The sequence below is a fragment of the Streptomyces sp. TAA204 genome, from assembly GCF_000424965.1.
The window spans coordinates 401,105-631,790 of sequence record NZ_AUKW01000003.1 but is presented as its reverse complement, the minus strand read 5'-3'; the positions used below and the strand labels follow the sequence as shown (position 1 = coordinate 631,790).

164 protein-coding genes, 3 tRNA genes, 1 other RNA gene and 4 pseudogenes (2 of these 172 cut by a window edge) are annotated in these 230,686 nt (G+C 71.7%); 58 read left to right on the top strand and 114 right to left on the bottom strand.

Annotated elements, in window-relative coordinates; genetic code table 11:
* The 7 genes from H343_RS0108290 to H343_RS29610 form a co-directional block, all read right to left on the bottom strand.
* Positions 1–202 carry the start of an aminotransferase class I/II-fold pyridoxal phosphate-dependent enzyme gene (locus tag H343_RS0108290; protein WP_486586829.1) on the bottom strand. Its footprint begins 1,802 nt before the window's first position, so only the first 202 of its 2,004 coding nucleotides appear in the window; its start codon is at positions 200–202; its stop codon lies beyond the left edge, outside the window.
* Complete coding sequence (locus H343_RS0108285) at positions 202–813, bottom strand: hypothetical protein (RefSeq protein WP_158679530.1); 612 nt, start codon at positions 811–813, stop codon at positions 202–204. The genes H343_RS0108290 and H343_RS0108285 overlap by 1 nt, the downstream gene beginning before the upstream one ends.
* A 236-nt stretch (positions 814–1,049) precedes the next feature.
* The gene (locus H343_RS0108280; protein WP_158679529.1) at positions 1,050–1,664 is read right to left on the bottom strand and encodes an HAD family hydrolase; all 615 of its coding nucleotides are present in this window, start codon (positions 1,662–1,664) and stop codon (positions 1,050–1,052) included.
* A gap of 248 nt (positions 1,665–1,912) precedes the next feature.
* Positions 1,913–2,158 (bottom strand): hypothetical protein, encoded by a 246-nt coding sequence (locus H343_RS0108275; protein WP_028430743.1) that lies wholly within the window; start codon positions 2,156–2,158, stop codon positions 1,913–1,915.
* Complete coding sequence (locus H343_RS29615; protein WP_037902772.1) at positions 2,155–2,382, bottom strand: hypothetical protein; 228 nt, start codon at positions 2,380–2,382, stop codon at positions 2,155–2,157. The genes H343_RS0108275 and H343_RS29615 overlap by 4 nt, the downstream gene beginning before the upstream one ends.
* The gene (locus H343_RS0108265) at positions 2,379–2,726 is read right to left on the bottom strand and encodes a hypothetical protein (RefSeq protein ID WP_158679528.1); all 348 of its coding nucleotides are present in this window, start codon (positions 2,724–2,726) and stop codon (positions 2,379–2,381) included. The genes H343_RS29615 and H343_RS0108265 overlap by 4 nt, the downstream gene beginning before the upstream one ends.
* The gene (locus H343_RS29610; protein ID WP_158679527.1) at positions 2,723–3,073 is read right to left on the bottom strand and encodes a hypothetical protein; all 351 of its coding nucleotides are present in this window, start codon (positions 3,071–3,073) and stop codon (positions 2,723–2,725) included. Before H343_RS29610 ends, H343_RS0108265 begins: the two co-directional genes overlap by 4 nt.
* 232 nt (positions 3,074–3,305) lie before the next feature.
* On the opposite strand from H343_RS29610, the gene H343_RS0108255 reads away from it, so the two are divergent.
* Both H343_RS0108255 and H343_RS0108250 read left to right on the top strand, forming a co-directional pair.
* Positions 3,306–4,751 (top strand): NsdA family TPR-like regulatory protein, encoded by a 1,446-nt coding sequence (locus tag H343_RS0108255; protein WP_037903048.1) that lies wholly within the window; start codon positions 3,306–3,308, stop codon positions 4,749–4,751.
* Between the two features lie 13 nt (positions 4,752–4,764).
* The gene (locus H343_RS0108250) at positions 4,765–5,253 is read left to right on the top strand and encodes a hypothetical protein (protein WP_028430740.1); all 489 of its coding nucleotides are present in this window, start codon (positions 4,765–4,767) and stop codon (positions 5,251–5,253) included.
* Positions 5,254–5,366: 113 nt separating this feature from the next.
* Here H343_RS0108250 and H343_RS0108245 read toward each other — a convergent pair whose 3' ends face one another.
* From H343_RS0108245 to H343_RS0108225, 5 genes are all read right to left on the bottom strand, one after another.
* Positions 5,367–7,091, bottom strand: a complete 1,725-nt coding sequence (locus H343_RS0108245) for a relaxase/mobilization nuclease domain-containing protein (RefSeq protein WP_028430739.1) — start codon at positions 7,089–7,091, stop codon at positions 5,367–5,369.
* Positions 7,088–7,723, bottom strand: coding sequence for a hypothetical protein (locus tag H343_RS35845; protein WP_486586821.1), 636 nt, complete (start codon positions 7,721–7,723; stop codon positions 7,088–7,090). The genes H343_RS0108245 and H343_RS35845 overlap by 4 nt, the downstream gene beginning before the upstream one ends.
* A gap of 218 nt (positions 7,724–7,941) precedes the next feature.
* Positions 7,942–8,706, bottom strand: coding sequence for a DUF2637 domain-containing protein (locus tag H343_RS0108235; RefSeq protein ID WP_028430737.1), 765 nt, complete (start codon positions 8,704–8,706; stop codon positions 7,942–7,944).
* A gap of 218 nt (positions 8,707–8,924) precedes the next feature.
* Positions 8,925–10,070: a DUF3631 domain-containing protein gene (locus tag H343_RS0108230; RefSeq protein ID WP_078505194.1), complete on the bottom strand. Its 1,146-nt coding sequence runs from the start codon at positions 10,068–10,070 to the stop codon at positions 8,925–8,927.
* Positions 10,071–10,452: 382 nt separating this feature from the next.
* A complete protein-coding gene (locus H343_RS0108225) occupies positions 10,453–10,689 on the bottom strand; it encodes a hypothetical protein (RefSeq protein WP_028430735.1) in 237 nt (78 codons plus the stop codon).
* A gap of 96 nt (positions 10,690–10,785) precedes the next feature.
* Between H343_RS0108225 and H343_RS0108220 the strand changes: the two genes are divergently transcribed.
* Complete coding sequence (locus tag H343_RS0108220) at positions 10,786–11,457, top strand: helix-turn-helix domain-containing protein (protein WP_028430734.1); 672 nt, start codon at positions 10,786–10,788, stop codon at positions 11,455–11,457.
* Positions 11,454–13,058, top strand: coding sequence for a site-specific integrase (locus tag H343_RS0108215; protein ID WP_028430733.1), 1,605 nt, complete (start codon positions 11,454–11,456; stop codon positions 13,056–13,058). The genes H343_RS0108220 and H343_RS0108215 overlap by 4 nt, the downstream gene beginning before the upstream one ends.
* Before the next feature lie 77 nt (positions 13,059–13,135).
* On the opposite strand, the gene H343_RS0108210 is transcribed toward H343_RS0108215, so the two are convergent.
* The 15 genes from H343_RS0108210 to bldG all read right to left on the bottom strand — a co-directional run bounded on the left by H343_RS0108210 (position 13,136) and on the right by bldG (position 34,353).
* On the bottom strand, positions 13,136–14,137 hold the full coding sequence (locus H343_RS0108210) for an IS481 family transposase (RefSeq protein ID WP_051264747.1): 1,002 nt from the start codon (positions 14,135–14,137) through the stop codon (positions 13,136–13,138).
* Positions 14,138–14,278: 141 nt separating this feature from the next.
* Positions 14,279–14,959, bottom strand: a complete 681-nt coding sequence (locus H343_RS0108205) for a hypothetical protein (protein WP_158679526.1) — start codon at positions 14,957–14,959, stop codon at positions 14,279–14,281.
* A 31-nt stretch (positions 14,960–14,990) separates the two neighbouring features.
* On the bottom strand, positions 14,991–16,322 hold the full coding sequence (locus H343_RS29605) for a hypothetical protein (protein ID WP_051264745.1): 1,332 nt from the start codon (positions 16,320–16,322) through the stop codon (positions 14,991–14,993).
* Positions 16,319–17,590 carry a hypothetical protein gene (locus tag H343_RS29600; RefSeq protein WP_199778895.1) on the bottom strand — a complete coding sequence of 424 codons (1,272 nt, stop codon included), beginning with the start codon at positions 17,588–17,590 and terminating at the stop codon, positions 16,319–16,321. Before H343_RS29600 ends, H343_RS29605 begins: the two co-directional genes overlap by 4 nt.
* A gap of 479 nt (positions 17,591–18,069) precedes the next feature.
* Positions 18,070–18,143, bottom strand: a tRNA-Thr gene (locus tag H343_RS0108190).
* Between the two features lie 164 nt (positions 18,144–18,307).
* The gene (locus H343_RS0108185) at positions 18,308–19,912 is read right to left on the bottom strand and encodes an alpha/beta hydrolase (protein WP_028430730.1); all 1,605 of its coding nucleotides are present in this window, start codon (positions 19,910–19,912) and stop codon (positions 18,308–18,310) included.
* Positions 19,913–20,105: 193 nt separating this feature from the next.
* A complete protein-coding gene (locus tag H343_RS0108180) occupies positions 20,106–21,323 on the bottom strand; it encodes a DNA polymerase III subunit delta' (RefSeq protein ID WP_028430729.1) in 1,218 nt (405 codons plus the stop codon).
* 204 nt (positions 21,324–21,527) lie between these two features.
* Positions 21,528–24,566 carry a dTMP kinase gene (gene tmk / locus H343_RS0108175; RefSeq protein ID WP_028430728.1) on the bottom strand — a complete coding sequence of 1,013 codons (3,039 nt, stop codon included), beginning with the start codon at positions 24,564–24,566 and terminating at the stop codon, positions 21,528–21,530.
* A 69-nt stretch (positions 24,567–24,635) separates the two neighbouring features.
* Complete coding sequence (topA, locus tag H343_RS0108170; protein ID WP_028430727.1) at positions 24,636–27,500, bottom strand: type I DNA topoisomerase; 2,865 nt, start codon at positions 27,498–27,500, stop codon at positions 24,636–24,638.
* Between the two features lie 154 nt (positions 27,501–27,654).
* Positions 27,655–27,864 carry a hypothetical protein gene (locus H343_RS0108165; protein ID WP_486586820.1) on the bottom strand — a complete coding sequence of 70 codons (210 nt, stop codon included), beginning with the start codon at positions 27,862–27,864 and terminating at the stop codon, positions 27,655–27,657.
* Between the two features lie 111 nt (positions 27,865–27,975).
* Positions 27,976–29,526: a DUF7059 domain-containing protein gene (locus H343_RS0108160; RefSeq protein WP_028430725.1), complete on the bottom strand. Its 1,551-nt coding sequence runs from the start codon at positions 29,524–29,526 to the stop codon at positions 27,976–27,978.
* A 54-nt stretch (positions 29,527–29,580) separates the two neighbouring features.
* Positions 29,581–30,141 (bottom strand): hypothetical protein, encoded by a 561-nt coding sequence (locus H343_RS0108155; protein WP_028430724.1) that lies wholly within the window; start codon positions 30,139–30,141, stop codon positions 29,581–29,583.
* 208 nt (positions 30,142–30,349) lie between these two features.
* Complete coding sequence (locus tag H343_RS0108150; RefSeq protein WP_028430723.1) at positions 30,350–32,782, bottom strand: sodium-translocating pyrophosphatase; 2,433 nt, start codon at positions 32,780–32,782, stop codon at positions 30,350–30,352.
* A 686-nt stretch (positions 32,783–33,468) separates the two neighbouring features.
* Positions 33,469–33,912 carry an ATP-binding protein gene (locus H343_RS0108145; RefSeq protein WP_028430722.1) on the bottom strand — a complete coding sequence of 148 codons (444 nt, stop codon included), beginning with the start codon at positions 33,910–33,912 and terminating at the stop codon, positions 33,469–33,471.
* A gap of 99 nt (positions 33,913–34,011) precedes the next feature.
* Positions 34,012–34,353, bottom strand: a complete 342-nt coding sequence (bldG, locus tag H343_RS0108140) for an anti-sigma factor antagonist BldG (protein ID WP_019547857.1) — start codon at positions 34,351–34,353, stop codon at positions 34,012–34,014.
* Between the two features lie 58 nt (positions 34,354–34,411).
* Between bldG and H343_RS0108135 the strand changes: the two genes are divergently transcribed.
* Positions 34,412–36,964 (top strand): DEAD/DEAH box helicase, encoded by a 2,553-nt coding sequence (locus tag H343_RS0108135; protein WP_078505224.1) that lies wholly within the window; start codon positions 34,412–34,414, stop codon positions 36,962–36,964.
* Between the two features lie 102 nt (positions 36,965–37,066).
* Here H343_RS0108135 and H343_RS34095 read toward each other — a convergent pair.
* From H343_RS34095 to ssd, 7 genes and pseudogenes are all read right to left on the bottom strand, one after another.
* A pseudogene (locus H343_RS34095) lies at positions 37,067–37,378 on the bottom strand (Rv3654c family TadE-like protein); the annotation flags it as partial.
* Positions 37,365–37,730 (bottom strand): TadE family type IV pilus minor pilin, encoded by a 366-nt coding sequence (locus H343_RS0108130; protein WP_037902766.1) that lies wholly within the window; start codon positions 37,728–37,730, stop codon positions 37,365–37,367. The gene H343_RS0108130 and the pseudogene H343_RS34095, both read right to left, overlap by 14 nt.
* Complete coding sequence (locus H343_RS35840) at positions 37,717–37,854, bottom strand: DUF4244 domain-containing protein (RefSeq protein ID WP_028430719.1); 138 nt, start codon at positions 37,852–37,854, stop codon at positions 37,717–37,719. The genes H343_RS0108130 and H343_RS35840 overlap by 14 nt, the downstream gene beginning before the upstream one ends.
* Before the next feature lie 267 nt (positions 37,855–38,121).
* Entirely contained in the window at positions 38,122–38,730 is a 609-nt protein-coding gene (locus H343_RS29595) for a type II secretion system F family protein (protein WP_051264743.1), read from the bottom strand.
* A 257-nt stretch (positions 38,731–38,987) separates the two neighbouring features.
* Positions 38,988–39,905, bottom strand: coding sequence for a type II secretion system F family protein (locus tag H343_RS0108115; RefSeq protein WP_037903037.1), 918 nt, complete (start codon positions 39,903–39,905; stop codon positions 38,988–38,990).
* Positions 39,906–39,922: 17 nt separating this feature from the next.
* Complete coding sequence (locus H343_RS29590; protein ID WP_078505187.1) at positions 39,923–41,347, bottom strand: TadA family conjugal transfer-associated ATPase; 1,425 nt, start codon at positions 41,345–41,347, stop codon at positions 39,923–39,925.
* Positions 41,344–42,498, bottom strand: coding sequence for a septum site-determining protein Ssd (gene ssd / locus H343_RS29585; RefSeq protein WP_028430716.1), 1,155 nt, complete (start codon positions 42,496–42,498; stop codon positions 41,344–41,346). The genes H343_RS29590 and ssd overlap by 4 nt, the downstream gene beginning before the upstream one ends.
* A gap of 452 nt (positions 42,499–42,950) precedes the next feature.
* Between ssd and H343_RS0108100 the strand changes: the two genes are divergently transcribed.
* Positions 42,951–43,793, top strand: a complete 843-nt coding sequence (locus tag H343_RS0108100; protein ID WP_028430715.1) for an HAD family hydrolase — start codon at positions 42,951–42,953, stop codon at positions 43,791–43,793.
* Positions 43,794–44,092: 299 nt separating this feature from the next.
* On the opposite strand, the gene H343_RS0108095 is transcribed toward H343_RS0108100, so the two are convergent.
* Entirely contained in the window at positions 44,093–44,947 is an 855-nt protein-coding gene (locus tag H343_RS0108095) for a hypothetical protein (protein WP_028430714.1), read from the bottom strand.
* 108 nt (positions 44,948–45,055) lie between these two features.
* Here H343_RS0108095 and H343_RS0108090 point away from each other — a divergent pair, with 108 nt between their 5' ends.
* On the top strand, positions 45,056–46,039 hold the full coding sequence (locus tag H343_RS0108090; RefSeq protein ID WP_028430713.1) for a nucleotide-binding protein: 984 nt from the start codon (positions 45,056–45,058) through the stop codon (positions 46,037–46,039).
* Positions 46,040–46,278: 239 nt separating this feature from the next.
* Here H343_RS0108090 and H343_RS29580 read toward each other — a convergent pair whose 3' ends face one another.
* Positions 46,279–47,511 carry a lipoprotein gene (locus H343_RS29580; protein ID WP_037902763.1) on the bottom strand — a complete coding sequence of 411 codons (1,233 nt, stop codon included), beginning with the start codon at positions 47,509–47,511 and terminating at the stop codon, positions 46,279–46,281.
* Positions 47,512–47,756: 245 nt separating this feature from the next.
* Between H343_RS29580 and H343_RS0108080 the strand changes: the two are divergent.
* From H343_RS0108080 to H343_RS34085, 5 genes and pseudogenes are all read left to right on the top strand, one after another.
* Positions 47,757–48,608: pseudogene (locus H343_RS0108080) on the top strand (carbonic anhydrase); the annotation flags it as partial.
* Between the two features lie 265 nt (positions 48,609–48,873).
* Positions 48,874–50,838, top strand: a complete 1,965-nt coding sequence (gene acs, locus H343_RS0108075) for an acetate--CoA ligase (protein WP_028430711.1) — start codon at positions 48,874–48,876, stop codon at positions 50,836–50,838.
* Between the two features lie 251 nt (positions 50,839–51,089).
* Positions 51,090–51,587 (top strand): phage holin family protein, encoded by a 498-nt coding sequence (locus tag H343_RS29575; RefSeq protein WP_051264741.1) that lies wholly within the window; start codon positions 51,090–51,092, stop codon positions 51,585–51,587.
* Between the two features lie 101 nt (positions 51,588–51,688).
* On the top strand, positions 51,689–52,627 hold the full coding sequence (locus tag H343_RS0108065; protein ID WP_028430710.1) for an alpha/beta fold hydrolase: 939 nt from the start codon (positions 51,689–51,691) through the stop codon (positions 52,625–52,627).
* Between the two features lie 121 nt (positions 52,628–52,748).
* Positions 52,749–52,937, top strand: a complete 189-nt coding sequence (locus tag H343_RS34085) for a hypothetical protein (protein WP_078505183.1) — start codon at positions 52,749–52,751, stop codon at positions 52,935–52,937.
* A 58-nt stretch (positions 52,938–52,995) separates the two neighbouring features.
* Here H343_RS34085 and H343_RS0108060 read toward each other — a convergent pair whose 3' ends face one another.
* From H343_RS0108060 to nth, 3 genes are all read right to left on the bottom strand, one after another.
* Complete coding sequence (locus H343_RS0108060; RefSeq protein WP_028430709.1) at positions 52,996–54,195, bottom strand: MarP family serine protease; 1,200 nt, start codon at positions 54,193–54,195, stop codon at positions 52,996–52,998.
* A gap of 105 nt (positions 54,196–54,300) precedes the next feature.
* Entirely contained in the window at positions 54,301–54,960 is a 660-nt protein-coding gene (locus tag H343_RS0108055; RefSeq protein ID WP_028430708.1) for an NUDIX hydrolase, read from the bottom strand.
* Between the two features lie 59 nt (positions 54,961–55,019).
* Positions 55,020–56,000, bottom strand: a complete 981-nt coding sequence (nth, locus tag H343_RS0108050; RefSeq protein ID WP_078505180.1) for an endonuclease III — start codon at positions 55,998–56,000, stop codon at positions 55,020–55,022.
* A 295-nt stretch (positions 56,001–56,295) separates the two neighbouring features.
* Here nth and H343_RS0108045 point away from each other — a divergent pair, with 295 nt between their 5' ends.
* Positions 56,296–56,970: a Crp/Fnr family transcriptional regulator gene (locus tag H343_RS0108045; protein ID WP_028430706.1), complete on the top strand. Its 675-nt coding sequence runs from the start codon at positions 56,296–56,298 to the stop codon at positions 56,968–56,970.
* 205 nt (positions 56,971–57,175) lie between these two features.
* Here the strand turns inward: H343_RS0108045 and H343_RS0108040 are convergent, their stop codons facing one another.
* The 4 genes from H343_RS0108040 to sp36 form a co-directional block, all read right to left on the bottom strand.
* Positions 57,176–58,006: an MBL fold metallo-hydrolase gene (locus tag H343_RS0108040; protein WP_028430705.1), complete on the bottom strand. Its 831-nt coding sequence runs from the start codon at positions 58,004–58,006 to the stop codon at positions 57,176–57,178.
* Positions 58,003–59,118 carry an NUDIX hydrolase gene (locus tag H343_RS29570; protein ID WP_486586819.1) on the bottom strand — a complete coding sequence of 372 codons (1,116 nt, stop codon included), beginning with the start codon at positions 59,116–59,118 and terminating at the stop codon, positions 58,003–58,005. Before H343_RS29570 ends, H343_RS0108040 begins: the two co-directional genes overlap by 4 nt.
* A gap of 147 nt (positions 59,119–59,265) precedes the next feature.
* Complete coding sequence (locus tag H343_RS0108030) at positions 59,266–59,739, bottom strand: RidA family protein (RefSeq protein ID WP_028430704.1); 474 nt, start codon at positions 59,737–59,739, stop codon at positions 59,266–59,268.
* Positions 59,736–59,894, bottom strand: a complete 159-nt coding sequence (gene sp36 / locus H343_RS34850; protein WP_106958792.1) for a Sp36 family protein — start codon at positions 59,892–59,894, stop codon at positions 59,736–59,738. The genes H343_RS0108030 and sp36 overlap by 4 nt, the downstream gene beginning before the upstream one ends.
* Positions 59,895–59,938: 44 nt before the next feature.
* Here sp36 and bagA point away from each other — a divergent pair, with 44 nt between their 5' ends.
* Complete coding sequence (gene bagA, locus H343_RS0108020) at positions 59,939–60,985, top strand: ATPase BagA (RefSeq protein ID WP_028430703.1); 1,047 nt, start codon at positions 59,939–59,941, stop codon at positions 60,983–60,985.
* Positions 60,982–62,556 (top strand): ATPase BagB, encoded by a 1,575-nt coding sequence (bagB, locus tag H343_RS0108015; protein ID WP_078505178.1) that lies wholly within the window; start codon positions 60,982–60,984, stop codon positions 62,554–62,556. Before bagA ends, bagB begins: the two co-directional genes overlap by 4 nt.
* Before the next feature lie 302 nt (positions 62,557–62,858).
* On the opposite strand, the gene H343_RS0108010 is transcribed toward bagB, so the two are convergent.
* Complete coding sequence (locus H343_RS0108010; protein ID WP_028430701.1) at positions 62,859–63,218, bottom strand: WhiB family transcriptional regulator; 360 nt, start codon at positions 63,216–63,218, stop codon at positions 62,859–62,861.
* A gap of 417 nt (positions 63,219–63,635) precedes the next feature.
* Between H343_RS0108010 and H343_RS0108005 the strand changes: the two genes are divergently transcribed.
* On the top strand, positions 63,636–65,939 hold the full coding sequence (locus H343_RS0108005; protein WP_028430700.1) for a transglycosylase domain-containing protein: 2,304 nt from the start codon (positions 63,636–63,638) through the stop codon (positions 65,937–65,939).
* A gap of 252 nt (positions 65,940–66,191) precedes the next feature.
* Here the strand turns inward: H343_RS0108005 and H343_RS0108000 are convergent, their stop codons facing one another.
* Positions 66,192–66,659, bottom strand: coding sequence for a GatB/YqeY domain-containing protein (locus tag H343_RS0108000; protein ID WP_028430699.1), 468 nt, complete (start codon positions 66,657–66,659; stop codon positions 66,192–66,194).
* Positions 66,660–66,878: 219 nt separating this feature from the next.
* Here H343_RS0108000 and H343_RS0107995 point away from each other — a divergent pair, with 219 nt between their 5' ends.
* The 8 genes from H343_RS0107995 (at position 66,879) to H343_RS0107960 (ending at position 72,785) form a co-directional block, all read left to right on the top strand.
* Positions 66,879–67,808: a metallophosphoesterase gene (locus H343_RS0107995; RefSeq protein WP_028430698.1), complete on the top strand. Its 930-nt coding sequence runs from the start codon at positions 66,879–66,881 to the stop codon at positions 67,806–67,808.
* 115 nt (positions 67,809–67,923) lie between these two features.
* A tRNA-Pro gene (locus H343_RS0107990) sits at positions 67,924–67,997 on the top strand.
* Positions 67,998–68,633: 636 nt separating this feature from the next.
* Complete coding sequence (locus H343_RS0107985) at positions 68,634–68,939, top strand: RNase A-like domain-containing protein (RefSeq protein WP_037903027.1); 306 nt, start codon at positions 68,634–68,636, stop codon at positions 68,937–68,939.
* 18 nt (positions 68,940–68,957) lie between these two features.
* Positions 68,958–69,623: a contact-dependent growth inhibition system immunity protein gene (locus H343_RS0107980; RefSeq protein WP_028430696.1), complete on the top strand. Its 666-nt coding sequence runs from the start codon at positions 68,958–68,960 to the stop codon at positions 69,621–69,623.
* 87 nt (positions 69,624–69,710) lie between these two features.
* Positions 69,711–70,094, top strand: coding sequence for a WXG100 family type VII secretion target (locus H343_RS0107975; RefSeq protein ID WP_158679525.1), 384 nt, complete (start codon positions 69,711–69,713; stop codon positions 70,092–70,094).
* Positions 70,095–70,146: 52 nt separating this feature from the next.
* Positions 70,147–70,449, top strand: coding sequence for a WXG100 family type VII secretion target (locus H343_RS0107970; protein WP_028430694.1), 303 nt, complete (start codon positions 70,147–70,149; stop codon positions 70,447–70,449).
* Positions 70,449–72,197: an RNase A-like domain-containing protein gene (locus H343_RS0107965; protein ID WP_028430693.1), complete on the top strand. Its 1,749-nt coding sequence runs from the start codon at positions 70,449–70,451 to the stop codon at positions 72,195–72,197. The genes H343_RS0107970 and H343_RS0107965 overlap by 1 nt, the downstream gene beginning before the upstream one ends.
* A gap of 33 nt (positions 72,198–72,230) precedes the next feature.
* Positions 72,231–72,785, top strand: a complete 555-nt coding sequence (locus H343_RS0107960; RefSeq protein ID WP_028430692.1) for a hypothetical protein — start codon at positions 72,231–72,233, stop codon at positions 72,783–72,785.
* Here H343_RS0107960 and H343_RS0107955 read toward each other — a convergent pair.
* A complete protein-coding gene (locus H343_RS0107955; protein ID WP_028430691.1) occupies positions 72,772–73,032 on the bottom strand; it encodes a hypothetical protein in 261 nt (86 codons plus the stop codon). The two genes, H343_RS0107960 and H343_RS0107955, sit on opposite strands and share 14 nt — an antisense overlap.
* A 119-nt stretch (positions 73,033–73,151) precedes the next feature.
* Between H343_RS0107955 and H343_RS34840 the strand changes: the two genes are divergently transcribed.
* Positions 73,152–73,361 carry a hypothetical protein gene (locus H343_RS34840; RefSeq protein WP_106958791.1) on the top strand — a complete coding sequence of 70 codons (210 nt, stop codon included), beginning with the start codon at positions 73,152–73,154 and terminating at the stop codon, positions 73,359–73,361.
* Positions 73,362–73,728: 367 nt separating this feature from the next.
* Here H343_RS34840 and putP read toward each other — a convergent pair whose 3' ends face one another.
* The 3 genes from putP to H343_RS0107935 all read right to left on the bottom strand — a co-directional run bounded on the left by putP (position 73,729) and on the right by H343_RS0107935 (position 77,759).
* A complete protein-coding gene (gene putP / locus H343_RS29565) occupies positions 73,729–75,303 on the bottom strand; it encodes a sodium/proline symporter PutP (protein WP_078505172.1) in 1,575 nt (524 codons plus the stop codon).
* A 381-nt stretch (positions 75,304–75,684) separates the two neighbouring features.
* The gene (locus H343_RS0107940; RefSeq protein ID WP_028430690.1) at positions 75,685–76,674 is read right to left on the bottom strand and encodes an LLM class flavin-dependent oxidoreductase; all 990 of its coding nucleotides are present in this window, start codon (positions 76,672–76,674) and stop codon (positions 75,685–75,687) included.
* Positions 76,675–76,778: 104 nt separating this feature from the next.
* Positions 76,779–77,759, bottom strand: coding sequence for an SMP-30/gluconolactonase/LRE family protein (locus H343_RS0107935; RefSeq protein WP_486586818.1), 981 nt, complete (start codon positions 77,757–77,759; stop codon positions 76,779–76,781).
* A gap of 332 nt (positions 77,760–78,091) precedes the next feature.
* Here H343_RS0107935 and H343_RS29560 point away from each other — a divergent pair, with 332 nt between their 5' ends.
* The 8 genes from H343_RS29560 (at position 78,092) to H343_RS0107895 (ending at position 86,929) form a co-directional block, all read left to right on the top strand.
* On the top strand, positions 78,092–78,847 hold the full coding sequence (locus tag H343_RS29560) for a TetR-type transcription factor C-terminal domain-containing protein (protein WP_051264738.1): 756 nt from the start codon (positions 78,092–78,094) through the stop codon (positions 78,845–78,847).
* A 595-nt stretch (positions 78,848–79,442) separates the two neighbouring features.
* Positions 79,443–81,119 (top strand): ATP-binding protein, encoded by a 1,677-nt coding sequence (locus H343_RS0107925; RefSeq protein WP_028430688.1) that lies wholly within the window; start codon positions 79,443–79,445, stop codon positions 81,117–81,119.
* A gap of 3 nt (positions 81,120–81,122) precedes the next feature.
* On the top strand, positions 81,123–81,527 hold the full coding sequence (locus H343_RS0107920; RefSeq protein WP_486586817.1) for a roadblock/LC7 domain-containing protein: 405 nt from the start codon (positions 81,123–81,125) through the stop codon (positions 81,525–81,527).
* The gene (locus tag H343_RS0107915) at positions 81,524–81,880 is read left to right on the top strand and encodes a DUF742 domain-containing protein (protein ID WP_028430686.1); all 357 of its coding nucleotides are present in this window, start codon (positions 81,524–81,526) and stop codon (positions 81,878–81,880) included. The genes H343_RS0107920 and H343_RS0107915 overlap by 4 nt, the downstream gene beginning before the upstream one ends.
* The gene (locus H343_RS0107910) at positions 81,861–82,481 is read left to right on the top strand and encodes an ATP/GTP-binding protein (RefSeq protein ID WP_028430685.1); all 621 of its coding nucleotides are present in this window, start codon (positions 81,861–81,863) and stop codon (positions 82,479–82,481) included. The genes H343_RS0107915 and H343_RS0107910 overlap by 20 nt, the downstream gene beginning before the upstream one ends.
* A 68-nt stretch (positions 82,482–82,549) precedes the next feature.
* Positions 82,550–83,998 carry a cytochrome P450 gene (locus H343_RS29555; RefSeq protein ID WP_051264802.1) on the top strand — a complete coding sequence of 483 codons (1,449 nt, stop codon included), beginning with the start codon at positions 82,550–82,552 and terminating at the stop codon, positions 83,996–83,998.
* 352 nt (positions 83,999–84,350) lie between these two features.
* Positions 84,351–85,454 carry a selina-4(15),7(11)-diene synthase gene (locus H343_RS29550; protein ID WP_051264736.1) on the top strand — a complete coding sequence of 368 codons (1,104 nt, stop codon included), beginning with the start codon at positions 84,351–84,353 and terminating at the stop codon, positions 85,452–85,454.
* 131 nt (positions 85,455–85,585) lie between these two features.
* The gene (locus tag H343_RS0107895) at positions 85,586–86,929 is read left to right on the top strand and encodes a cytochrome P450 (RefSeq protein ID WP_486586816.1); all 1,344 of its coding nucleotides are present in this window, start codon (positions 85,586–85,588) and stop codon (positions 86,927–86,929) included.
* A gap of 68 nt (positions 86,930–86,997) precedes the next feature.
* Here the strand turns inward: H343_RS0107895 and H343_RS0107890 are convergent, their stop codons facing one another.
* Genes H343_RS0107890 through H343_RS0107875 form a run of 4 tightly spaced genes read right to left on the bottom strand, consistent with a single transcriptional unit; the run spans position 86,998 to position 89,305 of the window.
* Complete coding sequence (locus H343_RS0107890; RefSeq protein WP_028430683.1) at positions 86,998–87,573, bottom strand: class I SAM-dependent methyltransferase; 576 nt, start codon at positions 87,571–87,573, stop codon at positions 86,998–87,000.
* Positions 87,574–87,582: 9 nt separating this feature from the next.
* Positions 87,583–88,113 carry a GNAT family N-acetyltransferase gene (locus tag H343_RS29545; RefSeq protein WP_078505170.1) on the bottom strand — a complete coding sequence of 177 codons (531 nt, stop codon included), beginning with the start codon at positions 88,111–88,113 and terminating at the stop codon, positions 87,583–87,585.
* The gene (locus H343_RS0107880; protein ID WP_028430682.1) at positions 88,110–88,313 is read right to left on the bottom strand and encodes a hypothetical protein; all 204 of its coding nucleotides are present in this window, start codon (positions 88,311–88,313) and stop codon (positions 88,110–88,112) included. Before H343_RS0107880 ends, H343_RS29545 begins: the two co-directional genes overlap by 4 nt.
* Before the next feature lie 56 nt (positions 88,314–88,369).
* Entirely contained in the window at positions 88,370–89,305 is a 936-nt protein-coding gene (locus tag H343_RS0107875) for a hypothetical protein (RefSeq protein ID WP_028430681.1), read from the bottom strand.
* Positions 89,306–89,660: 355 nt separating this feature from the next.
* Between H343_RS0107875 and H343_RS29540 the strand changes: the two genes are divergently transcribed.
* A complete protein-coding gene (locus tag H343_RS29540) occupies positions 89,661–91,574 on the top strand; it encodes a prolyl oligopeptidase family serine peptidase (RefSeq protein ID WP_078505168.1) in 1,914 nt (637 codons plus the stop codon).
* Positions 91,575–91,659: 85 nt separating this feature from the next.
* On the opposite strand, the pseudogene H343_RS34075 reads toward H343_RS29540, so the two are convergent.
* The 5 genes and pseudogenes from H343_RS34075 to H343_RS0107845 form a co-directional block, all read right to left on the bottom strand.
* Positions 91,660–92,412 (bottom strand): annotated as a pseudogene (locus H343_RS34075) (SURF1 family protein); the annotation flags it as partial.
* A gap of 315 nt (positions 92,413–92,727) precedes the next feature.
* On the bottom strand, positions 92,728–94,665 hold the full coding sequence (locus H343_RS35520) for a hypothetical protein (RefSeq protein ID WP_051264734.1): 1,938 nt from the start codon (positions 94,663–94,665) through the stop codon (positions 92,728–92,730).
* Positions 94,662–95,237: a SigE family RNA polymerase sigma factor gene (locus H343_RS0107855; protein WP_028430678.1), complete on the bottom strand. Its 576-nt coding sequence runs from the start codon at positions 95,235–95,237 to the stop codon at positions 94,662–94,664. The genes H343_RS35520 and H343_RS0107855 overlap by 4 nt, the downstream gene beginning before the upstream one ends.
* Positions 95,238–95,744: 507 nt before the next feature.
* Positions 95,745–96,869, bottom strand: a complete 1,125-nt coding sequence (locus H343_RS0107850) for an aspartate-semialdehyde dehydrogenase (RefSeq protein ID WP_028430677.1) — start codon at positions 96,867–96,869, stop codon at positions 95,745–95,747.
* Positions 96,866–98,224, bottom strand: a complete 1,359-nt coding sequence (locus H343_RS0107845) for an aspartate kinase (RefSeq protein ID WP_028430676.1) — start codon at positions 98,222–98,224, stop codon at positions 96,866–96,868. Before H343_RS0107845 ends, H343_RS0107850 begins: the two co-directional genes overlap by 4 nt.
* Before the next feature lie 307 nt (positions 98,225–98,531).
* Here H343_RS0107845 and H343_RS29535 point away from each other — a divergent pair, with 307 nt between their 5' ends.
* The 3 genes from H343_RS29535 (at position 98,532) to H343_RS0107830 (ending at position 100,220) form a co-directional block, all read left to right on the top strand.
* A complete protein-coding gene (locus H343_RS29535; RefSeq protein WP_078505165.1) occupies positions 98,532–98,945 on the top strand; it encodes a metalloregulator ArsR/SmtB family transcription factor in 414 nt (137 codons plus the stop codon).
* A 6-nt stretch (positions 98,946–98,951) separates the two neighbouring features.
* Entirely contained in the window at positions 98,952–99,593 is a 642-nt protein-coding gene (locus H343_RS0107835) for an SRPBCC family protein (RefSeq protein ID WP_028430675.1), read from the top strand.
* A 150-nt stretch (positions 99,594–99,743) separates the two neighbouring features.
* Complete coding sequence (locus H343_RS0107830; protein ID WP_028430674.1) at positions 99,744–100,220, top strand: SRPBCC family protein; 477 nt, start codon at positions 99,744–99,746, stop codon at positions 100,218–100,220.
* A 95-nt stretch (positions 100,221–100,315) separates the two neighbouring features.
* On the opposite strand, the gene H343_RS0107825 is transcribed toward H343_RS0107830, so the two are convergent.
* Complete coding sequence (locus tag H343_RS0107825; RefSeq protein ID WP_028430673.1) at positions 100,316–100,597, bottom strand: ribosomal protein L7/L12; 282 nt, start codon at positions 100,595–100,597, stop codon at positions 100,316–100,318.
* A gap of 161 nt (positions 100,598–100,758) precedes the next feature.
* Here H343_RS0107825 and H343_RS0107820 point away from each other — a divergent pair, with 161 nt between their 5' ends.
* Positions 100,759–101,496 (top strand): vWA domain-containing protein, encoded by a 738-nt coding sequence (locus tag H343_RS0107820; protein WP_037902751.1) that lies wholly within the window; start codon positions 100,759–100,761, stop codon positions 101,494–101,496.
* A gap of 130 nt (positions 101,497–101,626) precedes the next feature.
* Here H343_RS0107820 and H343_RS0107815 read toward each other — a convergent pair whose 3' ends face one another.
* From H343_RS0107815 to ffs, 5 genes are all read right to left on the bottom strand, one after another.
* Positions 101,627–102,295, bottom strand: coding sequence for a DUF5063 domain-containing protein (locus H343_RS0107815; protein ID WP_028430671.1), 669 nt, complete (start codon positions 102,293–102,295; stop codon positions 101,627–101,629).
* Positions 102,288–102,887: a recombination mediator RecR gene (recR, locus tag H343_RS0107810; RefSeq protein WP_028430670.1), complete on the bottom strand. Its 600-nt coding sequence runs from the start codon at positions 102,885–102,887 to the stop codon at positions 102,288–102,290. The genes H343_RS0107815 and recR overlap by 8 nt, the downstream gene beginning before the upstream one ends.
* Before the next feature lie 205 nt (positions 102,888–103,092).
* Positions 103,093–103,437 carry a YbaB/EbfC family nucleoid-associated protein gene (locus H343_RS0107805; protein WP_028430669.1) on the bottom strand — a complete coding sequence of 115 codons (345 nt, stop codon included), beginning with the start codon at positions 103,435–103,437 and terminating at the stop codon, positions 103,093–103,095.
* Between the two features lie 224 nt (positions 103,438–103,661).
* Positions 103,662–106,193: a DNA polymerase III subunit gamma and tau gene (locus H343_RS0107800; RefSeq protein WP_028430668.1), complete on the bottom strand. Its 2,532-nt coding sequence runs from the start codon at positions 106,191–106,193 to the stop codon at positions 103,662–103,664.
* Between the two features lie 94 nt (positions 106,194–106,287).
* Positions 106,288–106,386, bottom strand: an RNA gene (gene ffs / locus H343_RS34065) — signal recognition particle sRNA small type.
* A 73-nt stretch (positions 106,387–106,459) separates the two neighbouring features.
* Here ffs and H343_RS0107795 point away from each other — a divergent pair.
* Both H343_RS0107795 and H343_RS29530 read left to right on the top strand, forming a co-directional pair.
* Positions 106,460–106,544: transfer RNA gene (locus H343_RS0107795), tRNA-Ser, on the top strand.
* Between the two features lie 62 nt (positions 106,545–106,606).
* On the top strand, positions 106,607–107,125 hold the full coding sequence (locus H343_RS29530) for a hypothetical protein (protein WP_051264730.1): 519 nt from the start codon (positions 106,607–106,609) through the stop codon (positions 107,123–107,125).
* Between the two features lie 171 nt (positions 107,126–107,296).
* Here H343_RS29530 and H343_RS0107785 read toward each other — a convergent pair whose 3' ends face one another.
* Positions 107,297–107,752, bottom strand: a complete 456-nt coding sequence (locus tag H343_RS0107785) for an ester cyclase (RefSeq protein WP_037902748.1) — start codon at positions 107,750–107,752, stop codon at positions 107,297–107,299.
* A 177-nt stretch (positions 107,753–107,929) separates the two neighbouring features.
* On the opposite strand from H343_RS0107785, the gene H343_RS0107780 reads away from it, so the two are divergent.
* Both H343_RS0107780 and H343_RS0107775 read left to right on the top strand, forming a co-directional pair.
* Positions 107,930–109,420, top strand: coding sequence for an MFS transporter (locus H343_RS0107780; protein ID WP_028430666.1), 1,491 nt, complete (start codon positions 107,930–107,932; stop codon positions 109,418–109,420).
* 30 nt (positions 109,421–109,450) lie between these two features.
* Entirely contained in the window at positions 109,451–110,464 is a 1,014-nt protein-coding gene (locus tag H343_RS0107775) for a zinc-dependent alcohol dehydrogenase family protein (RefSeq protein ID WP_028430665.1), read from the top strand.
* On the opposite strand, the gene H343_RS29525 is transcribed toward H343_RS0107775, so the two are convergent.
* The 4 genes from H343_RS29525 to H343_RS29515 form a co-directional block, all read right to left on the bottom strand.
* Positions 110,430–112,742 (bottom strand): xanthine dehydrogenase family protein molybdopterin-binding subunit, encoded by a 2,313-nt coding sequence (locus H343_RS29525; RefSeq protein ID WP_051264729.1) that lies wholly within the window; start codon positions 112,740–112,742, stop codon positions 110,430–110,432. The two genes, H343_RS0107775 and H343_RS29525, sit on opposite strands and share 35 nt — an antisense overlap.
* Positions 112,739–113,770 carry an FAD binding domain-containing protein gene (locus H343_RS0107765; RefSeq protein WP_028430664.1) on the bottom strand — a complete coding sequence of 344 codons (1,032 nt, stop codon included), beginning with the start codon at positions 113,768–113,770 and terminating at the stop codon, positions 112,739–112,741. The genes H343_RS29525 and H343_RS0107765 overlap by 4 nt, the downstream gene beginning before the upstream one ends.
* Positions 113,763–114,326, bottom strand: coding sequence for a (2Fe-2S)-binding protein (locus tag H343_RS29520; RefSeq protein WP_078505164.1), 564 nt, complete (start codon positions 114,324–114,326; stop codon positions 113,763–113,765). Before H343_RS29520 ends, H343_RS0107765 begins: the two co-directional genes overlap by 8 nt.
* Positions 114,327–114,481: 155 nt before the next feature.
* Entirely contained in the window at positions 114,482–115,711 is a 1,230-nt protein-coding gene (locus tag H343_RS29515) for an MFS transporter (RefSeq protein ID WP_051264726.1), read from the bottom strand.
* Positions 115,712–115,795: 84 nt separating this feature from the next.
* Between H343_RS29515 and H343_RS0107750 the strand changes: the two genes are divergently transcribed.
* Positions 115,796–116,311 (top strand): MarR family transcriptional regulator, encoded by a 516-nt coding sequence (locus tag H343_RS0107750; RefSeq protein WP_037902746.1) that lies wholly within the window; start codon positions 115,796–115,798, stop codon positions 116,309–116,311.
* Positions 116,312–116,370: 59 nt separating this feature from the next.
* Here the strand turns inward: H343_RS0107750 and H343_RS0107745 are convergent, their stop codons facing one another.
* From H343_RS0107745 to H343_RS0107715, 7 genes are all read right to left on the bottom strand, one after another.
* A complete protein-coding gene (locus H343_RS0107745; RefSeq protein WP_028430662.1) occupies positions 116,371–117,207 on the bottom strand; it encodes a methyltransferase domain-containing protein in 837 nt (278 codons plus the stop codon).
* A 61-nt stretch (positions 117,208–117,268) separates the two neighbouring features.
* Complete coding sequence (locus tag H343_RS35515; RefSeq protein WP_199778894.1) at positions 117,269–118,201, bottom strand: haloacid dehalogenase-like hydrolase; 933 nt, start codon at positions 118,199–118,201, stop codon at positions 117,269–117,271.
* Entirely contained in the window at positions 118,191–118,904 is a 714-nt protein-coding gene (locus tag H343_RS0107735) for an AAA family ATPase (protein WP_028430661.1), read from the bottom strand. The genes H343_RS35515 and H343_RS0107735 overlap by 11 nt, the downstream gene beginning before the upstream one ends.
* Before the next feature lie 36 nt (positions 118,905–118,940).
* The gene (locus tag H343_RS0107730; protein ID WP_028430660.1) at positions 118,941–119,996 is read right to left on the bottom strand and encodes an AvrD family protein; all 1,056 of its coding nucleotides are present in this window, start codon (positions 119,994–119,996) and stop codon (positions 118,941–118,943) included.
* Positions 119,993–120,271, bottom strand: coding sequence for a phosphopantetheine-binding protein (locus tag H343_RS0107725; protein ID WP_028430659.1), 279 nt, complete (start codon positions 120,269–120,271; stop codon positions 119,993–119,995). Before H343_RS0107725 ends, H343_RS0107730 begins: the two co-directional genes overlap by 4 nt.
* Complete coding sequence (locus H343_RS0107720; RefSeq protein WP_078505160.1) at positions 120,265–121,050, bottom strand: SDR family oxidoreductase; 786 nt, start codon at positions 121,048–121,050, stop codon at positions 120,265–120,267. The genes H343_RS0107725 and H343_RS0107720 overlap by 7 nt, the downstream gene beginning before the upstream one ends.
* Positions 121,047–122,420, bottom strand: coding sequence for a long-chain fatty acid--CoA ligase (locus H343_RS0107715; protein WP_078505158.1), 1,374 nt, complete (start codon positions 122,418–122,420; stop codon positions 121,047–121,049). The genes H343_RS0107720 and H343_RS0107715 overlap by 4 nt, the downstream gene beginning before the upstream one ends.
* A gap of 510 nt (positions 122,421–122,930) precedes the next feature.
* Between H343_RS0107715 and H343_RS0107710 the strand changes: the two genes are divergently transcribed.
* A complete protein-coding gene (locus tag H343_RS0107710) occupies positions 122,931–123,500 on the top strand; it encodes a hypothetical protein (RefSeq protein WP_037902740.1) in 570 nt (189 codons plus the stop codon).
* A complete protein-coding gene (locus tag H343_RS0107705; protein ID WP_028430655.1) occupies positions 123,497–124,729 on the top strand; it encodes an MAB_1171c family putative transporter in 1,233 nt (410 codons plus the stop codon). The genes H343_RS0107710 and H343_RS0107705 overlap by 4 nt, the downstream gene beginning before the upstream one ends.
* Here H343_RS0107705 and H343_RS0107700 read toward each other — a convergent pair.
* Both H343_RS0107700 and H343_RS29505 read right to left on the bottom strand, forming a co-directional pair.
* Entirely contained in the window at positions 124,706–125,356 is a 651-nt protein-coding gene (locus H343_RS0107700; RefSeq protein WP_028430654.1) for a hypothetical protein, read from the bottom strand. The two genes, H343_RS0107705 and H343_RS0107700, sit on opposite strands and share 24 nt — an antisense overlap.
* Before the next feature lie 266 nt (positions 125,357–125,622).
* Entirely contained in the window at positions 125,623–126,783 is a 1,161-nt protein-coding gene (locus H343_RS29505) for an IS701 family transposase (protein WP_051264720.1), read from the bottom strand.
* A 347-nt stretch (positions 126,784–127,130) separates the two neighbouring features.
* On the opposite strand from H343_RS29505, the gene H343_RS0107690 reads away from it, so the two are divergent.
* Positions 127,131–127,556: a hypothetical protein gene (locus H343_RS0107690; RefSeq protein ID WP_028430653.1), complete on the top strand. Its 426-nt coding sequence runs from the start codon at positions 127,131–127,133 to the stop codon at positions 127,554–127,556.
* 609 nt (positions 127,557–128,165) lie between these two features.
* Here H343_RS0107690 and H343_RS0107685 read toward each other — a convergent pair.
* The 3 genes from H343_RS0107685 to H343_RS0107675 all read right to left on the bottom strand — a co-directional run bounded on the left by H343_RS0107685 (position 128,166) and on the right by H343_RS0107675 (position 129,251).
* Complete coding sequence (locus H343_RS0107685) at positions 128,166–128,567, bottom strand: PIN domain-containing protein (RefSeq protein WP_028430652.1); 402 nt, start codon at positions 128,565–128,567, stop codon at positions 128,166–128,168.
* Positions 128,564–128,812 (bottom strand): type II toxin-antitoxin system CcdA family antitoxin, encoded by a 249-nt coding sequence (locus H343_RS0107680; protein ID WP_028430651.1) that lies wholly within the window; start codon positions 128,810–128,812, stop codon positions 128,564–128,566. The genes H343_RS0107685 and H343_RS0107680 overlap by 4 nt, the downstream gene beginning before the upstream one ends.
* 127 nt (positions 128,813–128,939) lie before the next feature.
* A complete protein-coding gene (locus tag H343_RS0107675; protein ID WP_028430650.1) occupies positions 128,940–129,251 on the bottom strand; it encodes a hypothetical protein in 312 nt (103 codons plus the stop codon).
* 264 nt (positions 129,252–129,515) lie between these two features.
* Here H343_RS0107675 and H343_RS0107670 point away from each other — a divergent pair, with 264 nt between their 5' ends.
* Positions 129,516–132,326, top strand: a complete 2,811-nt coding sequence (locus tag H343_RS0107670; protein WP_037902738.1) for a DEAD/DEAH box helicase — start codon at positions 129,516–129,518, stop codon at positions 132,324–132,326.
* 119 nt (positions 132,327–132,445) lie between these two features.
* Positions 132,446–133,597: an SWIM zinc finger family protein gene (locus tag H343_RS0107665; protein ID WP_037902737.1), complete on the top strand. Its 1,152-nt coding sequence runs from the start codon at positions 132,446–132,448 to the stop codon at positions 133,595–133,597.
* A gap of 447 nt (positions 133,598–134,044) precedes the next feature.
* On the opposite strand, the gene H343_RS0107660 is transcribed toward H343_RS0107665, so the two are convergent.
* Positions 134,045–134,908 (bottom strand): ABC transporter permease, encoded by an 864-nt coding sequence (locus tag H343_RS0107660; protein WP_028430647.1) that lies wholly within the window; start codon positions 134,906–134,908, stop codon positions 134,045–134,047.
* Entirely contained in the window at positions 134,905–135,813 is a 909-nt protein-coding gene (locus tag H343_RS0107655; RefSeq protein WP_028430646.1) for an ATP-binding cassette domain-containing protein, read from the bottom strand. Before H343_RS0107655 ends, H343_RS0107660 begins: the two co-directional genes overlap by 4 nt.
* A gap of 131 nt (positions 135,814–135,944) precedes the next feature.
* Here H343_RS0107655 and H343_RS0107650 point away from each other — a divergent pair, with 131 nt between their 5' ends.
* From H343_RS0107650 to H343_RS29500, 4 genes are all read left to right on the top strand, one after another.
* The gene (locus H343_RS0107650; protein WP_028430645.1) at positions 135,945–137,192 is read left to right on the top strand and encodes a sensor histidine kinase; all 1,248 of its coding nucleotides are present in this window, start codon (positions 135,945–135,947) and stop codon (positions 137,190–137,192) included.
* Positions 137,189–137,848, top strand: coding sequence for a response regulator transcription factor (locus H343_RS0107645; RefSeq protein WP_028430644.1), 660 nt, complete (start codon positions 137,189–137,191; stop codon positions 137,846–137,848). The genes H343_RS0107650 and H343_RS0107645 overlap by 4 nt, the downstream gene beginning before the upstream one ends.
* 58 nt (positions 137,849–137,906) lie before the next feature.
* Positions 137,907–138,341, top strand: a complete 435-nt coding sequence (locus H343_RS0107640) for a hypothetical protein (protein ID WP_028430643.1) — start codon at positions 137,907–137,909, stop codon at positions 138,339–138,341.
* Positions 138,342–138,491: 150 nt separating this feature from the next.
* The gene (locus H343_RS29500) at positions 138,492–138,911 is read left to right on the top strand and encodes a NucA/NucB deoxyribonuclease domain-containing protein (protein WP_158679523.1); all 420 of its coding nucleotides are present in this window, start codon (positions 138,492–138,494) and stop codon (positions 138,909–138,911) included.
* A gap of 49 nt (positions 138,912–138,960) precedes the next feature.
* On the opposite strand, the gene H343_RS35835 is transcribed toward H343_RS29500, so the two are convergent.
* The 14 genes and pseudogenes from H343_RS35835 to H343_RS29470 form a co-directional block, all read right to left on the bottom strand.
* A complete protein-coding gene (locus H343_RS35835) occupies positions 138,961–139,584 on the bottom strand; it encodes an SMI1/KNR4 family protein (protein WP_028430642.1) in 624 nt (207 codons plus the stop codon).
* A gap of 148 nt (positions 139,585–139,732) precedes the next feature.
* Positions 139,733–140,143 (bottom strand): annotated as a pseudogene (locus H343_RS35830) (tyrosine-type recombinase/integrase); the annotation flags it as partial.
* Between the two features lie 242 nt (positions 140,144–140,385).
* Positions 140,386–140,937, bottom strand: a complete 552-nt coding sequence (locus H343_RS33525) for an NADPH-dependent FMN reductase (RefSeq protein WP_158679522.1) — start codon at positions 140,935–140,937, stop codon at positions 140,386–140,388.
* Positions 140,938–140,947: 10 nt separating this feature from the next.
* Positions 140,948–141,883 (bottom strand): LLM class flavin-dependent oxidoreductase, encoded by a 936-nt coding sequence (locus H343_RS29485; protein ID WP_051264714.1) that lies wholly within the window; start codon positions 141,881–141,883, stop codon positions 140,948–140,950.
* A complete protein-coding gene (locus H343_RS29480; RefSeq protein WP_037902734.1) occupies positions 141,883–143,193 on the bottom strand; it encodes an LLM class flavin-dependent oxidoreductase in 1,311 nt (436 codons plus the stop codon). The genes H343_RS29485 and H343_RS29480 overlap by 1 nt, the downstream gene beginning before the upstream one ends.
* Positions 143,194–143,221: 28 nt before the next feature.
* Positions 143,222–150,643: a non-ribosomal peptide synthetase gene (locus H343_RS0107605; RefSeq protein ID WP_028430640.1), complete on the bottom strand. Its 7,422-nt coding sequence runs from the start codon at positions 150,641–150,643 to the stop codon at positions 143,222–143,224.
* Positions 150,644–150,812: 169 nt separating this feature from the next.
* Positions 150,813–152,210 (bottom strand): aminotransferase-like domain-containing protein, encoded by a 1,398-nt coding sequence (locus H343_RS0107600; RefSeq protein ID WP_078505150.1) that lies wholly within the window; start codon positions 152,208–152,210, stop codon positions 150,813–150,815.
* Positions 152,210–152,425 carry an MbtH family NRPS accessory protein gene (locus tag H343_RS0107595; RefSeq protein WP_028430638.1) on the bottom strand — a complete coding sequence of 72 codons (216 nt, stop codon included), beginning with the start codon at positions 152,423–152,425 and terminating at the stop codon, positions 152,210–152,212. Before H343_RS0107595 ends, H343_RS0107600 begins: the two co-directional genes overlap by 1 nt.
* Positions 152,426–152,543: 118 nt before the next feature.
* Positions 152,544–153,515, bottom strand: coding sequence for an alpha-ketoacid dehydrogenase subunit beta (locus H343_RS0107590; RefSeq protein WP_051264792.1), 972 nt, complete (start codon positions 153,513–153,515; stop codon positions 152,544–152,546).
* 20 nt (positions 153,516–153,535) lie between these two features.
* The gene (gene pdhA / locus H343_RS0107585) at positions 153,536–154,621 is read right to left on the bottom strand and encodes a pyruvate dehydrogenase (acetyl-transferring) E1 component subunit alpha (protein ID WP_028430636.1); all 1,086 of its coding nucleotides are present in this window, start codon (positions 154,619–154,621) and stop codon (positions 153,536–153,538) included.
* Complete coding sequence (locus tag H343_RS29475) at positions 154,618–156,135, bottom strand: enoyl-CoA hydratase/isomerase family protein (protein WP_051264712.1); 1,518 nt, start codon at positions 156,133–156,135, stop codon at positions 154,618–154,620. Before H343_RS29475 ends, pdhA begins: the two co-directional genes overlap by 4 nt.
* 20 nt (positions 156,136–156,155) lie before the next feature.
* A complete protein-coding gene (locus H343_RS0107575) occupies positions 156,156–163,304 on the bottom strand; it encodes a non-ribosomal peptide synthetase (RefSeq protein WP_028430635.1) in 7,149 nt (2,382 codons plus the stop codon).
* Positions 163,301–171,244, bottom strand: a complete 7,944-nt coding sequence (locus H343_RS0107570) for a non-ribosomal peptide synthetase (protein WP_028430634.1) — start codon at positions 171,242–171,244, stop codon at positions 163,301–163,303. Before H343_RS0107570 ends, H343_RS0107575 begins: the two co-directional genes overlap by 4 nt.
* A 163-nt stretch (positions 171,245–171,407) precedes the next feature.
* A complete protein-coding gene (locus tag H343_RS29470; RefSeq protein WP_051264710.1) occupies positions 171,408–172,250 on the bottom strand; it encodes a response regulator transcription factor in 843 nt (280 codons plus the stop codon).
* A gap of 220 nt (positions 172,251–172,470) precedes the next feature.
* On the opposite strand from H343_RS29470, the gene H343_RS29465 reads away from it, so the two are divergent.
* From H343_RS29465 to H343_RS29455, 4 genes are all read left to right on the top strand, one after another.
* The gene (locus H343_RS29465; RefSeq protein WP_078505145.1) at positions 172,471–172,815 is read left to right on the top strand and encodes a phosphopantetheine-binding protein; all 345 of its coding nucleotides are present in this window, start codon (positions 172,471–172,473) and stop codon (positions 172,813–172,815) included.
* A gap of 243 nt (positions 172,816–173,058) precedes the next feature.
* Positions 173,059–174,165: an LLM class flavin-dependent oxidoreductase gene (locus tag H343_RS29460; RefSeq protein ID WP_051264706.1), complete on the top strand. Its 1,107-nt coding sequence runs from the start codon at positions 173,059–173,061 to the stop codon at positions 174,163–174,165.
* 63 nt (positions 174,166–174,228) lie between these two features.
* A complete protein-coding gene (gene solA, locus H343_RS0107550) occupies positions 174,229–175,386 on the top strand; it encodes an N-methyl-L-tryptophan oxidase (RefSeq protein ID WP_028430633.1) in 1,158 nt (385 codons plus the stop codon).
* A gap of 83 nt (positions 175,387–175,469) precedes the next feature.
* Positions 175,470–176,492, top strand: a complete 1,023-nt coding sequence (locus tag H343_RS29455; RefSeq protein ID WP_078505143.1) for an AfsR/SARP family transcriptional regulator — start codon at positions 175,470–175,472, stop codon at positions 176,490–176,492.
* On the opposite strand, the gene H343_RS0107540 is transcribed toward H343_RS29455, so the two are convergent.
* From H343_RS0107540 to H343_RS29405, 17 genes are all read right to left on the bottom strand, one after another.
* Positions 176,455–178,152: an ABC-F family ATP-binding cassette domain-containing protein gene (locus tag H343_RS0107540; RefSeq protein WP_051264704.1), complete on the bottom strand. Its 1,698-nt coding sequence runs from the start codon at positions 178,150–178,152 to the stop codon at positions 176,455–176,457. The genes H343_RS29455 and H343_RS0107540 overlap by 38 nt on opposite strands.
* Positions 178,149–179,066: a 4'-phosphopantetheinyl transferase superfamily protein gene (locus H343_RS33520; protein WP_078505141.1), complete on the bottom strand. Its 918-nt coding sequence runs from the start codon at positions 179,064–179,066 to the stop codon at positions 178,149–178,151. The genes H343_RS0107540 and H343_RS33520 overlap by 4 nt, the downstream gene beginning before the upstream one ends.
* Positions 179,063–179,878 carry an alpha/beta fold hydrolase gene (locus tag H343_RS29445; protein ID WP_078505140.1) on the bottom strand — a complete coding sequence of 272 codons (816 nt, stop codon included), beginning with the start codon at positions 179,876–179,878 and terminating at the stop codon, positions 179,063–179,065. Before H343_RS29445 ends, H343_RS33520 begins: the two co-directional genes overlap by 4 nt.
* 55 nt (positions 179,879–179,933) lie before the next feature.
* On the bottom strand, positions 179,934–180,821 hold the full coding sequence (gene fabD, locus H343_RS29440; protein WP_051264702.1) for an ACP S-malonyltransferase: 888 nt from the start codon (positions 180,819–180,821) through the stop codon (positions 179,934–179,936).
* Entirely contained in the window at positions 180,818–188,812 is a 7,995-nt protein-coding gene (locus H343_RS33515; RefSeq protein WP_028430631.1) for a non-ribosomal peptide synthetase, read from the bottom strand. The genes fabD and H343_RS33515 overlap by 4 nt, the downstream gene beginning before the upstream one ends.
* Before the next feature lie 21 nt (positions 188,813–188,833).
* Complete coding sequence (locus tag H343_RS0107515; protein ID WP_028430630.1) at positions 188,834–195,034, bottom strand: SDR family NAD(P)-dependent oxidoreductase; 6,201 nt, start codon at positions 195,032–195,034, stop codon at positions 188,834–188,836.
* A gap of 126 nt (positions 195,035–195,160) precedes the next feature.
* Entirely contained in the window at positions 195,161–195,979 is an 819-nt protein-coding gene (locus H343_RS29430) for a polyketide synthase (RefSeq protein ID WP_199778893.1), read from the bottom strand.
* The gene (locus tag H343_RS29425; RefSeq protein ID WP_051264700.1) at positions 195,976–196,749 is read right to left on the bottom strand and encodes an enoyl-CoA hydratase/isomerase family protein; all 774 of its coding nucleotides are present in this window, start codon (positions 196,747–196,749) and stop codon (positions 195,976–195,978) included. Before H343_RS29425 ends, H343_RS29430 begins: the two co-directional genes overlap by 4 nt.
* Positions 196,746–197,999, bottom strand: a complete 1,254-nt coding sequence (locus tag H343_RS0107500) for a hydroxymethylglutaryl-CoA synthase (RefSeq protein WP_028430629.1) — start codon at positions 197,997–197,999, stop codon at positions 196,746–196,748. The genes H343_RS29425 and H343_RS0107500 overlap by 4 nt, the downstream gene beginning before the upstream one ends.
* 14 nt (positions 198,000–198,013) lie before the next feature.
* Positions 198,014–199,396, bottom strand: coding sequence for a beta-ketoacyl synthase N-terminal-like domain-containing protein (locus tag H343_RS29420; RefSeq protein WP_078505138.1), 1,383 nt, complete (start codon positions 199,394–199,396; stop codon positions 198,014–198,016).
* On the bottom strand, positions 199,393–199,632 hold the full coding sequence (locus H343_RS0107490; protein WP_028430628.1) for a phosphopantetheine-binding protein: 240 nt from the start codon (positions 199,630–199,632) through the stop codon (positions 199,393–199,395). The genes H343_RS29420 and H343_RS0107490 overlap by 4 nt, the downstream gene beginning before the upstream one ends.
* Positions 199,633–199,661: 29 nt before the next feature.
* Positions 199,662–207,065, bottom strand: a complete 7,404-nt coding sequence (locus H343_RS0107485; RefSeq protein WP_028430627.1) for an SDR family oxidoreductase — start codon at positions 207,063–207,065, stop codon at positions 199,662–199,664.
* Positions 207,062–222,268 carry a non-ribosomal peptide synthetase gene (locus H343_RS34830; RefSeq protein WP_028430626.1) on the bottom strand — a complete coding sequence of 5,069 codons (15,207 nt, stop codon included), beginning with the start codon at positions 222,266–222,268 and terminating at the stop codon, positions 207,062–207,064. Before H343_RS34830 ends, H343_RS0107485 begins: the two co-directional genes overlap by 4 nt.
* Positions 222,265–224,193 carry a thiamine pyrophosphate-dependent enzyme gene (locus H343_RS29415; protein ID WP_037902731.1) on the bottom strand — a complete coding sequence of 643 codons (1,929 nt, stop codon included), beginning with the start codon at positions 224,191–224,193 and terminating at the stop codon, positions 222,265–222,267. Before H343_RS29415 ends, H343_RS34830 begins: the two co-directional genes overlap by 4 nt.
* A gap of 345 nt (positions 224,194–224,538) precedes the next feature.
* Positions 224,539–225,432, bottom strand: a complete 894-nt coding sequence (locus tag H343_RS29410) for an AfsR/SARP family transcriptional regulator (RefSeq protein ID WP_199778891.1) — start codon at positions 225,430–225,432, stop codon at positions 224,539–224,541.
* A 320-nt stretch (positions 225,433–225,752) separates the two neighbouring features.
* Complete coding sequence (locus H343_RS0107465; RefSeq protein ID WP_028430625.1) at positions 225,753–226,967, bottom strand: cytochrome P450; 1,215 nt, start codon at positions 226,965–226,967, stop codon at positions 225,753–225,755.
* A gap of 39 nt (positions 226,968–227,006) precedes the next feature.
* Entirely contained in the window at positions 227,007–228,095 is a 1,089-nt protein-coding gene (locus H343_RS29405) for an ornithine cyclodeaminase family protein (RefSeq protein ID WP_051264698.1), read from the bottom strand.
* A gap of 269 nt (positions 228,096–228,364) precedes the next feature.
* Between H343_RS29405 and H343_RS29400 the strand changes: the two genes are divergently transcribed.
* Positions 228,365–230,068: an AMP-binding protein gene (locus H343_RS29400; protein ID WP_078505136.1), complete on the top strand. Its 1,704-nt coding sequence runs from the start codon at positions 228,365–228,367 to the stop codon at positions 230,066–230,068.
* Positions 230,065–230,686, top strand: partial view of a DegT/DnrJ/EryC1/StrS aminotransferase family protein gene (locus tag H343_RS29395; protein ID WP_078505134.1) — the beginning only. Its footprint extends 689 nt past the window's final position; the window shows 622 of its 1,311 coding nt (coding positions 1–622); its start codon is at positions 230,065–230,067; the stop codon falls past the right edge of the window. Before H343_RS29400 ends, H343_RS29395 begins: the two co-directional genes overlap by 4 nt.

Here is a 230,686-nt window from a genome sequence, read left to right as displayed (position 1 = left end):
CCGGTGGCAGCGACAGCACTTCGGACTTGTCCGGCTGCTGCCACGCCCAGACCTCTCCGGGCAGCGGCACGCTTTCCGACAGCGGCCAGCGGTTCGTCGCAGCGGATACAGGCCGCAAGGCGAACTGCCGTATTCGCCCGTGCTCCCGCTCCGCCACCTGCCTGTTGCCGACGGCGTGCCACGCCTCAAGCGCCGCGTCCATCACGCTGCCACACCTCGATTCCCGCCTTTGGCGAGCCGGTGTAGCAACCTCCGGGCCCCCGCCTGCTCTTGCTTTGAAGCGTGCCCGTGCGCCTTCTCGGAGTAGACATCGGGGAACCGGGGATCAGCGCCGTGGCACACGGCGCCGAAGGCCCAGAACCGGGCTGCACAGCGGGCGCGTTCTCGCGTGGGGTCCACGATGCGGTGCAGTCCGGTGTATCCCCAACGCCCCTGGGACTGCTGCGTGATGTACCCCGCCGAGTGCAACGCGTGGACGTACGTACGGCGCTGCTGTGACCAGATCCGAGAGCGCTGTTCAGGGGCGCGTAACAGCCGAGCCAGGTAGCCGGCGAAGTCGGGGTACAGATCCAGGAACGCCAGGTGGGCGTGGGCCAGCAGTTGGTCGCCGCTGTAGTCGCTCCCGTCGATGTCGGCGGCCCTCAACTCCGCCAGTGGGCCGAGGAATCCGGCGGTGGTGGCCGCCAAGGCGGAGTCCAGGCCCGGACGGTCAGTGACGAACGGGCTGAACAGCTTGAGCGAGAAGTACCCGCCGAACCGACGGTCCAGGCCGTCTGCTGCAACGTCCTGATGAGACAGCACGTAGATCGTCACCGACCTTGCCTCCCAAGTAGCGCTCCGCCTCTGGGGAGGGTGCTCCGCTCCGCCATCGTGAAGCAACAGCGCGTCTACGTCGCTTCCCCCGCCGGCCGTCCCCTGAGGCATGCTGCCGTAGAACACCCACTGTCGGCCGCCCTCCGGGACGTCAGCGACACGGGGGGCAAGGGCCTTGATGAGCTCCGGCATCCTGTCCACGAATCGGGGGTCGATGGCCTCCCCGGCTACGGGGCTCACCTTCCCAGCCATAGCTCCACCGCCTCCGTCCAGCTGCCTTCGGGATCAGCCAACAGACTGCGGAGGCCAAGGCCGCGAGCCGCATCAACGTTCGCCAACTTGTCGTCCACATATAGGATTCGGGACCAGTCCCTCCCGCCCACCGCGTGCTCGTACGCGGCCGGGTCCGGCTTGACCAACCCCGTGCTGCTGGAAATGCACAGCTCTTCGGCGTACTTCGTGACTCCGAGGGCGCCAAGGCGGGGCAGGAGCCACTCCCGCCGGTGGTTCGAAATCACAATGATCTCTGCATGCTGCGACCACGCGGGTAGGCGGTGCAGCGCAGGCAGGGCGTGCATGGAGGCATCGATGACGCCTCGCCACGATCGAGAAGGCCGGTCCGCGCCAAGGGACTTCGCGAAGTCTGTCCAGAAGGCATCCTCATCGAGCTGGCCACTCCACAGGGCGTCGCGAAAGCGCTCGCGGAAGATCACGGCGACCGTGTCAGGGGGCAGATTGCAGGAGTCGGCGACTGCCTTGAAGAGCGGGTCGGTTGGCTCTCCCAGCAGTACCCCACAGGCGTCCAGAAGGAGGGTTCTTCGACTTCGAGAATTTGGGCGCTTGCGCCTCATGACCACATCCCCCTTGCGTTGATCGCTAACAGTCCGCATCTTCCCCTCGCATCAGTGAAGATCGACGAGAAGCCGACGACTCGACTCGATTTCGTCGCCGCTCCGCCGTCCACCAAGGCGGATGTTGACCGACCACGAACCGTGAGTGCTCCTCTCCTGGGGTGATCGGGGGCTCGCGTGGACAGATCCTCCAGGTCGCAGTGTCGTTGCCATGCCAGCTGGCTCATGGGTCCGCCATACGTCATCGTTCATCCCGTCCCGGGGGTGTGCGCCGCCCCGGGACGGGGGCTTGTGGGGCGGTGGACCAGCAGTACGTCACCGAGGCGGAGTTCGAGCGTTGTCCCGTCGTCAAAACGCAGCAGCTTGCCCGTGCTCCCCGCGACGGTCATGTCGACGACTTCGAGCCGCGTCGTGTCCAGCACGGTGAGGTCGCCGACCCGGATACCCAGCGGGCCGACGTGCATGGTCTGGGCGAGGTCGGGTGCCTGGTTCATTCGCTCTCTCCACGGGCTGCGGCACGTTTCTCCAAAGCGGCGACCTCGATGCGCAGCGTCTGCGTGGCGGTGGGCCGTGCGGCGAGCTGGCGTGCACAGGGCAGACAGGCGTATATGCCGCCGGCCGGACCGGATCCGCATTCGTAGATGCGGATCAGGGCAACGTCCTTGGCCCAGGAGTCGTGCCATGAGCAGTGCCCCGGATAGGCGTCTCGTTCGCTCACCGTGCCGACTCCTGCACTGCCAGGAGCAGGTGTGCCGCGGGCGTACACCGCTGCGCGGCGGTGCGTGCCCAGTGAGGGCCGGGCGGCGCGGTCACATCGCCGGCGGGGATCAGTACATGCGCTCCGCCGAGATAGGCGGTCACGCCAGGCATGACCAGGCAGCGGCCCTCGCCCGGCTGGACGAAGAACCACATGCTGATTCCGTCGGATACGACGGAGCCGCACGCTTCACCCAACCTCGCGATGACCTGCATGCCGACGGTTGTGGAGACGCGCACGGCGTCCCACAGTTCCCCGGTCTGGGCAAGCGCGATTCGTAGCTGAGAGGGAGGCGGTGTACTCACCCAGCCATCACCTCGCGAGGGCTACGGTGATCGGCAACAGCCAAGTCGAGGGCCGCGTGCAGCGCTTCCGGTGGAGTCAGCACGTGCCCGTCTTCGACAGGACGGGCCCAGCGCAGTCCGGGCACACCGACGAACTCGCGGGGCGGCACGGCAAGCCAACTCGTCCTGCCCAGTGCGTACACGCGGGTGCTGCCCGGGAACTCCCAGCAGGTGGCCGAGCCGGCGGGAGTGAGCCAGTAGAAGCACGGCGTGAACGGGTCGTGGATGACGGCACCGCAGGTGTCACCGAGCAGGGCGAGGACGCGCTTGCCGATTCGCTCGGGCGCCCGTACGGCATCCCAGTGCACGCCGGCCTGTATCAGCCCTGTATCCAGCCCTGACGGAGGAGTAATCGGCCTGACGTTGGTGTCCATATCGGGAATCCCCGCTCTTGGTGACGGCTTGCTTACACACCAAGAGGTTCGACGTCCTGAACCAACTACGGCATGACCAGCGGGGGTTACCGAGGCGGTAATACACTCGATTTCAGCGCAGCATGAGGATTGCTCGTGCTTAGGATCGCTCCAGAAGTTGGCGCCCATGACCACCACCCCCGGCCTGCTCGACGTCGAAGTCCTCAACCGCGAAGACTTGCGCCGTGCCCTCGGCGAACACGACTTCTCTGCCGCCTTCACCTTGATCAAGAAGTGGGGTGGCCTGTCCCAGAACCGCATCGCATCGGCCTGCCAGCTCACTCCGGGCAAGGTCTCCACCATCATCAGCGGGCAGCAACAGATCACCTCCATAGACGTGATCCGCCGCATCGCTGACGGACTCCATATCCCCGGAAGTCTCCTCGGTCTGTCCCCCCGCCCGTGGGAGACGGCCAGCACTGAGCAGCGCCCGCCAGCGTCGTCGGGTGAACGGCCGCCAGTGGATGACGAATTACAGTGGCGCCCGGACGCCACTGTCGACCTGGCCGCACACCTGACAAGGAGCGACCTCGTGATGGACCGCCGTGACGCATCGCGCGCACTCGCGGCAGCAGCGACCACAGGAGCAGCCCTGCTGGACTCTCTGGAGGGCTGGCTCCAACCGGCAGCAGCAACGACCCGAGCAAAGCGCGTCGGCCGCCTCGGGCGCCGCGACATCGACCACCTGGAGCAGACCGCGCAGGCGTTTCGCCGCTGGGACCACCAGCACGGCGGCGGTCTGCGACGCAAAGCTGTAGTCGGTCAGCTCAACGAGATCGCCTCCGCTTTGGAGGAGCACCAGACCGAAACCGTGGAGGCTCGTCTCTACCGTGTGATGGCACACCTCTCGGGCACGGCGGCGACGATGGCGTGGGATTCGGGGTATCAGAGGCGTGCGCAGGATTACTACAGACTGGCCCTGCGGTCTGCGCATGCGGCTTCGGACACCGTCTTCGGCGCGAACGTGCTCGCCGGGATGGCCCGTCAGATGCTCTACCGGGACCGGGCTCAGGACGCGTTGGATCTGGTACGGCTGGCCCAGGACGGTGCACGGCGCGTCGCCGGTCCACGTGTCCGGGCGATGCTGCACACGCGCGAGGCGTGGGCGCTTGCCGCAATGGGCCGCACTGCCGCGTTCCGGCGGGCGACCGAGCAGGCCCGCGAAGCTCTGGCCAGTGCCTCCGAAAAGCGCGAGCCCTACTGGATCGCGTACTTCGATGAGGCGGAACTGTCCGGAGTGACCGGCGGCCGGCTGCTTGACCTTGCCCGCCAGGACGCCAGGCACGCGGAGACTGCCGCCGAACAGATCCGCGAGGCGCTCAACACTCGTGGGGTCGAAGCGGCGCGCAGTCATGCGCTCGACCGGATCGGGCTTGCCGAATGCCACTTCCTGGCCGGGGACGTGAACGGTGCCGCGGCAGAAGCACATCGTGCGGTTGATGCCGCGTGGCGTACGGGCTCCAATCGGGTCCGCACTCAACTTGGCGAGCTGTACCCCTATACGGTCGGGGCCAGCGCGTCGCGTCCCCTGCGTGAGGTTCGCGACCGCATAAGGGAATTGCTGACGAGTTGAGGGAGCGCAGCGAGTGACGACCATCGCGGTCACCGGGCACATGGACCTGACCGAGGACACGGTTCCGCTGGTGCGCGCCGAGCTGGAGACGCTCCTGGCCGGGTACGACGCGGAGCAGTTGACCGGCTTGTCGTGCATCGCCAAGGGCGCCGACTCTCTGTTCGCGGACGCTGTGCTCGCCGCGGGCGGTCGGCTCGTCGTGGTGGTGCCGAGCGAGGACTACCGGCAAGCGAAGGTCAAGCCCGAACACGCACCGACCTTCGACCGGCTGTGCGCCGCGGCTGACGAGGTCCTGGTGATGCCGCACGAGACCGCGAACCGGCAGGCGTACGAGGCAGCGAACGCGGTACTGCTGGAACGCGCCGACCGGATGGTCGCGGTCTGGGACGGCCGGCCCCCGTCGGGTAAGGGGGGCGGCACCGCGGACGTCGTCACCGAAGCACGAAGTGCCGACCTCCCCGTCGACGTGGTGTGGCCGGAAGGCGCGGAACGCCGGAGCTGAGCCCCGGGGCACGGGATGGCGATCCTCAGCCCCGACCCTCCGACGGGTACTTCGAGGCACTCGAAGGCTCTGCAACTCAGTCGGAAGTGCCTCCCTTCGGTGTGCCTTGAATGTCACCGGCCCCGCCGCCGCCCCACTTGCGGTGCGATGACCTGAGCGGACACCGGTGTCTGCGACGCCCTGGCACTGCTTGCCGTTGGCATGGCAGTGACATCGGCGGGCAGGTCAGCCGCCCGGCGCAGCCGCCAGACAAGAACGTCGCTGATGGAGTCGGCGGAGTCCAACTCCCGCCGTACTGCTGACTCTGCCAACAGGACGGCGGGCTTGTGACCGGTGGCTTCGGCGTCGGCGAGAGTGGCGGCCAGCGCGGGCCACCCGGGCTCGGCCAGCACCCGCTCGGACAGTTCTGGCATCGCCTCCCGTACAGCAGCGGCCTGCCTTTGCCGTTGTGGCTCGGGGAGTTGGCGGCCTCGGTGATGCAGCGCTCCAATGGGGTGTCCGGCCGCGTGCTGGTAGGCGGTACGGAGGTGGTCGGCGGCCTGGCGGGCGGCTGCCGCCTGTTGGGCGTGGGCGTGTTTGCTGTGCCAGCTTGCTGCTGCAGTGGCGAGGAAGAGCAGCATGTCGATGACCATGGCGGTGGTGGCGCCGTCTTCTCCACGGCCGAGTGCCGGGCCGCCACGTACGAGGTCGCGAGCGGCCTGGCGCAGGGCTCGGTCATGTCCGCGTACAGCTCGAATGTGGGACCGTGAGGCGCGCTCGAACGTCCAGGCTGCCTCGCGTAGTTCGCGCCTTGTGTGGGCGGCGGAGGTTGTGGCGAGGGCGTCGAGGACCTCTCCGCCGGCGGCGATCTGCGCGGCGATGGCGCCGTCGCCGCCCTGGTCGATGACCAGCAAGGCCGACCAGGTTGCATGCGTTGCTTTCCGGCGGGCCGCAGCTGCGCAGCTCACCCGGGCCTGGACCGCCCGCCCTACACGGTTCTCACCGGCGGAACTGTTCGGCTGGTTGCTGGTGAAGCGTTCTCGGATGCGGGGCAGGGACAGGTCCGGGGCGAGTTTGGAGCCGGAGTAGAAGACGGGCTTGCCCGCCTTGTTGAAGTCCCCGGGCAGGGCGACGGTGTAGCCGAGGAGGTCACCCGAGGGCGCGGTCCGTCGGCGGATGAGGAGACCGGCGGAGGCTAGCCGGTCGAAGAACTCCGCTTCGCTCGTGGCGCCGGCCACCGCACGACGGACGCGCTCACGCAGCTCCTCCCGGGGAGTGCGCTTCTTCTTGGCCCGCTGGGCCTTGTATTTCTCGGCGCTGGTGGGCTGCTGGGCGGCGGTGCCGTCGCCGGCGTTGACGAGGGCCAGGCCCAGTTCCTTCTCCAGCAGGCGGCATTCGGCGTGCGCGCGTTTGCCGGAGCGATAGTCGTCGGGACGGCCTCCGTCCTCTTTCACGGTCGTGGCGATGAGGTGGATGTGGTCGTCCGCGTGGCGTACGGCGGCCCAGCGGCAGCCACTCGCCCCGTTACCGGGGTCGATGCCGGTGGCGGCAACGACCCGGCGGGCGATGTCCGCCCACTCCTCGTCGCTCAAGAGGCGGTCGCCGGGGGCGGCGCGCACGGAGCAGTGCCATACGTGTTTGCCGGGTCTGCGGTGTGCGGGCAGTGCCTGGACGGGCTGGTCGAGGAGGGACTGGAGGTCCTTGAGAGTGGCGTCGGCATCCCGTCCGGGGTCGGGCGACATGCCATCGAAGGAGGCCACCAGGTGCGGGTCGACGTGCTCCTCTGCCTTGCCGGGCCCGTAGAGGTATGCCAGCAGCCCTAGGGTGCGCCCTCCCGGCTTGTGCACTTTCGGGATCACGCCGTGGACCGGTGCCGGTTCAGCAGGGCGCTTGCGGCTTCGTGGACGCGGTCGGCAGCGGACTTCACGGCGTCAATGGCTGCGGGAAGTTGGGGTGCTTCGGCGCCGGAGTTGATGGCTTTCATGGCCTGGTTGAGGTTGCTGCCGACCCAGCCCAGGCGCCGTCTGCTCTCGAACAGGGCGGTGATGACGTCGCGTTCGTCTGCGATCTCGGCGGCGGTGCGCTGAAGGTCGCGGGCCGCGGCGAGGGCGGAGCGGGCGAGGAACCCGGCGACGGACAACTCGCACTGGGCGGCGGCGGACGTGATGAGCGCGAACTCGTCATCGTTGAAACGCGTGTTGGGCTGGTGCAGGCGCTTCGTCTGTCGGGGCTGGCGCGGGCGCTGACGGGCGCGGGAGGCGGAGTGTGTGCGGCTGCTGTCGCAGCGCGCGAGCACATCCCCTCCCTCAGCCTGCGGACCGCCCTCGGCCGCAGCTTGCCGGACCTGTGCCCCCTGGCGCAGGTCCGCTCCCGCCACGCCTGGGGCGGGTTCGGCGGAAGCTACGCTTCCGCCCCAACTTGCTGCGCTTCGGCTGGGGTGGTCGGTCATCTGCTGCTGGTCGGGCGGGGTTTCGTGGCGTGTTTCGTGCATGTTGGCGTTCTCCGTGGCGTGTTGGAGGTGGCGAGGGGAGCCGGGGGTAGTTGGGTCTGCGCAAGTTGCGGACCGGTCCGGGCTGTGAGGAGCGGTCCGCTGGGGTGGTCCGGTACTCGGCCGAACGGCCGTGTAGCTGCTGCGCTAAGCGGTCCGTGGGGCCGCGGACCGTGGACCCTCACTCCGCGGTTCGGGGGTTGGCCTGCGGGGAGTTCCGGTCAGTCCCCGGTCCGGGGGGTGGGGCCGGTGCGGAGGGTGGTCATGATCTGGGTGAGGCGGTCTTCGCTGATGCTGTGGCCAGCTGCGCGGATGGTGTGGCGGACCGTCTCACGGGTGGGAGTTCCGTGCGCTGCGAACAACGGCCGTGCCATGTCGAGGAGTTGGGGGAGTTCTGCGCCCGGTGGGCGGCCGATCCGCCGCACACGCCGAGGCGGCTCTGCGCCTGTCTGCACGGAAGCAGGCGGGTGTGTTTTCTCCGTGGCTTCGGGCGTCGGCGGGTGGACCCTGCCGTTGTCCGCTCCAGAGCCCGTATCGGTTTGGCGGGCGATGAGGATGTAGAGGTGGACGGCGCCGGCGAGGGCGAGGGGTGCGAGGGCGGAGAGCAGGCCGACGGTGATGTCTCCGAGCCGCAACCCGCCTGATTCCGCGAGGTTGTTGAGGCGGATGGCGTGGAGGGCATTGGCCCAGAGGCTGGCGGCGGTAGCGGTGCCGAAGAGCGTCCACACATACAGCCGTGCGCGAAAGGGCGCGGTGTTCAGGACGAGGAGCGCGCGGACGCCGTAGGCGATGAACCCGTCGATGACGAGGGGGAAGAGGTAGGTCAGCGGGCCGCGTATGTGGATGGCGATGGCCATCTGCTGCAGCGCGTCGTAGGACAGGGCGCAGGCGGCGGCTCCGAGGGCGAGGATCGCGGCGCGGTCCCAGCCGCTCACCCGTCGGGCAAGCGGCGTCGTAGGGTCGTGGGTGGGTGCCGGGTTGGTCATGCGGCGGTGTCTCCAGGGGGTGGAGGGTGTCGGCAGGCGTGGCCGGAACGCTGCGCGCGCCTGCTGCAGGGGCGGTTGGCGTTGCACTCGTCCCACTGGTTGCGTGGCTGGTCAGCACAGGGACGGGTGGAGGGTGTGTGACGGGTCGACTCGTTGCGGGCCCGGTACTCGTCCCGGCGGTGAGCTGTGCGGGGACGGGTGGGACCAGTCGATGCGGGTCAGCCCCCGGGAGGTGCTGGGGCCTGGGTGGGGCAGTAGCGGGCCCAGGCGTCGAGGAACTTGTTGCGGGCGAAGCCCTTGGCCTGGATGCCGTCGGGGAAGCGGATGTTGGCCGAGGTGATGCCGTAGTCCTTCAGCAGCAGCTGCAGACCGCGCGGGGTCAGTCCGCTGGTGCCGTATTCGGCCCAGGGCGCTTCCGCGTCCTCTTTCAGAATCCCCAGCAGCCGTGTGGTGGCCAGCGCTTCGGGATCGCCGCAGGAGGCGAAGGCGGTGCGGATGTCGGCCAGGATGCGGATCCTCAGCCCGCCCTCCTCGTCCTGCCCGGCCTCGAAGGCGGTCATCGCCGCGCAGGCCGACCGCGCCAGGGCGGGCCAGGCGCCTCCGGCGAGGTCGGCGACCACCACGAGGGGTTCCCAGGTGTCGGCTGCGCGGTCCTCGACCGGCATCTGTGGCTCCCGCTCCACCGCATGTTCGGCGACCTCACCGGCCCAGGCGGCGAGGCGGTCGCGCAGCAGATGCAGGTGCGGGATGTCGCGGCGGGAGCGGAAGGTGGCGACTCTTTCGCCTGGTGCGCGGCGGCGCATCCGCACCACCACGGCACGGTCCATGATCGTGTCGGGCAGGTCACCGATGCCCGCCAGCGCGGCCATGGCGAAGGTGGGGAAGGAGACCGGCTGGTGCTCGGGTCCGGCGATGCGCAGGGCGGGACGGTTGCGCTGGTGACCGGCGTTCAGCAGGCCGCGCAGGTCCTCGTTCTTCTCCGCCATCTTCGGGCTGCCGAAGAGGGTGTCGGCCTCATCCACCAGCAGTGTCGGCGGATTCGCGGTCACCGACCGGAAGATCGCCGCTGTGCTGGCGTTGACGGTGATCACCGGCTTGTGGACGGTCTCGGTGATCACATCCAGCAGCCTCGACTTGCCGCACCGCTTGGCCGGACCGACCACCGCCAGCCTCGGCGCATGCTGGAAGACGTGCTGCAGATGCGTCGCAGCCACCCACAACGTGACCGCATGCAACGCCTCCGTGCTCGGCAGAATCACATACCGGCCCAGCGCTGAGCGCAGGTCGCCCAGCAACTCTGCGCCGGTGTCTTCACCACCGTCAGGGCAGTCCGGCGGCTCGAATTCGGCACCGGCACCATCCAGTTCGTGGCCGCCGCCGTCGGCGTTGAGATCTTGCGCTGCCGGGTTGCCGGCTTCGCTCGCGGACGAGCCCGTCGTGGGCTGTGGCTGCTCCCCGTCACCCGGTGAAGGGATAGTTGTGGGGGGGTGCGGCAGGTTCGGGCTGGGTCGTAGGGTTGTCCATAGGCGTTCCTCACCCGGCGGTGCGGGGCTGGCAGGCCCCGCACCACCGATTCGTCATCACACGCGATCAGTTGGGGCGTCCTCGGCCCTCGGGGTGGCAGCCCCGAGGGCCTTCCTCATGCACCGCCTCTCGGCAGGCGAGCAGCAACCTACGACCGGCCACTGGCAACAGTCCAGCGATTCTGTGTCTCTGAGACATACAGATGGTGTGTAGCATCCGGCGCTAGACGGCCAGGCCGAGCAGGGACCGCAGGTCGGCGGTCACCACCCGGTAGGCGTTGCCCAGCCGCAGAACCCGGCAGGGATAGTGGCCCCGGCGGGCGAGTTCGTAGCCCTTGCTCCGCCCCAACCCCAGAGCACGGTTCGCTGTCTCCAGGTCAACCGTGGCAGGAAGTTCCAGCACCTCGCCCTGGCTCATACCCCTCCGCCGACTGGCGGGCTTCTCGGGATCTTCGTTCATGTGCAGTACTCCCTCTCGTCGTTGCCTTCGGCGGACACGGTGGTCGCGACCGGCTCCCGGCGGTACAACAAGGCTAGACAGAGCTACTGTGTCTTCATGACACACGACGATGAGGATGATGTTCCGGAGTGGCCGGTGCAGGTCGCCGCCACCGTGGCCGCAGCAGTACGCCGCCGACGCAAGGAGCTGGGCATGAGCGCCGAACAACTGGCCAGAGCCTGCAGCGAGATCGGCCACCCCATCCCACGCAACGTCATCGCCAACATGGAGTCCGGACGCCGCAGCACACTTCCCCTGGTCGACGTCATCGTGCTGGCCAAAGCCCTGCGCACCAGTCCGATCAGCCTCATCGTCCCCGTCGGGCACATCGACGCCTACCAGCAACTCCCCCTGCAATCAGCCAGGGACCCCTGGGACGCGCTGGCCTGGTTCACAGGCGAGGACAACAACTTCCCCTCCGACTGGAGCCTGCGCCTGCACCGCTACCACCACGCCGCCCTGACCTCCGCGGAAGAAGCCAGGGCAAGCGCCAAAGACCGGCGTCGGCACGCCCGCACGGCCAACGACCCCGATACCCGCAGCAGCGCCCTCCGCAGCGCCGAGCACCACGAAAAGCGCCTAGCCGACGACTACACCGCCCTCCGCCGTGTTCGCGCCCAGATGCGCAGTGCCGACCTCCGTCCCCCCACCCTCCCCCCATGGTTCGCCTTCCTCGACGAACACCCCCACGCCCCCGACCCCAACTCCCCCGAGGAGGACGACGCTTGAAAGGCTCCACCTACCGCCGCTGCTACTGCCGCGACCCCGAGACCGGCAAACCACTCGGCACGGCCTGTCCGAAACGCAGCAGGCGCAAGCACGGCACCTACTCCATCCGCCAGGAACTCCCATCCCGCCATGACGGCACCCGCCGCTCTTTCAACCGCGCCGGCTACGACACCCTCAAGGCCGCACAAGCCGACCTCGACCACATACGCGCCCTCCTCAACATCCCCGACAGCGACGACTCCGAAGGCACCGAGCTCATAAGCGAGATGCTGGAGGAGATAGCTGACTCCAAGGCCCCCCTGCCAGGGGTGGAAGAGACTCGCCGTCGGTTGGGCTCAGGTCAGGAGCTGATCGGACGCCTCACCGTCGGTGAATGGCTCGATCTGTGGCTGGAATCGAAGCGCATACGCAAGTCCGGCGTCACGCGGTACGAGACCGACATCCGCGTGCACCTGAAGCCGCACCTCGGTAGTCGTCGTCTCGACAGACTGCGGGTCAGCCACCTCGCGGAGATGTTCACCTCCATCTCGGAAGCCAACGCTGAGATTCTGGAACAGAACGCACAACGCCGCGCCGCCGTGGACGAGTTGGCGAAGGTCCCGTGGAAGGGCGCTCAAAATCGGGCCCGCCGCAAGGCCATGAGAGCAGCCATTGACGCCATGCCGCCCTTCCGTCGTACCACTGGAGCTGCCACCCGCCAGCGGATTCGCGGGACGCTCCGCGCAGCACTCAACGACGCGATGGCGCAGCAGATCATCACCTTCAACCCCGCCGCGCACGTCGAGATGGATCCCGTGCGCAAGCCAAAGGCCCTCGTGTGGACAGACGAGCGAGTGGCCAAGTGGGAAGCCACCGGCGAGAAACCCTCCCCCGTGATGGTGTGGACGCCGGAACAGACGGGCGCCTTTCTCGATCATGTGGCAGAGGACCGTCTCTACGCCATGTGGCACCTCATTGCCCTGCGCGGGCTCCGTCGAGGCGAAGCGTGCGGGCAGATGTGGTCGGAAACCGACCTGGCACGTCACTCCCTGACCGTGACCGCACAACTCGTCCAGGACGGCTGGGACATCGAGGAATCCGACCCGAAGACCGACAGCGGCTTCCGTGTCGTCGCACTCGACGACGACACGATCCGCGTCCTCAAGCGGCACCGGAAGCGACAGCGAGCGGACCGCGAGGCATGGGCGTCCGGCTGGGTGGACACAGGGCTGGTCTTCACCCAGGAGGACGGCTCCTGGCTGCACCCCGGAAAGATCACAGACCGCTTCGAGCGACTCGTGGCCTCCTCCGGGCTCCCGCCTGTCCGGCTGCACGACCTGCGCCACGGCGCGGCCACACTGATGCTCGCTGCCGGAGTGGACGTGAAGGTCGTCTCCGAGACCCTGGGGCACAGCGACACCCGGATCACGCGCGACATCTACCAGAGCGTCTTCCCCGAGGTCGCGAAGGACGCAGCCGAAGCCGCCGCCGGCCTGGTCCCGCTCCAGCGGAAGAGCAAGGCGAAGGAAGCCGAGAAGCGCCGCAAGAAGAAGGCGAAGAAAGCCAAGTCCCCGAACGGAAGCAAGATCAAGAACGCGACCGCTCACGCACACCCCCGATGAGGACGCGCGAATGAGCGCCACCAGACAGAGAAAAGCCCAGGTCACACAGCATGTGACCTGGGCTTCAGACGAGCCCCCTAGGTGTATGAGGCCATGAGGTTGGTGACGCCTGTGTGGAGTCGGGAGGCCGGGGGCTGGTTCCCGGCGGCAGTGTGGGGCCGATGGTAGTTGTAGTGGATGTTCCAGATGGTCAGGGCTTGGGTTCGCTGGGCTTCTGAGCTCCAGTTCCGGGCGTAGAGGAACTCTTCGGCCAGGATGCGTTGATAACGCTCGACCTTGCCGTTGTGCCGTGGCGTGTAAGGCGTGATCCGCTGGTGGCGGGAGCCGAGCATGGCGCGGGCGAAGTCTCCGGCTCGGTAGCAGGCTCCGTTATCGGTGACGATCCGCTGGATGTGGTTGATGCCGTGGGCCGCGAAGAACGCCCGGGCCCGGTGGAGGAAACCGATCGCGGTGGTGGCTTTCTCGTCCAGCAACGCCTCGGTGTAGGCGAGTCGCGAGAAGCCGTCGACGGCCGAGTGCAGGTAGAGGTAACCGGGCCGCTCTCCGCGGGTCTTGGTGCGGGCGACGCGTTTGGCCTGAAGGCTGTTGCGGCCGTGGACGCGCCATCCGCCGCCGTCGGGGATGCGGCCGGTCTTCTTCACATCGAGGTGGACCATGTGGCCTGGCCGGCGGGCGGTGATGGTGCGGCCGGTGCGGTTGGTGGCGCCGTCGGGGTCGATGAACCGTCGGCGGTTCAGCCCGAGTTGGTGCAGGTGGCGGGTGACGGTGCGGCGGCTGACGGCTGTGCCCTCCGCCCGGAGTTCGAAGGTGATGCGGGCTGCTGACCATTTGTGTTCACGGCGCATCCGCTCGATGCGGACCACGGTCTCGCCTGGTGTCCGGGTGGGCTGACGGTGCGGGGTGCTGGGCCGGTCGTGCAGGCCGAGGTCGCCGTATCGGCGGTGCCGGCCCACCCACTTGCTTGCGCAGGACCGCGATATGCCCATCTCTGCGGCGACGTGGGCGATCGGACGGTCCTGGCACCTGCGGACCAGACGACGACGGCCCTCCACGGACAGTGGGGCATTACGGTGGGACACCAGGCGGGTCCTTTGCGACGGCGGATGGGTGACTTGGCAGTTCTCATCCTGCCGCCCAGGGACCCGCCCCTTGTGTGCCGACCCCAGCGACTACAACGTCATGACCCGCAACACCAGGGGGCTCGAACCCCGACTTACGCATTACGTCAGCAGGACCGCTCCGGGCTGCTCGTCCCAATCGAGACCGAACCGGTGGGGAGCGCCGAGGCTGAACAGCTTTGCCTCCCGCTGAGTCATGAAGCGTCGCACGTCCGCGGCAAGAGCCCCACGCAGGACCGTCCACGCCTGGTGTTGGCCGGCGGGAACGACGTGGATCTCGCGCCGCAGCTCAGTCTCAGCAGCGTCTCCGCGCCCATGCGCCCATCTCCCGTCCGGCTGACACTTGATCCATCGGGAAGTCCTGAGTGCGTTCTTCAAAGAGGACACGTTGTAGCGGTACCCGAGTTGCTTCAAGCAATAGTCCAGCGCATCCGCTGTGATGGGTTCGCCCGCGGCGAGCAGGACCAGCCGACCCGCTCCCTCCAGATGGCGGGGGCCGGGCAAGGGGCCGTGCCGGTACAGGCTGTAAGTTCCCTGTCCGGCCCAGCAGAAGCGCCGGTCGGGTGAGAGCGCCGCGTTGGCGCTGGGGACGGCCATCTCGCATCCGTATTCACGCTGGGCCAGGCGGACGAAGTCGCGGACGTGAAGAGGTGAGCTGACCGAGCAGGCGATCGCGTACAGGATTTCCGGACGACTCGCCCAGCGTGGTCCCCCGCATCCGCAGTGCTTCTTCTCCCAAGGCGACAGGCGGGCTCCGCACGCCGGGCAGGCGTCCGTCATCACGTCGGCTCTCCACGGCACGGCGATAACTGGCTCATCCGGCGCTCCAGTCGAGGGTCATGGGCATCGGCCCCGTCACGACGGGACCGATGTCCTCGTCGGTGTCCGGCCCAACCGCGTCCAGGTAGCGCGCGACGTCCTGTTCGTCGATGGTCACCAGGTTGTCTCCCGAGGCGGCATCGATGAGACCGTGCGCCTTGCGCAGCACGTCGCGCGGCTTGCGGTTCGACCGGCTGAACAGCGCCGACACTGCGCTCATCGTGAACGGGTACACGTCGTCGCGCGGCCGGTCATCCTTCTTGCGAGCGGCGGCAAGGTACTTGGAGAGGAGCTTGACAGCCGAGTCGAGGTCGCGCAGCGCCGGCAGAACCACGATCCGGTGCTTGTTCGCCTCCGAGATCTCGAAGGTCGGCAGGTCTGCCAATTCCCAGGCCGTGCCGATGGTGAGCGCGGCCCGGGGGTGCATGGTGACGACGATGCTGAGCATGTCGGCCATCGGCAACGTTTCGAGGATGACGTCGCGGAACCGTTCGGTTTCGAGATCGCGCTTGGCCTTCGCCGTGGTGGTGCTCGCAAGATCCTCCAGCTGGTCGCAGCAGAGCAAAACGTGCTTCATGCCCGCAGCAGCCGCGAAAAGAAGGAAGGTCGCGAGGTACACGGCACCGTTCCGGGTCCGCGAAGCTGGCTTGATCTTGTCCAGGTAGTCCTGGGCGACCGTCGGATCGGCGTCGCACAGAGCAAGGATCAGCTTGTCGTCCGGCGGCCCAAGGGTGCGGCCACGCAGATCCCGGTGCTGCTCGACCACGATCTTGGCCAGGCTCTGCGGATCGTCCACCGCCGTACGTGCGACGAGCGCCTCGCGCAGGCGCTGCACGAGCGTGGGGCCCGTGTCGTCCGCGCGGAAGTCCGTCGCGTACTCGACGGCGGTGAAGAGGGCCGCGTTCAGGGACCGGATCTGAGCGGTGTCGAAGCTCGTCAGCAGCCCGCAGATCGGTTCCTCGGCGGCGTCTTCCTCGTCGAGACCACACTTCAGGTACGCGGCGCGGCCGAAGTCCTCGTTGAGGCTGCCCGTCAGGTGCTGCATGAGCACAGACTTTCCGAAGCCCCGGGCATCAGAGTCCCCCGGCCCTGTTCCGGTCGACCACAGGTAGCCGAACCGGAGACCGGAGAAGGCCGACCCGAGCACGAACTTCTCGACGGACTCCTCGAGTTTGTCCGCGTTAACGTCGGGCTCGTAGAGCAGCCCGTTCTCGCGCAGGTCAGCGCCCCCGAGGCGGGCGATGCCTGTGGTCGGGAAGGGGTTGTTGCGCAACCCCCACTGCCTTTTCAGCCAGACGGGGCCCGCGCTGCGGTTGGAAGCTTTCATCGGGTTAGGTCTCCTTTGGTGGTGATCGAAAGGGTGGGTTGGGCGGGGGTTTCCGGAGCGACGCTGATCACGTTGAACACGCGCCGGAGCCCGCTCGCGCTGGGAATGATCAGAGGTTTGGTCGAGGCGGGGGCGCCCCGCATCGATGCCTGATCGAGGTGAATGCGCAAACCGAGTCCGGGGTGCTCGCCTGCGAGCGCTTCGCGCAGCGCGCGGTCGAACTCGTCGTCGCTGATCCGCTGTTTCCAGCAGACCGCCGCACGGAGCTGCCAGACCGGCAGGTACATGCCGCCGGCCGTTTCGGAGCGCTGTTCGCGCCAGACCGCCCAGAGGGTGTCCAGAGCGGCCCTGCGCACATCCTTGCCGACTCGTCGTCCGATTTGGACGGAAGCGCCGCTCCCCGTGACCAGCGCCGTGGACCAGAGCCGCATCGCGGACGGGCCCGGCGCGTAGTAGCTGAAGTTCACCAAACCCAGGAACCGCGTCCACCTGCGCAGCAGTTCGAGGCTGATGTAGTCCAGGGGACAACCGGCCTCGCTGAATGCCAGCCGGGCCATAGCCTCCTCACAGGTGGCGGCAAACTGCTTCCGGCTGAGCTCCTTCTCGCGGGCGCGAGCCCGCTCCTCGATGCGGCGGACGTAGTCGCGGACTCCCTCGCTGATGGCCTCCGGGGCGGCCGTCCAGCCGAGAGTCCCCTGAGCCGCCGCATCTGTGGCGAACGCCACGAAGTCGTCCAGGTACGCCGAATTGGACCGGTACGCCGAGGAGCTGAACCTCAGGAGCGGAATCGTCAGATACTCGGCCTCACTGTCCGGCCGGGCCCCCAGCAACCGCAGGAAGCCCTCGAACTGAGGATGAGTGGAGAGCAGCACACCGGTGAGTGTGTTGTACGCAGCACGACGGTCGTCGGCGACCAGTGCCGCCCACCTCTCGCCCGCCGGGGTGAGGGCGAAGACCGAATCCGCGTGTGCATAGGCGGAGTTGGGCCCAGAAGGAAGGATGTGCTTCTCGACCCAGCCGAGCCGCATGAGTTCCTTGAGTACGTCGACGGTGTTGTGGACGTACTTCTTGGTGTCCGACCGTGTCAGCTCCCACTTCCGGTCGGAGTACGAGCCGTCGGTGTCCCCGCCCCGAGCCACGCTGGCAGCCCGATCGACGAGGGCACGACGCACTTGCTCGAACGTCGCACCCTGCGCGACCTGTCCTAGAGCGACCTCGATATAGGCGAGGTCTTGCAACCGTGGAATCCCCACTCCCCCAACGCTCACGCTCGCCCTCCGCTGAACCGGGCGTTCGAAGCCGCAAAGACCTGCATCACTGCCCGCAGGCCAGACCACACCCATGGGGGCGTAGAGCGATTAAGGCGCATGAATCCTCCAATGATGAGAATGCCGTGCTGGAGAACCCAACTGTCACGCCAACTGCCCTTTGATACAAGGTGGTTATTAATGTCTAGGCCCTCATGGGGCATGAGAGCCGAAACATTCTTATAAGGGCCCGGAGTCAGGCCACGCAGGATGCTGGTCTCAAGTACCGCCGTCGGCAGATGTCAGCCCCGCACGGCCTGAGATCACCCACGACAAGTGGCGGGCGGCGCGGCGACGAGCGCCCGCAGGCATTCCTCAACGCTAGGCACGCTCACGCATCGCTCACGCACGAGCCCGATGAGAACGCACCCTCGACGGGCTACGCACCGTAAGACATAGAAAAGCCCAGGTCACTGGGTGTGTGACCTGGGCTTCAGCTGAGCCGCCTGGGGGAGTCGAACCCCCGACCTACGCATTACGAGTGCGTCGCTCTGGCCAACTGAGCTAAGGCGGCAGGCCGCGCGAGCCGGTAAGGCGGGCGCAGCGCGGACAAGTCTACACAGCTTCCAGGGGTGCTCCGTACGGGGTAAGCGCGGGTCATGGCCCCCTGCCGGAACCCCGTCGGCGCACCCACCCCTCACCGTGCCGGGCCGTGCCGCGTTGCCGCGTCGTGCCCCGCTAGGAGCATGTCTTGCCGTCCTTCGGCGCCTTCCCCTTCAGCAGGTAGGTGTCGACCGTGTCGTTGATGCACGCTCCGCCGCGCAGATACGCGGTGTGGCCGTCCCCCTCGTACGTCAGAAGCCGGGCCGGCTCGAGCTGCCCGGCCAGGCTCTGGGACCAGGCGTACGGCGTGGCGGGGTCGCGGGTCGTACCGACGACCAGGATCGGGTCGGCGCCCTCGGCGGAGATGCGGTGGGGCTCCCCGGTGGGCTTCTCCGGCCAGTACCCGCAGTTCAGGGCCGCCCACGCGAAGCCGCGTCCGAAGACGGAGGAGGTCTCCTCGAAGGCGGGCACGGCCTTCTTCACCTCATCGGGTGAGGAGAATGCGGCAGGGAGGTCAAGGCAGTTGACGGCGGGGTTGGCGAACATGATGTTGCCGTAGCGCCCGTCGGGACCGCGCTCGTAGTAGTCGTCGGCCAGGGCCAGCAGTTGGGCGCCGTCGCCCTTCTTCCCTGCCGTGAGGGCCTCGCGCAGCTGGGGCCAGGAGCTCTCGTCGTACATGGCGCGGATCACCCCGGTGGTGGCGAGGGATTCGGTGAGTTCCCGGGGGTCGCCGGTCTGCAGCGGCTTGTCGTCGACCTTCTTGAAGAAGGCACTCAGTTCGCGGCTCGCGTCCTTGGCGCTCTTGGTGCCCAGCGGGCAGTCGGACCGTCCGACGCAGTCCTCGGCGAACTGCTTGAACGCCGTCTCGAAGCCCCCCGTCTGGTCGCGGTTGAGCTGCAGCATGGACAGGGACGGGTCCATGCCGCCGTCGAGGACGAGCCGCCCGGAGCGCTGCGGGTGGAGCCCGGCGTAGTAGGCACCCAGATAGGTGCCGTAGGAGGCGCCGACGAAGTTGAGCTTCCTGTCGCCGAGGACGGCCCGCAGCACGTCCATGTCACGCGCGGCCTCGACGGTCGAGAGGTGACCGAGCAGTTCACCGGAGCGCTTCTCGCAGCCCGCCGCGAACTTCTTGTAGGCGCTGACGAGTTCGGCGGTCTCCCCCTTGTCGTCGGGAGTCTGGTCGGTCTGCGTGTAGGAGTCCATCTCCTTGTCGCTCAGGCACTTGACGGGTTCGCTGCGGGCCACGCCACGCGGGTCGAGGCCGACGATGTCGTACTTGGCCCGTACGGGGGCCGGGTAGCCCACCGCGGCCGCCTGCTCCACGTACTCGATCGCGGAACCGCCCGGCCCGCCCGGGTTGACCTGCAGCGAACCGATCGGCTTGCCGCTGCCCTCAGCCTTCTTGCGGGCGACGGCGAGGTCGAGATCCTCGGCGGGGTCGGGGGCGTCGTAGTCCAGCGGAGCCTTCATCGTGGCGCACTGGAGGCCGGCCTGCCCGCAGTCCCGCCAGGACAGCTTCTGGTCGTAGTAGCGCTTCAGGTTCGCCGGTACGGCCTCGGGCAGCGGCCGTAGCGGCTCGGCGCTGTCGACCCCGTTCGCGCGGTCGCTGCTGGCCGAGGAGGGCGCACCTTCCGGCGACCCCGAATCCCCGCCCGAACCGGATGAGCAGCCGGACAGCGTCAGCAGTACGGCCGTGGCGAGCACCGCGGTCGTCGTGCTCAGCAGGCGCCTGGTGTCCATGGAGCATCCTCTTGTTCGCCTCGGTCACGGCAGCCGGAGACAGCAGCCAGGAGATAGATGTGGAGCGTATCCGTGCCGTGGTGCCACAGGTGTTCCCCTTCGGGTACCTCCTCCTCGTACGTGTGAGGCGTACGACGGCAGTCGGCCCCACGGTCTCCGTCCGCCGCTCCGCACAACCGGCGGTGCGGCGCTCTCAGCCCGCTCTCAGGTTCATCGCCATCGCCTCGACCGCCAGCAGCGGGGCCACGTTGCGGTCGAGCGCTCCGCGGCACTCCAGCACCGCCTCGATCCGGCGCAGGGTCTGCTCCGGGCGCGAAGCGGAGGCAAGGCGGGCGACGGCCTCGCCCGCCTCCTCGTTCGCCAGGGCGACCGACGATCCCAACTGCCGCGCCAGTACGTCCCTGTAGAAGCCGGTGAGGTCGGTCAGCGCGAGGTCGAGGGAGTCCCTCTGGGTGCGGGTGGCGCGCCGCTTCTGCTTGTCCTGCAGCTCCTTCATCACACCGGCCGTGCCGCGCGGCAGCCTTCCACCCTTGCCCTCGCCTGCTCCGAGGGCTGTCCGCAACGCCTCGGTCTCCCGCTCGTCGTGCTCCTCGGCGACCTCCTTGGCGTCCTCACTCGCCGCGTCGATGAGCTCCTGGGCAGCCTGGAGTGCCCCGCCGACGTCGGATACCCGCTGCGGCAGCTTCAGCACCGCCGACCTGCGCCGGCGCGCGCGCTCGTCCGTGGCCAGCCGCCGGGCCCGTCCGATGTGGCCCTGGGTGGCGCGTGCCGCGTACTCCGCCATTCGGGGTTCGATCCCGTCACGCCGCATCAGCAGGTCGGCGACCGCCTCCACCGGCGGTGTGCGCAGGGCGAGATGACGGCAGCGGGAGCGGATCGTGGGCAGCACGTCCTCCGTCGAGGGGGCGCACAGCAGCCAGACCGTACGGGGTGCGGGCTCCTCGACCGCTTTGAGCAGTACGTTGCCCGCGCCTTCGGTCAGACGGTCGGCGTCCTCCAGCACGATCACCTGCCAGCGGCCTCCCGCCGGGGACATCTGAGCTCTGCGCACCTGTTCACGTGTCTCCTTGACGCCGATGGTGAGCAGGTCCGTACGGATCACCTCGACGTCGGCGTGGGTGCCGATCAGGGCCGTGTGGCAGCCCTCGCAGAATCCGCAGCCGGGCGCTCCGCCGAGCGCTCTGTCGGGGCTGACGCACTGCAGAGCGGCGGCGAAGGCGCGGGCGGCCGTGGAACGGCCGGAGCCGGGCGGGCCGGTGAAGAGCCAGGCGTGTGTCATGGCCGAGCCGGACAGTTCGCCGGAGACGTCGCCCGCCGCACGGGCGGTGACGTAGGCGTCGGCGTCGCGGGCGGCGGCGCTCAACTGCGCGGTCACGCGTTCCTGACCGACCACGTCGTCCCAGACCGCCATCGCTGCCGTCCCTCCCTGTGCCTGCCGGCTGCTCCGGCGGCGCGGACACGGCCACCCGCCGCGCTCGCCGCCGCCGGTCACCCATTGTCGTCCACGCCACCGACAGCCAGGCCGCGGTGCGGCCGGATGCGGCGGCTCCCGGGGGCTCCCGGGGGCTCCCGGGAGCACACCGGGTCTCGCGCCGGACGGGCGGCCCGGCGCCGGCTACTTGCCCCGGCCGCGCCGCTTGCGGCCGTCGTCCCCCTCTTCGTCCTCACCGGTGCCGAGCAGTTCGTCCGCCAGCGAGGGCACGTCGTCGAGCGGGGTCTCCTCGGCCCAGTCCGGACGCGGACGCGCTGCCCGTCCCGTCTCGGGATCGACCTGCGGGATCTCCCGCGTACGGTCCTCCTCCTCGGCGGGCACGCGCGGCAGCATCGTCGTCTCGTCGTCGTTCCGGTCCGCCTCGCCCTGCTGCGTACCCTTCTTCGACTGACGGGCCTGCGGCAGTACGTGCGTACGCTCGGACTCCGCCTCACCGCTGCCGCCCTCGGCCTGCGGATCCACCTGCGGGAGCTTGGCCGTGTGCCCGTCGGATCCGTCCGGGTCGGCTCTCCGCGACCTGGCCTGCTCCGCGCGCTGCAGGGCCTCCTCCGCCTTGCGCTGCTTCTCCAGGCGGCGTTCCTCGGCCTGCGCCCGCAGCCGGGACTCCTCCTCGGCGAGCCGCCGCTGCCGGGCGATCTCCTCCTCCCGGGTGCGCTCCTCGGCCTCGCGCCGCTGACGCTCCTCCTCGGCGACCCGGCGGGCCTGCTCGGCCCGCTCCCGGGCCTCCTCGGCGCGGCGGGCCTCCTCACGCTGACGCTCCAGTTCGGCCTCGCGCTTCCTGCGCTCCTCCTCCTCGGCGCGCAACCGGGACATCTGCTCCTGGCGTTCGCGCTCCTGGCGCTCCTCCTCGGCCTTGCGCGCGACGTCTTCCTCCGCCTTGCGGCGTGCCTCTTCCTCCGCCGCCTTCCGGGCGTCCTCACGGGCCTGGATCTCCTGGGCGGACAGGGGCAGCACCTGATCGAGACGGTGACGGGCGACGGTCGTGATCGCCTCCGGCTCCTGCCCCGCGTCGATGACCAGATAGCGCGCCGGGTCGGCGGCGGCCAGGGTCAGGAAACCCGCCCTTACCTTCTCGTGGAACTCGGCGGGCTCCGACTCCAGCCTGTCCGGTGCCTCGGTGAAGCGCTCGCGCGCCGTGTCGGGCAGGACGTCGAGCAGCACCGTGAGATGCGGTACGAGGCCGCCGGTCGCCCAGCGGGAGATGCGGGCGACCTCGGTCGGCGCCAGGTCGCGGCCCGCTCCCTGGTAGGCGACGGAGGAGTCGATGTAACGGTCGGAGATGACGATGGCACCGCGCTCCAGCGCGGGCCGCACCACCGTGTCGACGTGCTCGGCGCGGTCGGCCGCGTACAGCAGCGCCTCGGAACGGTTGGACAACCCGGCAGCGGAGACGTCCAGCAGTATGGACCGCAGCCGCTTGCCGACGGGCGTCGCGCCGGGCTCCTTCGTGACCACGACCTCGTGGCCCTTCGCGCGGATCCATTCGGCCAGGGCTTCCACCTGCGTGGTCTTCCCGGCCCCGTCACCGCCCTCCAGCGCGATGAAGAAGCCGTCCGGCGCGGGTGCCTCCCGGGGCGGCCCGCCTGCCAGCGCCTCGCGCAGGTCCCGGCGGAGCGTGACGCCCTGCCGGTCGTCGGTGCGTCCCAGTACGAGTGCCGCGACGGGCAGCAGCAGAGCGCCGACGAGCATCAGCGCGAACGCCGCGCCGCCGTGGTCGAAGACGAAGTCGCCGCCCCCGACGCGGTGCGGGCCGATGAATCCCGCCCCCACGGGTGCGACGAGCGCGCCCACTGCGATCGCGACGCGGACGAGCGTCTGCAGGTGCTCGGTCATACGGGCGCGGTGCGACAGACCGGGCGACTGCGCCGAACGTACGTCCTCGGTCTCCTGGTCCAGCAGTACGTGCCCCGACTGCGCGGCGACTCCCGCCGACAGGCCGGCGACCGCCATGAGCAGCAGACCCGTCGTGGCGTCGGTCACCAGCCCCGCGCCGAGCAGCGCGACACCGGTCAGGGCGATGGCGAGCGCGAGCAGGCGGCGCCGGGAGAGGCCCGGCAGAACACGGGGGGCGAGGCGGATGCCCGCGGCCGTACCGCCGGCGAGTACGAAGACCTGGAGCCCGAAGCCGATGGGACCGCCGCCGAGGTCGGCGGCGTGCAGCGCGGCGAGCGCGACGGCGCATGCGATCGCCCAGGCGATCGCCGAACACGCCAGCACCAGCATCGGGATCGCGCCGGTGCGGCCCTTGTCGGGCGCGGACCCGGCGGCGCTCCGCGGCCGGCGGAGTCCCTGAAGGGGTGAACGGGGGCGCGGTGTGCCGGAGTCGGGCAGCTCCAGGAAGTACACGATCGAGACCGCGGCCGCGAACAGACCGGCGGCCACATAGGAGCCCAGGGCAGCCTGATGCGTGTGGAACCAGTCGAACAGTGTGCTCAGCAGGTTGCTGATGAGCGTGACCACGACCAGCGCGATGGCCGCCGCGGGGAACGACAGGAAGGTGCTGCGGAGCCAGAGCCGGCGCAGCGCCTCCTGGCGGTCTGCCGCCGGGCCGGACCAGAGCGCGTCCTGCGGCGCGGGCCGTACGGCCGTGTCCTCGGGCGGCGGGGTGGGCAGCAGCGCGGGTGCGGCGCTGTCCTTCGCCACGGTCCAGAAGCGTTCGGCGACGCCCATGACGAAGACCGTGATCAGGACGATCGCGAAGGCGTCGCCCGGCATCCAGTCGACCCACATCGGGGCGACGATGAGGGCGAGCGCCCGCAGCACGTCGGCCCCGAACATCGTCCAGCGCCTGTCGAGAACGCCCTTGCCCGGTGTCAGCAGCGCCGACAGGGGCCCCAGCAGCACGGCGCCGAAGAGCACCGTCGCCAGCAGCCGGGCACCGAACACGGCCGTGACCACCAGGGCCATGCCGCGGTAGTCGCCGCCGAAGACGGCTTCACCGCCCGCTGCCCGTACCGTCGCCGCCTGAAGGGCCAGCAACACCAGCACCAGCAGGGCGAGCGCGTCGCCGATCCCTCCCGTCAGCTGGGCACTCCACAACCGCCGAAGCGGGCCGAACCGCAACAGCGCGCCCACGGCGCGCTCGCGGGACTCCGCGGCGAGTGCGTCGTCGGGGGCGTCAGAGGTGGGGTTCACGCCCGTTGGCTGATCTGCTCGCGTCATGGCGGTCAGGGTATAGGGCGCCGCCGACGCCGTGTCGCCCCGCCCGAACAAACGGGCGGGACCAGGGCGTCACTGTTCGGCGCCGGCCTTCCCGGCTGCGGCTTTACCGGTGGACGACTTCTTGGCGGCGGACTGCGCCGTCGACTTCTTCGCGGTGGACTTCTTGGCCGCCGCCGTTTTCTTCGCCGTCGTCTTCTTGGCCGCCGTCTTCTTGGCCGCCGTCTTCTTCGCGGCCTTCTTCGCCGTCTTCTTCGCAGGGCCCTTCGCCCGCTTCTCGGAGAGCAGTTCGAAGCCGCGCTCGGCGGTGATCGTCTCGACGTCGTCGTCCCTGCGCAGGGTCGCGTTCGTCTCGCCGTCGGTCACGTACGGACCGAAGCGGCCGTCCTTGACGACCACGGGACGCTCCGTCTCCGGGTCCGTGCCCAGCTCCTTCAGCGGCGGCTTCGCCGCGGCACGTCCCCGCTGCTTGGGCTGGGCGTAGATCTCCAGGGCCTTGTCGAGGGTGATCGTGAAGATCTGCTCCTCGGTCTCCAGGGAACGTGAGTCGGTCCCCCGCTTCATGTACGGCCCGTAGCGCCCGTTCTGCGCGGTGATCTCCTCGCCCGTCTCCGGGTCGGTACCGACGACGCGGGGCAGCGAGAGCAGCTTGAGGGCCTGTTCGAGCGTCACCGTTTCCAGCGACATCGACTTCAGCAGCGAGGCAGTGCGCGGCTTCACGGCGTTCTTGCCGGTCTTGGGGGTGCCCTCGGGGAGCACCTCCGTGACGTACGGTCCGTAGCGCCCGTCCCTGGCCACGACCGGACGGCCGGTCTCCGGGTCGGTGCCCAGCTCGAAGTCGCCGCTCGGCTTGGCCAGCAGCTCCTTCGCCAGCTCGACGGTCAGCTCGTCCGGCGGCAGGTCGTCGGGTACGTCGGCGCGCTGGCCCGGCTCGTCGGGCGAAGGCGGCGGGCCCTCGACGTACGGGCCGTAGCGTCCGACGCGCAGCGTGATGCCCTCGCCCACGGGGAAGGACGAGACGCCCTTGGCGTCGATCGCGCCCAGGTCGGAGACCAGCTCCTTCAAGCCGCCCAGGTGGTCGCCGTCGCCGTTGCCGGAGTCGGCGGCCGATCCCTGTGCGCCCTCGCCCGAACCGTCCTCACCGAAGTAGAAGCGGCGCAGCCACGGCACCGATGCCGCGCTGCCCGCGGCGATCCGGTCGAGGTCGTCCTCCATCTTGGCCGTGAAGTCGTAGTCCACGAGCCGGCCGAAGTGCTTCTCCAGCAGCCCCACCACGGCGAAGCTGAGGAAGGAGGGCACCAGGGCCGTCCCCTTCTTGAAGACGTAGCGCCGGTCCAGGATGGTGCTGATGATCGAGGCGTAGGTGGACGGGCGGCCGATCTCCCGCTCCTCCAGCTCCTTCACCAGAGTTGCCTCGGTGTAGCGGGCGGGGGGCTTCGTCGCGTGCCCGTCGACCGACAGCTCCTCCGCGGTCAGCGCGTCGCCCTCGGTGACCTGGGGCAGGCGCCGCTCACGGTCGTCCAGCTCGGCGTCGGGGTCGTCGGAGCCCTCAACGTACGCCTTGAGGAAGCCATGGAAGTTGATGATCTTACCGGTGGCACTGAACTCGGCGTCCCTGCCGTCGCTCGCGCGGCCACCGACGCGGACGGTCACCGACTGTCCCGTCGCGTCCTTCATCTGCGAGGCGACGGTCCGCTTCCAGATCAGTTCGTACAGCCGGAACTGCTCGCCCGTCAGCCCGGTTTCGGCGGGGGTGCGGAAGCGGTCGCCGGAGGGGCGGATCGCTTCGTGGGCCTCCTGCGCGTTCTTGACCTTGCCGGCGTAGACGCGCGGCTTGTCCGGCAGGTAGTCGGAGCCGTACAGCTGCGTGACCTGGGTGCGGGCGGCGTTGACGGCCGTGTCGGAGAGCGTCGTGGAGTCCGTACGCATATAGGTGATGAAGCCGTTCTCGTACAGCTTCTGCGCCACCTGCATCGTCAGCTTCGCGCCGAAACCGAGCTTGCGGCTGGCCTCCTGCTGAAGCGTCGTCGTACGGAACGGGGCGTACGGCGAGCGGCGGTAGGGCTTGGACTCGACCGAGCGCACCGAGAACTGCGTGTCGGCGAGCGCCGACGCGAGGGCACGGGCGTTGTCCTCGTCCAGGTGCAGCACCTGATCCGGGTTCTTCAGCTGCCCGTCGGCGCCGAAGTCGCGGCCCTGGGCGACGCGCCGCCCGTCGACGGAGTTGAGCCGGGCGCCGAACGTGCCCGGGTCGGCGCCGGCCTCGCGTCTCCCCGTGGCGAACGTGGCGGTCAGATCCCAGTACTCGGCGGAGCGGAACGCCATCCGCTCCCGCTCCCGCTCCACCACCAGCCGCGTCGCGACCGACTGGACACGGCCCGCGGAGAGCCGCGGCATGACCTTCTTCCACAGGACCGGCGAGACCTCGTAGCCGTAGAGCCGGTCCAGGATGCGGCGGGTCTCCTGCGCGTCGACGAGCCGCTGGTTCAGGTCGCGCGGGTTGCGCACGGCGTCCTGGATGGCGTCCTTGGTGATCTCGTGGAAGACCATCCGCCGTACGGGGACCTTGGGCTTGAGCACCTCGCGCAGATGCCAGGCGATGGCCTCGCCCTCGCGGTCCTCATCGGTGGCCAGCAGGAGTTCGTCGGATTCGGCGAGAAGCTGCTTGAGCTTCTTGACCTGCTCCTTCTTGTCCGTGTTGACCACGTAGAGCGGTTCGAAGTCGTGGTTGACGTTGACACCGAGCCGCGCCCAGGATTCGCCCTTGTACTTGGCGGGGACCTCCGCGGCGCCGTTGGGAAGGTCGCGGACATGCCCCACGCTGGCCTCGACCACGTAGCCAGGGCCGAGGTAGCCCTTGATCGTTTTGGCCTTGGCGGGCGACTCGACGATGACGAGTCGACGCCCGCCGTTTGCGGGCTCGCGGGTCGGGGACAACTCTCGCTCTTCTCTCCGGTCGGCGTTCGGCATCGATGCCGCTGCGGAGTGTGACGGTACATCCCGCCTCCGTGTCAAACGGGAAAACTCCGCAACGCAACTCGAACGGTAACCCGACACCCGTCGTTCCTGCCGCCCGATGCCGCCCGGGAACTCAGCCCGACGCCAGCACCCAGCCACCCGCGAGGAGCGAAATCACGCCGAAAAGAACAGCGGCCGCCGCTCCGGCGAACACCGGCACGCCGTCCGCCACCGGATCGTGCGACCGCAGCCGGACGGACGTCCACACCAGCAGCCCCGTCCCGAACAGTGCGAGGGTCACCCCGGCGAAAATGGCCGGTACGCTCTCCATGCCGCTTTGCATGGAGAGCACCCTTTCACCGCAAGGGAACGCTCATACGAACGGCAGATGAACCGGAGATCCGGCGCCGTCGACGCCCTTGCCCTGCACGAGACCACCGGCCGCCGGCGGGCGCTATCCGGCCTCCACGGGCAGCAGGAACCCCTGCTCCACCAGCAGCCTGATCGCCTGCGGTGTCCGGTCGCGCAGCATCACCGGGTCCTCCCCGACCAGCTGCGCGATGGCGTCCAGAATCCGCCACGCGGGCAGCGAACCGTCGCACACCCCGGCGAACCCCGCCCCTACCGTGTCGACCTTGGTGGCCCGCCGCATGCCGCGCTGCTGGCGCAGCACCACATGCTCGGGGTCCTCCGCACCGGGCGCCCCGACCTGCTCCTGGACCACGCCGTCGGCGAGCTGGAAGTGACAGCCCAGCAGTGCCGCGTCGTCGGTGGCGCGCAGGAAGTCCCGGCGCCGGAAATGCTCCACGGCCTCCCCGCCCAACGGCTGCTCGACAGGGTGCGGCCACTCCTCCACGAGCACGTCCGGCTGCTCCGCACCGCTCTTGCGCAGCGTGATCCAGCCGAAGCCGACCGCGGTCGTGCCCCGCCGCTCGAACTCGTCCAGCCAGTCGTTGTAGCGCGCCGCGTACTCGGCCCCGCCCGAACGGTGGTCCCCCGCGTCGCGAAGCCACAGCTCCGCGTACTGAGTGACGTCCTGCACCTCGCGCTGCACGATCCACGCGTCGCACCCACCAGGCACCCAGGACCGCAGCCGCTCGTGCCAGTCCTCACCCTCACGGTGCTCCCAGTTGGCCAGGAGCTGGCAGTAACCGCCCTCGGCCAGCCAGTCACCCGAGCGCAGCGTGAGCGTGCGGCACAGCTCGTCGCCCGCCATCCCGCCGTCCCGGTACGTCAGCCGGGCGCGCGGAGAGATCACGAACGGCGGGTTGGAGACGATCAGGTCGTACGGCTCCTGGTCCGCGACCGGGTCGAACAGCGCACCCTCCCGCAGGTCCACCCCGGGCGCGCCGGACAGCGCGAGGGTCAGCCGGGCGATGCGCAGGGCGCGCGGATTGAGGTCGGTCGCGGTCACGCGTGTGGCGTGCTGCGCAGCGTGCAGGGCCTGCAGCCCGGAGCCCGTACCGATGTCGAGGGCGCGGCCGACGGGCACACGCACAGTGATGCCGGCCAGCGTCGTCGACGCGCCGCCCACACCGAGCACGACATCGTCGCCCCGCGCGCCGTCCGGCATGCCGACACCGCCGGCTCCGCCCACGGCACAGCCGAGGTCGGCGACGATCCACCAGTCCTGCCCCTCGGGCCCGCCGTAGGGCCGTACGTCCACGGTCGCCCGTACGGTCTCCTCGCCGGTGCCCTCGTCCGGCCGCTCCGCCCGCACGAGCCAGCCGTCCTCCAGCGCCTCGGCGGCGGGCAGCGCGGCCTCGGCCTGCCGGAGGGAGACGCTCTGCTGCAGCAGGAACAGCCGGATCAGCGTCTCCAGCGGCCCCCTTCCGCGCGTGGCCCGCAGAGCGGGCACGGTCTCGCTGCGTGCGAGGGCGGCGTAGGCCGGTCCGCCGAGCAGGTCCAGCAGTCCGTCGGCGGTGAAGTCGGCTGCGCGCAGCGCCTCCCGCAGTCGGCCGGCGCGTTCGGGGTCCGTCTCGGGGAGGCGTTCGCTCGTACTCACGCACCCATTGTGGCGTCACCGGCGCCGCCTGCGCCGTCCCGGGGGCGCCGGGCTCTACACGTCCGGAGAATTGCCCGGACGCTTGCAGCCCTTCTGGTTGGCCATTGCCTTGCCGACGTCGCCGGACTGCAGCTTGCTCAGCGCCTTGTCACCGCTCTTGCCGAGCGTGTCGAGCTTGGTCGCCACGCCCTGGAGGCCCTCGGCGAACTTCGCCTGGTCCTTGGTGTCCAGGCCGTCGACCGTGGTGCGCAGCTCGTCGTACTTCTTGGAGATGCCCTGGAGCTCCTTCACGGCGTCGCCGTGCAGCTTCTCGCCGTCGTCCACGGGCGGCGGGCCGGCCTCGTCGACCGCGTCCGCGAGGGACTTGTAGGCGCCGGAGATCTTCTCGAACGCGGCGGCGTCGGTCTTCTTGACCTCCTCCGAGGAGTTCTTCTCCTCGGAGGCGTCGTTGATGGAGGTGTTGGCCTGCTGGATCTTCTTGACCTGAGGCTGCACCTGGTCGCAGACCTTCTTGGCCCACTCGTCCGTCTGCTTGCCGCTGTCGTCGCTGCAACCGGTCAGGGCCAGTGCGAGTGCCGCACAGCCGGAGAATGCAGCCGCAAGTTTCTTGTTCACCGGATCGGTTCCTTCCGTGGCTGTTCGGCCCGGAACATACACGCCCTGAGGCTGGCGTCGGCGAGGCGGGCGATAAATACGACCCGTATTGTAGCCATTTGCACCACACGCTTGGACAATGTGTGCCTTGCCACACACGGCAGCCGGGCGGACGAGGCGCCAACGCACCTCGCCCGCCCGGCTGTTGAGGCAACATGTCCTCCGGACGTCAGGAAGCCGCCACCGGGTCGGACGGCTTGGCCGACCGCTCGGCGTCGCCGTCCCCGTCGGTTCCGCTTCCGGCCCCTGCCCCGGCCCCGTCACTCATGGCGATTCCGCGCCGCTTGGAGACGTACACGGCGCCGACGACGACCGCCGCCGAGACCAGCGCGACCGTGGCCCGCACGCCCGCACTCGCGTCCTCACCGTAGGAGAACTGGATCACGGCGGGCGCGATGAGCAGCGCCACCAGGTTCATCACCTTCAGCAAGGGGTTGATCGCCGGACCCGCGGTGTCCTTGAACGGGTCGCCGACCGTGTCGCCGATGATGGTGGCCTCGTGCGCCTCGCTGCCCTTGCCGCCGTGATGCCCGTCCTCGACGAGCTTCTTCGCGTTGTCCCAGGCACCGCCCGAGTTGGCGAGGAAGACGGCCATCAGCGTGCCGCAGCCGATCGCTCCCGCGAGGAAGGCCGCGAGCGCCCCGGCTCCGAACGTGAAGCCCACCAGGATCGGTGAGAGCACCGCGAGCAGACCCGGAGTGGTCAGCTCACGCAGCGCGTCCTTGGTGCAGATGTCGACGACGCGCCCGTACTCGGGCTTCTCGCTGTAATCCATGATCCCGGGCTTCTCACGGAACTGCCGCCGGACCTCGAAGACCACCGCGCCCGCCGAACGCGAAACCGCGTTGATCGCCAGACCCGAGAAGAGGAAGACGACAGCCGCACCGAGCATCAGCCCCACGAGCGTGCTGGGCTGCGCGATGTCGAGGAGCTGAAGCATCTCCTGCCCGCCCTCGCCCGCCTCGTTCAGGGCGATGACGAGCTCCGTACGGTACGAACCGAAGAGCGCGGCTGCGGCGAGCACAGCCGTGGCGATGGCGATGCCCTTGGTGATCGCCTTGGTGGTGTTGCCCACCGCGTCGAGGTCCGTGAGCACCTGCGCCCCCGCGCCCTCGACGTCACCGGACATCTCGGCGATGCCCTGAGCGTTGTCGGAGACCGGACCGAAGGTGTCCATGGCGACGATGACGCCGACCGTGGTCAGCAGACCCGTGCCGGCAAGCGCGACCGCGAACAGCGCCAGCATCACGGTGCCACCGCCGAGCAGGAAGGCGCCGTAGACGCTCAGCCCGATCAGCAGTGCCGTGTAGACGGCCGACTCCAGACCGATGGACATGCCCGAGAGGATCACCGTGGCGGGACCGGTCAGCGACGTACGGCCGATGTCCCGTACGGGCTTGCGGTTCGTCTCGGTGAAGTAACCCGTCAGCTGCTGGATCAGCGCGGCCAGCACGATGCCGATGGCGACCGCCACGATCGCCAGCACGCGCGGGTCACCGCTGTGGCCCAGGATCTCCGGCGCGTCGGCCTCCGCGACGCCCTTCAGGTCTCCGTAGCTGGAGGGGAGGTAGGTGAAGGCCGCGATACCCACCAGCACCAGGGAGATCACCGCGGAGATGAAGAAACCACGGTTGATCGCGGTCATTCCGCTGCGGTCCTTGGCGCGCGGCGCGACCGCGAAGACACCGATCATCGCCGTGATCACACCGATGGCCGGGACCATCAGCGGGAAGGCGAGACCGTCGTTGCCGAAGACAGCCGTGCCCAGGATGAGCGCGGCGACGAGCGTGACCGCGTACGACTCGAAGAGGTCGGCAGCCATACCGGCGCAGTCGCCGACGTTGTCACCGACGTTGTCCGCGATGGTCGCCGCGTTGCGCGGGTCGTCCTCGGGGATGCCCTGCTCGACCTTGCCGACGAGGTCGGCTCCGACGTCGGCGGCCTTGGTGAAGATGCCGCCGCCGACACGCATGAACATCGCGATCAGCGCGGCGCCGAGCCCGAAGCCCTCGAGGACCTTGGGAGCGTCCGCCGCGTAGACGAGCACGACGCAGGCCGCGCCCAGCAGGCCGAGGCCCACCGTGAACATGCCGACGACGCCGCCCGTACGGAAGGCGATCTTCATCGCCTTGTGGGAGACGCTGGTCAGGTCGGCGGCCGGCTCTCCCTCCCCGGGGGTGGCCTCACGTGCGGCCGCAGCGACACGGACGTTGCTGCGTACCGCGAGCCACATGCCGATATAGCCGGTGGCCGCGGAGAAAGCCGCACCGACAAGGAAGAACAGCGAGCGTCCCACTCGCTGGTTCATGTCGTCGGCGGGCAACAGGAACAGCAGGAAGAAGACCACGACGGCGAATACGCCGAGCGTGCGCAACTGCCGGGCGAGGTAGGCGTTGGCGCCTTCCTGCACGGCCGCGGCGATCTCCTTCATTCTGTCGGTGCCCTCGCTCGCGGCGAGCACTTGACGGACCAGCACGACGGCGAGGCCGAGAGCTGCCAGAGCGACGACCGCGATCACGATGACGAGACCGCGGTTGCCGGTGGTCAGTACGGCATCAGCGAGGTGCTGTTGGTTCTGATATGGGCTGAGGTGCCCCGCCATTCGTCCTCCTTGACGCTTGGCGCAGGGGCGCGCGGTTCGGCGTACGGCTCCTGCTTGCAAAGATGTGGACGGATTGTAGGGATCAGCGCTGGATCAAAACAGGGCGCCGGATCGGCAATCCGCCTACAACAGCGGAGATCAAATGGAGTTCGTGTGGGGAATTCGCTCGCACGAGGGAACGTGACAAAAACGCTGACGCTGTAAAAATGATCACCCAGCGAGCCTCACAAGCCCCATTTTTCACATCAAACTAGCTCAATAGCTCGACTCGGAAAAGGGGCATAGCGATCACGGGACGGACTGCCGGGCACCTGCCGACAGCACCCGCGACGGGGCGGAGAACCTCGCTGAAGATCGCCGAAAACTTGTAAACCGCTTCGCCGGAAGTCCCTCTACGAAGGCAACCCGGCGCTCGGAGGGGCTGAGGGCGTCGTCGCATCCCTGCATGGGGAGCCACCTGAAGACTGTCAGGAGGCGGGCCGGGCGCGGGGCAGGGGCCCGGTCGCACATGGAGGCCCGGAGCCGGCGTGGGGACGCAGGGCTCCATGGGGTCGCTTCTCCGGCCCGCGGGACCACGGGCTGCAGGACGCGGGACTGCGAGGGTCGCGGGGGCTGCGAGGGTCGTGCGGGGCGAGGGGCTGCGCGGGCCGTGCCCTGCCGGGCTCACGGGCCGGGCAAGACACCGCTCACGGCAGCAGCGGAGCCGGGATGACGGGCCAACTCATACGAATCAGACCGCCCTTGTCGTCGGTGGTGACCTCGACGTCGTCGACGAGCCCGCTGATCACAGCCAGACCCATCTCCCCTTCGGCTTCCTCATCATCGGACTTCGCAGCCGGCGCCGTGGAACCCGAAGAGGTGTGTGCGGCGGCAGTCGCCGTCGGAGCACCGTCACCGACCTCGATGGAGAACTTCTTCTCCTCCTCGATCAGCGCCACCCGCACGGGGGTGTCCAGATCATGGCTCATGTGCAGCCCGACCGCGCGCGTACAGGCCTCGCCCACCGCCAGCCGGACTTCGTCGAGCACGGCCTCGTCCACCCCTGCCCGCCGCGCCACGGCGGCGGCCACCAGCCTCGCTGTACGCACGTGCTCCGGCAGCGCGCTGAAGCGGAGTTCCACGATGGCCATGCCATCCCCCTTGAACTTGCACTGTCACATTCGCGGGTACCGGGCTCCATGAGCCCGGTACCTACATCGTTCCGGTATCCGGTCCGCTCCCGGCGGACGTCAGTCGGTCGCCGCGACGGCCTCGTCCACGGAACCGTGGATCGGGAACACCTTGGTCAGACCGGTGATACGGAAGATCTTGAGAATGCGCTCCTGGTTGCACACCAGTCGCAGCGAGCCCTCGTGGGCACGCACCCGCTTGAGCCCTCCGACGAGCACACCGAGTCCGGTGGAGTCCAGGAAGTCCACGCCTTCCATGTCCACGACGAGGTGGTAGCTGCCGTCGTTCACAAGCTCGACCAGCTGCTCCCGCAGCTTGGGCGCGGTGTATACATCAATCTCGCCACCGACCTCGACGATCGTCCGATCGCCTACGGTCCGGGTCGACAGGGACAGGTCCACGGATCCTCCAGCACCTTGCAATCGAGTCGTCCGCCCGCTGAGATCTTCCCGCCGGGAACTGGCCGGGACAGCGGGCGGATCGGCAGCCGCAGAAGCATTCAATCACTTACCGGCCTGCACGCACGACGCCTTGCGGTCATTGTGCGTCGCGCCGGTGACACCCTCGGTGCCCGCAGCCGCCCAACCGCACACGGTCGCCTTGAGCGTACGCTCACCTGCTGTGCCCTCCCGAAAGGTATCCGACCGCGATCCCCGTGCGGTGCTCGGTCAACTCGCCGCCGGGGCGGACAGGGCTGCGCGCATCACCCATACGGAGCACTTGCCCCCGCGGGTCGGTCGCCATGCGGCCTGGCCCGAGCGGATCAGACCCGAAGTGATCAACGCGATACGGGAGTTCGGCGTCGACCGGCTCTGGGAGCACCAGGCGCGCGCAGCCGAACTCGCTCTGCGCGGCGAGTCAGTGATCATTGCCACAGGCACCGCTTCCGGCAAGTCCCTCTCCTACTTCATCCCCACCCTCAACGCCCTCCTCGGCACGGAGGAGAGCGGCGGCGACGAGAGTGAGCGCAGCACCGCCCGGCCTGGCAGGGCGCCGCTGCACAGCGGTCGCAGCGGTACGGCCCTCTATCTGGCACCGACCAAGGCGCTCGCCGCCGACCAGCACCGCGCGCTCACCGAGCTTGCCGCCCCGCTGGGCACCTCGGTGCGCCCCGCTGTCTTCGACGGGGACACCCCCGTCGAAGAGCGCGAGTGGGTACGCGCCTTCGCCAACTACGTGCTCACCAACCCGGACATGCTGCACCGCGGCATCCTCCCGGCCCACGCCCGCTGGGCCTCCTTCCTCCGCTCGCTGCGCTATGTGGTCATCGACGAGTGCCACACCTACCGCGGTGTCTTCGGTTCACACGTGGCCCAAGTCGTCCGGAGACTGCGGCGGGTCTGCGCCCGTTACGGTTCGGACCCGGTCTTCCTCCTCTCCTCCGCGACGGCCGCGGGCCCGGGCGAGGCGGCAACGCGCCTGACCGGAGTGCCCGTCGCCGAAGTCACCGAAGACGCCTCTCCCCGCGGTGAGCTGGTCTTCGCCCTCTGGGAGCCTCCGCTCACCGAGCTGGAGGGCGAACGCGGCGCCCCGATCCGGCGCACCGCCACGGCCGAGTCCGCGGAGCTGCTGACGGACCTCGCCGTTCAGGGCGTCCGCACGGTCGCCTTCGTGCGCTCACGCCGCGGGGCCGAACTCATCTCCCTCATCGCGCAGGACCGTCTCGCCTCCGTCGACCGCGGGCTGAGCTCCCGTGTTGCCGCGTACCGGGGCGGCTATCTCCCCGAGGAGCGCCGTGCCCTCGAACGGAGCCTGCACTCCGGCGACTTGGTCGGTCTCGCCGCCACCAACGCCCTGGAACTGGGCGTCGACGTCTCCGGCCTCGACGCCGTCCTCATCACCGGATATCCCGGCACCCGAGCGTCCGTCTGGCAGCAGGCCGGCCGCGCCGGACGCACCGGGGACGGCGCTCTCGCCATCCTCGTCGCCCGTGACGATCCGCTCGACACCTATCTCGTGCATCACCCCGACTCGCTCTTCCGCGCACCGGTCGAGTCGACCGTCCTCGACCCCGACAACCCGTACGTCCTGGCCCCCCATCTGTGCGCCGCGGCTGCCGAGATCCCGCTCACCGAGGCCGACTTCACGCTCTTCGGATCCGGCTGCCGGGACCTGCTCCCCCAACTGGAGGAACGCGGGCTCCTGCGCAGGCGGGGCAGGTCCTGGTACTGGACACGGAAGGAGCGCGCCGCCGACCTCGCCGACATCCGCGGCTCGGGCGGCGCCGCGGTCCAGATCGTCGAGGACGGCACCGGCCGGCTCCTGGGCACTGTCGATGCCGCGGCTGCCCACACCACCGTCCACGACGGGGCGGTGCACCTGCACCAGGGACGCACCTATGAGGTCCGGCACCTGGATCTGGAGGACTCCGCCGCCCTCGTGGAACAGGCCGACCCGCCCTGGACCACGATGGCCAGGGACACCACCTCCGTCGCGGTGCTGGAGACGGAGACGGAAGTCCCCTGGGGGGAGGCACGCCTGTGCTACGGCACGGTGGAGGTGACCAACCAGGTCGTCTCCTATCTCCGCCGCCGGCTCGTCACGGGTGAGGTCATGGGCGAGACGAAGCTCGACCTTCCCCCTCGTACGCTGCGCACCCGTGCCGTGTGGTGGACGGTCACGGAAGACCAGCTCGACGCCGCACGGACCGGGCCCGAGATACTTCCCGGCGCCCTGCACGCGGCCGAGCACGCGGCCATCGGCCTGCTGCCCCTCTTCGCCACATGCGACCGCTGGGACATCGGCGGTGTCTCCGTCCCGCTGCACCCCGACACCCTCCTGCCGACCGTCTTCGTCTACGACGGCCAGCCGGGCGGCGCCGGCTTCGCCGAACGGGCCTTCCGTACAGCCCGCGAGTGGCTCACCGCCACGCGCGACGCCATCGCGGCCTGCGAATGCGAAGCCGGGTGTCCCTCGTGCATCCAGTCGCCCAAGTGCGGCAACGGCAACGACCCTCTCCACAAGCGCGGAGCGGTCCGCCTGCTGACCCAGCTGCTCGCCCGGGCACCGTAGGCCCCGCTCCACGCCCGCGAAGACCGCGGCCGGGTGCCGTGGACGGGGCACCGGTCGAGCCGGGCGCGGCGGGCGGGCCGGCGCCCCGGGCGGGCCCGCGCGCGAGCGCACGGTGGGTGCGTACGGACCGAGCCGCACCCGTGCGGAGACGTCGGCGATCTCTCCGATGACGGCGCAGCGGACGAGCCGGGCCTCCTGCGCCTCGGCCACACGGCGGGCGGCGGCACAGGCACGGCCCGCACCGTCGAGAGCATGGTCGGCAGCTGCCAGCGCCGACAAGTCCGCGGCTCCCGCCGCGCGGTGGCGAGCCGCGATCACCTGCCCGAGCCCGAGGACGGCCGTCAGCACCGCGCACAGTGCCGCTCCGCTGAGTGCCGCCCACACGGTCGCAGAGCCCCTGTCACCGCCCGGCACCGGTAGTCACCCCCGTCCCCTCCTCGGACATGGCCACCGCCTCGGCGCTCAGTCCCACCGTCAGCGGCCCCGGCCCGGGAGTGCGCGCACGCACGCGGACACGCACCAACTCGCCCTCCCGCACCGTCTGCACGACTGCTCCGCGTGGCACCGCCGAGCGCACCGCGGACCGCACGGCCGCCTCCTTCTCACCCCGCGCCGCCGCCCGTGCTCCAGCCCTGGCACCGTCCACACACTGGATGTGCTGTGCGGCTGCCATGACGCCCCACAGCAGCATGCCGAAGAGCAGCACGAGCGCCGGAACCACCACGGCGGTCTCCGCCGTCACATAGCCGTCGTCAGAAGTCGGCACTGAGCGCCCTCTCGATCAGCTGCTGCATCCCGGCACTGACCGGACCGCTGGTCACGATCTTGTAGAGCACCGCGGCGAAGCCGCATGCCGCGATGGTCCCCACGGCGTACTCGGCCGTGCTCATCCCCGCGTCTCCTGCCAACTGCTCCTTGATGAGGCGCAGTCGGCTGCCTCGGACGTCCGCACCGCGGCCTGGGCCACGACGTGCGGCCCTCGCGGCGGGGCTCAGCTTTCCGGACATGGTTCCCCCTTGTGGGTCGTTGCTGGTCGTCGTTCCTCATCGGTTTCGGATGCGCCACCCGCCCGGCGGACCGGCAGCGGGGACCTCCGGCGGTACGCGGCACGCCCGGCCGCCGGGGCCACTCGGCCACTCGCTCACCGGCTCACCGGCTCACAGCAGCGACCGGGCCAGGCCCATGACCACCGGGGCGACCCCGACGGCGAGAAAGGCGGGCAGGAAGCACAGCCCGAGCGGACCCGTCACCAGGACCGCCGCCCGGCGGGCTCGGGCGGATGCCGCCCGAGCCTGCCGGGCGCGGAGCTCGGCGGCGAACCGCGCCACCGGCTCCACCGCGGGAACCCCCGCCGTCCCGGCACGCTCCATGCAGCGCCCGAATTCCTGCCACAGGGGTCCGAACCGGCCCCAGACGGCTGCGGGCTCGGCTCCGAGCCGCAGTTCTGTGGCGGCCCATATCAGCCGCGTGCCGACGGGGCCGCCCAGCGAACGTCCGACCGCCTCGGCCGCCGGCGCCGGAGACGACCCGGCCGCCAGACAGGCCGCCATCAGCTCAGCGGTCAGCGGGAGCTGTTGCGCCACCGCGCGCGCTTCGCTCTCCTCCTGCGCCTTCTGACCACGCCCGGCCCTGCCTCGTGTCCACCGCCATACGCCGTACGCAGCAGCACAGCCCACCAGCCACCCGGCGGCCCCCGCGACGACCGTCACCGCGAGTGCGCCGGAACCGATCGCGGCCGCTGTCTCCGGCAGCCGTCCGCGCGCCATCCACCGCGCCCGCCTCTTCCTGCGCTCCTCGGAGAGGACCTTCCCCGTGCGCCGCGTCCGCCGCCCCGAGCGTCCCGAGCTACCCGAACGCCCGGACCCAGCGGCGTCCTCCCCACGGTGGCCCAGAAGCATCCGCATTCGCAGCCGCAGGAGCCGAGCACGCCACAGGCCGCGTACCGAACCGCTCACGCATCCGGCAGCCACCAGCAGGGACACCCACATCAGCGCGTCTGCGAGGAGGCCAGCGGTCCCCGCGCTCATGTCGCGTCACCTCCCACGGAGGCCCCTGGCTTCTCCGCCGTCCGCACGAGGCGAGCAACCCAGGCGAGACCGGCCCACTCCAGCAGCCCTCCTACGACCAGGCAGACCAGCCCCGCAGGACTGTGCAGCAGCACCTGCGCGGGCCGGGCCCCCATCGCGCTGCCCAGCAGCAGCCCGAAGGCCGGAAGCAGCGCGAGCACCACCGCCGTGGACCGCGGCCCGGCCAACAGCGCCCGCAGCTCCTCGCGTTGGTCCCGCTCCGCACGCAGGGCGCCGCAGACCTTGTCGAGGCCCTCGGCGAGGCCCGCACCGCCCTCAACGGCCACCTGCCAGCAGGCGGCCACACCACGCAGTCCTTCCGCACCGGGACTCCGCGACGCCTCCCGCAGCGCTCCCGGTACGTCACCCCCGAAGCGGGCCGCGGCGAGAACAGCCGCCCCCGCATCCCCCAACTCCCGTGCCGCGACGGCACCCGCCGCCAACAGCGCACGGTCCGGCTGGTGTCCTGCTCGCAGCTCACCGGAGACCGCCGAGCACAGCTCGACCACGGCCGACGCCCTTCGCTCCGCGGCCTTCGCCCTTTCGCGCGCGAGGAGCCATCGACGGACGAGAGGCACCGCGACGGCGGCGACAAGGAGCGGAAGCCATGATTCGCTCATCAGTGCCAGCACGGCTCCCGCAGGCGGACACCACCACGCCCGTCCCGTCCCGCTCTTCAGCCGGACCTGTACCCGGGTGATGAACCGGGCCAGCCCCGGGGAGATCCGGGGGAACGGCTCGGCCGCTCCGCCTGCTCCGGCCAGCAGCAGCCGCGCCCGCCGTCTCGCGTCGTCCCGACCGGCCGTCAGCCAGGCCGCCGCTCCGGCGCACACCATCGCCGCGTACACCGGAGCCGACTCCAGGCCAGGGGCCATCTCTGCACCGGTCACGGTCACCGCACGTCCCCCTCGTATGCCGGACCCGCCTCCGACGCGGGCTGTCCACAGCCGCGCTCCCCGCCGCCTCCACCGGCTCCACCGCCTCCACCGCCTCCACCGCCGAGGTGCCGTCGTCCCCGCCCGCACATCGCCCAGAGGTGCCTCGCACCGCGCTCCTCCACGAAGCCGAGGTCTCCCCACACCAGGGCGGGCACCGTCGTGACCAGCCCTTGGCGGTCACGCTCCAGCACATGAATCTGCGCGATCCGCCGTCTGCCCGAGCGGTCCCGGACCAGATGGATGAGCACGTCCAGGGCCGCCGCCAACTGGCTGTGCAGGGCTGCCCGGTCCAGCCCGGCCGTCGTCCCCAGCGCTTCCAGCCGGGCGGGCACATCAGCCGCGGCATTGGCGTGCAGCGTCCCGCAGCCACCTTCGTGACCGGTGTTCAGCGCGGCCAGCAGGTCGGTCACCTCGGCTCCCCGCACCTCGCCGACCACGAGCCGGTCCGGTCGCATCCGCAGAGCCTGCCGAACGAGGTCGTCCAGACCCACCCGGCCGACGCCCTCCTGGTTCGCAGGCCGGGCTTCGAGGCGTACGACGTGGGGGTGGTCCGGCCGCAGTTCGGCCGAGTCCTCGGCGAGCACGATTCGATCCTCCGGGTTCACCAACCCCAGCAGCGAACTCAGAAGCGTGGTCTTGCCCGAGCCCGTCCCCCCGCTGACCAGGAACGAGAGCCTGGCCTCCAGCACGACTCGCAGCACTCGCCCGCCTCCCGGCGGAACCGTCCCCGCACGCACCAATTCCTCAAGGCTGAACGCCCGGTGACGCACCACCCGCAACGACAGGCAGGTCGAGCCGACGGCCACCGGCGGCAGCACGGCGTGCAGCCTCGTGCCGTCCGGCAGACGGGCGTCGACCCACGGCCTCGCGTCGTCCAGCCGCCGGCCGGCGGACGTCGCCAGCCGCTGAGCCAGCCGCCGCACGGCAGCGGCGTCGCGGAAGCGCACTTCGGTGCGCTCAAGGCCGCGGCCCCGGTCCACCCACACCTCATCGGGCCGGGTGACCAGTACGTCCGTGACGTCCGGGTCGGCCAGCAGCGGCTCCAACGGACCCGTGCCCACCATCTCCGAGCGCAGGGCCTCCACCACGCCCAGCACAGCGCTGTCGCCGAGCAGCCGGCCCTGTGCCCTCAGCGCAGCGGCGACCCGGGCCGGCGTCGGTTCGGCTCCCGTCTCGGCCAGCCTTCTGCGCACCGCGTCGAGCAGGGGAGCCCCGGCCTCTTCCACCCTCGGCGCCCGCGCCGTACCACTGCCCCGCCCGGTCAGGCCGCTCTGCCCTGTCCGGCCGCTCTGCACTGTCCGCGAGCTCCGCCCACTGTCTCCGCGCTGTTCACAGGTGCGGCCCGGCGCGGCCCTGCCCCGGCCGTCCATGGTGCTCATACCGAGACTCCCCCGCCGCTCACGCCGCCGCTCAGCGCCTGCGACCAGAAGTCCCGGCAGAAGCGCGCCAGCACCCCGCTCGTACGCGCCCCCGGTGGTACGCCCCGTTCAGCCGCCTCCAACAGCCCCGGCTCCCAGGGGAGTTCGCCCGCCAAAGGCAGGCGCAGCAGACGGGCCACCTCCTCCTCGTCCAGCCCTGTGCCATAGCCACGCGATCCGCCGGGACCACCGGGCGTGCGCACCACGGCCCTCAGATCGCGCAGCACCATCTGCGTGCGGGAGGCGACCCGGTGAGCGGCCGCGACCGCCCGGATCTCGGCGGGAACCAACAGCAGGCCGAGGTCCGTCTGGGCCAGGGCTTCGGCCACCGTCTCGTCCACCCGCCGGGGAAGGTCCACGACGACCACGCCGCCGCGACGCCGCGCGGCGGAGAGCACGGATTTCATCGCGTCCGCGGGGATCAGCACGGAGTCCCCCCGGTCCCAGCTGAGCACGCTCAAGTCGTGCAGCTTCGGCAGCGATTCCGCGAGAGCACCGCCGCCGACCCGCCCCCGCGATTCCGCGAACGCCGGCCATCGCAGTCCCTCCGTCCGTTCTCCGCCGAGCAGCACGTCGAGGCCGCCTCCGAGCGCGTCACCGTCGATGAGCATCGTGCGCTGCCCGTTCCGCGCGGCGGTGACAGCCAGGGCACAGGCGAGCGTCGAGGCACCCGCGCCCCCGCGCCCGCCCAGCACCCCGACGGTCAGGGCGGGCCGGCCCACGCACTCGGCGGCGTCAGCGATGCGTCCGGCCAGCCAGCTCTCGGCGTCGGGCAGCATGACCACGCCCTCGGCCCCGATACGGGCGCCGCGCTCCCACACGCCGGAGTCGTCGAGGTCCTTGCCGACGAGGAGCACCCCCGGCCGGCGGGCGGCCGGGGACGGCCCATGGCCGGGCGTTCCGCCGAGCCCGGCCGCGCCCGCGCAGTCGTCCCCCACGAGGACCAGCGGCGCCTTCTCCCACGCGCTCGCACCGCTCCAGCCCGCCCATGCCACGCGGCTCGGGGGCCCACCGTGCACAACTTCCGCTTCCGCCCCGGCAGCCGCACACAGCCGCAGCAGATCGTCGAGAAGTTCTTCGTCCTCGGTGACAATCAGAATGGTTTCGGCCACGTTCCCGGCTCCCTTCGCGCTTCACGGCCTCACTCCCGCAAACACCTGCGGGGGCCGTCCGGAATCACGGTGCCGTGAACGCGAAAAGGTTGGTGATCATGGTCCAAAACTGGGGACATGCATCGAGTTGTGAATAACTCCGTCACCCTTCCCGGCGACTTCCGGAGAGCAGCGCACCGGTCACACTCAGTGACTGATCTGATGGGTCGTCACGCAGGCGGCCGGAGGCCGCGGAGGGAGAGAGCGATGCCCGACGATGGAGCGAAAAGCCCCCGGACATGCGACGACCCCCGCCGGGGGGGAGAGCGGGGGTCGTCCCCAGGGCCGACTCGGGGGGGGAGGAGTCGGGCCGGGTTAGCACGGTCGCGAACGATCCGTGACTTCCATGGTGTACCCGAGGGCCTTCTCAGGCAAACCCACGCGCCCCACCTTACGCCGAATGGTTGGCGCCTATGCTCGCCCTCGTGGAAAAGCTAGCGATGCGCCGCACAGCCGCGTTCTTCGATCTGGACAAGACGGTCATTGCGAAGTCGAGCACGCTCACCTTCGGCAGATCCTTCTACCAGGGTGGCCTGATCAATCGCCGTGCCGTACTCCGTACTGCCTACGCCCAGTTCGTTTATCTCCTCGGTGGAGCCGACCACGACCAGATGGAGCGGATGCGCGAGTATCTCTCCGCCATGTGCCGCGGCTGGAACGTCGAACAGGTCAAGGAGATCGTCGCGGAGACGCTCCACGACCTCATCGACCCCATCATCTACGACGAGGCCGCCTCCCTGATCGAACAGCACCACCTCGCCGGGCGGGACGTCGTCATCGTCTCCACCTCGGGCGCCGAAGTGGTGGAGCCCATCGGGGAGTTGATCGGCGCCGACCGGGTCGTGGCGACCCGCATGGTCGTGGAGGACGGCTGCTACTCGGGCGAGATCGAGTACTACGCCTACGGCCCGGCCAAGGCGGAGGCGGTCGCCGGACTGGCCGAGTCGGAGGGGTACGACCTGAGCCGCTGCTACGCCTACAGCGACTCCGTCACCGACATCCCCATGCTGGAGGCGGTCGGCAACCCCTTCGCGGTCAACCCCGACCGGGCACTGCGCAAGGAGGCAGGGATGCGCGGCTGGCCGGTGCTGTCCTTCTCCCGCCCCGTCCGTCTCAAGCAGCGCATCCCCAGCCTCTCGATGCCCTCACGGCCGGCTCTCGCACTCACCGCGGCGGCGGTGGGCGCCGCGGCGGCCACCGCAGGGCTGGTCTGGTACACCAGCCAGCGCCGCTCCGCCCGGTTCGGACGCGTTTGAGGGCAAAGGTAAAGATCAGGGGCCAGGGGTTCCACATCATCGCCGCGCGCAGTACAAAGGAGTTGACGGCCCGCGAGACCAGCGGAATCCGGGAGGATTCCGTCTCAGCTCAAGTGGCCCCACGGACCGTATGCATGAATACCGGGCACCCACGCGACGCCAAGCCCGCGTAATGGGCTGAACCCTCAGGAGACGGGCGGAAGTCCCGGCCTGAAGGGCACTAAAAAGGAGCACGCACTGGTAACCCGGTATCCGTGCCAGCGGCGGCACCGCTTCGGCGGTGCCGCCGCAATCACGTGCTACGCCGCCCCTCGCTGCAGCGCTTCGCACACCGCTGTGGTCTCTCGCGCGCCCAGCTCCACCGCTTTCGCGCAGTGCCCGATCCACCCCGCCACGCCCTCCGGCGTTCCGGAGGCGTAGCCGGTCAGGGCATGCCCGTACGCCTCACGCCCCAGCTCGGCGTGGCCCGCCTCGGCCGGACAGATCGACTTCGGGTCCAGGCCGCTGCCGACCAGGACGATACGCTCGGCCGCGCGCGCCACCAGCCCGTTGTACGAGCCGAAGGGACGCAGCGCGGCGAGTTCGCCGTGCACCACCGAGGCCAGGACCAGGGCCGGGACCTCGCTCCCGCTCACGACGAGCTGGGCGAGCGCGTCCAGCCGTACGGCCACCTCCGCCGCGTCCGGAACCGCGTCGGGCACCGCGTCCCGTGCCGCGCCCGTCACATGGTCGGCGCCGGGGCCGGTGACCGGTTCACCGGCGAGCCGGGGCCGTCCCACGGTCTCGTCGGGGGCTTCCCCGCCGGCCACGACGAGATGCAGCCGCGCCAGCACACGAAGGGGTGACTGTTGCCAGACGTCCAGGAGTTGGCCGGACTCGGCCGTGGCACGCAGCGCGGCACCGACCGTACGCGGCTCGCCCTCGGCGCCGAAGTCGGTGCGCCGCCGCATCTCCTCCAGCGCCCAGTCGGCACCCTCCAGCGCGGCCGAGCCGCGTGCGCCGCGCAGGGCCGCCTCCGCGCTCACCTCCGCACTGCGGCGGCGCATCACGCGGTGGCCGTAGACCCGGTCCACGGACTTGCGTACGGATTCCACGGCGTCCGGAACGCCGGGCAGTGTCCCCAGCGGGACGAGGGGATCAACGGTACGGCTCATGCGTACGACCCTACGTGCAGAAGCACCGGCGTCCCGCGTCCCACGATCGGGTGGTCCTTCTCACGCCCGTCGGGCCTCCACTCCGACCACGGGGCTACCCTCTTGGCTATGAAAATCGCTTTCGTTGGCAAGGGCGGCAGCGGCAAGACGACGCTGTCCTCACTGTTCATCCGTCACCTGGCGGCCCGTCGTACCCCGGTGGTCGCGGTGGACGCGGACATCAATCAGCACCTGGGCGTCGCGCTCGGCATGGACGAGGCGGAGGCGGCAGCGCTGCCGGCGATGGGCGCACGGCTTCCCCTCATCAAGGAGTATCTGCGCGGCTCCAACCCGCGGATCGCCTCCGCCGAGAAGATGATCAAGACGACGCCCCCCGGCGAGGGCTCGCGCCTGCTGCGCATCTCCGAGGACAACCCCGTCTACGACGCCTGCGCACACCCGCTCACGCTCGAGGGAGGCGACGTGCGGCTGCTGGCCACCGGCCCCTTCACCGAGTCCGACCTCGGCGTCGCCTGCTACCACTCCAAGACCGGCGCGGTCGAACTCTGCCTGAACCATCTTCTCGACGGACGCGACGAGTTCGTGGTCGTCGACATGACGGCCGGCAGCGACTCGTTCGCCTCCGGGATGTTCACCCGCTTCGACATGACGTTCCTGGTGGCGGAGCCCACCCGCAAGGGCGTCTCCGTCTACCGGCAGTACAAGGAGTACGCGCGGGACTTCGGCGTCCCCCTGCGCGTGGTGGGCAACAAGGTGCACGGCGCGGACGATCTGGACTTCCTCCGCGAGGAGGCCGGGGAAGACCTGCTGGTCGCGTTCGGGCACTCGGACTGGGTCCGTGCCATGGAGAAGGGCCGCCCCCGCACTCTCACCGAACTGGAGGAGCCCAGCCGCGAAGCGCTGGACGTGCTGCGGGAGACGGCCGACGCCGCGTACGAACGGCGCGACTGGGAGCGTTACACGCGGCAGATGGTCCACTTCCACCTGCGCAACGCGGAGAGCTGGGGCAACGAGAAAACCGGTTCCGACCTGGCCGCACAGGTCGACCCCGGCTTCGTACTGCGCGAGCATCCGTCGCCGCAGCCGGCCTGAGCCGGACGCAACCGCGGGCCCCGGGCCATCACGACCACGACCACGACCGGCTGACGGCCCCGAACGGCGGCCGACGGCGGCTGACGGCGGCTGCCTGCGCGCGAGCCGCCGTCACGACCTGGGAGCGCCCCCGCCCCGGGCCGGGCCCCGGTCGCGCTGCCGCCTCAGTCGGCGAACAGCCACCGCGGCCCGGCGGGTAGGCACACTGCCCGGCAACCGCCGGGCAGTGGCGTGGGACGTCAGCGCGAGAGCAGCCTGGTCGGCGCCGTGCCGCCCAGGAACGACTCCCAGCCGCCTTCGGGCCGCTCACCCACGGACAGGCCGCGGAGTTTGGCGAGCACCTTCGGGTCCTGGGCGTCGAGCCAGTCGACGAGCTGCCTGAACGAGACGCAGCGCACCTCGCGCTTCTGGCAGACCGACTTCATGACGTTCTCTACGGCGTCCATGTACACGCCGCCGTTCCAGTCCTCGAAGTGGTTGCCGATGACCATGGGGGCGCGGTTGCCCTTGTAGGCGCGCTCGAAGCCCTTCATCAGGCCGTCCTGCATCTGCTGCCCGTAGGACGCCCTCTTGGAGACGGGGCCGTTGACGGTCCCGGACTGGTTGGCCAGGAAGTTGTAGTCCATGGAGAGGGTCTCGAACCCGCGCCCGGGCATGGGGACCTCTTGCAGCGGCAGGTCCCACAGACCGTTGTTCTTGCCGGGCCAGACCTGGGTGCCGTTGCCGCTGGAGTCGTAGCGGAAGCCCATCTGCTTCGCCGCGCGGACCAGGTTGTCCCGGCCCTCCAGGCACGGGGTGCGCCCGCCTATGAGTTCCTTCTCGTAGTCGAAGGGCAGAGGGTCCGCGCCCTTCCAGCCGGTGGTCGTCTTCCAGTTCTTCACGAACCACTTGGCCTGGCGTATCTCGCTCTTCCACTGGTCGACCGACCAGCTGCCGACACCGTCCGGGCCGCAGAAGTGGCCGTTGAAGTGGGTGCCTATCTCGTTCCCGTCGAGCCACGCCTTGTGTATCTCGCTCAGGGTGGCCCGTATGTTCTTCTTCTTCAGGTAGCCGATGTCCGAGGCGCCCGTCGCGTGACCGGGGGGCCTGTAGAGCTTCGACTGCTCCTCGGGGAGAGCGTAGACGCCGCTGAGGAAGAAGGACTGGGAAGCGCCGTAGCGCTTGCCCGCCTTCCGGAAGCGGGAGAAGAGCTTCTTCCCGTCCTCGCCCGCACCGTCCCAGGAGAAGACCACGAACTGGGGTGGCTTCTCGCCGTCGGCGAGCTTCTGGGGGGTGGGCTGGTTGGGCTGCCGGCCGGTGACCGAGGTCGAGCCGTCCCCGATGACGCGGGCCTGCCGCAGCGCCTTCTCCTCGGGGCCGGAGGGACCGTCGCGTTCCGGGGTCGCCGTGGTGCTGCCGGAACAGCCACTCATGACGACGGTGAGTGCCATTCCCGCCGATATGCCCACGAGCCACTGTCGAGCGGCTGTCATCGGATCACCTCATCCTTGTCCGTGTCTCTCCGTAACGGATCAACTCCGGTACGTACATCAAAAGTTGCATCTTTCTCATATCCGGCAACCTGGACAGGGGGTTGGGGTGACCGCTTCACTCCTTGGGAGGAACGGGGTCCGCGCACGCCACGCCGCAGTTCGCGAAGCCTTTGCGTGGCATTACGCTTCGTTTACCAGTCATTGAGGGTATCCAGACGAACACTTACAGTGCCGTCTCCCGGCGGGCCGCCGGCGCGACGACGGAGTCCGGCGAGGCGCACGTGCCAGGCAGAAGTGACGAGCGACGACGATCACGAGGAGTGGTGGAGTTGGACGGTCCGAGCCGCGGGTTGGGGCAGCTGCTGGGCGGCGTGCGGAAGTTCCAGCAGGTCACGGCCCCGCTCGTACGGGAGAAGCTGGCGCGGCTCGCCAGGGACGGACAGCGGCCCCGGCAGCTCTTCCTCACATGCGCGGACTCCCGGCTCGTCACCAGCATGATCACGTCGAGCGGCCCGGGTGACCTGTTCGTCGTCCGCAACGTCGGCAATCTGGTTCCCCTGCCCGGCCAGGAGGGAGGGGACGAGTCGGTGGCTGCGGCCGTCGAGTACGCGGTCGAGGTCCTGCGCGTCGAGTCCGTGACGGTCTGCGGGCACTCCGGATGCGGTGCGATGCAAGCCCTGCACTCGGCCGCGGCGACCGAGCCGACCGGACCCATCGAGCCCATCGAGCCGACCGAGCCGGACACCGGGACACCCGGGGCCCGGGAGAGCGGCTCGCCGCTGAGCCGCTGGCTGCGCCACGGCCGGCCGAGCGTCGAGCGCGCCGCGCTGCGGCGACGCGGCCCGGGTGCGCCGAGGCTCGCGGGCAGGGGCGAGGCGGACGGGCTCGACGCGCTGTGCCTGACCAACGTGATCCAGCAGCTGGAACACCTGCGCGCACACGAGTGCGTGGACAGGCGGGTTCGGGAGGGCCGCCTGGAGCTGAACGGGATGTACTTCGATGTGGGGCTCGCACAGACGTACGTCCTGACCGCCTCCGGAGATGCGGACGAGGCCGTCTTCGCACCCGTCGGCCCCGGGACTCGCGAGAGCGCATAAGGCCGCATGACAGAGGGCAGGCGCGTGCGTAGGTCCGGACCCCGACCGGCACCGCGCATCACCGGCCACCGCCGGTGTCGCACTGGCCTCACCACCGGCCTCACCGCCGGAAACGGAACGGCCATACGCGTACATGACAGGTCTAAACCAACTCTGTCGCGAACCCTTGTCACATGGGCGCACAGGCTGATGAGCTAGGCCCGGAATCCGAGGTCCGGGGCCTGTGGACCGGGACGCAACAGACACCCTGGGAAAGGGAGATGTCGTGAGCAACGAAAGCCTGGCCAATCTGCTCAAGGAAGAGCGGAGGTTCACGCCGCCCGCCGACCTGGCCGCCGGCGCCAACGTCACCGTCGCGGCGTACGAGCAGGCGAGCGCCGACCGGCTGGGCTTCTGGGCCGAGCAGGCACGCCGCCTGAGCTGGGGCACGGAACCGACCGAGACACTCGACTGGTCGAACCCGCCCTTCGCCAAATGGTTCAAGGACGGCAAGCTCAACGTCGCCTACAACTGCGTGGACCGGCACGTGGAAGCAGGCAACGGCGACCGCGTCGCGCTCCACTTCGAGGGCGAGCCCGGCGACTCCCGCAGCCTGACCTACGCCGACCTGCAGCGCGAGGTCTCCAAGGCCGCGAACGCCCTGACGGAGCTGGGCGTCCAGGCCGGAGACCGGGTCGCCGTGTACCTGCCGATGATCCCGGAGACCGTGGTGGCGATGCTGGCGTGCGCCCGTATCGGCGCACCGCACTCCGTGGTCTTCGGCGGCTTCTCCGCCGACGCCCTGGCCACCCGCATCCAGGACGCCGACGCCCGGGTCGTCATCACCGCCGACGGCGGCTACCGCAAGGGCGGAGCCAGCGCTCTCAAGCCGGCCGTCGACGAAGCGCTGACGAGGCCCGGCACGGAGAACGTGCGCAACGTGCTGGTCGTCAGGCGCACCGGCCAGGAGGACATCGAGTGGAACGACGGACGCGACGTGTGGTGGCACGACGTCGTCGACCGCCAGAGCAACCAGCACACCCCCCAGGACTTCGACGCCGAGCACCCGCTCTTCATCCTCTACACCTCGGGCACCACCGGTAAGCCCAAGGGCATCCTGCACACCACCGGCGGCTATCTGACCCAGGCCGCCTACACCCACCACGCCGTCTTCGACCTCAAGCCGGACCGGGACGTGTACTGGTGCACGGCCGACGTCGGCTGGGTCACCGGCCACTCGTACATCGTGTACGGCCCGCTGGCCAACGGCGCGACCGAGGTGCTCTACGAGGGCACACCGGACACACCGCACAAGGGCCGCTGGTGGGAGATCGTCCAGAAGTACGGCGTATCGCTCCTCTACACCGCCCCGACCGCGATCCGCGCCTGCATGAAGTGGGGCGACGACATCCCGGCCAAGTTCGACCTGTCGTCGCTGCGCGTCCTCGGCTCCGTCGGCGAACCGATCAACCCAGAGGCGTGGATCTGGTACCGCCACCACATCGGCGGCGACCGCACCCCCATCGTGGACACCTGGTGGCAGACCGAGACGGGCGCCGTCATGGTCAGCCCCCTCCCGGGCGTCACCGAGACCAAGCCGGGCTCGGCGCAGCGGCCGATGCCGGGCATCTCCGCCACCGTCGTGGACGACGAGGCGAACGAGGTGCCCAACGGCGGCGGAGGCTACCTGGTGCTCACCGAGCCGTGGCCGTCGATGCTGCGCACCATCTGGGGCGACGACCAGCGCTTCCTGGACACCTACTGGTCCCGCTTCGAGAACAAGTACTTCGCGGGCGACGGCGCCAAGAAGGACGACGACGGCGACATCTGGCTGCTCGGCCGTGTCGACGACGTGATGCTCGTCTCGGGCCACAACATCTCCACCACCGAGGTCGAGTCCTCTCTCGTCTCGCACCCGAAGGTCGCCGAGGCCGCCGTCGTCGGTGCGGCGGACCCGCAGACGACACAGGCCATCTGCGCCTTCGTCATCCTGCGCGGTTCGGCGGCGGAGGACGACGGACTGGTGGAGGAGCTGCGCTCGCACGTCGCGAAGCAACTCGGCCCGATCGCCAAGCCGAAGAAGATCCTGCCGGTCGCGGAGCTTCCCAAGACCCGTTCCGGCAAGATCATGCGCCGGCTGCTGCGGGACATCGCGGAGAACCGGGAGCTCGGCGATGTGAGCACCCTGACCGACTCGTCCGTCATGCAGCTCATCCAGGACAAGCTGCCGAGCGCGGCGAGCGAGGACTGAGCGGGATTTGAGCGGGAACTGAGCGGGCCGCTCGGGTCGTACGGGAGGGGCATCCGGCACCGGCCGGGTGTCCCTCTCCGGTTCGGGCACGGGGGCGGCCGTCGGCCGTACGCTTCGTCAACAACGGTGAGGGCGAGCGAGCTTGTCGCGATGGCCTCCCGGGCACACGTGCCGCACGATGGTCCGGCGTGATCCGGCCGACGAGCGGCCCCGATCGCGGGAGAAAGTCCGATGGAGAGAGGGAGAGACCGATGAGTTCTGCCGATGACGGCCGCAGTCTCGGCCAGTTGGTCGCCTCGGCCACCGCCGAGTTGTCCGGGCTGGTGCACGACGAGATCGCGCTGGCCAAGGCCGAGATCCGGCAGGACGTGAAGCGGGGGGTCGTCGGCGGGGGCGCTGCCACGGTCGCCGGCGTGCTGCTGCTCTTCTCACTGCCCGTGCTGAGCTTCGCCGCGGCGTACGGCATCCACAACCTGGGGCTGGGCCTGGCCTGGTCGTTCCTCATCGTGGGGGGTGCGTTCATCGTCGTCGCGCTGATCCTCCTGCTGCTGGCGATGCGGAAGTTCAAGCGGATCAAGCCGCCGGAGAAGTCGATGGCCTCCGCCAAGGAATCGGCGGCGGTGCTCTCGCGTGCCAAGCCGCATCCGCGTCCGGCCGCCGACCGCGGCAAGCAGGACCCGCGGCTGGCGGGAAGTGCGGGGCGGCCGGCCATCGAGGAGCACCGCTCGGCGCAGTCCGCGGGCGTGTGAACAGCGCTGGGGAAGGGCGCAGTCACGTGGGCGGGTGAGGGCCCTTCCCGCCCGCATGAGCGGTGAGTTCGGCCTGCCGGAAGTGTGACAGGCTCATGCGTATGACCCAGCCTCCCGTGCCCGCGAACGTGATCCGGCCCGAAGGCCCCTGGACTCACCGGGAAGTGGCCGCGAACGGTGCTCGCTTCCACATCGCTGAGATGGGTGACGGTCCGCTGGTACTGCTGCTGCACGGCTTCCCGCAGTACTGGTGGGCCTGGCGGCATCAGTTGACGGCCCTGGCGGGTGCGGGCTTCCGCGCGGTCGCGATGGACCTGCGCGGCGTGGGCGGCAGCGACCGTACGCCCCGGGGCTACGACCCGGCCAACCTCGCGCTCGACGTCACCGGCGTCATCCGCTCGCTCGGCGAACCGGACGCGGCGCTGGTCGGGCACGACCTGGGCGGCTATCTGGCGTGGACGGCCGCGGCGATGCGCCCGAAGCTGATCCGGCGCCTGGCCGTCGCCTCGATGCCGCATCCCCGGCGCTGGCGGTCGGCGATGCTGCGTGACGTACGGCAGACGGCGGCCGGCTCCTACATCTGGGGGTTCCAGCGGCCGTGGGTACCGGAGCGTCAACTCGTCGCGGACAGCGGGGCGTTGGTGGGCAAGCTGGTGCGGGAGTGGGCGGGCCCACGGTTGTCCGGGCAGCCCGACACCGAGGAGGCGATCGCCCACTACCGGCAGGCGATGTGCGTACCGTCGACGGCCCACTGCTCGGTCGAGCCGTACCGCTGGCTGGTGCGGTCGATGGCGCGTCCCGACGGCATCCAGTTCAACCGGCGCATGAAGCCGCCGGTGCGTGTGCCGACTCTGCAGATGCACGGTTCGCTCGACCCGGTGCTGCGGACCCGGAGTGCGGCGGGGTCCGGGCAGTACGTCGAGGCGCCGTACCGCTGGCGGCTGTTCGACGGGCTCGGCCACTGGCCGCACGAGGAGGCCCCCGACGCCTTCTCGGGCGAGCTCATCGGCTGGCTCAAGGACACCGAACCGGACCGCTGACCAGCGCCTCGGCGAGGTGCACCGACAGGGCATCGTGCATGCGTCATCGGTGCGTCATACATCCCTCTTTGATGGGGCGTCAGAAGATTACTGACCTTGCGGCAGGGGCAGAGTGCGCTGTATGGGCTGGACGCACGACTACCGTGACGTGGCACGTAACCGCAACGGACGGAGGGGGCTGGTCCCCGCGCAGCGCATGGGGCGCTTCCGTCCTGATCGGCCCGGTGTGATGACCGAGCCGGGAATTCCCCACCTGCTGCGCAGAAGAGCGCGCTGGGTGGGCGCACGCCTGCGGCACTCGCGCGGCTGACCCGGTACACGCCCGTCCGCCGCCCGGCTACCGCCGTCCGGGGGCCCTTCGGCTCGCCTCACATCGCACAACCCTGGCTGTCGGCCTGCCTGTTCACGCTGAGGCCCCGTTCGGCGTCGCCACGCACCTCGTCGGCGGTGAGGGCGTAGCCGGTGCTGGGGCTGTCCATGGACTTGGCGAAGATGACGCCGTAGACCCGTCCGTCGGGAGTGAGCAGCGGACCCCCGGAGTTGCCCTGACGGATCGTGGTGTGGAGCGAGTAGATGTCGCGCCGCACCTGGTCCCGGCGGTAGATGTCCGGGCCGTCGGCGTCGACGCGGTCCCTCACCCGCGCGGAGCGGACGTCGTACCCGCCGTTCTCCGGGAAGCCGGCGACGATGGCGCCGTCGCCGCGGGTCGCGTCCTTGTCCGCGAACTTGAGGGCCGGGGCGTCGAGGGTGGGCACGTCGAGAACGGCGATGTCACGCTGCCAGTCGTAGACGACGACCTTCGCGTTGTGGACCCTGCCCACGCCGCCCACCTGCACCGTGGGCTCGTCGACTCCGCCGACCACGTGGGCGTTGGTCATCACACGCCCCCGGCCGTAGACGAACCCGGTGCCCTCGAGCACCTTGCCGCACTGCTCGGCGGTGCCGACGATTTTGACGATGCTGTCCTTGGCCTTGGCCGCCACCGGACTTGTGGCCAGACCCGGATCGGGGGCCGGGACCGATGTGATCGGCTCGTTGGAGAACGGCGAGAAGACCTGCGGCAGCCCGTTCTGCGCGAGCGTGGAGGAGAAGTCGTCGAACCAGCCGTACGCCTCCTGCGGCATGATGCGTGAAACGCCCAGCAGGACGGTGGAGTTGCGCACCTCCTTGGCGATGGTCGGCAGCGCCGAACCCGCCACCGCGGCGCCGATCAGCCAGGCCACGATCAGCATCGCCACGACGTTCACCAGAGCACCGCCCGTGGCGTCCACGGCACGGGCGGGCGACCAGGTGATGTGCTGCCGGAGCCTGTTGCCGAGCTGCGTGGTGAACGCCTGGCCGACGGAGGCACACACGATGACGATGACCACGGCCGCCACCACACCGACGGGCCCCGCCGACGCTCCGTCCGTCACCGCGTTCCATACGGCCGGGAGCACGAGGACGGCGACGAGGCCGCCGCCGAGGAAGCCCGTCACCGACAGGATGCCGACCACGAAGCCCTGCCGGTAGCCGATGACGGCGAACCAGACGGCGGCCAGCAGAAGTAGAAGGTCCAGCACGTTCACGGAAGCCACCGTCTCATGTGCGTCGTGGGGGGTGTTGGGGACGGGCGGGCAACACGGGCGGGAAGGACACGGGCTGGGAGAGCGGGAGCAGCGGCACGTGCCGGGTCACGCGTGCCAGTCGAGAGGTACCCGCCTTCCGCGGTCCCACGGCTGCTCCCAGCCCGAGTAGTGCAGAATCCGGTCGATCACCCCGGCGGTGAACCCCCACACGAGCGCGGGCCCCACGCTGAAGGCCGGGCCCGTGTGGCCCGAGGGGTGTGCCGCCGTCGCCCGGTTCTCCGGGGCGGCGAGCTCGGAGACCGGGACGGTGAAGACCCGCGCCGTCTCCGCCGGGTCGACGGGCGACACGGGCGTGGGACGCCGCCACCAGCCGAGCACGGGAGTGACGACGAACCGGCTGACCGGGATGTAGAGCGCGGGCAGCGTCGCGAAGATCTGCACACCGGAGGGGTCGAGTCCGGTCTCCTCCTCGGCCTCGCGCAGCGCGGCCCGCAGGGGACCGTCACCGTCGGGGTCGCCGTCCTCCGGGTCGAGGGCGCCGCCCGGGAAGGAGGGCTGGCCGGCATGCGAACGGAGACTGGACGCCCGTTCGATCAGCAGCAGTTCAGGGCCGTGCGTCCCCTCGCCGAAGAGCACGAGCACGGCGGAGGGCCGCCCCGCTCCGTCGGCGGGCGGCAGGAACCGGCTCAGCTGCCGCGCCTCGACCGTGCTCGCCGCGTGCGCGACGGGCCGGAGCCAGCCGGGCAGCCCGTCTTCGGTCTGCACCGGACCTGCGGGCGGGCCGTCCGCCGAGCCCTCACGGGCCCCGTTCGTACGCGAGCTGCTCACCGTGCCGCCCCGTTGCCGCCCAGCGGGGGCGCGGGAGGACCCGGGAAGTCCGGTGGGGGCTTGAGGCGCTGGCCGGGCAGGCCGCCCATCTCGTACTTCAGCAGCTTCTTCGCCTTCTCGGGGTCCATCTCGCCCTCGCCGTAGGAGGGGCACAGCTGCGCGATGGGGCAGGCGCCGCAGGCGGGTTTGCGGGAGTGGCAGATACGGCGGCCGTGGAAGATCGTGCGGTGCGAGAACATCGTCCACTCGCTCTTGGGGATGATCTCCGCGATCTCCGCCTCGACCTTCTCCGCGTCGGTCTGTTCGGTGAGCTTCCAGCGGCGTACGAGACGGCCGAAGTGGGTGTCGACGGTCAGCCCGGGGACGCCGAAGGCGTTGCCGAGCACGACGAACGCCGTCTTGCGGCCCACGCCGGGCAGGGACACCAGATCCTTTATGTTCCCGGGCACCTCGCCGCCGAACCTGTCGCGCAGCGCCGTCGAGAGGCCGAGCACGGACTTGGCCTTGGCCCGGAAGAATCCGGTGGGGCGCAGGATCTCCTCGAGCTTCTCCGGATCGGCCGCCGCCATGTCCTCGGGCGTCGGGTAGGCGGCGAAGAGGGCGGGGGTCGTCTGGTTGACCCGCAGGTCCGTGGTCTGGGCGGAGAGCACGGTGGCGACCAGGAGCTCGAAGGGGTTCTCGAAGTCGAGTTCGGGGTGTGCGTAGTAGTACACCTCGCCCAGCTCACGGTTGATGCGTCGGGCCCGCCGGACCATGGCGAGACGGGACTCGGGCTTCGCGGGGACCGCCCTCCTCGCGGGCCCCTTGGCGGGCCCCTCGACTGCCGCGGTCCTCCGGCGGGCGGGCGGCTTCGCCGCGGCCTCGTTCACGGGCTTCGCGGCCCGTGAATTCCCGGCGCCGCCGGCTGTGCTTTCTGCCCCCTTTTTCTTTTTTGCCCCATTGACGGGCTCCTGTTCGCCCACAGCGGAATCTCCCATCGCACTCACCCGCCCGGCCCCGCTCTTCGTTGCGCTTACCGGGGTACAGGCACTCGGCCAGACTAGAGGGGGCCACTGACATCCGCCCCGCACGAAGGCAATTCACAAGCCAATCGGCCCCCTGCCTTCGGGAGTGCGGGGTGCGTACGTCAAACTTGTGACTGATCGCACTGTTTCACCGTCCGGCATCATGGGGTCCGACGCTTCCCCGCGCAGGCGGACCGAGGGGCTCGTTCCCACGGTTCCGCGGGCCCGGGGAGCCCCATCCATGGGCAGGTCGACAAGGAGAGAACTCGTGGACGACGTTCTGCGGCGCGCCCCGCTGTTCGCGGCGCTCGATGAGGAGCAAGCCGCTGAGCTGCGCGCCTCCATGTCTGAGACCACGCTCGCGCGCAGTGAGGCCCTCTTCCACGAGGGCGACCCGGGCGACCGTCTCTATGTGGTGACCGAGGGGAAGGTGAAACTCCACCGCACCTCCCCCGACGGCCGGGAGAACATGCTGGCCGTGCTCGGCCCCGGCGAGCTGATCGGTGAACTGTCCCTCTTCGACCCGGGCCCGCGTACGGCCACCGCCTCGGCACTGACCGAGGTCAAGCTGCTCGGCCTCGGCCACGGCGATCTGCAGCCCTGGCTGAACGCGCGTCCCGAGGTGGCCTCCGCGCTGCTGCGGGCCATCGCACGCAGACTGCGCCGCACCAACGACTCGATGTCCGACCTCGTCTTCTCCGACGTACCCGGACGGGTGGCCAAACAGCTCCTCGACCTGTCGCGCCGCTTCGGGGTGCAGTCGGAAGAGGGCATCCACGTCGTGCACGACCTCACGCAGGAGGAACTGGCCCAGCTGGTCGGTGCCTCACGCGAGACCGTGAACAAGGCGCTCGCCGACTTCGCCGGGCGCGGCTGGCTGCGCCTGGAGGCCCGCGCGGTGATCCTGCTGGACATCGAGCGGCTGGCGAAGCGCAGCCGCTGAGGCCGGGCCTCTGCTCGCCACTCCGGTAAGGGGCGTCCTCCCTGGAGGGCGCCCCTTACGCGTGCCGCGGAGCCCGGTTCGCCGGCCCGGCCCCGGGCGGTACGGGAGAGCGCCGGGCGGTACGGGACAGCCCCGGGAAGTACGGGTCGGACTGCAACGACGCCCCGCGCGGCGACGGACGGGCGCCGGCACCGGCCCCACCCGCTCAGGCGTGCCCGCGCTCCCGCAGATGGACCAGCTGAGCCCGTACGGACAGTTCGGCCGCGGGCCACAGCGAGCGGTCCACGTCCGCGTAGACGTGCGCGACCACCTCCGAGGGCGTACGGAAGCCGTTCCGCACCGCCTCCTCGATCTGGGCGAGACGTTCCGCGCGGTGGGCAAGGTAGAAGTCGATCACTCCTTGGGCGTCCTCCAGCACCGGCCCGTGCCCGGGCAGCACCGTCCCGACGCCGTCGTCGACCGCCAGTGAGCGCAGCCGGCGCAGGGAGTCGAGGTAGTCGCCGAGCCGCCCGTCAGGGTGTGCGACGACCGTCGTGCCCCGGCCCAGAACCGTGTCGCCCGTCAGCACGGCTCCCTCGGCGGGCAGGTGGAAGCAGAGCGAGTCGGCGGTGTGGCCCGGCGTGGGCACCACGCGCAGTTCGAGCCCGCCGGTGGTGACGACGTCGCCGGCGGCCAGTCCCTCCTCGCCCAGTCTCAGCGCGGGATCGAGCGCCCGTACGGATGTGCCGGACAACTCGGCGAAGCGTGCCGCACCCTCCGCGTGGTCGGGATGGCCGTGAGTGAGGAGGGTGAGCGCCACGCGCATGCCCGCACGCTCGGCGGTGTCGATCACGTACCGCAGGTGGCCCTCGTCGAGAGGGCCGGGGTCGACGACGACGGCCAGGTCGGAGCCGGGTTCGGCGACGATCCAGGTGTTGGTGCCGTCGAGCGTCATTGCGGAGGGATTGGGCGCGAGTACGCAGTGCGCACGGGCGGTGGCCGGACCACTGATGACGCCACCGCGTGGCTGGCCGGGCAGGGAGGCGGCGTCGGTCATGTGTCCGCGCTCCCGGGGCCGGGGTCGGGAGAGGGATCGGAGCCGCCGGTGCTGCCGGAGCCCGGTCCGCCGCCGTGCTCGTCCCCGGCGGTGGCCCCGTCCTCGCCCCCGTCCCCGTCCCCGGCGCTTGCGGTTGAGGTGGCGGTGTCGACCCGTTTGGTGAACTCGTCGTGCCCCGGCCAGCTGAGCACCACCTGTCCGCCCTCCAGCCGGGCCTCCGCCAGCACGGGCGTCACATCGCGCTCAGCGCTCGCGTGCAGCACCTCGGCGGCCGTCCGGTACGGAGCGAGCTGCCGCAGCAACGCGATCGTGGGCGGCATCATCAGCAGCTCTCCCCGGTCGTAGCCGGCGGCTGCCTCCGACGGACGTATCCACACCGTGCGGTCCGCCTCCGTGGAGGCGTTGCGTGTGCGCTGCCCCTCGGGCAGCGCCGCGACGAAGAACCACGTGTCGTAGCGGCGCGCTTCGAACTCCGGTGTGATCCAGTGCGCCCAGACGCCCAGCAGATCGCTGCGCAGCACGAGACCGCGGCGGGCGAGGAAGTCCGCGAAGGACAGCTCGTGCGCGGCGAGGGCCGCCCTGTCCCGTTCCCAGTCCTCACCCGTGGTGTCGTCGACGACGCCGTCGGAGTCCGGACCGGCGAGCAGTACGCCCGCCTCCTCGAAGGTCTCGCGGACGGCGGCGCAGACGATGGCCTGTGCGGTGGCCTCGTCCGTACCGAAACGCTCGGCCCACTCCGCACGGGACGGGCCGGCCCAGCCGTCGCCGGGCCTGCGGCCGTGCGCCGTACCCCAGTGCTCGTCACGCGGGTCGACGCCGCCGCCGGGGTAGGCGTACGCGCCGCCGGCGAAGGGCATTGAGGTGCGGCGGCGCAGCATGTGCACGGAGGGGCCGCCGCTGTCGCCGCCGCCCTGCCCGTCGCTGTGCCCGCCGCCGTGCCGTTCGCCGTGCCCATCGCGGTGTTCGCTGTCGCCGGGACTGCCGCCGTCGCGCAGCAGCACGACCGTCGCGGCCAGCCGCGGGGTCACCGGTGTGATCTCACCCGCGGCCAGGGCGCGGATACGTACCGGCCATTCCGGTGGATACCACTGACCGTTCGTGGAGGTCGACATGGGCGGATGCTACGGCCCGACTCCCTCCCGCGTCGCCGGGTGGTGCTCCCCCATGTCCGGGGCCCAGCACAGAGCCCGGACCGGGACGGGAAGCGACGGGAAGGGACGGGACGGGACGGGCCGGGACGCTCGCGGAGCGCGCCGTCGTCACTCCGCCCAGTCGGCCAGCTCCACCTGGATCTCGACCTCGACCGGTGCGTCCATCGGCAGCACGGCGACGCCCACGGCGCTGCGCGCGTGCACGCCCCTCTCACCCAGGACCTCGCCGAGCAGTTCGCTGGCACCGTTGATGACGCCGGGCTGACCCGTGAAGTCGGGTGCGGAGGCGACGAATCCGGTGACCTTGACGACCCGCACGACGCGTTCCAGCCCGCCTGCCGCCGAACCCACCGCCGCGAGGGCGTTGAGCGCGCACGTACGCGCCAGGTCCTTGGCCTCCTCCGGGGTGACCTCCGCGCCGACCTTGCCGGTCAGCGGCAGCTTGCCCTCGACCAGCGGAACCTGGCCCGCGGTGAAGACGTACGGGCCGCTGCGCACCGCCGGTACGTACGCGCCCGCCGGGGTGGCCACTTCCGGCAGCGTGATGCCCAGCTCGGCCAGCCGGGCGTCCACGCCGCTCACGGCTTCTCCCGCTTGAGGTAGGCCACGAGCTGCTCGGAGTTGTTCGGGCCGGGCACGACCTGGACGAGTTCCCAGCCGTCCTCGCCCCAGGTGTCCAGGATCTGCTTGGTCGCGTGTACGAGCAGCGGCACTGTCGCGTATTCCCACTTCGTCATGGGCCCGAGCGTAGCCCGTCGCCCGGCTGGTTAGGCTCCGGGGCGTGAGCAGGCTGCATGTTGTCACGGGCAAGGGCGGGACCGGGAAGACGACGGTCGCCGCCGCACTCGCGTTGGCCCTGGCCAGTGGAGGGAGGCGCACACTCCTCGTCGAAGTCGAGGGGCGGCAGGGCATCGCGCAGCTCTTCGAGACCGAGGCGCTGCCGTACGAGGAACGCAAGATCGCCGTCGCCCACGACGGCGGCGAGGTCCACGCCCTGGCCATCGACCCCGAACGGGCGCTGCTGGACTACCTCCAGATGTTCTACAAGCTGGGCAGTGCGGGACGGGCCCTGAAGAAGCTCGGAGCCATCGACTTCGCCACCACCATCGCCCCGGGGCTGCGTGACGTGCTGCTGACCGGCAAGGCGTGCGAGGCGGTCCGCCGCCGCGACAAGCACGAACACCGGGTCTACGACGCGGTGGTGATGGACGCGCCCCCCACCGGCCGCATCACGCGCTTCCTCGGCGTCAACGAGGAGGTCGCGGGGCTGGCCAAGGTCGGACCGGTGCACAACCAGGCGCAGGCGGTGATGCGGGTGCTCAAGTCACCCGAGACGGCGGTGCACATGGTGACGCTGCTGGAGGAGATGCCCGTGCAGGAGACGGCCGACGGGGTGGCCGAACTCCGGGCGGCGGGACTGCCCGTGGGCGCGGCGATCGTGAACATGGTGCGTCCGGAGCTGCTCGACGAGGAGCTGCTGGCACGCGCGGGCGACGGCGGCGATGCGGGGGGCGGGCCAGGCGAAGGGGCGGGCGGAGAGGCAGGCGACGGGGCGCACGGGCGCGGTGGCGGACCCGGTGGCGTCGCCGAAGCCCTCACCCGTGCCGGCCTGGCGCATGCCGACCGGCTCGTGCCGCCGCTGCTCGCGCAGGCCCGCGAACACGCGGAGCGGGTGAGCCTGGAGCGGGAGCAGCGAGATGCGCTGACGAAGCTCGACATGCCGGTCCACGAGCTGGAACTGCTCGGCGAGGGGATGGAACTCGCCGGCCTCTACCAGCTCGCGGCCGACCTGCGTGACCAGTTGCCGCCACAGAAGGAGGCTTCATGACCTCGACGTCCCGGCAGTCCCCGAAGCCCCCGAAGTCCCCGAAGTCCGCCGACTCCGCGAAGGGCGGCCGGAGCGGTTCGCACCACGCGGACGGCGGCAACCCCCTCGTCACCGAAGTCGCCCTGCCCGTCGACCCGTTGCTCGACGACCCGGCGACCCGGATCATCGTCTGCTGCGGAGCCGGCGGTGTCGGCAAGACGACGACGGCCGCCGCGCTGGGCGTACGGGCCGCGGAGCGGGGACGGAAGGTCGTCGTGCTGACGATCGACCCGGCACGGCGCCTCGCGCAGTCGATGGGTCTGACCGAACTCGACAACGCCCCGCGTCCCGTCCCGGGCATCGACGCGTCCAAGGGCGGCGAACTGCACGCCATGATGCTCGACATGAAGCGGACCTTCGACGAGATCGTCGAGGCGCACGCCGACCCCGAGCGGGCCCACGCCATCCTGAGCAACCCCTTCTACCAGTCGCTCTCGGCAGGCTTCGCGGGGACGCAGGAGTACATGGCGATGGAGAAGCTGGGGCAGCTCAGCGCCCACGGAGCCTCACCGGGGCCGGACGGCCGGGGGGAGGAGTGGGATCTGATCGTGGTGGACACCCCGCCCTCGCGCTCCGCGCTGGACTTCCTGGACGCTCCCAAGCGCCTGGGCTCCTTCCTGGACGGCCGGTTCATCAGGATGCTGATGGCGCCGGCGAAGGCCGGAGGGCGTGCCGGGATGAAGTTCGTCAACCTGAGCATGGCCGGGCTTTCGGTGTTCACGGGCGCGCTGAACAAGCTCCTGGGCACGACGCTCCTGCGTGACGTGCAGACGTTCGTGGCCGCGATGGACACCATGTTCGGCGGCTTCCGCACCCGCGCGGACGCGACGTACCGGCTGCTTCAGGCGCCCGGCACCGCCTTCCTCGTGGTCGCGGCGCCGGAGCGCGACGCTCTGCGCGAGGCCGCGTACTTCGTGGAACGGCTGGCCGAGGACCGCATGCCGCTGGCGGGGCTCGTACTCAACCGCGTGCACGGCAGCGGCGCTTCCGGGCTGAGTGCGGAGCGGGCTCTGGCGGCCGCGGAAAATCTTGAAGAGGGCGGCATTGTGGATCGCGGGCGCGGGAAAGGAAACAGGCACAGCGCCCCCTCCCCCGGGCGCGCCTCCACCCACGTCACGGACGGCCGGCCCCACGGCGCCGACCGGAGTGACGACCACGCATCCAGCGATGCCACCGCAACACCGGATCTCCCGCGCTCCGAGGAACGGCCCGAATCCGCCGAGGAGTTGCCGGGAGGCACGGACCATCTCCCGGAAGGAACGGAAGAGCTCCCTGAAGGGACGGAACAGCTCGCCGCCGCCCTGCTGCGGCTGCACGCCGAACGCATGCGGCTGCTGACCCGTGAGCGGCGCACCCGCGACCGTTTCGCGGCGCTCCATCCGGAGGTGCCGGTGGCGGAAGTGGCGGCGCTCGCCGGTGATGTGCACGACCTCTCGGGGCTGCGCGCCATCGGAGAACGGCTGGCGGGCGAGGCGGGCGTTCCCGGCACGAATGCGGGTGGCACGAATGCGGGTGGCCCGCCCGCCGCCTGATCGCCGGGCTCCTCCCCGGACCGCCGGCCGCTGCCAGGCCCCGTCGCCTGCGGCGGCGTGGAGCGTGGGCCGTGGGAGCGTGCGGGGCACGCGGGTGGAGCCGTACGGGGTCGGGCGGACGGCCGTCGGCATGCCGTCCCGGCGGGCTGTACGGACGAACCCGCCCGCTTCAGCTGCCTGAACTCAACATGCCTGACAGCGCGTCCCGTTGGTCTCTGCCGTCCGGCGGGGAGGCACCGGCCGACGCGCGCGGTACGGCCGGGCTGACCCGGCCGTCCTGCGCAACCCCCGTAGCGTCAGCCTCAGCCTGCCGTCGCGTAGTCCTTGACGGCGTTCACGGCGTAGTCGTTCCCCTCCTCGAGGTCCAGGGGCAGTACGCCCGAGTCACGCTCGTACTCGGAGCGTGCCGTCTCCAGGAGGCGGCGCCACGAGGTGACCGTAGGGCGGCGGCGCAGCAGAGCTCTGCGCTCCCTCTCGGTCATCCCGCCCCAGACACCGAACTCCACTCGGTTGTCCAGAGCATCGGCCAGACACTCCGTGCGCACAGGGCACCCGGTGCAAACGGCCTTGGCGCGGTTCTGAGCCGCCCCTTGCACGAACAGTTCATCCGGATCGGTAGTGCGGCAGGCTGCCTGCGCACTCCAGTCGGTTACCCAGCCCATAGCCGGCGCCGTCCTCTCCCGAATCGAGGCTCCCCCACGGCGGCGAACGGCATATTCACCGTTGCCAGTTGAGGACGTTACGGAAGGAGCGCAGGGTGCAACACCCCCTGCGGGCCCAAAGTTGAATGGCCCGAACGGACTATGCGTGCGCGGCACATCACCCAACGGAGTGAGTCGGTGACAACTGCGCCCTCTCGGCGCGGAAGACGCGGAAGGGGCATCCGACGGTGCGACGGTGAGGACGTGCCGGACACATCACGACACTTGACGCTGTTCCGGACAAGCCATGACACTCACGGTGCGAGCGAAAGGCCGTGGCAGAGCGAAGCCGCGATGACGGTGTGAGATTCGATCGGCCGCCAGCTTAGGCGAACCTGGTCTCCCCTGTCCGGCAATTGAGAACGTAGGCTGCTCGGCATGGCAGAGAAGCGCTCGGGCGGTGGAGAGTCCGTGATCCAGCAGGCCGCCAAGTTCCTCGGCGTCAGCGTGCTGGCGGGTGCCGTGCTGGCCGGGCTCGCGCTGCCGGCCGCCGGTGGGCTGGGACTTGCGGCCAAGGGCACCGTCGAGGGCTTCGACGAGCTTCCGGCCAACCTCAAGCGCCCGCCGCTGAGCCAGCGCACGACCGTCCTGGACTCCGAGGGCGGCGAGATCGCCAAGATCTACTCCCGCGACCGCACCGTCATCGACCTGGCCGACGTCTCACCGACCATGCGCAAGGCGATCATCGCCATCGAGGACGCACGCTTCTACGAGCACGGCGCCGTCGACCTCAAAGGCATACTCCGGGCGCTCAACCGCAACGCGCAGAACGGCGAAGTGGAAGAGGGCGCCTCCTCACTCACCCAGCAGTACGTGAAGAACGTCTTCGTGGAGGAGGCCGGCGACGACCCCGAGAAGGTCGCCCGCGCCACCCAGCAGACGCTCGGCCGGAAGATCGAGGAACTCAAGTACGCGATCAAGGTCGAGGAGACCCTCAGCAAGAAGAAGATCCTCGAGAACTACCTCAACATCACCTTCTTCGGGCAGCAGGCCTACGGCATCGAGGCCGCCGCCCAGCGCTACTTCTCCAAGCCCGCCAAGGAGCTGGAGCTGGAGGAGTCCGCGCTGCTCGCCGGGCTCGTGCAGTCACCGGCCCGCTACGACCCCGTACAGAACGAGGACGCCGCCAAGAACCGCCGCGACACCGTGCTCGCCAGGATGGCCTCTCTCGGCGACATCACCCGGAAACAGGCCCGCGAGGCACAGGACAAGCCCCTCGGCCTGGAGATCAGCAGCCCGAGGAACGGGTGCATCACCGCCTCGCTCGGCGCCGGCTTCTTCTGCGACTACGTACGCGAAGTGATCCTCAACGACCCGGCGTTCGGCAAGACGGAGAAGGCCCGCGCCAAGCGGTGGAACCAGGGCGGCCTGACCATCAGGACCACCCTCGACCCGAAGGCTCAGAAGTCGGTCGAGGCGTCGGTCAAGCAGCATGTGAACAAGTCGGACAAGGTGGCCACGGCCGCCTCGATCGTGGAGCCCGGCACCGGCCGCATCCTTGCCATGGGCCAGTCGCGGCCGTACGGCTTCGACGAGAACGAGACGCAGATCAACCTCTCCGTCGACCAGGACATGGGCGGAGGCGCCGGCTACCAGCCCGGCTCCACGTTCAAGCCGGTGATCGCGGCCGCCGCGCTGGAGCGGGGCACCAGCGTGTACAAGCGGTACCCGTCGCCGTACAAGATGCAGTACCCCACGCCCGTCCAGACCTGCGAAGGGCAGTGGAGCGGCAGCGCGCCCGTCGAGAACGAGAACCGGAAGGAAGTCGGTCCCTACCGGATGAAGGAGGCCACCGCGAAGTCGGTGAACACCTACTTCGTCTCCCTCATCAGCGACACGGGAGTCTGCCCGGTCACCAAGATGGCGGAGAAGATGGGCATCGCGCGGGCCGACGGCAAGAAGATCGACCAGGTGCCCTCGATCTCCCTGGGGACGCAGGAGATGTCGCCGCTGACGATGGCCGAGGGGTATGCCACCTTCGCCAACCGAGGGGTGCACTGCACGCCCGTGGCACTGAAATCGATCACCGACGCGAACGGCAAGAAGCTGTCCGTGCCGAAGACTTCGTGCGAACGCGCGATGAGCGAGCGCACCGCCGACACCGTCAACTCGCTGCTGCGCGGCGTCGTCGAGGACGGCACGGGGCAGAAGGCCGGACTGAGCGGACGCGACAGCGCGGGCAAGACCGGTACGACGGACCAGCGTTACGCGGCATGGTTCGTGGGCTACACCCCGAACATGTCCGGCGCGGTCTGGGTCGGCGACCCCGCACACAAGACGCAGATGACGGACATCTCCATCGGCGGCGTCTACCACGACAAGGTCTTCGGCGGCGAAGTCCCGGGCCCGATCTGGCGGGACGCGATGTCCGGGGCACTCAAGGGCGAGCCCGCACCGGACTTCAACGACGTCCCGATCCGGGACGACAAGGACGACGACCGCGACAAGGGCCGCGACAAGCCCGAACCGCCGGACGATGACGACGACTCGGACGACCCCTGGCCCGACATCACACTGCCGCCCGACTTCATCGGCGGCGGCGGCAACGGCGGAGCCGACTCGGGTGCGACATCGGGCACGGGCGGAGGCTCCAACGCCGGTGCGAACGGCGGCGGTTTCGGCGGCGGCGACTTCGGCGGCAACGGGAACGGCGGCCGCCGGGGTGGCGGCAACGGCGGCTGACGGCGAGCAGATGCCTGCCGGCCCGGCCGGCGACAGTCCGAACACGGCGTGAGGGGCGTCCTCCTGGGATCTTCGGAGGACACCCCTCAGCCGTAGGTGCAGCCGTGCACGTCAACGCACGTGCATGTCGACGCACGTGCACGTCGACGCAGGTGAGCGTCGACGCAGGTACGCGGCCCAGCGGCAGCAGGACACAGCACCCGCAGGCCGGCCGGCGATCAGCCGTGCGAACACCGCACCAGCTCAATACACCTAGCCGGCCGCCAGGCGCTTCTTCACCGCAGCGGCCACCCGGCCGCCCTCCGCCCGGCCCGACACCTTCGGGTTGACGATCTTCATGACGGCCCCCATGGCACGCGGCCCCTCGGCACCGCCGGCCCGCGCCTCCGCCACGGCTTCGCCGACCAGCGCGTCCAACTCGTCGTCCGAGAGCTGCTTGGGCAGGTAGTCCGCGAGGACCTCACCCTCGGCGCGCTCCCTGTCGGCCTGCTCGCCGCGACCGCCGTCGGCGAACGCCTCGGCCGCCTCACGGCGCTTCTTCGCCTCACGCGTGATCACCGACTGCACCTCGTCGTCGGAGAGTTCACGCGCGGACTTACCCGCGACCTCTTCCTTGGTGATCGCCGCGAGGGTCATACGGAGGGTGGCGGAGCGCAGTTCGTCGCGCTCCTTGATTGCTGCGGTCAGGTCGTCCTGCAGCCGGGACTTGAGCGTAGTCATGGCGTCTTCGTCTCCTCCAGAGATTCGGGGCCATCATCCCTCATACGGTCTCCGCCGCACGGCTCACGGCCCCGTACCGGCGTCGGCCGGCCCTGTCCTGTGAGCGGTGCCCTGTGAGCGGTGCCCGGCGAACCGTGCCCGGCAAAGCGGCTACGGGACGGGGCGCCGCCCGGCCGCATCCGTGTGCGAGGGCGACGACTGGTCTGCGACCATGGGCCGATGCGCGCTCGATACGGAATCCCGCTGACCCTTACGGCACTCGGCGCGGCCTGCGTCGGCTACGCGACGGTCGTCGAGCCCCGGTCGTTCCGCCTGAGGCGGGTGACCGTCCCCGTGCTTCCCTCAGGCGCGCGTCCGCTCCGTATGCTGCAGATCTCGGACGTGCACATGGTGAGCGGGCAGCGCAAGAAGCAGCGCTGGCTGCAGTCCCTCGCGGGTCTGCGCCCCGATTTCGTCATCAATACGGGCGACAACCTCTCCGACCCGGAGGCTGTCCCCGAAGTGCTGGACGCGCTCGGCCCGCTCATGGAGTTCCCCGGCGCGTACGTCTTCGGCTCCAACGACTACTACGGCCCGAAGCTGCGCAACCCGGCCCGGTACCTGCTGGAGAAGACCAGCGGACGCCACGGGCTCAACGGGAACCCGCCCGCTGTCGGCGCCGTCCACAACCCGTGGGAGGGCATGCGGGACGCCTTCGACTCCGCGGGCTGGGTCGGGCTCACCAACACCCGCGGCCGCCTCAAGCTGGACTCCGGCCAGGAGGTCGCCCTCACCGGGCTCGACGACCCGCACATCAAGCGGGACCGCTACAGCGCGGTCATCGGCGGCCCCGAGACGGACGCCGACTTCTCCCTCGCGGTCGTGCACGCCCCGTACCTGCGCGTCCTGGACGCCTTCACCGCCGACCGCTACCCACTGATCCTGGCCGGTCACACGCACGGCGGCCAGCTGTGCATCCCGTTCCGCGGCGCCCTCGTCACCAACTGCGACCTGGACACCGAACGGGTGAAGGGCCTCTCCACCCACCACGCGGGCGGTCGGACGTCCTACCTCCACGTATCCGCCGGCTGCGGAGCGAACCGCTACACGCCCGTACGCTTCGCGTGCCCGCCCGAGGCCACGCTGCTGACCCTCACGGACGGTACGTGACAGGGGCCCGGAGCCCGGCTCTGACCGGGCGCGGCCCGGCTCGCACCGGGGCCGCGGCCCCCGAATCCGGATTTCGCCTCAGCGTCCGGCTGGGCTAGAGTGGTGCGCGTTGCTTCGGGGTGTGGCGCAGCTTGGCAGCGCGCTTCGTTCGGGACGAAGAGGTCGTGGGTTCAAATCCCGCCACCCCGACAGATGAAGTAGCAGGTCAGGGGCCCGTTCGCTTGATTGCGAACGGGCCCCTGAAGCGTGTTTGAGGGCCCCTTGGGAGCCATATGGGAGCCGACCTTGAGACGCGGCTCCCATGAAGACACCGACGGTCGATTCCAGAGCACAGAAATAGGTGGCTCGGAGAACTTTCCCCGAACTGCTCGTCCGGACCAGGTGCCGACGGTACGACCAAGACCATGCACCGTTGGACACCGCTCAACGAGCGCCAGCTATCCCTGCTCACCCGGATCGCGGGCGGGGCCGAGCCCGTCACCTCCGACAGTCCCGAACTTGCCCTTACCGCTCGCGCGTTGAAGGCAGCAGGTCAGTTCAGCGCCCAATCTTCAGCCCTGCTCCAGTGTCTCGACGACGGCGGATCGACTGCCATGACCTCGACGGGGAAGTGCTCACGCGCCCCTCGGACCCCGCGGGAGCACGGAGAGTCGTCGACGTGGTCGAGGCATCCGCGGCATGGCGCCGCCGGCGACCATCAAGTGCGGCATGATCGCACAGCAGACGGGCCTACGCATGACGCGGACGTCCGAAAGCTCCCAGTGTGCGGCGGCTGGGGCCAGAGGCATGCCGTGGTGGTACAGCTCGATCGTTAAGGTGGTGAAGGTGACGACATCCCGTACCAGAGCCGCCAGTTACCCCGATCGGGAGACCGCGCAGCGATGCACGCAGGAGGTGGTGACCCGCAATGAGCAGGTCATCCACCGCTGGCTCGCTCAGGGCACTCGGAAGCGGCTCACCATCGAGGCGGCCTGGCCTTCGAACGCTCCGGTCGGAAGGGTCGTGTTGCAGGCGATGACGCTGGCCGGTCGCGAGGCCATCGACGTGTACGCAGCGCGTGTAATCCTCCAGCGTGACCCGTCCCAGCCCAACGGCTTCAGAGTGCACAGCACCTTCCCCGTCTACATCTGATCGGAAAGACAGCTGCTCATGTCCCTGGCCCCGCTCGTCCACGACCGCAAGTACGGCGAACTCGATCAAGTGTTCCGCGCCTACCTTGGGCAGGCGGCCGACGACGAAGCCGACGTCCGCAGTGCGGCGCTGTGTGCCTATCTGCGGCACACCTGGCACACGCGGCCATGGGCACTGGCAATCGCGGAGCATCAGCTGCGTGAGTACGCACAGAACCCGCCCGGCCGACTGCGGCAGCGTCTCGGGGAGTTTTATGCGGTGCCGGATGTGGGGCTGGAGGAGGGTCGCATTCAGGAGTGGCTGCCGCTGCTGGCCGACCACCTCAAAGCCGCGGTGGAGAACGGAGATGTGCCGCCGCCCGGGCCACCGCGGACCCACTGGGAGTGGCATGCCCGCTTCCCGGAACTGGGCCAGCTGCTGGGCGGCTGGTATTCCCAGGATATGCCCGACGAGTTCGCCGACCACGACGATGCGTTGGCCGACTATCTCGACTCGGCCCACCGCACCTTGATTGCTCGTCTTACGGGCGAGCTCCACGAACTCCTCGCCCTCGACATCGATGAAGCCGACTACGCGTTGGGGCTCGCCGAGCTCGGCTTGGAGGTCGACGCACCCGCACCGTTCGAGCCCAGCGCCTGGCTCGCCTACCTGGCCGACAGGATCAGCAGCCCGTCGGCGCCGTGACGACTAACACCGTTGTTCGGCACGCCGTCAGCTTCTTAACATGGTGGCGGGACCGGCGACTTGGGCCTGAAGGGGGAGATGTCGACCGTGGGCGACCTGGAGGTCACCGACAAGGATCTGGCGCAACTCATCGTGGACCTTGATGAGATGGAACGCGACATGAAGAAGAAGATCGGCCGCATGAACGATCTGCTGGACTTGGTCGGCAACAACTGGCGCGGCACGACCGCCGATGCGTTCAAGGAACTTCAGAAGGGTGTAACCGAGGACGCTCGTACCTTGCGCGAGTCGCTGATCCTCATCGAGGAAGCGGTGAAGCTGAGCAGGGATGGCTTCAGCGCCCAGGAACTCGACGTCATGGAGAGCATGCGCAGCCTCCAGCTCAGTTCCGAAGGCGAAGAGCAACTCCTGGGCATGGCTGACGCCAACCCTGAGCCGGATGGGCCCAGGAGCAAGCTTTCCGATCTCTAGCCCGGGGCCGGCACAGTACGCAAGACCGACGACGTTATGGGGGGACGCGCACGTGTCGGATGACGGGGAGATAGCGGTCAACTTCGCCACGCTCCAGCGTCTCGCGGGGGAGATGGAGGACATCCTCCAAGACCTGACCGCGAAACTGGAAACGCTCTACGGCCGCTCGGAAAGGGTCGTTCTGACCTGGCAGGGTGAGGCACGGGAGATGTTCGTGGACACTCTCGACCGCTGGGACCGCTCCATGCAGGACCTGGAGGGAGCCGAACGCTGGCTGCACGACGTCGTCGTGAACGGCCACGTCAACTATCACGCGGCGCACAAGGCCGTACTTCGCGGCTGGGGGGCCGAGTGATGGCGAGCTCGGACGACCGTCCGGGCTTCTGGTCGCGCACCTTCGAACGTCAAGCGGTGGCCGCCGCGACACCGGCGCCCGGCGCGTCGGGAGGCTTCGACGTACAGCCGTCGCATCTGTACCTCACCTCGCTTGCCGTACGTGACGAGCAGTTCTCATTCGACAGTGGAGCGAAGGATCTCGTAGACGGGGTCAATGAGTACACGCAGGCAGCCGGAAGAGGGGCGGGCGTCGAAGCGTTCGCGGATGCCTACGAGAAGGTGACCAAACGCTTTCTTCAGGTATGGGCGAAGTCCGTCATGAGTGTCGGAGGTGCAGCCGTCGGCTTCACCACTACGGCGAACAACTACGTGGCGGCCAACCATGCCTCCAACCCCAAGGCGAAGGGCGCTCCGCCACAGCGCCAGCCCCCAGAGGTCATCGATCGGCTGCCCGCATACGGGCCGCTTGCCGAAATCAAGTGGAAGGGGACCAACGCCGACTCGGACAGTGAGTTCGTTCGCGACATCGGTCAGTTCCCCGACTGGATCGCCGACCATGTGGAAGAAGCGATCGCCGTCGTCTTCAAAACGGGCAGATGCTACGAGATCACACCAGGGGCGAGGGAAGACGATCTGCGCGCCATCGCCGGACAATGGCGCGCTGTCAGCAAGTCGGCGAAGGGTGCCGCCCGAGGGCTCAACGAGGCGATCAGCTACATCACCGACTCGGGAAACAGCGAATGGCAGGGTGCTATGCGCATTTTCTGCCAGAGCATCTTCGGTACGACCGCGTGGGGCAAGGCCCGGCACGGTCAAGACTGGCGTCACGCGAACAGTGGGTCGACGGCGGGCCGACAACCGATCACAGCAGTCCTGAGTAAGACAGCGCTGGCCGTCGAAGAGGCGTGTGAGGATGTGGCGCGGGCGATAGTCAAGACACGCGGAATCACCTCGGGCGTTGCGAAGGATGCGGCCTGGAAAACGGTGAAGGACATTGGAACAGATCCGAAGAAGTGGATCGGTATCGCCAACCCGGCCAGCACCGCAGCCGAAGTTGTAATGATCTTCCGCTCCCACATGGACGAGCCAAAGATCAACCGTGCCATTGACGACTACCACGCTGCCTGTAACCTGGCCGGCAACGCGCTACTGAAACAAATGGACGCCTTGGACGAGGCATATCTGAGCGCCCCTACATACCGGGCGGAAGCGGCGCGGTCCCAGGCATTCGGCAGCAGGGCGCTCAACGAGTTCAAGAAGAAGCAGACATGGAACCTGCCCGACGACAGCAAGAGCCACAGATATCCCATTGATCTGGCTTCGCAGGAGTGGATGAACAACTCCCACTCAGTGGACAAGCACGTCGGCAAGGACGATGAGCAGCTCGCCCAGCGGCTTCGCGATCAGAACACAAGCAGTCCGACTCAGGATTGGCCTCTCGGCAAGCCCAAGATTGGCGCCGCCTCGACGTTCGAGGACATGGCGAGCGCACAGCGGCTGACGCAGCACTGTCTGGACGAAAATTCGGGCGTCATCAAGTCGTGGCTCGAGGGTCCGCCACCGGCCTCGGACGGTGATCCTCCAAAGGACTTCACGAGCTCGACGCCTGACGGCTCGGAGAGCGGGCGCAGTATCAGCAAGCAAGAGTTCAAAAACCACGGCATGGACGCCCAGTCGCACCCGGTGGACAACGTCAAGACGGTGCTCAAGTATGACAGCAGCCTTGATCCACCGTTCGTCGTGCTGACATCCATGCCTGCCGACTGAGCTTGACGACGTAGGAACGCATTTATGACACGAGTGAACAGCAGCGACTGGTCTGACGCAATCCAAGAGCTGTACGCAGATGAGTATGTGTTCATCAAGTCCGGGTCGCGAGACCACGAAGATTGGACGCTCGATGTCGTCTGCGTCATGGGACGGCAGGGCGAGGACCCGCGTACGTGGGCCACGGTCGATTGGGACGCGAATTCGAGGGAAGTCGGAGAGTCGTCTTCGTTTCCATTTGAGGGCATCGATCAGGAATACCTGCGAACGAAGCTCTTCGAAGTCACCAAAGAGGCCGCGGCCTCACAGCTGGTGGCCATGGTGAATGAATGGTTCAAGGTGTCCGGTATCGCCGATTTCGGAGACCGCAAGGAGCGGCTGCTCGCAGCAGCGAACACTTTGCTTTCTAGGTATGAACCCGACTGTGTCTACTACACAAGCTCGCCCATGGCGCGAGCGTCGCAGTCCCCGGACTACCTTCGCGCTTCGTCCGCAGGGTACCCATTTACGGGATACACGATGGACTTGGGTCTCGTCGCTGTTTCAGCCTCTGAAGTCGGTGTTCTCTGGCGGTTCAACGCGATCTGACCAGGTGTCGGTGGTGGTGGACCTTCATGAGGCCGAGGGTGGCCGTCAGGCCGAGGGACGCGAGCTGCCAAAGCCGGCGCAGGCCCCGCACCTGCCAGTGGTGGTCAAGTGCCGGATCGGGTGCCAACGCCAGCCAGTGCCAGAGCAGTTCGCGTGCCGGGCGATCACGCCGCGCGTGCACGCCCATGCCAATACCGGACGGCACCAGGATGGCCAGGCCGAGCGCGAGGGTGATGGCCCCTGCCAAGGTGGAGCTTCTCAGGTGAACAAGCGTGTCCGTTTCTATCCGCAGGTCAAGGTGCTTCTCGCCTTATGGTCACCCCTCGGACTGCCCCGCCGGCAAGAGCGCGAGGCTGCTGTGCTGGCATGACTCGACGCGGCATGCCGCTCCCTCCGCCTCCCGCGCAGCTCCAAGCCTGGCCGGACAGGGAGGCGATGCTGGCCGACCGTGCACGGGCGCTGGATGCGCTGACAAGTCAACTTCTCGATCCCGCACGCCTGTTGCTGCTCTGGGGACTGGCAGCGGGCAGCGCTCTGGGATGGTCGGTCGTCATCGCTGCCCAGACGTCCCTGTAGCCGGAACCTGGGCCAGCTCGGACTCCGGCGGCAGCCCCTGGGAGCGCGTCGTCTGGCGTCGTCCCAACCTCATCGTGCTTGATGCCCGACGGACGGCCCATTCTCCTCTGGTGACAGATCGGCTCACCGGCCTGGTCGGGCCCAGAGCTCTCGCAGCACAGCGCAGCTTTGAATCCGCTCCGTACCCCACGGCCCCCCGGAACCCCTTCGAACTCGCTCACCAAATCCTGTCGGAGTGGTGTCGGTGCGGTCGTGGCGGACGCGGGCGTCGGTGTCGTGCCGCTGGGTGGTCACACCGGCCCCGGACCGCCGGCCCCTTCGCCCCTCGCAGCAGCAGCGCGCCCGCCCGTCCAGGGGCGGCCCTGAGTCACCTGCCTGTGCTGTCCATGGGCGGCGTGGAGTGCGGGGAGAACGAGTCATGGCCTGCCGGGGCGGCATTGTGAGTGTCGTTCTCCATCGCGCCGCTCCAGTCGCGCTCCGGCCGGCGTCCGACGAACCTGCCGAAGATCAGTGCGGCCGTGGTGGCGGCGAGGACGCCGGGCACCATCTCGTAGATGCCCGATTGGAGCGGCCCGAGGAGCGGGTCGATCTGCTTCCACAGGAGAACGGTGAGGGCGCCGGTGAGCATTCCGGCCTTCGCCCCGGCCGCTGTCATCCGCGGCCAGAACAGCGACAGGAGGATCACGGGGCCGAAGGCCGCCCCGAATCCCGCCCACGCGTACGCGACGATGTCGAGCACGGCTCCGCCGCTCAGCGCGATCACATAGGCCACCAGTGCGACGGCCAGCACGCTCAGGCGCCCGATGAGCAGCAGCAACGCGTCGGAGGCCCCCCGGTTGAAGAACGCCCGGTAGAGGTCCTCGGTGAGGGACGTGGCCGAGACCAGCAGCTGGCTGTCCACGGTGGACTTGATCGCGGCCAGCACGGCCACCAGCAGGAGCCCCGCGACCCAGGGGGAGGTCGTCTGTGCGGCCAGTTCGATGAAGACCGTCTCCGGGTTGCCGAGCGGTTTGTCCAGCGCGGCGATCCCGGCGAGCCCGATGAGGGACGCGCCCGCCAGTACGACTGTCACCCAGGCCACGCCCAGACGGCGGGCCTTCGGTATCTCCCGTGTGCTGCGGATGCTCATGAAGCGGGTCAGGATGTGGGGTTGGCCGAAGTAACCGAGCCCCCAGGCGAGCAGCGAGATCATCGCTACGGCCCCGAGCGGCTCGCCCGCCGTCCATGTCCCGTCGGTGAACGACGGCTTGGCGCCCGGGTCCAGCAGTGCCGGGGCGGCGGCGGTGAGGTCACTGTGCAGACCGCCGAAGCCGCCGAGCTGCCAGACGGCGATGGCGGGGAGGGCGAACGCAGCGAGGAGCATCAGCGTGCCCTGAATGGAGTGGCTGATGCTCAGGGCCCGGAAACCGCCGAGGATGGTGTAGATGACGATCACCACGGCGAAGACGGTGAGTCCCAGTTCGAAGCCGGCGCCGAAGATCTCGTCGGCGAGGAGCCCGCAGGCGACCAGCCCGCTGGCGACGTAGACGGTGAAGAACGCGACGGTGACGATGGCCGAGAGGAGCCGGATCACCCTGCTCCGGTCCTCGAATCGTTTCTCCAGGTAGGAGGGCAGGGTCACGGCACCGACCCGCTCGCTGTAGACGCGCAAGCGGGGTGCGACGAGACGCCAGTTGAAATAGGTGCCGATGATCAGGCCGACGGCGATCCAGGTGGCTCCGACTCCGGCCGCGTACACGGCCCCGGGCAGTCCCAGAAACAGCCAGCCGGACATGTCGGCGGCTCCTGCCGACAGGGCGGCTGCGGGGGCGCCGAGTTGACGGCTGCCGACGGTGAAGTCGTCGAATGTGGCCGTTTCTTCGTGCGCCATGAGGCCGACCATCACCATCGCGATGAGAAATATTCCGAAGGTGAGCATGGTCGGGACGGTCAGGGCGAGCATGCGTTACTCCCTGTGATGCGGAAGCGACCGTTGGCACATCCCGTGTACGTGGCCACAAAGTTCGGATCGGCGGGACTGGAGCCTAGAAAAGGACATGGCTCGTTGACGAGGGATTCCGACGCCGGATGTCTCGATCGGTTCCGGATCGTGATTCGCCAGCGGCCGCTTCCCCACCGCTTCGTCGGCAAACGCGGCCCACCTCGGTCTCGGCCCCGCGACCATCGGCCGGCTCCTCGGCCGCCTCGGCCCCCTTCACCACATCAGCCGTCCGGGGTCACCGCATGATCGGCGGTTCCACCGTTGGCTGGTTGTACACACCCCGGCCTGGCGGCTGAACCGGCAGCCCAGCGGTGTTACGGCCGCCGGGCTGCGCCACGGCGGTCAGGAGTGGGCTGCCTCGAGGAACCGTTCGAGCTCTGCGCGGGTGTCGGGCCCGCAGGGCTGGAACACGATCTCCGTGACGCCCCGGGCGGCGAAGTCGTCCAGGCGGCGCCGGATCACATCGCGGGTACCGCTGACCGTCACCTCCTGGAGCATGCTGTGGCCGCCGGCCTTCCACGCGGCCTGGTCGGCTCCGTTGAGCTCCACGCAGTGACCCTCGTGGACGGCGAGGTGCCGCTGCTCACCGGGGGTCCGCTCCACGGCGTCCATCCATTCCGCGCCACCGGGGAGTTCACGTACGGCGTCGGGCCCGCCGAACTCGTACGCCCCGTGGTAGGCCAGGGCCCATCCGGGGCCGCCGGACAGACGGGCGTGCTCGGAGTCGGAGGGCTCCCCCTCGTCGAGCACCGTTCCCCACACGAGGTACGGCACCCATGAGTACTCGTTCATGAACTCCGGGAGCTGCAGCGTCACATAGAGGCCGTCCCCGAGCCGCTTGGTGACTTCGTGCCCCTTGGGCCCGAGGGCGCTGATCAGTACGGGTACGTCGACCGGACGGGCGGGTGCGTGCCCGTCCGGGTGCAGCATCTGCATCCGCGCGCCCTCCCACTCGACCACCTCGCCCTGGAGCAGCGCCCGGTAGGCGCGGATGTAGGAGTCCATGTAGGACCAGGTGACCGCGCGGTACCCCATGGCGCGGCGTCCGGAGAAGCCGGTGCCGAAGGCGACCGCGACGCGGCCGGGCGCCAGCTCGGCGAGGGTGGCGGTCGCGGCGGCGTTGACCATCGGGTGGCGCAGGCTGGGGACGAGCACGCCCGGGCCGAGGCCGATCGTCTCTGTCCGCTCGGCGGCCAGCGCAAGGGTCATCCACACGTCGGGGCTCTGCTGGGGCGTGTCGTAGACCCACGCCCGCGCGTATCCCAGCCGTTCGGCCAGAGCTATGTTGTCCGGCGAGTCCAGGGCGGTCGGGAAAGCACAGGACACCTCCACGGCCCCTCCATTCCAAGATGTCGGATCGGTTGAATCGGGCGGGTGGCCCTGGGGCGGTGCCGCAAGCACGGCGGGCGCCGTACGTGCCGGGCGCCGTCCACGGTCTACGGCAGGCCGGCGTGCGGCACGTCGACGCGTACCGCGAGCAGTTGGGCCTCACGGACGGGCCGCCGTTCGTGTTCCGGGAAGGAGGGCGCGGCGCACAGGAACAGGGTGCGGCCGTCGTCGCCGCCGAGCATGCAGGCGAAGACGCCCGTGCCGGTGGGGATTTCTTCGAGGATCGCGCCGCCCTCGGCGACGCGGATGACGCGGTGGTGGAGCGCGTCGGCCACCCAGATGGCGCCTTCGGCGTCCGCGCAGATTCCGTCGGGACCGACCTGGAGGCTCTGCACGGCTTCGCCGACGTCCTCGGTACGGGGAGTCTCGCCGAACTGGGCCCATACGCGCCGGTTTTCCAGCTCGCCGTCCTCAGCGACGTCGAAGGCCGTCAGCCGGCCGGCGAACGTCTCCGCGACGACGAGGACTCCACCGGGCAGGATCACCATGCCGTTGGGGAAGCCAAGTTCCTCCGCTGCGGTCGTCACCGTGCCGTCCGCGTCGACGCGGGTGAGCGTGGTGTAGCGCAACGCGGCGCCGCCCATGAGGTCGAAGCCGAAGTTGCCGACGAAGGCACGTCCGCGCCCGTCGACGACCATGTCGTTGAGGATTCCGGTGACAGCGCCGGACAGGTCGGCGTGCTCGGTCAGCGCTCCCGTCTGCTCACGCACGAGGAGGCGGTGATCGCGCATCGACACGATGAGCGCGCGCCCGTCGGGGAGGAAGCCCAGCCCGGACGGCTGTCCGGGCACGTCCGCCACGACCTCGGTGGTGCCGCGGCCGTCCGTCGCCACGACCTTGTTGGTGTAGAAATCCGAGACCCACAGCCGGCCGTCGTGCCACCGCGGACACTCCAGGTAGGAGTATCCGTCGAGCACGACCGTCAACTCCCGGGCCGACGGCTGTCCTTCGTCCATCGTGACCTCGTTCCCGTACGTCGTCGTCGGCGGTTCGGAAGCCTCGTGCGCGTCGCTCCCGAGAGCGGCCACATCCCACGGACGAGAGCTGCCACCGGCAGTTGTGGGACGCAGTGACTAAGCGCATAGTCATTCGGCCTCAGGCCCACGTCAAGGGGTCTGCGGGCGGTATTGAAGGAGACCTTCCGGGCAGGCGGTCGCCGAGCGGCAGCCGGGGCGGGCGGTTCCCCAGGGGCCCGTGAGGGTGGCCGCGCCGGGACCGAGCCCCCCGGTCCTGCGCCCGTGGTACACAGTTCGAGGCGCTGATGGCGCGGGGCGTCACCGTGCGATCACCTCGTGCGAGCCCGACCGGGCCCGCAGCGAAGCCAGACAGGTACCGGTAGCGGAGGAAGGGGCGTCCCGGCATGGCCAAACGGCAGGCCCGCTTCACACCGCGAGAGATGGAGGACGATCCCCGCCTGCGGGACCAGTCCCCGGATCTGTGGAGCGAGGACTTCGGGGACGTCGCTCGCGGACTGCTCGCCTCCGCGGTCCGCTGTTTCGCCGCCAACGGCTTCCACGCCACGACCACCCGGGACATCTCCGCCGGGGTGGGGCTCAGTCCGGCCGCGCTCTACGTGCACTTCCCGTCCAAGGAACTCGTGCTCTACGAGATCATGCGAACAGGCCACGACCGGGCGCTCGCCCACATACAGCAGCCCGAGGTCGAGGCGGCAGCCGGCGCCGCGGACCGGCTGCGCCTGCTCATGCGGCGGTACACCGCCTGGCACGCCCGACACCATGTGGCGGCACGGGTCTGCCAGTACGAGCTCAACGGGCTGGCCCCGGACCACTACGAAGAGATCCGCCGGAAGCGCCGTCGCACCAACGAGGTGTTCCGTGACGCCGTCGCCCACGGCGTCACGGACGGCACCTTCGCACAGGTCGACGTGAACAGGGTCGTGCGCGGCATGCTCTCACTGGGCATCGACCTGGTCCGCTGGTACAGGCTGGACGGACCCGACTCACCCGAGGAACTCGGCGAGTTCTACGCCGGTCTCGCACTGAGGATGGTGACGGAGACCGCGGCGGGCGAGAGGGGCGAGCAGTCCACGGGGGAGTCCGCCCCGCCCCGCAACGGCCGGAGGGTGAGCGGCTCTCCGGCCGCGGTCACCGACTGAGCCGCGGGCGTCGCTCGCGTGGGCGTCGCCGTGCCCTGGGGAGACACCGGGGTGCGACCCGTGGCGGCCCGCGGCTTGGGTGGTGTCGGACGTGCGGCAGAGGCACCAGGAGCCCAGCATGCACGGCATCTGCGCGAAGTCTGCACAGAACTCGTCGTACTGACTGGTTGGTTGAGCGGCTCAAGACCCCGGAGCCCTCACCCGCGCACGTGGAGGCCCGGCACCCGGGGGCCAATCCGCCCTCACTCCACAACTTTCCGGCGAGACGGTGCTTTTGGGGAATCCGACACCCCTCGCCGCATTCCGCTTATAGATGTCAGGGGCATCTGCCTGTCTGGCGCAGATTTAGGGGAATTCGGGTTCCGCGGGGCTGACCTGCTCAGTTCCCGCTCGGATACGAAGCGTAAGGGGCACGAACCGCAAGACGGTGTGCACCGTCTGATCGATTCCGACTATGCTGCGCGGGGATCGGTGGGTGCCCGGAGCAACAACCGTGGCCTGTCGTCGACTTGGGACGACGTGCGGTAACCCCTGTCCGGTCCGCCGCGCTGACCCGTCGCCTGCTTACAGCTTTTCGATCGATTTGAGGACCCCGATGATTCGTGCTGGATCGTCACCCGGAGGTCAACGATCTGGCCCGGTATCCGTGTGGTTGCTGCCGGCCGTCGTGATGACCGTGGCAGCAGCCGTCGCCGTCGCCCTCGTTCCGCAGGAGGCGCGCATCGCCGTCGCGGTGTGCGGTCTGGGCGCTGCCGTGGCCGTCGCCGCCCTGGCAGCGGAAGTGGCACGCCGCGGAAGGGCGTTGACCACGATGCGGGCCCAGCACGCAGATCAGGTCTCCGTGCTGCAGCGCCGGATGCACCAGCAGGAGCTGGCCACCGTGCAGCTCGCCAAGGAGCGGCTGCCCGAGGCGGTGGAGCGGCTCCAGGAGGGCGAGTTCGCCGAGGACGTGCTGGCGTCCATGCCCGCCGTCGAAGGTCTCAGCTCCGAGTTCCAGGCCGCGCACCAGGAGTTGCTGCGGTCGGTGGTCGAGGCCGTGCAGGCCGAGGAGACCCTCCGTGACTCCGCACAGCGCGGTGTGGTCAATGTCGCCCGCCGTGTGCAGGCCATCGTCCACCGGCAGGCGACGGACCTGCGGGGCATGGAGGACCGCCACGGTCAGCACCCGGACTTCTTCGCCGACCTGCTGCGTCTGGACCACGGCACCGCGCTGATCGGCCGTCTCGCCGACAGCATCGCCGTGCTGGGCGGCGCCCGGCCGGGCAGGCAGTGGAGCAAGGCCGTCCCGGTGTACAGCGTCCTGCGCGGCGCGATGTCGCGCGTACTCGACTACCAGCGCGTGGAGTTGCACTCGGTCGCGGATGTGGCCGTCGTCGGCCCCGCGGTCGAGCCGCTCATCCACGCGCTCGCCGAACTCCTCGACAACGCGACGCGCTACTCGCCGCCCAAGGCGCGCGTCCACCTGACCGCCGGTGAGGTGCACGCGGGCATCGCCATCGAGGTCGAGGACGGCGGCGTCGGCCTGAGCGAGGAGGCGCGTACGCGCGCCGAGCAGCGGCTCAAGGAGGCGCAGGCGGGCATCGACCTGAACGACCTCGGTGAGGCGCCGCGGCTGGGGCTCGCGGTGGTCGGCCGGCTCGCCCAGGCGTACGACTTCCAGGTCTCGCTGCCGCCCTCCGCCTACGGCGGCGTACGCGCGGTGCTGGTCGTGCCCAAGAAGCTGATCACCACCGCTCCCGCGACGGGACGGGCCCACGGCATCGGTGCCGCCCCCGGACTGGCCTCGGCGCAGCGCGGGACGGCTGAGCCCGCGTCCCCGGCGCCGGAGGCGCGGCCTGCGGCAGCACCGGCCGCCGTCGCGGCGTCCATGCCGGCACCGGCGCCCGCTCAGACGGGTGCGGCGGCCTCGGGCCGGGAGGCGCCGGCCGCGCACGCCGCTTCCGGTCTGCCGGCTTCAGCGCCCCACGAACCGTGGCTCCCGGAGTCCGGCCCCGCACGGCAGGAAGACGAAGTGCAGGACGAGACACCGAGAGTAGAGCGCACCGCCAACGGGCTTCCCCAGCGCCGGCGCCGCACCCCCGGCGCGGGGACCGGGACGGGCCGTACGCCCGCGCCGCCCGCGGCCCCCGGCGCGGCGCAGCGCGAGGAGGCGGGGGACGAACCCGCACCCGGGTTGTGGATGGCGGATTTGCAGAGTGGCTTGTCCGGTGAGGCACGGAAGACAGCTCCGGCCCGCAGCAACGATGACACTTCGTCAGATGAGGGTGAATGAGCGATGGAGCGTCGTGCCGACATGGACTGGATGCTGAAGGACCTGGCGGAGAGCGTTCCCCAGACCCGCTACGTGGTGGTGCTCTCCTCGGACGGGCTGTGCATGGCCAAGCACAGCACGGACACGGACACGGCCGACCGGCTTGCCGCGATCGGTTCGGGCCTGCAGAGCCTCTCCGCCGCTGTCGCCGCTGAATTCCCGCACAGCGACGGCCGGATGAGGATGGTCGTCATCGAAGTCAACGGCGGCTTCATGTACTTGATGGCCGCCGGAGCCGGAGCGCACCTCGCCGTGCTGGCGGACGAGGGTGTCGACGCCGGACTGGTCGGGGGCCGCATGCGCGACCTGGTGGCTCGGATCGGCGAACATCTGACGAGCCCCCCGCGCGACGGCGGATTGGCCATATGAGTCAGGAGGTTCAGGGGTGGGACGAGGGAGGGCCCGAGCGGCTCTACGTGATCACCGGTGGACGCAGCGACCCGTCTGAGCAGACCGGGCTCGACCTGGTCACGTTAATAGTGGCCCGCGCGGATCCTCAGGTGGGGATGCAGCCGGAGCACGCCTCGATTCTACGCGTGTGCAGTTCCCCGCTGTCCGTCGCGGAGATCTCCGCCTATCTGGGCCTTCCCGTGAGTGTGATCACCGTACTGCTGGCCGACCTGCTGACCGAGGAACGCGTCGAGGCCCGATCGCCCGCCCCGGCACAGCTTCCCGACATCGAACTCATTGAGGCGGTGATCCATGGACTCCGGAATCTCTGAGACGGCCGCCGGCCCTCGGAGCGAAGACAGACTGCCGTCCTCGGCCAGTTCAGCCGTCAAGGTGGTGATCGTGGGCGGTTTCGGCGTCGGCAAGACGACGCTGGTGCGTTCCGTGAGCGAGATCCGCCCGCTGACGACCGAAGAGACGATGACGCAGGCGAGCGAGAGCGTGGACGACACCTCGGGTGTCGAGCGCAAGACCGCCACCACCGTAGCCATGGACTTCGGACGCATCAGCCTGAACGAGGAGCTGGTCCTCTACCTGTTCGGGACGCCGGGCCAGCAGCGCTTCTGGTTCCTGTGGAACGGGCTCTTCGACGGTGCTCTGGGCGCGGTGGTGCTCGTGGACACACGCCGTCTCGAGGTCAGCTTCGATGTGATCGGCAGGCTCGAGGAGTCGGCCGTCCCCTTCGTCGTCGCCGTCAACTCCTTTCCCGAAGCACCGGATTACCCCGTCGAAGAGCTGCGCGGCGCGCTGGATCTGCCTGCGGGTGTCCCGATCGTCATGTGTGACGCCCGCCGCCGGGAGTCCGGCCAGGACGTCCTGCTGCAGCTGATGCACTACCTGCGCTCCCTCGCTCTGACACCGGAGGCGAAGTGACCTCTCCACCCCCCGATCCGGCACTGCCCGATCCAGCGCTCACCGACCCGGAACGAGCGGGGGAACACGTGGGCCCGGAAGGCGCCGACGCTGACTCCGGCGCCACCGCGCAGCCCCCTGCCGCCTCCCCGCCGCCGGGCTGCCCCGCCCACGGACTCGGGCCGGACGGGCTGCGGCGGCTGTACGGTCCGGAGGCGGACGCCGACCCGATGGCCCTGTACGAGCGGCTGCGCGAGGAGCACGGCGCGGTCGCGCCCGTACTGCTGCCCGGTGACCGGCCTGCGTGGCTGGTGCTGGGGCACCGGGAGAACCTGGAGGTCTCCCGTACTCCCTCGCTCTTCTCCCGCGACTCCCGGCTCTGGCACGACATGCGGGACGGCAAGGTCCCGCCGGACCACCCGCTGGCACCTCTGACGACGTGGCAGCCGCTGTGCGTCTTCGCCGAGGGCGAGGAGCACGAGCGGCTGCGCAGGGCCGTCACCGAGAGCCTGTCGCGTTTCGAGGCGCGCGGCATCCGCCGTTACGTCACGCGCTTCGCCAACCAGCTCGTCGACGAGTTCGAGTCCAGCGGGCGGGCCGATCTGGTGGAGCAGTTCGCCGATCAGCTTCCGCTGCGCGTCATCACGCAGCTCTTCGGCATGCCCGAGAGCTACGGGCCCCATCTCGTCGACGCCGCGAAGGACATGATCCGCGGTACGGAGACGGCGGTCGCGAGCAACGACTACATCACCGAGGCGCTCCAGGAACTGGTGGACCGCAAGCGGGCCGTACCCGGCCACGACGTGGCCTCCAAGCTGCTCGAGCACCCCGCGCAGCTCACGGACGCCGAAGTACGCGAGCATCTGCGGGTGTTGCTGGTCTCGGCGAACGAACCGACCGTCAACCTGATCGCGAACACGCTCCGCCTCGTCCTGACCGACCAGCGCTTCCGCGCGACTCTGGCCGGAGGGCATATGACCCTGCCGGACGCGCTGGAACAGGTGCTGTGGGACGAGCCCCCGATGACGACGAATATCGGCCGCTGGGCGACCGGTGACGCCAACCTCGCGGGGAAGACGATCAAGGCCGGGGAAATGCTGCTGCTGGGCCTGGCGGCCGGCAACTCCGACCCGGCCATCCGCCCCGACAAGTCCGCACCGATGCACGGCAACCGCTCGCACCTCGCCTTCAGCGGCGGCCCCCACGAGTGCCCGGGCCAGGACCTGGGCCGGGCCATCGTCGACACGGGCATCGACACCCTGCTCACCCGGCTGCCGGATCTGCGCCTTGCGGTGCCCGAGGAGAAGCTGACGTGGGAGACGGCGCTGATATCCCGCCGGCTGGTCGCGATGCCGGTGGAGTTCACCGCGCGCCGCGCCAAGGGCGCGACACGTTCCGGGCCGGGAGTGCCGTCCGTCGAACTGCCGCCCATGCGGCCGCAGGAGCCGGTGTCGGCGCCGATGCCTCCGGCCGCCCCGGAGCCCGTGCACGCCTCCTGGTGGACGTCGCTCAAGCAGCGGCTGCAGGGGCGGGGATAGAGCGGCGAAGCGGAATCCCGCACGGCCTCATCCGCCGCCGACGGTGCGGCAGCGCGCCTTGCCCGTGAACGCAGCCACGACCTGCGGTGATGCAACGTGTGCGCCGGGGTGAGTCAACTGTGCGCCATTCCTGCCCCCTTGTGACCGGATAACCCTCTTGATGAAGTGGTGAATGCCCATGTAGTGCGCGCCGGTGACAGAACTTGCTCGCGTTGCCGGCGAGTGCGTCGTTCCCCCAGGCAGTACGCGGTATTGGCTTGTTGTACGCGGTACAGAGGTCGCCGAGGCGCCCTCTGCCGAGAAATCGTGAGGACAGCGGCGTAACCCCGCCGGATAACCGAGGTGATCGACAGTGGAGCACGGGTTGATCGTGCCGCCCGTTTTTTCTCCCATCCCGCCCGCGATACACCCCCGTCACGGGCAGATCAACGAACAGACCGCCACCTGGGCCACTGCCTTCGGCATCGGTTCGGAGGAACTGCGCAGCAAACTGGTCGCCCACGACATCGGGACCTTCGCGGCACGCGTGCTTCCCGAGGGCCGCGAGGAAGTCGTCTCGATCCTGGCCGACTTCATCATCTGGCTCTTCGGGGTGGACGACGGGCTCTGCGAGGAGGGCGAGCTCGGCAAGGACCCCGCCGAACTCGTCGGTGAACTCTCCAGGATGCTGCGCGTCGCACAGAACCCCGAAGTGCCGATGATGACGGACAACCCGCTGGCCGACGGGCTCAGGGACCTCAGACGCCGGGTCTCCCGGCACGCGACGCCGTCGCAGGAGGCACGCTGGGTCGACGCCCTGCGCGAGTACTTCCTCTCGGTCGTGTGGGAGGCCTCGCACCGCAGCCACGAGACGGTCCCGAACCTGAACGACTACACCCTGATGCGGCTCTACGACGGCGCCACATCGGTCGTCCTGCCGCTGCTGGAGATGGGCCACGGCTACGAACTCCACCCGAACGAGCGGGACAGCACCGCTGTCCGCGCCGTCGCGGAGATGGCCTACTTCATCATCACCTGGGACAACGACCTCTTCTCCTACCACAAGGAGAGCAGGGCGCAGCACTACTTCCTCAACGTGCTGCGCGTCCTGGAGCACGAGCAGGAGCTCAGCCCCGCCGACGCCTTGACGGAGGCGGTCGCCCAACGGGACCGCGTCATGTGCCTGTTCCTGCGGCTGCGCGACGGACTCGCCGCAACCGGGAGCCCGCAGCTTCGCCAGTACCTGGACACGCTGGGCTCCTTCATACGCGGCGCGCAGGACTGGGGCATCAGCTCGCACCGGTACACCACGCCGGACGATCCGGCGGCGCTGCCCTCCAGCTTCCGCGACACCCCCACCGACGACAGCAGCGAGGCGCTGGACATTCCCGTTGTCGCCTGGTGGTGGGATCTGCTCCCCGAAAAGGAAACGTTTCAGCCGTCAGATGGCGAGTTCCGCGCTTTCCAAACCGTCTGAACCGAAGCGCCGCAGATCGTCCGTAGACCAACTGAACCGCCTGCACCACCTGCACCACCTGCACAACTGAACGCCGCACCTGCACCTCCCCCCGGTCCTCCCCCCACTTCACGCCCGAAGGAGTTGCGAACGTGAGTACTGCACTGAAGGCCGTCCCCCGCGCCCCCAAGCACGCTCCGCTGATCGGCCACGCACTGCCCCTGCTGCGGCAGCCCCTCGACTTCATGAAGGCGCTGCGCGAGACGGGCGATCTGGTCCGGGTCGACGTCGGCACCCTGCCGATCTACTTCGTCACCAGCGCCGAGCTCACCCACGAACTCCTGGTCTCCAAGGCCCGCAACTTCGACAAGGGACGCTTCTTCATCCGGGCCCGCACCCTCGTCGGTGACGCGCTCCCCACCGCTCCCTCGGACATACACAAGCGGCACCGCAGGCTGATGCAGCCGATGTTCCACCACGCCCGCATCGCCGGTTACGCGGAGGTCATGGCCACCCGGGCCCGCGGGATGGCCGAGAGCTGGACACCCGGACAGACCGTCGCCGTCGACGACGAACTGGCCCAGTTCTCCGTCGCCACGCTCGCCGAGACGATGTTCTCCGCGGAGATCAGCCGCCCCGCCGCCGAGGCGGTGATCCGCGACGTGCCGATCCTGCTGAAGAACGCCCTGGTACGGGCGGTGACACCCAGGCTCCTCGACAAGGTCCCGGTCCCCGCCAACCGCCGGTTCGACGCGGCCGCCGCGCGTCTGCGCAAGGTCATCGACGACGTCATCGAGCTCTCCCACCAGGAGGGGGAGGACGACAACCACGACCTGCTCTCCCTGCTGATGGCGGCGCGGGACGCCGACACCGGCGACCGCCTCAGCGACCGTGAGATCCGCGACGAACTCGTCGCGATCATGTTCGCCGGCACCGAGACGACGGCGTCCACGCTCGCCTGGACCTTCCACGAACTCGCCTCGCACCCCGAGGTCGAGGAGCGTCTCCTGGCGGAGATCGAGTCGGTGGTCGGCGACCGTCCCGTCGGCATCGAGGACGTGACGAAGCTCGAGTACATGGACCGGGTCCTGAAGGAGATCTCCCGGATGCACTCGGTGCCGCTGCTGATGCGGCAGGCCACCGCGCCCGTCGAACTCGGCGGCACGGAACTGCCGGTGGGCACGGAGATAGCCTTCAGCCTCTACGCGCTCCACCGCGACCCCCGCCTCTACACCGACCCCGAGCGTTTCGACCCGGACCGCTGGCTGCCGGAGCGGAGCGCGAACCTGCCGCGAGAGGGCTACGTGCCCTTCGGCTCGGGCAACCGCAAGTGCATCGGTGACGGCTTCGCCTGGACGGAGATCGTCATCACGCTGGCGACCGTCCTCTCCCGCTGGAGGTTCGAGCCGCTGCCCGGGCACCAGGTCCGTGAGGTCGCCTCCGCCGTGGCCCACCCCGACAGCCTCCCGATGAAGGTGGTGCCGAGAAAGGCCTGACGGGGCAGGGCGGGCCGTGACGGCCTCCCCGGCACGGGCAGGGACGGGGAGGCGTCACTCGCGCACGTTCACGCGGGACGCCTCCCCCGGAAGCGGATGCCGCCGGTCTCGGGGTGGCGGTCCACTGCCACATCCGTGAAGCCGGCCGCCTCGATCCGTCCCGGAAGTTCCTTCGGGGGCAGCGTGTTCATGGTGTCCCCGATGTGCAGCAGCCTGAAGCGGAGACTGGGCTGGCTGTCGCTGCCCGCGAACGTCCCGCCGGGACGCAGCACACGGAACGCCTCCCGGAAGATCGCGTCCTGGGTGGAGACCGCCGGCACGTGGTGCAGCATCGTGAAGCACACCACGGAGGAGAAGCCGCCGTCCGGCAGGGGCAGGTCGGAGGCGTCACCGTGCAGGACGCGGGCGCGCTCGCCCCAGTCCTCGCGCAGCAGCTCCGTCGTCGCCGCGTCGATCTCGACCGCTGTGAGGCGGGGGACCTGTTCGACGAGTACGCGGAGGTTGGCTCCGTATCCGGGGCCGAGCTCCAGTACGTCATCGCCCAGTTCGACGTCTTCCAGGGCCCAGGGCAGCAGGCGGTCGCGCACGCCCCGCGCCCACTTCTCGGAGCTGCACAGCCTGCGGTGCGCTTTGTTCATCGGCATGTGCCGACGTTAAAGGGGACGCGACCTGTCCGCCACGGTCCTGACACCGCGGCATTCCGCGGTGCCGCCGCGCGGCACCGCCGGCGAGAGCCGCAGGGTGAAGCGCTGCTTGGGCCGCCGTGTGCCGCCGAGGCGGTCGTAGAAGCGGATGGCGCCCTCGTTCCAGGTCGGCGTGTTCCACTGCACCTCCTCCAGGCCCTGCGCGGCTGCCTCGGCGATGACGGCGTCCACGAGCCGGGCGCCCAGGCCCAGTCCGCGGTGGGCCTCACGCAGATACAGGCAGTCCAGGTGCAGGTACTCGCACCCGTACCAGGTCGCGAACTGCGGCGCACAGGTGGCGTATCCCGCCAGGACTCCGGTGGACAGCTCGGCGACGAAGCAGCGCATGCCCGGCACTCCGCCCGCGAACAGCGCGTCGCCCAGCCGTTCCGCCAGGTCCGCCGGCGGCTTCTCGCCCTTCTCGTACTCCGCGTGCAGCGCCGCCAGTTCCGCCACCTGCGGCATGTCATCGGGTACGGCGGGCCGGACCGAACTCTTCATCGTCCCTCACCGCGGGCCGCTGTCGCCACGGTCAGGACCCTGCCGGACGCCCCGACGGCGTGCACCTTGGCCGGCCGGCCGCCCGGTGCGGCGGTGCGCGGCAGCCTGATGGGCCGCTGGTGGTGGCCGGCGGCGAGTGCGAGCAGGGCGTCCTCGTCGGTGCCGGCGCCCGCCGCCGTGGAGGTGAGGTGTTCACTCATACGGCCATGTTGCCGGACGAGCGGGAGTGTGCGGGCACGACAGCGCCAATCCTCCCCTACTCGTACATCACATACTCCGGCTTCGGCTTGAGGGCCAGCACCTCCTTCGGCTTCATCAGACGCGAAGTCTCCGCGTCCTCCTGGTAGAAGAGCTTGAAGCCGGTGTGTATCCCGTCCGGCATGTCCTCGACGAGCTGCTCCCAGGTGCCGCGCTTGAGGCCCGGAGACCCTATGCCGTCCGCGCTCTTGATGACCGAGACGCCGTCGGCCGGGCGCATGTCCTTCTCGTCGCCGATGACCGAGGAGGAGACCTGGTGGAAGACGAGCGCCTTGTGCGGCAGGTCCTCCTCCTCGACCAGCCCGGACAAGTAGTCCGCGACGTCGTTGATCTCACCCGCCCCGGTACGTCCGTAGGTGTCGCCGGGCACCTCGCCGGGGCCCATGTCCCACTCGGGGTCGAGCGCGACGCCCACGTCGGGATGCTTCAGCCAGTCACCGAGCGCCTTGACCTCCTCCAGCATGGAGGAGCGTCCGGGCTGGACGTTCAGCAGCAGCAACGCGTCGTTCTCGCGGGCCAGTCCGTGGAAGCGCTCGATGGTCTTGGAGGGTGTCCTGGTGCGGTACTTGCCGTCCGGCCCGGCGGTGGGGTTGGCCACGGCGGCGAGGAGTTCGAGTACGGGGAGTGGTTCACGTCCGTCGCCGTACTCGCGTGCCGTCTTCTCGATCTCGGCGGCCCGCTTGCCGGGGTCGCCGTCGCCCAGTTTGCCGAGCGCGGCGGCACCGGGCAGACCGCAGTAGCCGACCAGCCGGTAGCGGGGGAACAGCTCCCTGCCGCCACGCGGGAGTTGAGGGCGCCGCTTCGTCTTCTTCGGTGCGGGCGACTTCGAAGGCGAGGAAGAACTCGCACTGTCCGCACCGGACTTGGAGTCCGAGGACGCGTTGCCGCATCCGGTCAGCACTCCCAGCCCCGCCGCTGCGGAGACGGCGAGCATGCCCCTGCGGCTCCGTGAGGGCCCCGCCCCCGGGCCTGCCCGGCCGGCTCCGCCTGCCGTGCGGCCGGGTCCGTCCACCGGCCCCTGCCGGCCTGTCTGCTCCTGCGCTCCCCCGCGGTTGCCGTTCGTCGCGCCAGCCACGTCGCCCTCCGTCCTCCGGTTGTCGCGCCGTTGCGTGCATCCCCCGTGCCTCTCCGCTTGTCCCGGCCCTCCGGAGCCGAAACGGTGTTCGCGAGTCGGAGATCTTTCTCGTCGGGACACTCACATCACGAGCACGCACCGCTCACACACCGGCGGCAGCGCACATCGGCGCCCCACGGCCGCGCGGTCCGCCGCCCCGGCGCAGAATGGGGCCATGACGCAGAACACGGATGCCATGCCGGACAGTGCCGTACCGGACTGGGAGAAGCGGTTCCGGGCACCACGGGTGTCGTTGCCGGAGTGGGCCGAGGACGCCCCCGACCGCTCGCTGTACATCTCCAACGCCACCGGGACGTTCGAGCTGTACGCGTGGGACCGGGCGACCGGCGGACACCGGCAGGTCACGGACCGGCCCAACGGGACGACGGACGGTGTGCTGACCCCCGACGGTGAGGAGATCTGGTGGTTCTCCGACACCGACGGCGACGAGTTCGGGATCTGGATGCGGCAGCCCTTCAAGGGCGGTGAGGACGAAGCGGCGGTCCCCGGCCTCGCGCCGTCCTTCCCGGCGGGGCTGGTCATCGGCCGGGACGGCACGGCCGTCGTCGGCCGCTCGACCGACGAGGACGGTACGACCGTCCACGTCGCACGGCCCGGCGAGGAGCCCGTGGAGATCTACCGGCACCGCGAGTCCGGCGGTGTCGGCGACCTCTCCCACGACGGCACGCTGCTGGTCCTGGAACACACCGAGCACGGCGACGCCATGCACTCCGCGCTGAGGGTGGTCGAGCCCGACGGCAGCACCGTCGCCGAACTCGACGACACCGAGGGCGGGACGAAGGAACTGGGCCTGAGCGTCCTGGGATTCGCCCCCGTACCGGGCGACACGCGGCTGCTCATCGCACATCAGCGCAACGGCCGCTGGGAACCGGCCGTCTGGGAACCGCGCAGCGGCACGACCACCGGACTCGCCGTTGACCTGCCCGGCGACGTGAGCGCCGACTGGTACCCGGACGGGCGGTCGCTGCTGATCTCGCACAGCTACCGGGCGCGCAGCGAGCTCTACCGCTACGAGATCGCCACCCGCACGCTGACGCGCATCGAGACGCCGCGCGGCTCGGTCTCCGACGCGACGGCGCGCCCGCTGCCCGCACCGGGGAGTGAGGGGGCGGAGACCAGCGTCGAGTACCTGTGGTCGTCGGCCGCCGAGCCGCCCCGCGTACGGTCCGCGGCCGGAGCCGTCGTCCTCGATCCGCCCGGCGCGACGGCACCGCCGTCCGTCCCCGTCGAGGACGCCTGGGTGGACGGACCGGGCGGCACCATCCACGCGCTGGTGCAGAAGCCCGAGGGCGAGGGCCCCTTCCCCACGGTCTTCGACGTGCACGGCGGCCCCACCCATCACGACAGCGACGCGTTCGCGGGGCAGCCGGCGGCCTGGATCGACCACGGCTTCGCCGTCGTACGCGTCAACTACCGCGGCTCCACCGGCTACGGACGCGCCTGGACGGACGCCCTCAAGCACCGGGTGGGCCTGATCGAACTCGAGGACATCGCAGCCGTACGGGAGTGGGCCGTCGCCTCGGGCCTGGCCGACCCGGAACGGCTGATCCTGGGCGGCGGTTCGTGGGGCGGCTATCTGACGCTGCTGGGCATGGGCACCCAGCCGGACGCGTGGGCCCTCGGCCTCGCCGCCGTCCCCGTCGCCGACTACGTCACCGCCTACCACGACGAGATGGAGGCACTGAAGTCGCTGGACCGCACGCTGCTGGGCGGTTCGCCGGAGGAAGTGCCGGAGCGGTTCGAAGCCTCGTCACCGATCACGTACGTCGACGCGGTCAAGGCACCGGTCTACATCTCAGCCGGCGTCAACGACCCGCGCTGCCCCATCCGTCAGGTCGAGAACTACGTGCGGCGGCTGGAGGAGCGCGGCGTGCCGCACGAGGTGTACCGCTACGACGCGGGGCACGGCTCACTCGTCGTGGAGGAGCGCATCAAGCAGTTGAGGCTGGAGATCGACTTTGCTCTGAGGTATCTGCCCCGGCCGGAGGAGCGGCGCTCCCAGGGGCAGGTTCGGCCCCAGGAGCAGGGTCACCCCCAGCAGCAGGATCGCCCCCAGCAGCAGGGATGAGGCCGAGCGCCGCGTCCCTGGCCAGCTCCACATCACGGCGGAGGAGCCGGAACCACATGAAGAGCACGAAGCCGGCGAAGACGAACCACTCGGCCGTGTAGCCCAGGTTCTGGAACGCCTTCATGTCGAGGCCGGTGTTGTCGGGACGTACCGGCGGCACCGGCCTCAGCCGTGAGCCGGCGGGCGCGTCGGCGTTCGCCGTCTTCTGCACGGTGATCCACGCGTCGTACACGTCGTAGGGGACGACGTTGACCAGGGCAGCCGCACTGATCATGCCGAGCTGCCCCTGAGGCAGTCCGCCGCCCGTACTCACGCCGGGGCTGCCGGTGGACTCCGAGACCTGGAGAGCGCCGCTGACGGTCACCTCACCGCGCGGAGGTGCGGGGACGCGGCCGGGATCGGGGTCCCCGGGCAGCCAGCCCCGTACGACGGGCAGGGCCTTGCCGCTGCGGACGCCGTCGCCGGCGCCGTCACTGCCGTCACCGCTGCCCGCGTCGCTGCCCGCATCCGCGTCGGTGCGCAGCAGCGACAACACGTAGAAGCCCCGCTCGCCGTCCAGTGACCGTTCGGGGACGAGCAGCGGGCGCCGGGTGTCGTAGCGGCCGGTGGCCTCGGCCATGCGGCCGCTGGTCTCCAGGTCGACAGGCAACAGCCGGGAGAGCGGCTCGGGCTCGGCGTGCGCCGCCGCGGACGCCGTCTTCTGCTGCTCCTCGTGGCGGTCCACGCGCGCTTCGAAGCGGGAGAGCTGCCAGCTGCCCATGAACAGGCAGACCGGGATCGCCAGTACTGCGAAGAGGTTGATCCCCCACCAGCGCGGGGTCAGCAGGAACCGGTACACGCCTCCACGGTACGGGGCGCCGGGACACCGGTCGTGTGTGGGGCCGCGGCTCCGCGGGCCGGAAGCAGGCACGGGTGCAGGGGAGGGTGCAGGGGGCGGGGCAGGTGACGGGGCAGGGGTGACCCGCGCCGCGTACGGCACACCGCTCACGGCATACGGCGCCGGCACACCGACGCGAACGGGCCGCGCTCCCCTCCCTCCCCGCCGTGCCGGGAAAGGAGGGGAGGAACAGGGCCGGCTGGGGCCACCGAGGGGAGGCGGGGAGCTGGCCGGAGGGTGCGGAAACCGTGCGGAGACCGCCGGGGCGGTGTGGCGTCACCCCGCCGACAGGACCCCAGTGCGGTAGAGCGTGCCCGCGCAGGCGCCGTCCAGTGTCGTGTCCGCCGCCGCCGGGTCGCCGACGTCCGGGGTGTGCGTCAACACGACGCTGGCCCCCTCTTCGCCCTCACCGCCCGTGCTGCCGCTGTCGCCGCCGCCCGACCCGGGTGTGCCGGAGCCGCCCGAACCGCCGTCGTCGCCACCGGAGTTGCCGTTACTGCCGTTGCTGCCGCCCGAGTTGCCGTTGTTGCCGCTCTCCCCGCCGCCCGGGCCCTCGCCCTCGGCCGACCTGGAACTTACGGCATCGGGACCGGCGGACTTGGGGCTGGGCGAGCCGGAGCTTGGACAGTTGTCGGGAATCCACGCGAACTTGACCATGTACGCCTCGCCCGGTCTCAGCACCAGCGCGGCGGTCGATTCAGCGGGATCGGGCAGGCCGACGGCCGGATCGCCGGGCGTGTGGTCGAGGACGCTTATGTGGTCGCTGTCGGCCCGTCCACGCGCGGACACCCCGACGAGGCCCTCGCCCTCGACCGTGCACGCGTCGGGCGAGGTGTTCATGACGCGGAAGCTGCCGTAGACCTTGCCTTCGCTGTCTGGCGTCCCCGCGGAGGCGGATCCCTCTCCGAGCTGCTGACGTCCGCAACTGGGCGCGCTCGTCGCGAGCGTGTCACTGGGGTCCGTACCGGCGGACTCCTTGCCCGCCGAGGGGGACGGGGAGGCCGATCCCTGGCCGATGTCGCCGCGGCCGCCGCCGTGCGCGGCGGCTCCGCCCGCGCCGTCGGGGCCCTGCGTGTAGCCGCCGTGGTCACGGCTGCCGGCGCCCTGCGACTGCTCGTGGCTCTCGCCCGCGTTGATGGAGCCGTCCTCGAAGCCGCCCGGCATCAGACCGGTGGTCATCAGAGTCGGCACCCCCACCCCGGCCAGTACGACGGCCGCGGCGGCACCGGCGAGGACACGGCGGCGGTGCGCACGGCGGGCGGGCACGGCGTGCCGGAGGTAGGTGAGGGACTGGGGTGCGGGACGGATGTCGCGCACGCTCTCTTGCAGCATCCGGCGCAGGGCGTCCTCCGCGTCCCCGTCCCCGTCGTCGCCTCCCGTACCGGGGAGACCGCCGCCGGTGCCGCCGGGGCCCGACGGGCCGCCGCCTGCGCCGCCCGCCGAACGGTCGGCCTGCTCGGCGTGTTCGCCTTGCTCGGCGTGCTCGGCGTGCTCGTTCGGCTGCTGCGGCCGGTTCGGGAGTTCCGGCTCGTTGTCGTTGTGGTTCGAGTGCATCGTTGTACTCGCGTCTCGGCCCATGCCCGGACCGTCGTGGCCCGGATTCGGGGCATCGGGAAGGTCCGGGGCATCCGGCACGTCCGGCTTGGCCGGAACGGTGGGGTCGGGTGCGTCCGGGACCTGGGTCGGAACGGTGACGTCCGGCAGATCCGCGTCGTGGATCTCCGGAGGGTCCGGGATCTCGGGGGCGTCATAGATCCCCGGCGTCTCGGGGATCTGAGGGGCGTCCGGGATCCCGGGCAGATCGGAGATCTCCGGCGGTGCCGGGATGTCCGGCGTCGGGGGGATCTCGGGGCTGTCGAGGATGCCGGGTGCGCCGGGTATCCGGGGCATCTGCCCCGGCCCGTCCACGTCGGGGACGGCCGGCACCCCGGGCAGATCCGGCAGGTCCGGTGCGTGTGGCGTGCGGTGCGGGGGCAGTTCGGGGCTGTCCGGCATGTCGGGGGCGTCCGGCGCGTTCGGAGTCTCCGGGGCGTGCGGGCCCTGCGGCTCCTCGGGCCCGTCGGGGTCGCCGGTTCCGTCCGGTTCCTCCGGTGCTCCCTCACGTGCGGCGTGCGGTCCGCGTGCGGCGTCCTGCCCGTCCGCCACGGGCGGCCACTCGCCTCCGGCGGCCACGCGCAGCCGCTCGGGCGCGTGGTCCCCCTCGTATGCGTTCATGACGCGGCCTCCATCGCGACGCGGAGCGCCGCGATCCCGCGCGAGCCGTACGCCTTCACCGAACCGAGGGACAGCCCGAGCACCTCGGCGACCTGCGCCTCGGTCATGTCCGCGAAGTAGCGCAGCACCAGCACCTCGCGCTGGCGGCGCTGGAGCCCGCGCATCGCGTGTATCAGCTCGTCGCGCTCCAGTTGCTCGTAGGCGCCCTCTTCGGCGCTCGCCATGTCGGGCATGGGCTTCGAGAGCAGCTTGAGTCCGACGATGCGCCGACGCAGCGCGGAGCGGGAGAGGTTGACGACGGTCTGCCGCAGATAGGCGAGGGTCTTCTCGGGGTCGCGCACACGCTTGCGTGCCGAGTGCACCCGGATGAACGCCTCCTGGACGACGTCCTCGCACGAGGCGGTGTCGTCCAGGAGCAGCGCGGCGAGCCCGAGCAGTGAGCGGTAGTGGACGCGGTAGGTCTCGGTCAGGTGGTCGACTGTCGTGCCCGCGGTCATCGCTTCGTCAGATTCCCCGCTCTGGGGTGCGATGCGCGGGGGACGGGTGGCAGACCATGGCGTGATCACCGGCATGCCCCCGGTGCTGATACCGGCGCTTCCGGGTGCTGTCGCGAGGACCGATCCGATTGCTTCTGCCACGTCTGTTGGACACACATTCCCCCTGCAGGGTTGTACGCGTTTGGCATCGCCTTTGACGACTCGTCGAACGCCCTCATGCGTACCAACTCTTCCCGAACGCCCCAATTGTCACAGTGTCTCCGAGCCCTGGCAGCGGACACAGAGACGCTGTCCTCCCCACCGCCGGTTGCAGCCGGCGCGAAGCGAAACATTCTCGTCGCCTTCGCCCGCGCTGACCAGAGCCAAACCCCTCCCGTACGGGATGACTTCGACCCGCCCGGCGTACGCACGGAGCGGGGAAGCGGGCCGCTGCCGGCAGCCGGCCTGCGCTTCCAACGCGGGGGACTGGACATGGTCGACTCACGTGGAGGCTCGTGCTCGGTGCTCGGTGCGCGTGCTCCGCGCGGCAGAACCGCGGGCGGACTCGCCGCCCGGACCCGGTCGTCGTGCTCACGAGCCGGACTACGCCGCCAACTCCTCCGCTGTCTGCACCATGTTCAGCGCCGCCCCCTTGCGCAGGTTGTCCGCGCACACGAACAGCTCCAGCGCGTTCGGGTCGTCCAGCGACTGCCGTACCCGCCCCGCCCAGGCCGGATCGGTGCCCGCCACGTCGGCCGGCGTCGGGAAGTCCCCCTGCTCCGGGTCGTCGCACAGCACGACGCCCGGCGCGTTCGCCAGCAACTCGCGCGCCCGCGGCACCGACACCTCACTCCCGAACCGCGCGTGCACGGACAGCGCGTGGCCCGTGAGCACCGGCACCCGCACACAGGTCGCCGCGACCCGCAGCCGGGGCAGCCCGAGCACCTTGCGCGTCTCGCTCCGTACGGTCAGTTCGTCCGCCGTCCAGCCGCCCTCGCCCATCTCGCCCGTGAACGGCACGACGTTGAGCGCGACCGGCGTCGCGTGCGGGTCGTCGGGGTCCGCCGCGAGCGCGTTGCCGCGCCCCGAGGCGATCACGCGCCGGATGTCGCCGGGGTGTCTGCCCAGCTCCGCACCGGCCGCCTCGGCGGACGTCAGCGCCGCCAACTGGCCGCGCAGCGCCGCGACTCCGGAGCGTCCGGCCCCCGAGACAGCCTCGTACGAGGAGACGATCAGTTCCTCCAGGCCCCACTCCCTGTGCAGTGCCCCCATCGCGACGATCATCGACAGAGTGGTGGGGCCGGGGCTCGCAACGATGCCCCGGGGGCGCAGGTCCACTGCGTGTGCGTTGAGTTCGGGCACGACCAGCGGCACGTCCGTCTCCATACGGAAGGCGCGCGAACCGTCCACCACCACCGTGCCGTTCGCGGCGGCGACCGGAACCCACCGGGCGGCCACCTCGTCCGGCACGGCGAAGACCGCCACGTCCACGCCGGCGAGCGCCTCCTCGCTCAGCGCCCTTATCCGCAGGTCCTCACCGCGCACGCTCCGTACGCGCCCCGCCGAGCGCGACGAGGCGATCAGACGGATCTCGCCCCATACGTCCGCCCGTTCCGAGAGCAGCCCGAGAAGCACCATGCCCACGGCGCCGGTCGCGCCCACGACCGCCAGCGCGGGCCTGCCCGTACGGCCCCCGCCGGGGCGGACCGTACGGGCGCCGGGCGTCACCGCCCTGTGCCTCCGTAGACGACGGCCTCGTCACTCTCGCTGTCGAGGCCGAAGGCCGAATGGACCGCCCGCACCGACTCGTTCACGTCGTCCTCGCGCGTGACGACCGAGATGCGGATCTCGGAGGTGGAGATCAGTTCGATGTTGACCTCGGCCTGGGACAGCGCCTCGAAGAAGGTCGCGGTGACCCCGGGGTTGGTCTTCATGCCGGCGCCGACGAGCGAGATCTTGGCGATCTGGTCGTCGTAGCGCAGCGAGTCGAAGCCGATGGCGCCCTGCGCCTTCTCCAGCGCGGCGATCGCCTTGCGGCCCTCGCTCTTGGGCAGCGTGAAGGAGATGTCCGTCAGACCGGTCGACGCGGCGGAGACGTTCTGGACGACCATGTCGATGTTGACTTCGGCGTCGGCGATCGCCCGGAAGATGATGGCGGCCTCACCCGGCTTGTCGGGTACGCCCACAACCGTGATCTTCGCCTCGGACGTGTCGTGTGCGACACCCGAGATGATCGCCTGCTCCATCGACTGTTCCCCTTGCCCGCTGTTCTTGCTCTGCCCGCTCTTCAGCGCGGCCTGGGCACCCGGCGTGCCCTCACCCCGCTTCTGCCCGGCGATGCCGGCCGGCGGTTCACTGCTGACCCACGTGCCCTGGAGGCCCGAGAAGGACGACCGGACATGGATCGGGATGTTGTAGCGACGCGCGTACTCGACGCAGCGGTGCAACAGCACCTTGGAACCCGAGCTTGCCAGTTCCAGCATGTCCTCGAAGGAGATCCAGTCGATCTTCCGCGCCTTCTTGACGACCCTCGGGTCGGCGGTGAAGACGCCGTCGACATCGGTATAGATCTCACAGACGTCCGCGTTCAGCGCGGCGGCCAGCGCGACAGCCGTGGTGTCGGACCCGCCCCTGCCCAGGGTGGTGATGTCCTTGCTGTCCTGGGAGACGCCCTGGAATCCCGCGACGATGGCGATGTTGCCCTCGTCGACGGAGGTCTGGATACGGCCCGGCGTGACATCTATGATCCGCGCCTTGTTGTGCGCGGAGTCGGTGATCAGGCCGGCCTGGCTTCCGGTGAAGGACTGTGCCTCGTGCCCGAGGGATTTGATCGCCATCGCCAGCAGTGCCATGGAGATGCGCTCTCCGGCGGTCAGCAGCATGTCGAACTCGCGCCCGGTCTGAACCGGCGAGACTTCCTTTGCGAGATCGATCAGCTCGTCCGTCGTGTCACCCATCGCCGAGACCACGACGACAACCTGGTTGCCGTTCTTCTTGGCCTCGACGATCCGCTTGGCAACGCGCTTGATGCCCTCGGCATCGGCAACGGAGGAGCCGCCGTACTTCTGCACGACAAGGCCCACGTGTGCTCGCTCCTCGACTCTCAGTGCTTCTGCACCCTCCCCGGCCCGCGTGGCCCGGGGGACCCCCATCAGGGAATCCATGGGTCGGCTCATTTTACCGAGAGAGCGCCCCGCCCTCTCGTCCAGCGACCAGACCTGCCCGCTCGCGGGGCGTCCACACGGGAACGTAAGGCAGCTCACACGGTGCGGGCACGGACTCGCACGGATCTTCGTGCGAGCGGGGACGGGGCGTGAGCGTACCGCCACGGGACGCAACTGCAATCACCTAAGCTTTGACTTATATAAGTGAAGACTGCAGAGTGGGCGCGTGCACGCATTCGACGTTCTGGGTGATCCGGTACGCCGCCGGATACTGGAGCTGCTCGCGGAGGGCGAGCAGCCCTCGGGCGCGCTGAGCACCGTGATCCAGGCCGAGTTCGGGATCTCGCAGCCCGCCGTCTCGCAGCACCTGCGCGTGCTGCGCGAAGCGGGCTTCGCCTCCGTACGGGCCGAAGGGCCTCGCCGGCTCTATGCCGTCGACACCGCACCGCTGCGCGAGGTCGACACATGGCTGGAGCAGTTCCGCGCCTTCTGGGAGCAGCGGCTCGACGCGCTCGGCACCGAACTGGCGCGCGGCAAGCGCGAGCGCCGCAGAAGGGACAGCGTCCCCGGCACCACCGGGACCGGCACCACGGACACCCCAAACGCCACTGACACCACCGGCACCACCAACGAGGAGTGAGCAGCGATGAGCGACTTCGTCGACCAGATCAACGAGATGCACCGGGAAGTGGGCAGCCGCGCCACGTCCGAGGGAGAGGCACACACGGTACTGCTGCGGCGCACCTACGACGCCGCGGTCGAGGACGTGTGGGACGCCTGCACGGACCCCGAGCGCATCAGCCGCTGGTTCCTGCCGGTCAGCGGCGACCTCAAGCCCGGCGGCCACTACCAGCTGGAGGGCAACGCCGGCGGTGAGATCCTGCGCTGCGAGCCGCCCGAACTGCTCAGGGTGAGCTGGCTGTTCGGCGAGAACCCCGGCTTCAGCGAGGTCCAGGTCCGGCTGCGGTCCGAGGGCGGGGAGCGGACCACCTTCGAGCTGGAGCACGTCGCCGTCGTTCCGCAGGAGATGTGGGACCAGTACGGACCCGGCGCGGTCGGCGTCGGCTGGGACCTGGGGCTCCTCGGCCTCGGGCTGCACCTGGCGGGCGGACGGATCGAGGACCCCTCGGCGTGGGAGGCCTCCGACGAGGCACGCGAGTGCATGACGCGCAGCAGCGAGGCGTGGGGTGAGGCGTACAGGGCCTCCGGCGCGCCGGAGGACGTGGCGGCCGCGGCCGTACGCGGCACCACGGGCTTCTACGTACCGGAGCGTCCCGACGAGGCATGACCGAGGCATGACCAAGGGATGACCGAGGAAGCACCGAGGAAGCACCGGGGGCATGCGCGCACGCGGGGGCCGGTTGTCGGACCCCGGTGTTCCAATTGCGGTCAACGGGACGGACGACGACGCCGGCCCTCTCTCCGGAAGAGGACGCTCATGACCACATGGCAGGTGACTGTGGAGCGCCGGATCGCGGCACCGGCCGCGCCGGTGTGGGAGGCGCTGACCGACATCGAGGGCTCTCCGCGCGTGCTCAGCGGCGTGGAGCGCGTCGAAATGCTCTCCGAGGGCCCGTTCGGTGTCGGCACCCGCTGGCGGGAGACGCGCCGCATGCTCGGCAAGGAGGCCACCGAGGAGATGTACGTGACGGCGAGCGAGCCCCCGAAGCGCTACGTGGCCGAGGCCGACTCGCGCGGCGTGCACTACGTCTCCGAGTTCCTCCTCACGCCCGGGAAGGACGACGCCACCACCGTGCGCCTCTCGTTCGGCTCGGTGGTGGAGAAGCGGGGTGCGGCAGCCGTGCTGGGGAAGCTCCTCGGCGGCATCGGCTCCAAGGCCGTGGCGAAGGCCCTGGCCAAGGACCTGGATGACGTCGCCGCCGCGGTGGAGTCGCGGGAGGCGCAAGGGAAGTAGGACAGGAGCGGAAGGAGCGAAGCGCGACACCGAGGGCCGGGTGACCGTCCGTGACACCACCCTGCGGCCTCTCGACGGGATGACGTGGGGCCGCCTCACCGCATCGCTTCGACCGCCTCTTTGGCCTCCTTGAGGTCCGAGCCGGTGATCTGACGGTGGAGCTTGATGGCCTCGATCTTCTTCCCCTGCCGTACGAGGGCGGCGACCGCTTCGAACTCCGCGGCGCCGAACTCCTCGATGCCCAGATGGCCGAGGAGCAGATTCACCTTGCGGTCGAGGCGGGCTATCCGCCGGTCGGTCCGCTCCAGCTTGAGCTGGAAGGTGGACCACAGAACGAGAACGAGGAAGGTGAGAACCGGCAGCAGGGCATTTTCCATGGCGCGATCCTAGACGCGGCATTCCGTTCCAACGGCAGCGGCTCCGGACGCGGTTGGTCCGCGCACGGCCCGGCGCCCCCGACGCACACGCGCCGTACTGTTCCCGTACACGGGCACCAGTCCCCGCCCGTCGCTCCGAACGCTCCCCGCTGGAGGCCCCCGTGACCTTCGACTACGTCAAGCGTCCCCGTACCTCCGCGTCGGAGGGCCCGGGCCGGCGGCTGGTCAGCCTGTGCAAGACGGCGAAGGTGTCGCTGGAGAAGGCCGGGCTGACGGGTCGGCGCGCGGCCGTCTACCTCGTACTGGACCGCTCCGGCAGCATGCGCAAGTACTACAGGGACGGCACCGTCCAGCAACTGGCCGAGCAGGCACTCGGCCTGTCCGCGAACCTGGACGACGACGGGACGGTGCCCGTCGTCTTCTTCTCCACGGAAGTGGACGGCGTCGCCGAGGTCGGCCTCGACTCGTACGAGAACCGCATCGGCCCCCTCAACGACAGCCTCGGCCACATGGGCCGCACCAACTACCACGTGGCCATGCAGGCGGTCCTCGACCACCACGCGGCGTCCGGGAGCACCCACCCCGCCTTCGTGATCTTCCAGACCGACGGCGGCCCTTCGTCCCGCAGCGCGGCCGAGCAGCTGCTGTGCACGGCGTCGCGCCTGCCGGTCTTCTGGCAGTTCGTGGGCTTCGGCGATCCCGCCGGCAAACACTTCGACTTCCTGCGCAAGCTCGACGAACTGCCCGTACCGGCGAAGCGCGCCGTGGACAACGCCGGCTTCTTCGCCGCGGGGACGAACCCGAAAGAGATGCCGGACGACGCGCTGTACGCGGAGCTGATGCGGGAGTTCCCGGACTGGCTCATCGCGGCCCGCCGGGCAGGCATCCTCCACGACTGACGTCCGCACGCCCGCGGGACTCACCGCTGTACGGAACCTGTCCGGCCTGTCCGGCGCGCACGACATCGCGTGTCGACTCCGTCTCGGAAAGGTCCGGCCACGCGGCCTCGGCGCCGGGAAGCCGGCTGCGTCAGCCCCGTCCCCGCTGTATCCCCAGCGGGACGCCTATCTCGGCGGCCATCACCGCGCCGGCCTCCTTCTCCAGCACGCCGTCGTCCTCATCCGCGGTGCTGTCGGTGTCCAGGCCGTCCAGGGCGTCGAGCGGGGTGTCGAGGCGTACGTGGGCGACGAGGGACTGCAGGGCGCGCAGGGCGGCGGAAGCGGTGGGGCCCCAGTTGGACAGGTAGGAGAACTGCCACCACCACAGGGCTTCGCTGACCCGGCCCGCGCTGTAGTGCGCCATGCCGTGCCGCAGGTCGGTGACCACGTCGGCGAGATCGTCGGAGATACGGCAGGCGACGGGTGCGGTACGTGGTTCGTAGGGGTCGAAGACCTCGGAGTAGACGTCCACGGGGTCGAGCAGTGCGGCGAGCTTGAGGCGCATCTCGTCGACGTCCGCCTCGGGGCCGATGTCCGGCTCGTAACGCTCGACCGGTACGAAGTCCTCGTGGGCGCCCAGCCGACCGCCCGCCAGGAGGAGTTGGGAGAGTTCAAGAAGCAGGTAGGGGACCGCGCTGTCCGGGTCGTCGCCCTTGGCGACCTCTGTCACCGACACGATGAAGCTCTCGATCTGGTCGGAGACCTGAACAGCGAAGTCGTCCGGATTGTCTGTGATCGCGTTCAGTGTGGCGTCAGACATCGAGCAACCTTCTTCCCTCGAAGGCCCGCCCCAGCGTGACCTCATCGGCGTACTCCAGGTCCCCCCCTACGGGGAGGCCGCTTGCCAGGCGCGTCACCTTCAACCCCATGCTCGAGACCATACGCGCGAGGTAGGTGGCCGTCGCCTCTCCTTCAAGATTGGGGTCTGTGGCCAGAATCAGCTCGTTGACCTCGTCGTCCGCGAGGCGGGCCATCAGCTCCCTGATCCGCAGATCGTCAGGACCGACGCCCTCGATGGGGCTGATCGCGCCGCCCAGAACGTGGTACCGGCCGCGGAACTCGCGCGTCCGCTCGATGGCGACGACGTCCTTCGGCTCCTCGACCACGCAGATGACACTGCGGTCACGGCGTGTGTCCAGGCATACGCGGCACTGTTCCTCCTGCGCGACGTTGCCGCACACGGCACAGAACCGGACCTTGTCCTTCACCTCGAGCAGCGCGTGCGCGAGGCGGCGTACGTCCGCGGGCTCGGCCTGCAGGACGTGGAAAGCTATCCGCTGCGCGCTCTTGGGACCGACGCCGGGCAGCCTGCCCAACTCGTCGATGAGATCCTGAACCACGCCTTCGTACACGGATGCTCCCGCTTCTCTCCTCGGCCCCGGCCCTCGGCTCAGGGGCGGTGCCCGATGAACGGTAGTTTCCCTGTGACGACCGCACCAGCGCCCCCGAACCCTGGAAGATCCCTGAGACCCCCTCCCGGCCCTCCCGCCGGAGGCGCTGACGCGAACGGCTCGGAACCCCCCGGCCGTTCCCTCAATCCGCGCCGGACGGATGTGCTCAGAAGGGCAGCCCCGGCATTCCTCCGCCACCCAGCCCCTGTGCGAGCGGGCCGAGCTTCTGCTGCTGCAACTGCTGGGCGCCGCCCACGGCGTCCCGTACGGCGGCGAGCACGAGATCCGAGAGGGTCTCGGTGTCCTCCGGGTCCACGGCCTTGGGGTCGATGACGAGGCCCTGGAGTTCGCCGCCGCCGTTCACGGTCGCCTTCACCAGACCACCGCCCGCGGAACCCTCCACAGAGGTCTCGGCGAGCTCCTGCTGCGCCTCGGCGAGGTCCTGCTGCATCTTCTGGGCCTGCTGCAACAGCTGCTGCATGTCGGGCTGGCCCCCACCACCGGGAATCACGACTTGGCTCCTGGCTCGTCGACGATGTCTTGTCCGCACAGTGCGCAGTTCACAGCGCACGCGCCGTGCGTCTTCTCCGCTCGAGCACGCGTACTTCGTGTACTGTGCGTACCTGCCGTGCGCGTACTTTCTGCTTCTTGTCCTGAGCCTACGTGCTCCGGGCGTGGCCTGCCGACCCTGGCTTCATCCCGCCCCGGGACCGGCCGCACGGCCCCGGGCGGACGCTATTCGTGATCGAACTCCTCGAGCACCGTGGCCCCCAGCTCCCGCATGATCAAGTCGTGGCCGGAGAGCGCGGATTCGTCGAGGTCGGGATCGTCCTCGGCGGGCATGTCGTCCTCCAGCCCGCCGGGGTATGGAGCCGACACGGTGGCGGAACCACCCGCCGCACGCCCGGACTGCCCGGGAACACCCCCCGCCGCCGCCGACGCGCCTGACGGCGGCGCGGCCTGCGCGGTGGCCATCGCCCGGCGGGCGCCCGAAGCGGCACTCCCGTCCCGTCCCTGGCTCTGCCCCTGCCCCTGCCCCTGCCCCTGCCCCTGTGGCGGGTGCTGGTTCCCGGCGCCCTGCGCAGGCGGCGGGGCGGCGGACGACCCGGTGGGGGACGGCGGCGTGGAGGCGCCCCCTCCTCCACCCGCACCGCCGCCGAAGCCGCCGCCACCGCCGAAACCGCCGCCCGCCGGGGAGGCCCCGCCGCCGGACGGCCCCGTGCCACCGGCACCGGAACCCGCCCCGCCGGACGGATCGACGATGGCCTCGACCTTCCACTGCACGCCCAGCGCATCGCCGAGCGCCTGCACCAGTACGTCGTCGCTGCCGCCGTTGGCGAAGCTGTCGCGCGCGCCCGCGTTGGAGAAGCCGAGCTGGAGAGTGGTGCCGTCGAAGCCGACCACCTGTGCGTTCTGGCTGAGCAGGATCCAGGTGAAGCGGCGGCGGTTCTTCACCGCGTCCAGGATCTGCGGCCACATCTGCCGCACCTGGGCGGCGCCCTGTGCCGGGTCCGGCGCCGCCGGGGCGGGCCCGGAGCCCTCACCGGCGGACGGCGGAGACGAGGAAGCGGCGGGCCTGCCGGGACCGCCGGGCCCACTCCGACCGGTGCTCTCCGGCCCGGAACTCTGGCCGGGGCTCTGAACGGGGCTCTGAACGGGGCTCTGAACGGGGCTCTCAGGCGGCGCGGCGCCGGCCGCCCCGCCGCTCCCCGGCCATGCACCGGGGCGGGAGGAGGGCGACGGCCCGGACGGTGCGGCGGCGTCTGCCCCCGTGCCCGAACCCGCGCCGCCACCGGCACCCGTACCGGTCGGCCAGGCACCGGGCCGTCGTCCGCCGCCGCCACCGTCGGCCCGCTGCTCGGCCTGCTCCCCCTGCTCCCCCTGCTCCGGGGGTACGGGTACGGCGGCCGGGGCACCGGCGTCCGTCCCTGCGCCGCCCCGCCCGTGGGGAGCCGCGGCTGCGGGAGGGCCGGAGACCTCGGGCGGGGCGGCCGGCGTGGGCGGCGCGGCCGCGTACGGCGGGACGGGCGCCTCGGAGCTCACCGCCGGCGGGCCCGCGGGAGCCCCGCCCGCGGCTCCTGCCGCCCCCGTCGCCGCCCCCGTGAAGGCGACGCCCCGCTCCAGCCGGTCCAGCCGGGCCTGGACGGAACGCTCGTCACCGTACGTCGCGGGAAGGAGTACCCGCGCACAGATCAACTCCAGCTGCAGCCGCGGTGACGTCGCCCCGCGCATCTCCGTGAGGCCCGTGTTGACGACGTCGGCGGCGCGGCTCAGCTCGGCGGCGCCGAAGACACCGGCCTGCGCCTGCATGCGCTCGGCGACGTCGCGAGGGGCGTCGATCAGTCCCTTGTCCACCGCCTCCGGGACGGCCGCGAGGATGACCAGGTCACGCAGCCGCTCCAGCAGGTCCGTCACGAAACGGCGCGGGTCGTGGCCGCCTTCGATGACGCGGTCCACGATTTCGAACGTCCGCGAGCCGTCGCCCTCGGCGAAGGCTTCCACGACCTCGTCCAGCAGCGCGCTGTCCGTGTATCCGAGCAGGGACGTGGCCATCTCGTACGTCACGCCGTCCTCGCCCGCGCCGGCGAGGAGCTGGTCCATGACGGACATCGAGTCACGCACCGAGCCCGCGCCCGCACGCACGGCCAGGGGCAGCACCGCGCCGTCGACGGGGATCGACTCCCGCTCGCACACGTCTGCGAGGTACTCGCGGAGCGTGCCGGGCGGAACGAGGCGGAACGGATAGTGGTGCGTCCGCGACCGGATGGTGCCGATGACCTTCTCCGGCTCCGTCGTCGCGAAGATGAACTTCAAGTGCTCGGGCGGCTCTTCGACCACCTTCAGCAGGGCGTTGAAGCCCGCCGAGGTGACCATGTGCGCCTCGTCGACGATATAGATCTTGTAACGACTGGACGCGGGCCCGAAGAACGCCTTCTCGCGCAACTCCCGTGCGTCGTCCACGCCTCCGTGCGAGGCCGCGTCGATCTCGATCACGTCGATCGAGCCCGGCCCGTTGCGCGCGAGGTCACGGCACGAGTCGCACTCGCCACAGGGCGTGGGTGTGGGCCCCTGCTCGCAGTTGAGGCAGCGGGCCAGGATGCGCGCGCTGGTCGTCTTGCCGCAGCCGCGCGGACCGCTGAAGAGATACGCGTGGTTCACACGGTTGTTGCGCAGGGCCTGCTGCAGCGGATCGGTCACGTGCTCTTGCCCGATGACCTCCGCGAAGGTCTCGGGGCGGTACCGGCGGTACAGGGCGAGGGACGACACACCCCCGACGATATCGGTGCGGACCGACAAGTCACGCCGCCCGCTTCCACGCCCCCGGGGCAAGGGCTCCTGGCCCCGTCCCCGGCCGTCCCGGAACGCGAACGCCCCCCACGCACCCGCCAGAGCCCTCCTACCCTTGCTGCCTTCCGGCCCTGGGGGAGTTCAGAGAGATAGCGCCACGTGAGGGGCTGCGCGCAACACTACCCGATGCCCGTACCGGGGATCGAGTTCGCGAGCACTCCCCGGCGTCTTGTAGTGTTTGCGGCGGAGGATTCGCCTAGTGGCCTAGGGCGCACGCTTGGAAAGCGTGTTGGGGGCAACCCCTCACGAGTTCGAATCTCGTATCCTCCGCCCAGCCTCACCGGGCTGAACGAAGGCCCCGACCGCACGCCGGTCGGGGCCTTCGTCGTTGCATGGTCGTCCCTCTCGCCGAGGAGGCCATCCTCGAGGCCGATGCCGACAACCAGCCGGACAAAGCCGCGCTGGCAGGCGTCCTCACCTACCGCGCCCACCAGCAGTGGACGAGCATCCACGGGCGCCATGACGAGCCGGCAGCCCACCTCGACCTCTGGCTCGCCACCATCGAGTCCGGCCTGAGCTTCGGCAAGCTGTCCATCGGCCCCGCTGCCCGCGATCTCAGCCCGGCCGCCCCCGCTCTTCGCCGGTCAGGCGCCGCCTTGTACAACGGCAACACGTTCGCCTCCCTCACCGCCCGTCCCGTCCGCGACGACGCCGACCAACTGGGCATCACCACCCACGACCCGGACACCGACAAGCTCACCGCACAGGTCGGCGACCTTCTGCACCGCTGGAGCCAGGAGCGCCCCGCCCAGCCCCTCATTGCTGCCCACCCACCCGTCACCGGAGACGATCAGCTCGGCGACGGCGCTCGCCTCGCCCGGCCCGACACCCGCCTGACATTCGGCTGGTAGCCGCCCCAACCCGGCAACCGCCGACCCGGCTTGGCCTGATGGCACGTACCGCCCGGCTGGAGCAGGTACGTCGCGTCGCGGACTGGGACGGGGCGCCCCTTCACCCAGGACTCCGTGAAGCACGTCCCCGTGTGGCTCAAGCTGCCCGGGCCCGATCCGGGCCGATCCGGCTCAGGGAGCGGGGACGGGGGGCACCTCCAGGGTGCGGTGGCCGAGTTGGCGCATCAGGTCGACGATGTCGAAGTGCGCGGTGCGCTCGATGACCTTCTCGCCGCGGAAGCGGTCGATCCCCACGGCTTCGAACTCCGCACGGCGCCCACTCGCGGGAAGCCCGCGGAACGGGCCGAGTTGGGTGCCGGTCACCCATACCCGACTCATCACCAGGTCGCCCTCGACGATCTGCTCCTGCACGGTGTCGGTGACGTCGGGGAAGGCCGCACGGAAGGCCTTGACCCAGGTCCGTACGCCTTCGGGGCCGTGCAGACCGAACTGCGGCCAACGGAAGTCGTCCGCGAATATCTCGTCCGCCAGGGCGAGTTCGTTGTTCGTGATCACCTGCTCGAAGAGCAGGGCCGCACGCTGTTTGCGTGCGCTCGGCGAAGTGCCCGGCTGGATCGCGATGTGCATGCTTCCTCCTCCTGGTAACGCTCGCCGAACTCCGGGAGCACCGCCGGGAAACGGTATGGACGACACGGGAGGCTCTCCAGCGCTCACGGCCTTCTTCAGGGTTAACCCCGATGCCGCCCGTCACCCGCGTCCATAGCGTCGGCGGAGCCGAACGTCGGCCGATCGGGAGGGCACGTCATGGCGTCGGAACCAGGCTGCCGGGCCACGGGAGCACCGGCGGGGGCGCCGCTGTCCGCCGCCGTCGACCGACTCGCCCTGAACCGCCGGCACTGGCTGGTCTTCGGGGTGTGCGCCGCGGGGTTCTTCTTCGACTCCGTCGACCTCCAACTGCTCACGCTCGTGGCTCCCGTGCTGGTGCGCACGTGGGCGCTCGACCCGGGGCAGGTCGGCGTCCTGACGTCGGCGGCGATGGTCGGAATGCTCTGCGGCGCCTGCCTGTTCGGCGCGGTCGCGGACCGTGTCGGGCGGCGTCCCGCATTCCAGCTCACCGTCGCGCTGTTCGCGCTCGGCAGCGCCCTGAGCGCGCTGGCACAGACACCGTCCCAACTGGTCGCGCTGCGCTTCGCCGTCGGCCTCGGGGTCGGTGGGCTGGTGCCGGTCGACACGGCCCTCATGGCGGAGTTCATCCCGGCGCGCAGCCGCGGCCGGATGATCGCGCTGTGGGCACTGGCGTTCCCCGTCGGCGGGCTGGTGTCGACGTTTCTGGTCTCCGTCCTGCTGCCGCACGTGGGTTGGCGCGGGATCCTCGCGCTCGGGCTGCTGCCGGGCCTGCTGGTGCTGATGCTGCGCCGACTGATCCCGGAGACGCCGCAGTTCCTGCTCTCCAGGGGGCGGCTCGCTGAGGCCGAGGCGTCGGCGCGGTGGATCGCACGGGGGACGCTGCCGTCAGTCGCGGATCCGGCGCCCGGTGCTGCTCCGTACGTGGCGGATGCTCCGTACCGACGTGGCGACGCTGGAGGGCCCGCGCCAGCCGTCGGGGCACGGCGCGGCAGGGTCCGGGAACTGTTCTCCCGTACGTACCGCAGGAGCACCGCCGTGGCCTGGGTGCTGTGGTTCTGCTGGAGCTTCGCGTACTTCGGGGTCACCTTGTGGCTGCCGACCCTGCTGGTGATGGAGGGCGTCCCCCTGCACACCGCGCTGCGGTACGGGATCGGCTTCCAACTCGCCGCGATCGCAGGGCGGACGGTCATGATGCTCTTCGCGGACCGCCTGGGCCGGCGCCGGCTGATCCTGATCAACGGGGTGGCGGCGGCCGCGCTGATGGCCGCCTTCGGGGCCTCGCACACGATGTGGTGGCTGGTGTGCACGGGGTATCTGCTCTCCTTCTTCCAGGACGGCGGGTTCAGCGGCATCGCCCCGCTCACGCCGTCGCTGTATCCGGCCAACCTGCGTGCGACAGGCGTCGGTTGGGCGAACGCGGCCGGACGGGTCGCGAGCATGCTGGCGCCCCTGCTGGTCGGAGCGCTCGTCGGAGCGCACGCCACCTGGGCCGTGTTCGCCGTCTTCTCGTGCTGCTTCCTGTGTGCGTCCGCCTCGGTCGCGGTGGGCGAGGAGCTGTCGCAGCACGGGACCGCGCCTGCCCCAGGAGAGCACAGCGCGGCCAGGACGGCGGGCGCGGCAGGGTCAACGGAACGCACGGGACGACCGGCTCGGCGGAGCCGGTCCTGAACTGATCGAAAAAAACGAGGAGTTGTCGCGATGACGCGAGCGGTGAGGTTCTACGAGACCGGCGGGCCCGAGGTGCTGAAGGTCGAGGAGGCGGACGTCCCTGAGCCCGGCCCCGGCGAAGTGCTCGTCGCTATCGAGGCCATCGGCCTCAACCGCGCGGAGGCCAACTTCCGCGCGGGCCGCTACTTCGAGCAGCCGGAAGCCTTCCCTGCGGGACTCGGCTACGAGGCTGCGGGCACCGTGCTGTCCGCCGGCTCGGGTGTGCGAGAGCCGCGTGCCGGAACGGCGGTCAGCGTCCTGCCGACGTTCTCCATGACGCAGTACCAGGTCTACGCGGACCGGGCCGTCGTCCCCGTCTCCTCCCTCGTTCCGCGTCCTGATGGCCTCGGCGCGGTCGAGGGCGCGGCGGTGTGGATGCCGTATCTGACGGCGTACGGGGCGTTGGGCGATCTCGCGGACGTCGGCGAAGGCGACACGGTCGTGATCACCGCGGCCTCCAGCAGCGTGGGTCTCGCCGCGATCCGTACGGTCCGCCGCCTGGGAGGGCGCGCCGTGGCGGTCACGCGGACGGCGGCCAAGCGCGCGGCCCTGGAGAGCGCGGGCGCGGACCTCGTAGTGGTGCGTGCGGAACAGGAGTTGACGGACGAGGTCACCAAGGTGACCGACGGGCACGGCGCCCGCGTCGTCTTCGACCCCGTGGGCGGGCCCGGCGCCGCGGAGTTGGCCGCGTGCGCCGCGCCGCGGGGGACGGTGTTCGTCTACGGAAGCCTCGGCGGCCAGGACACCGTCTTCCCTCGTGCCGCGCTGCCCAAGGGGCTGTCCTTCCGCGGCTATCTGCTCTTCGAAGTGCTCGCCGATCCCGAACGCTTCTCCCGCGCACGGGAGTTCGTCGTCTCGGGGCTGGCGGACGGATCACTCGTGCCCGCCGTCGACAGCACATATGAGCTGTCCCGGATCGTGGCGGCGCACCGGCACCTGGAGTCCAACAGCCAGGTCGGGAAGATCGTGGTCACGACCGGGGACCGAGCAGCGACTCCGGAGTGATCGGGAGGCCGCGGGGCCTGACGCCAGTGGCGTGGAAGACCGCGTTGGCGATGGCCGCGGAGACCCCGACGGCGCCGAGCTCGCCGATGCCGCGGGCACCGATCGTGCCGGCCTGGTCATCGAACTCGTCGACGAAGACGACGTCCAGGTCCGGCACGTCCGCGTTGACCGGTACGAGATAGCCGACGAGGTCCTTGGCGACGAAGCGCCCCAACTGCGCGTTCGTGACGGACCGTTCGAGCAGCGCCTGCCCGATCCCCCAAGTGATGCCGCCCGTCATCTGACTGCGCGCCGTCAGCGGGTTGACGATCCGGCCCGCACTGTAGGCCCCGACGACGCGGCGTACGCGCGGAATGCACAGGTCCTCGTCCACCGCGACCTCGGCGAACACACAACCGAAGGTGTGCATCGAGGGGCCATCGTCCGCCGGGCTCCAACAGCCCATCGCCGCAGCCTCGTTGAGCCCGTGGCGTGCCAGCAGCTCCGTGAGCGGCACCGGTTCGGTCCCGGCGCGCACGAAGGCACCGTCCACCAGCCGCGCGCCCTCCGGCGGCGCTGCACCGTCCGGTGACGCCTCTCCCGGCGGCGGGCCGGCCGGGACGGCGGGCTCCCCGGCAACCGCCAGCGCCGCCAGCCGGGTGAGGAGCGCGCCGCAGGCCTCGCGTACCGCCGAGCCGACGCTGAGCGTGGTCGAGGAGCCCGCCGTCATCCCGGTCTGAGGCAGCTCAGTGTCGCCCAGCCGCACGCGTACGAGATCCGGCGGACAGCCGAGCGTCTCGGCCGCGATCTGCGCGAGGACCGTGTACGTGCCGGTGCCGATCTCCTGGGTTCCGGCCTCGATGAGCACGCTGCCGTCAGGGGCGAGCCGTACCCGGGCCCTCGCGGGGAAGCGGAACTGGTTCATCGTGGCGCTCGCCATGCCCCAGCCGACCAACTCCCGGCCGACGCGCATCGAACACGGAGTCGTCGGCCGGTCCTGCCAGCCGAACCGGCGGGCACCGGCCTCGTAGCATGCCCGCAGCTCCTTGGAGGAGAAGGGCCTGCCGGAGGTCGGGTCGGTGTCGGCGTGGTTGCGCAGCCGCAGTTCGAGCGGGTCGACGCCGATTTCGTGGGCGAGTTCGTCCATGGCCGACTCCAGGGCGAACATGCCGGGGCCCTCGTGCGGCGCGCGCATCGGCGTGGGCAGGACGGCGGCGACGGGCGCCACCCTGTGCCGCGTGGTGATGGCCGGGCACGCGTAGGCGGTACGGCTGCAGGTCGCCGCCATCTCCACGTACTCGCCGTAGCCGGAGGTCGGGCTCACGGAGGTGTGCCGCAGGGCCGTGAGCCGTCCGTCGGCGGTCGCGCCGAGGGTGACGGTCTGCCGGGTCTCGGGCTGGTAGCCGTGCGAGGTGAAGCTCTGCGCCCTGGTGAGGGTGAGCAGCACCGCGCCGCCGACGTGCCGGGCCGTCATCGCGGCGATGATCTCGTGCGGCCAGGTGTAGCCCTTGCTGCCGAACCCGCCGCCGGTGAAGGGAGAGACGGCCCGTACGTACTCCGGGTCCATGCCGAGTGCGGAGGCCACCACCGTCCGTACGTTGAACACCCCCTGCGAGGCGTCGTACAGCGTCAGCTTGCCGTGCTCGAACCTGGCCAGCGTCGCGGCCGGTTCCATCGCGCTGTGGTGCCGGGAGGCGGTGGTGTAGTGCCCCTCGACGACGGTCGCGGCGGCTGCGAGGCCCGCCTCGAGGTCGCCGGTCGCGGTGTCCGCAGGGCCCCAGCGCGGCAGGGGGGTGGGGCGGTAGGCGTCATCGAGCGCGTCGTCCAACGTGGTGGCGGCGGGCCGCAGTTCGTAGCGGAGGGCGACCAGCTCCGCGGCGGCCTGCGCCTGCCCGAGCTGCTCCGCGACGACGACGGCGACGGGTTCCCCCTCGTACCGCACGACGTCGTCCTGGAGCGGGAGCAGCCCGTGCGGGTACATGCCCGCGGTGACGCGGTGCAGGGGCGGTGCGTTGAGATGGCTGAGCACGGCCACGACGCCGGGTGCCTTCTCGGCCTCGGCCGTCTCCACCGCGGTGATGCGGCCCGCGGGCACGGCGGAGGTGACGAGTACGGCGTGCCGCACGCCGGCATCCGTCCGGTCGGCCGTGTAACGGGCGGAGCCGGACGCCTTGGCGGGGCCGTCGGCGCGCGGACGGCCGTGCGGGGACGGGGAGTTGGCGGGTACGTTGCTGCCGGGTGCGGTCGCGGACGCCGCCGTGGTCGCCTTGGCGCTCGTACTCGCGGTCTCGTGCGTCATGCGGTGCCTCCGATCCGCCCCAGCGTGCGGATCACGGCCCGCTTCGCCAGCTCGATCTTGAAGGTGTTGTCCTTGAGCGGACGGGCATCCCGGAAGGCAGAGTCGAGCACAGGGCGGATGGCCTCCGGCGTCAACTCCGTCCCCACGAGGGCATCTTCGGCCTCGTACAGGCGCCAGGGCCGGGCCGCCAGGCCGCCGAGCGCGAGGTGGAGCCGGCGTATGGTCGGCCGCTCGCCGCCGCCGGTGTTGCCGTCGCCCGAGTCGCCGCCGTTGGTGTCGAGTTCGAGCCGGGCGGCGACGGAGACCAGCGCGAACTCGTACGAGGCCCGCTCCCGCACCTTCAGATAGCCCGACCGGGCATCGGGCGACGGGGGCGGCACGTCGACGGACAGCACCAGCTCGCCGGGGCGCAGCACCGTCTCGCGTGCGGGGTCGTCCCCCGGCAGCAGATGGAAGCAGGTGACGGGGACGGTGCGGGTGCCGTCCGGCGAGCGCAGGGTCACGCGGGCGTCCAGCGCCGCCAGCGCCACGGCCAGATCGGAGGGGTGGGTCGCGCGGCACCGCTCGCTCCAGCCGAAGACGGCGAGCGAGCGGCCGTGCCCGTCAGCGGCGGCACAACCGCTGCCCGGCTCACGCTTGTTGCACGGCAGAGCGCGCTCCGCGCGGAAGTAGGGGCACCGCGTGCGCTGGAGCAGATTGCCGCCGACGGTCGCGGCGTTGCGGAGCTGCGGCGAGGCCGAGAGCTCCAACGCCTCGGCGATCGCAGGGTATTCAGCGCGCACGGCCGGGTCGGAGAGTACGGCGGTCATGGTCGCGAGGGCGCCGATGTGCAGCCCGCCGGCGTCGGCGCGGATGCCGGAGTGCCCGATCCGGGAGATGTCGACCAGCACCTCCGGCGCCTCGACGCTGTCCTTGACGAGGTTGAGCATGTCGGTGCCGCCCGCGACCGCGCGGGCACCCGGCACGGTCGCGAGGGCGGTCAGGGCGGTGCCGGTGTCCTGGGCACGCAGATATCCGAAGTCACGCATGGGCGTCCCTCTCGCGGACCCCGTCGTCCTCGTCGTCCTGGTCGTCCTGGCCGGTCCCACCGTCCTCGTCGGCGATGCGGTCGCGGGCTGACCGTACGGCCTCGACGATCTGTGCGTATGCGCCGCAGCGGCACAGATTGCCGCTCATCCACTCCCGTAACTCCTCGTCGGAGCCGGCGTGCCCCTCCGCGATGCACGCCACCGCCGACATGATCTGGCCCGGTGTGCAGAAGCCGCACTGGAGGCCGTCGTGCTCGACGAACGCCGACTGGACGGGGTGTTCGGCCGCAGGACCGCCGAGTCCTTCGATCGTGGTGACCTCACGCCCCTCCTGCATGACGGCGAGCGTCGAGCACGCGTTGATCCGCGCGCCGTCGACGTGGACGGTGCACGCGCCGCACGCACCGCGGTCGCAGGACTTCTTCGTCCCCGTGAGCCCGATGACTTCGCGCAGCGCGTCGAGCAGTGTCGTACGCGGTTCGACGGCGATGTGACGGTCGGTGCCGTTGACCCGCAGGGTCACCTTCACCGAGCTTCCGGCAGGCGTGAGTTGCATCGCGGTTCTCCCGTCGGGTGACTGTCCGCTCGCACGCTAGGAGCGCCGACGGCCCCGGAGCATCAGGGCCAACCCTGATCCTCCGGGGCCGTTCGGGCCGTGCGGACCGTGGAGCCCGGGGCCTGCCGCCCGTACGGGCTCCGCGCGGGTTCCGCTCAGGCGGGGCTGGGCACGGTCGCCGGCTGCCGGGGCAGTGCCCAGCGCGAGTAGACCAGCGCGCCCAGCAGGGCCACGACCGCTCCGGCCGGCGCGATCCAGGAGAAGCCGGCGGAGGAGAGCAGCGTGCCACCGGCGGCGGCGCCCAGCGACGTCCCCAGATACATGAAGCAACTGTTCCACGCCATGACCGAGCCGGAGTTGACGGGGAAGGCGGCCACCAGCCGGGACTGGTATGCGGGCAGGCACGGGTAGGCGGTGAGGGCGAACAGCCCGAGTGCCGCGATCAGTACGGGGCCCGGCGCGGAGAAGGCGAAGTCGAGCACGACCTCCAGCGCCGAGAGCAGCAGCAGGCTCCCGATGACGACGCGGCTGGTGCCGTAGCGGTCGGCCAGCCGTCCGCCGCTGAGGCTTCCGGCGACCGCGCCGATCCCGTAGACGAAGAGGGCCGTTGCGACGGCGCCCGTCCCCAGGTGAGCGACGTCCCGCAGCCCGGTGCCGACGTAGGTGTACAGGCTGTATACGGCGAATGCCCACAGCCCGGTTACGGACACCGCGCGCACCTTGGCCGGTAGCGTCGCTGTCTTCTCCGCACCGGCCTGAGCGGCGCCCGCGGCGACGGCTCCCGCCTTGCTCGGCCAGGCCGGCAGGTTGACCAGGGCGAGTACGGCGGCCAGCAACCCGAGGCCGACGAAAGTCTCGCGCCAGCTCAGCCAGGAGGCGACGGCCGTACCGGCGGGGGCCCCGATGGACAGCGAGATCAGGAATCCGGCGGTGGCCACGGCCATCCACGAGCCGCGCCGCTCGCTCGGCGCCACCTGGCCGACCAGCGACTGCACGGACGGGGTGACGGCCGCGGCCGACAGCCCGGCCAGGGCGCGTGCGGCCAGGAGCACGGCGAAGCCGGGGGCGAGCCCGGTCAGGACGTTGGCGAGGCCGAAGGCGACGAGGCCCGCCATGAGCACCGTCCGCCGTCCGAGCCGGTCGGCGAGGCTGCCGATGAAGGGCGCCCCGACCATGTACGCGACGGAGAAGACCGTGACGGAGTTGCCGGCCGTCCCTGCCGAGACCTTGAACTCGTGGGCGATGTCGGGGAGTAGCGGCGAGACGACGAAGAGGTCGGTGCCGATGGCGAGCAGGGTGATGAAGGCGACGGCGAGGCTGCCTCGGCTCCCGGCACCCGGCGGGCCGCCTCCGGCGTGGACTGCTTGCTGGGGTTCTCGGGACATGAAACTACTCTAGCAAAATATTTTCTGGCGTAGTTTATTTCCGCGAACTACCGGGGGCCGACTCCCGTGAGTAGGCTGAGCGTCATGGACGGCCACGACGAGATCGACCGCATGCTCGGGCAGTGGTCGTGGGCCTCGTACGACCTCCCGCTGGAGACCATGGCGATCTCCAAGCGCATCCAGCGCATGTCACGCCGTCTGGAGAGGCTCGCCGCCGACTCTCTCGCCCCCCTCGGTCTCGAACCGGGGGAGTTCGACGTACTGGCCACGCTGCTACGCAGCGGCCCGCCCTTCGAAGTGACCCCGACCTGGCTCAGCCAGTCCCTGCTCATCTCGGCCGCCGGGCTCACCAAGCGGCTCGTGCGGCTGGAGGGCAGGGGCCTGGTGACCCGCAGGATGGACCCGGGGGACCGCCGGTCGCTGCTCGTCGCGTTGACCGGCGAAGGCCGCGCCCTCACGGAGAAGGGCGTAGCCGTACACGGCGCCGCCGTCGAGGAGATGATGTCCGCGCTCGACGGCGACGACCGGGGGCGGCTGTCAGGGCTCCTGCGGGAACTGCTGCTCAGCCAGGAGGAGACACCGGCCGACGGCTCCACGTGAGGGCGCGGGCCGGACAGCGGGCCCGGGCTCATGGTCCGCGGTCCGTGGCCGATGCCCCGTCAGCGGGTGCCCGCCAGCAGGAAGCCCGTTATCGACGCGAAGAAGCGGCCCTTCGCCTCGGCCTCGTGGAGCGGACGCCACCAGTCGGCGAGCTGCTCCGCCGTCCACGGCAGCGCGCCGGAACGCCGCGCCTCGTCCAGCCGGCCCTCCATTGACCGCTGGAAGAAGGCGAAGGGCATCCTGACTGTGTACGGCGTGACGACGGCGTCCTTCAGGCCCCGCTCCTCGAAGCGCCGGGCCAGGGCCCTGCCGTTCCAGCCGTTGCGGTGGCCGTCACAGAAGCAGTGCACCGCCTCGCGGGTCCTGGCGCGGTCCGGGTGGTCCACGGTCAGGGTGTCGAAGTCATAGTCGAAGACGGCGAGGCGGCCACCGGGGCGGGTCACCCGCATCAGTTCGTCGTCGGCGGAGTCCAGGTCGTCGCAGTGCTGCCGTACGAGCTTCGCCGTCGTGGCATCGAAGGCGCCGTCGGCGAAGCTCAGGGCACGCATGTCCTCGACCGCGAACTCGACCGGCAGGGAGGGGTGTTGGCCGGAGCGGCGCCGTGCCTCCTCGACCATGGCGGCGCTCACGTCGGTGCCGACGACCCGCCCTTCCGTGCCCACGATCGCCGCGAGCTCGCGTGCGTCGTCGCCCGTACCCGAGCCGATCTCGAGCACGCTGCGGCCGTCCATGTCGCCCAACGCGGCTGCCAACCCCCGGCGCATGGCGCGGTATTCGGGCAGCGCGTTGGCGTAATCCATGAATTCGATGAACCAGACGGAACGGTCGGATGAGTCCACCTGGGAGAACTCTCCGACGTTCTCGCCCGTGGCCGATGCCTCGGTTGTGCTCGTCATGTGCGTGACCTCCTGGGTCTTCGATGAGTCGTCGATGGGTGCGGGACGGGTCCGGGTCCGGTCAGGCCGCTGCCACCGGGACGCCGCTGCGCACCGGCGCCTGTACGGGACCCGGCAGCGCGTCCCGGACAGGCACCTGGCCGGGCCCCGCGACGGGCCCCGCCTCGGACGCCCTGGCGCCCGGCCCCGTCTCGCCGCCGCGCGCCCCGAGGTAGGTGAGCACCGCCATGACCCTGCGGTGCTCGTCCGGATGCTGTTCGAGGCCGAGCTTCTGGTAGACGGTGCGGACGTGTGCCTCGACCGTCTTCGGGCTGAGGCAGAGCTGGTTGCCGACCGCGGAGTTGGAGCGGCCCTGGGCGAGCAGCCGCAGCACTTGCAGCTCCCGGCCGCTCAGCTCGCTCAGCGGCGCCCCGCCCACCGCGGGTGGCGGCGAGCTGTACCAGACCGGCCAGCCCAGGCGGAGGGCGATCCGGCCGAGCGCGAGGTCCCGGTCGCCCACGACCACCGGGTTGCCCACGGTCCGCAGCACGGGCAGGTCGGCCATGCGGCTGCCGTACGCGTGGCACGCCTCGGTCGGCAGCCGCCGGTCGGCGGCCGTCCTGCGTACGGCCTCGGCCTTGCGGCGTCCCGTCAGCGCCATGCCCAGCGCCCCTGTGTACCGTCCCGCCCGTATCTCGGGGCGGGAGCACAACGCCAGGTCGGCGCCGACGTGTTCGGCCACCGGCTCCAGCCAGACCGGCACGGCAGAGGAGACGAGCACGATCAGCGCGCCGGACTCCGCGTGCCTGCGCAGCGCCGAGAGCACCCGCTCGTCGAAGAGACCGCCCTGCTCTTGGCGGCGGCTGAACCAGCGGCGCGCGTGCCGGGCCGCCGCGGGCCCGTCCCAGCCCGCGAAGCCGCGGCAGCCGAAGGCCTCCCCGGCGTTCAGCAACGTGTGGTCCACGTCGAAGAACGCCGCCTTGGCGCGGGCGTCTCGCGCGGGTTCAGGACGCACTCGCGCGCGCACGCTCGGTCTCGAGCCGCTTGTCGATCTGCGCGTACTCCTCCGAGGCCCGCTCGATGGCCTCATCGACGCCGCACACCACCGGGAAGTCGAACAGTTCCGCGATGGTCTCCAGGCGCTCCGGGAGGGTTCCGCCCACGATGTGATGCGGAATCTCCAGCTCCCTGAGCGTGCCGAGCAGCATCTCGTCGCAGGTCTCGCGGAAGCGGTCGTTCATCGGCCGGTGGCCGTCTCCGGCGAGCGGCAGTTCGTTGCGTAGGTGCACGTACGCGTCGAACGCCTCCTTGACATGCTGGCGGAAGGCGTGGCCGTACTGCGCCACGACGTCCTCGAAGAAGCGCATCTCGTCCGTTTTCTGCGACTCGGGCACGTACTCGAGGTTCTGCGTCGAGCTGGGGTCCATGCCGTAGTAGCCGCGCGCGGCGCCGTAGATCCACTCCTGGAGCGAGGAGCCGTCGGAGATGAAGTCGTCACCGTGCAGGGCTTCTTGCACCGCCCGCCCGACGTGGCGGCGCATCGCCAGTTGCAGGTACTCGGGGGGTGTGCACTGCGCCAGGGTCTTGCCCGGCACCGCGTGCGGCAGGATCTCCCTGATGGTTCTGGCCAGGGTGCGGGGGATGCCCGTGTAGTGCGAAAGCGCCATCACCGTCAGGGTCTTGCCGGCGGAGTACGTGCCGGAGACTGCGAGCCGCATGTGGGGTCCTCTCGGATTGCCGGTTCTGGTTCTCGGTCAGACTGCGGAGGCGGCGACGGCCGCCGGGAGTTCGTGGGCGAGGGAGCAGCGCAGGGAGACTGCGGCGAACTCGCCAGCGACCTCGACGTTCCGCCAAGTGCCACCGCGCAGCGGCAGCAGATGCTTGCCGATGACACGCGTGCTCAGCGGCAGGGGACGCCCTTGACCTGCTCCGGGGCTGACGTCCGCCGCGTGGTCGCCGTCCTGCGCGGTCAGGACGGTCCGCAGCATCCACAGGGTGTTGCTGTCGGCGCGGCGCACCGCGTCCAACTCGTACATGAGGATCTGCGCCAGCTGGAGGTTGGTGACGAAGCAGTCGACCATCGAGGGGGCGGGACGCTGTGCGCCGCCGATGCCCGCCGTGGCCGCCGCCGCTCCCTCGTCGCGCGTGAGCCGTACCGCCGCCTCGGCGGTCAGCTCGTCCAGGTCCGCGCTGACGGAGTCGATGTGCTGCGCGTCGTGGGTGAACCCGGTTCCGTAGTAACGGAGTTCGGCAGGCCCGAGCAGGTCCTGCAGGGTGCCGTGGCTGCCGGAGAACTCGGTCCGTCCGCCCGAGGCGTGCTCGACCTCGCACCGTGCGCGCATCTTGGCGATGCGGCAGTCGTACACCGACAGGCTCCTCCCGGGGGCTCCCTCCAGCGGCCGGGTCTCCAGCAACAGGACCCGCGCCTCCAGACCCGTCAGCTCCTCCTGCGGCGTGGTGCCCGCGGTGAGCTTGACCCGGCGCAGCCGCATCGCCGCACGCTGCTCCTCATTCAGTGCGTAAGCGTGGGTGAGGTGCGCCTCTGCCAACTGGGCCGCCAGGACAAGGGTGTCGATGCTGCTGAGGTGGGGTGGGAGGTCGATCCCGTCCTTCTTCTTGGACCAGTCGCTGGGGTACGCGACGTCGACCCGCGCGGTGACACCGGCCTGCTCCGTCCCGGCCGGCGTCAGCCGCACACCGGTGACGGAATGCGCCGCCTTCCGGTATCCGCTGGAGAAGAAGCGCTTCTCCGGCGGACCCAGATAGTCGGCCGCCGAGGAGAGGGTGAGGTATCCGCCCGCGCCGCTCATGCCCGCTGCTCCACCGGTCGGGCGCTCTCGTACGCGGCGACGAGCTGGTCCACCGTGCGGATGTCGGCGATCGAGGCGCTCTCGTCCGCGAACGGGTCGGCCCCGAACTTCCCGCTCAACAGGATGACGAGGCGCGTGAGAGTGAGCGAGTTCAGGCCGAGGTCGACGAGTTCCTCGGAGCCCGTGATCACGGCGGGGCTCTCCTCGTCCACGTCCTCCAGCAGGATCTCCTGTATCTGGTGGACGACGACGTCCCTTGTGGCGTCGGTCAGCATGTGATCCCTCCATCAACTACGAGTGTTTGACCGGTTACGAAGGACGAGCGGCCGGAGGCGAGGAACATGACCGCCTCGGCCACTTCGTCGGTGGTGGCGAGCCGTCCCAGGGGTGTGCGCTTCTGGATGCGGGCCCGGTTCGCGTCGGTGACCTGCGAGGTGAGTTCCGAGTCGAAGAAGCCTGGGACGACGGAGTTCACGCGGATTCCGAACGCGCCCAGTTCACGCGCGAGGCTGCGGCCGAATCCGTTGATTCCGCTTTTGACTCCGGCGTAGACGGCGACGCCGCGATATCCGCGTACGGAGTTGATGGACGAGACGTTCACGATCGTCCCGCCGCCCGTACGGATCATCGCACGGGCGCATTCCTGAGTGAGCACCATCGGCCCCACAAGATTCGCGCTCACCGACTTCTCGATCCGCGTGACGGGCATGGTCAGGAACAACTCCTGGTACAGGACGGCGGCGTTGTTCACGAGCAGGTCGATACGGCCGAAGTGGTCCTGCGAAGCGGAGACGAATTCCCGCAGCGAGCCGGTGTCCTGAAGGTCCGCGCGCCGCCACCGGAAACGTCCGGGCCACGACTCCGCGGTCTCGTCGAGGAATTCGTTCCGGGAACGGCTGAATGCGGCGACGCGCCATCCCTCGGACAGCAGCCGTTCGACGACCCGGCGGCCCAGCCCCCTGCTGCCGCCGCTGACGACGGCGGTCGCGCCGCCCTCCCGTCCGGATTCCGTGGCGGCCGGGGACTCCGTGGGAGCGTGCCGGGGCGCGCTCACGCCCTGACCTTCTTGAAACGCTCGGAATGCTGGACGGCCTGCGAGACCTCCACGGTGACGGGCACCTTGTACATCTCCAGCCGCCCCCGGCAGTGCTTGCGCACCCGCCTCGACACGGTCGCGGAGTCCTCGTCCGTCACCAGCCGAACGGTGGCCTTGACGGCGGCGCCCGTGACAGGGCTCGGCAGGCCGGAGACCGTCACGTCCGCGATGTTGCCGGCCTCGAGGACCACGCTCTCGACTTCGCTGGGGTAGACCTTCTCGCCGCCGACGTTGATGATCTCCGAGCGTCGGCCGAGTATGTGCAGGTAGTCGCCGTCGACCCGGACGACGTCCTGGGTGTTGAAGTAGCCCTCCGAGTCGAAGGGCGCGGGCGCGTTGAGATAGCCGAGCATCGCCATGTCGGAGCGGATCCACAGCACGTCGTCGACGATCTTGTGCTCGAACCCCGCGCCCCCGATGCGCACCCACAGGGTGTCGTCACCCTTGGAACGGGTGGGCAGGATGCCGAGTTCGGAGAGGCCGTAGGTCTGCTTCAGTCGGGTGCCGGCGGGCAGCGCGGCCGACAGCCGGCGCAGCGTCTGGATCGGCATCGGCTCGGTGCCGTAAGTCACCAGCTCCAGCGACGAGCAGTCGTGCCGCTCCAGGGCCCCGGAGATCAGCGCCATGTTGAGGAAGGTGGGCGTAGTCGGCAGGATCTCCGCGCGGTGCCGTTCGACGGCCCCGAAGACCGCGTTCGGCGTCCGTTCCGGGACGGTGATGACGGTGCCGCCCTGACTGAGCGTGTGCAGCAGGGTGTTGATGCCGCCGATGTGGTCGAGGCTCAGGAAGGACAGGATGCGGCGCGGCTTGGCCGGGGCCCCGTACCGGTTGAGCGCCTTGACGAAGTCGAGCACGGAAGCCTTGCTCCGGCCGGTGGTCCCTGAGCTGAACAGCACCAGACCCGGGTGGCCCGCCGCCCGCAGCCGGCCGAACAGCTCGTGGTCCGCGCGGACTCCGGTGTGCTCGACACCGGACGCCCCGCTCCCGTCAGCCCGTACCACGCTCTCCACTTCGGCGACGCCGAGGAATTCGCGGCGTTTTGTATCCGGAAGGGGCCCTAGCGGCACGACGATCGCGTCGAGACGGATCAGGGCGAGCAGCGCGGCACACGAGTGCGGAGAGCATTCTCCTTCGAGCGCGGTGACCGTTCCCGCGGTCACGCCTTGCCCCTCCAAGTACCGTGCCCAGGATTCCACTTCACGGGCGAGCTGGGCGTAGTCGAAGCTCTCGCCTTCGAATACGAAGGATTCGGCACCGGCGAATTCACGCAGGCCCCTGAAGAAGGACTCCTTGACGTCTCCTCGCACAGCTTCTCCGTACTCGGGCATCCATTACTCCTGTCCTTCCGGAAAACCACTGACGAGTCCCGAACCTCTCCGAAGGGCGGGCCACGGCACAAGGAATCCAGCGGGAAGGGCGGCAACTCTGCCAAGTTGCCGAAAACGTCGTGGAATCGGCGCGGCGATGAACCGCACAGGCCCCGGGGACGGCTCCGGCAGGGGTCCCGGCACGGCACGCGACGCCTCGGGCGGTGGAGCGGGCCATGCTCGGGCGAGGGCCGGGGCTCGCCGCCCGGCGCGGCTCAACCCCCTGGCCCGGGCCCGCAGTTACCGGTTGAGGACCTTGGGCCGCTTTGCAATCATTGGGCACATCAGTTCCCAGTGGCTCTCGTGGCCGCTGTGGTACGTGACTCTGAAGCATGGTTGCGGGGGGCAATCGGATGGAGCCTTGCTCGAACGACATACGTCTCGCCTGCCGCGCCCTGCACGGCCCGTCCCGACCCTGATGGCACCGTTTGCGAGCAGCGCAAGCCTTCGCCCGAGGAGCGCACACACGCGATGACGCCTTCCGTCTCCTTCCGTCGACGCCCCACCAGGAAAAAGCAGATCAGACGGCTGCTGTGCGAAAGCGCGGCGAGACTCGACGAGTTGGCGGTGCCAGAACCCTGCGACATGGCCGGACTCATCGAGTGCGTCAGCCGCCTGCGGGGCCGTCCGATCGAACTGCTCGCGGCCCCCGTCGACGCCGCGCACCCCTCCGGGGCCTGGGTCTCGCTGTCCGCACTTGACCTGGTGATCTACGAGGCGAACACCAGCAAGCTCCACCAAGAGCACATCATTGCCCACGAGCTGGGCCACGTCATCTACGGTCACTGCGGCGGAGCGCTGGACGACGACAACGCCCAACTTCTCTTCCCGGGGCTCGATCCGAGCCTCGTACGCGAGATGCTGAACCGCGCCGAGTACTCTGACAGGCACGAATTGGAGGCCGAGGTCATGGCGTCGGTGATCCTCCGGCGCATGAACCGGCCGGCCCACTACGGCATCCGTTCCAGCGGTTCACCCGACGCCGACGTCCTCGGCAGGGTTGAGCAGTCCCTCTCCGCGAACGCCGGAGCGGGCGCGTGACGACGCTTCTCCACTCGTTATGCCTCTTCGTCGGAGCGACGATCTTCGTCTGGAAGGTGCGGGCGCTGGCCCGTGGGCGGCGCGAGTTGGGCAGCGTCGCCTTCTGCGTCTACATAGCCCTCTCGGCGCTGGGCTACCTGGTCCTGCTGCCCCCGGTGTACGTGGTGATCGACCGGCTGACGGGAATCATCAACAGCTCCGGAATGCTCTCCGCAGTCTGCGTGCTGGGCCTCACCGCCGCACAGCAGGTCCTGCTGATGCGCTGGGCCTATCCCGCCGCTGAGGCCGGGCCCCGCATCCGCGTGCGGCTGCTGTTCTGGTCGCTGATGCTCGCCGTCTATCTCACGATGTTCTTCCTCTTCATGCCGGGCGAGCAGCGCTTCCACGACTTCTACGTGCGCTACAGCCTGCACCTCGGCCAAGCGCCCTACCTCGTCGTCTACATCATCGCCTGCATCGTCGGGCAGACGGACGTCGTACGCCACTGCTGGATGTACGCCCGGATCGCCGACGTCCCCTGGCTACGGCGCGGGATGCTCACCACGACGGCCGGCGCCTCGCTGATCCTGCTGTACTGCGCGATCCGCGTCGGCGACATCCTGGCCGGCCCGCTGCACGCCGACCTGACGTTCCTGGAGGGTGCCGCCTGGACCTGCGGCGACGTGGGCTCCGCGCTCGCGCTAATCGGCTGGGTGCTGCCCAGCGTGGGCCCGCGGCTGTCGGCCGCCGCCACATGGTTCAGGGACTACCGACGGCACAACTCCCTCTATCCGCTGTGGAAAGCGCTTCACGGGGCCGTGCCGTACGTCGCGCTGGACCCGCCGCGCTCCCGCCTGGAGGACGTCCTGCGGTTACGGAACATCAACTTCTGGCTGTACCGCAGGGTCATCGAGATCCAGGACGCCCAACGGGCGCTGCGGCCGCGGATCGAAGGCGCACTGGAGCGGATCAACGGGGGCCGGGAGTCCGAAACCCCCTCCGATGAGGAGAGCCTGCCGATGGCCCTGGCCTCGGCGCGGCTCAACGCCGCCCGGCGTACGCGCTGTTCGTCCGGCGCCACCGACCGCGACGGAACCACCGGAGATGGTGCCCGCGCCACCGATCTGTCCGGCGAGGTCGAATGGCTCACCGACTTGAGCCACGAGTTCCTGGCCCGCTACCGCGAGCCCCGCGACGGCGGACGGCCGAAGCGGGGCCGGAGCGGGTCAGGAGCGGCGGAAGCCCGATGAGCCGGTGAGCACGTCGCGCCGGTTCGCCAGGTCGTAGACCGCCTTCTGGTGGTGTTCCACCCCTAACCGGATCGCCTCGTCCCGGTCGGCGACGAGTTGCACCACGCTCAGGACGACCCGCTGGTTCGGCCTGTCGTACCAGGCGCCCACATGCAGGTCACGATGGGACGCAAGCCGCGCGGAGTGCTTGCGCAGATACCGCTTCAGCACCCTCTCGCCTGCCGCACCGCCCTCACCTCCGAAGAACACCGAGGCGGGCTCGGCGTGCGCTCCCGTTCCCGTCCCGACCACGTAACCCCTCGTCGGGGCCCGGCCGTTGCGCGGGTCGACAGTGAACCCGCTGTCGTTGCGCACCTGTTCGACGAGGCTGTGGAGCTCCGACTCGACGGCAGGGAAGCGAGCCGTGCGCGGGCGCTCCGGCGCCCTCGTGTCCGTCGGGCCGGTGCTCGTGGCGTCGGTACTCGTCGCGTCCGAGGCGAGCGGCAGTGCACAGACGGCGAGCACCGCGAACAGCACGGTGGCGCGCGCCGGCGCTGTTCGGCGGCGCTCGCGCCCCGTGCCGGAACGGGCGGATCCGCCGGAGCGTACCGACCGCCCCTTCCGGTACGGCCTCAGAGCGTCGAACATGCCGGTTCCGTCACCCCGACTGCTGGGCCATGGCCGGGAATTGGGCTCGGTGACCCCGTGGTCGTGGTCGTGATCGGGGCCGTGGCTCCGTGCTGTGCTGACGCGGTCATGTCCGTCCACCTTCGCCGTGTGGGCAGGGCGGCCAGCACTCTAGTAAATATTTCGCCGAAATAATATCTGCTGGCGAAGCGGCACCCAGTTGTGACGGACGCAGGTCCGCTGCCTACGGCGCGATGCTCCCGGTATCCTGACGGCTCTGCAGGCGCTCACGCGCACGACCGGTCCTCCGGGACGGCCGGACCTCGGGGCGTGGCCGACTCCAGCGCCGCCGTCGGGCCGCCCGGATGGTGGTCCACCCCGTGAATGCGGTCGAAGGCGAATGCGGCCGAGGCCATCATCATGTGCCGGTGCCAACCCCCGAACGAGCGGCCCTCGAAGTCCTCGACCCCGAACTGCTCCTGGAGCGTGGTCAGATCACGCTCATGCCGCTTGCGCAGCCACTCCAGCTCCGCCATGACCCGCGCGCTCCAGTCCGCCATGTTCGTCAGCCAGCAGCGCGCTCCCCGCCCGTCCGCCGAACTCGCCGCCAGAAGACGGACTTTGGGCGAGTGCGGGCGGGAGCGTGCCGGCCGTACGAGGGAGGACACCAGTCCGCTCGTCCGGGGACGGCCCCGGAGGATCGCTTGCGGCTGCGTCTCCAGAATCCTCGTCGAAGGGTCGACCTCGATGAGGTAGTCCAACTTGCGGTCGCCCAGCCCCTGCAGGAGTTCACCCCCGGCGTGTACGCCACGGAGGTCGGCGACCACGGGTAAGGCCGGTGCCCGCCACTGCGATCTCGCCGTGTCCAGCAGGTCGAGGGCGCCCTGCCAGGCCGTACGGATGCCGTAGTCCTCGGGGATGCGCACCTTGGCGCGGAGGCTGCTGTCGTTCAGCCAGCGCTCGGAGAGCAGAATCCGCCACGAGACCGGGATGCTCGCGGCCTCCGAGGTGAGGAACAGGCCCACGCCGACCTGCCCGTTGACCGTGCGCTGCAACCTGGCGGAGTAGTACTGATCGACCCCGACGGACTGACTGCCGCGCTTCGGCAGCACCAGGGAGTTCACCACCCACACCTTCGGCGAAAGGAACCGCAGGACCTCGGCGGCGGCAGCGCGGGACAGCGTGTCCCACTTCCACGGGCTCTGGTTGACGAACTGCTGGAGCGAGTGAGCCGCCGTGGGCATCCCGATCGAGTCGGCGATCCGCTTGAGGGACTTCTTCCCCGTCGCGGAGAGCAGCCCCCTGACGTACAACTCGGCCCAGCCGCGCTGGTCGGCCCTTGGTAAGGAGGCGAAGACCCTGCGGGTGAACTGCGGGAGTTCCGACAGCGGGAGTCTCGCGTCACCGTGGCCGATCGGACTGGCGCTGCTCAAGGTGTTCCAGCTCATCTCGTCTCCCGCCGTCACGGAATGGGCGCTCGCAGTCGTCAGGGGCTCGCCGCCGCTCGTACTGCGGGGCGATGTCACGTGTCTCGGTGAGAAGTGCGCTGAAGCGCCTGGCGGCACTGCGACGTCGCGCGCTCCGACATCGGTCACACATCGTGCGGGCCTCACGTTCGCCCCACCCCAGTCTTCTGGCAGTTGAGTTGGCTCAACTCTTAGTGGAAATCCAAGCCCCGGCCACAGTAGCGTTGCAACTGTCAGTTGTGAACGTGACCTACATCACCCAATCTCTCAACTGGCAGTAGTTACGATGGTGTTGCAGGCGATCTCGCGCCCAGGCGTTTGGAGCAACCATGACCCATGGGGAAGACAGACCGGCTTTCGCCGAGCGGCTCGACGGGCTGTTCAGGCGGAGCCGACCCCATGGGCGCCGCTGGACCAACGACGAGGTGGCGACCGAGATCAAGGCCCGCAGCCCCGACCTGAAGGTCAGCGGCGCCTACCTGTCCGCCCTGCGCACGGGCCGCCGTACGAACCCGTCACGCGAACTGCAGGAGGCACTCGCGAAGTTCTTCGGCGTGGCCCCCGCGTTCTTCTTCGACCCCGAGTACTTCGACCAGGCGAGCCGCCAACTGGCCCTGCTGGAGGAACTCCGCCAGGCCGACGTCAGATCGATCGCGCTGCGTACGGTCGGCCTCCCGGGAGAGAGCCTGGAAGCGGTGACGGCGATGCTGGACCAGATCCGCAAACTCCACGGCCTCCCGCCGGTGGAGGAGTAGCAGCGGCGACCTCGGGTGCTGAACCTCCGTGTGTCGGCGGCGGGGTTGCAGTTCTGGTTGCATTCACCCCCGTACAGCGGCGTTCAGACACCGCCCTGCAACATTCCCGTAGCAGGCCAGGACGTGGACACCCACCCCCGAACCCCAAGACGAACAATTGGAAAGCGTGTTGGGGGCAACCCCTCACGAGTTCGAATCTCGTATCCTCCGCACTCGGCTCACCAGCCGAAACGAAGAGCTGGACCGCCTATCGCGGTCCAGCTCTTCGGTGTTCCTTGGGTGCAGTTCTGGTTGCATTTATAAGCGGCATTTGGGACATCGCCTCAAGCGGGAAGGCGCACGCTCACGTCCTTTGAGGCAACCGGCGCAGACTGCGGGGAGCGTTATCGGCCGCCGGACCGCAAGGAGTTGGCCTTCCTCAACGGCGTAGACGAAGAACCAGTCGCCGCCCTGACTCGCCAGCAGGCGGTTCGCCATGAGAGCCCTGACACCGAACGCAGCCATGCCCCCACATCCGTCGAAGCCTTGTTCATCACGGGCTGGCTTGCGGCGACTCCGGTCTCGGCGGATCCACGCGGATCTGTCCATGGTCCCGGGACGATGTCGCGGTCATAGCCCGATCACCCGGACCTTGCTGCCGCACAGCCGGGTCATGTCATCGACATCCGACGTGAGGATGGCGACCGGGCCAGGCTGACGCAAGGCCGCTTCCGCGACGGTGGCATCGATCGCGTACTTGTGTCCGTGCAGACCGGCGCTCTTCAACAGTTGGGCCGCCGCCTTGGCCGCTGCCTCCGTGATCGGCTCCACCTTGACACGGGAGAGCGCCCACTGCAGTCGGGGCAGGTTCACCCTGGCGTGGCTCACCTCCACGATGGTGTTGGTGCTGACGACAAGGTCCGCTCCCATGTCGTGGAACACCTGGAACATCGCCAGAACCTTCCGGTCCTGCGCCACCCAGGCCGACAGCCCCTCGCTGTCCAGGACGACGGCCTCAATGTGCCCGCTCACGCGGCGCCCGCACCTCCGGCGGCCGACGTCGTACCGAAGATCCTCGCCCGCGCCTCGGCCAGCTCTTCCTCGGTGAAAGCCCCGTACTCGTCTGTGTGGCTGCGCAGGTCGGCCCCCAGGAGCTGGTGCCGGACCTGCCTGGCGACCGCTTCGGCCACGTAGCCGGAGATGTTGTCCGTGATCTTCTTGAGCTCCGCCACCTGCTCGGTGGGGAGTGTCACCGTGATGCGTGTGGTGTCAGCCATAGCTGCAAGCATACTACGGTATGCACGATTCAATGCTGTCTGTTCCCCCGATCAGTCCGGTCGGGGGCAGTCGGGGCGACTGTCCGTTTGAGCAGGGACTCAGTTGGGCGTGGTGCGGCGCTCCAGCTCAGCGGGCCCAGTAGCGGTATGCCTCGATCCATTGCCAGCCCTCGGGGGCGGGTTCCGGCAGCGGCAGGTCCAGAATTCCGATGTCCTGTCGGACCGGTCCCCGGGCGCAGCGTGCGACCACGCGTCCGTCCTCGGTCAGATCGACCCCGACCACGCTCACCTCGACGCCGAGAACACTCGTGGCGAATGGCACGGCAAGGCTCTCCTCGATCATCGTGAAGAAGCCGGTGAGCTGCTCATCCTCGCCGTAGGCGTCGACGGTGGCCTCTTCGATCAACGCATCCAGCGCGGCTGGGCCCCAGGTGCTCATGGCGTCACCGTAGCGCCGCACCGTATGGTCGAGAACCGGTGTGTTCAGCAGCGGCGTATCCGTCGTGGCGCCGTCGCCGGCAGTCAGGCCAAGACCCGTGGTTGCCGGCGTGTGACGTTGCCTGGTGGGGTTCGGCAGGGAGCGGCCCAGGGGCGGGGCCGGCAAGCGACAGGGCGGAAGTGAGTGGCACGAGTCGTCGTACGAGAGCCGAGTACGGGCACGGGAAGCACGCCGCCGCCGACCCGACAGGAAACGTCCGCCTTCGTGAGGGAACTGCTCGGCGCCGGCTGGGCGGCGGTGTTCCTGCCCGGTGAGCCCGCCCACCTTGGGCGGCTGCTGTTGTGGAAGCCGGCCGGGGCGGCAGCCGGAGACAGTGTGGCGCCCACCGGCCTTGAGACCGAGGCCGTGGAGCTGGTCCTGCCGCACGGCCGCTCGGTCAGGCGGCGCAGGGTCGAGGGTTACGCGCTGCCTGTAGCCGTCGCTGTCTCCGCCCTGGCCAACGCGGAGGAGCCGACGCATCCCTCCGGCGCCGCCTGGCAGGCCGCCACTCGCTTCGCACTGCGGCTGCTCGCCGACGGCCGCCTCCACCCGGCCATCACCCCCGCCGGTTACGACACTTGGCAGGTGGGCCCCTGCACCGCCGCCCAGCGCCAGACGCTGGACGCCCTGGCCGCCGCCTTCCCGCCACACGCCCACTGCCTGCCCCAGCCAGGCCCTGCTCCGGTAAGGATCGCCGAATCGGCTGCGCTGGTACGCCAGTTCTGCGACGCGGTCGCCGATGATCTGGTCCGTACGCCGGCCGCGCCGCTCGCCATGGGAGCGCTGCCGTACGCCTGGCGTGAGGTCCGTGCTGTGCCCGCCTTGCGTGAATGGGCCGAGGAAACCCAGTCAGCGCTCACCGCTGAGGTCAGTGTCTCCCTACGCGTCGACGTGCCTGAAGGACACCGACGGCAGCTTCGGGCCGTCCTGCAACTGCACACCGCGGCGGACCCGGCACTCGTCATCGAGGCCGCACGGCTGTGGAGGGAGCCGGCCGAAGTGGAGCGGCTGCTCGGCCCGCGCGCCGAGACCGAGACCCTGCTCGCCCTGCGCCGCGGCGCACACGCCTGGCCCCCTCTGCGGAGACTGCTCAACGAGGCCGCTCCCGATCAGCTCCGGTTGACCGACGACGAAGCCTTCGATCTACTCGGGGACGCCACGGACGCGCTGCGCGCGGCCGGTGTCGACGTGCACTGGCCGCGCGAACTCGTCAAGGCACTCACCGCGACCGCGGAGATCGGGCAGCGAACCGCCCCCCGTTCCACCGCCGGCGGCCTGCTGGACACCGAGGCCCTCCTCGACTTCCGCTGGCAGGTCTCCCTCGGTGGCGAGCCGCTCACCGAGGCCGAGATGGATGCCCTCGCTGAGTCACGCCGTCCCCTCGTCCGGCTTCGCGACCAGTGGGTGGTCGCCGACCCGAAGCTGGTGGCCCGCGCCAAGCGCCGCCGGATGGAACCACTCACCCCCATGGAGGCGTTGAGCGCCGCGCTGACCGGCGAGGCCGAGCGGGACGGTGACCGGGTTCCCTGTGCGGCGGTCGGTGCGCTCGGCGATCTGGTCGCTCGTATCCGCGACTCCGAGTCCCGCACCCCCGTGCCCCAGCCCGCCGCCCTCAAGGCCACGTTGCGCGAGTACCAGAAGCGGGGCCTGGCCTGGCTGGCCGAGATGTGCGCACTCGGCCTCGGCGGCTGTCTCGCCGACGACATGGGCCTGGGCAAGACCATCACCCTTCTCGCTCTGCACCTGCACCGCCAGAGCGACCCCACCACCGAGGGCCCCACCCTTGTGGTCTGCCCGTCCTCCGTGCTCGGCAACTGGCAGCGCGAGGCCGCCAGATTCGCGCCGTTCACCCCCGTGCGCCGCTACCACGGCGGCGACCGCCACCTCAAGGACCTGGCCGGCGACGAGATCGTCCTGGCCACCTACGGGGTGCTGCGGCGCGACCGCGAAGTGCTTGCCGAGACAGCCTGGTCGCTGGTGACTGCCGACGAGGCCCAGCACGTCAAGAACCCCTACGCAGTCACCGCCCGCGAACTGCGTGCCCTGCCCGCCCGCGCCCGCGTCGCTCTCACCGGCACTCCCGTGGAGAACAACCTCTCCGAGCTGTGGGCACTGCTCGACTGGACCACGCCCGGGCTCCTCGGCCCGCTCACCGCCTTCCGTGACCGGCATGCCCGCGCCATCGAGGCGGGCGAGGATCCCGAGGCAGCCGAACGCCTGTCCCGTCTCGTCCGCCCCTTCTTGTTGCGCCGCAAGAAGTCCGACCCCGGCATCGCGCCCGAACTGCCGCCCAAGACCGAGACCGACCACGTCGTCCCGCTGACGGCCGAGCAGACCAGCCTGTACGAGGCACAGGTCCGCGAGACCATGGGGAAGATCGCGGAGTCGGAGGGCATCGCCCGACGCGGTCTGGTACTCAAGCTGCTCACGGCGCTGAAGCAGATCTGCAACCACCCCGCCCAGTATTTGAAAGAGCACAGCCTGCGCCAGTTCACTCCCCTGCGGGGCCGCTCCGGCAAGCTCGACCTGCTCGACGAACTTCTCGACACCATCACCGCCGAAGGCGAATCCGTGCTGGTCTTCACTCAGTACAAACAGATGGCAGCTCTGCTGGAGAAGCATCTCGCCGAGCGCGGCGTCCCCGCTCTCTTCCTGCACGGTGCCACCCCCGTCGCGCAGCGCGAAGAGATGGTGGACCGCTTCCAGCACGGTGAAGTACCGGTGTTCCTGCTGTCGTTGAAGGCCGCGGGCACCGGACTCAACCTCACCCGCGCCAGCCACGTCGTGCACTACGACCGCTGGTGGAACCCGGCCGTCGAGGACCAGGCCACCGACCGCGCCTACCGCATCGGCCAGGACAAACCCGTCCAGGTACACAAGCTCCTCGCGGAGGGAACCGTGGAGGACAAGGTAGCGAAGCTGCTCGAAGCCAAGCGCGCCCTCGCCGACGCCGTCGTCGGCTCCGGCGATGCAGCCCTGACCGAACTGTCCGACGCCGACCTCGCCGAACTCGTCGCCCTGGGAAGGCAGTCATGAGCACCGCTGTCCCCGGCCCGCGCCGGGCGCCCGCCCGCGGCCATGGGGTATCCCCTGGTCGAGCGAAGACGAGACCTCGGGGAAGAGCCTTCGCCGCGACCTGGTGGGGCCAGGCATGGGTGGCCGCCCTGGAGGCCTCCACTCTGGACGCCGGACGACTCTCGCGGGGACGCACCTACGCCCGAAAAGGCATGGTCGGCCCGGTCACCGTCGCTCCGGGCCAAGTCAATGCCGCTGTCCAGGGCAGCCGCCCACGCCCGTACCGCTCCTCAGTCCACCTGCCCGTCCTCACCACCCCTCAGTGGGACACCCTGCTCGACACAATCGCGGCCCGCGCCGGACATCTCGCCGCACTTCTCGACGACGAGATGCCCGCCGAACTCGTGGACGACGCCCGGCAGGCAGACGTCCCACTGCTCCCACTGCCCACCGAGCTCGATCCGGAGTGCTCCTGCCCTGACTGGGGATACCCCTGCAAACACGCTGCCGCACTCTGCTATGCCATAGCCGCCACCATCGACACCGACCCATTCGTGCTTTTCGCACTGCGCGGCCGCGGTCGCGAGGAGGTCTTCGCCCAGTTGCGCGCGCTCCGTACGGCAGCACAGGACACCGCCGCCCCATCGGCACCGGCCGGCATCCCGGCCGCCGCCGCATACGCCCGCTGGGCCGAAGAGCCCCCTGAACTGCCCGGACTCCCCGAACCGTCCGCCCGCACCACAGCACTGCCCGTCGCCCCGCCGCCCGGCAGCGGCCTGGCCGCCGCGGACCTGGAACGCCTCATGGCCGACGCCACTGGGCGCGCCTTCCGGCTCCTCGCGGGCGACACCGCCGACCTGCACCTGACCCAGCACCAGGACGCCGTCCGTATCGCCGCAAGCAACCCTGGACCCGAGTGGTTCCACCACTTGATCCAGAACACCGGCACCAACCCCACTGCTTTCGCACGCCTCACCCGCGCCTGGCGCCACGGCGGCCCCACAGGCATCGCCGTCGTCGAACAGCCCCACACCCCCGACCCGACGGTGATGAAGGCCACCCGCACCGCCCTGGGCACGGCCCTGTCCGAGATGACCGACTCCCCCACACAGTTCAGAGCCTGGCGCAACCGCCTCACCCTCACCCACCACGGCATCCAGCTGCGTCTGGGTCCCGACGCCCGCTGGTACCCCTACCTCCAGGACGACGACGGCGAATGGTGGCCAGCGGCACCAGCCGACAGTGACCCCGTCACCGCGCTCACCGCGGCCTGGTCGCAGAGCGGGGAGTAAGGTGACGATTCCCCGCTGACCAGGAACAACGAGCAGAAGCTGGACACACTCACGCTGCTCCACTTCCGTGGTTGCAGTTCTGGTTGCATTCACCTGCGTCCAGCACCGTTCAGAACCCCCGCCCGGACCAACTGCACCACAGGTCAGGGCATTGCCGTGCGCTCCGGAATCCCCAGACGAACATTCGGAAAGCGTGTTGGAGGCAACCCCTCACGAGTTCGAATCTCGTATCCTCCGCCCAGCCTCACCGGGCTGAACGCAGGCCCCGACCGCACGCCGGTCGGGGCCTGCGTCGTGCTCCGGGTCGCCCATACATGCGAACTGCCCCCGACCAATCTTGATGGTCAGGGGCTGGTTCAGCTCCTGTGACGGCTCCAGGATTCGAACCTGGGAAGGCTGAGCCGGCAGATTTACAGACTGTCCCTGGCTGTTGGCCATGCGGCCCCCTCAAATGTCCCGCCGCTGGACACCGGTGATCGCGAATGTGGCCGCGGAGAGTGCCCACACCCCGTAGACCGTCCAGGCGCCGTCGGTGGACCAGGGGAACGCGGTCGGGGAGTAGCCGACCTCCACGAGCCGAAGCCACGCCCGGAAAGGCAGGGCGTGCCCGAGGACCGCCGACCAGTAGCCCCCATCGGTGAGAATGATGGGCAGAGCGAGGATGACCACGACAGTGGCGATCATGGTGGCGGCGGTGTGCCGGATGACCGTGCCGAGGGCCATGCCTGCCAGCGCACACACAGGGGCGAGAAGGGCGGATCCCACTACGACCCGCAGGGCACCCGCGTCCCCGATCGAGGCTCCCACGTCCCGGAGGCCGAGAATCGCCTGGGTCAGACCGAAAGAGGCCGCCGCGACGAATGCGCCGAATGCCGTCGTGACCGCTGTGACGACCACTGCTTTGGCCGCCATCACCGAACGGCGGGCCGGGGCGGCCGCGAACGTCGTGCGAATGGTGCCCGTGCTGAATTCTCCGACGATCACGAGGGCGCCGAGGGCTCCGAGCGCGAGCATCATGACTATGGCGGCGTTCGCGGTAAAGGCTTCTTGAAGGGGGATCCCGTCCTGGATGAAGTGGGCCCGATCTGCGGCGTTGCGTTCCGTCCAGTAGTTGTAGGTGTCGTAGGCGGTGCCTGCATTGAAGGCGATCACGGCAAGAGCGGTGGCCCCATAGGCGATCCAGGTCGAGCGAAGTGATCGGAGCTTGATCCACTCGGCTGCGACCAGATCGCGGAAGCGGTGGCGAGGCCCGGAGACGTCGCATTCGTCGGCGGATACTCGCGCCGCCGAGCGGGCGTCGGTTGGGGTCATCGTGATCCTCCTGCGAGGTACTGGACGCTGTCGGCGGTGAGTTCCATGAACACCTCTTCCAAGGAGGCGGACCGGGTGCTGAGTTGGCGCAGCGAAATGGCGTGCTCCTGGGCGATCTCACCGATCCGGCCCGCGGTCAGGCCGGTCACCGTGAGTTGATCGCCCTTCGCAAGCGCAGCCGCGCCGTGGGACCTCAGGAGCTCCCGCAGAGCGGCTGCGGCGGGCGTGCTGACGTGAACGCTCTGCTGGGTGCCTCGGGCCGAGAACGCTGCGAGGCTCTCCGCCGCGATCAGCTCGCCTCGGCCGATGACAATCAGCTCGTCTGCGGTGTGCTCCATCTCGGACATCAAATGGCTGGAGACGAACACGGTGCGGCCTTCGCCGGCGAGCCGCCGAAGCAGGTCCCGCGCCCACTTCACTCCCTCCGGATCCAGCCCATTGAGAGGTTCGTCGAAGAGCAACACCGGCGGGTCGCCGAGCAGGGCTGACGCGATTCCGAGCCGCTGTTTCATGCCGAGCGAGAATCCGCCGATGCGATGCCGGGCGACTTCGGCAAGGCCGACGTCCCGCAACACCTCCTGCACGCGGTGCTGCGGAATGCGGTTGCTGCGGGCCAGAACGGACAACTGAGCCAAGGCACTTCGCCCGCCGTGCACATCGTGCGCGTCTAGAAGGGAGCCGACGTGACGCAGGCCGCGGGGCCGCTCACGGAAGGGGCGTCCATCGACGGTGGCTGTGCCGCTGGTGGGCTCGTTCAGGCCGAGGATCATCCGCAGCGTCGTGCTCTTGCCCGCGCCGTTGGGACCGAGGAAACCGGTCACCTGGCCGGGCCGTACCGTGAAGGACAGGTCCTTGACGGCGGTCGTGCCGCCGTATCGCTTCGTGAGCTCGTTGACTTCGATCACAGGACCAAGTTGCCGGTGTGCGGCTGCGCCCGTCGTCCGGCCGTGGCTGACAATCCTCGGTCTCGGGGTCGTCCCTGGTTGTACAGCCACAGGCGGATGACCCGCCGTGCATGCGCGCTTACGATCGCGAGATGTCCTCCTCACTGTCTGTGCCTCTGCTGAAGCGCATCCCGCCGGGACTGTGGACGGCACTGGTGTGGGTCACGGCAGCAACACAGCCGATCGTCGAGTTCGTCGTCCTGAGGCCGCGGCACGCGTATTCGCTCAACTACCCCCGGGACGGCCTGGACTCACCCGCGGCTCGGGCACTGCTCGCCCTTGCGTTCGTGCTGGTCCTGGCAGGCAGTGCCCTGCTCCGCCGCAGCGCGATACCGGCATACGGCCTGGTGATCGCCGGAACGATCGTCTTGACCGCAGCCTGGCAGCAGGACGAGATTCCGCCTCTGCAATTCCTCGGAGGGGATGCCGCCCTGTGCTATGTCGCTGCCACCCGGCCCCGGCGGGCCTCCCTCGCATCGGCGGCCGGGGCGCTGGCCGTCCTCGCCTGCTACTTCATCCTGCGACCTACCGCGGGGGAGGATTCCGGTACCGCGTCCGAGCCGTTCATGGCCCTGACCGTGGTCGTTGCGTGGCTCGTCGGCAACTCGGTGTCACAGGCCCGCGCCCACGCGGAAGAGCTGCACGCCAGGATCGCTGCCCAGGCCGTCACCGCCGAACGGCTTCGCATCGCCCGTGAAATGCACGACACGGTCGCCCACAGCATCGGCATCATCGCCCTGCAGTCAGGCGCGGCTGTCCGGGTCGTCGAGACCCAGCCGGCCAAGGCCCGCGAAGCGATGCTCACAGTGGAGAAGGCAGGGCGTGAGACGTTGGCCGGACTCCGGCGGATGCTCGGCGCCCTGCGCCAGGCCGACCAGGAGCGCGAACAGACCGCGCCGGGCCAGGGGCTTGCACAAGCGCCTCTGCAACCGGCTGCCGGCCTTGCTGAGGTGGACCGGCTCGCTGCGACGACCACGGCTGCCGGTGTCAGGGTTCACATCAGATGGCTGGGGCGGCGCCGCCCTTTGCCCGCCGACGTCGACCTCGCGGCGTTCCGGATCATCCAGGAGTCGGTAACCAATGTCGTACGCCACTCGGGTACCGATTCCTGCCGGGTGAACGTCGATTACCGCGAGGACGAACTCGCCATCGAGGTCGCCGATCGCGGGAAGGGCGGAGACACCGGCACGAACACCGGGTACGGCCTGGTCGGCATGCGTGAGCGGGTGACACTGGTGCACGGCGATTTCACCGCCGGACCGCGCCCCGGGGGCGGCCTGCTGGTCACCGCGCGACTGCCTTTGCCAGCGGCAGCTGAACCGAAGGCTGAAGCAACATGACCATCCGCGTCGTACTCGCCGACGACCAGCCCCTGGTCCGCGCCGCCCTTCAAATGGTCATCACCGACACCACGGACATCGAGGTCGTGGGTGAGGCAGGAAACGGTGCCGAAGCAGTCCGGATGACCGAGGAACTCGCCCCGGACGTCATGGTGATGGATCTGCGAATGCCCGTCATGGACGGCATCGAAGCCACTCGGCTGATCACCACGGGCACCGGCTCCACGCGCGTCGTCGTCCTGACGACCTTCGACGACGACGACGACGTATACGGGGCGTTGCGTGCCGGCGCATCCGGATTCCTCATCAAGGACATGGCCCTGGACGACATCCTTGCCGCCGTTCGGATCGTCGCGGCCGGTGACGCCTTGATCGCGCCGAGCGTCACCCGTCGGCTGATAAACGAGTTCACCGCCCGCCCCGCGGCGCTGCCTACACGAAGGGCACAGCTCGACGGCATCACCAACCGGGAACACGAGGTGCTGACCCTGGTCGGCACGGGCCTCTCCAACGCCGAGATCGCCGAGCAACTCTCCATCAGCGTCACCACCGCCAAGACCTATCTGACCCGGCTGCTCGCCAAGCTCGACGCTCGCGACCGCGTGCAGCTTGTCATCCTCGCCTACGAGGCGGGCCTGGTAACGCCGTCCGCCTGAGCCCCAAGATTCGCTGGCCTTCTCTGGGCCGTCCGAGGACGGCCGACGCTGACAGTCGATGCCGGATGGTGACTGTCAGCGCACAGCTCTGGCCTGGGGCGCTCCAGATGATCTGCGACACTGGTACCGCTATGCCGACGCCCGGAGATCACCGGCGATCGCCACCATCGCCCCCAATTCGCGCGACATTCAATTCGATTACTACTTCTCCGATTTCTACCAGGCCGGTGTGCAGGAGATCGATGCGACCCTCGTGGGCGACGTCTCGGACTACGTGAGCGTGCCGAGTGGTGTCGAGTTGAACCAGGGTGGCCTGAACCCAGGGCCTCAGACCGTCGCTGAGATCAAGGCCAACCCGCACTTCATGATTTCAAGGCGGGCAGACCCGGGACAGGGTTTGTCACCGGACGACGGTGTCTGGGCGGCATGGAACATGGACTTCGTGCCCGAGTACCCGCCGCCGTGGGTCGAATCGAACCCCTTGGCCGAGTAGAGCTTCTCCTCCTTCGGTGTCCGGTAGGACAACGCCGCCTACCTTCCGAACCACAACCCGAGCGACATCGTGCACACAGGAGGGGCTTCATTCAGCTACGACGTCTCGCCGCTCCGCTACAGCGCCGCGACGGGCGCCGAGGAGAAAGCGGTGGCGGATCACATCGACAAGGCGTTCACCGAGCCGACTTCGACGATGCCCGGCAACCCCTCCAAGAAGGTCCCCGGGCAGAGTGCTTCTGATCCGCTCCACCGGCTCCAGCCGGACCTGGAGCAAACGAACAGGAACCGCTACAACGCGAATCGCCGTGAAGCGGTCAAGGTCTGCACCGCCGTTGACCCCGACTACGCCTCCAAGGGCCTGCAATGCGACGAGTACCCGTTCGCGTCCACCTACGAAGGGTCAGCCCAGTCGATCTATGAACCCGACAAGCCGAAGAACAACTTCTCAGCGCTGGCGGTGCCCAGCAACGACAATCAGAAGGCCGGCTCACAACTAGCCACCTACTACAACAACAATCGCATAATTGACGGCAAGAACGACGAGTTCCACGTCCAGATCATCTCGTAGCGCCCGAGACGCAGGCAGGTGTCCGGGGAGCAGTCGGACACCCTTCTCCTCAGAACTCCCACTGAAGTGTTCCCTCTTCCGTGAACGTCGCCGCGCACCCGTTACTCGTGAGGTGGGGGGCTTCATCGCCCACCTCATCGGGTGACGTTCCGGTCTCAAGAGCGAGCGCCACGTCGGCCCACATGTGCGCGACACTCGGCCAGGTGGGAGCCCCGCGATGCCCGTCGGTCCGCCCCCACGTCAGCACGCATCCATGGTGCCCTCCAGGACGCAGGTCCACGACCAGGAGATCCCCTGTCGTGTCATCCCCGACGGGGACGAAGTGACGGCTGAAGCCTTGGACGGCCGTGCCCGCCTCTCCGTCCTGTCCACCGAGGACAGCTGCCGGTGCGTCCCCAACCTGCATCTGCCACAGCTCAGTCGTGCGATCGAGGCTCGGCGGCAGGTGCATGGGGGGCAGCAGAAAACCCGCGCCTGCCTTCGGCACGACTCCGTCCGCGAAGAGGTACCACTCTTCGAGATCCGGCGGGAAGACCAGCCCTCCCATAAGAGCGCGCGCGGTCTCGATCTGTGCGCGGCCCGCAGCGGCGCGGAGACAGCGGGCGGAGACGGGCGCCAGTTCGCTCAGGACATCGACCACGCGTGGGAGCGTCTGCATCAAGGGTGCGGTCATGGCGCCATGGTGGCAGCCCGGTTCCTGCCGAGGTGTTCGATCTCGAGCGATCAGCTGTTCTGGGTTTCGCAGCAGCAGGGTCTGCTGGTTTCCAGGCGGCGGATCGGTGGGCCGGGGTTCGGTGGTGGGAAGCTTCGTACCCCCATGGCATGTACCGCGCGCGCATCCGTGCCGCTCCACCTGGTTCCCAACCCATGATCGCGTCGACGATCCGGTCCGGGACTCCGAGCAGCAGCACCGTCGCCGCCGTGTGCCTGGCGTCGTGAAGCCGTCCATCCCGTACGCCTGCATCGGCCAGGAGCTTCTTCCACTCGTGGTAGTCGGTGTTGGGGACGAGCGGTTCCCCGTCCGGCTTCGTGACGACGTAGCCCTTGTCGGTCCAGCGCCCCAACGCCTCTTGTTGCGCTCGCCGTTGGTCCTCCTTGTGTTTGCGGAGCAGCTTCGCAAGTTGGTCCGGCACTCCGATCGTGCGACGGCCTGCACGCGACTTGGTGAGCTTGGTCTCGCGTCGAACTTGCTTGCGGAAAGGACAGTGGCCAGGTTTTCGGGCGGCGACGGCGCCGGCCTTCACAACTGGTCAGGCACGCCTGTAGAGGACCGCTCGGCTGGCCCGAAAACGGAAGGTCGCCGGTTCGACGCCTTCCGCATCTCGTCCAGCGAGGCGTGCGCGTACCGTCATCGTGACCTCGATCCCGCTGTGACCGGCCGTCTGCAGCATCACGTGCGGCGGCACCCCGAGAGCGAGCAGAACCATCACGCAGGTGTGCCGGCCCTCGCGCACGGGAAGCACAGCCCGGCGGCTCACAGGACGGCGGGAGACAGCATCCGCGTCGCGAGCAGCAGTTCAGCGGCTGCCCGGTCGATTCGGCGGTCGAGGTGCGCCGGGGGCTCTCCCAGCAACTCGCTCCGCTCGGCGATCAGTTGCGTCGGCACGGTCCATCCCCCGAGTGAACGCGCCACCGCACGCAGGTGTTCGCAGGCGGCGGCGCCGGGGTGTAGCGACCCTGCAGTGGCTCCGATCAGCACGGGCTTGCCGCGGAAGGCTCCGCGGGGAGCGTGGTCGAGGAGGTTCTTCAACGCGCCCGAGTAACTGCCGTGCTGGACGGGGGTGATGACCACGATCGCCTCGGCACCGGCGATGCGGGAGCGCAACTCGCACACGTCGGGGTCGCCGTCAAGCACCCCGCCGGCGAACGCGTCCGCGTCGAGTACGGGCATGCGTAGCAGCCTGCGGTCGAGGAAGGCGGATTCCACCTCGGGGCTGCGCCGTCGCACTGCGTGCTCGATACGCCGGCCAAGGCGCTCGGAGGTGGACGAAGCGGCAGTGCTGCCGACGAGGAAGAGGGTGCTCATGTCCGGCTCCTCAGGCCACATCTGCGGCGAACCGGCCGGCGGGGCGCGGCAGGCCCAGACGGTCACGGAGGGTGGTGCGGGATTCCGGTCCGGCGTCCAGCAGGCCCCTTTCGCGCAGCCGCGGCACGACCGTCGTGAGGAACGAGTCGTCCGGCCCGGTCGGCGTGACCAGGAAGCCGTCGGCGGCGCCTTGTTCGAGCCAGGCGGCGATGTGCGCCGCCCCCGCTCCGGGCGGCAGGGGAGCGAGCACCTTGACATGGTCGGCGTCGCGTCCGGTGGCAACCGCCCCCAGCCGCAGGCGTTCACGCGAGGCCGCCGCGGCGGCCGGGTCAGCGGTGTCGAGGATGACGAGGTCGGCGTGGTGCGCCGGGCCGTCCTCCTGGACGGCGACCACGGGGTGCCCCTGCGGCGGCCGGGCGACGTTCAGGGGGCCGGCCACCGAGTAGTGGATGCCGACGTGGTCCAGCCGGTGCATCCGGTCCGTATGCCAGTACAGGCCGCTGGCGCGGTCGTGGACGAAGGCGTCGTCGTCGAAGCTGTCCCAGAGGCCGCTCACCACATCGACGTACTCGTCTGTGACGTCGTCGGGCGTTCCCGACGAGGCCCACCAGCCGGCCCGCCCATGGCTGAGATGGTCGAGCGACGCGGTGATACGGGCCAGGTGGTACGGGGCGAGGTCATCCGGGCGCGTGCGGATCACGAGCCCGATGCGCTCGGTGGCGTGGCCCAACGCGGCGGCAAGCGTGGTGACTTCGAACCTGCCCGGGTTCGCCGTGCCGGTCTCGTCGAGCACGACGGCGTGCAGCCCGGCCTCCTCGCAGGCGCGTACCAGGCGCCGGATCTCGGCGAGGTCCAGGGCCACGCCGCCGGGCTGACCGCCCGGACTGACCGCGGCGAGGAGGAGGCCCGCTGTCGCACCCTTTTCGTCGTGTCGCCCGTGGGCCATCAGGAACCTGCCTTCTGGAGAGGTGCCGCGGTGAGAGCCGGGCCGTGGTCGTCGAGGCCGAGGTTGGCCCGGAGCGTGGCGGCGTCGTACGAGGTGCGGTAGAGCCCTCGCCGCTGCAGCTGCGGGATCACGTGGTCGACGAAGTCGTCGGCGGAGCCTGGCAGATAGGGGAAGTCGATGTTGAACCCGTCCGCGGCGCCCTGCGTGAACCAGGACTCCATGTGGTCGGCGATCTGCTCGGGGGTGCCCGCGACGATGTCGCCCATCAGCCGCAGGGCCAGCCCGCGGATCGTCAGGTTCTCCCGGCGGGCCAGCGAGACCAGGCGTTCCGTGGTGCTTTGCGACTGGTTGGTGCCGGGCACGTCGGGGACGGGCCCGTCGACGGGGTGGCCGCTGAGGTCGACGCCGAGGAAGTCCTGGAGGGTGCGCACGGCGACGTGGTCGTGCACCAGCTCCTGCAGCTCCTCCAGGCGCCGCTTCGCCTCCCGTTCCGTGCCCGCCACGATGGGCGAAAGGGTCGGCCAGATCAGCACCTTGGACGAGTCGCGGCCGTTGCGGGCGACCCGTGCTTTGAGGTCGCCGTAGAAGTCCTGGGCGTCCTCGATCCGGTTGTGCCGGGTGAAGATCACCTCCGCGTGCCGGGCGGCGAACTCCCGCCCCGCCGGGGAGGAACCGGCTTGGATGACGACGGGTCGACCCTGCGGCGGGCGTTCGACGTCCAGCCGTCCCCGCACCGTGAAGTGCTCGCCGCTGTGGTGGACCGGGAGGCCTGCGGAACCGTTGCCCGGGTCGGGCGCGTTGTCCCACAGCTGATAGGCGACGTGCAGGAACTCCTGCGCCCGCAGGTACCGCTTGCCGTGTTCCAGGTGTTCCGCGCACCCGAAATTGACGGACTCCCAGGGGGCCGCGGAGGTCACGACGTTCCACGCGGAACGGCCGCCGCTGATGTGATCGAGCGAGGCGTACCGGCGGGCGAGCTGGTACGGCTCGTTGTAGGTGGTCGTGGCAGTGGCGGCCAGGCCGATGTGCTCGGTGGCGGCGGCGTAGGCGGCGAGGAGCGTAAGCGGTTCGAAGTGCTCGGTGCGCGAGGTGTGGCACAGCGAGTCGAGGTGTGTGCCCCAGACGGCCACGATGTCGGCGATGAAGACCGCGTCGAACAGGCCCCGTTCGAGGGTCTGTGCGCTGCGTACGTGGAAGTCGATGTCGAGCTGGGCATCCGCCGTGGTCTCCGGGTGGCGCCACGCGCCAACGTGGCCGCCCGGTCCGTCGACGATGCCGGCCAGGGTCAACCGCCGGCGTTGGTTGGGCATGGAGGGCTCCCTGTGATCGCGAAGGTGGTCAGTTCCGGACGGCCGAAGCCAGTGCCCTGGCGAGTACGGAGACATGGCCACCGGTCAGCATCGTGACGTGGTTGCCGGGCACGACGCGGATGGTGAGGTCCTCGCAGTGGTCCTCCCAGCCGAGCCCGGGACGGGTGTGGAAACGGTCCGACTCGTCGTAGTCGGTGCCCTTGCCGAAGCCGGTGTCGCCGGCCCGCAGCACGACCACCGGGCCGCGGTAGGGCTCCGGGCGGTAGCGCTGGACCGCCTCGACGCTGTACTGCATCAGGGCGACGGGATCACCGCCGCCGTCGTGCAACCAGTCGGCGATCTGGACGAGTTCGGCGAGGTAAGCGTCGGCGTCGGCGGGCTCGCCGGGGTCCGCTTGAGCGGCGGACTCGGCGGGGTCCGCTTGAGCGGCGGGCTCGCCGGAGTCTTCTTGGCCGGCGGGCTCGGCGTCCCCGTCCCGCCGGGAGCGGCTGTCGGCGACGGCGCGCAGCCTGCTGGCGAAGGAGCCCTCGGCCTCGGCGTCCGTCAACTCGCCGTCGGGGGCGCCGGCGTCCATCATCACCACGACGGGCGGCTCTCCGCCCGCGGCAGCGATGCGCTGCGCCACGTCGTACGCGATCACGCCGCCGCCCGAGAAGCCGCCCAGCACGATCCGCCCGTGCGCCGCCGGCAGCGACGTCACCGCCTCGTGGTAAGTCTCGGCGAGCTGCTCGGTCGACAGGTACTGCGGATCGGCCTCGTCGACCCGCGGATCGCGGATGCCGACGATCGCCTCCGGCCCGGCGTAGCGCTGGGCGAGCTGGGCGTAGCAGGCGACCTGGCCGCCCGGCGGGTGGACCAGGAACACCGTTCCGGCCGAGGAGTGTCGGGCCTCCCGCAGCGGAACGAGCACGGGGGTGCGGTCCGCGTCCGGGCTGTCCGTGCCGGTACCGGTGCTGCCGGTACTGCCGCCGCCATTCGCCTGCCCCGCGAGGAGCCGCGCGAGGCCGCCCGCGGTGGGGTGGCTCAGCAGGTCGTCCAGGCTCAGCACGCGCCCGGTGCGGGCGGCCAGTTCGCGCAGCAGCTTCATGGCGAGCAGCGAGTGGCCGCCGGACTCGAAGAAGTGGGCGCCCGGTGCCACGTCGGTGCCGCCGACGACATTCAGCCAGGCGGCCTTGACCTGTTCGGACTCGGGGCCCTCGGGCCATTCGCCCCCACCCGCCGTGGACGCGGCGCGCGAACCATCCACCATGTGCGGCAGGGCGTCCCCGGCGATCCCGTCCAGGAGGCTCCCGACGGTGGCCGCCGGAGCGTCCGGCGCTCCCGGCAGCTCCCGCAGCAGCCCGGCGCACTGCTCGGCCAGCTTCGCCGCCTCCTCGTCGGGCAGCCTGCTGCGGTCGTTGACGACGTCGAGGGCCAGGCTGCCGTCCGTGTCCCGGTGGACGAGGAGCGCGACGGGGAAAGCCGTCGCCGAGCCGGAGGCGTCCGGCAGTTCGACGCGCACGCCCTCCGCGGCCAGCGCATCGTCGAGCCCGTCGGAGGAGCGCGGATAGTTCTCGAAGACGATGAGGCTTTCGGCCAGCCGTTCGCCGGGCTGCCTGCCGCTCCACTCGTGGATCTGGCCCGTGGAGACCCACTCGTACGAGGCCATGTCGAGCGCCTGGTCGCGCAGCGCGGTGAGCAGTCCGGAGACGGGCGCCGACGGGTCGACGTCGACGGCCATGGGCAGCGAGTTCATCAACAGTCCGGGGATGCGCTCGACGCCCTCCAGCGGGATGCTCCGGCCCGAGACGGTCACGCCGAAGCCGACGGTGCGCGCCGCGCCGGGCGGGCGCACGGCGGCGTCGATGCGGCTGAGGAGCAGCGCCCAGGCGGTGTGCACGGCGCTGCTCTCGGTGGCGGCGTGCGCGGCGGCCCAGTTCCGCAGCCGGTCGGCCTCGGAAGCGGTGAGCCGGACCTCCGTGCGGCCCGAACCGCTCTGGCCCGTCGGCTCCGCGTCCGGGAGCGCGGGCGAGGAGGCGAGCACGTCCGCGGCGACGGCGGAGGCCCAGAACTGCCGTGCGGCGGTGGTGTCCTGGGAGCGCAGCCAGCGCGCATAGTCGCGTACGTCGGGACGGCGCTCCCCCGCCGGCGGCGCGCCGCCCGCCAGATAGGCGCGGTAGAACTCCTGGATCAGCAGGGAGATGCTCCAGCCGTCCAGCAGCACGTGGTGGAACGTCAGCAGCACCCTGGTGGACGTCTCTTCGGACGCCTCTTCGCCGGAGCCGTGCGCCTCGTCGACGAGCGTGACCCGCAGCAGCCCGGGGCGGCGCAGATCGAATCCACGGAGCCGGTCGCGTTCCAGCAGCGCGTCCCAGTCGTCCGTGCCGTCGGTCAGGCGCACGACTTCCGGGACGACCTCGTCGTGCAGCAGGAGCCGCGGCTCGTCGAGCCAGTCGACGGACGCCCGCAGCACCGCCTCCCGGTCGAAGACGGACTGCCAGGCCGCCGCGCAGCGTTCGGTGTCCAGGGGCCCGTGCCAGCGCCAGAAGAGCTGTTCGACGTAGCGGCCGCTGTCCTGGTGGGCCAGCGCGTCGAGGAGCAGCCCGTGCTGCTGCGGCGAGACGGGCACGGACTCGTGTGCGCCGGTCTCCGCGGCGGCGCCGGCGGCGGCAACCGGAACGGGAGCGGCAGCGGCGGCCTGGTGTGCGGCGACCGTCACTTCGCTGATCGCGGGCGGTTCCCCGTCCGTGCCGGCCAGGGTGGTCAGCACCCAGCGCAGCTGGGCCAGGAGCGCGAGGATCGCGTGCTCGTCCACTCCGTCGGCCGGGCTGGGCACCCAGGTCAGGCCCATCCGCAGCCGGCCGCTGTGCACGATGCCGTACGCCTCGATGCCGTACACCCGCTCGCAGCGTGCCGAGTGCTCGCGCGGAATCGGGCGGCCGGACATGCGGAACCGTCCGGACGGGCTGAGCTGGTCGGCCTGCCCGTAGTAGTTGAAGCAGGCCAGCGCAGGCGGCATGTTCCGCAGGGTCTCGCGCAGCGCCGGGTCGGCCGCGTACTCGCGGCACGCGCCGAAGCCGACGCCTCCGTCCGGCACTTCCGCCAGCGCGGCGCCCGCCTGCGCGAGATAGCTTTCCGGGGACTGCGACCGGTCCGCGTCGACCACGACGGGGTGGATGGAGGTGAACCAGCCGACGGTCCTGAACAGGTCGTCGCCCCCGTGCCGGCCGTGCGTCTCCACGTCGAAGGTGACGCGGGAGGTGCCGCGCCACCGGGCGAGGGCGTGGGAGAAGGCGCCCGTCATCAGATCGTGTACGGACAGGCCCAGCCGACGCGGCAGCGGGCCGATCAGCCGCTGTGCGGCCTCCACGTCGAGGACGAACTCCCCGCGCCGGATGGCCTGTTCGTCCGGGGCCGGGGTGGTGAGCAGCAGCGCCGGCGCCTTGGCGCGCTCGGCGGCCACCGCACGCCAGCGGTCGGCCTCGCCGGCACGAGCGGCGAGCGCCGGGAGGTCCGCGACCCACTGCTCGTAGCGGCATGCCTCGTCCGGGAGGCGCGGCAGAGCGCCGTCCGCCAGCGCGGCCAGGGCGAGTTCCAGGTCCTCCAGCAGGATCCGCCACGAGACGCCGTCGACGACGAGGTGGTGCACGGCGATCAGCAGCAGGTCGCCGCCGCCGTCGCGGTCACGGGTGAGCAGCGCGCGCACATGGTTGCCGGCCAGCGGCGTCAAACTGCCCTCGACGGCTTCGAGTTGCTCGTCCAGCTCCTGCTCGCTGCCGAAGTCCCGCTCCCAGAGCACCTCGCCGGGCGGCCCGTCGGCGAACGGCGGCGAGGCGAGCATGCGCCCCGCGCCGCCGTCGCAGGCGGCACCGTCGGGCGCCTCGAAGCGCGCGGACAGCGCGGGGTGCGCGGCGACGACGGCCTGCAGGGCCAGCCGCAGCCAGGCCGGGTCGACGTGCCGGTTCAGCTCCAGCAGCACGGACTGGTTCCACTGGTGGAGATCCGTCCTGATGTGCCGGAAGAACCAGGACTGCACGGGCGCGAGCGGGCTGCTGTCGCCGGCCGTCCCGGCCGGTGCCGGGCGCTGCGCCTGTACGGTCTCCCGCGCGCCGGACCCGTGCGGGCCCGCGGCGGTGCTGTCCAGGTGTGCGGCGAGGTCGGCGAGCACCGGGTGCCGGTAGACGTCGCGCATGGCGAGGGTGAGGTCTTCGCGCCGCAGCCGCGAGACGAGCTGCATGGCGAGGATCGAGTCGCCGCCGGACTCGAAGAACTGCTCGTCGTCGCCGCTCGTGCCGAGCAGTTCGTGCCAGGCGGCGCGGAGCACCGGCAGGGCGCGCGAGATCTTCGGGGCCGCCGGGCGCCCGCTCTGGTGAGGTGCCTGGGGAGGTGTCTGCGGAGCTGCCGGCTCCGGGCTGCGGGGCGCGGCCGGTTCGGGCTCCGGTGCCGCGGCTGGTTCCGGCGCGGCCTCTCCCGACCGCAGCCGCGCGAGCGCCTGGTGGTCGGTCTTGCCGTTGGCCAGCAGCGGTATTCGGTCCACCGGGAGGACGTGCGCCGGCACCATGTACGAGGGCAGCACGCGGGCCAGTTCCCGCCGGAGCGCGGCCGGTTCGAGGGTGCCGGGCACCGGATGGGCGACGATCTGGAGGCTGCCGCCCGCGTGCCGGGAGACGCCGACGGCGGCGTCCTCGACGCCGTCCAGGGCCACCAGAGCCGCCCGCACCTCGCCCAGCTCCACGCGGTTGCCGTTGACCTTCACCTGGTCGTCGAGGCGCCCGAGGTGGGTGAGCGCGCCGTTCGGCAGCAGGCGCACCAAGTCGCCCGTGCGGTAGACCCGTTCGGGTCCGGCGCCCAGGTCGAGGACGCGGAAGCGGTCGGCGGTGCGCTGCTCGTCCTCGACGTAGCCGTCGGCGACGGTGCCGCCGCCGATCCACAGCTCTCCGGGCGCACCCGGCGGCAGCGGGCGCAGCTCGTCGTCCAGGACGTGGCAGCGGACGCCCGCGTACGGGCGCCCGATGGGGACTTCGGCCCGCCGCGTCCAGAACGAGCTGTCGCCGCGCTGCCAGGAGAAGATCGTGACGTAGGAGGTCTCGGTCGGTCCGTAGGCGTTGTGCAGCCGCGCCGGCTGCGCCGCCTCGACGGCCGCGCGCAGCTCGTTCGGCAGCCGCTCACCGGTGCTGACCACGTCGTGCAGGGTCCGGTTGGCGGCGAACGCCGGGGCGGCGAGCAGCAGCCGCAGCTGCGAGGGCACGGCGTGCAGCAGCGTGACGGCGTACCGGTCCAGGGTCTCTGCCAGCAGGTCGGGATCGTGCTCGGCGTCCGGCGGCGCGACGATCAGGCGGGCGCCGGAGAGCAGCGCGACGAGCATCTCGTGCGCGCTGACGTCGAAGGTGAACGGCGCCTTGAGGAGCACCGCGTCGTCGGGGCCCGTTCCATAGGCCCGGATGGCGGCGAGCACGTCCGTGGCGAGCGCACGGTGACTCAGCTGCACGCCCTTCGGCTGCCCCGTCGAGCCGGACGTGTACAGCAGGTGCAAGGCGCTGTCGAGGGTGACGTTCCCCGCAGGCGCCGCCGCGGGGTCGCCGGCGAGCTGCCCGACGGGAACGGCCGGCGGCCCCGGCAGCGGTTCCGCGGCAGTTGACGAGCCGTCCGGGGCGGCGTCGTCGACCACGATCACGGACATGCCGCTGTTGCCGATCATGTGCTGCTGCCTGGCCCGCGGGTGTGCCGGGTCGATCGGCACATAGGCGGCGCCGGCGCGCAGCACGGCCAGCATGACGGCCACCGCCCCGTCGCTGCGGGGCAGCATGATGCCGACCCGGTCGCCGGGGCGCACTCCGCGGCTCGCCAGCCCGGCCGCGAAGGCGTCGATACGGGCGCCGAGTTCGCGGTACGTCCAGCGGCGGTCGCCGAACTCGACGGCCGTGCGGTCTGGTTGCTCAGCGGTGCGGCGGCGCAGCAGGGTGTCGACGTCGCTCAACTCCAGCTGCGGGCCGGTGTCGTTGATGCGGTCGAGGGCGGCGCGGGCCGTGTCCCCGATCCCGTCGAGCTCCGCGACGGGACGCTCGGGTTCCCGCGCCATCTGCCCGGCGAGCGCCAGCACATGCTGCGTGAACGCCTCGGCCGTGCCGGCCTCGATCCGTGCGGCGTCGTACTTGAGAAGGCCGACACAGGTGACGAACGGGTCGTCGCGCTCGTGCAGTTCGAGCGTCAGCAGGCCGAGGCCGGGGGTGAACACGTCCTCGCGCAGCCGCATCCGCAGCCCGTCCGGCAGCGGCACGCCGTCCGGGGAGGCGGACGGGTCGGCCCAACTGTGCATCACGAACGTGCAGTTGAAGACCTGCGGGTTCTCGTGCCGGACGCCGGGCACCAGGCGCGCGATCCGCGGGAACGGCAGCCGCGAGCGGTCCACGCCGCGCACCAGCTCTCGCTGCACCCGGCTGACGAAGCCCGCCGCGCTCTCCTCGTCCTGGCCGGGTGCGCGGACCAGAAGGGTGCGGACGAAGTAGCCGACGGTGCGTTCGAAGCTCAGGTCGCTGCGGACGCCGAGCGGCACGCCCACCGTGGGCGCGGACTGCCGCGAGTAGGTGCCCAGCGCCTTCAGATAGGCCGCCAGCAGGACGGCCGCCCGGCTGACGCGGTGGCTGCGGGAGAAGCGTCCGATCGCCTCCGACAGCTCGGCGCCGATCTCCACGGGGACGGCCGCCTGCGGTGCGGGGGCGCCGGTCGGGTCGGCCCCGTCCGCGGGGCCGAAGTGCCGGGCGTCCTCGGCCTGTTGGGCACGATCGGCCTGCCCGGCCTGCTCGACGGTGGTGTCCAGCGGGAAGTCGACGGTGAGGTCGGCGCCGTCGAGGCGTTCCCGCCAGTAGTCCTCCAGCTCCCTGCGCTGCCCCTCGGGGAGGTCCGAGCAGGCGGCGGCGTACTCGGCGAAGTCGCCCGGCTGCTCGTCCGGGAGGCCGCCGTCCCGGTAGGCGGCGAGGAGGTCGGCCAGCAGGATGCCGGTGGACTCGCCGTCCACCACGACGTGGTGCACCACCAGCAGCAGCGTGTGGTGGTCCGCGGCGTGCTGCAGCAGCACCGCCCGCAGCACGCCGTCGTCCACCAGGTCCAGTTCGCGCCGTGCCTCCGCGCGCAGCGCGGCGTCGTCCGGCTCCGCGCCGTCGCGTCGCTCCAGGACGGGCGCGGCGTGCGGGCGCAGTTCGAGCTGCGGCAGCCCGGCGTCCCCGTCGACGACGCGCGCGCTGAGCATGGGGTGGCGCTCCACCACCCGGGCCAGCGCCTTCTCCAGCGCCCCCGCATCCAGCGGTCCGCGCAGGTCGAGAGCGAGCGGAACGTTGTACGGGGACGCCGCCGGGTCGGCCCGGTGCTGGAGCAGCAGGCCGAGCTGATCCTCCGTGAGCGGCACCCGACGGGGCCCGGCCGCGGGTGCGGGCACCGCCTCGGTCAGCACACCTGACGAGGAATGTTCGGTCATCGCATGTCTCCTGGGTGGGATACGGGCGGCGCGCAGCCCAGCCTCCGTGGCGGCACCCGCACAGCGCTGACGCGCCGCTGATACCGGCCGCGCGGACGCCCGCGGCACCCGCGTCGTACGGCGGCCCGGCAAGCCCTGCCAGTGGCGGCCGGAGCCACATGCATTCGGGTCAGGGCGTGCGGTCGGCGACGAACGCGGCGAGACGGGCGAGCCCGTCCCTGATCTCGTCCGGCTCCAGGACGCTGAAGGAGAGCCGCAGTTGGTTGAGGCCGCCCTCGCCGGCGTAGAAGTGGTGCATCGGCGTCCACAGCACACCGAACCGCGCCGCGGAGTCCTCCAGCGCCGCATCGTCGGCGGCGAAGCCGACGGTGAGGACGGCGAACAGGCCGCCGGCGGGGGTGTTCCAGCTGGCAGGCGCGTCGGGTCCGGGGAAGTTCTCGCGCAGCGCGCCGAGCAGCGCACCGAGGTTGCGCCGGTACGCCTCGGCCGCCGGCGCGCTGGCCCGCTCCATGCTGCAGCCGTGCTCCAGCAGCATGCCGCCGATGACCGCCTGCGAGACCGCAGAGGTGTTGAGCGTCAGCATGCTCTTCAGCATGGCGAGCCGGTCGGCGAGCAGGCCGCCCTCGGCGACGGGCTGGTCTGCGACGATGTAGCCGACGCGGGCGCCGGGATAGGCGGTCTTCGCGAAGGAGCCGATGTGCACCACCCGCCGGGCGGTGTCCAGCGACTTCAGCGCGGGCGGCCGGGGCCCTCCTCCGTGGAACATCGAGTAGGGGTTGTCCTCCAGCAGCAGCAGGTCCTCCTGCTCGGCCACCCGCAGCAGCTTCTCCCGGCTCGCCACGGGCAGCACCGCGCCCGTCGGATTGGCGAAGTCCGGAATCACGTAGCACGCCCGGGGGTTGAGCCCTTCCGCCCTGGCGGCGCGCACGGCGGCGGCGAGGTCCGCGGGGTCCATGCCGCCGGGTCCCTCCGGTACGGGGCGCACCTCCATCTCGACGAGGCGCGCGGCGCCGGTGAATCCCACGTACGTCGGGGACGGGGCGAAGACCACGTCCCGCGCGTCCCGGCGCAGTGCCCGCAGCACGAGGACCATGGCCTCCTGGCAGCCGGTCGTGACCACCACGGAGCCGGGCTCGGGTGTCAGGCCCTCGTCGACGGCCAGTTGCCGGCCCACCAGGTCGGCGATGGTGCCCTTGGTGCCGCCGTACTGGTAGAGCTCGCGCGAGACCTGCTCCTCGGTGAGGCCGCGTTCCCGGCGCAGATGGCCGATGAAGGTGTCCAGGTGGCGGTGGAGCGCGTCCGGTGCGAAGTGGCCCTCGTACGGCCGGCCCGCCGCGAACGAGACCGCGTCCGGGTAGCGCCCGTTGACGTCGTTGAGGAGCGTCATCGAGGTCAGGGCCGGGTCGGAGAGGGAGGCGTGCAGATCCGCGGTGCGCAGCAGGGCGCGGGTCGTGTCCTCGGACCGGGCCTCGGACGGTGTCTCGGACCAAGCCTCGGACGGTGTCTCGGACCGGGCCTCCGGCGGCGCGTCGAGGACTCCGCCGGTGGCCTCGGACCGCGGATTCATCAGGCCGCCCCGTCCATGGCGTCGGCGAGGCTCTTGGGGCGCATGTCCGTCCACAGCTCCTCGACCCGCGCCAGGGCGGTCTCCCTGTCGGTCTCCTGCACGGCCACTGTCCAGCCGGCGGGCACGTCGGCGAAGGACGGCCAGAGCGAGTACTGGTGCTCGTCGTTGACCAGCACGAGGAATCTGCCGTCGGGGTCCTCGAAGGGGTTGGTCATGATGCTCCTTTGACGGTGCGTCGGCTGGCTCGCCTCTCGTTTGCCAGCGTGCGGGCGGCCGCTGCTACCGGGCTGACGCGGAGCTGACGCCGGGCAGGGAAGAGCAGCGGTCCGGCGCTCAGGTCGGCTGCGCCTCCCATTCGAGCGACGCCACGGCGTCCAGGATCCGCCCTACGCCCGGCAGGTAGTGCTCTTCCAGCAGCGGCGCCGGATAGGGCACGTCGAAGCCCGTGACGCGGCGGACGGGGGCCTCCAGGTGGTAGAAGCAGCGCTCCGTGATCCGCGCGGCGATCTCCGCTCCCGGGCCTGCGAAGCCGTGCGCCTCGTGCACGACGACCGCGCGTCCGGTGCGCCGCACGCTGTCGCACACCGTCTCCTCGTCCAGCGGCATCAGCGTGCGCAGGTCGACGACCTCCAGGTCCCAGCCGTGTTCGGCCGCGGCGCCGGCTGCTTGCAGCGCGGTGCCGGCGGCGGGCCCGTAGGCGACCAGCGTCGCGTCGGTGCCGCGGCGGCGCACCGCGGCGCGACCGAACTCTTCCGTGTCGGCGGGCAGTTCGGCGTCCTGCTTGTGCCAGTACAGCCGCTTGGGCTCCAGGAAGACCACGGGGTCGGGCGAGAACACCGACCGGTACAGCAGCGAGTAGGCGTCCCGCACGGTCGACGGGGTGACGACGGTCAGCCCGGGAGTGGCCATGTAGTAGATCTCGGAGGAGTCGCTGTGGTGCTCGACGCCGCCGATGCCGCCGCCGTACGGGATGCGCACGGTGAGCGGCAGCGTCAGCGCCCCGCGGGTGCGGTTGCGCAACTTCGCTACGTGGCTGACGAGTTGCTCGAACGCGGGGTAGGCGAACGCGTCGAACTGCATCTCCACGACGGGCCGGTAGCCGTACATCGCCATGCCGATCGCGGTGCCGAGGATCGCCGACTCGGCGAGCGGGGTGTCGAAGCAGCGGTCCTCGCCGAACTCCTCCGCCAGCCCGTCGGTGACGCGGAAGACGCCGCCGAGCGCGCCGACGTCCTCGCCGAAGAGCACCGTCCTGGGATCGGCACGCAGGCAGTCGCGCAGCGCGGCGTTCAGCGCACCCACCATCGTGATGCCGGCCGCGCCGCTCACAACTGCCCCTCGGTGGCGGCGAGTTCGCTTTCCAGAAGGGCCGCCTGCTCCCGCAGATGCGCTGGGGTGCGGCTGTAGACGTGCTGGAAGATCTCCCGCGGATCGCGCACCGGACGTGCAGAGATCCGCTCGCGCAGCGCGGCGGTGAACCGCTCGGCGTGCTCGGCGGCCTCCTCGACGTCCGCGCCCGAAAGGGTGCCGTCGTCGAGGAGGCGGCGCCGGAACCGGTCGACGGGGTCGCGTTCCGCCCAGTCCCCGACCTCCTCCGGCGTCCGGTAGCGGGTGTCGTCGTCAGCGTTCGTGTGCGGGTCGAGGCGGTAGGTGAGCGCCTCGACGAGGGTCGGCCCGTGGCCGGCCCGCGCCCGCTCGGCGGCCCGCCGCACCGCTCCGTACACCGCGAGCACGTCGTTGCCGTCGACGCGGACGCCGGCGGCGCCGTAGCCGGCGGCCTTGTCGGCGAGCGCGCCGGCTGCTGTCTGCTTGGCGAGCGGCACGCTGATCGCGTACTGGTTGTTCTGCACGAAGAAGACGGCGGGGGCGCGGCGCACGGCCGCGTAGTTGAGGGCCTCGTGGAAGTCGCCCTCGCTGGTGGCACCGTCGCCGAGGTAGACCAGGGCGACGACGGGATCACCGTGCATCCGGGCCGCGTCGGCGAGCCCGACGGCGTGCGGGCACTGGGTCGCCAGCGGCGTGCACTGGGGTGCGGCGCGCACGGCCGCCGGGTCGTAGCCGCAGTGCTGGTCGCCGCGGAACAGGGCGAGTACCTCGACGGGGTCGACGCCGCGGGTGACGAGCGCGGCGCTGTCCCGGTACGTCGGGAAGATCCAGTCCTCCGCCCGCACGGCGAGCGCCGAGCCGACCTGGCTGGCCTCCTGGCCGCGCGAGGAGGGGTAGACGGCGAGCCGGCCCTGCCGGCTGAAGGTGGTGGCCTGCTCGTTGAACGCGCGGGCCGCCACCAGCGCCCGGTACATCAGCAACTGCTCCCCGGCGGACGGCAGCTGGTCGGTGCCGGGCGGGGCGCCGGGTGCGCTCTCGTAGGTGTCCGCGCGGCCGGCGGGTCGGTCGAGATCCAGCACGGTCATGACCGTCCGCCCTCCCGGCGCCGCTCGTTCCGGCTGACCCAGGTGCGCTCCAGGTTGCCGATCAGGTCGCTGCTGTGCAGCCGGTACGCCTGCTCCAGCGCGTACTTGGCGAGATAGCGCCGGAAGACGTCCCACGGCTCGTCGCCGAGGTTGAGCATCCTGCGGTTGGCGGCGACTGCCGGGTTGTCCAGCTGCCGGGCCGCCCGCGCGACGGCCTCGTCCACCGCGTCCGCGGGCACGGTCTCGTCGCAGAACGCCGCCGCCTCCGGGGAGTCGGCCCGCATCACGTGCCCGCCCAGCACGAACCGCCGGGCCGCCCGCGCACCCATGAGCCTGGTCAGCCGCAGGTTGGCCAGCCCCGGCACCAGGCCCTCCTCCATCGCCGGCAGGCTGAACCAGGCGTCGTCGGCGGCGACCACACGGTCCATCGTCGGCAGTATCTGCATTCCGCCGCCGACCGCGAAGGTGTCGACGGCGCCCAGCCACGGCTTGTCCGCGTCGGGCCACCAGTCGCCCTGCGCCGCGCCGTCGGCCTCGGGCTCCAGGTTCAGGCCGCGCACGAACTTGGCGATGTACCCGGCCTCGCGGCGCAGCAGGAAGCCCAGGAAGGAGATGCCGCCGTGGTAGAGGCGGGTCAGGTTGATGCCGGCGCTGAACACCCGGCGGCCCCGGTAGGCGGGGTGCGTCATGACGCCGCCGCGCAGCACGCCGACGTGGCTGTGCGCGTCGAGCAGCACCAGGTCGGTGCCGGTCTCCAGCGCCTCGACAGCCTCGTCGTCCTCGGCGTTGAGGTAGTCGTCGTTGCGCAGCTCCAGCTGCGCGACGCCGTCCTCGCGGGTGACGGTCGCCAGCGTCAGGTCCGCCCGTCCCGTGCTGCGGAAGGCGGGCAGCTCCTCCAGCGCCCTCGGGCAGGGCCGCAGCATCGAACGCAGCAGGTGGCCGCCGGCCGCCGGATCGTCCAGCACGAAGTGGAACAGCAGCCCCAGGTCCACCTCCCAGCCTTCCTTGTGCCGCTGCTCCTGCCCGGCGTCGAGGGCGAGCAGCCGCGGGGCGGGCGCCAGTCCCGGGTAGCGGTCGGCGGCCAGCCGGGCGACCTCGGCGAGGCGGGGCCGCCGGGTGAAGCCGTCGGTCAGCTCGGCGTAGAGCCGGCCCGCGTGGTGGGTGAGGAAGCGGCGCCGCAGCGAGCGCGCCTCCCCGTGCAGGGCGTCGGCGGCGCGGTGCTCCGCCGAGGTGCGCCCAGTGGGCGGCGGCAGCGCCTCCACGGCCTCGTCGAGTTCCCGCAGCCGCGGGCCCACCAGCAGCAGATCGGCGTCGAACTCCCCTGTCAGCTGCGGGAGTTCGGCCGGGTGTGCGGTGACCGCGGGGGCGCTTGAGTGGGCGGTCGCGGGTGTGGAGTCGAGGGTCTGGAATGACGGCACGACGGTGGCTCCGATCGCGGACGAGCCGGTCGGTGTCGGCTGGAGTGCCGGCCGGCGTTGGCTGGTGTGCGTGGGTGCGGTGGTTTCGCCGTTCATCGGGACGTTCCCCGGGGCCCTCATCGCGCCGCAGACCGGCTGCCGGCTCGCGCCGCCAGTACGCGGCCCACCTCGGCGAGCGCCTCCGGCCGCGCCATGCCCGCGTGGTCCGTCTCCAACAGGCGCTCCTCGAGGCGGCCCGCGACGTACGGGCGCCACAGGTCCGGTGTCAGAGCGGGGTCCCGGTCGACGGCGGCGCCGAAGAACAACACGTCGCCGTCGAACCGGGGCGGCGTGAAGTCCCGCAGCAGGCGCGTGTTGTTGAGGAAGACGGCGACCATGCGGCTCACGCCGTCCTCGTCCAGGCCCGCCAGCGCGGTGCCCGACGTCCGCAGCCGCTCCAGCACCTGCTCCCGCCGCAGCGGCCCGGGCCCCAGCTCGGCGGGGTCGACGCGGGCGGCGCTCAGCAGGATCGCCAGCACCTCCGGCTCCCCCACCTGCCCGTAGTCCTCGTCGTAGGTGTCGGGGTAGGCGTCGAGCATGGTCAGCAGGGAGACTTCGGCGCCCTCGGCCTGGAGCCGTGCCGCCACCGAGTGCGCCACGAGCCCGCCGAAGGACCAGCCGAGCAGCTGATACGGGCCCTGCGGGACGGCCTTGCGGATCTGGTCCGCGTAGTCCCGCACCATCTCCTCCGGATCGGCGGGCAGCGGCTCCTCGGTGTCGAGCCCGCGCGCCTGGAGGACGTGGACGGGCTGGCCGGGGTGCAGATGGCGCAGCAGCCCCGAGTAGATCCAGCCGAGGCCGCCGGCGGGGTGGACGCAGAAGGTCGGCGGCAGCTCGCCGCGACCGCGCAGCGTCAACAGCACGCCGAGCGGGTTGCCTTCGGCCGCTTCCCCGCCGGTGCCGTCACCGGACAGGCGGGAGGCGAGGGCCGCCACTGTGGGTGCCTCGAAGAGCGCACGCACCGGCAGGTCGGCGCCCAGCACCGACCTGACGCGGGCCACCAGCCGGGTCGCCAGCATCGAGTGGCCGCCCAGGTCGAAGAACCCGTCGTCGATTCCGACGCGTTCGACGCCCAGCACCTCCGCGAAGAGCGCGCACAGCAGCTCCTCGCGAGGAGTCCGGGGTGCGCGCCGCGCCTCCGCCTCGGCCCATGCGGGCTCCGGCAGGGCCGCGCGGTCCAGCTTGCCGTTGGGCGTGAGCGGCAGCGTCTCCAGGCCGACGAAGGCCGACGGCACCATGTACTCGGGCAGTTGCTGCTCCAGGCTCTCGCGCAGCGACGCGGCGTCGAGTTCGCCACCGCCGTCGGGCACGACGTAGGCCACCAGGGCCGTGCCGCCGTCCCGCGAGGTGCGGGCCACCACGGCCGCCCTGGTCACCGAGGGCTCGGCGGCGAGCGCGGACTCCACCTCGCCGGGCTCGATGCGGAAGCCGCGGATCTTCACCTGGTCGTCGTTGCGGCCGAGGAAGTCGAGGCGTCCGTCGTGCGTCCAGCGGGCGACGTCGCCGGTCCGGTACATCCGCCCGCCCGGCTCGCCGAAAAGCGCGGCGAACGGGTCGGCGGTGAAGCGCTCGGCCGTCATCCCCGGCCGGCCGCGGTAGCCGCGTGCCAACCCGGCGCCCGCGATGTGCAGTTCGCCGGGCACGCCGGGCGGCACGGGCTGGAGCCGCTCGTCCAGCACATACGCCCTCGTGTGGTCCAGCGGGCGCCCGATGGGCACGCTCGCCGGCACCTCCTCCGGGCTGCTGAACCTGTCCCAGGTGCAGCCCAGCGTCGTCTCGGTCGGGCCGTAGAGCACCTTCACGACGGTGCCGGGGCAGTGCCGCAAGACGCTGCGCACGGCGGTCGCGGAGACCACGTCGCCGCCGGTCCACACCTGGGGCACGCCGGTGAACACGTCGGGCGCCTCGTCCGCGATCACCCCGAACAGGCCGGCCGTCAGCAGCAGCGACGTGACGCTCTCGCCGGTCACGACCCGCCGCAGCGTTCCGGCGTCCAGGTCGCCCGGCGGTGCCAGCACGATCCGGCCGCCCGTCAGCAGCGGGCTCCACAGCTCGTAGGTGGAGATGTCGAACGCGTACGGGGAGTGCATCAGCACCCGGGCCTCGGGGCCGGGCTCCCAGCAGCGATCGACGGCGAGTTCGACGGCGTCGCGGTGGGTGATGCCGATGCCCTTCGGGGCTCCGGTCGAGCCGGAGGTGAACATCACGTAGGCGAGCTGATCGGGATGGATCGTCACCTCGGGGGCGTGCGCCGCGGAGGCGTCCTCGGTGCTCGCGTCCTGGGGGCCGGCGGCCACGGTCAGCACCGGCACCCCGGGCTCGGGGAGCCGCCCGCGGGAGGCCTCGTCGGTGAGCAGGAGCCGCGCCCCGCTCTCCGCGACGGTGCCGCGCATGCGCTCCGGCGGGTGACTGCTGTGCAGCGGCACGTAGACGCCGCCCGCCTTGAGCACGGCGAGGGTGGCGACCACCAGCTCGGCGGAGCGGTCCAGCAGCACGGCGACGGGGGTCTCCACCCGCACGCCCTCCTCGATCAGCCGGTGCGCGAGCCGGTTGGCGCGGGCGTCCAACTCCCGGTAGCTCAGCTGCTGTTCGCCGCCGCTGACGGCGACCGCGGCGGGCCGGCGGGCGGTCTGCTCGGCGAACAGCGCGGTGAGCGAGCCGTCGGGACGCGCCACGTCGCCGGTGGCGTTCCATTCGGCCACGACCCGGGCCTGCTCGGCCTCGTCCAGGACGGGCAGCAGCGCGATGGGCCGGTCCGGGTCCTCGGCGGCGTGCGTGAGGAGCCGCAGCAGCCGGTCGGCGAGTGCGTCGGCCGTGCGCCGTTCGAAGAGGTCGGTGCGGTACTCCAGCATCATCGAGACGCCGTCGGGCTCGCCGCCGCCGGTGTGCCGCTCGACCATGTTGAAGGTCAGGTCGAACTTGGCCGCGCCGAGGTCCAGCGCCTGGGGCCGCGCCGTGACGCCGGGCAGCCCGAGCTCCGCCTCGGGGGTGTTCTGCAGGGCCAGCAGCACCTGGAACAGGGGGTGCCGGGAGAGCGAGCGCTCCGGGCTGAGGTCCTCGACGAGCTTCTCGAACGGCAGGTCCTGGTGCGCGTACGCGTTGAGCGCCGACTCCCGTGCCCTGCCCAGCAGTTCGCGGAAGGTCGGGTCGCCGGAGACGTCGGTGCGCAGCACCAGGGTGTTGATGAAGAGGCCGACGAGTTCGTCGAGTGCGTCGTCGGTGCGTCCGGCGACCGGGGTGCCGACGGGTATGTCGCTGCCGGCGCCGGCGCGCTTGAGCAGCGCCGCCAGCCCGGCCTGGAGGACCATGAACAGGCTGGCGCCGTTGTCGCGGGCCAACGACAGCAGGGCGCGGTGCAGTTCGGCGGGCAGGGTGCGCAGCACGCTGTCGCCACGGGTGCCGGCCACGGCGGGGCGCGGACTGTCGAGGGGAAGCGCCAGCTCCTCGGGGATGCCGGCCAGGGCCTGCCGCCAGTACTGGAGCTGGGCGTGCGCGAGGCTGCCCGGCTGCTCCTGCTCGGCGAGCAGCTCCCGTTGCCACAGGGCGTAGTCGGCGTACTGCACCGGCAGCGCCTCCCACGCACACGCCTCGCCGCTCAGGCGGGCGGTGTAGGCGGTGGTCAGGTCGCGGCCCAGGGCGGCGAGCGACCAGCCGTCGGCCGCGATGTGGTGCAGCAGCAGGAGCAGTACGTGCTCGTCCGGGGCCGTTGCGAAGAGCGTGGTGCGCAGCGGCGTTTCGCCGGGCAGGTCGAAGCCGCGGCGTGCGGCCTCGGCGAGTTCGCCGGGCAGCCGCTCCTCGGTCGTCGTGCGCAACTCCAGCTCGGGCGCGGCCTGTTCGGGCGCCAGGACCTGCTGGTAGGGCACCCCGTCGTGCGCCGGGAAGACCGTCCGCAGGCTCTCGTGCCGCGCGGTCACATCGCCCAGCGCCGCCGACAGCGCCGCCACGTCGAGATCGCCGGTCAGCCGCAGCGCGACGGGCAGATTGTACCCGTGGTCCGGTCCGTTCAGCCTGTTGAGGAACCAGAGGCGGCTCTGCGCGAACGACAGCGGCACCCGCTCGGGACGCTCCTGCCGGCCCAGCGCCGGACGCGCACCCCGCGCACCCCCCAGCAAACCCGCCAAGCCCGCGACCGTCGGCTGCTCGAACAGCTCACGCACCGACAACTCCACACCCACCACCGACCGCACACGACTGATCAACCGCGTCGCCAGCAGCGAATGCCCACCCAGATCGAAGAAGCCCTCATCGATCCCCACACGCTCGACACCCAGAACCTCAGCGAACAGCCCGCACAGCAACTCCTCAACAGGCGACCGCGCACCCCGCCACGACACGACGCCACCAGGGACCGGCAACGCCGCACGATCCAGCTTCCCGTTCGCCGTCAACGGCAGCGAATCCACCACCACGAACGCCGAAGGCACCATGAACCCCGGCAACCACCGCGAGGCCCCCTCCCGCAACACCCCCACATCCAGCACGGAATCGGCGGTACCCACGACGTACGCCACCAACCGCCGGTCCCCCGGCCGGTCCTCGACGACCACCACCGCCACACGGGCCACCCCGGGCAGCCAACCCACCACCCGCTCGACCTCACCCGGCTCGACACGGAAACCCCGCACCTTCACCTGATCATCGGCACGCCCCACAAACTCCAGCCCACCGTCCGCCAGCCACCGCGCCACATCCCCCGTCCGGTACATCCGCCCACCCGACTCACCGAACAGCCCGGCAAACACATCCGCCACAAACCGCCCCGCAGACAACCCCGCACGCCCCGCATAGCCACGGGCGAGCTGGGTCCCCGCGATGTAGAGCTCGCCGGCGACGCCCTCGGGCACCGGGCGCAGGCAGCCGTCCAGCACGTACGCCCTGGTGCCGTCGACCGGCTCCCCGATCGGCGCCGAGGCGGGCCACTCGGCGGGGTCGGCGGGCAGCACGCCGCCGGTCACCACATGGGTCTCGGCCGGTCCGTAGTGGTTGTGCAGCCGCCGGTCGCGGCCGGGGGCGCACAGCTCCCGCAGGGACGCGCCCGGGTTCAGCGCCTCGCCGGCCTGCACGAGGTGGCGCAGATCCGGCAGGGTGCGGCCCGCCTCGACGGCCGCCTCGGCCAGCGACTCCAGGACGAGGCTGGGGGCGTGGAGCTCGTTGACGCGCTGCTCCTCCAGCCAGGCGGCCAGGCCGTCGGCGCTGCGCCGCACGTCCTCGTCGGGCACGGCGAGCGTCCGGCCGTAGAGGAACGCCGAGAGGATCTCCTGCGCCGCCACGTCGAAGCTCAGCGAGGCGAACTGCGCGACCCTCGTGCCCGCTCCGCCGGGTATCTCCCGCTGGTGCCAGGCCAGCAACCGCGTCAGCACGCCGCCCGTCATCACGACGGCCTTGGGCCTGCCGGTGGAACCGGAGGTGAAGACGGTGTACGCGGGGTGCTCGGGGGTGAGCGCGGCGAGCCGGTCGCTGTCGGTCAGGTCGGCGTCGGCGTACGGCGACAGGTCCTCCGCCAGCAGCGCCTCGTCCACGGTGCACACGGGACGGACGTCGTCCAGCATGAAGGCGATGCGCTCGGCCGGGTAGGCGGGGTCGACGGGCAGGTAGGCGGCGCCCGACTTGAGCACCGCGATCAGGGCCGCGTAGAGGTCGAGGGAGCGCGGCAGGCGCAGCGCCACCGTCCGCTCGGGGCCGGCGCCGCGCGCGACGAGCAGGCGCGCCAACTGGTTCGCGCGCGCGTTGAGTTGGGCGTAGGTCAGCTGCCGGCCCGCGTGCTCCAGGGCGACGCCGTCCGGGGTGCGCGCCACCTGCGCCTCGAACAGCGCGGGCAGCGTGGACGGGCCGGAGGACGAGGCCCCGTCAGCGGATGCGCCGCCCGCCGCGGCGTTCCTCTCCAGCAGGACCCGGTCGCGTTCCTCCGGGCCGAGGAGGCCGATGCGGCCGACGAGCCGCTCGGGGTCCTCGGCGAAGAGGGCCAGCAGGCGTTCGAGCCGCCCGAGCAGCGCCAGTGCGGCCTCGTGCCCGAGCACTCCGGTGCGGTGGTCGAGCCGGAAGCGGAACTCCTGCCCGGGGATCACGAGCAGGCTCAGCGGGTAGTGCGTGGCGTCCCCGACCTCCAGGTTCGCCAGGCGCATGCCGCGCGCCTCGGCGCTGAGCACCGCAGGGTCGAGCGGATAGTTCTCGAACACCACGACGGTGTCGAAGAGTTCGCTGTGTCCGGAGGCGCTCTGCACCTCGTGCAGCGGCATGTGGCGGTACTCGATCAGGGCGGACTGCTCCCGCTGCGCCCGGTCCAGGAGCGCGGCCAGCGGCTCGGCGGGGTCGGTGCGCACCCGTACCGGCAGGGTGTTGATGAACATGCCGATCGTGGAGTCGATGCCGGGGATCTCCGGCGGCCGGTTCGCCACGGTCGCGCCGAACACCACGTCGTCACGGCCGGTGAGCTGGCCGAGCAGCAGCGCCCAGGCGCCCTGCACGACGGTGTTCAGGGTGAGGTTCCGCTCGCGTGCGCGGGCGGTGACGGCCGCAGAGGTGCGCTCGTCCAGCGTGTGCCACAACTGCTCGGGCAGGGTGCCGGGTCGGGCCGATCCGCGTTCCGCGGGCGAGACGAGGGTGGGCTCCTCCAGTCCGGCGAGGTGGCCGCTCCAGGCGGCCCGTGCGGCGTCGCGGTCGCAGCCGGCGAGCCAGGCGAGGTAGCTGCGGTAGGGGGGTGCGGCGGGCAGGCCGGCGTCGTCGCCTCCCCGCTCGTACAGCGCGAACAGCTCGCTGATCAGCAGCGGCATCGACCAGCCGTCGAGCAGCAGATGGTGGGTCGTCAGGACGAGCCGGTGGTGTTCGTGCCCGAGCGCGACGAGGCTCATCCGCAGCAGCGGCGGGCGGCCCGTGTCGAACCGCCGGGCGCGGTCCTCGGCCAGGAACGCCTCCAGCCGCCGCGCCCGTTCGGCCTCTCCGCATCCGCTGAGGTCCAGCTCCGCGTACGGCGGCTGCACCTCTTCCGGGATGAACTGCACGGGGTGTTCCAGGTCGTCCTGCCAGAAGCCGGCGCGCAGGTTGGGGTGGCGGCGCAGCAGGGCACCGGCGGAGGCGCGCAGGCCGGCCGCGTCGACGGGGCCGCGCAGCTCCAGGTTCAGCTGCACGTTGTACGGGTCCGTGCCGTCCTCGTCGAAGCGCACCTGGAAGAGCAGCCCCTCCTGGAGGGGGGCGAGTGGCAGTACGTCGGTCAGGCCGTTCCGTGTCATCGGGACACCTTCCACATGGCTTCGAGTCGGTCGATCTGGTCCTGGTTCATCGCCACGAGGGACAGGTCGGAGGGCGTACGGCCGCCGGCGCCCGGGCGTTCGGCGTACCCGACGAGGCCGCGCAGGACGCCGAACCAGGCCTGCGCCAGGGCGCTTACGGCCTCCTCGTCGAGCAGCCGGGCCGCCCTGCTGAAGGTGACGGTGAGGCGGGGGCCGTCCGGTCCGTCGAGGGTGTGGGCGTCGACGTCGAGTGCGTGCACCGGCGGCAGGCCGCTGTCCCCGGCGAGTCCTTCGAGGTCGGGTGCGGCGGTCCACCGGCCGCCCGCGGCCTCCTGGAACCGGCCCAGATAGTTGAAGCCCAGGGCGGGCGCGGGCAGTTGAGCGAGCTGCGGGCCCGTCTCCTCGTTGAGGTGGCGCAGCAGCCCGTAGCCGAGGCCGCCGTCCGGCACGGCACGCAGCTGCTCCTTGACCTGCTTGACGGCCTGCCCGGCTGCGGGACCGCCGGCCAGCGCGTCCGCCCTGTCCACGGTGCCCGGGTCGAGCCGCACCGGGTACATGCTGGTGAACCAGCCGACGCTGCGGCTGAGGTCGTGGCCGTCGCCGCTCTCCCTGCCGTGGCCCTCCAGATCCAGGAGGACCGCCGGGGAGTGGCCGAGCCCCCGGTCGCGCCGCCAGTCGGCGACAGCCAGCACGAACGCGGTCAGCAGCACCTCGTCGACCTTGGCGTGGAACAGCGCGGGCACGGTGGTGAGTACGGCCTCGGTGGTCTGCGTGTCGAGCGCCGTCGTCAGCCGGGCGACCGTGCCGGCGGTGTCCGTCCGCGGGTCGAGGGGGCGGCTGGTGACGGGGGCGGCAGGCGGTGTCAACATTCCGGTCCACAGCGGGAGTTCGGCCACGCGTTCCGGGCGGGCGGACTCGGCGAGCAGGTGCCGCGCCCACGCGCGGAAGGGCGTCGTCGGCGGCGGCAGCTGCGGGCGTCCGACCGCCGCGGCCTCCCAGGCGGCGGCCAGGTCCGGCAGCAGGATCCGCCACGAGACTGCGTCCACGGCGAGGTGGTGCACCGTCAGCAGCAGCCGTCCCGCCTCCTCGGCTCCGGCGTCGCACCAGACGGCCTGCGCCAGCACGCCGGACCAGGGGTCAAGACGCTCGCGCGCGGCGGCGGCCTCCGCGACGACGAGGGAGCGCAGCTGCTCGGCGTCGAGGCCGGCGGCGTCGACGCGGCGCACCCAGCCGGCGGGCTCGACGCTGCCGGGAGCAGCCACGTGCATCCGCCACCGGCCGCCGTCGTCGGTGAACGTCGCCCGCAGCACGTCGTGCTGGTCGGCCAGCGCCGCCAGCGCGGTGGCCAGCCGCTCGGTGCCCAGCTCCGCCGGAACCTCCACGAGCATGGTCTGGCTGAAGCCGTCGACGTCGCCGCCCCGTTCGCGCAGCCACCGCATCATCGGGGTGACGGGCACCTCCCCGGACCCCTCCTCGCCGGACGCCTCGGCGGGGCGCGCGGGCTGGTCGACGGGGACGGCGGAGGCGACCGCGGCGAGGGCCGCGACGGTCTTGTGCTCGAAGATCTGGGCGGCCGACACCGCGAGCCCGGCCTGCCGCGCCTTGCCGACCAACTGGATCGCCATGATGCTGTCGCCGCCGAGGTCGAAGAAGCTGTCGTCGATGCCTGTCTCCTCGCGGCCCAGCACGCCGGCGAAGAGGGACCCCAGCAGCCGTTCGGACTCCGTGCGCGGCGCCCGTTGCCCGCCGGTGGATGCGAAGACGGGCGCCGGCAGGGCCCGGCGGTCGAGCTTGCCGTTCGGGGTGAGCGGCAGCCGCTCCAGCGGCACGACGGCCGCGGGCACCATGTAGTCGGGCAGGGCGCCGACGACGTGGCGGCGCAGCTCGTCCGGGTCGGCGGTGCCGCCCGCGGCGGGCACCACGTAGCCGACGATGCGCCGCTCGCCGGGCCGGTCCTCGCGGGCCACGACGGCGCTCTGCGCGACGGCGGGATGGCCCGTCAGCGCCGACTCGATCTCGCCGAGTTCGACGCGGAAGCCGCGCACCTGCACCTGGTGGTCGGCACGCCCGAGGAACTCCAGGATTCCGTCGGTGCGCCGCCGCACGAGGTCGCCCGTCCGGTACAGCCGCCCGCCGGGCTCGCCGGCGAACGGGTCAGCGACGAAGCGTTCCGCGGTCGCCGCCGGACGGCCGAGGTAGCCGCGGGCCAGCCGGCCGCCGCCGATGTAGAGCTCGCCCACGACTCCGGGCGGCACGGGCCGCAGCGCGTCGTCGAGCACGTGGCACGTGGTGTTGTCCAGCGGGCTGCCGATGGGCACCGTCGGCAGCGGCGTCCACGGGGCGCGCATGAAGTGGTGGGTGGTGAAGGTCGTGGCCTCCGTCGGCCCGTAGCCGTCGACCACCATCGTGTCGGGCGATGCGGACAGGACGCGGTCGACGGCGGCCGGCGAGACCACGTCGCCTCCGGTCCACACCTCGCCGACGTCGCGGAAGCAGCGGGGGTCCTCCTCGGCCAGCAGGTTGAACAGGCCCGAGGTGAGCCAGAGTCCCGTGATCCTCTCCTGCTCGATGGAGTTGCGCAGGGCCGCGGTGTCCAGATCGCCGGGCGGCGCGACGACGACCGTGCCGCCCGACAGCAGCGGGACCCACAGCTCGTACTGCGAGGTGTCGAAGGAGTACGGGGAGTGCAGCAGCACCCGCCGGTGGTTGCCGGTCTCCCAGCAACGGTCGTAGGCAAGGGTGATCATGTCGCGGTGCGTGATGGCGACGCCCTTGGGCGTGCCGGTGGAGCCGGAGGTGTACATCACGTACGCGAGCTGAGCTGGGTGGTTGGCTACGCCCGTACGCCCCTCGCCCCGCGCTCCCCCGCCGGACGGGAGGGCGTCGACGACGACCACCTCGGCGTCGCCAGCCCACTCCGCGCAGCGGTACTCGGCGTCGACGGCGCTGTCGGTGAGCAGCACCCGCGCGCCCACGTCCTCCACGATGAGGCGCATCCGGGAGGCCGGATAGCGGGTGTTGAGCGGGACGTAGTAGCCGCCGGCCTTGAGCACGGCCAGCAGCGAGATGACGAGGTCGGACGAGCGCTCCTGCAGCACCGCCACCGGGGACTCGCGGCGGATGCCCAGCTCGGCGAGCAGGGACGCCAACTCGTCTGTCCGGGCGTCCAGTTGGGCGTAGCTGAGCTCGGTGCCCCCGGCGACGACGGCCACCGCGCCGGGCGTGCGCCTGGCCTGGTCCCGGAACCGTTCGGCCATGTCGGCGTGCGGCAGCGGATTGGCGGTGTCGTTCCACGCGGCCAGCCGCCGGCGCTCGTCGTCGGTGATCAGCTCGAACCGGCCGATGGGCAGTTCGGGACGCTCGGTCACGGCGCGCAGCAGCGCCACCAGGCGCTGGACGAGGCCGTGCGCCGTGTCGCCGGTGAACAGGTCGCGGTCGTACTCCAGGTCGCCGTCGATCCCGTTGAGGACGCCGGAGTCGCGGTGGTCAACGAGGTTGAACGTCAGGTCGAACTTGGCGACGCCCAACTCAACCTTCTCGAAGCGCACCTGGAGCCCCTCCAGGTGCGGGCGGGCCTCGAAGTCCTGGTAGGAGAGCACGACTTGGAACAGCGGGTGGCTGCCGGCGATGCGTGCGGGGCGCAGCCGCTCGACGACGCGGTCGAAAGGGACGTCCTGGTTGGCGTAGGCGGCCAGCGCGGAGCGGCGCACGCGCTCCAGCAGCTCCGGGAAGGACGGGTCGCCGCCGGTGTCGGCGCGCAGCACGACGGGATTGACGAAGAAGCCCACCAGGTCGTCCATGGCCGGGTCGGAACGGCCCGCGGCGGGGCAGCCGATGGGGACGTCGTCGCCGGCGCCGAGCCGCGTCAGCAGGGCCGCCAGCGCCGCCTGGAGCACCATGTACACGGTGGCGCCGTTGGCGCGGGCCAAGTCGTCGAGCCGCCCGTGCAGCTCCTCGTCGATGCGCAGCGGCACGGAGCCGGCGCGGTGCCGGGCCGTGGGCGGGCGCACATGGTCGAAGGGCAGCTTGGTCTGCTCGGGGACGCCGGACAACGCCCCGGCCCAGTAGTCGAGTTGGCGGCCGGCGACGCTGTGCGGATCGCTCTCGTCGCCGAGCACGGCCCGCTGCCACTTCGCCGCGTCGCCGTACTGCACGGACAGCGGCTCGAACCGCGGCGCCTCGCCGCGCAAGCGCGCCGCGTAGGCGGTGGACAGATCGCCGAGCAGGGGGCGCAGCGACCAGCCGTCGCCGGCGATGTGGTGCAGCAGGAGCAGCAGCACACGGTCACCGCTGTCCAGCGTGAACAGCCGTGCCCGCAGCGGTATTTCGTCGCTCAGCTCGAACGGCTCGCGGGCCGCGCCGGTCAGCGCCGCGGGCAGCTCCTCCTCGGTCGAGCGCACCTCCGTCAGCTGCGGTGCGGCCTCCTCGGGATCGAGGACGCGGGGCCGCACGCCGTCGGCCGCCCGCTCGTAGACCGTGCGCAGCACCTCGTGCCGGGCGGCCACGTCGCGCACGGCGGCGCCCAGCGCAGCGCTGTCGACGGGGCCGGTCAGCCGCAGGCCGACGGGCAGGTTGTAGGTGGGGGCCGGTCCCTCGATCTCGCGCAGCACCCACATGCGCTGCTGGGCAGGCGACATGACGGGCTCTTCCGGGACGTCGGACGCGCCCGGGGGCTCCCGCCGCAGCGGCGGACGTGCCTCGCCACGCCGCGTGACGTCGGCCAGCGCGGCGGGAGTGGGGTGCTCGAAGAGGTCCTGGAAGGTGAGCTCGGCGCCGAACTCGACGCGCGCGGCCGAGACCAGCCGGTTGGCCAGCAGCGAGTGGCCACCGAGGGTGAAGAAGTCGTCGCCGGGGCCCACTTCGGGCACGCCGAGCACGCGGGCGAACAGGTCGCGCAGCAGTCCCTGAAGGGGGCTGCCGAGGTGCGGCTCGCTGGCGTCTTCCGTCACGGAGCCCTCCGCGGCGGCCGGTACGGCGGACTCCACTACTGCCGCGGCCGGTGCCGGCAGCGCCGCACGGTCGAGCTTCCCGTTCGCGGTGAGCGGCAGCCGCTCCAGCGGCACGACGGCCGCGGGCACGCAGTGCGGGGGCAGCGCGTCCGCCAGGTGCCGGCGCCACTCCTCGGGTGCAGTCCGCTGCCCGGACGCCGGCACCGCGTACGCGGCCAGCCGCCGGTCCCCCGGCCGGTCCTCGCGCACCGCGACGGCTGCCTCGGCGACGCCGGGGTGTGCGGCCAACGCGGCCTCGATCTCGCCGAGTTCGATGCGGAAGCCGCGGATCTTCACCTGCTGGTCGGCGCGTCCGGCGTACTCCAGCGACCCGTCGGGCAGCCTGCGCACCAGGTCGCCCGTGCGGTACATGCGGGTGCCCTCGGCTCCGTACGGATCGGCCACGAACCGCTCCGCCGTCAGGCCCGGCCGCCCCTGGTAGCCGCGGGCCAGCCCCGCGCCGGAGACGTACAGTTCGCCGACGTGTCCGTGCGGCATCGGCCGCAGCGCACTGTCCAGCACGTAGCAGCGCAGGTCGTCCAGGGGGCGGCCGACGGAGGCCGGGGCGCCCGGCACGGCGTCGGCGGCGGTGAGCGCTCGGTGCGTGACGTGCACGGTGGTCTCGGTGATCCCGTACATATTGCTGAGCACCGGCGCGTCGTCGCCGTGCCGCTCGTACCAGCCGGCCAGCCGTGCCGCGTCCAGCGCCTCGCCGCCGAACACCACGTGCCGCAGGGCGAGTTCACCGGCGGGCAGCGCACGCTCCAGGTCGGCGTCGGTCAACTGGTAGAAGGCGGACGGGGTCTGGCTGAGCACGGTGACGCGTTCGCGTGCCAGCAGGTCCAGGAAGGCCAGGGGCGAGCGGCTGACCGTGTAGGGCACGACGACGAGCCGGCCGCCGTGCAGCAACGGCCCCCACAGCTCCCAGACGGAGAAGTCGAAGGCGTAGGAGTGGAAGAGGGTCCACACGTCGTCGGCGCCGAACTCGAAGGCGCGGCCGGCGGACGTGAACAGCCGCGCCACGTTGCCGTGCGGGACGACGACGCCCTTGGGGGCGCCCGTCGAGCCCGAGGTGTAGATGACGTACGCGGGATGCTCGGGGCGCACCGCGACGCCGGGGTCGGTGTCGGGGAAGCCGGCCTCCGGTTCCCGGTCCAGCAGCACGTGTTCCGTGCCGCCGGGCAGCTCCGGTCCCGGCAGTGCCACGTCCGTGCAGGTCACCAGGGCGTGCGGACGGGTGTCCCGCAGCATGAAGGCGAGACGTTCGGCGGGGTAGTCCGGGTCCATCGGCAGGTAGGCGGCACCGGACTTGGCGACGGCGAGCACGGCGACGACGAGGTCGGCGGTGCGGGGCAGTGCGAGGGCCACGGTCCGCTCGGGTCCGGCGCCGCGGGCGATCAGCAGGTGGGCCAGCCGGTTCGCGCGGGCGTTGAGCTCCGCGTAGTTCAGGACGCGGTCCCCGTCGACCACGGCGACCGCGTCCGGGGTGCGGGCGGCCTGCGCCTCGAACAGCACGTGCGGCAGCGAGGCGGCGGAAGGCGCCGGCACGGGGGTCCTCTCGGCGGCCGGTGAGTCCGCCAGCTCCTGCTCGCCGCGGCCGAGTACGGCCAGGCGCCCGGTCGGCAGGGCCGCGTCCGCGCCGGCCAGGCCTTCCAGCAGCGCCGTGAAGCGGTCGAGGTGCGCCGTCGCGGACCGCGGGCCGTCCCCGCCGAACAGCCGCGGGTCCGCCTCCAGGTCCACGCGCAGGCCGGCGCCGTCCGGCTGCTCGTACACCGAGAACTTCCAGCCCTCGACGGGGCCGGTGGCGACGGGGTGTATCTCCGCACGCAGGCCCTCGAAGTCCAGCGAGCGGTCGAAGGGCATGACGTTGGCGGTGACCGGGCAGAACGGGCTGCCGTCGGTCAACCGGCCCAGCTCGCCGCGGAGTTCGGCCTGCGGGTACGCCTGGTGCCGCAGCACGGGCGTGAGCGCGTCCCGCACCCGGGCGACCAGCTCCGTCGCCGTCGCCTCCGGCCGCGACGCGACGCGCAGGGGCAGCACGTTGGCCAGCGAGGCGGGGGTGCGGCGGGCTGCGCCGCTGCGCCGCGCCGTCACGGCGAGGCCGACGACGGCCTCGTCCGCGCCCGAGAGCCGCTGCGTGTACAGGGCCACGGCGGCCAGCACGACCGCCGGCCACCCCGTCTCGGAGGTCCGCGCCAGCGCGGCCAGGCCCCGCTGCACGGACGGGGGCAGGAAGGCGGTGCGGCGCAGCGGAGCCCGCCGGCCATCGGAGGGCGGGGTGGCGGAAGTGGCGGCGGGCGGGGCGGGCAACAGCTCGGCGTGGCCGCCCGGTTCGAGCCCGTCGGCGCAGGCGGCCAGCCAGTGCGCACGGTCGGCCTGGCGGCCGGCGGAGTCGCGGTAGGCGCGGTCCGCCTCGACCAGGACGCCGAGTTCGCCCGCGTGGTCCTCCTCGGCCGCGCCGTTGTAGGCCGCGGCGACCCGCGCGGCGAACAGCCGTATGCCGTAGCCGTCGAGCAGCAGGTGGTGGACGCCCTGGAACCATCTGTGCCGGTCAGGCCCCAGGGTGAAGAGCATCTGCGAGAAGAGAGGCGCCTCGTCCGCGGGGCGCATCGGGGTGTCGAGCCGGCGCCGGGCGAGTTCGGCGGTGGCTGCCTCCGGGTCCGGCTCGTGGCTCACGTCGATGCGGTGCAGCGTCCAGTCGAGCCGGTCGGCGGGCACGACGCTCTGGCGCACCTGCCCGTCCTGCCGCACGTGGAAGCACAGCCGCATGGCGTCCGTGGCGGCGACGGCGCTGCGCAGGGCCGACTCGAAGCGGTCGGCGTCCAACGGGCCGTGCAGATCGATGTGTTCGCCCGTGTTGAAGGCGGGGTCGAGCGGGTCGCGTGCCTGGGCGAACCAGACTCCGAGCTGGGCGTCGGTGAGTTCCAGTGACACCTCGTCAGGAACAGGCATGTCTTCCCCTCTTGTCCGAGCGTCCGCTCTCGTACGGCCCGTCGACGGGCGCAGGCGCGCACGGGCACGGGACCGGCCAGGCTCCGGGCATGGTCTGCCGCGGGCTTGACGGGCTGCTGACCGGTGGCTGACGCGGTGGGCGCAAGTGCGTTCGTGCGTGCGGTCACTGGCCCGTGCCGGGGTCCGGCCGGCGCAGGCCCGTCTCGAACGCGTAGATGACGGCGTGCAGCCGGTTGCGGACGCGCAGCTTGCGCAGCAGGTTCTGCACGTGCGACTTGACGGTGTACTCGGAGAGCGTCAGCTCGCCCGCTATCTCCGCGTTGGACAGGCCGCCCGCGATGAGCGCCAGGACCTCGCGCTCGCGTCCCGTCAGCGACCGCGGGTCGACGGCGGAGACGCCGGAGACGCCGGATGCCGAGCCCGCGACGGGCTCCGGGCGGCCTTCCGTCCCGGGTGCCGTTCCGGGTGCCGTTCCGGGCGCCGCCCCGTGGCGGCCGCGCCGATCCAGCCGGTAGCCGGCCGCCACGAGGCGTGCGGCGGCCGCCAGTTCGGGCGGCCGCACCGAGCCGGGCAGCCGCGCGCACAGCGACGGCGCCGTCTCCGGCCCCGGGTGGCGGTCCCCGACGGTCAGCAGCGGCACATGCTCGCCGACCTGCCACGCCAGCTCCGCGATGCTCGCCTCGTCGCACACGCCGTGCACCACGACCACTTCGGGGCACAGGTTGTGGACGGCGGCCAGCGCCCAAGGCCCGGGCTCGCCCTCGCCCACGACGGCCGTCCCGGAGTCCGGCAGCAGGAGCGCCCGCAGACCGGCCCGTGCCAGCGCGTCGGGCCCGAGCAGGAAGACCCGCACGGGCTCCGCCTCGCCTGTCGCCCCGGCCGTCGCGTACTCGTCGACGATCGGCAGGTTGGTGCGTGTTACCGGCTCCTCGCCACCGCCGCGCAGCACGCGCAGCGCTGCCGTCCCGGCCAGTGGTGCCGGCGACTTCTCAGATTCCCGCTTCATCGTCGCCTCCGGGTGCGCTCGGGTCGGTTCAAGGACGTGCCGAGGGGCACCGTAGCCGGGCGCACGGACACCGCCGCGTCGTTCTCAAGCGCCTTTCAAGCGGATCGCCAAAGTTATTCCACCGGGGCCTGCCCGCGGGCGGGAGTTGAGCGTTGAAATACCTTCGGATCGGACTTGCCGCGGGCCTGGTCGTTGCCGGCTGCTGTTATCTTCTCGGGTCATGGAATCCACACAGAAAAGCACCGGAACCGAAGTGCCGGAACCGCTCACGGAGGAGGCGACGCGCCGGCTCATAGCCGAGTGCATGGAGCTCGACGCGGACCGGCTGCCCGCCGACGACGAGGACCTGATCGACTACGGACTTCATTCAGTCGGCATCATGCAGTTCGTCAGCCGCTGCCATCGGCACGGCGTCGAGCTGGAGTTCGCCGACCTGTCCAAGGCGCCGACCGTGGGCGACTGGTGGCGGCTGATCTCCGAACGCAGCCCCGGAACGGCGTCCGCGACGGGCGGTCCGGACGCGACGGCCGGCGCCCGTGCGGCCGCCGCGGAGCCCTCCGCTTAGTCCCCGCCCCTTTCCGTGCTCCTTTTCCAAAGCCCGTGGCCGGCGCTCCGGTCACGGGCTTTGTGCTGCCCGGGGTGCGGGCGCCACAGAACCGGTCGAGGACCGCTGGAGGATGGTTAGGACGTGGGTCGTGATTTCTCTTCCGCGGTGGCGGTCCCGGTTACTGTTCAGCCGTCAGCGACATCGCCAGGAATGCGATACGGCTTCTCCTGCGATACATTTCGACACCCCACTTGAGGCGCCGTGAAATTCGGAGTGAGCTTTTTCCCGGTCGTGGATCCCGCGCGCAAGAGCGCCGAGGTCTATTTCGACGAGAGCCTGCGACTGGTGGAGCTGGCCGAGGCCCTCGGCTACGAGCATGTGCAGATGGTCGAGCACTACGGCTCGTCCTACGGCGGCTACAGCCCCGACCCCGTCGCCTTCCTGTCCGCCGCCGCGGCGCGCACCAATCGCATCCGGCTGGCGACCGGCGCCGTGATCGCGGCCTTCACGCATCCCGTGAAGCTCGCCGCGTCGCTGGCGATGCTCGACAATCTCTCGCACGGCCGGCTGGACGCCGGCTTCGGACGGGCCTTCCTGCCCGACGAGTTCGAGGCGTTCGGCGTCCCCATGGCCGAGAGCCGGGCCCGCTTCGACGACGGCATCGCCGCCTGCATCGCGCTGTGGACGCAGGAGGACGTCGTCTTCGAGGGCGAGATACACAAGTTCGGCCCGTTCACCGGGTATCCGCGCCCGCTCCAGCAGCCGCACCCGCCCGTCTTCGTCGCCAGCGCCACCAGCCCGGCCTCGTGCGCGGCGGCCGGCCGCGCGGGCCACCATCTGCAGGCGGTGCCGTCCGTGACGTCGCGCGAGGGGCTGCAGGAGATGATCGGCGGCTACCGCGAGGCCCGTACCGCGGCCGGCCACGACGGGCCGGGCCGCATCCAGGTCAAGTACAGCTGCTACGTCGCCGAGGACCGAGCCACGGCGCTGGGCGACGCCCGCGAGCAGGAGACCAACTACGTCTCGCGGATGGCGGACGCGGTCGCCGCCTGGGCCGGCAACCACCAGGAGCAGTACCCGGGTTACGAGAAGTTCGCCGAGAAGGCGCGCGCCTACGACTTCGACCGCGCGCTGGCCGACCGCAAGGTCCTCGCCGGCACGCCCGCCGACGTTCGGGAGCAGATCGCCGACATACGCGGCTGGTTCGGCTCCGACATCTGCCTCAGCCTCCAGCTCAACGCGGGCCACATGCCCTTCGAACGGGCCGAGGAGTCCATGCGGTTGTTCGCCGCCGAGGTCGCCCCGGCCTTCGCCGGCGGCACGGACGGGGCGAGCGCCACGGCGCCGGGCACGCACGCCGCGGGCTGAACCACGCCCCGGCCACCGCACCTTCGGCGGGCCCCGTCGAAGAGCACTACGGAGAGAGGGCACATGGGCAGCACACACACGCGCTGGGACGCGGAGGCGGCAGTCGTCGGGCTGGGGGCGTGGGGCGCGAGCGCTCTCTGGCAGCTCGCATCCCGCGGCGTCGACGTCATCGGCCTCGAACGGTACGGGCTCGGCAACGTGCACGGCTCCTCGCACGGCGAGAGCCGCATGGTGCGCACCGCCTGCCCCGAGCACGCCGGTCTCGTCCCGCTGGCCAAGCGCTCGCGCGAGCTGTTCCGCGCCCTGGAGGAGGCGACCGGCACCCGGCTGCTGGCGCGCACGGGGGCGATGCTGATCGGGCCGCGCGACGGCAGGCTCGTCGGCGGCGCCCTGGAGTCCGCGCGGCAGCACGGCCTGGAGCCGCACGTCCTCGACCCGGCGGAGATGCGGCGACGGGTGCCCGCGCACGCCGCGCTGCCCGACGGCCATGCCGGAGTGCTGGAGCCGGACGGCGGACTCGCCTTCCCCGAGGCCGTGATCGAGGCCGCCGTCGCCGCGGCGCGCGCCGCGGGCGCCCATGTGCACACGGACACCCGCGTGACGCAGATCGAGTGGGAGGCGGACTGCGCGGTCGTGCACACGCCGCTGCGGCCGCTGCGCGTGGGGCAGGTGGTCGTCGCGGCCGGCCCGTGGCTGTCGCAGCTGGTGCCGGGCCTGCCGCTGGAGGTGGTGCGGATGCCCACGACGTGGTTCACGCCGCAGCCGGCGCACGAGCGGTTCTCGCTGGAGCAGCTCCCTGTCTTCATGCGGGAGTTGGACAACGGGGACGTCCTGTGGGGCCACGGCACCCTGCCCGGCCGCGAGGAGGTCAAGCTCGGCCTGGAGGACGGCGGACGGCACTTCCGCGTGGTGGACCCGGAGACGATGGACCGCTCGGTCTCGCCCGCCGACTGGTCGGCGCTGACGAAGCTGCTGGCGGACGCGGTGCCCGGCGTCGGCGAGCTGCCGACGCGGGTGACGGGCAACGTCTACGCGCGCACGCCCGATGCCCAGTTCGTGCTGGGACGGCCGCGCTCCCGCCCGCGGCTCGTGGTGGCGGGCGGCTGCAGCAGCCACGGCTTCAAGCACGCCACGGGCGTCGGAGAGGTGGCCGCCGACCTCGTCCAGGGCAAGGAGCCCGCCTTCCCGCTCGACTTCGCCGACCCCGACCGGTTCCTCTGAGGCCGCGGCCGCACCGAGCAGGAAGCGATCCCCGTGACCCGATCCGCCGTCCCGACCCCCGGCCCCCGCGCTGTGAGGAAGACATGCACTTTCGCATTCTGGGCCCGATAGAGATCCACGACGAGACCAGCGGTGGCGCCACCGCGCCGACGGGCTCCAAGCAGCGGTCGCTCCTCGGCGCCCTGGTGGTGAAGGCGGGGCAGGTGATGACCTCGCACCGGCTGATCGACGAGCTGTGGGGCGAGAACCCGCCGGCCAACGCGGCGAACGCCCTGCAGGCGCACGTCGCCCGGCTGCGCCGGCTGCTGGAGAGCTCGGCCGGCAGCAACTCCCCGCAGATCGTGACCCATTCGCTGGGTTATGTGCTGCAGGCCGGCCGGGACGCGACGGACGCCGCGTACTTCCACCGACTGTCCGCCACCGGCCGCGCGCTGGTGGGCACCGACCCGGAACGCGCCGTCGAGGTGCTGCGCCGCGCGCTCGCCCTGTGGCGCGGCCCGGCGCTGGAGGGCTGCGCCGACGGCGAGACGTGCCTGTCCGAGGCGGCCCAGCTGGAGGAGAGCCGGCTGGTCACGCTGGAGACGTTCTACGCCGCGGGGCTGCGCGCGGGACTGCACGGCGAGATCACGGGCGAGCTGGAGGAGCTCACCGCCGAACACCCCGTACGGGAACGCTTCTACGACCTGCTGATGGTGGCCCTGTACCGGTGCGGACGGCAGGCCGAGGCGCTGAGCGTGTACGAGCGCGCACGCACCCGTCTCGCACACGAATTGGGCGTCGAACCGGGGCCGGCGCTGCGCTCACGCGTCCAGGCGGTGCTCAACCACGCGCCCGAACTGTCTACGCCCGGTGCGTCCAGCGGGGCTCCCGAGCACGAGCCGCACGAGCCGCCGGCCGTGCACGACCTCGGGGACGAACTCGCGAAGCTGCGCAGCAGGCTGGAGAGCCTGACCCGCGAACAGCAGGTGCTCACCCGCCGGTTCGATCAGCTGGCCGCGCTCACGGTGGCGCAGAAGCCGGCGCCCGCGGCCGACCTGCCCGACTGCGCGCAGCGCACGCCGGTGCGAGTCAGCCCGGCTTCCCCGTACGCGCCGGTTCCAGGCTGACCAGACGTCCCGCGGACCGGCGCAGCCGCCTGTCGTGCGTGACAGTGACGAGCGGTCCGGGGAAGTCCTCCAAAGCCGCCTCCAACCCCTCGATCAGGGACAGGCTCAGATGGTTGGTCGGCTCGTCCAGCAGCAGCACGTGCGGACGCATGGCCACCAGGCGCGCCAGGTCCAGCCTGCGGCGCTGGCCGACGCTCAGCACGCCGACCGGGACGCGCAGGTCGTCCCGCCGGAACAGGCCCAGTTCCAGGAGGTGTTCGGCCGCCTCGTCCTCGGCCGTCGCGGTCGCCTCGGCGTGCGCCCGCACCAGCGCGGCGCCCTCGTGCGGGAAGACGCTCTCCTGCGGGAGGTGGCCGACCCTCAGCCCGGGCCGGCTCACCACCTCGCCGGACGCCAGCTCCAGCTCGCCCGCCAGCGCGCGCAGCAGCGTGGACTTGCCCGCTCCGTTCGGGCCCTCGACCACGACGCGGTCGCCGTCGCGCAGGGAGAGGCCGGGCAGTGCGATGCCGGTCGCGGTCACCGAGCCCTCGGCGACGGTCAGTCGGTCGTCTTCGGGGGCGGGGGCGGGCGCGGCGCCTTCCGACGGCGATGGACCCTGCCGGGCGAGGGCGTGGGCGGTGAACCGCAGCGGAGCCGGGGGCCTGGGGACCTCACGCTCCCGCAGCCGTCTGATCTCCTCCTTGGCCGAGCGCGCGTGCCGCGCCACGGCCGCCTGGGCGCCCGCGCCGCGCAGGTCGTAGGCCATCTTGGCGTTGTCGCTCGGCGGCCGGTAGTGCCCGGCGGCCCGGTCGGACCGGGACAGCCGCTGCCGCGCCGCGGCCATCGCCTCCGTCCACTCCCGGTATTCGGCCTCCCAGCGGCGGCGGGCGGCGGTCTGTTCGGCGGCGTAGTGGCGGTACGTGCCGCCGTAGCGCACCAGGGCGCCGCGCGGCCCGTCCAGGTCCAGCACTCCGGTGACGGCGGCGTCCAGCAGGTCGCGGTCGTGCGTGGCGATCAGGCAGGGGCCGCGGTAGGCGCGCAGCCAATCGGTGAGCCAGCCGGCGGCCTCGTCGTCGAGGTGGTTGGTCGGCTCGTCGAGGAGCAGCGCGGGCGGGCTCTCCAGCACCAGTAGGGCGAGACCGAGCCGGGCACGCTCGCCGCCGGACAGCCGCGCCGTGGGGCGGTCGCGGGGCAGCCTGTGCAGGCCCAGGACACGGAAGACCTCGGCGACGTGCGCGTCGAAGCGCCATCCGTCGCGGTGCGTGAACTCCTCCTGGAGGCGACCGTATTCGTCGTTGACGGCGGCGAGCTCGGACTCCTCGGCGAGGCCCATCACCTCCTCCAGCCGCCGCATCCGCCCCGCGATCGCGTCGAGTTCGCTGCGGGCGCGGCGCACGCACCGTTCGATGTCCCAGCCGGCCGGGAACGCCAGCTCCTGCGGCAGGTGCCCGGGGCTGCCGTGCACGGCGTGGCGCACCGATCCGGCGTCCGGGGGTTCGGCACGGGCGAGCACGCTCAGCAGCGTCGACTTGCCGACGCCGTTCTCGCCGATCAGGCCGAGGCGCTCGCCCGCGGCTACGGTCAGCGACACGCCGTTCAGCACGGTGCGGTCGCCGCGCGCCTTGACCACGGCCTCGGCGGCCAAGTGGGCGGTGGCCTGCGGCCGTTCGTTGCCTGTCATGTCTGCTCCTGGGCCCTTCGGGCCTGTCGTCCTCTACTCGGTCCCGGGCCGGTCGCGGCCTGTACGGGCGTGCCGGGACGCTGTGCGGCTGCGATTTCCAGGCCCGCGGGCAGCAGCGGCGTGGGCGGCCCGAGCGGCAGGCGCTGTACCGGGCCCGACGGGCGCCAGGGGAAGCCGTGGTGCAGCCGCACGCCGGACGGCGGGGCACCGGCCGTGCTCACCGCCAGCGCGAGCAACACCCCCGGCTCCGGCTCCAGTTCAGTGAACCACCACCGGGGTGACGGGTCGTCGTCGGGCGGCTGGAAGGCCAGCACGCCGCTCTCCTCGGCCGGCACGAAGCCGAACGAGTCGAGGGGCAGGGCGAGTCCGAGCCCGCGCGCCTTGGAGTAGGACTCCTTGAGGGTCCACAGGCGCAGCGTGCCGCGGTCGCGTTCCGCGCCGGGTGCCAGCCCGTGCAGCCACCGCCGCTCGCCCGGCGAGAAGGTCTCGGGGATGCCCGCGAGTCCGCGTCCGCCGGCCCGCTCCAGGTGTTCGACGTCGACGCCCAGGCGGCAGCCGCGGGCGAGGGCCACCGCGTTGCAGCCGTCCGCGTGGGACAGGTTGAAGTCCAGCGGGCCCGCAGCGGCGAGCGACTTCCGGGCGCGCTCCTCGCTGTGCAGGTACGGGCGGCCGCGAGGCGACCGCCGGAAGACCACGTCCGCCTCGGGCACGCCCGTCTCCAGCGCGAGCAGCCGGCGCAGCAGGACGTGGGCAACCAGGTGCTGCCTGCGGTCGCGGGCGAACACGAAGCGTTCGGCCGTGGCCCGTTCGTCCCCGTCCAGCCACTCGGCCGCCAGCCGTTCGGCGAGGGCGGGTTCCAGGTGGTCGTTGCGGCACAGCCAGACGTCGATCAGCCCGTCCGCCGGGTGGTTCATCGGCGCGTCGTCTCCGCGTCCCGTTCCGTGCGGGCGGCGCGCAGGGCCTCCCGTATGTCCCTCGTCATGCGGTCGGCGACGGCCGCCACGCGGCCCTGGAAGTAGAAGTGGCCGCCGTCGAACAGGTGCGGTCCGCTGAGCGCGTCCGCGAACTCGGCCCAGGCGCCGAGCCGTTCGGGCGGTACGACGACGTCCCGGGTGCCGCCGAACACGGACAGCGGCACCTGGAGCCGGCCGGTGCCCGGACGCGGCTGCCAGGTCTCCACGAGCCGCAGATCGCCGCGGATGACCCCGGAGAACGTCTGCCACAGCTCCTCGTCCTCGATCACCTCGACCGGCGTGCCGCCCATCGCGACCAGGTGGCGGCGCAGTTCGTCGTCCGGCAGGGCGTGGCGCTGCACCTCCTCGCCGCCGGCGCGCGGGGCGCCCCTGGCCGAGAGCCCCAGCCACACGGGCAGCGGAAGCCCCTCGGCCGCCAGGACGTTGGTCAGCTCGTACGCCGCGAGCCCGCCCATGCTGTGCCCGAAGAAGGCGAACGGGCGGCCGTCCATGGCGAGCACGATCTCGTCCTTGAAGAACCGCACCAGCTCCTCGATGCTGCGGCACACCGGCATGTCGGACAGGCGTCCCCGGCCGGGCGCGTCCAGCAGGTGCACCTCCCAGTCCGGCGGGAAGTGCGCGGGCCACTCCCGGTAGGGCAGGTGGGATCCGCCCGCGTGGTGGAACACGAACACGCGAAGTGCCGCCCCCGGCACGGGTTTCGGGCAGTGCCCCGCGCGGCGGGCCGGGCGGAACCCCTGGTCGTTGATCATCACGTCTCTTCCCGTTGTGACGTTGCGAATCGTGGTGCGGCGGTGCGGTGCGGGCTCAGGCCGCGTACTGCGGTTCGGAGTCTGCCGCACGGCGTGCGTGCTCCCGCCGGATCTGGCGCAGCATGCTCGTGAGCACGGTGCTGTCGCCGATCTCCTGGAAGCGCGGGTCGGGCTCGTCCAGCAGCGCTTCGACGCACTCCCGCCACCGCACCGGGTGGTCGATCTGCTCCAGCAGCAGCTCGGCCGCTCTCTCGCGCGCGTACGGCTGCGCCGTGCGGTTGGCGAGCACCCGGAACGCGGGCTCGCGCAGCTCCAGGGCGCGCACGACCGGCGCGAACGCCTCGACGGCGGGCGCCATGTAGCGCGAGTGGAACGGTCCGCTGACGGGCAGCCGCGCCACCTTGTGCGCTCCCGCGTCCTCCAGGATCTGGCCCACCTCCTCCAGGTCCTCGACGGGCCCGGCGAGGACCGTCTGCGCGGCGGTGTTGAGGTTCGCCAGGTCCAGGCCGCGGAATCCGGCGCGCAGCAGCAGGAAGCGCAGCATCGTCTCGGACAGCCCGATCACGGCGCTCATGCCTCCCCCCGTCACCTCGGCCATGGCCGCAGCGCGGGCGGCCACCAGGCGCAGCCCGTCGGCGAAGCCGAACACCCCCGCCGCCTCAAGGGCGTTGTACTCGCCGAGGCTGTGCCCCACGGCCACGTCGGGCGTCCCGCCCTCCTCCAGCGCGGCACGCAGGGCGAGCGCGTTGACCACGTACGTGGCGGGCTGCGTGTAGCGGGTGTTGCCGAGCCGGTCCTGCGGGTCATCCAGGCACAGCTCGCGCACCCCGTACCCGAGTATGTCGCTCGCCTCCTCCTCCAGGGCGGGGAAGCGGCCGAAGAGTTCGCGGCCCATGCCGACGCGCTGCGTCCCCTGGCCGGGGAACATGAAGATCTGGGTCATCTCTCGTCAACTGCCTTCGGTGAATGGGACGTTCCGTTCCGGAGCGGGGACCGGGCCGCTGCCGTTCCGTCCGGGTAGGCGACGGCCGCGAGCGATTCCAGGTCCGGCACGGTGAAGAGGGTCTCCAGCGGGAGTTCGCGTCCGCCGTCCGCGGTGATGCGGGCCGCGATGCGCAGCAGCTGCCTGCTGGTCATGCCCAGCGCGAACAGGTCGTCGCCGGGAGAGAGCGAGGCGGCGTCGAGGCCGCCCTCCTCGGCGACGATCCGGGCGAGCTGCGCGAACGGCGTGCCCCCGGTCTCCGGCGGTGGCTGGAGCTCGTCGGCCGCGCCGACCGCCACGAGGGACGCGGCCCCGGCGACGGGCACGCCGCCGTTGCGGCTGCCGGTCTGCACGGGGGCGCCCGTGACGGGGATGTCGCGGACGGCCAGTGGCACGGCGGGCAGCGCGGCCCGCCTCGTGCCCGGGCGCGGCAGCGGCCACTCCGGCTCGCCGCCCGCCAGCCACGCGCGCAGCGCCGCACGCTCCCGTTCGGGGACCTCGCACGGCTCCTCGCTGGCGCCCGAGCCGTCCGTGCGCACCCGGCGGGCGAGGGCGCGCAGCGCGGCGGGCGCGCGCTCGCGGTCGGCGACGACTGCGCCGCGGACGGGGCGGGTCCGGCGGCCCTCGCGCAGGCTGCGCGCCACGGCGTCCAGTCCCAGGCGCTCGCCGGGCCCGGACTCCAGGGTGTCGGCCAGCGCGGACGCCCAACCGGCCAGGTTCTCGGGGGTGTCGGCGGACAGCGGCAGCCCCGCCACGCCCTCGTCCGCATCCCGCGCGGCTGCCGCCGCGGGCGGTTCCTCGACGACGAGGCTGCCGTAACAGCCGCCGCCGGCGAAGCCGTTGACCAGCACGCGGCGCGGCTGCCCCGGGGTGTCGCGCCAGCGCACGGCCCTGGGCCCGGCGCCCGGGCCCGCGAGCACGGCGACGCCGGTGCCGGGCGCCAGCGCCGGGTTGGGGGCCGACGTCATCCGCGTGGGGTAGAGCTCCTTCCTGCGGAACTGCTCGATGACCTTGCCGAGTTGGGCGAATATCGACGCCGCCTCCAGATGGCCGGTGTTCGGCTTGACGGAGCCGACCGGTATCGCGGCCGTCCCGGACTCGGCGAACAGCCTGCCGACGGCGGAGAACTCCAGCGCGTCCGCGAGGGCCGCGCCGGCCGCCGCCGCCTCCACGTAGCCGATGTCGGCGGGCCCGACGTCCGCGTCCCGCAGCGCGTCCCGCATCGTCTGCTCGAAGCGCACCGGGTCGGGCACCCCGAACTGCCGCGTGGTGCCGGAGTGCCGGAGCGCGCCGCCGCGCAGCACGGCGTGCACCGGGTCGCCGTCGGCCAGCGCCCGCTCCAGAGGCTTCAGCAGGACGGCGCCGACGCCCTCGCCGACGATCCAGCCGCTGGCTCGGTCGGTGAACGCGCAGGATTCGGGCCGCTCGGCGATGAGGCCCAACTCGGCGAGCACGTCGAGGTGGTCGGGGTGCAGCACCAGGTTGGCGCCGGCGGCGACCGCCGCCTGGCATCGACCGTCCGTCACGGCCTGGCAGGCCGCCTGCACGGCGGCCAGGCCCGACACGCAGCCGCTGTCCAGCAGCAGGCTCGGGCCCGTCAGGTCGAAGGCGTGCGAGGTGCGGTGGGCGAGCCCGGCCCTGGTGGCGTACGTTCCGGGCGCGCCGCCCGCTCGTGCCGTCACGCCGTAGTGCGCGTGGTCGTGCCACATGGAGCCGACGAACACGCCGACCGGCCCTTCGGCCGACAGCTTCTCCGGGAGGACGGCCGCGTCCTCGAAGCAGCGCCGGACGGTGGACAGCAGCAGCCGCTCCTGCGGGTCGACGGACGCCGCTTCGGCGTCGGCGAGGCCGAACTCCTCCGCCTCCACCGCGGTCACGTCGTGCAGATAGCCGCCGACCTTGGCGCCCGCGCGCTTCGTGCGGGTGCGCAGCGGCGCCCAACGGTCCTCGGGCACAGGGCCGTTGGCGACGCCCTCCTCGGCGAGCAGCACGTCGAACTCGCGGAGCGTGTCCGCGCCGGGCAGCTTGGCCGCGAACCCGATGACCGCGACCGCGGCTCGGTCCGCCGGCCGCGTGGAGGGCTGGGCGTGCGGCTCCGCGGTGGGGTTCATCTGCGACTCCGTGTCGGGCTGGGGCTGCTGCTCGGTGTGCGGGGGCGGCGCGGTTTCGCGGCCGCCGGAGCCGTCTCCGGCGGCCGTTTCGGCGGCGGAGTCCGCCTTGTCGACCGGGGCGGCGGAGTCCGCTCTCTCGCCAGGGACCGTGTCGGCTCTGCCCAACTCCTCGCGACGGCGCACCGCTTCGGGCGGGAGCGCGCCGCCCCACAGCGAGAGCAACAGCCGCTGGCCGTCGGCCAGGCCGAAGTGGCCGCGCACGGCGTCGAAGTCCATCTCGCCGACGGCGCACAGCCCCAGCCCGCGGCGCGGCGCCTGCGTGGCGAGCAACTGCGCGAGGTGCCCGGTCTCGATGGTGGAGAACCGTTCCGCGTTGCGTTCGCCGTACGCGGGCGCTATCGCGGCCGGCGTGGAGACCAGGAAGACGGCGAAGGACGCGCTGCCGGCCAGCTCCCGGTTGTGGAAGACGTGCAGGTCGGTGCCGAACCGTGCCGCGGGGTCGAGCGCCACCAGCGACCGCTCGCCCGGGTGCAGGTAGTAGAGGCCGCCCTGGAGACCGGTCACGGCCTGCGGCTTGACGTACAGGTACACCTGCACCGGGTAGAAGCCGCCGGCCGAGGGGTAGCGGTGCTTGCTGCGGCCGTCGAGCTCGCCCCTGGTCGCCGTGGCCAGCAGCTCCAGCAGCCCGTCCGCGGGCATGGGTCCGTCGGCGAACTCCCGGAAGGACGACGCGTCGTACATGGCCACGCGGTGCTCGGCTCCGCCGGCGGGCACCGGCACCCGGGGCAGCGTCTCCGGCAGCACGCGCTCGGCGACGCGCTGCGCCTTGAACGCCGCCTTGGCCTCCGGGTCGAACGCGATCCGCACGTCGGCGCGGGCCGCGGACGGCTGCCGCGCGGTGTCCGGCGGGGCGGGCGCGGCCGGAGCCGACGTGCCGCTCGCGAAGATGCCGCGCGGCGTCGGGTCCTGGATCAGCGCGTCGACGGTGACCTCGGCGCCGTACCGCTCCAGGAGGATCTGCGCGAGGCGGACCATGGTGAACGAGGTCGCGCCCAGCTCGAACAGGTCCGCGTCGACGTCCGCTTCCGGCAGCCCGAGCAGTTCGGCCGCGACCCCGGCGACGGCTTCGGCGGTGAGCGCGCGGGCAGTCGGGGCGTCGGCGGGCGGTGCGTCCTGCGGTCCGGCGGGCGCCTCCGGGACGGACTGCCCGTCGGCGACCGCCGCCAGCAGGCCGTTCACCGTGGGGGTGTTGATCAGCACGTCCACGGGGAGGGCCACACCGGTGAGACGTTCGATCTCCTGGGCGAGCCGCACCATGGTGAACGAGGTCGCGCCCAGCTCGAAGAGGTCGGTGCCGTCCAGCTCGCCGGTCTCCAACGGGCCGTCGGCATCGGGGAGTTGGGCGGCGCCCAGGCAGTCGGTGACGACGGATCTGAGTTGTGCCGCCAGGTCCGCCCGGCGCGGCGCGGCCGCCGCATCGCCGGCGGCCGGCTCCTCCGGAGCCCCTGGCTCATGTGTCTGCGGCTGCTGCCGCTCCGCCGGCTCCTCCGGCACGCCGAAGAGCGCGGCGGCGGCACCGCGGTCGAGCTTCCCGTTGGCCGTCAGCGGCAGCCGTTCGACGAACCGGAAGCCGCTGGGCACCAGATACGGCGGAAGGGTGCGCCCCAGCGCGCCGCGCACCTCGCGCACGGACGGCGCCTCCCGTCCCGGTGCCGCGACGCACACCGCGGCCAGCACCTGCTCCTGCCGCGCCGGGTCGGCCAGCGGCAGCACGCGGGCCTCGGCGATGCCGGGGACGCCGGTGAGAGCTGCCTCCACCTCCTCCGGCTCCACGCGCAGCCCGCGCAGCTTGAACTGCCCGTCCATGCGCCCGAGATAGCGCAGCTCACCGTCGGGGCCGAGCCGCGCCAGGTCGCCGGTGCGGTACAGCCGCGGCGACGGGTCGTCGGCGAAGGGCGACTCCACGAACCGTTCGGCCGTCAGCTCCGGCCGCTCGTGGTAGCCGAGCGCCACGCCGCGGCCGCCTATCACGATCTCGCCGGGGGTGCCGTCCGGGACCCGCCGCATGTGCTCGTCCACCAGGTGGATGCGGGTGTGCGCGATGGGCCGTCCGATGGGCACGGTGGGCTCGTCCCAGCCGGGGCGGCAGGCCCAGTGGGTGACGTCGATGGCGGCCTCGGTCGGCCCGTAGAGGTTGTGCAGTTCGGGCCCTTCGGGCCACACCTCGTAGAACTCGCGCATGGTGGCGACCGGCAGGGCCTCGCCGCTGGCGAAGACGTACCGCAGAGCCGTCGGGCCCGCGGTCTCCGGGTCGCGCAGGAACAGCCCCAGCACGGACGGCACGAAGTGGGTGACCGTCACCTGCTCCTCGCGGAACAGCCGCGCCAGGTAGCGGGCGTCGCCGTGACCGCCGGGCCGTGCCACGACGATGGACGCCCCGGTGAGCAGCGGCCAGAAGAACTCCCACGCCGAGACGTCGAAGCCGTACGGCGTCTTCTGCGCCACCCGGTCCTCCGCCGTGAGCGGGAAGCGCTCCTGCATCCACAGCAGGCGGTTGGCCACGCCGGCGTGGGAGTTGCGGCAGCCCTTGGGCTTTCCGGTCGTGCCAGAGGTGTAGATGGTGTAGACGGGGTCGCCGGGCGCCACGGAGACGGACGGCGCGGTCGCGGGACGTGCCGCGAGCAGGGCGGCGTCCTCGGGGCGGTCCGGGCAGAGCACGGTGGCGCCGGTGCCGGCGGCGGCACCGGCGAGCGCCGCGTCGGCGAGGACCACGCGTGCCCCGCTGTCCTGGAGCAGATAGGTCACCCGCTCCGGCGGGTTGGCCGGGTCCACGGGCACGTAGACGCCGCCGGCCCGTACGACGCCGACGAGTGCCGCCACCAGTTGGTCGGAGCGGTCCATGTGCACCGCGACGTGGTCGCCGTGCCGCACGCCGCTCGCGATGAGCTGGTGAGCGATCCGGGCGGTGCGGCGGTCGAGTTCGGCGTAGCTCACCGTGCGGCCGTCCCAGCGGACGGCGGTGCGGTCCGCGTGCCGGCGGAGGCTGCCGCTCAACAGCCCCGTGAGAGTGGGCAGTTCGCTGAGTTCGCCGGCTTCACGGTCCTGGCCGCCTTCGGTGATTTCGGTGACTTCGGCGTGCCCGCCGCCCGAGACAACGTCGCGGACCCGGTCCGCGTACCGCTCGAACATGGCGTCCAGTTGGGCTGCGGGAACACAGCCCTCCGCCGTGTCCCACTGACCCACGAGCTCGTCGCCGACGAGCAGCGGCACATGGTCCAGGGCGACTTGGGCGGTCTGCGACTGGCTGGTGCGCAGGCCGACGCCGGCCGGCCGCAGCGCGGGATCGACCACCGGCACGCGTGTGAAGACCGCCGGCAGCCGCAGCACGCCGCCGGAACGGAACACCCTGCTGCGCAACTCCCCCAGTCCGGGCGCCTGTTCGCCGCGCGCCAGATCGGCACGGGTCCTCGCCCACAGTTCGCGTGCACGCTCGGCGAAGCCGCCGGGCAGCGTGCCGTCCACGACGACCCAGGCGATCTGCGTGAAGTCGGCGACCATGCTCTCCGCACCGGGCAGCCAGTCCGGTCTCTCCCACGAGACGACGGTCAGCGTGAACGGTTCGTCCCCGTACTCGCGGCGCAACTCGTCGACGTACGCGGTGAACAGCACCATGTCCGCCGGGACGCCGATCTGCGCGGCCCGCTCCGACAGCGCCCGCCACGAACCGAGAGCGGCCCTGCGGTGCACCCGCGGCGCGTCCGGTGCGGGGTCGGCCAGCGGCGGCCCGGACGGCAGCTCGGCGAACTTCCGGCGCCAGGCCGCGCGGGCCTGCCCGGCCTGCTCGCCGCGGGCACGTTCGGCGAGGCCGCGCAGGTACGGGCCCGGGTCGGCGTCGGGTCCGGCGCCGGGCCCGGTCTCCAGCACCGACTCGTCGCCGTCGTGCAGGGCGAAGAGCTGGCCGAAAAGGACGGCGTAGCTGCGGGCGTCGGCGAGCAGCGCGTCGAGGGCGACGTGCAGCACCGTGCGGCCGTCGGACAGCCGGCTGGCCTCCAGCGCGTACATGGGGCGGCTGCCCAGCGGGAACCTGCGCTCACGCAGGCGGGCGGCGGTCGCTGCGAGCGCCCGGTCCACGTCCGCCGGCTCCCGCAGCGCCGTCAGGTCGTGGCAGTCGATTCGCTGGTACGGGACGCTGTCCGCGATCTCCAGGGTGCCGTCCTCGTGGACCGTGCCGCGCAGCGCGGGATGGTGCGTGACGAGCCGGTTCCACGCCTTCTCCAGCACCTCCACGTCGTGGTGCTCCAGCAGGAACTCCTGGTAGACCCTGGTCTCGGCGGCGCCGTCCAGACCGCCGAGCCGCCCGACCAGATAGGCCGACTGCACCTGCGTGACGGGCAGCCGCACCGGCCGGGCGGACGGAACGGACCCGCCGGGCTGCGCGGACTGCGCGCCCTGCCGCAGGGGCTGGGCCCATGCGGCCGCGCCGCCGTCGGCGATCCGGTGCAGGGCGGTCTCCAGCGTGCCGAAGGCGGAGCGGACGCGGACCGCGTCGAGGGCGGCGGGCAGCCAGTCCCAGGAGACCAGCAGGGTCTCGCCGCGCTCCTGGGCGCAGATCTCCAGCTGCACGCCTCCGGTGCGGGTGGCGGACGCGCCGACGTCCACGAGGGCCGCCCAGTTGTCCGGGTCGTCGGACCGCTGGTCGGCGATGCTGCCAAGCAGGCTGGTGAAGACGAGGGGTATCTGCACGGCGCGGCGTCCCGGCGTGTTCCGCGCGTGCTCGCGGAGCGCCCGTACGCCGCTGACCTCCGAGTGCTCCAGGTCGTCCCAGAGCTGCGCGCCGGTGCGGGCGAGCGACTCCCCCAGCGTGCCGGCGGGTTCGTGCGCGACGAAGACCGAGGTGGACAGGCAGGGGCCGACCAGACGCGCGACGTCGGGATGCACGGGACGGCGGTTGTAGGTGGTGAGCACCACCGGCAGCGGCCCGGGAGCCGGCTCTTCGGCCTGCACGGCGGACGCGCACAGCGTGAGCAGCAGCGCCGACGGGGTGGCTCCCGCCTGCACGGCGGCGTGCTTGACGGCACGCCACCGGTCGCCGTCGAGCTCGAACGCCAGGCGCCTGTGCCGCAGTTCGTCGGCGGTGGGCTCCGCGGGTGCGCCGGCGCGGGCGACCGGCAGCGGCCGCTCGAAGTCGACGTCCACGAGCTTCGCGCGCCAGTAGTCGAGCGAGGCGCCGGGGGCCGTGGCGGCGCCGGCGGCGGCGACGTAGTCGCGGAAGGAGAACCCGAGCCGCGGCGGCTCCTCGCCGAAGCGGTAGCGCGCGTACCACTGCTGCAGCAGCAGGGACACGCTCGGGCCGTCGGCGATCAGCTCGTCGACGGTGAGCAGCACGCGGGCACGCCCGCCGGGCAGCGCGGCGGCCCGCACGTCGAACAGCGGCCAGCGGTGCGGGTCGAGCGCCGCCGACGACTCGCGGGCCAAGTCGGCCAGCCCTGCGCGGACTTCACCGGGTGCCGCCCGGCTGAGGTCCCGCCAGGCGATGCGGTACTCGGGCACCTGCGCCTCGATCACCTGGCGCGCGTCGGGCAGCAGCCGGGCCCGCAGCATTCCGGTGGCGGCCACCAGATCGTTCCAGGCGTCCTGGAGCCGGCCCGCGTCGAGCCCCTCCGTCTCGAACTCGAGGTGGATGTGGGTGCCCCCAGCCGGTCCCCCGCCCAGGGTCCGGGCCGCGTAGAACGACTCCTGGACCTCGGTGAGCGGGAAGGGCCGCTGCTCCCCGGACGGTTCGTGCGCGCCGGGTCCTGCGGAGCCGCGGCTGTCGGCCGGCTCGTCGCTGCTGTACGCCATGGTTTTGCTCCGGTTCCCTGGTCAGCCCCGGGTGAGGGCGTTGTCGGCTGAGAGGTCGGCGGCGAGCGTGGTGAGCGTCGACTCGCTCAGCAGCCGCAGGGGCAGCTGCCGGCCGTACCTCTCATTGAGCTCGAAGCGCAGGTTCATGAGGTTGAGGGAGTCGATGCCGAGGGCGAGCAGGCTGCTGTCCCGGTCCACCGGACCGCTCACGCGAGGCAGGAGGTCGCCGACGAGTTCGGCGAGTTCGTCCGTCAGGGAGTCGTTCGGGGGGTGCGGGCCGCCGGCGCGGCTCGGCTCGGCCATCTCGGGGGTACGGGGCAGTGGGGACGTTGGGGGCGACTGCGGCGGTGGCTCGGGCGAGGGGCGCCGGTCCGCGGGTTCCGGGGGACGGGGCGCGCGCGGGGCACCGTTCTCATGGGGCGCGCCGGCCACGTGCCGGTGCTGCTGCTCGCTCGCCGCGGGCTCCGGGCGGACGTCAGCGGTGTCCTGAGCCGCCGCGGCGGTCCCGCGTATCCACAGCGGACGCCGCAGGAACGCCGAGCCCGGAAGCGGGACGAGCCGCTCGGCGGCGCCGCCGGGCAGCGCGCTCCAGTCCACCTCGGTGCCCGACACCCACAGCGCGCCCACCTGGTGCAGGCGGCCGTTGCGCCACAGGTCGGCCAGGAAGGCACCCGTCTCCGGCACCTCGCCCAACTGCCCGTGGACGCCCCGTCCTTCGCGCAGGTCGCCGGTGAGCACGGGCGCGCCGGGAGAGCCGCTCGCATACGCCGCGATCGCGGCCGAGAGCTCGTCGGTGCCGCCGGCCACCACCGCCAGCCGGCAGTCCATCGCCGCCCTGCCCGCGCGCAGCGCGGCGGCGATATCCGGGAGCCGCGCGGAGTCGGCGGTCTCCAGCCACTCCGCGAGCACGGCGGCGCTCGCTTTCAGATGCTCGGGGGTGGGGGCCGAGAGGACGACCAGTTCCGGCAGTGCCGGGCCGCGCCGCGCACCGAGGTGCGCGTGCTGCTCGTCCTGCTCGGGCGCGAACTCCTCGAGGATCACATGGGCGTTGACGCCGCCCGCGCCGAACGAGCTGATGCCCGCCCGCCGCGGCAGCGCGGCACCCTGCGCGTCGGTCAGCGGCAGCCACGGGCCCGAGATGTGCTGGAGGGAGAAGCGGGTCTCCTCCAGGCGCAGCGCCGGATTGACCTGCTCGGTGTGGAGCGTCGGCGTCAGCGTCCGGTGCCGCAGCTGCAGCACCGTCTTCAGCAGGGCCGCCATTCCGGACGCCGATTCCCCGTGTCCCAGAACGGACTTGACCGAGCCCAGCGAGCAGGGCACCTGCGCCGCCGCGCCCCGGCCGTAGGTCTCCCGCAGCCCGGCCAGCTCCACCGGGTCGCCCAGCTCGGTGCCGGTGCCGTGCGCCTCGATCACGTTGACCGTCGCGGGGTCGGTGCCGGACGCGGCCAGCGCCTCACGGATCACGCGGGCCTGCGCCTTGGGGCTCGGCGCGGTGAAGCCGTTGGTGCGTCCGCCGTGCGCGACGGCGCTGCCGCGCACCACGGCGTGCACCGTGTCCCCGTCGGCCAGCGCCCGGGCGAGCGGCTTGACCAGCACCGCGCCGACGCCCTCGCCAGGCCCGAAGCCGGTGCCTCCGGCACCGAAGCTGCGGCACAGGCCGTCCTGCGAGAGGAAGCCGGAGCGGCTCAGCATGCTGAACCGCGACGGATGCAGATAGAGGTTCACCGCCCCGACCAGGGCGGCCGCGCACTCGCCGTTGCGCATGGCCGCCAGCGCCAGATGCAGCGCGACCAGCGAGGACGAGCACGCCGTGTCGACGGGCTGGCTCGGCCCGCGCAGATCGAGCAGGTAGGACAGCCGGTTCGGCAGGCTCCAGTAGTGGCCCGAGGGCATCTCCCGGTTCCCGCGGGTCCATTGCTCGGCGCCCAGCAGCTGGTAGTCGCTCGATGTGATGCCGGCGAAGACCCCGAGGCTGCGGGTCTCCCCGTCCGGGCCGACCAGCCGGTCGAGGCGGGAGCCCGTGCAGCCGGCGTCCTCCATGGCCTGCCAGGCCGATTCGAGGAACAGCCGCTCCTGCGGGTCGAGGAGCGCGCCCTCGTGTGCGGAGAGCCCGAAGAACGCCGGGTCGAACGCGTCGACGTCGTCGAGGAAGTGGCCCCTGGCCTCTACGCCGCCCGCGTCCTCCCAGCGGCCGGTGGGCAGCTCGGATACGGAGTCCTTGCCGACGAGCAGGTTGGCCCAGAGCGTCTCCAGATCGGGCGCACCGGGGAACCGGCCGCTGAGCCCGACGATCGCGTACCGGTCCTCGTGGACGGTCCGTTGGGACGGGGACGGGGACGGCGCCGGGGCCGTGGCCGGGGCGGGGAGCGGCGCGGGCGGCGGGACCGCGGCGGCCGGAGCGTGGTCCTCCTGCGGCGGCGCGGCGGCGGCGAGCTGCGCCGCGAGCTCGTCCAGGTCGCGCAGCCCGAACAGGGTCTCCGGCGCCACCGGGCCCACCACCGTGGACAGCCGGGCGGCGACGGTGCGGATCATCACCGAGTCCAGGCCGAGCGACTCCAGCGACGTGCCGGGTCCGATGGCGCCCGGCGGCCGGCCGAGCGTGTCGGCGACCGTGCGGCACACCAGGTCGCGCATCTCGCTGCGGCGGTCCGTGCCGATACCGCTGCGCACGTCAGCTCCCGCCGTCTGAACGGCAGTCGGGAGCGCCGTCCCGGTGCCGGTCGCAGCCGGCGCGGCGCCCGTGGCCCCGGCGGGGCCCGCCGTCAGATACAGCGAACCCAGGTGCGTGCGCCACCGGCCGGCGTCGCCGTGGAAGACGGAGACGACGGTGGGCCCGTCCGCCCGCAGCAGCCGCTCCAGCACCTCAAGGCCCGGCTCGGCGGGCAGCGGCACCATGCCGGTCTGCTCCTCGATGACCTCGCGCACCGGCTCCGGCACCGACATGCCGGGGGCGTCCCACAGCGGCCACTGCACCGACAGGGACCGGCCGTGCCGTTCGCCGCGTGCGGCGCGCTCGGCCCGCCGCGCCGCGAAGCCGTCGAGGAGGCCGTTGGCGTACGCGTAGTCGGACTGTCCGAGGTTGCCGGTGACGGCCGCCACGGAGGAGAACAGCACGAAGGCGTCAAGGTGCAACCCGGCCGTGGACTCGTCGAGGGCCGCCGCCCCGGCGATCTTCGGCGTCAGCACCGCCGGTACGTCCCCGGGCTGCTTGCGGATCAGATAGCTGTCGCGGATGACGCCCGCCAGGTGGAAGACGCTGTGCAGTGCGCCCTCGTGGTCGAGGACGTCGCGGACGAGGCGGTCCGCGACGCCGGGCTCGGTGATGTCGGCCTGCACGTACCGGATGCCCTCGGCGGCGTCGACGGCCTGGCGCACCTCCTCATCGAGCGCGTCCCAGGCCCGCCGGCCGCACAGGACCACGCGGGAGCCGGGACGTGCCGCCAGCCGGGCGCCCAACAGCAGGCCGATGCCGCCCGCGCCGCCGGTGATCAAGTGGACGCCGTCCGCGCGGATTCCGCGGACGGGCCGCGGCGGCGCGCACGGCGCCACGACCCGCCGGGTGCGGTGCTCGCCGCGCAGATCTGCCAGATGGCCGGACTCGGCGCCCGGCCAGGCGAGTTCGGTCCACAGCTTCGCGATGCCGGGTTCGCCGCCGGGCACCAGCACCGCGCGGCCCGACAGCCGCGGGTTCTCCTGACAGAGCGTCTGCAGCAAGGCGCCGGCCGCGCGGCCCCGTGCGTCGTCCTCCGTGAGGACGAGCACGGTCAGCTGCTGGGTGCGCAGCACGCCGAGCGCGGCACGGATGACCTCGAACGCCGTGAGATCAGCTGCCAGGCCGGCGGCGGTGTCGGCGGCGTTGTCGGCGGCGGTGTCGGCGGTGCGGCCGTCGTCGGCGCCGGGCAGCCGGAGCACGACGCCGATGCGCTCCTCTCCGGAGTCCCGCAGCGCGGCGGCGGCCGACCGGACGTCGGCGGCCGTGCCGACGTAGTGCACGCGTGCGCCCGAGCCGTCCAGCGTGGCGGCGAGCTCTCCCGTCGAGTCGTGCACCAGCAGCGGCTCCCGGGGAGGCTGCGGCGCGGGGGGCAACGGGGCGTCGGCCCAGTGCGGTTGGTACAGAGCGACGCGGGACGGCAGCTCCCCGGCCGGGTCCTCTGATTCGTTCTCCGTGACTTCCGTGGCTTCCGTGACTTCCGTGGCGGTGGCGGGCGGCGCGGTGCTTTCCGGCTCCTGCGGGCCGGCCGTCACCCAGTGCCGGTCGGCGGCGAAGGAGTATCCCGGCAGCGACAGGCGGCGGTGCCGGCCGGGCCTGCTGACGGCCGGCCAGTCGATCGTCTCGCCCTGCACGTACAGCTGCGCGACGAAGCCCAACTGGGCCGCGTCCGGCTGGCTTTCGGGCCGCTCGCCGAGGCCCGCCAGCAGCCGCGGCAGCAGCTCGGCCTGGGCGCGCCGCAGGGTCGGGTCCTTCCGCTCCGGCTCCGGCGGCGACTCCACGCGACGCGGGTCCGCCGCTCCGGAGGCCAGCAGGCCGAGGGATTCGAGCAGTTCGTCGCGCCCGGTGACCAGCAGCGCGGCGCGGTGCGGATGGTGGGCGCGGGCGCACGCCAGCGTGTGCGCGACGTCGGCCGCGGAGGCGGCCTCGCCGGGGCCGCGCAGCCACCGCTCCAGGTCGGCGGCGTAGGCGGCGGGCGCCCCGGGGCGGCGCCCGGAGAGCGGGACCAGTACGGGATGCCGGTCGCCGTGAGCGTCCTCCGGCACCGCGGGCGCCTCCTCGATGACGAGGTAGGCGTTGGTGCCGCTGAACCCGAAGGAGCTGACGGAGGCGCGGCGCGGCCGGCCGCCGGCGGGCGCCAGTTCGCACCCGTCGGCGGAGACGGTGAACGGGCCCTCGGCGAACGGGATCGCGGGGTTGGGCGCCGTGAGATGGAGGGACGGCGGTACGCGTCCCGTGCGGACCACGCCGATGGCCTTCAGCAGCCCGGCCATGCCCGCCGCGGCGGACGTGTGCCCGACGTTGCCCTTCACCGAGCCGATGGGCACGCTGCCGGCCGCCGGCACGGCGGGGGCGAACACCTGGTTCAGCGCGGTGACTTCGATGGGGTCGCCGAGCGACGTGCCGGTGCCGTGGCACTCGACGTAGTCGATGCCGGCCGGGTCGAGGGAGGAGCGTTCCAGGGTCCGCCGGATCAGCTCCGCCTGCGAGGCCGCGCTGGGGGCCGTGATCCCGTTGGTGCGGCCGTCCTGGTTCAGGCCCGACGCCCGGATGACCGCGTGCACCGGGTCGCCGTCCGCGAGGGCACGCGACAGCGGCTTGAGTACGGCGACGGCGCAGCCCTCACCGGGGACGATGCCGTCGGCCGCGGCGTCGAAGGGGCGGCAGCGCCCGTTGGGGGACAGCATTCCCGCGCGGCTCATGAAGACGTGCGGCAGCTCCGTCAGATAGAGCGTGACGCCGCCCGCCAGCATCACATCGGCCTCGCCGAGCCACAGCGCCTGGCAGGCCAGGTGCAGCGCGGTCAGCGACGACGAGCAGGCGGTGTCCACCGTCAGGGCGGGACCCTTCAAGTCGAGGTGGTAGGCGATGCGGGCGGCCAGCATCGAGTTGGAGTTGCCCTGCATGACCTGCGGCAGCCGCGCGTGCACGCCCTCGCGCTCGATCAGGTCGCCGTAGTCGTTGAGCATCACGCCGGCGTGCACGCCGCAGCGCGCTCCGGCGAGGGCGTCCGGGCCCAGACCCGCGTGCTCCAGCGCCCGCCAGGACTCCTGGAGGAACAACCGGGCCTGGGGATCGGTCAGTTCGGCCTCGCGCGGCGTCATGCGGAAGAAGTCGGCATCGAAGCGGTCCGCTCCCTGCACGAACGCGCCCCACTTGGAGACGGACTTGCCCTCGGCCTCGGGGTCCGGGTCGTAGTGGTCCGCCGGCCGCCAGCGCTCCGGCGGCACCTCGGTGACCAGGTCGGCGCCTTCGAGGAGCCGCGTCCAGAAGGCGTCGGCGTCGTCCGCTCCGGGGAAGCGGGCGCTGTAGCCGACGACGGCGACCGGCCCGACGGCGGGGTGGTACGGGGCGGGCTCCGCGGGTTCGGTCGCGGGGCCTGCCGTGGGTTCGGACTGGGGGCCGGTCCGGGCCACGTCCGCCGTCGCCGCGTGGCCCGCGAGCAGCGCATGCGCGGCCGTACGGTCCAGCGTCCCGTCCTTGAATCGGGTCAGGATGTCTTTCGCGTCCATCGTCCTCGCGGTCCTCGTCTGAGCGGTCGTTCTGGCTGGCGGGGCTCGGATCGGGCTTGGACTCCGGGCCTGGGGCGGGGAGTCGGGGGGCGGCCGGTGGGGTCGGGCATCGGATCAGACAGCGGATCAGACCGGGGGCCCGGCCCGCGGCGCGCCGTCGCGGTAGGGCGGGCGTCTGCCGGCGGCGCCGTAGTCGCCGGCGACCCGCTCCAGCACCTCCGGCAGCCGGAACGACGTCTTGTGCATCTCCGCCTCGCGGGCTATGGCAGCGTCGGTCGCGGCGAGCAGCGGCGCCGCCAGTTCCCGCTTGAGCAGCTCCAGGGACGTGCGCGGCGCCTCGGCGAGCGCGCGGCTCACCTCGTGCGCGGCGTCCGGGACCCGCTCGTGGGGCAGCACCCGTACGGGCGCGCCGCGCTCGCGCAGTTCGGCGCCGCGGAAGTTGCGTGCCGTGTAGAGCATCTCGGCGCCCAGTTCGCGGCCGAAGCGTTCGGGGAAGAGGTGGGTGGCGCCCATGCCGGGGGTGAAGCCGTAGCGCATGAAGTTGCCGGCGTAGACGGACCGTTCGCTGAAGACGGCGAGGTCGGCGTAGAGCGCCAGCACCAGGCCGCCGCCGATGGCATGGCCCTGGACGCAGGCGACGACGGGCAGCGGGCAGCGGGCGAACACCCGGAAGAAGTCGTCGGTCTCGAAGCTGCCCTCGCCGCGTGCGAAGCGCTCCAGTTCGGCCTGCGAGCCGCCGGCGCAGAACAGTTCCGGCATCCCCGCCACCAGCACGGCGCGGGTGTCCTCGTCCGCGGCGGCCCGCTCGACGGCGTCCACGAGGCCGCGGCACAGCGCCGGCGAGAAGGTGTTGCGCCCCTGCGGGTCGGCCATGGTCAGCACCGCCACCGGGCCGCGCCGCTCCAGCCGGACCACGTCGCCCTGCGTCCGCTCCGCCCCGCTCACGGCGCACCCGCTTCGCTCAGCCGGCCCAGCCTGCGCCGCACATCCGGGTCCGCGAGCCGGTCCAGCAGCAGCCGGGACGCGTCCGCGCCCAGCGCGTCGTCGCGCGGGAACAGCCGTGCCCGGTAGTCCTTCAGCACGCCGGCCGTGTCGCGGTCGGTGCGCGAGAGCGACACCAGCGCCCTGCGCAGCAGATCCTCAGCGTCCTCGCCCGCCAAGTCGGCGAGCCCGGCGGCCACGGCCTCGGTGGGCCCGAACTCCTCGGCGAGCAGCGTCGCCGCGAACGCCCGCTGCTCGCCCGTGCGGCGCGCGACGAACGGCAGCGCCATCGCCGGGACCAGCCCCACGAGCGCCTCGGTGAGCCGGAAGGAGGCCCGCCTGCCGGCCAGCACCAGATCGCACGCGGCGGCCAGGCCCACGCCGCCGGCCACTGCCTGGCCGTCCACCACGGCGACGGTGACCAGCGGGGTGCGGGTCAAGCGCTCCAGCAGGCGCCAGTACGGGAGTTCACCGGCGCGCCGCGCCTCGGTGAGGCCGTCCGGGTCCGGTGGCCCGTCCGACAGATCGGTGCCCGCGCAGAAGAACTCGCCGGCCGCGGACAGCGCGAACACCCGGCAGCCCGGGTCGGCTTCGGCGGCGTCGAGGGCGTCGTGCAACGCGGTCAGCAGCTGCCCGTCGACGGGGTTGCGGGCCTCGGGTCGGCTCAGCTCGGCGCGCAGCAGGCCGCGGCCGCGGGTGACGGACGCAGCCTGCGCGGGGGGCGGCTCGGTCATCGGCCGTCTCCTCCCAGCCACACGTACTCGCGGTGGTAGCCGCGGACGGCCTCCAGCACCAGATGCGGCTGTGCGGCGTCCTCGAAGTGCGGCTTGCTGATGCGGGGGAACCGGCCGAGGTCGATGGTGAAGTCCGAGACGCCGAACTTCAGTTCAGCGGTGGCGGCCAACAGCTCGTCGTACTCGGGGACGCTCAGTTCGTAACGGGCGTCCAGCGCGGCGCGGATGCCCATGGCCGACAGGGTGCGCCGGGACTCGGGGGTGATCACGGCACTGTAGAACTCGGAGCTGCACCCGGAGCCGTAGGAGAAGATGCCGACTCGGCGTTCCCCGTCGAGGGGCGCGTTGTCGATGACGCTGGCCAGCGACAGGAAGACGGTGCCCGCGTAGATGTTGCCCACATGCTGCGGGTAGACGACCGCGTCGGACAGCCGCGCGCGGAAGTCGTCCTCGACCGCCTGCGGCGCGAGGCCCTTCAGCTTGCGCAGCACGGCACGGTGCGCGCCCTTGACCATGCCGGGGAAAGGCGTGTGCAGGGCGAGCAGGTCGAAGCTGTCCACGAAGTCGGCGCCCTCGACCTTCGCGGCGTAGTCGGTGAACGAGCCCTTGAGGCAGTCGATGTAGCTCAGCAGCGACAGGTCGACGTCCCCGGCCTCGATCTCCGGATCGGGACGGCAGGTGTCCATCACCTCGTAGCTGTGGAAGCCGTTGGCGCCGCGGTCGAAGGCGGCCACCTTCGGGCTGTCGCTGATCAGCATCGCCACGGCACCGGCGCCCTGGCTGGGCTCGACGTAGGTGTGCGGCACGGGCCGGGCGACGTCGCTGCTGATCACCAGCGCCTTCACGCCCTCGAAGGGGCTCGCCGCGACCACCGACGCGGCCATCTGGACGGCCGCGGTGCCGCTGTAGCAGGCCTGCTTGACCTCGAACAGGCGGCAGGAGCGCGGCAGTCCGAGGTGGTCGTGCACGTACGTGGCGAGCGACTTGCCGAAGTCGACGCCGGACTCGGTGCCGACGATCAGCAGCTCGATGCCCGCACGCTCCTCCTCGGAGAGCCCGTCGACGAGGGGCTTGGCGGCGTTCACGGCGAACGAGACGGCGTCCTCGCAGTGCAGGGCGACGCTCTTGCGCACCATCATCAGGTTGTCGATGCGGGAGTCGTCGAGGCCGCGGGCGGCGAACAGGGTGGGGACGTCGACGTAGGTGCGGCCGCAGTACACGTTGAGGGCTTCGATGCCGACGGGCTTCATGGGACTCTCCGTTGTCAGTGCCGTTGGGGATGCTGGATGCCGGTGCGGGTGCCGGTGCGGGTGCCGGTGCCGGTACTGCCGTCGGGCAGCCGGAGCACTACGGACGCGTTGATGCCGCCGAAGGCGAAGCTGTTGCTCAGCGCATGCCGCAGCGGGCGCCGCACGCACCGGGTCCCGACCAGCGCCGGGCGGGGCTCCAGCGGGTCCGCGAACTGCGGGTTGGGGTGGCATGCACCGGCCCGCAGCTGGGCGATCACCGCCACCGCCTCCACGAGCCCGGCCGCGCTCAGGCAGTGGCCCGTGAGCGGCTTCGTGGAGTTGACGAGGGGGCCCCCGCCGTCGCCGAACACCTCGCGCAGCGCCTCCGCTTCGGCCTGGTCGCCCAGCACGGAGCCGGTGGCGTGCGCGTTGACGTAGTCGATGCCGTCGGGCCTCAGCCCGCTCGACTCCAGCGCGGCCCGCATCGCCGCCCGCTGCCCCTCGGTGTCGGGCTCGGTGCCGCGCCGCGCGTCCAGCCGCTGCCCCTGGCCGGTGACCTCGGCCAACACCTCGGCACCGCGCGCCGCCGCAGCGCCGGTGCTCTCCAGGACCACCGCGGCCGCCGCCTCGCCGCGTACGAAACCCTGACGGTCCTGCTCGAACGGGCGGCACATGCGCTCCGGGCGGTCCCGGAAACGCTCGTGCGCCATGGCCCCGGTGCGCCGGAACGCCTCCGCCTCGACGGGCGACAGTTCGGCGGCCGGCGCCACCACCAGTGCACGCTCGGCCCATCCGGTGGCGACGGCGCGCGCGCCCTGGATCAGCGCGAGGGTTCCGCTGGCGGAGGCGCCGCCGACCGTCCAGCCCTCGGCCGTCGCACCCGTCAACTCGCTTACGGCGCCCACCACATCGACGTCCATGTGCGTCAGCGCGTACGACGCACGCAGCCGGCCCGGCGCGCGTTGATGACCGAGCACGGTCTCCGCCTGGTGCGCCAGCGCGAGGTTGCTGCCCGCGACGATCAGCGAGGTGCGCTCCCCCATCCCCGGCCCGTACGGAGCGGGCGGCAGCCCGGCGTCCACGGCGGCCCGAAGCGCTACGCAGGCGGCGCTGCGGGCGGGCAGCGCGGCCCTGCCGACGACCCTGCGCAGCGCGGTCGCCGTCTCGGGGCGGTCCGCGAGGTGCCTGCGGGACCACTCGTCGAGCCGGAACCCGGTGAGGGTCGCCGCCGGCAGGGGCTCTTCACCGCCGGCCGCCGTGCCGTCGCCGTCCGCCGGCAGCTCGACGGCGCTGCGCCCGTCCAGCAACGCGGCGGTGAAGGCGTCCAGTTCGTCGGCGAGCGGGCTGAGCACGGCCGCGGCGGTGACCGCGACACGACGTGCGCCGGGACAGCCGTGGCCTGCCTGGGACCCGGTCACATGTACTCGCCGAAGACGGCCGCCAGCGACCCGAGGTCGGGCGCGTCGGCGAACGCGGACGCCGGCACCTTGATGCCCAGCTCGTCCTGGGCGGCGATCACGACGTCCATGCGGTCGATGGAGTTGGCGCCGAGCTCGCGCATGCTGTCCTTGGGTGTGACCTCACGGTCGGCGAGTTCGGGGAGGACCTCGACGACGTTGCGGAGGATCACGGCGAATATCTCGTCCTGGGTCATGACTGTTTCCCTGGGTGGAGGTGCGGTGGTCAGCGCTGCTTCGGCAGCAGGGAGAGGGCCTGTTCGACGGTCAGCTTGTTCTCGCGTACGGCGTCGAGCAGGGCGTCGACGTCGGAGTCGGTCAGGGCGGGAGCGCCGGATTCGGGGGGTACAACTGCCCTGCCCGCGGCCGAAGTCGGGGGCGGAGCCGTAGTCGGGGCCGGCGCGGCGGCCGGCGGCGCGGCCGGTGCAGTGGCGGCTGCGGCGGCTGTGACATGGCGGGCCAGCGCACTGAGGCTGGGGTGGTCGTAGAGAACGCCCGCCTTCTCGTCGAGCCCGTATGTGCTGTTGACGAACGCCACGAACTCGACGCCCAGGATCGAGTCGAGGCCCAGCGAGTTGAAGCTCGCCTCGTCGTCGATGCCGTCCGGATCGCTGTACAGCGTCCTGGCCAGCTCCTGGCGCAGCACGGACAGCACGTCCTCGGCGCGGGCCTCCGTGCGGGGCCCGCCCGCGGCGGGGGCGGGCGTCTGTACGGGGGCCTGCGCAGGGGCGTCCGCGGCGGTACGGCTGAGCTTCCCCGCGAGGCGCCGGGCGAGGTCGCCGGGCGTCGGATGGTCGTACAGCTCCGTGGCCTTGAGGTCGACCGGGTGTGCGGCGTTCACAGCGGCGACGAACTCGACGCCGAGGATGGAGTCCAGCCCCAGCGACAGGAACGTCTGCGTCATGTCGACGTCCCCGGGCTCCAGATAGAGCACCTCGGCGAGCAGCCGCGCGACGTCGGCGGCCACGGCGTCCGCGTCGGCCGCAGGAGCCGGAGCCGGAGCGCGCGCAGGTGCCGGAGCGCGCGCAGGTGCCGGAGCGCGCGCAGGTGCCGGAGCGGGCGCCGGTGCCGGTGCCGGTGCGGTCGCCACCCCGGCGTCGGCGCGCGGCGCCGCGGCCGGTCCGCGGGCGGAAAGCGGTCGCAGGGAGACCTTGCGGTCACGAGTCATCGGCTTCTCCGAGAGGTCGGGTGTACGGCGCACGCGCAGGGGGCGCCCGGAAGCGGCGAGGTCGCTGCGCAAGATCAGAGCCCGCAGGGGCTCCGCCCCGCCGGCACCGGCAGCCGCGGGGCGGTCCGTCCGCTCGGCGGCAGGCGGCTCGACGGCGGGCGCCTCGGCCTGCCGCTCCGCGGGAGCCCGGCCGAAGTCGCGCAGGTGGGCCCGCCCCAGCTCGGGCTCGCGGCCGGCGCTCCCCTGGCCCCTGCGGTGCAGGTGCTCGATCTGGAGGTCGTACCAGCAGCGGACGCGCTCGAACGGGTAGTGCGGCAGCGGCGTACGGCGGCCCACGCCGGCCGCGTTGCTCACGGCGGCGCGGTCGATGGAGCCGCCCGCCAGCCAGTCGGCCACCGCGGCGGCGGACGGGCAGTCGGCGGGCAGCGGCGGCGCCGCGCCTGCGGCGACCTGCGCCAGCCCGGCGAGCAGGCCGTCCATCGTGTCAGCGACCAGCGCGGCACGGCGGGCGAGGTCCGCGCGTCCGACGGCGAACGTGAAGGCCACGTCGGTCAGTTCGGGCCCGCCGCCCTCTTCGGCGGCCTCCGTCAGATGCCGCCGCAGGCTGTCCGCGTACGACGCGAGCGCCTTGTCCGAGCGCGCCGACAGGAACAGCACGACCGGCACCGCCGCGTCCCCCTCGCGTGCCGGGCGCGGCGGCCTGGCCGGCGGCTGTTCGACGACCAGATGCGCGTTGCCGCCGCCCGCCCCGAACGAGCTGATGCCGGCCCGCAGCGGACGCGGCTGTCCGTCCCGCGTGCGCCAGGGCGCCGCCTCCTGCTGCACCGCGAACGGGCTTGCCCCGAAGTCGATTTCGGGGTTGGGCGGCGTGGCGTGCAGCGACGGGACGAGCGTCCCGTGCCGCATCTGGAGCAGCACCTTGGCCAGCGCGACGGACCCTGCGGCGGACTCGAGGTGGCCCACGTTCGACTTCACCGAGCCGATGGGCAGGCTGCCCGGACCGCGCACGCCGTCCCGTTTGAAGGCCATGGTCAGGCCGCGGATCTCGATGGGGTCGCCGAGCGACGTGCCGGTGCCGTGGGTCTCGACGTAGTCGAGGTCGCCCGCGCGCAGACCACCGTCCCGCAGCGCCTTGGTGACAAGGTCGGCCTGCGCGCGGGGACTCGGCACGGTGTAGCCGTTGGTGCGGCCACCGTGGTTGGCGGAGGTGCCCCGTACGACGCCGTGGATGTGGTCGCCGTCGCGCAGCGCGTCACGCAGCGGCTTCAGCACCACCGCGCCCACGCCCTCGCCCGGCACGTAGCCGTCGCCGCCCTCGCCGAAGCTGCGGCAGCGCCCGTCGCTGGAGGCGAACCGGCCCTGCCCGAGCATCAGGTACTTGTTCGGGTGGATGAGCACGTTCACGCCGCCCGCCACCGCCACCTTGGAGCTTCCGGCGCGCAGCGACTCCACGGCCAGGTGGACGGCGGTCAGCGCGGACGAGCAGGCGGTGTCCACCGCGACGCTCGGCCCCTGGAAGTCGAAGAAGTACGACACCCGGTTCGCGATGGACCAGTACGCGCTGTTGGCCAGCACCGGGTTGCCGCGCAGCCGCTCCTCCGCCTCGTGCAGCTGGTACTCGCCGTACATCGCTCCGACGAACACCCCGACGTCGCGCCGGTGCACCGGGTCCTCGGCGGACACCAGGCGGTCCGGCGTGTACGCGGCGTCCTCCAGCGCGGCCCAGCAGCTCTCCAGGAACAGGCGCGCCTGCGGGTCGACGATGCCCGCCTCGCGCGGCGAGATGTGGAAGAGCGCCGCGTCGAAGTCCTGCACCCCGTCGATGAATCCGCCCCACTTGGTGTGGGTGCGGTCGGGGAGGGTCTTGTCGGTGCTGTAGAGGGCGCCGGCGTCCCAGCGGTCCGCGGGGACCTCGGTGATGCTGTCGCGGCCCGTCAGCAGGTTCCGCCACAGCTCGCCCGGGCCGTCGGCCTGCGGGTAGCGGCCCGACATCCCGATCACGGCGACGGCGCGGTCGTCCGCGCGCTGCTCGTCCGTGAGTCCGGCCATGCGTTCCTGCGTGCGTTCCTGCGCGCGTTCCTCAGCGCGGATGCTCGCGGCGCGCTCCGGGGCGGCGAGGACGACGGCGTCCGCCTCGTCCGCGGCCTCTCCGGGGGGCTCTTCCTCCCGCCCGGCGGCAGGCTCTCGGGGCTCCCCGGATTCGGCCGCGAGGGCCGCGCACCGTTCCGGGTACTCCTCCAGGAGGTACTCCGCGAGTTCGGCGACAGTGCGGCACTCGAAGAGGAGCGTCTTGGACAGCCTGCCGAAGTCCCGCTCCAGCAGCTCCGTGATGCGGATGGCGAACAGGGAGTCCACGCCCAGGTCGTCGAAGGACCGGTCGGGGCCGATCTCGCTCTCGGGGGTCCTGGTCGCCTCGGCGACGACGGCGGCGAGGCGGGCGGGCAGCGCCGAGGCCGCCCCCGCGGACGCGGCGGCGCCGGCCGGGACGTCCGCGGGGGCGGCCTGCGCGGCCGGAAGTTCTCCCAACAGCGGGAAGGCGTCGGTCAGCTGGTTCCGTTCGCCGCACAGCACCAGCGGGGTGCTCGGCGCCGACTCTGCGCCGAGCAGCGACTCCAGCACGTCCAGCCCGGCCCGGGTCTCCAGGGGCCGCATGCCCACCCGGCCCAGGATCTCCTCGGCCGGCCCTTCCAGCTGCATGCCGCCGTCGGCCCAGTACGGCCAGGCGACCGACAGCGAGCTCCCGGCCCGTCCGGCGTCGTCCGCGCGGCGCCGCACCAGCGCGTCGGCGGCGGCGTTGGCGAACGCGTAGTCGGCCTGCCCCGCGCTGCCCAGGGCTCCCGAGGCGGAGGAGAAGACGACGAAGCAGTCCAGCGGCCAGTCCGCGGTCGCCTCGTCGAGGGCTGCCGCTCCGAGCAGCTTCGGCGCGATCACCTCGCGCGCGTCCGCCGGGGACTTCCGCAGTACGTAGCCGTCGCGCAGCACGCCCGCGCAGTGCAGCACGCCGTTGACGGCGGGCCCGGAGTCCGCGATCCGGCGTGCGGTCGCGGCGACGGCGGCGGGGTCGCTGCTGTCGAGACGGTGGTACTCGACGCTGCCACCGGCGCGTTCGGCCCGTTCGGCAAGCCGCTGAAGCTCCTCGCCGCGCGGTCCCTCGGCCTCCGAACGGCCGGTGAGGACAATGTGCGCGGCATAGCGGTCCAGCAGATGCCCGGCGAGGGAGCCCGCCAAGCTCCCCATTCCGTTGATCCAGTAGCGCCCGTCGCGCCGGAAGGCCGGACGGGCGCGCGGCGGCAGCTCGACGGGGCGCAGCGCGGTGCCGCACGCGCCCCCGCGGGCGGTCACGGTCAGCCGGCAGGACGGCGGAGGCTCGGCCACCGCCAGGTCCACGGCCCGGGACAGCGCCTGCCGGCCGGCGTCCGCGCTCTCCTCGGCGAACGTCACGGCGGTGAGGGTGAAGCGGGGGTTCTCGCCCGCCAGCGAACGGCCGAGCGCGGCCAGCCCCTCGGCCGTCACCGCATCCCCGCCACCGGCCTGCCCGGCGGAACCCGCACCGCACGGCATCACCAGGTGTGCGCCGCGCCGCGCCAGGGGACGCAGCAGCGACCGCACCAGCGCCAGCGTGCGCAGCGCCGTGCCGGCCGCGCTCTCGGCGACCGAAGTGCCGTTCCCGGAACCCGCGCTCGGGGCGACCGGCCAGACGATGAGCGGCCGGCCCTCGGCGGGCAGCCGTTCGGCGATGTCGGCTCCGGCCGCGGCGGCGGCCTCGTGGTCCACGGGGTCCGGGAGCTCCAACGCCGCGCCGTCCAGGGCGACTTCGCCGATCAGCACGAGCGGCGCCCGCGGACCGGGTTCCTCGCCGTCCGCCCGTTCGGGCAGGTCCTCCGGCACGTACAGGTGCACTCCGGTGTCCCGCACCGCCGGCACGGGCCGCAGCGCGAGACCGGCCATGCTGAGGACCACGTCCCCGTCCGTACCGGCCACGTCCACGTCGTACTTGCGTATCCGCCGGGCACCGCCGGCCTGACCCCGCGGACGGACCCTCACCCACACCTCGCCGGGCAGCCGTCCGTGCACGTGCAACTCGTCGACGGCGAAGGGGATGAACGTCCCGGCCGCGGGCTCCTCGCCCAGTACGCAGCCGACGACGGACTGGAGCGCGCCGTCCAGCACGAACGGCGACAGGGTGCCGTCGCTCTCCTCGGCGTCGTCCGGGGCGTCCCCGACCACCCTGGCGAGCACGCCGGCCGGCCCGTGGTGAAGCTCGCGCAGCACGCGGAAGGCCGGCCCGTAGCCGACGCCGTTGGTCTCGAAGTAGCCGTATATCTCGGCCGGTTCGGCCGACTCGGGGTACTCGCGGCGCAGGGACGCCAGGTCGAGCCGCTCCGGGCGGGCCGCCGCGCCGGCCGGGACGGTCGCGGACAGGCAGGACTCGGCGGGTGCGTCCCCGCCGGCCGCGGGCGCGACCCGCACCCCGTCGCCTTCGGCCTCGGCGCGCAGGACGACGGGCGCCGTGACCTCGACGGGACGGTGGAAGGTGACGCCGGTCAGCCCGGCCGCAGGGCGTCCGCGCAGCCGTCCGGCCGCCGTCAGCGCCAGGTCGAGCTGCGCCGCGGCGGGCAGCACGGGCACGCCGCCCACGCGGTGGTCGGCGGCGAGCACTTCGCCGGGCTCGACGATGCGCTCCGCGGCGCCGCGCGGTTCGCGGGCGACGGCAGGCGCGGCATGCCTCTGCCCATGCGGCGCCTCGGGCGGCTGCCAGCGGCGGCGGGCGAAGGGGTAGCCGGGCAGCCGCACCCGGCGGGCGCCGTCCGGTACGGGCTCGTCGGACAGCTCGCCGCGGCCCTCGGCCCAGGCGCGGTAGGGGCCGGCGAGTTCGCCCTCGACTGCCGCGGGACCCTTCTCGGCGACCGCACGCAGCAGGCGTGCCAACTCCCCTGTGCTGTCCGCGCGTACGGCCGTCCGCTCCCGGCGGTGGCTGCGCCCGGTGCGCAGGGTGTGGGCGACGTCGGCGAGGTGCGGCGCGGGCCCGGCATCAAGGAAGCGTGCGTGTGACGCCGCGAGTTCGCGCAGCGCGTCCCCGGTGTGAGCGGACAGCGGAACCCACAGGGGGGCCTGCGGCTCCCGGTCCAGCCGGGGGTTCAACGGCATGGACGCCTCTTCCAGCACCACGTGCGCGTTGGTGCCGCCGATACCGAAGGAGCTGACCGCCGCCCGCCGCGGACCGTCCGGCACCGGCCACGGCCCCTGCCCGCGCGCGATCTCCAGACTGCCGCCGCCCAGGCCGGGGTTGGGCTCCGTGAACGGGAACTGCGCGGGCACCGTGCCGTGTTCCAGCGCCAGCACGGTCTTGACCAGGCCTGCCAGGCCGGCGGCCGTGTTGAGGTGGCCGACGACGCTCTTGACGCTGCCTATGCTCGCCGCGCCCCCGTCGCCGTGCCCGGTGCGCGGCTGCCCGTACACCTTGTCCAGGGCCGCGAACTCGATCGGATCGCCCAGGTGCGTGCCGGTGCCGTGGCACTCCAGATAGCCGACGGAGCGGGCGTCGACGCCCGCCACGGCCAGTGCCTCCCGCAGCACCGCCTCCTGGCCCTCGGGCGACGGCGCGTGGTAGTCCATCTTGCGCGCGCCGTCGTTGTTGACCGCGCTGCCCCGTACGACCGCACGGACCGGATCGCCGTCCGCGAGCGCGTCGGACAGCCGCCTGAGGACGAGGGCGCCGCAGCCGTTGCCGAAGACGGTGCCGTCGGCGGCGTCGTCGAAGGGCCGGCACTCGCCGCTGGGCGAGAGGATCATCTCCGGCGCCGCGAGGTAGCCGGCCTGGGGAAAGTGCAGCGACGCGGCGCCCACCACCGCCAGGTCGCACTCCTCGCCCAGCAGGCTCTCCACCGCGAGATGCACCGCGACCAGGCCGCTGGAGCACGCCGTCTGCACGGAGAGACTGGGCCCGGTGAGACCGAGCTTGTAGGAGATACGGCTGGCGGCGAAGTCCTTGTCGGACGAGGAGAAGCGGATCATCCCCGCGGCGTCGAGGTCGGTGATGCCGACCCGCGGGGTGCTGGGCTGGCCGACCGAGACGAAGGCGCCGGTGCGCAGCCCCGTGCAGTCGGGTGCGAATCCGCCGTCCTCCAGGGCGTGCCAGGCGGTCTCCAGCAGCAGCCGCTGCTGCGGGTCGAGCCACTCCGCGTGCTGCGCGCTGAATCCGAAGAACTCCGCGTCGAACGCGTCGGCGTCCTCCAGCACCGATCCGGCGGGCACGAAGTCCGGACGGCGGACCAGTTCCGGATCGTGGCCCAGCCGGACCAGCTCCTCCTCCGAGTAGCGCCGGATGCCGCTGCGCCCGGCGGCGAGCAGCTCCCACAGGGAACCGGCGGAATCAGCGGGCCCGAAGCGGCAGGAGAGCCCGACGACGGCTACCGCGTTCGGGTCGTCCACCGCGTCGGCCTGCTGGTGGTCGTCGTTCATCGCTGGTCGTCTCCGAGTCGAAGAGCGCGCCGCAGCTCGCGGCGGGACGCTCGGGCGGGCGCGGGCGCGCGGGAGCCCTCGGGGCTGGCGGGCGCGGTCCGCTGGGGCGTGGGTCCAGTGGTTCCGGCGGCGAGGCGGCCGGTGAGCAGCTCCACCTGGTCGTCGAGCGTCGGCCTCGCGAACAGGTCGGCGACCTCCAGCTCGATGTACGGGTAGGTGTCGGCGAGTTGGGCGAAGAGGCGGCCCAGCAGCAGCGAGTTGCCGCCGAGTTCGAAGAAGCGCCGGTCGCCCGGTGGCCGGTCGCGTCCGAGCAGCTGCTCCCAGAGGGCGGTGACGGAACGCCGTACGTCCGCGGCAGACGCGGACGGTTCGCGGCCCGCCTCCGGCTCCTGACCGGGGACGGTCGCGGCGTGCCCCTCGGCGATCCGCGCCACCGCCGCCCGGTCCGCCTTGCCGTTGGGCGTCAGCGGCAGCCGCGGCACCGTGGCCAGCCGGTCCGGCACCATCCACGCCGGCAGGGTGGCCGAGGCGAAGTCGCGGAGTGCGTCGAGCGTGGGCGGCTGCGCGCCGGACGGCACGACGACGGCGAACAGTCGGGCGTCCACCCCCTCGCCCCGTACCGAGAGCACCGCCCGTGACACGCCGGGGTGGTTCTCCAGTACGGACTCGATCTCACCGAGCTCGACGCGGTGGCCGCGGATCTTCACCTGGTTGTCGGCGCGGCCCGCGAACAGCAGCCGCCCGTGCCCGTCCCGGCGTACGAGATCACCGGTGCGGAAGTAGCGCCCGCCGCCCTCGGGCAGCCGCGGATGCGACGTGAACCGCGCGGCGGTCAGCTCGGGTTGGCGCCAGTAGCCCTGGGCGACGGCGGGCCCGCCGATCCACAGCTCGCCGGGCTCGCCCTCGCCGGGAACGGCCCAGCCGTCCCGCTCGGTGACGACCAGGTAGGTGGCGCCGATGGGTTCGCCGAGGTGCACCGTGTCGGCGGCGCCGATGCGGGCGACCGTCGACCAGATGGTGGTCTCGGTAGGACCGTAGACGTTCCACAACGCCCGGCTGCGTGCGGCGAGTTCGCGTGCGAGGTTCTGCGGCAGGGCCTCGCCTCCGCACAGCGCGGTCAGCCCGGGTGAGCCGGACCAGCCGCCGTCCAGCAGCAACTGCCAGCCGGCGGGCGTGGCTTGCATCAGCGTGATGCCGCGGACGGCGAGCAGCCGCGCGAGCCGCCCGGCGTCGACGACGTCGGCGCGTTCGGCGACGACCACCGTGCCGCCGGTGATCAGCGGCAGGAAGAGCTCCAGGACGGAGATGTCGAAGCAGACGGTGGTGACGGCGAGCAGCCGGTCCTCCGCCCCGGCCCCGACGGTGCCGCCGAGCGCCTCCAGGGTGTGGACGACGTTGCCGTGGGTGACAGCGACGCCCTTGGGACGTCCCGTGCTGCCCGAGGTGAACATCAGATAGGCGACGTCGCCGGGCGCAGGCGCCGGAACGGCGGGCTCGGGGGCCCCCGTTGTACCGGCCGGCGCGGCCGCAGTGACCTCGCCGGGATCCCACACCCGTACCCGCTCAGGCAGCAGTCCCGCGAGCCCGGGGTCGGCGACGGCGAGCGTGCAACCAGCGCCCTCGACCACCAGCTCCAGCCGCTCGGCCGGGTAGGAGTCGTCGAGCGGCACGTACGGGCGGCCGGCCTTGAGGATGCCGAGCAGCACAGCCGTCAGCCGTGCGGAGCGGTTCATCAGCACAGCCACCGGCTCGCCGGGCGCGGTGGACGCCGCCACATGACGGGCCAACCGGTCGGACAGCTCGTCCAGTTCGCGGTACGTCAGCGACCCGCGGGAGTCCTCCACGGCGGTCTTGCCGGGCGCGCGCCGGACGGCGTCGGCGAACCTGCCGGCCAGCGTGCCCGCCGCCGGATCGAGCACGGCCGACAGCGTGCCGCCGTCGGCGCAGGCGCGGGCCAGCTCCATCGCCATGCGGCGGGTGTCGTCGACCAGGCGGTCCACCGCGGCGTCGTCCAGCACGTCCGTACGGTGGTTGGCCAGCACGTCGACGCCGTCGGCGGTGTCGGTGACCTCCAGCCCGACGTCGAAGTGGCCGCGCTGCCCGCGCCGGTACACCAGCGGCCCCAACAGGCCGCTGGCGGGCACCGGTTGGGACGACCCATCGGCGGACAGGCGTTCCTCCCGGCGCCAGTTCTGGTAGGCGAAGGTGACTGTCGGCACGGCGTCGTCGCCGCCCGCGGCCCGGCACAGGTCCGCGATCCTCGGGTAGGGCAGCGCCGCGTGCCCGACGGCACCGGCGACCTCCTCCCGCAGGGCGGACAGCCACTGCGTCACGGGGCGTCCCGGTTCGAAGTCGACACGGATCGGCACCGAGTTGACGAAGCAGCCGACCGTCGACTCGTCCTGCTCCCCCGAGCGCCCGTAGGTGGGGACCGCCACCAGGAACGACCTGCGGCCCGTGGCTCGGGAGAGGGCGGTCGCGAAGGCGGCGAGCAGCACGGTGAAGGGTGTGACGCCCGTCTCCCGTGCCGTGCCGGACAGGAGCCGCGACAGCTCGCCCGGCAGCCGGTACTCGCGGTGCGCCGCGTCGCCCACCTGCTCGGCGGCGCCGGTGAACAGCGGGGGGCCCGAAGCCTTCGCCAGCCGCCCGGTCCAGAAGTCCTCGGCGGCCGCCCGCCCCGTCGTGTCCAATCCCGCCTGCTGCGCGCTGCGTTCGCGCCGGAGCGCGGCGGCGAACGGCACGGCGGGCTCCGGAGCGGGGGCGCCGGCGGCGCGCACCGCGTACAGCGCCTCCAGGTCCCGCTGGATGAGCTCGGCCGACCGCCCGTCGACGGCCAGGTGATGCGTCGTCAACTGCAGCACGCTCCGGGACGCGGACCGCCACAGCACGGGCCGCAGCAGCGGTTCCGCGGACAGGGCGAAGCGGCGGCCGGCCTCCTGGCGGACGGCCGAGTCCGGGCCGGCTCCGCCGTCTTGAGCGGCTGCGGGAAGCGGCCGCTGCTCCAGTTCGGGCTGCGCGTCGCACGGTACGAAGGTGAGCTCTCCCCGGTGCGGTCGCACGCAGCAGCCCAGCACCGGATGGCGGCGCACGAGGTCGCCGACGGCGCCGCGCAGGGCCTCGTGGTCCACCGGCTCCGGCAGCTCCCAGGCGAGCGAGATGTTGTACGGCGCGTGGGGTGCTGCCGTCTGGTCTGCCGTCCAGATGCCGGCGAGCCGGTCGGGCAGCGGCGCGGGCCCGCCATGCGGTTCGGGCTCCGCGACTGCGGCGGGCTCGCGGGGCGCGGGCGCCGCGGCCTCCTCTTGCGTGCTGGAGCCGGCGGGTGCGGACTCAGCGCCGGATTCGCCGGGACCGCCGGCCGTCTCCGCCTCGACGGCGGCGCGGAACCGGTCGCCGTGCTCGCGCAGCAGCGCGCCGGCCAGTTCGTCCACCGTGCCGCTGTCCAGGAGCAGCGACAACGGCAGCCGCCCGAGGTCGTCTTCGAGGAGCCGGCTGACCCGCATCAGGGCGATGGAGTCGACGCCGTACTCCGCCAGCGGCCGCTCCGCGGAGATCGTCACGGCCGGCACGCCGATCGCCCTGGCCACGCGCTCCGTGAGCCAAGTCCGCGCCGCGGTCCGCGGATCGGCGTCCGACGGGACGAACTCCGGGGCCTCCGGTGTCACTTCGGGGCGGGCGGTCTGAGGTTCGGATGCGGCACCTTCGGCCGGTGCCACCCGCAGCGCCGACGACCACACGTCCTGGTCCCCGGCGACGAGCGCCACATGCGCGGAGTCCGCCCCGGCCGCTGCCGCGGCTCTCGGCCACAGCTCCCGCACGGCCGCGTCCGCCGCCAGCGGACGCAGTCCGAAGGTCTCGGCCAGGTAGCGCGCGGCGGCGGGCTCGGGCGCCATGCCCGCGCCGTCCAGCGCGGGCAGCCCGACCGAGAGGGTGCGGCCGTTGCGCAGGCCGCGCTCGGCCCAGCCGGCGCGGGCTGCGGCGAAGCCGTCCAGGAAGCCGTTGGCGAAGGCGTAGTCGGACTGGCCCTGGTTGCCGACCAGCGCCGCGAGCGACGAGGTCAGCAGATAGAAGTCCAGCGGGTGATCGGCGAAGGCCGCGTCGACGGCGACGGCGCCGAGGGCCTTGGCCCGGCACACCTCGGCGACGCCCGCCAGCTCCTTGCCGCGCAGGAACCCGTCCCGCAGCACGCCCGCCGCGTAGACGACGCCGCGCAGCCGGGTACCGGAGTCCGCCAACTCTGCGGCGGCCCGCTCCAGTTGACGGGGGTCCGTGACGTCGCACCGCAGGTAGGTCACCGAGCCGTCGCCGCCCTGCCCGCGCAGGGCTTCGAGCACCGCCTCGTCGGGTGCGGACCGCCCGGCGAGCACCAGATGCGCGGTCGGCTGCGCCGCGCGGATCCCCGCCGCGACGCGGCGCCCGAAGCCGCCGAGGCCGCCCACGACCAGATACGTGCCGTGCGCGACGATCAGCATCCCGGGACCGGCGTCGGGCAACTGCCGTGGTTCGGGCACGAGTCGGGCCCGCTGCCGACGGCCGTCGGCGCCGAGGAGCACCCACTCCTGCCCGTCCGGGTCCTCCGCCGCCTCGGCGCGCAGCGCCAGGGCTGCGTCCTCGGGGGCGGAGCGCGCCCATGCGCCGTCGACGGTGACGAGCCGCGGCCGCAGCCGCCCCGTCTCCCCGTCGACCGTGCACAGCAGGCTCTGCAGTCCGTGCAGCGCGGGCGCCGGCCGCCCCGCCGCGCTGGTGACGAGCAGTACGCGCGTCCCGTCCAGGGCCCGCGAGCGTACGAGGGTGCGCAGCAGTCCGAAGACCTTCTCCAGCGTCCCGGTGCGGAACCGGGACCAGTCCTTGCCGACCTGTCCGAGCTCCGACGGGGTGTCGCCGAAACCCGCTCCGTCCAGCTCCGCGGTGAGGTCGAGCACGAGCGTGCCCGGGGTGCCGGTGCGCGCCGCGGTCTCCTCCAGGGTCGCGCCGTCCCCGGCTTCGTCGAGGGAGAGGGCGGCGGCGGCCTCGCCCGCGCAGGCGGAGGCCGCGAGGCCTTCGCCGGCTGTCCACAGCGGGGCGGCGGCCGCCGAGGCGGGCTGCTGCGGCGCCGCGCCCGTCGGTGCGTCCCGCCAGCGCAGCCGGTACCCGGCGACGGCCGGCACGTCCGCGACATCCGGCGAGAGCGCCGCGACCGGGCGCTCCGCGGCGGACCGGCGCGGGGCGGCGTCGCCCGCGTCCTCCGTGCGGACTCTGAACCCGTCGATCTCCGCGAGGAGTTCACCGCTGTCCGGGGCGATCAGCCGGATGTCGAAGAGGTGCGTGCGGGGGTCGGCGGTGCGCACGGGCCTCACATGTGCGTAGGCCGCGCCGGTAGCCGGGGCGTGCACGGCGAGCCGGTCGACGGTCAGCGGACGCGGGCGCCTGGCCTGCCGGCCTCCGGTCCCGGACGTGCCGGGCTCGCCGGACAGCAGCGAGAACGCGGCGGCCTGGCAGGCGCCGTCCAGCAGCGCGGGGTGCAGGACGTGGCGTCCGTCGCGGTCCTCGCCCTCCGGCAGCCGGAGCTCGGCGAGGGCGTCCCCGCCGACACGCGCCACACGGTGCACCGTGCGGTAGAGCGGCCCGTACTCGAATCCCCGGTCGGCGAACAGGCGGTAGAACTCCTCGGCGCCGGTGCCGCCGGAGGCGAGCTGCGCGTCCAACTCGGCTGCCCGGTACCGCAGTTCGGGGCTCACCGGATCGTGCCCGGCGGGCTCGGTCCGGCCCTGCGCGGTGCGCACCCGCCCGCGGCCTGCGCCTCCCGCCTCGGCTTCCGCCTCGACGCGGAAGGACCGGGTGCCGTCGGCGTCCGGTGCGTCCAGCTCGGCCCGTACGGTCATCGGCAGACCGGACGCCGCCGCGGTCCAGGCCAGATCGCGCAGCACGCTGCGATAGGGCGAGCCGCCCGCGGCCAGCAGCGCCTCGTAGACCAGTTCCGGCTGGAAGGCGCCCGGCAGCAGCGGCTCCCCGTCGACGACGTGCTCGCCGACCCAGCGGGACGCGCGGCCCAGCCGCGCCGTGACGGTGCGGCCGGCGGGCGTCCGCACGGAGTCCGCCAGCGGGAGGCCGGACGGGCGCTCTCCGCCCCCGTCCGCCGCGGGCGCCGGGACCGCGCAGCGCTGCCCGGCCAGCGGCGTCGTGGGCAGGGCGATGCGCCGGCCCGCGGCGCGCGGCGGGACCCCGTCGGCGACCCAACGGGCGGCCGCCTCCCGTTCGTCCCCGGCACCGGACCCGTCGGAGGTCCCCTCCGCCGTGACCAGCGCCGGGTGTGCGGCGCCCCCGGCGAGCGCGGCCAGCGCCTCGCACAACTCGCCCACGGACCGGGCGACGACTGCCCCCCGGTGCGGCCAGGTCTCCCGGCCCACGCTCAAGGTGTAGGCGATGTCGGCGAGTTCGAGGGGACCGCGGCGCAGCCCACCGGCGTCGGGCCCGTCGGCGAGCGCGCCGGCCAGCGACCCCGCGAGCGTACGCAGCCGTCCCGGATCGGGCGCGGACAGCGGCACGACCACCGGCTCCGTTCCGTCCGCGGACGGCGCCTCATGCCGCGGAAGGTGCTCCTCCAGCAGCACATGGGCGTTGGCGCCGCCGGCCCCGAAGGAGCTGACGGCGGCGCGCCGAGGCAGCGGCCCGTCCCCGTCGTGCCGCGGGTGCCACGCCTCGCCGCGCCGCTGCACGCGCAGCGGCGTCTCCGCCAAGTCCAGCTTGGGGTTGGGGTGTTCGGCGTGCAGGGAGGGGACGAGCTGGCCGTGCCACAGCTGCAGCACGGTCTTGGTGAGACCGGCGATGCCGGCCGCCGCCTCGCCGTGCCCGATGTTCGACTTGACCGACCCGACGCGCGGCGCGTACGGCCCGTCGGGCACGGGCGCCGTGCCCGGCTCCGCATCCTCCAACGCCATGGTGAGAGCCCGCAGTTCCACCGGATCGCCGAGGTCGGTGCCGGTGCCGTGCGCCTCGACGTAGTCGACGCTGCCCGGGGCGACGCCCGCCTCCCGCAGGGTGCTGCCGATCAGCCGGGCCTGCGCGTTGGGGTCGGGAACGGTGTAACCGCCGCTTCCACCACCGTGGTTGAGTCCCGTGCCGCGGATGACCGCGTAGACCGTGTCGCCGTCGGCCTCGGCCGCCTCCAGCCGCTTGAGCACGACGGCGCCGACGCCCTCGCCCGGCACGAAGCCGTCCGCGCCGGCCCCGAAGGCGCGGGTGCGGTCGCCGCGCGACGGCATGCCCAGCGCGCACAGGCCCGCGAAGCGGTCCGGGTGCAGATAGAGGTTGACGCCGCCCGCCAGCGCCAGGTCGCTCTCGCCGTCCCGCAGGGACCGGCAGGCCAGATGCAGTGCGGTGAGCGAGGACGAGCACATCGTGTCGACCGTCAGGCTGGGCCCGCTCAGGTCCAGCGCGTGCGACACCCGGTTGGCCACGGAGGCGGCGGCGGTCACCGCGTACTCCGGGTTGTCCGCTCCCGCGAGCCGCGCGTCGCGCTGGGCGATCACATGGCTGTTGGCGGTGACGCCGGCGAAGACGCCGACCCGCGGCTCCGTCCCGCCGCCCGCGAGGGTGCGGCGGCTGTAGCCCGCCGTCTCGAACGCCTCCCAGGACACCTCCAGGAACAGCCGCTCCTGCGGGTCCATCGCGGCGGCGTCCCGCGGCGTGATCCGGAACAGCCCGTGGTCAAACCGGTCCCAGTCCTCCAGGAAGCAGCCCCAGCGTGCGTAGCCGCCGCCGAGGGTGCGCGCGCTGCGCCAGTCCCAGCGGTCCGCAGGCACCTCGGACACGGGTGTGCTGCCCGAGGTGAGCAGCCGCCAGAACGCGCCGGTGTCCCGCGCGCCCGGATAGCGGCCGGCCAGGCCGACGATCGCGATGGCTGTACTGGGGGTGCCGTCCGTACGGCGGGTGGGCCTGGGCTCCGGAGAGGTGGTGCGGGCGTGCACCACGCCGGTACGGGCCGGCGCCGCGGGGCGTGCCTCCGGCCGTGCCGCGGGACGAGCCTGCGGCGCCGACTGCCCCTGCGCGAATGGTGCCAACCGCTCCTTCGGGGCTCGCAGTCGGGGCTGCGCGAGCCACCGGGCCAGCCGGCGCGGAGTCGGATGTTCGAAGAGCACGGTGGAGCCGATGGGCCGCTCGGGGAAGCGCTCGCGGAGCAGCGCGGTGAACTCGCCGTTCAGCAGGGAGTCCACGCCGAGCGCGGGAAAGTCGGTGTCGGGGTCGGCGGAGCCCTCGGGCCGTCCCGTCAGCTCGGCGACGAGGGCCGTCACCTGCTCCAGGACCTCGGCCGTGGCGCCGTCGTCTCCTGCGTTCCCGCAGGCGGACGGTTCGGCGGACGGTTCCGGCGCGCCGTTCTCCGACGGCCCGGCACGTCCCGCCAGCAGTCCCGCCAGCGCGTCGACGCTCCTGTGCTCGAAGAGCGCGGTGGCCGGCAGCTCACCGAAGTCCGCGGAGACTCGGCGCACGAGCTCGGCGTTGAGCAGCGAGTCGATGCCGAGTTCCTGCCAGGGCAGGCAGCCGGGCACCTCGGCGTCCGGGTCGCCGATCAGCTCGCGGACGATCCCGCGCAGGCTCTCCGCGATCGCCGCCCGGTCCGGCTCAGGGGCCGCTACGGCGTGGGGTGCACGGCAGTCCAGCAGGGCCACGCAGCCGGGGGCGTCGCGCTCGCATGCGGTGCCGGCCAGTGCCCAGCCCCGGCTCTCCAGCAGGGCGCGCCACCGTCCGACGTCGAGCAACGGGCCGTCCGGCAGTCGCTTTTCGCCATCGACGGCGCGCCACCAGCCGTCGGTGAGCCCGAAGGTGAGGGTGTAGACAGCAGCGGGGACGACCATTTCGGCCAGCAGCAACCTGCCGCCCGGCACGAGCAGTTCGGCGACGTGGTCGAGCGTGCGGCCCAGGTCCCGGGTGGCGTGCAGCACGTTGGCGGTCAGCACCACGTCGTAGCGGCCGCCGCCGAAGCCCTGTCCCGCGGGACTCTTCTCGATGTCCAGCAGGCCGGGCCGCACCCTGTCGCCGAAACGGCGGCGTGCCCTGTGCAGGAACGCCTGCGAGACGTCGGTGAAGTCGTACTCGAACTCCGCGACCCCCGCGGCCTCCAGGGCCGCCAGCGCCGCCTCGGTGGTCCCCCCGACGCCGGCGCCGATCTCCAGGACCCGGGGCGGCCGTCCCGTGCGGGACGCCACGGCCGCCGCGGCGGCGGCCAGCGTGCGCGCAGCGGCGTCGTTGACCGGGTCGAAGAGCTGGTTTCCGCGGTAGACGGCGGCCACGGAGTCCGGCGAACCGTCCGGGAACAGCACGCTCGTCGCCGGCAGTTCGCCGCGCAGCACGGGACCGTACTCCGCCAGGGCGCTGTCCAGCAGGTCGAGGTGCCCGGCGAGGTCGGGGTGCGCGGCGAGCAACTCGGCTCGCAGGGCGTTGAGTTCAGCCTCTTCCGGCGGTTGTACGCGGCCGTGGTCCAGCAGGCCGAGGATCGCCGAGAGCAGCCTGCGGTGCTCGGGGGCAACCCGCAGCCGTTCGGCCACGGCGTCGGTGCCGCGCGCCGCGGTCGCGGCGTCCAGGCCGAGCTCGCGCATGCGCCGGGCCAGCGCGCCGCACGCGTACCGGTCGAGCAGGTGCGCGGGGTCGGCGGACGCGGCCGAGGCGGCCGGGCCGTACGCGGTCAGTGGCCGCAGCGGGCCGGGATCGCCGCCGACGACGACCAGTTGGGCATCGGGCCCTGTCATGCCGGCCTCCAAGGCGGCCACACCCTTCTGCGGTGAGAAGTCGGTCAGTCCGGGGTACTGGCGCCGCACGCTGTCCCCGTAGCGCCGGGCCAGCCCGGTGCCGCGCCACAGCCCCCAGTCGAAGACCCGCACGGTCAGGCCGCCGTCGCCGTCGACGGCCGCGGCGTAGTGGTCGAGGAACGCGTTCGCCGCCGCATAGTTGAGCCCGCCGACGCTGCCGAAGAGCCCGGCGACGGACGAGAACAGGACCAGCGCCGCGCCCGGGCGGCCGGCCAGCGTCCGGCGCAGGTTCAACACGGCGGCGACCTTGCTCTCCAGCACCTGGTCGACGTGCGACTCGCTCAGGTCGGCCAGCAGTGCGTCGCTGACGGAGCCGACACTGTGCAGCAGCCCGTCCGGCTCACCGAATGCGGCGCGGCACGCGTCCAACGCGCGCGCGACATCAGCCTGTTCGGTGACGTCGCCGGCGACGTACCGTGCGCTGCCGCCCGCCGACTCCAGCTCGCGCAGCAGCGCCCGCACCCGCTCGTCCTCGGCGGACCGGCCCACCAGCACCAGCCGCGCGCGGTACCCGGACGCCAGATGCCGGGCCACCTCGGCGCCGATGCCGCCCGAGCCGCCGAACAGCACGTATACGCCCCTGTTCCGGAATCCGGGCCCGGCGGGAGCGGCGGCGCGTTCGGCGAACAGCCGCCGCAGCACGCGCCGTTCGCGCACCGCCATGAGCGGGACGTGCGCGGCGCAGGGCACGGACAGGGCGGTGCGCCACTCGCCGGCGCCGGCCGCGTGCACGGCCGCCAGATCGACGGCGGCGGCGGTGAGCCCCGGCACCTCGCGCGGCAGGGTGCGCAAGGCGCCGGCCAGCGCCCCCTGCAGGGCGGCGCCGGGGGCGGCCTTCTCCCCGTGCGGCGCGGCCATGCCGGTCGTGACGAGGCGTATCGGGGCCTGCGCCGACTCGGCGGGCAGCAGCCGGCCGAGGGTGATCAGCGCGGCCATCCAGCCGCGCAACTCCGCAGTTCCGTCGTGGTCTTCGGACCACCGGGCGCCGCCGACGAGGAGCGCCACGGAAGCCGCTGTGTTCTCCGGGCCATTCAACTCGGCGACCGCAGCGGCGAGTTCCGCACGGTCGACGCCGTGCCGCCCCACGGCGTGCAGCGTCGTGCGTTCGCCGCGCAGCGCCCGGGCGGCGGCTGCGGTGTGCCGGTCGTGGAGGACGATCGCGGGGGCCTCGGCGCCGTCCGCCGCGTCGTCGATCGCGCCGTCCTCGGGAACCCATACGGGCGCGAGCATCCGCAGCGATTCGTCCTCGTGCGGCTCCGCTGCCGTGCGCTCGCCGCCGGCCGGCAGCAGCCGCAGGCCGCGGACGTGCAGCAGGCTGCGGCCCGTCGCGTCCACGGCGTCCAGGTCGATGACGCGCGACTCGCCGTGCGCACCGGTGAGTTGGAGTCGCAGCTCCGCCGAGTCCGGGATCTCGCCGTTCCATACGACGCGGTCGGCACCCGCCGCCACCAGCGGACGCCCGCCGGCAGGCGCGGCGGCCAGCGCGCAGGACGTCTGCAGAGCGGCATCGAGCCAGCCCGCGCGGCGGGTGCGCTCGTCTCCGCCGGGAGCGCTGATGCAGGCCACGGCGCCGTCCTCCCAGCGCCGCACGTCGTGCACGAGCCGGTAGGCGGCCCCCACCTCGATGCCGCTCGCCCGCAGGATCGCCGCGAGATCCACGCGGGTACCCGCGGCCGAAGTGCCGTCAGGATCACCGGTGTTGAGCGGCGCGGCAGCGGCGCCCGGCTGCCGCGCCGGGCTCACGGCCCGAGCACACGGACGCCCCTCGTGGTGCAGCGTGATCACGGTGCGGCCGCCCTCTTCGGCGACGTGCCGCGTCAGCCGCAGCCCGTCCCCGAACGGGACCGGCCGCAGCAGCCGCACCTCGCCCAGGTCGACGGGGCCGCCGCCGGCCAGCGCGTCGAGCAGCAGGCCGCCCGGAGCCACGACACGTCCGTCGACGCGGTGTTCGGCGAGCGGATGCCCCGCGGGCAGCACGGTCTCGTCCGGGCCGGAGCCCCCCGGCGACGGTCCGGTCCCGTCCGCTCGCCGCTCGCCCGGCAGCCAGAACGGTTCGCGCTGGAACGGATACCCGGTCAGGGGGATGCGGCGAGGGGTGCGCTCCGTCCACAGCGACGCCCAGTCGGCCGTTCCCCCGGAGAGCCACTCGCCGGCGGTCTTCCGGCCGGCGTCACCGGACAGCCGCTCCAGGGCCTCCCGCTGTGTGGCGTCGGCCAGTCCCGGGTGTGGGCGTCCGCCCGCGAACTCCCGCAGCGCCGAAGCCAGTTCGTCCACGTCCCGGGCCACGGCGATCAGCCGGTGCGGCAGCCCGCGGCGCCCGCTCTGCAGCGACCAGGCGACCTGGCGCAGCTCGGGCTCGTCCCGCGCCACGAAATCCGCCAGGTCGGCGGCGAGCCGGGTGAGGGCCTGGTGCGTGGCCGCCGAGAGCGGTACGGGCAGCGCACGCCCGTCGTCGGGGGCCTGCGGAGAGGACGGTTCGCCGCCGGGCAGCGGTGACTCCTCCAGCACCGCATGGGCGTTGCTGCCGCCGAACCCGAAGGAGCTGACGGCCGCCCTGCGCGGCGGCGAACCGGGCTTGCGGGGCCACGGCACCGGCTGCGCGGCGACGGCGAGCGGCGCACCCTCATGGTCGATGTGCGGGTTGAGCCGGGCGAAGTTGGGGGTGCCCGGTATCAGGCCGTGCCGCAGCACATGTACGGCCTTCAGCAGGCCCGCGAGGCCCGAAGCGCCCTCCAGATGGCCGATGTTGGCCTTGGCGGAGCCGATCCACACCTTCCCGTCCGGACCGGCAGCCGCGGCTGTCCCGTCCGTCCGCTGCTCGTCGTCGCCGGCGAACGCCTCGCGGAACGCGTCCAGTTCGATGGGGTCGCCCAGCGGCGTGCCCGTGCCGTGCGCCTCCAGATATCCGAGGTCCGCGGCGCGCAGCCCGGCGCGGTGCAGGGCCTTGCGCACCAGGGCCGTCTGCGCGCGCGGGTTGGGGGCGGTGAGCGCCGCGGCCCGGCCGCCGTGGTTGACGGCCGTGCCGCGCAGCACCGCCAGCACCGGGTCGCCGTTCTCGACGGCGGCGCGCAGCGGTCGGAGGACGACCCAGCCGGCGCCCTCGCCGCGTACGAAGCCGTCGGCCGCCTCGTCGAAGACCCGGCTCTCGCCGGTGGGCGAGACCATTCCAGCCCGCTGGAACGCCTGCGTGTTGAAGCCGCTGCTCAGCAGGTTGGCCGCGCCCACGAGGACCGTCTCGCAGTCGCCGGAGCGGACGGCCGCCTCGGCGAGGGAGAGCGCGGTCAGCGCGCCCGAGCACGCCGTGTCCACGGTGACGCTGGGCCCCGTGAAGTCGTAGGTGTGGGAGATCCGGTTGGCGAGGAACGCGGGGAAGGTGCCGACGGTGGCGTAGCCGTCGGCCGCGTCCCGCGTAACGAGCTGCTCGCGGTAGTCGTAGCTGCAGGCCGCGACGAACACGCCGACGTCGCGGCCCGCGAGGTCGTCCGGGTTCAGGGCGGCGCTCTCCAGGGCGTGCCAGCTGAGTTCCAGCAGCGCCCGCTGCTGCGGGTCCATCGAGGCGGCCTGGCGGGGCGTTATGCCGAAGAAGCGGGCGTCGAACAGGTCGACCCGGTCGAGGAGTCCCGCGCGGAAGCCCTCCGGCACGTCGCCGGCGAACCGTCCCGGCGGTGCCTCGCCGATCCGGCACTCGGACCGGGAGAGCAGCGACCAGTAGCCGTCGGGGTCGTCGGCTCCCGGGAACCGGCAGGACATGCCGACGACGGCGAGCGGCTCGCCGGCCGACTCGCCCTCGACGGCGGCGTCTTCCGTCCGCTGCCGGGGTGCGGGTGCCTCGGGTGTGCGGGCGTCGGCCGGCAGCGTCGCGGCGATCTCGCGGAGGGTCGGGTGCCGCCAGAGTGTGGTGGCCGGCAGCTTGACGCCGAAGGCGTCGCCGACGGCCCGCACCAGGCGCAGCGCCCGCGCCGAGTCGAACCCCTGCTCGCCCAGGGGCTGTTCGGGATCCAGCTCGTGGCCCGTCACGGAGCGGGCGACCTCGGTCAGCCTGTCGAGGACGGACGCGGAGGGCTGCGCGGGCTGCATGGGCTGGGCGGGTGGCACGAACTGCGCCAACTGCGCGAAGGACGTGTCCGGTTGCTCCTCCTGCGGCGGGGCCGCCCCGCCCGCGTCCGCTTCGGAGAGCCCGGCACGCAGCGCGTCGAGGAAGAGCGCCGCCTCCCGGCCGTTGAACACCGTGTGGTCGAAGGCCAGTACCAGGCGGCGCACGGCGTGCCCGCCCGTCCCCTCGGGCGCGCCGAGGAACAGCGTGGCGGAGGCCGGCGGCACCACGGCCGGCACGGCGAACGTCGCGCCCTCGTCGCCGAGATGGGACAGCATCAGCGTGACCCGGCCGTCCGCCTGCGATTCGCCCGCCAGCGCCCGCTCCACGGCGTCGGCGTAGGAGCGGTCGAACGCGGCGTCGTCCAGCAGGTCGGCGCGGCGCACCACCGCGACGTTGAGATCGCCGTCGTCGCCCGCACAGGCGATCCCCAGGTCCACGTGCTCGAAGACGCGCAGCCGCCGCCCGTCCAGGCGCCGCGAGCGCAGCCGCGGGAAGCGGGCGGCCGTGCGGGCCACGTGGCGGGCGAAGACCTGGAAGGCGGTCGTGAACCCCGCGCCCTCGCGGTCGGCGGACCGCAGCGCGCGGTCCAGGGCGTCGGCCGCGATCTCGAAGGCCACCACCGCCGGTACGACCTCGCCGGCCCCGGCCCGCATCGCGCTGTTGAGCGCCAGCTGGCGGGGGCTCAACGGGACGTCCGCGTAGTCCTCTTCGCCAGGGGCGTCGTCCGGTTCACGAACCTCCCCCGCACCGCCCGGTTCCGGCTCGCGCGGCGGCCCGTCGCCTTCCGCCGGCTCCGCTTCCGCGCGCCTGCGCTCGGCGGCGACGTGGAGTTCGAGGTCGGCGGGCAGCAGGCTGCTGCCGCGGGCGGGTATCGAGGCCAGCTCCGACGGTTCGATGCCGAGCCGCCGGGCGTGCGCGCGGGTGCGCGGCGGTATGCGCAGCGTGCCGCTGGGCAGGGTGTACGGAAGCCCGTGCGCGGACGCGCCGCGCGCCGGCTCCGGTCCAGGCTCGCGTCCGCTCAACTCCTGCGCGCCGGCCCCGGGTTCGCGATCCGGCTGCGCCCCGCTGTCCGTCTCCGCCGGTGCGAGCATGGCCACCGCACCCCCGACGGGCACGGTCTCGCCCTCCTCGACGAGCCAGTCCACCAGGCGCCCCGCCCGCGGCGACTCCACCTCGACGGCTGCCTTGTCGTGCTCCAGCTCGTACAGCAGCTCGTCCTTGTGCACGTCCTCGCCGGGCCTCTTCAGCAGCCGCAGTACGCGGACTTCGGCGATGCCCTCGCCGAAGCGCGGAACGTGTACGGCGGCCGGCTGCGTCGTCTCGTTCATGCCAGCACCGACCGGACCGCCGCGACCACGTCGTCCACCGCGGGCAGCACCGAGCGCTCCAGCTCCGGGTGGAAGGGAACGTGCACGTCCTCCCGCGAGACCAGCTTCGGCGGCGCCAGCAGCGAGTAGAACTCCTCGTCCGCGCCGACGAGTTCGGTGACGAGCCCGGCGCCGAAGCTGCTGGTGCGGTTGTCCTCCTGGACGACCACGAGCCGCCCGGTGCGGCGCAGCGAAGCGGCCACCGCGGAACGGTCCAGCGGCGTCAGCCACCGCAGGTCGAGGACGTCGGCGGTGACGCCCTCGGCGGCGAGGAGTTCGACCGCCTCCAGGGCGAGTTCCGTGCCGTTGCCCCAGGTGGCCACCGTCACGTCGGTGCCGGTGCGCAGCGTGCGGGCGCCGTGCACGGAGGCCGCGGCCTCCTGCGGTTCCCGGCGCTGCCGCATCAGATGCTTGGGCAGCAGTATCAGCGTCGGGTCCGGCGCCTCGAACGACTCCAGGAAGACGGCCTCCGCGTCCTCCGGGGTCGAGGGCACAACGACCCGCAGCCCGGGCAGGTGGGTGAACAGGCTCTCGTTGCTCTGGCTGTGCCAGATGCCACCGCCGGGCAGGTAGCCGCCCCACGGCGCGTAGATCACCGTGGGGCACCGCCAGGCGGAGGCCGTGCGCCAGCGGAGCGTGGCGACCTGGCTGGCGATCTGGTTCCAGGCGGGGCCGGCGAAGTCCACGAACTGCAGCTCCACCACGGGCCGCATCCCCGCCGCGGCCAGCCCCACCGCGGTGCCGACGATGGTGGCCTCGGCCAGCGGCGAGTTGGACAGGCGGGGCCCGGCGAGCTCGCCGAGTCCCTTGGTGAAGCCGAACACGCCCCCCTTGGGGTCCTCGACGTCCTCGCCGAACAGCAGCAGTTCGGGGTGCCGTTCCAGACCGGTGCGCAGCGCCCGGTTGACGGCCTCGACCATCGTGCCGCCGCACGGCCGGGTGCCGGCCGGCGCCGAGGGCTGTTCGGCGGACGGGGCGAAGAGGTGGTCCAGCACCCGTTCGGGGTCGGCGGCCGGCTCCTCGGCGACCCGCTCGAAGACCTCGTCGACCAGGTCGGCTAGGTGCTTGCGGGTGGACTCGCCCCACGCGGTGTCAATCAACTCCTCCTCCAGCAGCCGCTGTTCGAAGAGCTCGATCGGGTCGCGCAGCACGGCGAGTTCGGCGGACGAGCGGTAGACGCGCTGGTCGTCGGAGGAGGTGTGCGAGTCGAGCCGGTCCAGGTGGCACCAGAGCACGGCCGGTCCGTCGCCCCGGCGCACCGCGGGCAGCACGTCGGTGACGGCAGTGTGCACGGCGTCCGGGTCGAAGCCGTCGACGACTCTCGTGGCCGCCTCGGGGAGCAGTCCGAGCCCGTGCGGTGAGAGGCCGTCAGTCGGCGTGCTGATTCCGTATCCGTTGTCGGAGACGAGGAACACCAGCGGCAGCTTTCGCTCGACGGCGAACGCCAACGCCTCGAAGAACTCGCCCTGCCGCGTCGAGGCATCTCCGACGGAACAGACCACGGCCTTCCCGTCGCCGCGCAGCGCCGAGGTCCAGGCGGCTCCGGCGGCGGGCAGGCACTGGCTTCCCGTGGGACTGGCGAGGGAAAACACCCCTCCGGGCCGATAGCTGAAGTGTGCACCCATGTTGCGGCCCGCCGAATGCGACCGGCCCTTCGCCATGAGGTCGCGGGCCTGCCCCTCGACGTCCATCCCGCGGGCCAGCAGCAAGGTGCGGTCCCGGTAGTGCGGGAACAGCAGGTCACCGGGGTCCAGCAGCTCGCACACGGCGGCCAGCGCCTCGTGCCCGGCGGACGAGATGTGGAACCACGCCTTGCCCTGACGCAGGACTATCCCGGCTCTGCGTTCGCATTCCCGGGACAGGACCATCCGTTCCAGGAACGCCACTCGGCGCTCCCGCGGAACGGGATTCGCCTGACCGCGGGAGGTTTCCGCATCCGCGCGCTCCGAACCTTTCCTCGGTGTACTCGGCGTCCGGGGTTTATCGGCTCCGGGCACAGGAGCAGAATCGGGCACGGCATGTCTCCACGGTCGTCAGGATTCCGATCCAGAAAGGAATACAGAGGAATTCTGCGCAAGCCGCGGTTCGCGAACAATCGCTCGCAGTAATGAAATTCGGAGCCGTCGGATGGTCCCGGGGTGGGAATTGCCGGGCGCGCGGCGGAGGCAGCGAGTGGACACCGGGAGGGAGTTGCCCGTCGCAGGGAGCAGAACGCTCCAGGGTCATCCGTCTCAGGAGTGAGAACCGGTCCGGCGTGCCGCGTCCGCCGGACTCTTCCGCGGCGTGCTCGCGTCCGGGGAAGCCGGCGAACCGACGTGGCCCCGGCTCTCCACGGCCGACCGTTCCAGGGCCGAACGGTTCAGGTTGTCGTCCAGGATGGAGTGCTGGAGGCGGCGCAGCCCCGGCGAGGGTTCTAGCCCCAGCTCCTGTATGAGGGTGGCACGCAGCTTCTGGTAGACGCCGAGGGCCTCGCCCCGGCGGCCCGAGTGGTGCAGCGCCAGCATCAGCTGCCGGTGCAGGGACTCGTGGGTGGGGTAGCGGTCGACGAGGACGGTGAGTTCGCCGACGAGCCCGCGGTGCTTGCCGAGTCGCAGATCGGCCTCTATGCGCTGGTCGAGGGCGCACAGCCGGGTCTCCTCCAGGCGCTGGCCCTCCATGTCGAGCATGTGCCCGGTCTGGGTGTCGGAGAAGGCGGGGCCCTTCCACAGGGAGAGCGCGTTGCTCAGCCGCCGGGAGGCACCTTCGTAGTCTCCGCAGCCCATGGCCCGGTAGCCCGCGGCGGCCCGCCGCTCGAACTCCCGTGAATCGACGGTCCCTCCGTCGGTGTCGAGCCGGTATCCGCCGGGGAGTGTCGCCAGGACACTCTTCGCCCTGTCCGGCTTCCCGGTGGAGACGGCCGCTTCCCGGATGAGCTCCCGCACCTGGAGCACGTACGTCTGGAGCGTGTTGCGGGCGCTGCGGGGCGGTTCGGCTCCCCACAGCTCCTCGACCAGCGCGGTGACCGGCACCACCTGGTCCGCGTACACGGTCAGCGCAGCGAGCAGGTGCCGCGGCTTCGGAGCTGTCGGCGCGATCGAGATTCCTTCCTCGCGTGCCGCCAGAACTCCTAGCACATCAATATCCACGATGACTCCCCCATGGTCAGCCGCACCGGGCTACGGAAGCCGACGGGTGTCGACTGCCGGACGTGGGGAGATTAAAAACCGGCGCAGCGCGTTGTCAACAAACTCCAGGACGATTTCATCGATCTGCCTCGGTAAACTCCGAGTCAGCAAATGAGCCGGTGCCGCTTGGGATAGCGGAAGTCCGGGGCGATGCGTGTTCCGGACCATACGGACAAACCATGGAGGCTTATCCGCCGCTTATTCCGGTACTTTCTGGGCCCGTCTCGGTGCCCCGTCCCAGGTCTGACGTGAGGCCAGGAATAGAACGGACATCCGCGTCTTCAGTCATGCCGACGGACAATCACGGGAAGCGTGCGTGCGCCGAACAATCCGTCCCGGTGGTAGTCGATCTGCTGCTCGCCGTCGATTCCGACGTCGGCGAACCGGTCGAGCAGCGCCTCCAGCGCGAGCCGCCCCTCCAGGCGGGCCAGCGGAGCGCCCAGGCAGTAGTGGATGCCGTGCCCGAACGCGATCTGCTGGTTGTTCTCGCGCCACGGGTCGAACCGCTCCGGCTCCTCGAACTGCCGCTCGTCGTGGTTCGCGGAGATCAGGGAGCCGACCACCATCCGCCCGGCCGGCACCTGCACACCGCCGACCGTCACATCCCGGGTGCTGACCCGGGCCAGCACGGTGATCGGCGGACGGAAGCGCATCACCTCCTCCACCACGGCGGGGATCAGCGCGCGGTCGGCCCGCACCGCCTCCGCCACCTTCGGGTTCTCCTCCAGCGCCAGCATCGTGTTGCCCAGCATCATCGAGGTGGAGACGTGGCCCGCCATCAGCAGCAGCCCGCCGAACTCCACGATCTGCCGGTCCGTCAGGGACTCGCCGTCCAGCTCGGCCCGTACCAGCCGGGAGATCAGGTCCTCGCCACCGGGGTTGGCCCGCCGGTCCTCGACGTGACCCTGCAGATACTCGTGCATCTCCTCCAGCGGGCCCCTGACCAGGCGTTCATAGTCCTCCCCGGCCTCGTCGCCGAACTGCAGCTCCACCGGGTCGTCGACCTCGATCGACAGCATCCGCTCCGACCAGTTGCGGAAGAGGTCCTGGTCGGACGTGGGGATGCCGAGCAGTTCCGCGATCACCCGCACCGGCAGCGGATACGCGAAGTCGCCGACCAGGTCGAACCTGTCGCCCTCGACGGCCTCCAGCAACTGCCCGGCGAGCTCGGTGATCCGCGGCTCCAGGTTCGTCACGGTCCGCGGTGTGAACGCCTGGCTGACGAGGCGGCGCAGCTTGCGGTGCAGCGGCGGATCGATGACGGAGAGGATCTGCTCGCTGAGCGCGTTGGAGTCGGGGCGCAGCCGGCTCAGCTCCGAGGAGAACGCCCCCGGGTCGGCGGAGAGCTCCATGACGTCGGCGTACCGGTAGACGTGGAACACGCCGTACTCGTCCTCGCGGACGGGGTGTTCGTCGCGCATGGTGCGCAGCCACTCGAACATGCGGTGGCCGCCATCGGTCAGGTCCGGCTGCGCGGCTACGGTCTGCTGGGTCACTTGCGTCTCCTTCGACGAGGGTGCGGACGGGTAGGGGTTTCAGGCACGCCTCGTGCCGGAGATGAGGGCGGGCGCGACATCCGGGACCGCGCCCGGGACCGGCGCGTAGGGGTCGAGCACGTCCGCCGGGTGGTGCTCGATCCGCAGGCGCGTGCCCAGCTCGTGCTCGGCCGCCACCTCCAGCAGCACCTCGACGGACAGGTGGTCCTCCAGCGCGAAGCCGGTGGAGTCGAAGACGGTCGTCGTGCCGCGCAGCGCGTGCGCACGCTCCGGCTGCGCGCAGAACTCGGCGAGGCTGCCGCCGGTCTCCTCCGGGGCGAGCTGCTGGCACTCGCCCTCGTGCAGGGCCTGCTCACGGTGGTCCGGTACGACGTACGCGCGCCGCAGCAACTCCACCGGAAGCTCCGTCTTTCCGACCAGGTCGGCGCCGATCGCGTTGACGTGCAGATGCTCCCGCGTCGGCCCGTCCGGGAGCACCGGTCCCTCGCCGACGGGAACCGAGGTCGCGGTGCAGATCACGTCCGACTCTGCGGCGATCTCCTCGGGCCGCGCGATCCGGACGTCCAGCCCGAGGAAAGCGACCCGTGCCGCGTAACTCGCCGCGTGCGCCGGGTTGTTGTCCCACACCAGGACCCGCTCCAGGGGAAGGACGCGGCTGAGGCCGTGCAGCTGCGTGACGGCCTGCGCCCCGGCGCCGATCACTCCCGCGACGCGGCTGCCGGGCTCGGCGAACAGCCTGCTGGCGACGGCCGACGCGGCGCCGGTGCGGATCGCAGTCAGCAGCACCCCGTCGGTCAGCGCCGTCAGGGCGCCGGTGGCGTCGTCGTAGCGGGCCACCGTGCCGAGGATCGTCGGCAGCCCGAACCGCTCCGGGTTGGCGGGGCTGTAGGCCACGGTCTTGAGGGTGATGCTGTCGCCCGGCTCCCGGTGCGGCATCCACTCCCACACGCCCGGCACCGGCTGGTCGCGGACGAAGCCGGCACGCTGCGGGGACAGCGCCCTGCGGCCCTGGGCGGCCTCGGTCAGTCCCTCGTCGAGCCGTTCGACGACGCGGTCCATCAGACCGTCCCGGCCCACGGCGTTCACCGCCTCCGCGACGTCGCGCTCGGTCAGGACCCAGGTCTCCATCAGACGCTCCCGTGAATCTCGGTCAGCCGGCGGCCAGTCGGGCCGCGGTGGCCTCAGATTCTGCGGACGGTTCCTGACACGGCCCTGATCAGGTTCTGACGGCGGCACACCCGTCCGTCGCCCGTGCGTGCGCCGGTGCTCGCGGTCAGGCCCGGGTCAGCGCCGTGTCAACGGGGCCGCCCACTGTGGGCGGCGCTCGCGCCACCCGCACCCGCGGCGTGCGCGGATCGCGGAATTGCGGATTGCGGAGCCTACGGAAAGGACGAGCGATGCTCGATGGATGCGTCTCCTGGCCGCAGGAGTTGGCCGAGGAGTACCGCGCCGCAGGCTACTGGCGTGGAGAGACCCTCGGCGGGCTGCTGCGCGGCTGGGCCGAGACCTACCGGGACCGGGTCGCGCTGGTCGCGGCCGACGGAACCCGGGTGACCTACGGGGAACTCGATACCAGGAGCGACCGGCTGGCCGCCGGCTTCGCCGACCACGGCGTCTCCCCGCACGACCGGGTCCTCGTCCAGCTGCCCAACACCCCTGACTTCGTCGCGGTGTGCTTCGCCCTGTTCCGCCTGGGCGCGCTGCCCGTCTTCGTGCTGCCGTCCTACCGCAGCGAGGAGGTACGGCACCTGGCGCAGCTGTCCGGTGCCGTCGCCTACGTCGCCGGGCACGAGGCGGGGGGCTTCCCACTGGGCGAGCTGGCCCGCAGCATGCAGGCCGAACTGCCGCAGATCGCCACGCTGTTCGTCGCGGGCGGCCCCGCCGGGGAGGAGCACGCCGACGGAGTGGTCCCGCTCGCCGGCATCGAGCGCGAGCCGCGGGAGTTCCCCGGGCCCGACCCGTCGGACGTGGCGTTCTTCCTGCTGTCCGGCGGCACGACGGCCCTGCCCAAACTGATCCCGCGCACCCACGACGACTACGCGTACCAGACGCGCGTCACCTCCGAGATCTGCGAACTGACTGCGGACACTGTCTACTTGGCGGTACTGCCCGTGGAGTTCAACTTCCCGTGGGGCTGCCCGGGGATCATCGGCACGCTGCAGCACGGCGGCCGCGTGGTCTTCGCCGAGGGCCCGGACCCGTCGGCCTGCTTCCCGCTCATCGAACGGGAACGCGTCACCATCACCTCCGCGACGCCCACGATCGTGCACCTCTGGCTGGTCGCCGCCGGCGACGGGACGGCGCACGATCTGAGCAGCCTCAGCGTCCTCCAGGTCGGCAGCGCCAAGCTGCACGACGAGGTCGCTGCCCGGATCGAGCCGACGCTCGGGGTGCGGCTGCAGCAGGTCTTCGGCATGGCCGAGGGGCTGCTCACCTTCACGCGCTACGACGACCCGCAGCCCACGGTGCTCACCACACAGGGGCGGCCCGTCTCGCCCGGCGACGAGATCCGCGTGGTGGATCCCGACGGACGGGAGGTGCCGACGGGAGAAGTCGGCGAGCTCGTCACCCGCGGCCCGTACACCCTGCGCGGCTACTTCCACGCGCCGGAGCACAATGCGACCGCGTTCACCGAGGACGGCTTCTACCGCAGCGGCGACCTCGTGCGCCGCACCCCGACCGGTGAGATCGTCGTCGAGGGCCGCGTCAAGGACGTCATCATCCGCGGCGGCTACAAGATCTCTGCGACCGAGGTCGAGGGCCACCTCACCGCGCATCCGCATGTGCAGCAGGCCGCGGTGGTGCCGCTGCCGGACAAGGTGCTGGGCGAGAAGATCCACGCGTTCCTGGTCGCGGCCGCGGACACCGAGGCGCCCGCTCTCCCCGAACTGCGCAAGCTGCTGCGCTCGCGCGGCCTGGCCGACCACAAGCTGCCCGACCAGGTCGAGCCGATCGGCTCCTTCCCGCTGACGGGCCTGAACAAGGTGGACAAGAAGGCGCTGGCGGCGCAGGCGGCGGACTCCGCACGGCACGCGAAGAACGGTCCCGGCCGGTCGGCCCCGCAGAAGGCTCCTCAGCCGGACGCGGCGGGAACCCGGTGAACGGGGCGCGAAGCTACCGCGTCCCGTTCCAGCGGCGCGGCAGCGTCGTCGGAGAGGCGGAGCTCGACGCGCTGACGGAGCTGGTTCGTTCCGACGACCCGCTGTCCGCGGGGCGCCACAGACGCCGGTTCGAGGAGAGATTCCGCGAGTTGACCGGCGCCCGGCACGCCCTCACGGTGACGAGCGGCACCGCCGCCCTCGAGATGGCCGTGCGGCTGCTCCAACTCACCCCGGGCGACGAGGTGATCGCCACCCCGCAGACCTTCCAGGCGACCGTGCAGCCACTGCTGGGCCACGACGTGACCGTACGGTTCTGCGACGTCGACCCGGACACTCTGAACATCTCCCCGGACGCGCTGGAGAGCCTGATCACCGACCGGACGCGGGCGATCCTCCTGGTCCACTACGCCGGCTGCCCCGCCGACATGGACCGCATCATGGCGCTGGCCCGCCGCCACGGCATCGTCGTGATCGAGGACTGCGCGCACGCGCTCGGCACGGAGTACCGCGGCAAGCGCCCCGGCGTCCTCGCCGACATCGGCTGCTTCAGCTTCCACTCGTCGAAGAACATCACCACCCTCGGCGAGGGCGGCATGATCACGCTCAGCCGCGACGACT

Bases quoted from the DNA above. Each gene is read 5' to 3' on its own strand.
- H343_RS0107980 (WP_028430696.1), top strand. From the start codon at position 68,958: ATGTCCCTGGCCCCGCTCGTCCACGACCGCAAGTACGGCGAACTCGAT.
- H343_RS0108000 (WP_028430699.1), bottom strand. From the start codon at position 66,659: ATGACTACGCTCAAGTCCCGGCTGCAGGACGACCTGACCGCAGCAATC.
- fabD (WP_051264702.1), bottom strand. From the start codon at position 180,821: ATGACCCAGATCTTCATGTTCCCCGGCCAGGGGACGCAGCGCGTCGGC.
- H343_RS0107745 (WP_028430662.1), bottom strand. From the start codon at position 117,207: ATGACGAGCACAACCGAGGCATCGGCCACGGGCGAGAACGTCGGAGAG.
- H343_RS0107715 (WP_078505158.1), bottom strand. From the start codon at position 122,420: ATGCCCGAGTACGGAGAAGCTGTGCGAGGAGACGTCAAGGAGTCCTTC.
- H343_RS0107500 (WP_028430629.1), bottom strand. From the start codon at position 197,999: ATGAAGCCCGTCGGCATCGAAGCCCTCAACGTGTACTGCGGCCGCACC.
- H343_RS0107575 (WP_028430635.1), bottom strand. From the start codon at position 163,304: ATGACACGGAACGGCCTGACCGACGTACTGCCACTCGCCCCCCTCCAG.
- H343_RS29400 (WP_078505136.1), top strand. From the start codon at position 228,365: ATGCTCGATGGATGCGTCTCCTGGCCGCAGGAGTTGGCCGAGGAGTAC.
- H343_RS0107595 (WP_028430638.1), bottom strand. From the start codon at position 152,425: ATGACCAACCCCTTCGAGGACCCCGACGGCAGATTCCTCGTGCTGGTC.
- H343_RS35845 (WP_486586821.1), bottom strand. From the start codon at position 7,723: ATGCACGAAACACGCCACGAAACCCCGCCCGACCAGCAGCAGATGACC.
- H343_RS0107735 (WP_028430661.1), bottom strand. From the start codon at position 118,904: ATGCGGCTCGCAGTCTCCGGCACGTACTCCGCCGGCAAGACCCTGACG.
- H343_RS0107660 (WP_028430647.1), bottom strand. From the start codon at position 134,908: ATGACCCCAACCGACGCCCGCTCGGCGGCGCGAGTATCCGCCGACGAA.
- H343_RS0107855 (WP_028430678.1), bottom strand. From the start codon at position 95,237: ATGCCGGTGATCACGCCATGGTCTGCCACCCGTCCCCCGCGCATCGCA.
- H343_RS0108185 (WP_028430730.1), bottom strand. From the start codon at position 19,912: ATGGACACCAGGCGCCTGCTGAGCACGACGACCGCGGTGCTCGCCACG.
- nth (WP_078505180.1), bottom strand. From the start codon at position 56,000: ATGGGAGATTCCGCTGTGGGCGAACAGGAGCCCGTCAATGGGGCAAAA.
- H343_RS0107965 (WP_028430693.1), top strand. From the start codon at position 70,449: ATGGCGAGCTCGGACGACCGTCCGGGCTTCTGGTCGCGCACCTTCGAA.
- H343_RS34085 (WP_078505183.1), top strand. From the start codon at position 52,749: ATGGGCTGGACGCACGACTACCGTGACGTGGCACGTAACCGCAACGGA.
- H343_RS35835 (WP_028430642.1), bottom strand. From the start codon at position 139,584: ATGACCGCACCCTTGATGCAGACGCTCCCACGCGTGGTCGATGTCCTG.
- H343_RS0108010 (WP_028430701.1), bottom strand. From the start codon at position 63,218: ATGGGCTGGGTAACCGACTGGAGTGCGCAGGCAGCCTGCCGCACTACC.
- H343_RS0108225 (WP_028430735.1), bottom strand. From the start codon at position 10,689: ATGAACGAAGATCCCGAGAAGCCCGCCAGTCGGCGGAGGGGTATGAGC.
- H343_RS29525 (WP_051264729.1), bottom strand. From the start codon at position 112,742: ATGACGCACGAGACCGCGAGTACGAGCGCCAAGGCGACCACGGCGGCG.
- H343_RS29455 (WP_078505143.1), top strand. From the start codon at position 175,470: ATGCACTTTCGCATTCTGGGCCCGATAGAGATCCACGACGAGACCAGC.
- H343_RS0108165 (WP_486586820.1), bottom strand. From the start codon at position 27,864: ATGCAAAGCGGCATGGAGAGCGTACCGGCCATTTTCGCCGGGGTGACC.
- H343_RS0107690 (WP_028430653.1), top strand. From the start codon at position 127,131: ATGACCCATGGGGAAGACAGACCGGCTTTCGCCGAGCGGCTCGACGGG.
- H343_RS0107710 (WP_037902740.1), top strand. From the start codon at position 122,931: ATGACGCCTTCCGTCTCCTTCCGTCGACGCCCCACCAGGAAAAAGCAG.
- H343_RS0107750 (WP_037902746.1), top strand. From the start codon at position 115,796: ATGGACGGCCACGACGAGATCGACCGCATGCTCGGGCAGTGGTCGTGG.
- solA (WP_028430633.1), top strand. From the start codon at position 174,229: ATGGGCAGCACACACACGCGCTGGGACGCGGAGGCGGCAGTCGTCGGG.
- H343_RS0107890 (WP_028430683.1), bottom strand. From the start codon at position 87,573: ATGCCGATGAACAAAGCGCACCGCAGGCTGTGCAGCTCCGAGAAGTGG.
- H343_RS29575 (WP_051264741.1), top strand. From the start codon at position 51,090: ATGAGTTCTGCCGATGACGGCCGCAGTCTCGGCCAGTTGGTCGCCTCG.
- H343_RS34840 (WP_106958791.1), top strand. From the start codon at position 73,152: ATGACTCGACGCGGCATGCCGCTCCCTCCGCCTCCCGCGCAGCTCCAA.
- H343_RS29590 (WP_078505187.1), bottom strand. From the start codon at position 41,347: ATGAGCACCATGGACGGCCGGGGCAGGGCCGCGCCGGGCCGCACCTGT.
- H343_RS0108180 (WP_028430729.1), bottom strand. From the start codon at position 21,323: ATGGCGGTCTGGGACGACGTGGTCGGTCAGGAACGCGTGACCGCGCAG.
- H343_RS29405 (WP_051264698.1), bottom strand. From the start codon at position 228,095: ATGGAGACCTGGGTCCTGACCGAGCGCGACGTCGCGGAGGCGGTGAAC.
- H343_RS0107570 (WP_028430634.1), bottom strand. From the start codon at position 171,244: ATGCCTGTTCCTGACGAGGTGTCACTGGAACTCACCGACGCCCAGCTC.
- H343_RS33525 (WP_158679522.1), bottom strand. From the start codon at position 140,937: ATGAGCACCCTCTTCCTCGTCGGCAGCACTGCCGCTTCGTCCACCTCC.
- H343_RS0108280 (WP_158679529.1), bottom strand. From the start codon at position 1,664: ATGAGGCGCAAGCGCCCAAATTCTCGAAGTCGAAGAACCCTCCTTCTG.
- H343_RS0107920 (WP_486586817.1), top strand. From the start codon at position 81,123: ATGGAGCGTCGTGCCGACATGGACTGGATGCTGAAGGACCTGGCGGAG.
- H343_RS0107675 (WP_028430650.1), bottom strand. From the start codon at position 129,251: ATGAGCACCTGGGGCCCAGCCGCGCTGGATGCGTTGATCGAAGAGGCC.
- H343_RS0107915 (WP_028430686.1), top strand. From the start codon at position 81,524: ATGAGTCAGGAGGTTCAGGGGTGGGACGAGGGAGGGCCCGAGCGGCTC.
- H343_RS0108090 (WP_028430713.1), top strand. From the start codon at position 45,056: ATGAAAATCGCTTTCGTTGGCAAGGGCGGCAGCGGCAAGACGACGCTG.
- H343_RS0107875 (WP_028430681.1), bottom strand. From the start codon at position 89,305: ATGCTCGCCGTCTCCGCAGCGGCGGGGCTGGGAGTGCTGACCGGATGC.
- H343_RS0108095 (WP_028430714.1), bottom strand. From the start codon at position 44,947: ATGAGCCGTACCGTTGATCCCCTCGTCCCGCTGGGGACACTGCCCGGC.
- H343_RS29595 (WP_051264743.1), bottom strand. From the start codon at position 38,730: ATGGCGCGCGGACGGCTGCCGGAGACAGCGGCCGCGATCGGTTCCGGC.
- H343_RS0108115 (WP_037903037.1), bottom strand. From the start codon at position 39,905: ATGGCCCCTGGCCTGGAGTCGGCTCCGGTGTACGCGGCGATGGTGTGC.
- H343_RS0107650 (WP_028430645.1), top strand. From the start codon at position 135,945: ATGTCCTCCTCACTGTCTGTGCCTCTGCTGAAGCGCATCCCGCCGGGA.
- H343_RS0108235 (WP_028430737.1), bottom strand. From the start codon at position 8,706: ATGACCAACCCGGCACCCACCCACGACCCTACGACGCCGCTTGCCCGA.
- H343_RS0107600 (WP_078505150.1), bottom strand. From the start codon at position 152,210: ATGAATCCGCGGTCCGAGGCCACCGGCGGAGTCCTCGACGCGCCGCCG.
- H343_RS29445 (WP_078505140.1), bottom strand. From the start codon at position 179,878: ATGATCAACGACCAGGGGTTCCGCCCGGCCCGCCGCGCGGGGCACTGC.
- H343_RS0107780 (WP_028430666.1), top strand. From the start codon at position 107,930: ATGGCGTCGGAACCAGGCTGCCGGGCCACGGGAGCACCGGCGGGGGCG.
- H343_RS0107700 (WP_028430654.1), bottom strand. From the start codon at position 125,356: ATGTTCGACGCTCTGAGGCCGTACCGGAAGGGGCGGTCGGTACGCTCC.
- H343_RS0108275 (WP_028430743.1), bottom strand. From the start codon at position 2,158: ATGAACCAGGCACCCGACCTCGCCCAGACCATGCACGTCGGCCCGCTG.
- H343_RS0107490 (WP_028430628.1), bottom strand. From the start codon at position 199,632: ATGACCCAGGACGAGATATTCGCCGTGATCCTCCGCAACGTCGTCGAG.
- H343_RS29475 (WP_051264712.1), bottom strand. From the start codon at position 156,135: ATGAACGGCGAAACCACCGCACCCACGCACACCAGCCAACGCCGGCCG.
- H343_RS29515 (WP_051264726.1), bottom strand. From the start codon at position 115,711: ATGTCCCGAGAACCCCAGCAAGCAGTCCACGCCGGAGGCGGCCCGCCG.
- H343_RS29570 (WP_486586819.1), bottom strand. From the start codon at position 59,118: ATGTCGACCTCCACGAACGGTCAGTGGTATCCACCGGAATGGCCGGTA.
- H343_RS0107830 (WP_028430674.1), top strand. From the start codon at position 99,744: ATGACCACATGGCAGGTGACTGTGGAGCGCCGGATCGCGGCACCGGCC.
- pdhA (WP_028430636.1), bottom strand. From the start codon at position 154,621: ATGACCGTGCTGGATCTCGACCGACCCGCCGGCCGCGCGGACACCTAC.
- H343_RS0107765 (WP_028430664.1), bottom strand. From the start codon at position 113,770: ATGCGTGACTTCGGATATCTGCGTGCCCAGGACACCGGCACCGCCCTG.
- sp36 (WP_106958792.1), bottom strand. From the start codon at position 59,894: ATGACGAAGTGGGAATACGCGACAGTGCCGCTGCTCGTACACGCGACC.
- H343_RS29605 (WP_051264745.1), bottom strand. From the start codon at position 16,322: ATGAAAGCTTCCAACCGCAGCGCGGGCCCCGTCTGGCTGAAAAGGCAG.
- H343_RS0108220 (WP_028430734.1), top strand. From the start codon at position 10,786: ATGACACACGACGATGAGGATGATGTTCCGGAGTGGCCGGTGCAGGTC.
- H343_RS0108040 (WP_028430705.1), bottom strand. From the start codon at position 58,006: ATGACCGACGCCGCCTCCCTGCCCGGCCAGCCACGCGGTGGCGTCATC.
- H343_RS29470 (WP_051264710.1), bottom strand. From the start codon at position 172,250: ATGAAGCGGGAATCTGAGAAGTCGCCGGCACCACTGGCCGGGACGGCA.
- H343_RS29425 (WP_051264700.1), bottom strand. From the start codon at position 196,749: ATGACCGAGCCGCCCCCCGCGCAGGCTGCGTCCGTCACCCGCGGCCGC.
- H343_RS29505 (WP_051264720.1), bottom strand. From the start codon at position 126,783: ATGAGCTGGAACACCTTGAGCAGCGCCAGTCCGATCGGCCACGGTGAC.
- H343_RS0107825 (WP_028430673.1), bottom strand. From the start codon at position 100,597: ATGGAAAATGCCCTGCTGCCGGTTCTCACCTTCCTCGTTCTCGTTCTG.
- H343_RS29480 (WP_037902734.1), bottom strand. From the start codon at position 143,193: ATGCCCAACCAACGCCGGCGGTTGACCCTGGCCGGCATCGTCGACGGA.
- H343_RS29540 (WP_078505168.1), top strand. From the start codon at position 89,661: ATGACGCAGAACACGGATGCCATGCCGGACAGTGCCGTACCGGACTGG.
- H343_RS29520 (WP_078505164.1), bottom strand. From the start codon at position 114,326: ATGCAACTCACGCCTGCCGGAAGCTCGGTGAAGGTGACCCTGCGGGTC.
- H343_RS34830 (WP_028430626.1), bottom strand. From the start codon at position 222,268: ATGAACGAGACGACGCAGCCGGCCGCCGTACACGTTCCGCGCTTCGGC.
- H343_RS0107835 (WP_028430675.1), top strand. From the start codon at position 98,952: ATGAGCGACTTCGTCGACCAGATCAACGAGATGCACCGGGAAGTGGGC.
- H343_RS35840 (WP_028430719.1), bottom strand. From the start codon at position 37,854: ATGAGCACGGCCGAGTACGCCGTGGGGACCATCGCGGCATGCGGCTTC.
- H343_RS0107730 (WP_028430660.1), bottom strand. From the start codon at position 119,996: ATGAGCGGCGCGGGCGGATACCTCACCCTCTCCTCGGCGGCCGACTAT.
- H343_RS0107485 (WP_028430627.1), bottom strand. From the start codon at position 207,065: ATGAACGACGACCACCAGCAGGCCGACGCGGTGGACGACCCGAACGCG.
- H343_RS29580 (WP_037902763.1), bottom strand. From the start codon at position 47,511: ATGACAGCCGCTCGACAGTGGCTCGTGGGCATATCGGCGGGAATGGCA.
- H343_RS0108065 (WP_028430710.1), top strand. From the start codon at position 51,689: ATGACCCAGCCTCCCGTGCCCGCGAACGTGATCCGGCCCGAAGGCCCC.
- H343_RS0108100 (WP_028430715.1), top strand. From the start codon at position 42,951: ATGCTCGCCCTCGTGGAAAAGCTAGCGATGCGCCGCACAGCCGCGTTC.
- H343_RS0108150 (WP_028430723.1), bottom strand. From the start codon at position 32,782: ATGGCGGGGCACCTCAGCCCATATCAGAACCAACAGCACCTCGCTGAT.
- H343_RS0107785 (WP_037902748.1), bottom strand. From the start codon at position 107,752: ATGCACATCGCGATCCAGCCGGGCACTTCGCCGAGCGCACGCAAACAG.
- H343_RS33515 (WP_028430631.1), bottom strand. From the start codon at position 188,812: ATGGCGTACAGCAGCGACGAGCCGGCCGACAGCCGCGGCTCCGCAGGA.
- H343_RS29485 (WP_051264714.1), bottom strand. From the start codon at position 141,883: ATGGCCCACGGGCGACACGACGAAAAGGGTGCGACAGCGGGCCTCCTC.
- H343_RS0107815 (WP_028430671.1), bottom strand. From the start codon at position 102,295: ATGTCTGACGCCACACTGAACGCGATCACAGACAATCCGGACGACTTC.
- H343_RS0107725 (WP_028430659.1), bottom strand. From the start codon at position 120,271: ATGCTGACCGACGCCACAAGGGACGTCGTCGTCCACCAGATACAGGAG.
- H343_RS0107540 (WP_051264704.1), bottom strand. From the start codon at position 178,152: ATGACAGGCAACGAACGGCCGCAGGCCACCGCCCACTTGGCCGCCGAG.
- putP (WP_078505172.1), bottom strand. From the start codon at position 75,303: ATGCTCGCCCTGACCGTCCCGACCATGCTCACCTTCGGAATATTTCTC.
- tmk (WP_028430728.1), bottom strand. From the start codon at position 24,566: ATGACGCGAGCAGATCAGCCAACGGGCGTGAACCCCACCTCTGACGCC.
- H343_RS0107775 (WP_028430665.1), top strand. From the start codon at position 109,451: ATGACGCGAGCGGTGAGGTTCTACGAGACCGGCGGGCCCGAGGTGCTG.
- H343_RS29465 (WP_078505145.1), top strand. From the start codon at position 172,471: ATGGAATCCACACAGAAAAGCACCGGAACCGAAGTGCCGGAACCGCTC.
- H343_RS35520 (WP_051264734.1), bottom strand. From the start codon at position 94,665: ATGAACGCATACGAGGGGGACCACGCGCCCGAGCGGCTGCGCGTGGCC.
- H343_RS0107995 (WP_028430698.1), top strand. From the start codon at position 66,879: ATGCGCGCTCGATACGGAATCCCGCTGACCCTTACGGCACTCGGCGCG.
- H343_RS0107645 (WP_028430644.1), top strand. From the start codon at position 137,189: ATGACCATCCGCGTCGTACTCGCCGACGACCAGCCCCTGGTCCGCGCC.
- H343_RS0108145 (WP_028430722.1), bottom strand. From the start codon at position 33,912: ATGGCCATCGTGGAACTCCGCTTCAGCGCGCTGCCGGAGCACGTGCGT.
- H343_RS0108005 (WP_028430700.1), top strand. From the start codon at position 63,636: ATGGCAGAGAAGCGCTCGGGCGGTGGAGAGTCCGTGATCCAGCAGGCC.
- H343_RS0107925 (WP_028430688.1), top strand. From the start codon at position 79,443: ATGATTCGTGCTGGATCGTCACCCGGAGGTCAACGATCTGGCCCGGTA.
- H343_RS0107605 (WP_028430640.1), bottom strand. From the start codon at position 150,643: ATGACCGAACATTCCTCGTCAGGTGTGCTGACCGAGGCGGTGCCCGCA.
- H343_RS29530 (WP_051264730.1), top strand. From the start codon at position 106,607: ATGGTCGTCCCTCTCGCCGAGGAGGCCATCCTCGAGGCCGATGCCGAC.
- H343_RS0107515 (WP_028430630.1), bottom strand. From the start codon at position 195,034: ATGGACGCGAAAGACATCCTGACCCGATTCAAGGACGGGACGCTGGAC.
- H343_RS0107680 (WP_028430651.1), bottom strand. From the start codon at position 128,812: ATGGCTGACACCACACGCATCACGGTGACACTCCCCACCGAGCAGGTG.
- H343_RS29560 (WP_051264738.1), top strand. From the start codon at position 78,092: ATGGCCAAACGGCAGGCCCGCTTCACACCGCGAGAGATGGAGGACGAT.
- bagB (WP_078505178.1), top strand. From the start codon at position 60,982: ATGACCTCGACGTCCCGGCAGTCCCCGAAGCCCCCGAAGTCCCCGAAG.
- H343_RS0107910 (WP_028430685.1), top strand. From the start codon at position 81,861: ATGGACTCCGGAATCTCTGAGACGGCCGCCGGCCCTCGGAGCGAAGAC.
- H343_RS33520 (WP_078505141.1), bottom strand. From the start codon at position 179,066: ATGAACCACCCGGCGGACGGGCTGATCGACGTCTGGCTGTGCCGCAAC.
- H343_RS0107880 (WP_028430682.1), bottom strand. From the start codon at position 88,313: ATGAGTGAACACCTCACCTCCACGGCGGCGGGCGCCGGCACCGACGAG.
- H343_RS29545 (WP_078505170.1), bottom strand. From the start codon at position 88,113: ATGAAGAGTTCGGTCCGGCCCGCCGTACCCGATGACATGCCGCAGGTG.
- H343_RS0107640 (WP_028430643.1), top strand. From the start codon at position 137,907: ATGCCGGATGGTGACTGTCAGCGCACAGCTCTGGCCTGGGGCGCTCCA.
- H343_RS0107590 (WP_051264792.1), bottom strand. From the start codon at position 153,515: ATGGTGGGTGCGCTGAACGCCGCGCTGCGCGACTGCCTGCGTGCCGAT.
- H343_RS0108255 (WP_037903048.1), top strand. From the start codon at position 3,306: ATGACCACCACCCCCGGCCTGCTCGACGTCGAAGTCCTCAACCGCGAA.